The sequence below is a fragment of the Lysinibacillus sp. CTST325 genome, from assembly GCF_054665055.1.
Window position 1 is genome coordinate 1 of sequence record NZ_BAAFHO010000002.1, and the last position, 230,686, is coordinate 230,686.

The 230,686-nt window shown below is 35.4% G+C and carries 225 protein-coding genes, 15 pseudogenes, 2 riboswitches and 1 other annotated feature (1 of these 243 cut by a window edge); of the genes and pseudogenes, 147 read left to right on the forward strand and 93 right to left on the reverse strand.

What is annotated here, in order from left to right; genetic code table 11:
* Positions 1-1,282 precede the first annotated feature (1,282 nt).
* Positions 1,283-1,768, reverse strand: a complete 486-nt coding sequence (locus ACYQ73_RS05365; protein WP_460011522.1) for a tetratricopeptide repeat protein — start codon at positions 1,766-1,768, stop codon at positions 1,283-1,285.
* A 313-nt stretch (positions 1,769-2,081) separates the two neighbouring features.
* Here ACYQ73_RS05365 and ACYQ73_RS05370 point away from each other — a divergent pair, with 313 nt between their 5' ends.
* Complete coding sequence (locus ACYQ73_RS05370) at positions 2,082-2,927, forward strand: alpha/beta fold hydrolase (RefSeq protein ID WP_460011523.1); 846 nt, start codon at positions 2,082-2,084, stop codon at positions 2,925-2,927.
* 193 nt (positions 2,928-3,120) lie between these two features.
* On the opposite strand, the gene ACYQ73_RS05375 is transcribed toward ACYQ73_RS05370, so the two are convergent.
* Both ACYQ73_RS05375 and ACYQ73_RS05380 read right to left on the reverse strand, forming a co-directional pair.
* Positions 3,121-3,555, reverse strand: a complete 435-nt coding sequence (locus ACYQ73_RS05375) for a ribosomal maturation YjgA family protein (RefSeq protein ID WP_460011524.1) — start codon at positions 3,553-3,555, stop codon at positions 3,121-3,123.
* Between the two features lie 93 nt (positions 3,556-3,648).
* Complete coding sequence (locus tag ACYQ73_RS05380; RefSeq protein ID WP_460011525.1) at positions 3,649-4,221, reverse strand: GNAT family N-acetyltransferase; 573 nt, start codon at positions 4,219-4,221, stop codon at positions 3,649-3,651.
* Positions 4,222-4,536: 315 nt separating this feature from the next.
* On the opposite strand from ACYQ73_RS05380, the gene ACYQ73_RS05385 reads away from it, so the two are divergent.
* Positions 4,537-5,295 (forward strand): class I SAM-dependent methyltransferase, encoded by a 759-nt coding sequence (locus tag ACYQ73_RS05385; protein WP_460011526.1) that lies wholly within the window; start codon positions 4,537-4,539, stop codon positions 5,293-5,295.
* 123 nt (positions 5,296-5,418) lie between these two features.
* Here ACYQ73_RS05385 and ACYQ73_RS05390 read toward each other — a convergent pair whose 3' ends face one another.
* A complete protein-coding gene (locus tag ACYQ73_RS05390) occupies positions 5,419-6,174 on the reverse strand; it encodes a DUF1266 domain-containing protein (protein ID WP_460011527.1) in 756 nt (251 codons plus the stop codon).
* A gap of 392 nt (positions 6,175-6,566) precedes the next feature.
* Here ACYQ73_RS05390 and ACYQ73_RS05395 point away from each other — a divergent pair.
* A pseudogene (locus ACYQ73_RS05395) lies at positions 6,567-7,412 on the forward strand (MBL fold metallo-hydrolase).
* A gap of 127 nt (positions 7,413-7,539) precedes the next feature.
* Here the strand turns inward: ACYQ73_RS05395 and ACYQ73_RS05400 are convergent.
* Complete coding sequence (locus tag ACYQ73_RS05400) at positions 7,540-8,943, reverse strand: sodium:solute symporter family protein (protein WP_460011528.1); 1,404 nt, start codon at positions 8,941-8,943, stop codon at positions 7,540-7,542.
* Positions 8,944-10,260, reverse strand: a pseudogene (locus ACYQ73_RS05405) (aspartate aminotransferase family protein).
* A gap of 236 nt (positions 10,261-10,496) precedes the next feature.
* On the opposite strand from ACYQ73_RS05405, the gene ACYQ73_RS05410 reads away from it, so the two are divergent.
* The 4 genes from ACYQ73_RS05410 (at position 10,497) to ACYQ73_RS05425 (ending at position 13,722) form a co-directional block, all read left to right on the forward strand.
* Positions 10,497-11,396: a LysR family transcriptional regulator gene (locus ACYQ73_RS05410; protein ID WP_460011529.1), complete on the forward strand. Its 900-nt coding sequence runs from the start codon at positions 10,497-10,499 to the stop codon at positions 11,394-11,396.
* 299 nt (positions 11,397-11,695) lie between these two features.
* Positions 11,696-12,244, forward strand: coding sequence for a PadR family transcriptional regulator (locus tag ACYQ73_RS05415; RefSeq protein ID WP_460011530.1), 549 nt, complete (start codon positions 11,696-11,698; stop codon positions 12,242-12,244).
* Between the two features lie 63 nt (positions 12,245-12,307).
* Positions 12,308-13,003, forward strand: coding sequence for an ABC transporter ATP-binding protein (locus ACYQ73_RS05420; RefSeq protein WP_460011531.1), 696 nt, complete (start codon positions 12,308-12,310; stop codon positions 13,001-13,003).
* An 11-nt stretch (positions 13,004-13,014) separates the two neighbouring features.
* Positions 13,015-13,722, forward strand: a complete 708-nt coding sequence (locus ACYQ73_RS05425; RefSeq protein ID WP_460011532.1) for an ABC transporter permease — start codon at positions 13,015-13,017, stop codon at positions 13,720-13,722.
* Positions 13,723-14,323: 601 nt separating this feature from the next.
* On the opposite strand, the gene ACYQ73_RS05430 is transcribed toward ACYQ73_RS05425, so the two are convergent.
* The 3 genes from ACYQ73_RS05430 to ACYQ73_RS05440 form a co-directional block, all read right to left on the reverse strand.
* Positions 14,324-14,677, reverse strand: a complete 354-nt coding sequence (locus ACYQ73_RS05430; protein WP_460011533.1) for a cupin domain-containing protein — start codon at positions 14,675-14,677, stop codon at positions 14,324-14,326.
* 20 nt (positions 14,678-14,697) lie between these two features.
* A complete protein-coding gene (locus ACYQ73_RS05435; RefSeq protein WP_460011534.1) occupies positions 14,698-15,612 on the reverse strand; it encodes a class I SAM-dependent methyltransferase in 915 nt (304 codons plus the stop codon).
* Between the two features lie 149 nt (positions 15,613-15,761).
* A complete protein-coding gene (locus ACYQ73_RS05440) occupies positions 15,762-16,448 on the reverse strand; it encodes a YetF domain-containing protein (RefSeq protein WP_460011535.1) in 687 nt (228 codons plus the stop codon).
* 502 nt (positions 16,449-16,950) lie between these two features.
* On the opposite strand from ACYQ73_RS05440, the gene ACYQ73_RS05445 reads away from it, so the two are divergent.
* From ACYQ73_RS05445 to ACYQ73_RS05490, 10 genes are all read left to right on the forward strand, one after another.
* Positions 16,951-17,757 carry an aminoglycoside adenylyltransferase domain-containing protein gene (locus tag ACYQ73_RS05445; protein WP_460011536.1) on the forward strand — a complete coding sequence of 269 codons (807 nt, stop codon included), beginning with the start codon at positions 16,951-16,953 and terminating at the stop codon, positions 17,755-17,757.
* Between the two features lie 234 nt (positions 17,758-17,991).
* Positions 17,992-18,549: a cysteine hydrolase family protein gene (locus ACYQ73_RS05450; protein WP_460011537.1), complete on the forward strand. Its 558-nt coding sequence runs from the start codon at positions 17,992-17,994 to the stop codon at positions 18,547-18,549.
* Between the two features lie 129 nt (positions 18,550-18,678).
* A complete protein-coding gene (locus ACYQ73_RS05455) occupies positions 18,679-19,152 on the forward strand; it encodes a GbsR/MarR family transcriptional regulator (protein ID WP_460011538.1) in 474 nt (157 codons plus the stop codon).
* Positions 19,153-19,163: 11 nt separating this feature from the next.
* Positions 19,164-19,982 carry an alpha/beta fold hydrolase gene (locus tag ACYQ73_RS05460; protein WP_460011539.1) on the forward strand — a complete coding sequence of 273 codons (819 nt, stop codon included), beginning with the start codon at positions 19,164-19,166 and terminating at the stop codon, positions 19,980-19,982.
* A gap of 25 nt (positions 19,983-20,007) precedes the next feature.
* Complete coding sequence (locus ACYQ73_RS05465; protein WP_460011540.1) at positions 20,008-20,568, forward strand: DUF1697 domain-containing protein; 561 nt, start codon at positions 20,008-20,010, stop codon at positions 20,566-20,568.
* 371 nt (positions 20,569-20,939) lie between these two features.
* Entirely contained in the window at positions 20,940-21,707 is a 768-nt protein-coding gene (locus ACYQ73_RS05470; protein WP_460011541.1) for a GNAT family N-acetyltransferase, read from the forward strand.
* Positions 21,708-22,125: 418 nt separating this feature from the next.
* A complete protein-coding gene (locus tag ACYQ73_RS05475) occupies positions 22,126-22,446 on the forward strand; it encodes an ArsR/SmtB family transcription factor (RefSeq protein WP_460012300.1) in 321 nt (106 codons plus the stop codon).
* A gap of 76 nt (positions 22,447-22,522) precedes the next feature.
* Positions 22,523-23,428: a DMT family transporter gene (locus ACYQ73_RS05480; protein WP_460011542.1), complete on the forward strand. Its 906-nt coding sequence runs from the start codon at positions 22,523-22,525 to the stop codon at positions 23,426-23,428.
* A 765-nt stretch (positions 23,429-24,193) separates the two neighbouring features.
* Positions 24,194-24,886 (forward strand): ABC transporter permease, encoded by a 693-nt coding sequence (locus ACYQ73_RS05485; protein ID WP_460011543.1) that lies wholly within the window; start codon positions 24,194-24,196, stop codon positions 24,884-24,886.
* 377 nt (positions 24,887-25,263) lie between these two features.
* A complete protein-coding gene (locus ACYQ73_RS05490) occupies positions 25,264-26,007 on the forward strand; it encodes an amidohydrolase family protein (protein ID WP_460011544.1) in 744 nt (247 codons plus the stop codon).
* 210 nt (positions 26,008-26,217) lie between these two features.
* Here ACYQ73_RS05490 and ACYQ73_RS05495 read toward each other — a convergent pair whose 3' ends face one another.
* Positions 26,218-27,129 (reverse strand): DMT family transporter, encoded by a 912-nt coding sequence (locus tag ACYQ73_RS05495; protein ID WP_460011545.1) that lies wholly within the window; start codon positions 27,127-27,129, stop codon positions 26,218-26,220.
* Between the two features lie 118 nt (positions 27,130-27,247).
* On the opposite strand from ACYQ73_RS05495, the gene ACYQ73_RS05500 reads away from it, so the two are divergent.
* The 3 genes from ACYQ73_RS05500 to ACYQ73_RS05510 all read left to right on the forward strand — a co-directional run bounded on the left by ACYQ73_RS05500 (position 27,248) and on the right by ACYQ73_RS05510 (position 29,641).
* Positions 27,248-28,657: an aminotransferase-like domain-containing protein gene (locus ACYQ73_RS05500; protein WP_460011546.1), complete on the forward strand. Its 1,410-nt coding sequence runs from the start codon at positions 27,248-27,250 to the stop codon at positions 28,655-28,657.
* A gap of 21 nt (positions 28,658-28,678) precedes the next feature.
* Positions 28,679-29,326: a DUF3267 domain-containing protein gene (locus tag ACYQ73_RS05505; protein WP_460011547.1), complete on the forward strand. Its 648-nt coding sequence runs from the start codon at positions 28,679-28,681 to the stop codon at positions 29,324-29,326.
* A 186-nt stretch (positions 29,327-29,512) separates the two neighbouring features.
* Positions 29,513-29,641, forward strand: a complete 129-nt coding sequence (locus ACYQ73_RS05510; RefSeq protein ID WP_460011548.1) for a hypothetical protein — start codon at positions 29,513-29,515, stop codon at positions 29,639-29,641.
* Here the strand turns inward: ACYQ73_RS05510 and ACYQ73_RS05515 are convergent.
* Positions 29,638-30,099 carry a putative iron-sulfur cluster-binding metallochaperone gene (locus ACYQ73_RS05515; RefSeq protein ID WP_460011549.1) on the reverse strand — a complete coding sequence of 154 codons (462 nt, stop codon included), beginning with the start codon at positions 30,097-30,099 and terminating at the stop codon, positions 29,638-29,640. The two genes, ACYQ73_RS05510 and ACYQ73_RS05515, sit on opposite strands and share 4 nt — an antisense overlap.
* Before the next feature lie 608 nt (positions 30,100-30,707).
* On the opposite strand from ACYQ73_RS05515, the gene ACYQ73_RS05520 reads away from it, so the two are divergent.
* Positions 30,708-30,926 (forward strand): hypothetical protein, encoded by a 219-nt coding sequence (locus ACYQ73_RS05520; protein WP_460011550.1) that lies wholly within the window; start codon positions 30,708-30,710, stop codon positions 30,924-30,926.
* 136 nt (positions 30,927-31,062) lie between these two features.
* Here the strand turns inward: ACYQ73_RS05520 and speG are convergent, their stop codons facing one another.
* Positions 31,063-31,578, reverse strand: a complete 516-nt coding sequence (gene speG, locus ACYQ73_RS05525) for a spermidine N1-acetyltransferase (RefSeq protein ID WP_460011551.1) — start codon at positions 31,576-31,578, stop codon at positions 31,063-31,065.
* A gap of 129 nt (positions 31,579-31,707) precedes the next feature.
* Between speG and ACYQ73_RS05530 the strand changes: the two genes are divergently transcribed.
* Together ACYQ73_RS05530 and ACYQ73_RS05535 are read left to right on the forward strand one after the other, a co-directional pair.
* Positions 31,708-31,923, forward strand: coding sequence for an ATP-binding protein (locus ACYQ73_RS05530; protein ID WP_460011552.1), 216 nt, complete (start codon positions 31,708-31,710; stop codon positions 31,921-31,923).
* A gap of 75 nt (positions 31,924-31,998) precedes the next feature.
* Positions 31,999-32,172: a hypothetical protein gene (locus tag ACYQ73_RS05535; RefSeq protein WP_460011553.1), complete on the forward strand. Its 174-nt coding sequence runs from the start codon at positions 31,999-32,001 to the stop codon at positions 32,170-32,172.
* Positions 32,173-32,908: 736 nt separating this feature from the next.
* Here the strand turns inward: ACYQ73_RS05535 and ACYQ73_RS05540 are convergent.
* Positions 32,909-33,835 (reverse strand): DMT family transporter, encoded by a 927-nt coding sequence (locus tag ACYQ73_RS05540; RefSeq protein WP_460011554.1) that lies wholly within the window; start codon positions 33,833-33,835, stop codon positions 32,909-32,911.
* A gap of 208 nt (positions 33,836-34,043) precedes the next feature.
* Between ACYQ73_RS05540 and ACYQ73_RS05545 the strand changes: the two genes are divergently transcribed.
* The 3 genes from ACYQ73_RS05545 (at position 34,044) to ACYQ73_RS05555 (ending at position 36,531) form a co-directional block, all read left to right on the forward strand.
* On the forward strand, positions 34,044-34,529 hold the full coding sequence (locus tag ACYQ73_RS05545; protein WP_460011555.1) for an Lrp/AsnC family transcriptional regulator: 486 nt from the start codon (positions 34,044-34,046) through the stop codon (positions 34,527-34,529).
* Between the two features lie 71 nt (positions 34,530-34,600).
* Entirely contained in the window at positions 34,601-35,170 is a 570-nt protein-coding gene (locus ACYQ73_RS05550; protein WP_460011556.1) for a histidine phosphatase family protein, read from the forward strand.
* Positions 35,171-35,310: 140 nt separating this feature from the next.
* Complete coding sequence (locus ACYQ73_RS05555; RefSeq protein ID WP_460011557.1) at positions 35,311-36,531, forward strand: phosphoenolpyruvate hydrolase family protein; 1,221 nt, start codon at positions 35,311-35,313, stop codon at positions 36,529-36,531.
* Here the strand turns inward: ACYQ73_RS05555 and ACYQ73_RS05560 are convergent.
* Positions 36,496-36,672, reverse strand: coding sequence for a hypothetical protein (locus ACYQ73_RS05560; RefSeq protein ID WP_460011558.1), 177 nt, complete (start codon positions 36,670-36,672; stop codon positions 36,496-36,498). The genes ACYQ73_RS05555 and ACYQ73_RS05560 overlap by 36 nt on opposite strands.
* A gap of 198 nt (positions 36,673-36,870) precedes the next feature.
* On the opposite strand from ACYQ73_RS05560, the gene ACYQ73_RS05565 reads away from it, so the two are divergent.
* Together ACYQ73_RS05565 and ACYQ73_RS05570 are read left to right on the forward strand one after the other, a co-directional pair.
* Positions 36,871-38,130 carry a Tm-1-like ATP-binding domain-containing protein gene (locus ACYQ73_RS05565; protein WP_460011559.1) on the forward strand — a complete coding sequence of 420 codons (1,260 nt, stop codon included), beginning with the start codon at positions 36,871-36,873 and terminating at the stop codon, positions 38,128-38,130.
* Complete coding sequence (locus ACYQ73_RS05570) at positions 38,096-38,917, forward strand: phosphoenolpyruvate hydrolase family protein (RefSeq protein WP_460011560.1); 822 nt, start codon at positions 38,096-38,098, stop codon at positions 38,915-38,917. Before ACYQ73_RS05565 ends, ACYQ73_RS05570 begins: the two co-directional genes overlap by 35 nt.
* A gap of 292 nt (positions 38,918-39,209) precedes the next feature.
* On the opposite strand, the gene ACYQ73_RS05575 is transcribed toward ACYQ73_RS05570, so the two are convergent.
* Complete coding sequence (locus ACYQ73_RS05575; RefSeq protein ID WP_460011561.1) at positions 39,210-39,392, reverse strand: hypothetical protein; 183 nt, start codon at positions 39,390-39,392, stop codon at positions 39,210-39,212.
* 346 nt (positions 39,393-39,738) lie between these two features.
* Complete coding sequence (locus ACYQ73_RS05580; protein ID WP_460011562.1) at positions 39,739-40,137, reverse strand: hypothetical protein; 399 nt, start codon at positions 40,135-40,137, stop codon at positions 39,739-39,741.
* Positions 40,138-40,580: 443 nt separating this feature from the next.
* Here ACYQ73_RS05580 and ACYQ73_RS05585 point away from each other — a divergent pair, with 443 nt between their 5' ends.
* Positions 40,581-40,832 carry a hypothetical protein gene (locus ACYQ73_RS05585; protein WP_460011563.1) on the forward strand — a complete coding sequence of 84 codons (252 nt, stop codon included), beginning with the start codon at positions 40,581-40,583 and terminating at the stop codon, positions 40,830-40,832.
* A gap of 15 nt (positions 40,833-40,847) precedes the next feature.
* On the opposite strand, the gene ACYQ73_RS05590 is transcribed toward ACYQ73_RS05585, so the two are convergent.
* The 6 genes from ACYQ73_RS05590 to ACYQ73_RS05615 all read right to left on the reverse strand — a co-directional run bounded on the left by ACYQ73_RS05590 (position 40,848) and on the right by ACYQ73_RS05615 (position 43,958).
* Positions 40,848-40,943, reverse strand: coding sequence for an HXXEE domain-containing protein (locus tag ACYQ73_RS05590; protein WP_460011564.1), 96 nt, complete (start codon positions 40,941-40,943; stop codon positions 40,848-40,850).
* 76 nt (positions 40,944-41,019) lie between these two features.
* Positions 41,020-41,205 carry a hypothetical protein gene (locus ACYQ73_RS05595; RefSeq protein ID WP_460012301.1) on the reverse strand — a complete coding sequence of 62 codons (186 nt, stop codon included), beginning with the start codon at positions 41,203-41,205 and terminating at the stop codon, positions 41,020-41,022.
* 184 nt (positions 41,206-41,389) lie between these two features.
* The gene (locus ACYQ73_RS05600) at positions 41,390-41,539 is read right to left on the reverse strand and encodes a YjcZ family sporulation protein (RefSeq protein WP_370080233.1); all 150 of its coding nucleotides are present in this window, start codon (positions 41,537-41,539) and stop codon (positions 41,390-41,392) included.
* Between the two features lie 389 nt (positions 41,540-41,928).
* The gene (locus ACYQ73_RS05605; RefSeq protein WP_460011565.1) at positions 41,929-42,558 is read right to left on the reverse strand and encodes a LysE family translocator; all 630 of its coding nucleotides are present in this window, start codon (positions 42,556-42,558) and stop codon (positions 41,929-41,931) included.
* Between the two features lie 695 nt (positions 42,559-43,253).
* Positions 43,254-43,544, reverse strand: a complete 291-nt coding sequence (locus tag ACYQ73_RS05610; protein ID WP_460011566.1) for a hypothetical protein — start codon at positions 43,542-43,544, stop codon at positions 43,254-43,256.
* 132 nt (positions 43,545-43,676) lie between these two features.
* Positions 43,677-43,958, reverse strand: coding sequence for a hypothetical protein (locus ACYQ73_RS05615; protein ID WP_460011567.1), 282 nt, complete (start codon positions 43,956-43,958; stop codon positions 43,677-43,679).
* Between the two features lie 405 nt (positions 43,959-44,363).
* Here ACYQ73_RS05615 and ACYQ73_RS05620 point away from each other — a divergent pair, with 405 nt between their 5' ends.
* Positions 44,364-44,957, forward strand: a complete 594-nt coding sequence (locus ACYQ73_RS05620) for a helicase (protein WP_460011568.1) — start codon at positions 44,364-44,366, stop codon at positions 44,955-44,957.
* A gap of 275 nt (positions 44,958-45,232) precedes the next feature.
* Here the strand turns inward: ACYQ73_RS05620 and ACYQ73_RS05625 are convergent, their stop codons facing one another.
* Complete coding sequence (locus ACYQ73_RS05625; RefSeq protein WP_460011569.1) at positions 45,233-45,868, reverse strand: GDSL-type esterase/lipase family protein; 636 nt, start codon at positions 45,866-45,868, stop codon at positions 45,233-45,235.
* A 972-nt stretch (positions 45,869-46,840) separates the two neighbouring features.
* Positions 46,841-47,614 carry a MerR family transcriptional regulator gene (locus ACYQ73_RS05630; protein WP_460011570.1) on the reverse strand — a complete coding sequence of 258 codons (774 nt, stop codon included), beginning with the start codon at positions 47,612-47,614 and terminating at the stop codon, positions 46,841-46,843.
* A 415-nt stretch (positions 47,615-48,029) separates the two neighbouring features.
* Between ACYQ73_RS05630 and ACYQ73_RS05635 the strand changes: the two genes are divergently transcribed.
* The 7 genes from ACYQ73_RS05635 (at position 48,030) to ACYQ73_RS05665 (ending at position 55,900) form a co-directional block, all read left to right on the forward strand.
* Positions 48,030-49,424, forward strand: coding sequence for a hypothetical protein (locus ACYQ73_RS05635; protein WP_460011571.1), 1,395 nt, complete (start codon positions 48,030-48,032; stop codon positions 49,422-49,424).
* 468 nt (positions 49,425-49,892) lie between these two features.
* The gene (locus tag ACYQ73_RS05640; protein ID WP_460011572.1) at positions 49,893-50,318 is read left to right on the forward strand and encodes an acyl-CoA thioesterase; all 426 of its coding nucleotides are present in this window, start codon (positions 49,893-49,895) and stop codon (positions 50,316-50,318) included.
* Positions 50,319-50,329: 11 nt separating this feature from the next.
* Positions 50,330-50,704, forward strand: a complete 375-nt coding sequence (locus tag ACYQ73_RS05645; RefSeq protein WP_460011573.1) for a DUF423 domain-containing protein — start codon at positions 50,330-50,332, stop codon at positions 50,702-50,704.
* Positions 50,705-51,114: 410 nt separating this feature from the next.
* Positions 51,115-52,431, forward strand: a complete 1,317-nt coding sequence (locus ACYQ73_RS05650; protein WP_460011574.1) for an SPFH domain-containing protein — start codon at positions 51,115-51,117, stop codon at positions 52,429-52,431.
* Between the two features lie 14 nt (positions 52,432-52,445).
* The gene (locus ACYQ73_RS05655) at positions 52,446-53,549 is read left to right on the forward strand and encodes a TFIIB-type zinc ribbon-containing protein (RefSeq protein ID WP_460012302.1); all 1,104 of its coding nucleotides are present in this window, start codon (positions 52,446-52,448) and stop codon (positions 53,547-53,549) included.
* A gap of 478 nt (positions 53,550-54,027) precedes the next feature.
* The gene (locus ACYQ73_RS05660; RefSeq protein ID WP_460011575.1) at positions 54,028-55,233 is read left to right on the forward strand and encodes an EAL domain-containing protein; all 1,206 of its coding nucleotides are present in this window, start codon (positions 54,028-54,030) and stop codon (positions 55,231-55,233) included.
* A gap of 505 nt (positions 55,234-55,738) precedes the next feature.
* Positions 55,739-55,900, forward strand: a complete 162-nt coding sequence (locus ACYQ73_RS05665) for a hypothetical protein (protein WP_460011576.1) — start codon at positions 55,739-55,741, stop codon at positions 55,898-55,900.
* Between the two features lie 91 nt (positions 55,901-55,991).
* Here ACYQ73_RS05665 and ACYQ73_RS05670 read toward each other — a convergent pair.
* From ACYQ73_RS05670 to ACYQ73_RS05690, 5 genes and pseudogenes are all read right to left on the reverse strand, one after another.
* Positions 55,992-56,210, reverse strand: a pseudogene (locus tag ACYQ73_RS05670) (IS5/IS1182 family transposase); the annotation flags it as partial.
* Between the two features lie 48 nt (positions 56,211-56,258).
* Positions 56,259-56,591 (reverse strand): hypothetical protein, encoded by a 333-nt coding sequence (locus tag ACYQ73_RS05675; RefSeq protein WP_370080201.1) that lies wholly within the window; start codon positions 56,589-56,591, stop codon positions 56,259-56,261.
* 125 nt (positions 56,592-56,716) lie between these two features.
* Positions 56,717-57,106: a hypothetical protein gene (locus ACYQ73_RS05680; RefSeq protein ID WP_460011577.1), complete on the reverse strand. Its 390-nt coding sequence runs from the start codon at positions 57,104-57,106 to the stop codon at positions 56,717-56,719.
* Positions 57,107-57,111: 5 nt separating this feature from the next.
* Positions 57,112-58,200, reverse strand: a complete 1,089-nt coding sequence (locus ACYQ73_RS05685) for a hypothetical protein (RefSeq protein WP_460011578.1) — start codon at positions 58,198-58,200, stop codon at positions 57,112-57,114.
* Between the two features lie 372 nt (positions 58,201-58,572).
* Complete coding sequence (locus ACYQ73_RS05690; protein WP_460011579.1) at positions 58,573-58,914, reverse strand: ATPase; 342 nt, start codon at positions 58,912-58,914, stop codon at positions 58,573-58,575.
* A gap of 242 nt (positions 58,915-59,156) precedes the next feature.
* Here ACYQ73_RS05690 and ACYQ73_RS05695 point away from each other — a divergent pair, with 242 nt between their 5' ends.
* The 5 genes from ACYQ73_RS05695 (at position 59,157) to ACYQ73_RS05715 (ending at position 63,465) form a co-directional block, all read left to right on the forward strand.
* Complete coding sequence (locus ACYQ73_RS05695; RefSeq protein WP_460011580.1) at positions 59,157-59,432, forward strand: hypothetical protein; 276 nt, start codon at positions 59,157-59,159, stop codon at positions 59,430-59,432.
* A gap of 233 nt (positions 59,433-59,665) precedes the next feature.
* Positions 59,666-60,358 carry an SDR family oxidoreductase gene (locus ACYQ73_RS05700; RefSeq protein ID WP_460011581.1) on the forward strand — a complete coding sequence of 231 codons (693 nt, stop codon included), beginning with the start codon at positions 59,666-59,668 and terminating at the stop codon, positions 60,356-60,358.
* 177 nt (positions 60,359-60,535) lie between these two features.
* Entirely contained in the window at positions 60,536-61,147 is a 612-nt protein-coding gene (locus ACYQ73_RS05705; RefSeq protein WP_460011582.1) for a flavin reductase family protein, read from the forward strand.
* A 226-nt stretch (positions 61,148-61,373) separates the two neighbouring features.
* Complete coding sequence (locus ACYQ73_RS05710) at positions 61,374-62,879, forward strand: serine hydrolase domain-containing protein (RefSeq protein WP_460011583.1); 1,506 nt, start codon at positions 61,374-61,376, stop codon at positions 62,877-62,879.
* Positions 62,880-63,072: 193 nt separating this feature from the next.
* Positions 63,073-63,465: a RidA family protein gene (locus tag ACYQ73_RS05715; protein WP_460011584.1), complete on the forward strand. Its 393-nt coding sequence runs from the start codon at positions 63,073-63,075 to the stop codon at positions 63,463-63,465.
* A 234-nt stretch (positions 63,466-63,699) separates the two neighbouring features.
* Here ACYQ73_RS05715 and ACYQ73_RS05720 read toward each other — a convergent pair whose 3' ends face one another.
* Both ACYQ73_RS05720 and ACYQ73_RS05725 read right to left on the reverse strand, forming a co-directional pair.
* A complete protein-coding gene (locus tag ACYQ73_RS05720) occupies positions 63,700-64,749 on the reverse strand; it encodes a DUF418 domain-containing protein (protein ID WP_460011585.1) in 1,050 nt (349 codons plus the stop codon).
* A gap of 93 nt (positions 64,750-64,842) precedes the next feature.
* Positions 64,843-65,787 carry a helix-turn-helix transcriptional regulator gene (locus tag ACYQ73_RS05725; protein WP_460012303.1) on the reverse strand — a complete coding sequence of 315 codons (945 nt, stop codon included), beginning with the start codon at positions 65,785-65,787 and terminating at the stop codon, positions 64,843-64,845.
* A gap of 100 nt (positions 65,788-65,887) precedes the next feature.
* Here ACYQ73_RS05725 and ACYQ73_RS05730 point away from each other — a divergent pair, with 100 nt between their 5' ends.
* A complete protein-coding gene (locus tag ACYQ73_RS05730) occupies positions 65,888-66,418 on the forward strand; it encodes a dihydrofolate reductase family protein (RefSeq protein ID WP_460011586.1) in 531 nt (176 codons plus the stop codon).
* Between the two features lie 278 nt (positions 66,419-66,696).
* Here the strand turns inward: ACYQ73_RS05730 and def are convergent, their stop codons facing one another.
* A complete protein-coding gene (gene def, locus ACYQ73_RS05735; protein ID WP_460011587.1) occupies positions 66,697-67,248 on the reverse strand; it encodes a peptide deformylase in 552 nt (183 codons plus the stop codon).
* Positions 67,241-67,432 carry a helix-turn-helix transcriptional regulator gene (locus tag ACYQ73_RS05740; protein ID WP_460011588.1) on the reverse strand — a complete coding sequence of 64 codons (192 nt, stop codon included), beginning with the start codon at positions 67,430-67,432 and terminating at the stop codon, positions 67,241-67,243. Before ACYQ73_RS05740 ends, def begins: the two co-directional genes overlap by 8 nt.
* 715 nt (positions 67,433-68,147) lie before the next feature.
* On the opposite strand from ACYQ73_RS05740, the gene ACYQ73_RS05745 reads away from it, so the two are divergent.
* Positions 68,148-69,101, forward strand: coding sequence for a protein kinase family protein (locus ACYQ73_RS05745; RefSeq protein WP_460011589.1), 954 nt, complete (start codon positions 68,148-68,150; stop codon positions 69,099-69,101).
* Between the two features lie 319 nt (positions 69,102-69,420).
* On the opposite strand, the gene ACYQ73_RS05750 is transcribed toward ACYQ73_RS05745, so the two are convergent.
* Both ACYQ73_RS05750 and ACYQ73_RS05755 read right to left on the reverse strand, forming a co-directional pair.
* Positions 69,421-70,446, reverse strand: a complete 1,026-nt coding sequence (locus ACYQ73_RS05750) for a serine hydrolase domain-containing protein (protein ID WP_460011590.1) — start codon at positions 70,444-70,446, stop codon at positions 69,421-69,423.
* Positions 70,447-70,513: 67 nt separating this feature from the next.
* Positions 70,514-71,269: a class I SAM-dependent methyltransferase gene (locus ACYQ73_RS05755; protein ID WP_460011591.1), complete on the reverse strand. Its 756-nt coding sequence runs from the start codon at positions 71,267-71,269 to the stop codon at positions 70,514-70,516.
* 124 nt (positions 71,270-71,393) lie between these two features.
* Here ACYQ73_RS05755 and ACYQ73_RS05760 point away from each other — a divergent pair, with 124 nt between their 5' ends.
* A complete protein-coding gene (locus tag ACYQ73_RS05760; RefSeq protein WP_460011592.1) occupies positions 71,394-71,918 on the forward strand; it encodes an AAA family ATPase in 525 nt (174 codons plus the stop codon).
* A gap of 24 nt (positions 71,919-71,942) precedes the next feature.
* Here the strand turns inward: ACYQ73_RS05760 and ku are convergent, their stop codons facing one another.
* Entirely contained in the window at positions 71,943-72,761 is an 819-nt protein-coding gene (ku, locus tag ACYQ73_RS05765; RefSeq protein WP_460011593.1) for a non-homologous end joining protein Ku, read from the reverse strand.
* Positions 72,762-72,865: 104 nt separating this feature from the next.
* Here ku and ACYQ73_RS05770 point away from each other — a divergent pair, with 104 nt between their 5' ends.
* Together ACYQ73_RS05770 and ACYQ73_RS05775 are read left to right on the forward strand one after the other, a co-directional pair.
* Entirely contained in the window at positions 72,866-74,689 is a 1,824-nt protein-coding gene (locus ACYQ73_RS05770; RefSeq protein WP_460011594.1) for a DNA ligase D, read from the forward strand.
* A 339-nt stretch (positions 74,690-75,028) separates the two neighbouring features.
* Positions 75,029-75,472 (forward strand): PH domain-containing protein, encoded by a 444-nt coding sequence (locus tag ACYQ73_RS05775; RefSeq protein WP_460011595.1) that lies wholly within the window; start codon positions 75,029-75,031, stop codon positions 75,470-75,472.
* Between the two features lie 105 nt (positions 75,473-75,577).
* Here the strand turns inward: ACYQ73_RS05775 and ACYQ73_RS05780 are convergent, their stop codons facing one another.
* Positions 75,578-76,519 (reverse strand): MBL fold metallo-hydrolase, encoded by a 942-nt coding sequence (locus ACYQ73_RS05780; RefSeq protein ID WP_460011596.1) that lies wholly within the window; start codon positions 76,517-76,519, stop codon positions 75,578-75,580.
* Positions 76,520-77,429: 910 nt separating this feature from the next.
* Between ACYQ73_RS05780 and ACYQ73_RS05785 the strand changes: the two genes are divergently transcribed.
* Positions 77,430-77,774 (forward strand): NUDIX hydrolase, encoded by a 345-nt coding sequence (locus ACYQ73_RS05785; protein ID WP_460011597.1) that lies wholly within the window; start codon positions 77,430-77,432, stop codon positions 77,772-77,774.
* A 136-nt stretch (positions 77,775-77,910) separates the two neighbouring features.
* Here the strand turns inward: ACYQ73_RS05785 and ACYQ73_RS05790 are convergent, their stop codons facing one another.
* Positions 77,911-78,867 (reverse strand): MBL fold metallo-hydrolase, encoded by a 957-nt coding sequence (locus tag ACYQ73_RS05790; protein WP_460011598.1) that lies wholly within the window; start codon positions 78,865-78,867, stop codon positions 77,911-77,913.
* A gap of 412 nt (positions 78,868-79,279) precedes the next feature.
* Between ACYQ73_RS05790 and ACYQ73_RS05795 the strand changes: the two genes are divergently transcribed.
* On the forward strand, positions 79,280-79,741 hold the full coding sequence (locus ACYQ73_RS05795) for a VOC family protein (protein ID WP_460011599.1): 462 nt from the start codon (positions 79,280-79,282) through the stop codon (positions 79,739-79,741).
* Between the two features lie 444 nt (positions 79,742-80,185).
* Here the strand turns inward: ACYQ73_RS05795 and ACYQ73_RS05800 are convergent, their stop codons facing one another.
* The 3 genes from ACYQ73_RS05800 to ACYQ73_RS05810 all read right to left on the reverse strand — a co-directional run bounded on the left by ACYQ73_RS05800 (position 80,186) and on the right by ACYQ73_RS05810 (position 83,260).
* Positions 80,186-81,442: a nucleoside permease gene (locus tag ACYQ73_RS05800; protein ID WP_460011600.1), complete on the reverse strand. Its 1,257-nt coding sequence runs from the start codon at positions 81,440-81,442 to the stop codon at positions 80,186-80,188.
* Positions 81,443-82,368: 926 nt separating this feature from the next.
* Positions 82,369-83,085: an alpha/beta fold hydrolase gene (locus ACYQ73_RS05805; RefSeq protein WP_460011601.1), complete on the reverse strand. Its 717-nt coding sequence runs from the start codon at positions 83,083-83,085 to the stop codon at positions 82,369-82,371.
* Positions 83,054-83,260 carry a hypothetical protein gene (locus ACYQ73_RS05810; protein ID WP_460011602.1) on the reverse strand — a complete coding sequence of 69 codons (207 nt, stop codon included), beginning with the start codon at positions 83,258-83,260 and terminating at the stop codon, positions 83,054-83,056. Before ACYQ73_RS05810 ends, ACYQ73_RS05805 begins: the two co-directional genes overlap by 32 nt.
* Positions 83,261-83,703: 443 nt before the next feature.
* Between ACYQ73_RS05810 and ACYQ73_RS05815 the strand changes: the two genes are divergently transcribed.
* The 4 genes and pseudogenes from ACYQ73_RS05815 (at position 83,704) to ACYQ73_RS05830 (ending at position 85,603) form a co-directional block, all read left to right on the forward strand.
* Complete coding sequence (locus tag ACYQ73_RS05815; RefSeq protein ID WP_460011603.1) at positions 83,704-84,048, forward strand: ArsR/SmtB family transcription factor; 345 nt, start codon at positions 83,704-83,706, stop codon at positions 84,046-84,048.
* A gap of 29 nt (positions 84,049-84,077) precedes the next feature.
* A complete protein-coding gene (locus ACYQ73_RS05820; protein ID WP_460011604.1) occupies positions 84,078-84,593 on the forward strand; it encodes an SRPBCC domain-containing protein in 516 nt (171 codons plus the stop codon).
* Positions 84,594-84,647: 54 nt separating this feature from the next.
* Positions 84,648-85,028: pseudogene (locus ACYQ73_RS05825) on the forward strand (VOC family protein).
* A gap of 89 nt (positions 85,029-85,117) precedes the next feature.
* On the forward strand, positions 85,118-85,603 hold the full coding sequence (locus ACYQ73_RS05830; protein ID WP_460011605.1) for an HD domain-containing protein: 486 nt from the start codon (positions 85,118-85,120) through the stop codon (positions 85,601-85,603).
* A gap of 64 nt (positions 85,604-85,667) precedes the next feature.
* Here the strand turns inward: ACYQ73_RS05830 and ACYQ73_RS05835 are convergent, their stop codons facing one another.
* Complete coding sequence (locus tag ACYQ73_RS05835; RefSeq protein WP_387096582.1) at positions 85,668-85,814, reverse strand: YjcZ family sporulation protein; 147 nt, start codon at positions 85,812-85,814, stop codon at positions 85,668-85,670.
* Positions 85,815-86,503: 689 nt separating this feature from the next.
* On the opposite strand from ACYQ73_RS05835, the gene ACYQ73_RS05840 reads away from it, so the two are divergent.
* Positions 86,504-87,388 (forward strand): BclA C-terminal domain-containing protein, encoded by an 885-nt coding sequence (locus ACYQ73_RS05840; protein ID WP_460011606.1) that lies wholly within the window; start codon positions 86,504-86,506, stop codon positions 87,386-87,388.
* Between the two features lie 128 nt (positions 87,389-87,516).
* Here ACYQ73_RS05840 and ACYQ73_RS05845 read toward each other — a convergent pair whose 3' ends face one another.
* Positions 87,517-87,747 carry a hypothetical protein gene (locus tag ACYQ73_RS05845; protein ID WP_460011607.1) on the reverse strand — a complete coding sequence of 77 codons (231 nt, stop codon included), beginning with the start codon at positions 87,745-87,747 and terminating at the stop codon, positions 87,517-87,519.
* A 264-nt stretch (positions 87,748-88,011) separates the two neighbouring features.
* Here ACYQ73_RS05845 and ACYQ73_RS05850 point away from each other — a divergent pair, with 264 nt between their 5' ends.
* From ACYQ73_RS05850 to ACYQ73_RS05875, 6 genes are all read left to right on the forward strand, one after another.
* A complete protein-coding gene (locus ACYQ73_RS05850) occupies positions 88,012-90,087 on the forward strand; it encodes a serine hydrolase domain-containing protein (protein WP_460011608.1) in 2,076 nt (691 codons plus the stop codon).
* 259 nt (positions 90,088-90,346) lie between these two features.
* Entirely contained in the window at positions 90,347-90,493 is a 147-nt protein-coding gene (locus ACYQ73_RS05855) for a hypothetical protein (RefSeq protein WP_460011609.1), read from the forward strand.
* Between the two features lie 915 nt (positions 90,494-91,408).
* A complete protein-coding gene (locus tag ACYQ73_RS05860) occupies positions 91,409-91,828 on the forward strand; it encodes a MarR family winged helix-turn-helix transcriptional regulator (protein WP_460011610.1) in 420 nt (139 codons plus the stop codon).
* 12 nt (positions 91,829-91,840) lie between these two features.
* Complete coding sequence (locus ACYQ73_RS05865; RefSeq protein ID WP_460011611.1) at positions 91,841-92,410, forward strand: hypothetical protein; 570 nt, start codon at positions 91,841-91,843, stop codon at positions 92,408-92,410.
* Between the two features lie 31 nt (positions 92,411-92,441).
* Positions 92,442-92,651 (forward strand): hypothetical protein, encoded by a 210-nt coding sequence (locus tag ACYQ73_RS05870; RefSeq protein WP_460011612.1) that lies wholly within the window; start codon positions 92,442-92,444, stop codon positions 92,649-92,651.
* Positions 92,652-93,097: 446 nt separating this feature from the next.
* Positions 93,098-93,493: an NUDIX hydrolase gene (locus ACYQ73_RS05875; protein ID WP_460011613.1), complete on the forward strand. Its 396-nt coding sequence runs from the start codon at positions 93,098-93,100 to the stop codon at positions 93,491-93,493.
* Positions 93,494-93,548: 55 nt separating this feature from the next.
* Here the strand turns inward: ACYQ73_RS05875 and ACYQ73_RS05880 are convergent.
* Positions 93,549-94,040 (reverse strand): annotated as a pseudogene (locus ACYQ73_RS05880) (IS1595 family transposase); the annotation flags it as partial.
* Between the two features lie 464 nt (positions 94,041-94,504).
* Here ACYQ73_RS05880 and acnA point away from each other — a divergent pair.
* On the forward strand, positions 94,505-97,210 hold the full coding sequence (gene acnA, locus ACYQ73_RS05885; RefSeq protein ID WP_460011614.1) for an aconitate hydratase AcnA: 2,706 nt from the start codon (positions 94,505-94,507) through the stop codon (positions 97,208-97,210).
* Between the two features lie 78 nt (positions 97,211-97,288).
* Positions 97,289-98,701 carry a YcdB/YcdC domain-containing protein gene (locus tag ACYQ73_RS05890; protein WP_460011615.1) on the forward strand — a complete coding sequence of 471 codons (1,413 nt, stop codon included), beginning with the start codon at positions 97,289-97,291 and terminating at the stop codon, positions 98,699-98,701.
* A gap of 287 nt (positions 98,702-98,988) precedes the next feature.
* Here the strand turns inward: ACYQ73_RS05890 and ACYQ73_RS05895 are convergent, their stop codons facing one another.
* From ACYQ73_RS05895 to ACYQ73_RS05910, 4 genes are all read right to left on the reverse strand, one after another.
* Positions 98,989-99,387, reverse strand: coding sequence for a hypothetical protein (locus ACYQ73_RS05895; protein ID WP_460011616.1), 399 nt, complete (start codon positions 99,385-99,387; stop codon positions 98,989-98,991).
* A 58-nt stretch (positions 99,388-99,445) separates the two neighbouring features.
* Positions 99,446-99,850 carry a hypothetical protein gene (locus ACYQ73_RS05900; protein ID WP_460011617.1) on the reverse strand — a complete coding sequence of 135 codons (405 nt, stop codon included), beginning with the start codon at positions 99,848-99,850 and terminating at the stop codon, positions 99,446-99,448.
* The gene (locus ACYQ73_RS05905) at positions 99,784-100,032 is read right to left on the reverse strand and encodes a hypothetical protein (protein WP_460011618.1); all 249 of its coding nucleotides are present in this window, start codon (positions 100,030-100,032) and stop codon (positions 99,784-99,786) included. Before ACYQ73_RS05905 ends, ACYQ73_RS05900 begins: the two co-directional genes overlap by 67 nt.
* A 100-nt stretch (positions 100,033-100,132) precedes the next feature.
* Positions 100,133-101,275, reverse strand: coding sequence for an MFS transporter (locus tag ACYQ73_RS05910; protein ID WP_460011619.1), 1,143 nt, complete (start codon positions 101,273-101,275; stop codon positions 100,133-100,135).
* Between the two features lie 167 nt (positions 101,276-101,442).
* Here ACYQ73_RS05910 and ACYQ73_RS05915 point away from each other — a divergent pair, with 167 nt between their 5' ends.
* Entirely contained in the window at positions 101,443-102,300 is an 858-nt protein-coding gene (locus ACYQ73_RS05915) for a LysR family transcriptional regulator (protein ID WP_460011620.1), read from the forward strand.
* Positions 102,301-102,344: 44 nt separating this feature from the next.
* Here ACYQ73_RS05915 and ACYQ73_RS05920 read toward each other — a convergent pair whose 3' ends face one another.
* Complete coding sequence (locus tag ACYQ73_RS05920) at positions 102,345-102,929, reverse strand: DJ-1/PfpI family protein (RefSeq protein WP_460011621.1); 585 nt, start codon at positions 102,927-102,929, stop codon at positions 102,345-102,347.
* A gap of 141 nt (positions 102,930-103,070) precedes the next feature.
* Here ACYQ73_RS05920 and ACYQ73_RS05925 point away from each other — a divergent pair, with 141 nt between their 5' ends.
* The 3 genes from ACYQ73_RS05925 (at position 103,071) to ACYQ73_RS05935 (ending at position 105,086) form a co-directional block, all read left to right on the forward strand.
* Positions 103,071-103,508, forward strand: coding sequence for an Lrp/AsnC family transcriptional regulator (locus ACYQ73_RS05925; protein WP_460011622.1), 438 nt, complete (start codon positions 103,071-103,073; stop codon positions 103,506-103,508).
* Between the two features lie 101 nt (positions 103,509-103,609).
* A complete protein-coding gene (locus tag ACYQ73_RS05930) occupies positions 103,610-104,131 on the forward strand; it encodes a sigma-70 family RNA polymerase sigma factor (protein ID WP_460011623.1) in 522 nt (173 codons plus the stop codon).
* Positions 104,124-105,086 (forward strand): DUF3221 domain-containing protein, encoded by a 963-nt coding sequence (locus tag ACYQ73_RS05935; RefSeq protein WP_460011624.1) that lies wholly within the window; start codon positions 104,124-104,126, stop codon positions 105,084-105,086. The genes ACYQ73_RS05930 and ACYQ73_RS05935 overlap by 8 nt, the downstream gene beginning before the upstream one ends.
* 136 nt (positions 105,087-105,222) lie before the next feature.
* Here ACYQ73_RS05935 and ACYQ73_RS05940 read toward each other — a convergent pair whose 3' ends face one another.
* Positions 105,223-105,396, reverse strand: coding sequence for a hypothetical protein (locus ACYQ73_RS05940; RefSeq protein WP_460011625.1), 174 nt, complete (start codon positions 105,394-105,396; stop codon positions 105,223-105,225).
* Positions 105,397-105,736: 340 nt separating this feature from the next.
* Between ACYQ73_RS05940 and ACYQ73_RS05945 the strand changes: the two genes are divergently transcribed.
* From ACYQ73_RS05945 to ACYQ73_RS06015, 15 genes are all read left to right on the forward strand, one after another.
* Positions 105,737-106,189, forward strand: a complete 453-nt coding sequence (locus ACYQ73_RS05945) for a hypothetical protein (protein WP_460011626.1) — start codon at positions 105,737-105,739, stop codon at positions 106,187-106,189.
* A gap of 38 nt (positions 106,190-106,227) precedes the next feature.
* The gene (locus ACYQ73_RS05950; protein ID WP_460011627.1) at positions 106,228-107,079 is read left to right on the forward strand and encodes a DUF2785 domain-containing protein; all 852 of its coding nucleotides are present in this window, start codon (positions 106,228-106,230) and stop codon (positions 107,077-107,079) included.
* Positions 107,080-107,161: 82 nt separating this feature from the next.
* Positions 107,162-107,401: a binding site (T-box leader), on the forward strand.
* 54 nt (positions 107,402-107,455) lie between these two features.
* Positions 107,456-110,545 carry an isoleucine--tRNA ligase gene (gene ileS / locus ACYQ73_RS05955; RefSeq protein WP_460011628.1) on the forward strand — a complete coding sequence of 1,030 codons (3,090 nt, stop codon included), beginning with the start codon at positions 107,456-107,458 and terminating at the stop codon, positions 110,543-110,545.
* A 411-nt stretch (positions 110,546-110,956) separates the two neighbouring features.
* A complete protein-coding gene (locus ACYQ73_RS05960) occupies positions 110,957-111,331 on the forward strand; it encodes a hotdog family protein (RefSeq protein WP_460011629.1) in 375 nt (124 codons plus the stop codon).
* Positions 111,332-111,780: 449 nt separating this feature from the next.
* Positions 111,781-112,287, forward strand: coding sequence for an NUDIX hydrolase (locus ACYQ73_RS05965; protein WP_460011630.1), 507 nt, complete (start codon positions 111,781-111,783; stop codon positions 112,285-112,287).
* A gap of 205 nt (positions 112,288-112,492) precedes the next feature.
* Positions 112,493-112,978: a DinB family protein gene (locus ACYQ73_RS05970; protein ID WP_460011631.1), complete on the forward strand. Its 486-nt coding sequence runs from the start codon at positions 112,493-112,495 to the stop codon at positions 112,976-112,978.
* A complete protein-coding gene (locus ACYQ73_RS05975; protein ID WP_460011632.1) occupies positions 112,965-114,938 on the forward strand; it encodes an alpha/beta hydrolase family protein in 1,974 nt (657 codons plus the stop codon). Before ACYQ73_RS05970 ends, ACYQ73_RS05975 begins: the two co-directional genes overlap by 14 nt.
* A gap of 904 nt (positions 114,939-115,842) precedes the next feature.
* Entirely contained in the window at positions 115,843-116,517 is a 675-nt protein-coding gene (locus tag ACYQ73_RS05980; protein ID WP_460012304.1) for a M15 family metallopeptidase, read from the forward strand.
* A 136-nt stretch (positions 116,518-116,653) separates the two neighbouring features.
* Positions 116,654-116,797 carry a hypothetical protein gene (locus tag ACYQ73_RS05985; RefSeq protein WP_460011633.1) on the forward strand — a complete coding sequence of 48 codons (144 nt, stop codon included), beginning with the start codon at positions 116,654-116,656 and terminating at the stop codon, positions 116,795-116,797.
* Positions 116,798-117,136: 339 nt separating this feature from the next.
* Entirely contained in the window at positions 117,137-118,024 is an 888-nt protein-coding gene (gene vanY, locus ACYQ73_RS05990; protein WP_460011634.1) for a VanY-A/VanY-F/VanY-M family D-Ala-D-Ala carboxypeptidase, read from the forward strand.
* Positions 118,025-119,435: 1,411 nt separating this feature from the next.
* Positions 119,436-119,618, forward strand: a complete 183-nt coding sequence (locus ACYQ73_RS05995; protein ID WP_460011635.1) for a hypothetical protein — start codon at positions 119,436-119,438, stop codon at positions 119,616-119,618.
* Positions 119,619-119,886: 268 nt separating this feature from the next.
* Positions 119,887-121,071 carry a sensor histidine kinase gene (locus tag ACYQ73_RS06000; protein ID WP_460011636.1) on the forward strand — a complete coding sequence of 395 codons (1,185 nt, stop codon included), beginning with the start codon at positions 119,887-119,889 and terminating at the stop codon, positions 121,069-121,071.
* Positions 121,068-121,742 (forward strand): response regulator transcription factor, encoded by a 675-nt coding sequence (locus tag ACYQ73_RS06005; protein WP_460011637.1) that lies wholly within the window; start codon positions 121,068-121,070, stop codon positions 121,740-121,742. The genes ACYQ73_RS06000 and ACYQ73_RS06005 overlap by 4 nt, the downstream gene beginning before the upstream one ends.
* 341 nt (positions 121,743-122,083) lie before the next feature.
* A complete protein-coding gene (locus tag ACYQ73_RS06010; RefSeq protein WP_460011638.1) occupies positions 122,084-122,218 on the forward strand; it encodes a hypothetical protein in 135 nt (44 codons plus the stop codon).
* The gene (locus ACYQ73_RS06015; RefSeq protein WP_460011639.1) at positions 122,215-123,246 is read left to right on the forward strand and encodes an alpha/beta hydrolase; all 1,032 of its coding nucleotides are present in this window, start codon (positions 122,215-122,217) and stop codon (positions 123,244-123,246) included. Before ACYQ73_RS06010 ends, ACYQ73_RS06015 begins: the two co-directional genes overlap by 4 nt.
* Positions 123,247-123,360: 114 nt before the next feature.
* On the opposite strand, the gene ACYQ73_RS06020 is transcribed toward ACYQ73_RS06015, so the two are convergent.
* Positions 123,361-123,603, reverse strand: a complete 243-nt coding sequence (locus tag ACYQ73_RS06020; protein WP_460011640.1) for a tyrosine-type recombinase/integrase — start codon at positions 123,601-123,603, stop codon at positions 123,361-123,363.
* A gap of 179 nt (positions 123,604-123,782) precedes the next feature.
* A complete protein-coding gene (locus ACYQ73_RS06025; RefSeq protein ID WP_460011641.1) occupies positions 123,783-124,484 on the reverse strand; it encodes a tyrosine-type recombinase/integrase in 702 nt (233 codons plus the stop codon).
* 192 nt (positions 124,485-124,676) lie between these two features.
* On the opposite strand from ACYQ73_RS06025, the gene ACYQ73_RS06030 reads away from it, so the two are divergent.
* Both ACYQ73_RS06030 and ACYQ73_RS06035 read left to right on the forward strand, forming a co-directional pair.
* Positions 124,677-125,099 (forward strand): hypothetical protein, encoded by a 423-nt coding sequence (locus ACYQ73_RS06030; RefSeq protein WP_460011642.1) that lies wholly within the window; start codon positions 124,677-124,679, stop codon positions 125,097-125,099.
* Positions 125,100-125,221: 122 nt separating this feature from the next.
* Complete coding sequence (locus tag ACYQ73_RS06035; RefSeq protein ID WP_460011643.1) at positions 125,222-125,560, forward strand: hypothetical protein; 339 nt, start codon at positions 125,222-125,224, stop codon at positions 125,558-125,560.
* A 147-nt stretch (positions 125,561-125,707) separates the two neighbouring features.
* Here ACYQ73_RS06035 and ACYQ73_RS06040 read toward each other — a convergent pair.
* A pseudogene (locus ACYQ73_RS06040) lies at positions 125,708-126,938 on the reverse strand (IS110 family RNA-guided transposase).
* An 868-nt stretch (positions 126,939-127,806) separates the two neighbouring features.
* On the opposite strand from ACYQ73_RS06040, the gene ACYQ73_RS06045 reads away from it, so the two are divergent.
* The 6 genes and pseudogenes from ACYQ73_RS06045 (at position 127,807) to ACYQ73_RS06070 (ending at position 131,941) form a co-directional block, all read left to right on the forward strand.
* A complete protein-coding gene (locus ACYQ73_RS06045; RefSeq protein WP_460011644.1) occupies positions 127,807-128,691 on the forward strand; it encodes a GNAT family N-acetyltransferase in 885 nt (294 codons plus the stop codon).
* Positions 128,692-129,098: 407 nt separating this feature from the next.
* A pseudogene (locus tag ACYQ73_RS06050) lies at positions 129,099-129,443 on the forward strand (NUDIX domain-containing protein); the annotation flags it as partial.
* A gap of 232 nt (positions 129,444-129,675) precedes the next feature.
* Positions 129,676-130,149, forward strand: a complete 474-nt coding sequence (locus tag ACYQ73_RS06055) for a GNAT family N-acetyltransferase (protein WP_460011645.1) — start codon at positions 129,676-129,678, stop codon at positions 130,147-130,149.
* Positions 130,150-130,224: 75 nt separating this feature from the next.
* Complete coding sequence (locus ACYQ73_RS06060) at positions 130,225-130,581, forward strand: ABC transporter (RefSeq protein WP_460011646.1); 357 nt, start codon at positions 130,225-130,227, stop codon at positions 130,579-130,581.
* 94 nt (positions 130,582-130,675) lie between these two features.
* A complete protein-coding gene (locus ACYQ73_RS06065; protein WP_460011647.1) occupies positions 130,676-131,176 on the forward strand; it encodes a CDI toxin immunity protein in 501 nt (166 codons plus the stop codon).
* A gap of 93 nt (positions 131,177-131,269) precedes the next feature.
* Complete coding sequence (locus ACYQ73_RS06070; protein WP_460012305.1) at positions 131,270-131,941, forward strand: DUF3885 domain-containing protein; 672 nt, start codon at positions 131,270-131,272, stop codon at positions 131,939-131,941.
* 950 nt (positions 131,942-132,891) lie between these two features.
* On the opposite strand, the pseudogene ACYQ73_RS06075 reads toward ACYQ73_RS06070, so the two are convergent.
* The 3 pseudogenes from ACYQ73_RS06075 to ACYQ73_RS06085 form a co-directional block, all read right to left on the reverse strand.
* Positions 132,892-132,957, reverse strand: a pseudogene (locus ACYQ73_RS06075) (glutamine amidotransferase); the annotation flags it as partial.
* Positions 132,951-133,160, reverse strand: a pseudogene (locus tag ACYQ73_RS06080) (DNA-binding transcriptional regulator); the annotation flags it as partial. The pseudogenes ACYQ73_RS06080 and ACYQ73_RS06075, both read right to left, overlap by 7 nt.
* A gap of 31 nt (positions 133,161-133,191) precedes the next feature.
* Positions 133,192-133,513: pseudogene (locus ACYQ73_RS06085) on the reverse strand (recombinase family protein); the annotation flags it as partial.
* A 23-nt stretch (positions 133,514-133,536) separates the two neighbouring features.
* Between ACYQ73_RS06085 and ACYQ73_RS06090 the strand changes: the two are divergent.
* Entirely contained in the window at positions 133,537-133,755 is a 219-nt protein-coding gene (locus tag ACYQ73_RS06090; RefSeq protein WP_460011648.1) for a hypothetical protein, read from the forward strand.
* A gap of 83 nt (positions 133,756-133,838) precedes the next feature.
* On the opposite strand, the gene ACYQ73_RS06095 is transcribed toward ACYQ73_RS06090, so the two are convergent.
* The gene (locus ACYQ73_RS06095; protein ID WP_460011649.1) at positions 133,839-135,095 is read right to left on the reverse strand and encodes an MFS transporter; all 1,257 of its coding nucleotides are present in this window, start codon (positions 135,093-135,095) and stop codon (positions 133,839-133,841) included.
* 117 nt (positions 135,096-135,212) lie between these two features.
* On the opposite strand from ACYQ73_RS06095, the gene ACYQ73_RS06100 reads away from it, so the two are divergent.
* Positions 135,213-135,422: a DUF3885 domain-containing protein gene (locus tag ACYQ73_RS06100; RefSeq protein ID WP_460011650.1), complete on the forward strand. Its 210-nt coding sequence runs from the start codon at positions 135,213-135,215 to the stop codon at positions 135,420-135,422.
* Positions 135,423-135,566: 144 nt separating this feature from the next.
* Here ACYQ73_RS06100 and ACYQ73_RS06105 read toward each other — a convergent pair whose 3' ends face one another.
* Together ACYQ73_RS06105 and ACYQ73_RS06110 are read right to left on the reverse strand one after the other, a co-directional pair.
* Positions 135,567-136,010, reverse strand: coding sequence for a hypothetical protein (locus ACYQ73_RS06105; RefSeq protein WP_460011651.1), 444 nt, complete (start codon positions 136,008-136,010; stop codon positions 135,567-135,569).
* A 384-nt stretch (positions 136,011-136,394) separates the two neighbouring features.
* Complete coding sequence (locus tag ACYQ73_RS06110) at positions 136,395-136,997, reverse strand: LysE/ArgO family amino acid transporter (protein ID WP_460011652.1); 603 nt, start codon at positions 136,995-136,997, stop codon at positions 136,395-136,397.
* Between the two features lie 107 nt (positions 136,998-137,104).
* Between ACYQ73_RS06110 and ACYQ73_RS06115 the strand changes: the two genes are divergently transcribed.
* Complete coding sequence (locus tag ACYQ73_RS06115) at positions 137,105-138,532, forward strand: aminotransferase-like domain-containing protein (protein WP_460011653.1); 1,428 nt, start codon at positions 137,105-137,107, stop codon at positions 138,530-138,532.
* 189 nt (positions 138,533-138,721) lie between these two features.
* Here ACYQ73_RS06115 and ACYQ73_RS06120 read toward each other — a convergent pair whose 3' ends face one another.
* The 4 genes from ACYQ73_RS06120 to ACYQ73_RS06135 all read right to left on the reverse strand — a co-directional run bounded on the left by ACYQ73_RS06120 (position 138,722) and on the right by ACYQ73_RS06135 (position 141,835).
* Entirely contained in the window at positions 138,722-139,138 is a 417-nt protein-coding gene (locus tag ACYQ73_RS06120) for a YjdF family protein (protein WP_460011654.1), read from the reverse strand.
* 344 nt (positions 139,139-139,482) lie between these two features.
* Positions 139,483-140,085: a CPBP family intramembrane glutamic endopeptidase gene (locus ACYQ73_RS06125; RefSeq protein ID WP_460011655.1), complete on the reverse strand. Its 603-nt coding sequence runs from the start codon at positions 140,083-140,085 to the stop codon at positions 139,483-139,485.
* Positions 140,086-140,479: 394 nt separating this feature from the next.
* Positions 140,480-140,671: a hypothetical protein gene (locus ACYQ73_RS06130; RefSeq protein WP_460011656.1), complete on the reverse strand. Its 192-nt coding sequence runs from the start codon at positions 140,669-140,671 to the stop codon at positions 140,480-140,482.
* 963 nt (positions 140,672-141,634) lie between these two features.
* Complete coding sequence (locus tag ACYQ73_RS06135; protein WP_460011657.1) at positions 141,635-141,835, reverse strand: hypothetical protein; 201 nt, start codon at positions 141,833-141,835, stop codon at positions 141,635-141,637.
* A gap of 723 nt (positions 141,836-142,558) precedes the next feature.
* Between ACYQ73_RS06135 and ACYQ73_RS06140 the strand changes: the two genes are divergently transcribed.
* From ACYQ73_RS06140 to ACYQ73_RS06150, 3 genes are all read left to right on the forward strand, one after another.
* Positions 142,559-142,858, forward strand: coding sequence for a hypothetical protein (locus tag ACYQ73_RS06140; RefSeq protein WP_460011658.1), 300 nt, complete (start codon positions 142,559-142,561; stop codon positions 142,856-142,858).
* A gap of 17 nt (positions 142,859-142,875) precedes the next feature.
* Positions 142,876-143,148 (forward strand): O-methyltransferase, encoded by a 273-nt coding sequence (locus ACYQ73_RS06145; protein ID WP_460011659.1) that lies wholly within the window; start codon positions 142,876-142,878, stop codon positions 143,146-143,148.
* Positions 143,149-143,215: 67 nt separating this feature from the next.
* Positions 143,216-144,391 carry an oxalate decarboxylase family bicupin gene (locus tag ACYQ73_RS06150; RefSeq protein ID WP_460012306.1) on the forward strand — a complete coding sequence of 392 codons (1,176 nt, stop codon included), beginning with the start codon at positions 143,216-143,218 and terminating at the stop codon, positions 144,389-144,391.
* 48 nt (positions 144,392-144,439) lie between these two features.
* On the opposite strand, the gene ACYQ73_RS06155 is transcribed toward ACYQ73_RS06150, so the two are convergent.
* Positions 144,440-145,591 (reverse strand): MFS transporter, encoded by a 1,152-nt coding sequence (locus ACYQ73_RS06155; protein ID WP_460011660.1) that lies wholly within the window; start codon positions 145,589-145,591, stop codon positions 144,440-144,442.
* Positions 145,592-145,692: 101 nt separating this feature from the next.
* On the opposite strand from ACYQ73_RS06155, the gene yeiL reads away from it, so the two are divergent.
* On the forward strand, positions 145,693-146,355 hold the full coding sequence (gene yeiL, locus ACYQ73_RS06160) for a transcriptional regulator YeiL (RefSeq protein ID WP_460011661.1): 663 nt from the start codon (positions 145,693-145,695) through the stop codon (positions 146,353-146,355).
* 6 nt (positions 146,356-146,361) lie between these two features.
* Here the strand turns inward: yeiL and ACYQ73_RS06165 are convergent, their stop codons facing one another.
* The gene (locus tag ACYQ73_RS06165) at positions 146,362-146,652 is read right to left on the reverse strand and encodes a hypothetical protein (RefSeq protein ID WP_460011662.1); all 291 of its coding nucleotides are present in this window, start codon (positions 146,650-146,652) and stop codon (positions 146,362-146,364) included.
* Positions 146,653-147,012: 360 nt separating this feature from the next.
* Between ACYQ73_RS06165 and ACYQ73_RS06170 the strand changes: the two genes are divergently transcribed.
* A complete protein-coding gene (locus ACYQ73_RS06170; protein ID WP_460011663.1) occupies positions 147,013-147,993 on the forward strand; it encodes a diaminopimelate dehydrogenase in 981 nt (326 codons plus the stop codon).
* 478 nt (positions 147,994-148,471) lie between these two features.
* Here ACYQ73_RS06170 and ACYQ73_RS06175 read toward each other — a convergent pair.
* Positions 148,472-148,974: pseudogene (locus tag ACYQ73_RS06175) on the reverse strand (GNAT family N-acetyltransferase).
* Between the two features lie 380 nt (positions 148,975-149,354).
* Between ACYQ73_RS06175 and ACYQ73_RS06180 the strand changes: the two are divergent.
* The 4 genes from ACYQ73_RS06180 to ACYQ73_RS06195 all read left to right on the forward strand — a co-directional run bounded on the left by ACYQ73_RS06180 (position 149,355) and on the right by ACYQ73_RS06195 (position 155,590).
* Entirely contained in the window at positions 149,355-149,858 is a 504-nt protein-coding gene (locus ACYQ73_RS06180; RefSeq protein WP_460011664.1) for a GrpB family protein, read from the forward strand.
* Positions 149,859-150,132: 274 nt separating this feature from the next.
* Entirely contained in the window at positions 150,133-153,321 is a 3,189-nt protein-coding gene (locus ACYQ73_RS06185) for a BTAD domain-containing putative transcriptional regulator (protein WP_460011665.1), read from the forward strand.
* Between the two features lie 266 nt (positions 153,322-153,587).
* On the forward strand, positions 153,588-154,406 hold the full coding sequence (locus ACYQ73_RS06190; protein ID WP_460011666.1) for an alpha/beta fold hydrolase: 819 nt from the start codon (positions 153,588-153,590) through the stop codon (positions 154,404-154,406).
* Positions 154,407-154,690: 284 nt separating this feature from the next.
* Positions 154,691-155,590 carry a LysR substrate-binding domain-containing protein gene (locus tag ACYQ73_RS06195; protein ID WP_460011667.1) on the forward strand — a complete coding sequence of 300 codons (900 nt, stop codon included), beginning with the start codon at positions 154,691-154,693 and terminating at the stop codon, positions 155,588-155,590.
* A 36-nt stretch (positions 155,591-155,626) separates the two neighbouring features.
* On the opposite strand, the gene ACYQ73_RS06200 is transcribed toward ACYQ73_RS06195, so the two are convergent.
* Positions 155,627-156,616: an aldo/keto reductase family protein gene (locus tag ACYQ73_RS06200; protein ID WP_460011668.1), complete on the reverse strand. Its 990-nt coding sequence runs from the start codon at positions 156,614-156,616 to the stop codon at positions 155,627-155,629.
* Between the two features lie 647 nt (positions 156,617-157,263).
* Here ACYQ73_RS06200 and ACYQ73_RS06205 point away from each other — a divergent pair.
* From ACYQ73_RS06205 to panF, 14 genes and pseudogenes are all read left to right on the forward strand, one after another.
* Positions 157,264-158,508 (forward strand): substrate-binding domain-containing protein, encoded by a 1,245-nt coding sequence (locus ACYQ73_RS06205; RefSeq protein WP_460011669.1) that lies wholly within the window; start codon positions 157,264-157,266, stop codon positions 158,506-158,508.
* Positions 158,509-158,599: 91 nt separating this feature from the next.
* The gene (locus ACYQ73_RS06210; protein WP_460011670.1) at positions 158,600-159,376 is read left to right on the forward strand and encodes an ABC transporter ATP-binding protein; all 777 of its coding nucleotides are present in this window, start codon (positions 158,600-158,602) and stop codon (positions 159,374-159,376) included.
* Positions 159,351-160,058 (forward strand): ABC transporter ATP-binding protein, encoded by a 708-nt coding sequence (locus ACYQ73_RS06215; protein WP_460011671.1) that lies wholly within the window; start codon positions 159,351-159,353, stop codon positions 160,056-160,058. The genes ACYQ73_RS06210 and ACYQ73_RS06215 overlap by 26 nt, the downstream gene beginning before the upstream one ends.
* A gap of 15 nt (positions 160,059-160,073) precedes the next feature.
* A complete protein-coding gene (locus ACYQ73_RS06220) occupies positions 160,074-160,946 on the forward strand; it encodes a branched-chain amino acid ABC transporter permease (protein WP_460011672.1) in 873 nt (290 codons plus the stop codon).
* The gene (locus ACYQ73_RS06225) at positions 160,943-161,962 is read left to right on the forward strand and encodes a branched-chain amino acid ABC transporter permease (protein WP_460011673.1); all 1,020 of its coding nucleotides are present in this window, start codon (positions 160,943-160,945) and stop codon (positions 161,960-161,962) included. The genes ACYQ73_RS06220 and ACYQ73_RS06225 overlap by 4 nt, the downstream gene beginning before the upstream one ends.
* On the forward strand, positions 161,959-162,963 hold the full coding sequence (locus tag ACYQ73_RS06230; protein ID WP_460011674.1) for a 3-oxoacyl-ACP synthase: 1,005 nt from the start codon (positions 161,959-161,961) through the stop codon (positions 162,961-162,963). The genes ACYQ73_RS06225 and ACYQ73_RS06230 overlap by 4 nt, the downstream gene beginning before the upstream one ends.
* A gap of 12 nt (positions 162,964-162,975) precedes the next feature.
* On the forward strand, positions 162,976-163,887 hold the full coding sequence (gene phaZ / locus ACYQ73_RS06235) for an intracellular short-chain-length polyhydroxyalkanoate depolymerase (protein WP_460011675.1): 912 nt from the start codon (positions 162,976-162,978) through the stop codon (positions 163,885-163,887).
* Positions 163,871-164,602, forward strand: coding sequence for a 3-oxoacyl-ACP reductase FabG (gene fabG / locus ACYQ73_RS06240; RefSeq protein WP_460011676.1), 732 nt, complete (start codon positions 163,871-163,873; stop codon positions 164,600-164,602). The genes phaZ and fabG overlap by 17 nt, the downstream gene beginning before the upstream one ends.
* A gap of 16 nt (positions 164,603-164,618) precedes the next feature.
* Positions 164,619-166,085 carry a class I adenylate-forming enzyme family protein gene (locus tag ACYQ73_RS06245; RefSeq protein ID WP_460011677.1) on the forward strand — a complete coding sequence of 489 codons (1,467 nt, stop codon included), beginning with the start codon at positions 164,619-164,621 and terminating at the stop codon, positions 166,083-166,085.
* A 378-nt stretch (positions 166,086-166,463) separates the two neighbouring features.
* Positions 166,464-166,655: pseudogene (locus ACYQ73_RS06250) on the forward strand (IS5/IS1182 family transposase); the annotation flags it as partial.
* Positions 166,654-166,881 (forward strand): annotated as a pseudogene (locus tag ACYQ73_RS06255) (transposase); the annotation flags it as partial. The pseudogenes ACYQ73_RS06250 and ACYQ73_RS06255, both read left to right, overlap by 2 nt.
* Before the next feature lie 374 nt (positions 166,882-167,255).
* Positions 167,256-167,663: a hypothetical protein gene (locus ACYQ73_RS06260; protein ID WP_460012307.1), complete on the forward strand. Its 408-nt coding sequence runs from the start codon at positions 167,256-167,258 to the stop codon at positions 167,661-167,663.
* Positions 167,664-167,888: 225 nt separating this feature from the next.
* Positions 167,889-168,152 (forward strand): YhdT family protein, encoded by a 264-nt coding sequence (locus tag ACYQ73_RS06265; protein WP_460011678.1) that lies wholly within the window; start codon positions 167,889-167,891, stop codon positions 168,150-168,152.
* Positions 168,152-169,597, forward strand: a complete 1,446-nt coding sequence (gene panF / locus ACYQ73_RS06270) for a sodium/pantothenate symporter (RefSeq protein WP_460011679.1) — start codon at positions 168,152-168,154, stop codon at positions 169,595-169,597. The genes ACYQ73_RS06265 and panF overlap by 1 nt, the downstream gene beginning before the upstream one ends.
* Before the next feature lie 173 nt (positions 169,598-169,770).
* Here panF and ACYQ73_RS06275 read toward each other — a convergent pair whose 3' ends face one another.
* From ACYQ73_RS06275 to ACYQ73_RS06285, 3 genes are read right to left on the reverse strand one after another with little or no spacing between them, the layout of a single operon-like run.
* Positions 169,771-170,073: a hypothetical protein gene (locus tag ACYQ73_RS06275; protein ID WP_460011680.1), complete on the reverse strand. Its 303-nt coding sequence runs from the start codon at positions 170,071-170,073 to the stop codon at positions 169,771-169,773.
* Complete coding sequence (locus ACYQ73_RS06280) at positions 170,070-170,675, reverse strand: hypothetical protein (RefSeq protein WP_460011681.1); 606 nt, start codon at positions 170,673-170,675, stop codon at positions 170,070-170,072. Before ACYQ73_RS06280 ends, ACYQ73_RS06275 begins: the two co-directional genes overlap by 4 nt.
* A gap of 31 nt (positions 170,676-170,706) precedes the next feature.
* Complete coding sequence (locus ACYQ73_RS06285; RefSeq protein ID WP_460011682.1) at positions 170,707-171,489, reverse strand: TSUP family transporter; 783 nt, start codon at positions 171,487-171,489, stop codon at positions 170,707-170,709.
* Between the two features lie 125 nt (positions 171,490-171,614).
* Between ACYQ73_RS06285 and ACYQ73_RS06290 the strand changes: the two genes are divergently transcribed.
* Positions 171,615-172,397, forward strand: coding sequence for a TrmB family transcriptional regulator (locus ACYQ73_RS06290; RefSeq protein ID WP_460011683.1), 783 nt, complete (start codon positions 171,615-171,617; stop codon positions 172,395-172,397).
* Between the two features lie 72 nt (positions 172,398-172,469).
* Here the strand turns inward: ACYQ73_RS06290 and ACYQ73_RS06295 are convergent, their stop codons facing one another.
* A complete protein-coding gene (locus tag ACYQ73_RS06295; protein ID WP_460011684.1) occupies positions 172,470-172,841 on the reverse strand; it encodes a nucleotide excision repair endonuclease in 372 nt (123 codons plus the stop codon).
* Between the two features lie 195 nt (positions 172,842-173,036).
* A riboswitch (SAM riboswitch) is annotated at positions 173,037-173,147 on the forward strand.
* Positions 173,148-173,295: 148 nt separating this feature from the next.
* Here ACYQ73_RS06295 and metA point away from each other — a divergent pair.
* Positions 173,296-174,231, forward strand: coding sequence for a homoserine O-acetyltransferase MetA (gene metA / locus ACYQ73_RS06300; protein ID WP_460011685.1), 936 nt, complete (start codon positions 173,296-173,298; stop codon positions 174,229-174,231).
* A 63-nt stretch (positions 174,232-174,294) separates the two neighbouring features.
* Here metA and ACYQ73_RS06305 read toward each other — a convergent pair whose 3' ends face one another.
* The 8 genes and pseudogenes from ACYQ73_RS06305 to plsY all read right to left on the reverse strand — a co-directional run bounded on the left by ACYQ73_RS06305 (position 174,295) and on the right by plsY (position 182,189).
* On the reverse strand, positions 174,295-176,175 hold the full coding sequence (locus tag ACYQ73_RS06305) for a GerAB/ArcD/ProY family transporter (RefSeq protein WP_460011686.1): 1,881 nt from the start codon (positions 176,173-176,175) through the stop codon (positions 174,295-174,297).
* 193 nt (positions 176,176-176,368) lie between these two features.
* Positions 176,369-176,515 (reverse strand): annotated as a pseudogene (locus tag ACYQ73_RS06310) (spore germination protein); the annotation flags it as partial.
* A gap of 12 nt (positions 176,516-176,527) precedes the next feature.
* Positions 176,528-178,105 carry a GerAB/ArcD/ProY family transporter gene (locus ACYQ73_RS06315; RefSeq protein WP_460011687.1) on the reverse strand — a complete coding sequence of 526 codons (1,578 nt, stop codon included), beginning with the start codon at positions 178,103-178,105 and terminating at the stop codon, positions 176,528-176,530.
* A 38-nt stretch (positions 178,106-178,143) separates the two neighbouring features.
* On the reverse strand, positions 178,144-178,377 hold the full coding sequence (locus tag ACYQ73_RS06320; RefSeq protein WP_460011688.1) for a hypothetical protein: 234 nt from the start codon (positions 178,375-178,377) through the stop codon (positions 178,144-178,146).
* A 3-nt stretch (positions 178,378-178,380) separates the two neighbouring features.
* Positions 178,381-179,580 (reverse strand): Ger(x)C family spore germination protein, encoded by a 1,200-nt coding sequence (locus tag ACYQ73_RS06325; RefSeq protein WP_460011689.1) that lies wholly within the window; start codon positions 179,578-179,580, stop codon positions 178,381-178,383.
* Positions 179,581-179,594: 14 nt separating this feature from the next.
* Positions 179,595-181,142, reverse strand: a complete 1,548-nt coding sequence (locus ACYQ73_RS06330) for a spore germination protein (RefSeq protein WP_460011690.1) — start codon at positions 181,140-181,142, stop codon at positions 179,595-179,597.
* Between the two features lie 134 nt (positions 181,143-181,276).
* Positions 181,277-181,567, reverse strand: a complete 291-nt coding sequence (locus ACYQ73_RS06335) for a HesB/YadR/YfhF family protein (RefSeq protein WP_460011691.1) — start codon at positions 181,565-181,567, stop codon at positions 181,277-181,279.
* A 19-nt stretch (positions 181,568-181,586) separates the two neighbouring features.
* The gene (gene plsY, locus ACYQ73_RS06340; protein ID WP_460011692.1) at positions 181,587-182,189 is read right to left on the reverse strand and encodes a glycerol-3-phosphate 1-O-acyltransferase PlsY; all 603 of its coding nucleotides are present in this window, start codon (positions 182,187-182,189) and stop codon (positions 181,587-181,589) included.
* A 667-nt stretch (positions 182,190-182,856) separates the two neighbouring features.
* On the opposite strand from plsY, the gene parE reads away from it, so the two are divergent.
* A complete protein-coding gene (gene parE / locus ACYQ73_RS06345) occupies positions 182,857-184,833 on the forward strand; it encodes a DNA topoisomerase IV subunit B (RefSeq protein WP_460011693.1) in 1,977 nt (658 codons plus the stop codon).
* Positions 184,830-187,262: a DNA topoisomerase IV subunit A gene (parC, locus tag ACYQ73_RS06350; protein ID WP_460011694.1), complete on the forward strand. Its 2,433-nt coding sequence runs from the start codon at positions 184,830-184,832 to the stop codon at positions 187,260-187,262. The genes parE and parC overlap by 4 nt, the downstream gene beginning before the upstream one ends.
* 175 nt (positions 187,263-187,437) lie before the next feature.
* Here parC and ACYQ73_RS06355 read toward each other — a convergent pair whose 3' ends face one another.
* Positions 187,438-188,724: an MFS transporter gene (locus tag ACYQ73_RS06355; RefSeq protein ID WP_460011695.1), complete on the reverse strand. Its 1,287-nt coding sequence runs from the start codon at positions 188,722-188,724 to the stop codon at positions 187,438-187,440.
* A gap of 174 nt (positions 188,725-188,898) precedes the next feature.
* Complete coding sequence (locus tag ACYQ73_RS06360; RefSeq protein ID WP_460011696.1) at positions 188,899-189,507, reverse strand: TetR/AcrR family transcriptional regulator; 609 nt, start codon at positions 189,505-189,507, stop codon at positions 188,899-188,901.
* A 406-nt stretch (positions 189,508-189,913) separates the two neighbouring features.
* Positions 189,914-190,023: riboswitch (TPP riboswitch) on the forward strand.
* Between the two features lie 173 nt (positions 190,024-190,196).
* Between ACYQ73_RS06360 and ACYQ73_RS06365 the strand changes: the two genes are divergently transcribed.
* Genes ACYQ73_RS06365 through ACYQ73_RS06385 form a run of 5 tightly spaced genes read left to right on the forward strand, consistent with a single transcriptional unit; the run spans position 190,197 to position 193,720 of the window.
* Positions 190,197-191,192 carry an ABC transporter substrate-binding protein gene (locus ACYQ73_RS06365; RefSeq protein WP_460011697.1) on the forward strand — a complete coding sequence of 332 codons (996 nt, stop codon included), beginning with the start codon at positions 190,197-190,199 and terminating at the stop codon, positions 191,190-191,192.
* Position 191,193: 1 nt separating this feature from the next.
* Positions 191,194-191,484, forward strand: a complete 291-nt coding sequence (locus ACYQ73_RS06370; RefSeq protein ID WP_460011698.1) for a thiamine-binding protein — start codon at positions 191,194-191,196, stop codon at positions 191,482-191,484.
* The gene (locus ACYQ73_RS06375) at positions 191,484-192,254 is read left to right on the forward strand and encodes an ABC transporter permease (protein ID WP_460012308.1); all 771 of its coding nucleotides are present in this window, start codon (positions 191,484-191,486) and stop codon (positions 192,252-192,254) included. Before ACYQ73_RS06370 ends, ACYQ73_RS06375 begins: the two co-directional genes overlap by 1 nt.
* Complete coding sequence (locus ACYQ73_RS06380) at positions 192,232-192,981, forward strand: ABC transporter ATP-binding protein (RefSeq protein ID WP_460011699.1); 750 nt, start codon at positions 192,232-192,234, stop codon at positions 192,979-192,981. The genes ACYQ73_RS06375 and ACYQ73_RS06380 overlap by 23 nt, the downstream gene beginning before the upstream one ends.
* Positions 192,971-193,720: a TatD family hydrolase gene (locus ACYQ73_RS06385; RefSeq protein WP_460011700.1), complete on the forward strand. Its 750-nt coding sequence runs from the start codon at positions 192,971-192,973 to the stop codon at positions 193,718-193,720. Before ACYQ73_RS06380 ends, ACYQ73_RS06385 begins: the two co-directional genes overlap by 11 nt.
* Here the strand turns inward: ACYQ73_RS06385 and ACYQ73_RS06390 are convergent.
* Positions 193,686-194,177, reverse strand: a complete 492-nt coding sequence (locus ACYQ73_RS06390) for a hypothetical protein (protein WP_460011701.1) — start codon at positions 194,175-194,177, stop codon at positions 193,686-193,688. The genes ACYQ73_RS06385 and ACYQ73_RS06390 overlap by 35 nt on opposite strands.
* A gap of 122 nt (positions 194,178-194,299) precedes the next feature.
* On the opposite strand from ACYQ73_RS06390, the gene ACYQ73_RS06395 reads away from it, so the two are divergent.
* Together ACYQ73_RS06395 and ACYQ73_RS06400 are read left to right on the forward strand one after the other, a co-directional pair.
* Positions 194,300-194,698 carry a TetR/AcrR family transcriptional regulator gene (locus ACYQ73_RS06395; protein ID WP_460011702.1) on the forward strand — a complete coding sequence of 133 codons (399 nt, stop codon included), beginning with the start codon at positions 194,300-194,302 and terminating at the stop codon, positions 194,696-194,698.
* A gap of 187 nt (positions 194,699-194,885) precedes the next feature.
* Positions 194,886-195,308: pseudogene (locus tag ACYQ73_RS06400) on the forward strand (YvaD family protein).
* Here the strand turns inward: ACYQ73_RS06400 and ACYQ73_RS06405 are convergent.
* The 5 genes from ACYQ73_RS06405 to ACYQ73_RS06425 form a co-directional block, all read right to left on the reverse strand.
* A complete protein-coding gene (locus ACYQ73_RS06405) occupies positions 195,305-195,487 on the reverse strand; it encodes a hypothetical protein (protein WP_460011703.1) in 183 nt (60 codons plus the stop codon). The pseudogene ACYQ73_RS06400 and the gene ACYQ73_RS06405 sit on opposite strands and share 4 nt — an antisense overlap.
* A gap of 193 nt (positions 195,488-195,680) precedes the next feature.
* Complete coding sequence (locus tag ACYQ73_RS06410; protein ID WP_460012309.1) at positions 195,681-197,225, reverse strand: solute symporter family protein; 1,545 nt, start codon at positions 197,223-197,225, stop codon at positions 195,681-195,683.
* A gap of 8 nt (positions 197,226-197,233) precedes the next feature.
* A complete protein-coding gene (locus ACYQ73_RS06415; protein ID WP_460011704.1) occupies positions 197,234-197,572 on the reverse strand; it encodes a DUF485 domain-containing protein in 339 nt (112 codons plus the stop codon).
* Positions 197,573-198,060: 488 nt separating this feature from the next.
* Complete coding sequence (locus ACYQ73_RS06420; protein ID WP_460011705.1) at positions 198,061-199,614, reverse strand: solute symporter family protein; 1,554 nt, start codon at positions 199,612-199,614, stop codon at positions 198,061-198,063.
* Positions 199,615-199,950: a DUF485 domain-containing protein gene (locus tag ACYQ73_RS06425; protein WP_460011706.1), complete on the reverse strand. Its 336-nt coding sequence runs from the start codon at positions 199,948-199,950 to the stop codon at positions 199,615-199,617.
* A 588-nt stretch (positions 199,951-200,538) separates the two neighbouring features.
* Between ACYQ73_RS06425 and ACYQ73_RS06430 the strand changes: the two genes are divergently transcribed.
* The 7 genes from ACYQ73_RS06430 (at position 200,539) to ACYQ73_RS06460 (ending at position 208,963) form a co-directional block, all read left to right on the forward strand.
* On the forward strand, positions 200,539-201,126 hold the full coding sequence (locus ACYQ73_RS06430) for an SCO family protein (protein WP_460011707.1): 588 nt from the start codon (positions 200,539-200,541) through the stop codon (positions 201,124-201,126).
* Between the two features lie 693 nt (positions 201,127-201,819).
* Positions 201,820-202,524, forward strand: coding sequence for an ABC transporter ATP-binding protein (locus ACYQ73_RS06435; RefSeq protein WP_460011708.1), 705 nt, complete (start codon positions 201,820-201,822; stop codon positions 202,522-202,524).
* Positions 202,525-202,526: 2 nt separating this feature from the next.
* A complete protein-coding gene (locus ACYQ73_RS06440) occupies positions 202,527-204,851 on the forward strand; it encodes an ABC transporter permease (RefSeq protein WP_460011709.1) in 2,325 nt (774 codons plus the stop codon).
* Positions 204,852-205,260: 409 nt separating this feature from the next.
* On the forward strand, positions 205,261-206,220 hold the full coding sequence (locus ACYQ73_RS06445) for a 2-hydroxyacid dehydrogenase (protein WP_460011710.1): 960 nt from the start codon (positions 205,261-205,263) through the stop codon (positions 206,218-206,220).
* A gap of 43 nt (positions 206,221-206,263) precedes the next feature.
* The gene (locus ACYQ73_RS06450) at positions 206,264-206,647 is read left to right on the forward strand and encodes a cupin domain-containing protein (RefSeq protein ID WP_460011711.1); all 384 of its coding nucleotides are present in this window, start codon (positions 206,264-206,266) and stop codon (positions 206,645-206,647) included.
* 448 nt (positions 206,648-207,095) lie between these two features.
* Positions 207,096-208,349: an MFS transporter gene (locus ACYQ73_RS06455; protein ID WP_460011712.1), complete on the forward strand. Its 1,254-nt coding sequence runs from the start codon at positions 207,096-207,098 to the stop codon at positions 208,347-208,349.
* A 254-nt stretch (positions 208,350-208,603) separates the two neighbouring features.
* Entirely contained in the window at positions 208,604-208,963 is a 360-nt protein-coding gene (locus ACYQ73_RS06460; protein ID WP_460011713.1) for an NAD(P)H-dependent flavin oxidoreductase, read from the forward strand.
* A 442-nt stretch (positions 208,964-209,405) separates the two neighbouring features.
* Here the strand turns inward: ACYQ73_RS06460 and ACYQ73_RS06465 are convergent, their stop codons facing one another.
* Complete coding sequence (locus ACYQ73_RS06465; protein ID WP_460011714.1) at positions 209,406-211,019, reverse strand: PucR family transcriptional regulator; 1,614 nt, start codon at positions 211,017-211,019, stop codon at positions 209,406-209,408.
* Positions 211,020-211,382: 363 nt separating this feature from the next.
* On the opposite strand from ACYQ73_RS06465, the gene ACYQ73_RS06470 reads away from it, so the two are divergent.
* The 8 genes from ACYQ73_RS06470 to arcC all read left to right on the forward strand — a co-directional run bounded on the left by ACYQ73_RS06470 (position 211,383) and on the right by arcC (position 221,328).
* The gene (locus tag ACYQ73_RS06470) at positions 211,383-213,005 is read left to right on the forward strand and encodes a lactate permease LctP family transporter (protein WP_460011715.1); all 1,623 of its coding nucleotides are present in this window, start codon (positions 211,383-211,385) and stop codon (positions 213,003-213,005) included.
* 366 nt (positions 213,006-213,371) lie between these two features.
* A complete protein-coding gene (gene allC / locus ACYQ73_RS06475; protein WP_460011716.1) occupies positions 213,372-214,601 on the forward strand; it encodes an allantoate deiminase in 1,230 nt (409 codons plus the stop codon).
* 23 nt (positions 214,602-214,624) lie between these two features.
* Positions 214,625-215,428: a (S)-ureidoglycine aminohydrolase gene (gene allE, locus ACYQ73_RS06480; RefSeq protein ID WP_460011717.1), complete on the forward strand. Its 804-nt coding sequence runs from the start codon at positions 214,625-214,627 to the stop codon at positions 215,426-215,428.
* Between the two features lie 105 nt (positions 215,429-215,533).
* Positions 215,534-216,583, forward strand: coding sequence for an ureidoglycolate dehydrogenase (gene allD, locus ACYQ73_RS06485; protein ID WP_460011718.1), 1,050 nt, complete (start codon positions 215,534-215,536; stop codon positions 216,581-216,583).
* A 17-nt stretch (positions 216,584-216,600) separates the two neighbouring features.
* Positions 216,601-218,358 carry an acyl-CoA synthetase FdrA gene (locus tag ACYQ73_RS06490; RefSeq protein ID WP_460011719.1) on the forward strand — a complete coding sequence of 586 codons (1,758 nt, stop codon included), beginning with the start codon at positions 216,601-216,603 and terminating at the stop codon, positions 218,356-218,358.
* Positions 218,358-219,623: a YlbE family protein gene (locus tag ACYQ73_RS06495; protein ID WP_460011720.1), complete on the forward strand. Its 1,266-nt coding sequence runs from the start codon at positions 218,358-218,360 to the stop codon at positions 219,621-219,623. Before ACYQ73_RS06490 ends, ACYQ73_RS06495 begins: the two co-directional genes overlap by 1 nt.
* On the forward strand, positions 219,620-220,390 hold the full coding sequence (locus ACYQ73_RS06500) for an oxamate carbamoyltransferase subunit AllH family protein (RefSeq protein ID WP_460011721.1): 771 nt from the start codon (positions 219,620-219,622) through the stop codon (positions 220,388-220,390). Before ACYQ73_RS06495 ends, ACYQ73_RS06500 begins: the two co-directional genes overlap by 4 nt.
* 5 nt (positions 220,391-220,395) lie before the next feature.
* The gene (gene arcC / locus ACYQ73_RS06505; RefSeq protein WP_460011722.1) at positions 220,396-221,328 is read left to right on the forward strand and encodes a carbamate kinase; all 933 of its coding nucleotides are present in this window, start codon (positions 220,396-220,398) and stop codon (positions 221,326-221,328) included.
* A 108-nt stretch (positions 221,329-221,436) separates the two neighbouring features.
* On the opposite strand, the gene ACYQ73_RS06510 is transcribed toward arcC, so the two are convergent.
* Together ACYQ73_RS06510 and ACYQ73_RS06515 are read right to left on the reverse strand one after the other, a co-directional pair.
* Positions 221,437-221,595 (reverse strand): hypothetical protein, encoded by a 159-nt coding sequence (locus ACYQ73_RS06510; RefSeq protein WP_460011723.1) that lies wholly within the window; start codon positions 221,593-221,595, stop codon positions 221,437-221,439.
* Positions 221,596-221,689: 94 nt separating this feature from the next.
* On the reverse strand, positions 221,690-221,941 hold the full coding sequence (locus ACYQ73_RS06515) for a hypothetical protein (protein ID WP_460011724.1): 252 nt from the start codon (positions 221,939-221,941) through the stop codon (positions 221,690-221,692).
* 5 nt (positions 221,942-221,946) lie between these two features.
* Here ACYQ73_RS06515 and ACYQ73_RS06520 point away from each other — a divergent pair, with 5 nt between their 5' ends.
* The 3 genes from ACYQ73_RS06520 to ACYQ73_RS06530 all read left to right on the forward strand — a co-directional run bounded on the left by ACYQ73_RS06520 (position 221,947) and on the right by ACYQ73_RS06530 (position 225,632).
* On the forward strand, positions 221,947-222,231 hold the full coding sequence (locus ACYQ73_RS06520; protein ID WP_460011725.1) for a TetR-like C-terminal domain-containing protein: 285 nt from the start codon (positions 221,947-221,949) through the stop codon (positions 222,229-222,231).
* 978 nt (positions 222,232-223,209) lie between these two features.
* Positions 223,210-224,133, forward strand: a complete 924-nt coding sequence (locus ACYQ73_RS06525; protein WP_460011726.1) for a serine hydrolase domain-containing protein — start codon at positions 223,210-223,212, stop codon at positions 224,131-224,133.
* A 554-nt stretch (positions 224,134-224,687) separates the two neighbouring features.
* On the forward strand, positions 224,688-225,632 hold the full coding sequence (locus ACYQ73_RS06530) for an alpha/beta hydrolase fold domain-containing protein (protein WP_460011727.1): 945 nt from the start codon (positions 224,688-224,690) through the stop codon (positions 225,630-225,632).
* A gap of 188 nt (positions 225,633-225,820) precedes the next feature.
* Here the strand turns inward: ACYQ73_RS06530 and ACYQ73_RS06535 are convergent, their stop codons facing one another.
* The gene (locus ACYQ73_RS06535; protein WP_460011728.1) at positions 225,821-226,300 is read right to left on the reverse strand and encodes a MarR family winged helix-turn-helix transcriptional regulator; all 480 of its coding nucleotides are present in this window, start codon (positions 226,298-226,300) and stop codon (positions 225,821-225,823) included.
* Between the two features lie 223 nt (positions 226,301-226,523).
* On the opposite strand from ACYQ73_RS06535, the gene ACYQ73_RS06540 reads away from it, so the two are divergent.
* The 3 genes from ACYQ73_RS06540 to ACYQ73_RS06550 all read left to right on the forward strand — a co-directional run bounded on the left by ACYQ73_RS06540 (position 226,524) and on the right by ACYQ73_RS06550 (position 228,304).
* Positions 226,524-227,747, forward strand: a complete 1,224-nt coding sequence (locus ACYQ73_RS06540; protein ID WP_460011729.1) for a MalY/PatB family protein — start codon at positions 226,524-226,526, stop codon at positions 227,745-227,747.
* Positions 227,744-227,944: a hypothetical protein gene (locus tag ACYQ73_RS06545; protein ID WP_460011730.1), complete on the forward strand. Its 201-nt coding sequence runs from the start codon at positions 227,744-227,746 to the stop codon at positions 227,942-227,944. Before ACYQ73_RS06540 ends, ACYQ73_RS06545 begins: the two co-directional genes overlap by 4 nt.
* 261 nt (positions 227,945-228,205) lie before the next feature.
* Positions 228,206-228,304: a hypothetical protein gene (locus tag ACYQ73_RS06550; RefSeq protein ID WP_460011731.1), complete on the forward strand. Its 99-nt coding sequence runs from the start codon at positions 228,206-228,208 to the stop codon at positions 228,302-228,304.
* A 726-nt stretch (positions 228,305-229,030) separates the two neighbouring features.
* On the opposite strand, the gene ACYQ73_RS06555 is transcribed toward ACYQ73_RS06550, so the two are convergent.
* Both ACYQ73_RS06555 and accD read right to left on the reverse strand, forming a co-directional pair.
* Entirely contained in the window at positions 229,031-229,987 is a 957-nt protein-coding gene (locus ACYQ73_RS06555; protein WP_460011732.1) for an acetyl-CoA carboxylase carboxyltransferase subunit alpha, read from the reverse strand.
* Positions 229,980-230,686: the 3' portion of an acetyl-CoA carboxylase, carboxyltransferase subunit beta gene (gene accD / locus ACYQ73_RS06560; protein WP_460011733.1), read on the reverse strand. It continues 142 nt past the right edge of the window; 707 of the gene's 849 nt are visible here — the last part of the coding sequence; its start codon lies off the right edge, out of view — the gene reads right to left on this strand; it ends in the stop codon at positions 229,980-229,982. The genes ACYQ73_RS06555 and accD overlap by 8 nt, the downstream gene beginning before the upstream one ends.

A 230,686-nucleotide genomic window follows, 5' to 3' on the forward strand; every position in this document is an offset into this window, starting at 1 on the left:
ATCTTCATGTTTAAATGCTCCATTACTTGTTTAAAATTTGCTAAATCTGAAAGACTATTAATTTTAAATTCTGTCTCAATCTCTAATTGAATATGCATACTAACACCTCAGTATTAGTATGAAATGGGAGAGTATTTTTGTACATCGTTATTCAAGCAGGAATGTACATATTTAAATTAGCATTTATATACTAATTATAAATGGTGATCAAGATACTGATTCACTATTTACTTATTCATTAGAACTCTATGAAAAGTTGTTACCATTGTACGCTGAACAGCCAGAAAATCTTCGACTCAGCATGCCTTTTGTCAATCACCAATTTAATTATTATATGAAGCTTGAAGCTTGCAATTGGTTCGAAAAGCATCTTGGTATTCATTAATAAGATACTATTTATGACATCTAACTATTCACTAAAGGGCCCGTAAGCACAATAATGTTAAGAGGTAACCATCTCATATGAGGTGGTTTCTTTTAATTTGGGTGATACTAGGATTACACAGATGGAAAAATGAATTTAAAGCTACGTCTTATTTAGGGATGACTCAAATTGATAATATTCCAATGAGAAATATTATGGTTTCAAACGGATGCATGCAAAATAAAAATACAGTAATTTCTTTACAATATTCTATATAGGTATGAGTTTATCGTTAAGTAAAGTAATTAGGGGATATTCGTGTATTTTTGTTACGATGTTTGCTTTTTTATATTCAAGGGGTGTTCTTTTTGAAGTAACGAGGTGCTTTCGTGCAATAAGGATTTCAAAAATAATCAAGCTTTAAGAAGTGAATCTACCACATTCAAATAAGAGCATGTTTTGATCAATCTTTTTTCAAAATATTTACGTTCAATTGAGCGCATTCCTGGGGGCGGTCGATGAGCCTTCGTTTCTCTACTCGCTCCACAGTCTCATCTATGACGCTGATCCATAAGGAGTAGCTCAGTCATTACTTCAATCAATCACTGAACAAATTGTTTTTTATCCTTATAAAAATAACAGATTATCCGACGTTAAATATTATATTTTAAGACTAATTCTCGCACCCAATTTATTATCATAACAAAATATTCCCGTTAAGAAAATCAAGAGAGAACGAATACATGTTCTCATTCTATCATATTGCTCACATTTGACAAGCTTTAAGTTATTTATTTTTCTTTAGTGGTATAATTTCAATACTATTCGTTGCAATTTTTTCTACTGTTAAAAAGACAAATATTGTTAAGTAATATGAAAAGATCAGGTTCACAAATAGGAGCCTGATCTTTTATTGTGTTATTCCCAAGTTTGATCTAGCTTATCACTGTAAAACTTAATGGCCTTGCTGTAATCTTTTATGCCTTTATGATTAGTAGTGTGAACTACTGTGTTTAATAAAGTTCCCATAGCCTTTGAATGCTTACTAAGATTATAGAGTGTCATGGCATAGAAAACCTTTAAATGTTCGGCTTCTGGAAATTCGCTTAGAGCTTGTTCGAAAATACGTTTTGACTGTTCATATTGTCCTAATGTACGATAGGTGCTACCTAATCCTAAATAAGCATCTACTAAAAATTCGGGTTTAAGCCCTAATTGAATCGCTTTTTCATAGTGAGGGACAGCTTCTTGTTCTTTTCCTAATGAATCATATGTCCATGCACATTGAAATTGGTAGTAACCATTTTCAGGCTCTTCATTAACTAGAGCTACCATTAATTGATTCGCTTCTTCTAATCGACCATTTTCTCTTAATGTAATGATGTGTTCTAATCGCTTATCCATTTTCTAGTATCCTCTTACTTTCTATTTTTCTTAATATTTAATAATTTTAAACTTTTGAATTAATATTGTATACTTGGCTCAAGTTTTTAAAATTCACTTTTCTATATTATCAGACATATCGAATAGAAAAATATATCGACAACAACGAAGCGGCTCAACGATCGTTTTTCAATTAATAAAACAATAATGGGGTGAATTAGAATGCTTGAGCGTTCTATGGAGAAAACACGGGAATGTAAAAAAGAAAGGGAGTGATAGAAAGAAGAGTACAATATGAAGCTCTTCTATATAAAAAGAAAAGAGGACGATTATAATGAATAATTATCAAAGCATCTTTAGTGAAGGATTTGATTTAAAATATTGTGTGAAGGGACAAGGTAAGCCGATATTGGTAGTGGGTAGCAGTGTATATTATCCACGCTTGTTCTCGGAAAATTTATATAAACATTTTCAATTTATCTTCTTAGATCATAGAGGTTTTGTGAAGCCTCCCCGTTCTTTAAAGAAAGAAGACTATACTTTGGATAAAATTGTCGAGGATATCGAAACAGCAAGACAATGGCTAAAGCTTGAGGATTTCATCATTTTAGGACATTCTGGGCACGCATTTATGGCTTTGGCTTATGCTGAAAAATATCCTCAATATGTTCAGAAGGTTATTTTATTAAATTCAGCACCGACAAACAGTCAAGAGAGGCAACGGCAAAGTTTTTCATTTTTTAATGAAACTGCCAGCGCTCAGCGTAAAAAGCAATTTGAGCATGATATTGCCTTCTTAGAGAATGATATTCACAATGATCCAGAAAGACGATTTGTGCATATGTGTATTCTCATGGGAGCGCATAGCTTTTATGATTATACGTTCGATGCTGCTTATATGTGGGATGGCGTCTATACAAATATGGAAGTTATTGATTACCTTTGGGGTGTAGCTTTTGCTGAACGAAATCTAATCCAATCTATGGCTCAATTAGATAAACCTATTTTTGTAGGGTTAGGAAGGTATGATTATTTAGTCGCTCCTGTCTCACTCTGGGATGTAATTGATTATTCAAATGAAAATGTGAAGAAGGTCATTTTTGAAAAAAGTGGCCATAACCCAATGTTTGAGGAACCGGATATTTTTGATAGGGAATTAATTGATTGGATTAATGAATAGAAAAGAATAAATAACCAGTTTCTTATGGGGATAATTTTAAATAAAGTTTGATCAAAATCCTATGTTTAATAAAATATACCCTATAAGATAGTCACTTAAAAAAGGCTCTCTTATAGGGTGATTTTTTTTATAATGGAAAAACAGCTAAACGGAGCGGAACTTATGTCAAAGCAACTGATTGATAATTTTTGATTTAATTTCGAAAAGAGAACTTAAGTGCCATCTTATCTAATACAGTAGCTATTATGATTCCTACTGTATATCGAACCAAATCTTCTACTAGAAAACCTTTGCCAAGTATCAAAGCCCCGAGCGTTGTCCTACGAATCTGATTAATCCAGTCTTCCTGATACAACTGGCTAAATTCAATGCCGAAGCTAAACAAAAAACTGAGCCAAATGGCTGTGAGGGTGTTCTTACGCACTAGCAACAATCGAAACCCGAAATAGACCATCATAGCCCATAGCATGTCTCCTGCGTTCTGCGCTACAAATGATGGGAGTAGGGTACTCCAATTTCTAGAAGCAAAGCCGAGTGAAATGGTGATAGCAATAGCTATCAAATAAGATACTCGCATTTTACGGTATTGAAAGTTGATAGGTTTATGCCCATTAGTCAATAGAATCACTCTTTCGGTTGTTAATATTAATCCATTATCTCATAAATGATGTCCGAAAGAATTATCTGTATATGCACCTTTGACGAAAGAGTACCTAATTATTTAGTTCACCATGTACTCTTCTTTAAGTAAACTGTATATTTCTAAATCTACAACACCTTTACCAGACCATACTTTAGCTTGTCTCAAAAGTCCTTCTTTTAAAAAACCATTTTTCAGGAGAACCTTTTTAGATGCTTCATTTAACGGCATTACTTCGGCTTGTATTCGATTTATATTAACTTCCTCAAATAAAAATTTGACAAGTATGTTAACCGCATCAGTTGCAAGGCCCTTACCCCAATAGTCCTCTGCTAAATAGTAACCAATCGTCACCATATTCACTTTTTGATTATATTCCATTGCTTCTATAATACCTACTAATTGATCGCTATGAGATTTTTGAAAAATGCCCCATTTAACTATGCTTTTCTTCTTGTAATCTCTATCAAAATGCCCAATCATTTTACTCACTGTTTGGATATTATGTTTAGGGATTATCCCGCAGTATTCAAATACTTTTTCATTATCATAAATCGCAAATAGTTCCTGTAAATGAGCAACTTCAATTTTTTTTAGTACTAGCTTTTCGGAGTTTAATAATGGGAACTCTGCAAACACTTTTTCTTTATTCATAGTATTCTCTCCTTATTTTTTCCCCTTTAAGTTGAAGAGGCAATATTCCATTGAGTTTTGAATCCTTATAAATAATCCGTACAATAACCTCTTTCTAAAATAGACTCTTCATCACTAGTGAAATCCTCACTATTGATGATAAGAAATAAAATAGACATATTGTGCAATAATACTTTATTATGTATAATTTTACTATATTATACAGAAAGCGAGTGATTTATGATGATAGTCAGCTCTATTTTTCCAACAAACAAATATAAGGTGTGGAAGAAGTAAGAATAATAGATTCTTCTGCACGAAATCGGAGGAATTGAAATGTATAGTAATTACGGACCTTTATGTACAGAACTTTATGATTTAACAAAACCAGTAGGATATTCTATTGGTGGAGATATTGAGTATTATCTTGAACGATTGAAAGAAACTAAGGGAAAAGTGCTTGAAGCGGGAGTAGGTTCGGGACGTTTCTTAATTCCTTTACTTGAAAAGGGATATAATGTTGAGGGAATTGACTATTCGCCTGAAATGTTAGATTTATGCAGAAAACGTTGTGAAGAAAGAGGATTCATGCCAAATCTATTTGAAGGTAACTTGAGCAACTTTTCAATAGACTCGAAATATGAAGCAATTGTTATGCCGACAGGTTCGTTCTGTTTAATCGAGAATTCAAAAGATGCAATGGATGCATTAAAATGTATGTATAATCATTTGATACCTGGAGGACGCTTAATTTTAGACTTGCTTATACCTACAGACTGGCGAACAGGGGAAATTACTTCATCCTACTATGAAATTTCGCAAGAGGAAGGAATTTCAATAGAAAGAAAAGCCGTTGAAATGAACTGGATCGATCAATATACGCTAACCGTTTTGAAATATGAAAAATGGAGAAATGGTAAATTAATAGATTCAGAATTGCAAAGATTTCCGGTGCGATGGTACGGAATAGAAGAATTCCAGCACATATTAACAAGCTTAGGTTTTTCTGATATTAGTTGTTCCGCTGAATATATTTATAACAAGAAGCCTTTAAAAGAGCATTCACTAATTACATTTGAAGCTGTTCGTAAATAAATAAACCTGCTAGATTTTAGCTAAGAAAGTAGCTAAATATCTAGCAGGTTTTTGTTTTAAACATCATTTATTTCTTTGTATTCCAAGTAGAAAATTCTCTTAGACCTTGTCCAACGTTAAGTTTTAGACTTTTTGTACCGTTGATCGCTTAATACTAAATTCATTCCAAATCGAGCCATCTTCTTTGAGTAATTCTTTTCCACTCCAAATGATGTCGTATATGTCACCCTCGTAAGCAATGGCGCGACCAAATGCAAATGAAATAAAATAGTCATTCCATGATTGGAAGAAATGGCTGCCGGCATCAGCTGCTCTTGCTATGTAGCTCCATGCCTGTTCTTCGGTTAAATAACCAACTATGTAGCTCCATCTTGCAATATTTACAGCTCGGTCAAAATCCCATGCGGCAATAGTGTCGACACGGTCATAGTCTGATTTTGCAAAGGAAAGCTGCTTCATCATTACTTCTTGCGCAGATTCATAGCATTTCTGCGATTTGCCCACTTCTTCCTCTGTAAAAGTCTGGCCAGCTTTCAACGCCATAAAGAATTCATCATATCTTGCACGATGCCCTTCCATAAGTAGCCATTCTAGGGTTTCTACAGCCTCCTCTGGATTACTAACGTCCCAGTATGAAGAAAGACCTTCTTTCAAAGTTTCGCAATCTACCTTCACTGGCAGTATCCGAGGCGACTCAGACCGGTAAAGAGCTATATTGGCACCGTAGGCAAGTAAATGCTGTTTCTCCTTCGGTAAAGGGTTAGCAGCCTCCATTTCTAATTGTGATTTTTTGGCGTTTTTCACAATTCGTTTGCTCGCAATAATTAAACCAACAATAAGTAAAACCACAATAGCTATAATAATTCCTACAATCTTCAAACTCCCACGTTCCTTTCCGTGTTTTTATTTGGCGAAGTTTAAACAAGAATCACTAACTTCGAACAAAATACAGTAAAATTATACATTTACAGGTAGTAATATACAATGAAACTATTTTATTACTTATAGGCGGAAGTGAGGATGCCATTTGTAGGTATAAAGGCTATGGCACGAGTGATTGAAAGGCACATGAAGCGGAAGTTAGCTCTAGACGTTTTTTAACAGGTGATATGAATGCGGATTTAAGCTACTTTTCAGCGAGTACTCAAACACTCGCTGAAAGAAGTTAAAGCCCTAGGCGGATATAAAACCCATTTTTTTCTTGCTATATCTTTACTGTAGAAAGGAAAAATAGGATTGTCTATATTTCAATGAAGGAAGAAGGGTTTTCCATGCATAAAGATATGAATTATGGTAGCGACTTTAAATATATTCCAGCAACATCAATTTGGAGTGGAGATGGTGTAGAAGTATTGCCTGATTTATACCAACATACGATTCAAATTGTTAATATCGTACTCTACGGTGAACCTCATAAGAGAGAGTTCGTATTAGTTGATGCTGGTATGCCAAAAAGTGCAAAGGAAATTATTTCAATAGTCGAGGAGAGGTTTGGATCAAATAGTTGCCCTAAAGCATTAATTTTAACGCACGGGCACTTTGATCATGTTGGGGCGATAATTAATCTAATTGAACACTGGGGAATGCCGGTTTATGCACATCCTTTAGAATTACCTTATTTAACTGGCAAAAAAAATTATTCTGAGCCGGATCCTGTTGTAAATGGGGGCTTAATAGCAAAAGTGTCATCCATTTTCCCGAATGAAGCCATCAACTTAGGAAACAACATTGAGGCACTTCCGTCCGATGGCAGTATTCCATTTATGCAAGGTTTTCGTTGGATTCATACTCCGGGTCATACACCAGGGCATATTTCTTTATTTCGCGAAGAAGATCGAGCGTTAATTGTTGGAGATGTCTTTGTTACGGTTAAACAAGAGTAGCTCTACAAAGTATTGCTACAAAAAAAGGAAATTAGTGGGCCGCCACGATATTTCACGACGGATTGGCAGGCTGCTTGGGATTCTGTAAAAAAATTAGAGGCATTAAAGCCTTCAGTTGCTATTACAGGTCATGGATTACCGATGAAAGGGGAAGAGCTTACTATAAATTTGCATAAGTTAGCGACTGAATTTGAGCAGATTGCTTTACCTAATCACAGCAAATACCTGAATTAACATATTAAAAGATCTCTGTAGGACGAAATAACAAAATGAAGATATTCGTTCTAGATAAGATAAAAGCTGCACTTCCAATTGTTGGTTGTGTCTAACAATTGAAGTGCAGCTTATACTAAATTACTAATTAAATTGTCGTATTTTCCTTATTCACATCAATGTTATTTTCGGGAATAATAAGTGTGATACCAATAATCACAACGAGTCCAGTAATTAAACCATAAATAATCGGTAGTGTAGAAGTAATTCCAAAAATGATAAATGAAATAAAGATAACTAGTGAACTAGCAATAATAGAATAGAAAGCAGCTTTACTTGTTACACGCTTCCAATAGAGACCGATGATGAGAGGTACGAAGATAGCACCTGATAAAATTGCATAGGCCATATCTAATGCCACTAGTATGTTTTGAATCCATACTGAGAAAATGATGGCTAACACACCTAAGCCAAGAATAACAATTCGCGATGTATTGATGATATCTTTATCAGTCATATCTTTTTTTACGTATACCTTAATAATATCGTTAGTGATTAGGGTTGCAGAGGCAAAGATAGCTCCTGAAGCATTTGACATAAGAGCAGAACAAACACTAGCAAGAACAAGCCCCAACAAGCCTGGTGGGAGAATTTCTAATGCAAGGCTAGTAAACGCTGATTGGGAGTCACCTAAATTTGGAAGGAGCACAAGTGCGCACATACCTACAATACTTAGTACTAAACCATATAAAACACTGTATAGACCGGCCGATATGGCACTACTTTTCGCTACCTTTTGGCTTCTCGCTGTAAATACACGCTGCCAGATGTCTTGAGAAACCATTAAACCAAAGAAGTACAATAAAAAGTATTGGAAGATACGATCCCAGCCGATATTTGTAAGGCTAAGATGCGCTTCTGGTACACTACTAAATAGAGCTGTTAAACCTCCGACACTGTTTACGCTAAACGGGAACATAATAAAAAATACTCCGATTGTCATTACTATAAATTGTATAATATCGGTTAAGGTAATACTCCACATTCCTCCTAGGATTGTATAAAAGAGCACGATCCCTCCGTCAATAATCATAGAAGGAATAAGGGACCAGCCCAGTAGCACGTGAATTACATTACCCATACCAATTACTTGTGTTACCACGACCATAAGGGTATAGATGGCTGTAACAATAGCACTAATAAGCTGAGTTCCTTCTCCAAAGCGCTTTCCGAGTAACTGACTAATAGTAAAAACCTCATAACCACCAATTTTATTAACGACGAAAAGACCCAAGGCAGCTATACCGAAGCCCATCATCGAAACAAACCAAAGCCCAGAAACCCCGTAATTATAACCTAATGTCGTTGAACCCATAGTAGCTGCACCACCAATAATAACAGCTGCTAAACAACCAACATGGCTGTAATATCCTAGTCGACTTCCTGCAAGGACAAAATCTTTTTCAGATTTCGCTTTTTTGATTCCGATTATGCCAACAATTATTAAGATCCCAAAATAGAGAAGAAGAACAAAAGTATCCAGTATATTCATTTATACACCCCCGAAACTTAATTCCAATTCGTATTCAGTTATCGCTTCGTCAAGCAAGGAAATGCCTAAGTCTAAATGTTCTTTATCTATATTTAATGGAGGCATCATTCGAATTACCTCGCCCTTATTACCGCTCAAATAGTAAATAACACCTTTTTGCAGACACTTCTCCAGGATGTTCATTAAGCCCTGACCATTTGGTTCTTGGGTTTCAGGATGAATAATTTCAATTCCTAGCATCAAACCAATTCCACGAACATTGCCAATCGAGGGATGTTTTTCTTTTAAGTGTATTAATTTATTTAATGCATAGTCACCTAATATTCTAGCGTTTTCCACTAAACCTTCATCTTTTAAAACGTCGATTGTAGCGCATGCGGCTGCACATGCTATGGGATTTCCGCCAAATGTAGTACTATGACTACCAATTGTCCATTGTTCCATTAACTCTCTTGAAGCTACAGTTGCGCTAAGGGGCAAGCCACTGGCAATGCCCTTTGCAATCGCCATAATATCTGGTGTCACACCAAATCGATTTGCCGCAAACCAGCCACCAGTCCGACCAAAACCAGTTTGCACTTCATCGAAGATTAATAAAATTCCGTATCGGTCACAGATTTCTCTTATTTTTTGTAACCATGCCTTTGGCGGAACAACATAACCGCCTTCTCCTAGAACAGGTTCTAAAATAACAGCTGCCACTTCATCTGGAGACACTTGATGATTAAATAAACGTTCAAAATCTTTTTTAACATGTTCTGACCAGTATTCATTGTGGTTTAAACCCTCCGGTGTTTCCGTTAATTGAGCATATGGTAATTGATAGGTCATGTTTGCTCCAACAGGTAAATTCCTTCTGTATTTACTTTTCGATGTAGTAAGGCTTAAGGCGCCCATCGTTCTTCCGTGGAATCCTCCAAGGAATGAAACAACGTAAGGTCTCTTAGTTACATGTCTTGCTAATTTTACTGCACCTTCGATTGCTTCAGCTCCGCTATTTCCAAAGAAAAAACAATCTAATGACTCTGGTAAAATCTTTTTCAATTACTTAGCTAATAGAATAATTGAATCATAATTAATAATACCGATAGGACCATGAACTAAATGATCGACTTGTTCTTTAATAGCAGTAATGACTTTTGGATGTCTATGTCCCGTATTTTCTGTAGCAATGCCTGAAGTAAAGTCTAGATACTTTCTACCGTCGACTCCTATATAAAATAATCCCTCTGATTTTACTACCCGAAGATTTGGAAAATCCTTCGCCATTGTGGGTGCTAATAAGCCTTCTTCGTTAATGTTTTTCCAATCAATCATAAACTCATCCCCATTTCATTGATGTTGAAAGAATTTTCTCTCAATTCAGAAAAAACGTCAAATGCCTACCATAAAAAATTTTAATAGTTGATAAAGAAGGATAGAGATAAAAAAAGCTTCTATATCGACCTTGCATAATACTCATAATTTCTTAAATGGAAGAAGGGTAATTATTACTTTATAATAGAAATACAGATTTAATATGTAGGGATTAGGGGGAAGAAGGCGGTGATTAAATGGAACTAAGGAATTTGAAAACCTTTCAAGTGGTCGCAGAAGAATTAAATATTACAAAGGCTGCCAAAAGATTAGGGTATACACAGCCAACTATTACAATACAAATACAATCTTTAGAAAAAGAACTGAAGCACACTCTATTAACAAGAGTTGGTAAAAAGACTCTTCTAACAGCTGCTGGAAAAAAGCTGAAAGACCATGTCGATAGCTTATTTATTTTTATAGATAAAATAGAAAAAGACATGGAAGAACTACATGGACCGTCTGGCATTCTGACTATTGCTGCATCAGAATATTATTGTACTCAACATCTTTCACCGATTGTAAAAGCTTATTTGGAAATATACCCGACTGTGAGAATAAGTCTTCTACCACTAAATAGTGTACATGCTATTAAAAGTGTAAGAGACCAAGTAGCGGATATTGCTATTATTGCGAATGAGTGTAACGATATCGATATTAGTAAAACTTTTTTAGAAGAGGAAAAGGCATTTTTAGTTGCTTCTTCTACAATTAGCAAAGAAAGAAGTTTTCATGAAATTTTAAGAGAAGATACCTTTATCTCCTATGACTATCATTGTAGTTTCAGTAATATCATTGAACAATACTTTAAAAAAGCCGAATTTCAACCGCAGTCCACTATTATGGTTGGTGGAAGCGATGAGATGATAAAGCGTGCCGTGTTGAATGGAACAGGCTATGCGATTTTAGGTCAAAATGCTATTGAGAATGAAATACAGGACGGTTCGATCACCATCCTCCAACATGTTTCAGAATCTATCATTACATCAGCCATTAATTTAAAAGTTCGCGCAGATGAACCGAATATACTAACGTTTAATGAATTTTTACAGAACGCCTGGCCAGTTAATAATAATCTTAGTAAATCATTTGATTGAATTATAAGAATAATCGGAAAATTACGGATGCAAGAGTGCAGTCCCATTTTTCATTTTTCTAATGTTGGATATATATCTAAATTTATTTAAAAAGAAAGGCTGTCGCAAATAAATTTGCGACAGCCTAAATTGGTTCATGCCCCTTGATGGCGCAATATCATATATTTTATCATAAAATACTTTATTGTAATATATTTTGTTTTTTGCAACATTTCAATAAAAATTAAAAGTTGTTGACAAAAAAAAGCAGAATTGTTATATTCAATTTATTCAACGTTGAATATAAAAAGGTGATTATTATGACTAGACTATTAGTACTTGCTATGTTGGGGCTAAAACCAATGACGGGCTATGATATTAAAGTAATGCTTGAATTAAGTGATGCTGAACGATGGGGTGGTGTGCTAATCGGCTCGATCTATAATGCATTAAAGAAACTTGAAAAAGATGGCTATATAGAGGTGGCTAGTATTGAATCCACAGGTCATAGACAAAAAGCAATTTATCAAATTACTGAAAAGGGCAGGGCACATGAGCAAGAATTAATTATCGAGGCTCTTGAAAAATCCTCTGTAGTTTATCCTACAACTTTATATTCTGGTGTCTCCTTTGCATTTAAACTGCCAAAAGCTAAAGCGGTGGATGCATTAGAAAAGCAGAAAATAATTTTGGAACAAGAAGAAAAGGCGATCAATGCTGGCTATGAGGCGAAATTGATTGCTATGCAAGGAGAACTACCAGCATTAACCCAACTAGCATTTGATAATATGCTTGAAATTGTTCAAGTACAATCAAAATTTGTACATCAAGCTATTGAAATTATGAAAAAAAGTAACTCTCTCGAATGAGAGAGTTAAAAAATAATTGGATATTCAAAGTTGAATATCCAATGTTAAGTAAGGGGAGAGAATATGAAAAAGCTAATAAATGCTAGCCAATTAACAAAAAATTATAAAGCAAGGCGTGTCGTTGATCATATAACCGTTGACATTAAAGAAGGTGAGATAGTAGCTTTAGTGGGCACAAATGGTGCTGGGAAAACAACAACAATCGGTATGCTTCTTGGCATTATTCCTCAAGACAATGGAACGATTGAATACTGGACATCTGATTACAAAAAGGAAATAGGTACGCAGCTTCAATCAACCCCTTTTTTCGAAGGCTATTCTGTAGAGGATAATGTGAAATTATTTGGGGCATTCTATGGAATTTCGCTAACAAAAAATGATATTGATGAAAAACTCGCTGCTTTTGATTTATTGCAGGTCAAAAAAACGCCTGCTATCAAATTGTCAGTAGGACAGCAAAAACGGCTAGCCATTATCGTGACAACTTTGCATAATCCTAAATTAGTCATTTTGGATGAACCTTCTGCTGGATTGGATCCTAGAGGACAAAGAGAAATTCAACAGATTATTAAACATTTAAAAGATAGCGGGGTTGCCGTCTTATTTTCTTCCCACGATATGTTGGAAGTAATGAATGTAGCTGACAGAGTGTTGATTATGCATCATGGAAAAATAATGGCAAATGGCTCATCTGATAGTTTAATGGAGCACTATCAAACGCAAAATTTAGAAGAATTATTTTTTGAATTAACGAAGTGAGGAGCGAGAAGATGAAGGTTATTTTCGTATTAAATTTGAAATCTAGCATAAAGGATATGTATTTACTCTTTTGGTCAATATTAATGCCATTTGCTGCAATCATTGCGTTAAAGATATTTTTACCGAGCTATGCAGGAAATTACGTAGAAGGAATCATTGCCGTTAGTGTATTTTTCTATTCATTTATGACCACTGCTTTTATAGCGTTATCGCAAAGAAAGAGAGGGGTTTATAATTTACTTCACGCTACACCGCTGCCTTTATGGAAATATATCGTTAGTATTTCTAGTGCATGGGCTATAGTTGCGATTATTTTATCTTATATCGTGCTTTTATTCGCTATCATTATCAATCAACTGAATTTTACTTTTAAAATACTCTTATATATGACACCGATTATCCTAATAGCTTCATTAAGTTTTGTTTTTTTAAGCTTTTTTATTTCAAGTCTCGTGAAAAACGAGGGGCATTTAAGTATGACTGCAAATGTACTGATGATACCTATGTTACTTTGTAGTAATGCATTTTATACAATGGAAAAAGCGCCAAACCTTATACAATATATTAGTCTGGTAAATCCATTTGAATGGTTTGTAAATGGAATTAAAGCCGCGTTTCTAAATAATTTTAGTACATGGGGAGAATCCTTACTTCTTTTATTGGGATGCCTAGCATTGACACTTATTATTTCCTTAAAAACATTTAAGTATAATGAATAATAATCGAAATGTAATAAATCAAGTGACTAGAACTCGAATTTGAGTCTAGTCATTTCCAACGTTACTTTACAAACCCAGCGTTCATGGGGAGTGTTAAAAAATTAAAACAAGGATGAAGAATAAACCATATTGAAAGGAGTAGATGTGATATTTATTCCGATTCCACTAAATTTCCCAGACAATTATTTGGGGTTGGGGAATTATAGTGAAGGAAAGACGAAACTTTATCTTATATGATCGAGGTAGAATACTCTAGGAGTTTGTCAATAAACTATATAGAAACACTATTACCTGAACAGAAAAATTATAGAGGGCCACTTAATTATTATAAGTGACCCTTAGTAACAAAGCTTCGGAGGTGTAAGACTAAACCAATCTTACATTACTAACATATGATACGATGTTATGCTTACATAGTTAATTGCCTGAGAAATAGTTTAACTTCTTTCAGCGGGTGTTTGGACACCCGCTAAAATAGAGGAACTCAGTCTAAGAACTCCACGTCCTGTGGCAACGACTGAGTGACCAACTTCGTGTTGGCCAAAAGCCTCCGGCGGATGTCACGGAATTATGCCGAGGCATAATTGATAATATTAGTAGGTTATTTTAAAGGCATAAAAGCAGCGGGAATTAATTGTTCAGATTCTATCACGATGCCAGTTAATCCTTTATCCGTTTTTGTTTCATGCCATTCATCCTTTTCCCAAAAAACTGCGTCTCCAGGCTGGACTTGATAATATTGCTCCTGTTCATTTCTTACATATCCTTCGCCCTCTATAATTAAGAATAGCTGGGGAACCACAGCTTGATGATAGCCAATAACACCGTTTTCTTCTAAATACATGCACCCGATACTAGCAGGTACTTCTGTGTTAATAACCCGAGACATAATGAAATTTGAGTTAAATTGTGTTATATTTTTCCCATTCTCTTTAGAAAAACGATAAAGTTTCATTTGATTCCTCCAAACTTATATTATTTTTTCACAGCATGAACGTAGTGAATCGTTTCAAAAGCTGTTAAATAATCTTTTCGATTGTCAAAATAAAGCTCATTAATTGTATCTGGCGATAGATGTTCATAAATAAGCAGGCCTGAGTTTTCTAACATTTTTTCCATTTCTTCATAAGTAAAACATGATTGCATCGGTTCACCACTTGCTGCAGCCATTTTTACCATGTTATCTACTCGGTTTGATATTCCTTGTTCTTTAAATAATTTTTCATCTGCATAGTCCAACACTATCGAACTTCCTGTTGGAACATTGGCAAACAAATGATCAATTAAACTTGAAATTTCATCTTTCGTTAAGTAATAGGAAACACCTAGTAGACTAAAGAAAGTTTTTTTATTGTCAAAGCCGCTATCCATTAGATTTTGATATGAAAACTTTTTTGTGAAATCCATGGAAACGAAATGTACATTACTTGGAAGCTTTAAATTAACTTCAGCTAATCTTTTCCTTTTAAATTCCTGTGTTGCAGGGTGATCAATTTCAAAGATTTCCAAAATGTTTTCAAGTTCCGGGTGTCTTAAGCTAAATGTATCTAACCCTGCTCCGAGTATGACGTATTGCTGTAAACCTAGCAAAACTTCATTCAGTAAAACTTTTTCACAATATGCTGCACGTGCCAAGGGTGTAGGGGAGAGCTGAGTTTGCACAATCCATTTTAATAGCTCTTCAGTTTGTCCATTTAGTTTTTCTGCGATTTCTTTATTAAAAAACTGGATACCTTGAACCATATTTGTTTGAATGTCATTGAACTCTTGTTGTGTGATCAATTCTTTAGCTAGGTAGTCATCAAAAATTTTAGGGGTATCGAATTGACTATGATATGCTCTACTAAAAGCTGAGATTAATGAAGTTAAACTGGATTCACCTTTGTTCATGTAAATACACTCCTTCAAAAAAAAAATAGGATTCCCCTGGCCAGGAGAATCCTATTGTACAAATAAAATCCGTAAAAGTAAATTATTGCATAAATAACTTTTTTTGTCAAGTTTTAAATACCGAGAAGCAACTAGATTTAGAAATTTCCTTAATCAAATTTTTGGATAAAGATTTTACCGTTCGGTTGAATTTCTGCATAGAAAACGTCTTCGATTGATTGTATATTTGCTTTTTTTAATTCGTTATCTAACCATTCTCTACTTTTTCCAACTTCCAGTAAATTTCGTTTCAATAGCTTGCCATCTGTGATAACTTCAATAGGGATAAAAATCGGTGGTGAAGGGGAGATTTTTAAATCTATTTTTTGCGTGCTTTGAAATTCAGGCTTTTTCAAAATACTAAGCATGCCATTTGGTTCTAATATTGCATAGTCAATTTCAGTAATTGAAAAAACTTGATACTGTCTAATCATCATCGTCAGGTCATCAATATTAATTTTAGTGTTTGCTAAAGCTTTTCTATCTATTTTCCCTTTTTTAATCACAATTGTCGGTTGTCCATCAAGTAATGTTCTTGCTTTTCCGGATTTTAGAGCGATGTAACTAATTAAAGTAGTAAGTGCACACCAAACAATTAAACTTACTAAAAATTTTGTGAATACAATTGTTTTTAAAACTACCATATTGGCTGCAATAGAACCAATTGTAATACCAGTTACGTAGTTAAAGAAGGTTAAGTGACTTAGTTGTTTTTTACCTAAAAACCTCGTAAGTGTCAGAAGAACAAAAAACGTAATAATCGTTTGAACAACTACTTGTATATAACCTGTGTACAAATTCTCCCACTCCTTATCTAATCCCTAGAATACCCAATGAATTTTTAAAAGATACTTCAATAAAACAACAGAATGGATTCAAATTTACATTTCATTAAAAATATAACTGAATCAGTACATTATTGATTCATCTTCAAAATAGAAATGTTATTTGAAACTTATACCATGTAAATTGATTAGAGTGGAGACTGGGCGATTCCTTGGGGATCATCAATAGAGGAACGAAGGCTAAAACCATCATGTCCTGTGATAACTCCTTCGTGACCAACATCTTGCTGCTGCCGCTTTGTTAGCACTTCGCTTTTGCGCAAAAAACCTCTGTTGACCCGAGATCCTGCAGCGTAGCGGATGTTTTCTGTGTGAAAGCGAAGCGTCAGCAACAACAAAAGCGGCTCATCGGACGTCCCCAGTCGCTACATTTTGATAATAACCGAATAAATAATGGAAAATATAGTGAGTGTTTTGGTAATATAAGTATTATTTGATTAAAAGGAGAGTTTTTATGGATACTAGAGTTCCTATTCCGGTTCAAAAAATTTTAAATGACTATATAACCCTATTTCAAAATAAAATACCGAATACGCTTGAAGGGTTCTATTTACATGGTTCAATTGCTCTTAACGCTTTCATAAACGGTTCTAGTGATATCGACTTTATTGCAGTTGTCAATAGATCTTTAACCGAAGAAGATGCGAAAGTAATATCCGAACTTCACAAAGAATTAAATCGGAAATACAAGGATACAGGGATGGATGGATGTTATTTACTTGTTGAGGATATTGGCAAGAAACAGAGTGAGGTAAATGGTTGTTTAAACGTCAACGAAGGCAAAACAAATTGGGGTAATGATACTATTAACCCAATTACTTGGTGGATTTTAAAAAACAAAGGGATTACCATTTTAGGGGCAGATGCAGCTACATATAACTTCAATGTAGATGAAAGAGTGCTTGATGATTATGTTTTAGAAAATATGAACAGTTATTGGTCGAGTAGATTGAAAAAAATTAAAAAATATAAAGCATTTTTGATACCAAATAAATTAGTTGATTTAGAAGTAGAGTGGTCAGTAACAGGGATTTTACGGCAATTTTACACACTGCAAGAACAAGATATTGTTTCAAAAGTAGATGCTTGTAAATATGCAATACATCATTTACCCGAAGAATTTCACAATATTATTAACGAAGCCATCAGTATCCGAGAAGGTTCTAATATACGCTATTGTAATTCGAAAAAACAACGCATTGATGACACTATTCAATGTATGGATTATATACTTAAGCAATGTAATAGTGTTAAAAACTAATGAAATGTGACTTATCACCACATGTTTTGGTATGAGCTTGAAATATTATTATTTTCCTATTATTACCTTTTGAGGAAAATGTGGTAAAATTAATTTGTCTTAAATGACCATTTCATTTAGGGGGTAGATATTATGAACAAAAATTATGTTAGTGCCGTGATAAACAAAAAGGGGAAATCGTCTAACTAAAAAATAGTTATATAGCGTTTTCTCAAATTGAAAGGGGAAAATTTTTTGAATCAAGCACTACTTATTATTGATGCTCAGCAAGAATTAATGGATGGCAATGAGAAAGAAAAAGCAGTTTTCAATAAAGAACATCTAATTAGAAATATAAATTTAGTCATTGACAAAGCAAGAAAATCCAATGTTCCAATCGTGTTTGTAAGGGATCTTGATGTTGCTGAAGGTAAAGGGACAGGGTTCGATATTCATAATGGTATTCGTGTACCTAAGGAAGCGAAGATTTTCGATAAAAAAGCAACGAATTGTTTCCATGGGACTGAACTGCTAAATCATTTGCAATCTCAAGAAATTAAACATGTTGTTGTAATGGGCTGTTCGACGCAGCACTGTATCGATAGTGCCGTAAGAACAGCGACTATTAGTGGTTTGGATGTCACGTTAGTTGGTGATGGTCATTCAACAGTGGACAATGATGTTTTAAGTGCAGAACAAATTATTAAGCATCATAATCATACACTTCATGGTCATTACAATGTCGAACACTTTTCTGTTGTTAGAAATTCAGAAGAAGACTTGTTTCAGCCTACACATGATTCGTATCGATAAGAAAAAATGTATTAGGGCACTCATATGATGGGTGTCTTTTCTTTTGGTAATAATACCTAAATCTAATTTACAAATTGCATTCAATATGTTTAATATATATTAAACGCACTAAACAATACGAGGTGTACTATGAAAAACATACAATTAAACGACGAGCAGAAGGTATTAATTGAGGATTTTGGTACTTATATTGAGTCAACAGGTGGTGCAAGGTCACTAGGTAAAATATGGGGATACTTGTTGATATCAGGTGCTCCCAAATCACTTGATGACATGGTGAATGACTTGCAAATAAGCAAAGGTATGGCATCATTGTCCGTTCGACAAGGTGTTCAAATTTCTTTATTTCGTAAAGTAGGGATTCCTGGTAGCAAGCGAGATTTTTATCAGTTGCATTCAGACGCATGGACATCGACTTTGCATACGAGCATTGCCCAAGGTGCAATGATGGCACAATATTTGCGTAGAGCAAAAAATTTAGTTCTTGAGGAGCAAGCTGTATCAACCATCGATGAGAGTATCGAGTTTTTTGAATTTGTGATCCAACAGACAGAGCAAATTTTAGTTCAGTGGGAAGAGAGAAAGGGTAGTAATACAAAGTAGGAGGAGTCTTCATGCCAAAAGTTTATGCGAACAGTATCACAATCCATTACGAAATTAAAGGTCAAGGGACGCCTATTTTGTTTTTACACGGCAGCGGAGCATCATGGAAAATGTGGGAGCCACAATTTGAAGTATTTTCCTCACGTTACCAAATGCTTATGCCAGATTATAGAGGACATGGTGATACGACAAAGGAATTTCCTAATAATAAATATGATTATCATATCATTGTGGAGGATATCAAATGTTTTTTAGATGTACTTGGAATCAATAAAATTCATGTCGTCGGTGTATCGCAAGGCGGTCAATTGGCTACTCTACTTGCAATAAAATACCCATCATATTTAGATAAACTCGTAATTTCCAATAGTTATAGTGAGATGCCCACAATTGCGGCAGGCTGGGTACTGTCGATTTCAAATTTTATATTTAGTTTTCTTCCATACAGTACAATAATAAATATTATGATGAAATTTTATCAGGATGATCCCTATACGCAACGGATATTACGAGAGTCTTTTTCGATTGATAAGAAGATGTTACTTGCAATAAAAAAAGCACCATTTCCAACCCACACTGATCAATTGTATCGAATAAAGTCGCCTACGCTTGTAATGGGTGGTGAAGGAAAAGTTACAACGGGAGTTGATGAAGGGAAAGGATCTCGAACTATATTTAACCATATTCGAAATGCGAAACTAGCATTATTCAAAAATGCATTCGATCCATTAAGTACGATGCGCCGCGATATTTTTAATGAAATGATTATTGATTATCTAGAGGATAAGCCTTTAAAGCAATATAAGGATGTAACTATTATTAGTAAATAAATTGTAAATGGACAGGTGGGAATGTATGACTATATATATTGCACTACTTAGAGGAATCAATGTAGGCGGGCACAATAAAATAATCATGGCAGAGTTAAGAAGTTCTCTTGAGCAACTAGGATTACATAAGGTAAAGACTTATATCCAAAGTGGAAACATCCTTTTTGAATCTGACGAAACTGAGGAGCTTTTGAAAACGAAAATTCACGATAAAATTAAAGAGGATTTTGGGATCTCTAGTGTTGTTGTCATTAGGACAGCAGAGGAAATACATCAGATTGTTAATCAATCCCCTTTTTCTGATCAGGATATTTCAGAAGCGGAGCAATCATGTAAGGGGGAATGCTTGCATGTTGCTTTGTTGCCGGCAGCTCCTTTGAAGGCCAATAGTGACCAGTTTTTATCTCTCGCAAACGAAAGAGAACTATGTGTCATAAATGGAAGGGATGTGTATCTTTTATTTTTTGACAGCATCAGAAATTCCAAACTAAGCAATAATTTAAAAAAGCTTGAGATTCCAGCAACTGTTCGAAATTGGAAAACGCTCATGAAGCTTTCGAGTATGGTCGAAGAGCTCAAACATTAAAAAAGTGAATACAAGAAAAGGATTATTCAAGACTCGCAAATAAAGATTTACAAGATGGTACAATGGCTACAACGCATAGATTTAATATTCCATCTGCTAAATTTAGGAGCTAAAAAATATTTGGTCAATTGACTTTTTTGTATTTTTCCTATATATTAGAAAAAAATGAAGGAAGAGGGTGATGGATAATGTCAAACAAACGTGTAAACAAGTTCTTGCCATTCAGTTTGTCCAATTTCTCTCACTGTTTGTGTACGTTGTAAACTAGACGTATACTCTCTTAAACGTGGATGAAACCTTGTGACTGCTGAAGGGCAGAACACGAGGTTTTTTATTTTGAACTAAAAAGCGTATAAGGGAGTAGTTTATGTATGATTTATGAGGTAAAAGGGCCAGTAATTGAACACGTAGCTAAGATATTTGAAAGAGTAGAGGATACATTAGTTCAGTCGTATTTACAGGGGCATATGGGAACTGCTTATGTGGATAGTTTAGAAAATCCGAAGGCAGCTCAAATTATCGTAGGTATATTTGTTTTTTATGCCGGTGATGTAGGTGTACCAGGTACCAAGGAATTATTACGCAATTTACCGGACTATCCATTAGTTATTGTAAATACGGATGAATGGAAAAATAGTATTGAGCTTGAGTACAAAGAACAGGCACATAAATTTAAGCGCTATCGATTTAAAAGAGACATGACTCATTTCAATCAAGTGAAGTTAAAACAATTGATTAATGATTTACCTGAAGATTATAAGCTACAAAAAATAAATGCTACAATTATCAATCACTCGGCATTTTCAACACTTTCTGAAGATTTTTTCAGTCAGTTTGAGTCATATGATGACTTTTTGGCGCGTGGCATTGGCTATTGTGTTACGTATAAAGATGCTCCAGTTTGCGGTGCAACTTCTTTTAGTATATATGATGCTGGCATTGAAATTGAAATTGCAACTGACGAAAGACACCAGCGTAAAGGTTTAGCGGCGGCAACAGCTGCATCGCTAATTTTAGACTGTTTAGAGCAACGAATTTACCCAAACTGGGATGGGGCAAATTCGCCATCAGTTAAGTTAGCTGAAAAGTTAGGTTATGTGTTGAAGGAAGAGTACGATACGTATTTTATAGAAAAATAAAGGGCCATAAAACATCCATCTAAAAAGATGGAGATTGAAAGTTATGAGTAAAAACGCATTATTACTTGCAAGCTGAAAATATCAGAATGTACTCTCTATGCCTAAAACAAACATACATTAAAAGATCAAAAAATAGAGAATTTCAAGATTTGTTCAGAATTTGTTGAGAATGATGTGGTAACCTAGTTATGTCATGGTTAACAAATGAACACGCATAAAAAACGGCTAGGCATTCACAAATTTTTTGTAAGCCTAGCTTTTTTTTGATGAATGGAGCTTTATAAAAGCTGTATGGCTGTAACCATTAGGAAATGTTTTCTAAAAGGGTTTCATAGAGAAAATAAAGAGTATCTTGACAAATTATGTTTTTTAATTAAAATTAAATATGTTTAAAAATTTAAACATAGGGATGGGAATTATGAAAAATTTTAATTGCAATAACAAAGAACAAGTTTTAGAAAAATTTAAATTATCAACCCCTATTTTCCAAGCACTTGGTGATGATAATCGTCAACAAATCATCATGCTTTTACTCACACATAATAGCTTAAATGTAAATCAATTAACAGAAAGAATAGAGCTTTCTAGACCAGCCGTTTCCCATCATTTGAAAATTTTAAGACAAGCTGGTTTGATTACTTTTAACCGAAATGGGAATGAAAAGTACTATTCATTGAGTTCTAATGAGTTTCTAAAACAAATCAAAGAGCTAATTCAAACTATTGAACAAAGCTATTGATTTGTTCTTTTTTACAAAACAATGTTCATATGTTTAAAAATTTAAACATTGTTCGAAAGAATAGGAGGATTAAATAATGGGGAATATTAAAAATCAATCAAGAAACATGTATTTATTAATGCTGCTCGTTCCTTTGTTTTGGGGTGGAGCATTCGCGACAGCGAAGCATGTCATTACGGAAGTTCCACCACTTGTTGCAGCTACGCTACGTTTTGGCATAACAGGAATAATACTCGTTACAATCATAACAATTCAGAAAGAATGGCAGTGGCAAGTAATCAGAAATCGATGGAAAGGTTTATTATTTATTGGATTTATCGGAATTTTCGGCTATAACGCTTTCTTTTTTACGGCATTGAAGTATACTTCTGCGACAAACGGTGCGTTAATTATAGCTGCAATGCCTGTATTCACTATGCTAGGGGCCGTCTTATTAGGTAAAGAAAAATGGAATAACAAATCTGGAACAGGTTTAGCTTTATCGATGATTGGAGTAATTATTGTTATTGTCAAAGGGTCACTTTCTGAATTACTATCTCTTTCTTTTAACTTAGGAGATATTCTTTTTGTCGGAGCACTTTTATGCGGAGTTATTTATGCATTAATGGGTGAATCCATGCTTAAAGGTATACCAGTAATGCTATCGAATACTATTATGATGTTATCTGGTGCTGTTTTCCTAGCAATCAGTACGGTATTTGAAGGAGGGTGGGATCAAGTAGTCAATCTGTCGGCTCAAAGTTGGATTGAAATGTTTTATATGGTCGTTTGTGGGACATTGATTGGCTATGTTATTTTTAACAAGGGTGTAGAAAGCTTAGGAGGTAGTAAAGCAAGCTTGTATTTAAACTTGACGCCTATAGTCGCAACATTACTTGCAGTTATTGCGTATGGTAGCTCAATTACATTGATACAAATCGTTGGGATGGTGCTGGTGTTGGTAGGTGTCTATATTGCTACTAATAGTCAGGTAAAAGCATAATAGAGAATACATAATCATTTTGAATTGGGTAAAGAAATTTAAATACTTCTGTCTTAACGAATAACCCGACTCCAAGTACTTTATTCAGAACGACGTGCTATTCAATAAATGTAAACTTTTCAATGTCATAAGGTAAAACCAAGATACCAGGTATTCATTAATTTGAGCCTGGTATTTTTTTATTAGATAATTTCTCTCGCTTTAAAATGAATCAATTTGTCTTTCCATCAGGTTTTCCAAACAAATTAAATTAGCAAAGTTAGAACGACTTACCAATCGTGTAAGTTTATGACAATTAATAATTTTGTAAGGAATGAGTAAGAAAAAAGAGATGATCGATTCGTACAATTAAAGTACATGAAAGGGGAGATTTTATTACGGATTAAGAGCGCTAAAAAGATATCAATTAATGTCAGCTACTCTTAAAAAACATAGCTCTTAAGAGAAGTATTTCTTAAATAAACGAACGGAGAGAAAATCCATGCTTAAATTGATGGAACTAGGATGGAAAAAATATCGATTATCTAACTATTTTATAGAAATAATCATTTGTATTGTGGCGGCCTCCTGTCCTGTTGAACTTTTGTCGTGGGGATTTAAAGATGGAAGCGGACTAATGCCATTATTGAATATTCTTATCAAAACAACAGTGACTATTATTTTAGCTATTATTTTATTACGTTTAATAATTGATAAATGCAAGAATAGTTATGGTCTACCAATATTCAACATAATGAGTATTGTTTATATAGGAGAGATGGTTCTATGCTACATTTACTGAAGCTGGAAATGAAGAAATTTAAAGTAGGTTGGTATGTAAAAGGTGCGATTATTGCAAACATCATTATAACTGCAGTAGTGTGTTTCGTAATTTATATAGCACAAAGAGAAGGGGATATTCCCATTTCAACATATGAAGATGTTTATGTACTGATTGGTGCAAGTGTGAGGGCAACGTTTATTGTGTTTGCCTCTGTATTAATTGCAAAACTAGTTATTGAAGAGTATAAAAACAGAACAATTTTGATTATGTTTACTTATCCGGTTAGTCGTAAGAAATTGATTGCTAGTAAACTGGCCTTGATCGCTTTTTTAACCTTAATGACTATGATGTTATCAAATATCGTTGTAGCTGGACTTTTTTCGATCATCAATATTTATTTTCCTATCGTTCCATTTACAATAACTGCAAACCAGTTCATAGGTGAAGTCATAAACATAATACCTTTTGCTATTGCCGCAACAGGAACAAGCTTAATTCCATTGTATTTTTGGATGCGTAACCATTCAGTTCCGGCTACAATTGGTTCATCTTTACTTGTGGTGGCAATTGCTTGTGCTTATAACCCAGAAATATCATTAGTAACCTTCATTCCACTGCAATTAGGACTTGCAGCAGTTGGGGTAATAATTGCGTATTTAGGTATTCGTAATATTGAGAACGTGGATGCGAAGTAACTTGAAGTCGATAAAACGGTATTATTAATGAATATTTGTACTTACAATAAAAAATGTAACGAGAGAAGGCAACAAGAAATGGGAATGATTATAGGCGCATTTTTGGGTTAATTTTATGATTTTAAGCAGCATGATATTAGTTTGGATAAGCAAGAGAAAGCAATATGGATTATGGTTGCAGGTTATAGTGCGTCAATTATATCTGGAAGCACAAGGGATTTTTATTTAGACTCAAAACATTTGATGGAGGAATTTTTGCATTACGATAACGTCTAGAGTGCACTAGGTGATAAGAATAAATTATGGGTTTGTATAAAAAAACATAGATTTCCTTTATGCTTTTTATTTGATAACGTAAAAGAAAGGAGGCGGGAAAAATGAGAATTTTTGATGCACACTTTCACATTATTGATTTTGATTACCCTATTACTGAAAATCAAGGATATGTACCACCTAGCTATGTTGTAGAGGATTACCAAAAAGAAACAGCGACTTATCATATTGTCGGTGGTGCAATTGTATCAGGTTCTTTTCAAGGTTTTGACCAAGATTATTTAATGAATGCTTTAGAGAAAATGGGTTCTGCATTTTGTGGTGTTACGCAACTACCGTTTTCGGTGACAGATGATAAGATTATGGATTTACATAAAAAAGGTGTGCGCGCACTACGATTCAATGTGAAACGGGGCGGTTCCGAGGATTTAACGAAGCTCGATTACTTTGCGAGACGTGTGTATGATTTAGTTGGTTGGCATAGTGAATTATATATCGACGCAAAAGATTTGCCTGAAATTGCACCAACGATTGAAAAATTACCAGCGATTTCAATTGATCATTTAGGGTTATCCGAGAAAGGATTACCTCATTTGTTGCGACTAGTAGAAAAAGGTGTACGAGTAAAGGCGACTGGTTTTGGTCGTGTAGAGCTCGATGTAGAACAAGCTTTGAAATCTATTCATGCTGTTAACCCAGAGGCGTTAATGTTCGGCACAGATTTGCCGTCCACACGAGCAAAAAGACCTTTTGCTTATGCCGATATTGAACTAATTCAAGAATTGTTTGATGCAATGTCAGCTGAAAAAATTCTTTACCAAAACGCGATGAATTTTTATTTCAAATGAGTTGCTAGAAGTACTGTTTTACTGTATTTCCTAATGAAATTTTAGAAATCGCTAATTGCCTTTCACATCAAATGTGGAGGGTTTTTATTTCGTGCTGTAAAATTATTTAATAAAATTAAAAAAAGGACAACAGGTATAGAGCGTTTACTACACTAATACCCATTGTCAACAGTCTGTAATGATCAAGGGAGTCATTTGCAATCGAGACAGTTAGTTTAAATTTTGAGGATTGTTATTTTCTTTACTAATATCTTCTTTCTTTATATTTGCAATAAATACACCTACTAAAGTAATCAAGCCACCAGTTATAGCAGAAAAATGCGGAACCTCACCAAGCCAAATCCATGCGATAAGAAATGCAAAAACAGAGGTTAAATAAAGCGTACTTGTTGCTTCAGCTGCCCCTGTTCGCGAAGTAACATAAGCTAGTGTAAAATAAGGAATGATTGTTGGAAAAATTCCAAGATACAAAATGACTAATGTTGCATTTAACGGTGCATCCATTATTGCTTCACTTAGGCCAGGTGAGAATAGTAACATAAAAATAGTACCTGACCAAATGGCGTACATCGTAAAGGGAATAGCGCCGTATTTTTCTAGATAACGATGTTGAAAAACAAAGTAAATACTTTCTGAAAGGGATGCTATTAAAACGATAATAATCCCCGTATTAAAAGAAAAACCTTCAGTTGAACCTCCTACTGTAATAAATGCTACACCAGAAAAGCCAAGCAGTGAACCTACCCATCCCCATAATCCAAGCTTCTCACGATAAAAGAATACAGCTAACATAGCTGTGAATATAGGGGTTGTGGAAACAAGTAAACTTGCAACCCCGGCACTAATCGTTTGCTCTCCATAATTTAGTGCTACTTGATACACGGTGAAACCTAAAAAGCCAAGTAATAAAATAATGGGGATATCTTTTAACGCAGGCAAAGGAGTTTTCGTAATAACTGCTATGATTATTAAGACGAATGAGCCGACTAATAATCGTAAAAGTGAAATATGCTCAGGTGAATAGGCCGTTAATGCCACTCGAATTCCTGGAAAAGCGGATGCCCATAAAATGATTGTTATGAAATGAGCGGAAATAATCTTAAAATCTAATGTTTTTAACATGAATACACCTCGTTATCCAACCAATTATATTTATGTTTTCAATATTAATAGGATTTTGGTAAAATTTCTCCAACAGGTTAAAATAAAAAAACCAACCAGTTTAGAAAAGAGAGTACATATGAAAAAACCAAAATATCAATTGATTATTGATTTTATAAAAGAAAAAATTGCTAAAGGGGAGTGGGCAATCGGAAGTCCCATACCAAGTCAACGTAATTTGGCAAAACAGTTTGAGGTTAATCGTAGTACAGTCATAACGGCATTAGAAGAACTAATGGCTGATGGGCTACTAGAAGGTAAAGCAGGGAAGGAAACAGTCGTCACCAATAATACTTGGACTTTGATGGGGGAAAAATCCTCGACTAACTGGAATGAAAATGTCAGATTAGGCATTCATAAACCTAGCGTTTCGATGGTGCAGGAGATTAACGAAGCGGAATCAAATACAAATCTTATTCAATTGAGTAAAGGGGAGCTATCACCAGAGATGTTTCCGCTAGAAGAGATGAAAACCATCGTTCAAAAGGTTTCGAATCAATTAACCTCGTTTGGCTATGAAGAGCCGAAAGGAAATATAAAACTACGGCAAGCCATTAGTGACTATTTAAAGGTTAGAGGGGTCGAAGCGTCTCCGTCGTCTATTCTCGTTGTTTCTGGTGCGCTCCAAGCTTTACATTTAATTTCGATTGGACTACTAAAAAGAGGTTCTACGGTATTGCTAGAGATGCCGTCTTATCTTTACTCGTTGACTGTTTTTGAGTCTGCGGGGATGGAGTTGCAAGGATTAGCAATGGACAATGAGGGGATTATCATCGATTCAATTTATCCGACAAAGGAAAAAGGAAAGAATATTTTATATACGATTCCAACTTTCCATAATCCAACAGGCGCCTTAATGCAAGAATGGAGACGAGAGAAATTAATTGCCTATTGTGAAAGAGAGCAGCTGCCAGTGATAGAAGATGATGTGTACCGTGATTTATGGATTGACAACCCACCACCTAAACCACTGAAAGCAATGGACCTTTACGGAAATGTACTATATGTTGGAAGTTTATCCAAAACCCTTAGTCCAGGATTACGAATTGGTTGGATTGTTGGCTCGGAGTCAGTCATCAATCGATTAGCAGATTTAAAAATGCAATCCGATTATGGATCAAGTACTCTTTCACAACTCGTTGCTGCAGAGTGGCTATCTAGTAATTTCTATGATGATCATCTTGATAAAGTAAGAGAACAACTTAGCATTCGTAGAAAAGTTGCTTTAGATGCAATGGACAAATATTTGAGTCCTTACGCTACGTGGGACATCCCAAAAGGTGGATTGTTCATATGGGTTAAAATAAAGCCTGAGTTTAAAGTAAAAAGGCTATTTGAAAAAGCATTATCCAACAATATTCTTCTTAATCCTGGTAGCATTTATGCTGAAAAAACAGGACAGTTTATAAGAATCTCTTATGGGTATGCTTCACTCGATGAAATGAAGGAAGGGATTTTCAAATTAAGTGAAATTATTAAAAATCAATAGATCGTAAAATGGAGGAGTTAAATGAAAATACTAAACAAATTGCCAAAAAGTAACCAGAATTTACATGTAGACTTAATTAACAATGGCTGGATTCCGATGAAAGAACCTAAAAATTTAACTAGTGCTATATTGTTATCTATCCCTTTAATGATTGTCGCTTCAATGATTTCTATTGGGGTAATAAATATCTTTTCTAGTATTTCTTTGAGAGATTTCGGATTTACATCTGGTGGAATATCAATAACCATTAACTTAAGCGTTATTTTGGGGATCGTCTTACTATTAATCATTCACGAATTACTTCATTTGATGTTCATTCCTAATTTTATGAAATCAGAAAAAACATCTGTAGGGCTTACTCTGTTCGGGGGTTTTGTCATTACGGAGGAGGAGATTTCAAAATCAAGATATATAATCATTACGATTGCTCCTTTTCTGATCATTTCTATAATATTCCCGCTAATTCTAAGTGTACTTGGACTCTTAACATCGACATTGAAGTTCTTGATCATACTAAACTCAATGGGATCGTCAGTTGATTTACTAAATCTTCTTCTTATAATGAAACAGGTACCAAAAAATGCAACTTTAAAATGTAATGGACCAAACACTTATTGGAAAACGCTCAGACTGAACAAAAAGGGTAAAAATGAACAAATAAATCAGTAATAGAAACATTGAAAGAGGAAGAAGAAATGAGTTGAGCATACAGGTAACTCTCTTGAGTTTATTGCAAATAGTTGCCCCAATTATTTACGAAGAATAATAGTTGAAGGTTGGCGGGGATGAAATAGCACTTCACCATAACGTGTGGTTGATTTCCGTTCCGGCTAGGCGCTTTCCTGGAGGCGTCCGATGAGCCGCTTCACTCGCGATGCTCGCTGCAGGGTCTCATCTGTGACGGTAATCCCCAAGGAGTCGCCCAGCCTCCACTCCAATCAACTTACATACATGATATACGTTTTAACAAAGAAAGATAATTAGGTTAGACCTTTTATATATTTCGTAACATTCCCTAAACAACAACTACCTTGAGGATTGTTTACCTCACAGCCACAACGATTTTCTTTTATATTTGCTCGAATATGTTCTAATGGATTAGGAGCGAGCTCATTTTCAACATATTGTTTAATTTTTTCTTTAGTCCAATCAAAACAATAACAAACCGGTGTACTTAATGAATCATCCTTTTGATGTACGGCAACCTTTATATCAGATAGAAGGTACTCCTTATTACTGGTATCAAAATAAACGACATAACAATCATTAGTAGAACAAAAATAGTGATTTTCCATAGCGTTTATAGATCCTAATACAGATGGTTTCATCATTGATTTAATTGTTATTAGCTGCACATTTTTAGCTTTATTTTTGCAAGAAGGACATACAATAGCGTTTTCATTTATATTTTTTTTATGGCTACTATCACAACAGTTTCCCATCATTTTTCCACCTTTACTTATTATTTTTAGTCTCTAAAAGTTTCAATAACAGGATAATCGCACATCATTTTTTGGTTAGAATTGATAATTTATCTTATATTAAGTATAAATCATTATGCTAAGGTACAGGGTAAAGAAAATTAATAATTATTTGATTCAACTAATCAATTTTCAGATTAACAACAAGATAGTGAACACGTATGAAAAAATGACGAGTTACTTACATAAATTGCACCTTCAATTGTAGTTAGTGTGTAATGTCCTCTTTGGAGCAATTGAATATTCTTTTACAATAGTCGCTGTTAAGGCATATGTCCGTGGTCATGATATGTTAACAGTAGATGGATTACTACAAAATTTCGAGGCTCACTACTCGAATCTAAAAGCATCCCTAAGGCTACATTGCAAACAAAGTGGAATTAAGATTGGTGTGGAAGAATAATTTTTTTCCGTAAAAAAGGAGATTTATAGAGTAGAAAATAGTAAAATTGATAAGCTGATAGCCAAAAAAGTATTTGTTTGGGAATTTTACGAGTGTTAACGAAAATGAACAAACACGTCGAGGTTCATGTCAGAAGGATCATGAATTAAACGTGAAGAGGGGACTATTGGAAATGTTTATAGTGGCAATATTGATTACTTTAATTTTCGGCAGTATTTCTTATATGCTGTTGAAGCATCCTGAGGGTGCTATACAGATGAGTTCCTTTTCAGATGAATTCAAAAAGAAACCATTTTTTAAAATGTTCCTAAAGTTTATGGGTTGGTGGTTTTTATTACTGGTGATAGCAGCATGGGTTGTTGCATTCATCTCCTTGTTTGAATGAAGTTATAAACTTTTTGAGGAAATTTGACTGAATGAAAAAAGCCGTAGCGTAGTAATACGCTACAGCTAAAAATTGGTTATGCCCATCAATGACTTTTTCATATAAGCATTATAATACATAAGAAGGGCAAGTATTGCTATATTTGGTTATTAAACTCATATTGGAATATACACATGCGAAGGGCGTCTCGATATTTACCTTCAGTAAAAAATTCTTCTTTAAGTTCTCCCTCAATATGAAATCCAGCTTTTTTATAAATGTAAATGGCTTTTTCGTTTTGTTTATCAACAATTAAATATAGTTTGTGTAGATTTAGAATATGAAAAGCGTATTTCATTGCCAAAATAGTAGCAGAGTAGGCAAATCCTTTTCCTTGGGAATTAGGATCAATAATAATTTGAAATTCTGCATTGCGATGGATCAGGTCAATTTCAACTAATTCCACTAGCCCAAGAATTTCCTTTTCTTTTTCAACTATAAAACGTCTTTCACTTTGTTTATGGATATGCTTTTCAAATAAATCTTGTAGTTCTACAAAAGATTCGTATGGTTCTTCAAACCAATATGACATGATTCTAGAATCATTATTTAATGTATGAACATATTTTAAATCTTCTCTTTCTAACGGTCTTAACTTGATACTTTCTGACATAATCGATGTTCCTCCTAAATGTATAAAAGTGTATGTTTTACATACAAACATTTATTCCAGGAATAAACTATATGCTGTATAGTAACTATATAGTCAAGGAATTTACGAAAAAATACTTTTCAGAGGTATATGGTAAAATACAGCGGGGAAGGCATTCCGGAAAATGTATTGCCTCATATCTTCAAACCTTTGTACCGCGGAGAGTACTCTCGTAATCGTCAAACAGGAGGTTCGGGTCTTGGATTAATTACTATGCATATTTTTGTCTTTCTCTGCCAAACCCGTTTGATGTACCTGAGGAAGGAAAGATGTTTAGTGATTCTGTCAAGAAGACAGGGAGATTAATAAAAATGCTTTAAGAGCGCCCCTTTGGCCAAGTTTACAATACAAATTTAGTGAAAAGAAGGTAGATTACTATTTATGTTCTCAGGATTTGAATGGTTACCTAAAAAATGGGGAAAAAGAAAAGTTTCGGAGCGGTTTCTTCAAGCAAAATTTACTGAAGAAGGTAAAGGGAGTACGATTACTACATATGCTATTGATTTATATATAATATCGATTCCTTTAGAAGTGAAAAAATATAATTCACTTTAACTTCTTTCAGCGGGTGTTCAAACATCCGCTGAAATAGAGGAACTCAGACTAAGAACGCCATGTCCTGTAGCAAATTATCAAATTGGTCTGTATATGCACGATTTTATATAGACAGTGCACCAGCAGCGTTTTTCTGCAAAATCTCAAAAAGCCTTGTATTAACTGCATTCATACGCCTTTACATAAAAAACTGTATTGACATTTATTTAGGAACTTTTTTATTGTGGTTGGATAGCTAGACATCTGAATTTTGATTATTATATTTTAAGTTTTTTAACTTAATAATGCATAGCATTATGACTAAAATCATCAGAAATAGACCTAGATAGAGTAGCCCTTTTCCTAAGGGATAGTTTATTGCATATTCTTTTTGAAATTCCAATAGCTCTTTACTACTTATAGAATTAATATCTTGTAAAGGGAAAAGGATTGTTTGTAATATATATCCAATTATTATTGAACAAAATGATAAAAAAACTATGCTGAAAAGTGTTATTTTATTAAAAATAAATCGCATAATGTCACCTCGATTTTTTCTCTATTTCTTACATAGACGTTTTCACTCAATAAAGGTTGTTCAATACAAAAAAGTCCCAAAGCAAGGTTCGGGAACTTTTTATACTTAATACTTATTACGCATTTTTAGGACGTGACCCTTCTATAGACAATATTTGAGAAATCAGCCTACCTTTAATGAAGCATCTTATTCTGTCTATATAAAGTTTTTACTTTAATATTAGTTAATGTGTTTTATTGACCTAGACTTGAAGGAGAATTTCTTTAATTGATTGGTATTTGATTTAAAATGCGAAAATAAAAAACAACCCATAATAACAATCAAACCCCCAACCCCTTGCGTCCAAGAGATGCTCTCTCCTAAAAATAATAACGCTAAAAGTGCTGTGAAAATCGGATTGAAATTAAGGAAAACACCAGATGTGGTAGCCCCTAATTTTTGAATTCCAATGCTCCAAAGTACCATACAAACGACAGTGGAGATAAACCCTGTATATAAAATTGATAATATAAAAGAATGATTAACATTAGAAACGGTAAAATCCCTAAGGTTAAATGGCAATAGGATTAGAAGTCCAAATATTCCTGAATACAAAGTTGACATTAGTGGCGAGGTAGTTTTCATTGCCCATTTATTACAAACAGAATAAATTCCCCATACACATACAGCTGCAAGCATCCATAAATCACCCACATTAAAATGAAAAGACAATAATAGGCTGATATTCCCCTTTGAAAGTACGAGAAGAACACCGAACAGGGAAAGTAGCATTGCAAGTGCTTGAAGTATATTCATCTTTTCCTTTAGAAAAACAATTGAAAAAATCGCAATTGAAATTGTATTTAATGTAGAAATGAAGCCAACATTCGTCGACGTAGTTCTTTCCAATGCTAAAAATTGAAAGATATTGAACAATACCACACCTGTAACGCCCATTAACAATAAAGGGAGGAGGGCATCTCGAGAGGGAAGTAATCTTTTTTCTTTCCACCATACCATTGGAAGAAGCACAGCGACTGCAATGATCCATCTTAAGCTCGTCAATGTTAAGGGAGAGGCATGATCAACAAGAGATTTGGCAACTACAAAATTGCCTCCCCAAAGTAAACTAGTTAAAAGCATTAATAAAACATAGATATTCGGCAAATGACGATCTCTCCTTTGATTCTCGTATGTATAATTGATTTTTTTGGATAAAAGAATAATAACATTTTTACCTTTTTAACTGTATAATATTTTGTGTAGTGAATAAAAAACGAAATGACAGTAAGAATAATTGAATTTTACGGAATAAAATTAATAATAGTTGCCAAATGTAGAGGGAATTTCGAATATAAAAAAGGAGGAAAATAGCTTGAAAGATGTTGAAAGGAAAATATTAGATAGTGTTGATACTCAAATACTAGATATTTTGCAGAGGGAGGTTCACCTAAGTAATGCAGAGATAGCGAGACGGGTGAATTTGTCCCCACCGGCAACCCATACAAGAATAAAACGTTTAGAAAGTGAAGGGTTTATTGACAAACAAGTGGCCATTTTAAATCACGAGAAACTGGGATTCGATTTATTGTGCTATGTTTTCATGAGTACAAATATTCATCAAGCAAAGGAATTAGAAGCTTTGGAAAATGCCTTGAAAACAATGACAGAAATATTAGAATGTCATTGTTTAACAGGAGAGTATGATTATCTGTTAAAGGTTATTATTCGAGATCGAAAAGAATTAGATCGCTTTATAAGAAAATTAAATAGACTGGGCATATCCCGCATTCAAACGAACTTATCTTTACGAGAAGTTAAATATTCCACAGTCTTACCAATATCAGAAGTTGATCAGTAGAAGTTCTATGGATTTTTAGCTTCGTCACATAAATGGTTTAGCTCAAAAAATTAAGCACTATAGGAGGCATTATGAAAACATTCATATATATGGTACGACACGGAGATTCACCGAAAGACGGAAATGAGAGAACGAGAGAATTAACTGAAAAGGGTAGATTAGACGCTCAACGAATAACTGATATTCTACAAAAAGAGGGCATTGATACTGTTATCTCGAGCCCGTACCGTCGTTCAATCCTAACTGTTCAGAAAATAGCTAATCAAATAGAAAAAGAGGTCATTGTATTTGAAGACCTTAAAGAGCAAATATTTATTGCTGGTGATAAGCGAATTTCTGACAAGGAATTATTCCCTTTATTAGAAAAGTCATTTTCTGACCCGACTTATGCTCTAGAGGGAGGCGAGTCCAATTTTGCCTGCCAGAAACGTGCTATTAAAGTTTTAAACGAATTATTAAATACATATCAAGGACAGAAAGTAGTAATCGGCACACATGGTGCTGTTATGACATTAATGATGGGGTTTTATGATAGTAAATACGATTTAAACTTTTTATTACATACAACAAAGCCAGACATATACAGAATGGAATTCGATGGGCAAGAGTTGGTCGATGTAAAAAGATTATGGGAGATTTAAGTGAGGGTTTTTATTATTTCTAAAGCTGGACTAAATTGCCATTTAAGAAGAGTTATGAATTAAAAACAAGTGATTTTTACCGCATTTTATAAAGTTAGGATATCCGTAGTAAATAATGTATTAGTAGAGGTGAAAATTAAATGGAGGATAAGCTAAATAAGAAATATGAAATAAAAAATAATATAAGAAAACAAATTAATAAAAATAGTTATATTTTAGGTGTTGCTGCTGGTTCTGGAATGACAGCTAAATACGCAGAACAAGGTGGCGCAGATTTTATTTTAGCTCTAAATTCAGGAAGATTCAGATTAATGGGGGTTAGTTCATTAGCTGGTTTTTTACCGTATGCAAATAGCAATGATGTTGTTATGGATTTTGCGTGTAAAGAGATCATTCCTATGATCAAAAAAATTCCAGTTTGTTTTGGCTTATGTGCAACAGATCCAACAATTGAATTAGATAGTTATATCGATTTAATTCAGCAAAGTGGATTTGCGGGCATTAATAATTATCCAAGTATAGGTCTTGTAGATGGTCTTTTTAGAGAAGCTTTAGAGGAACAAGGGATTACTTATAAAAAAGAGGTAGAAGCTATTCGTATCGCTAATGAAAAAGGGTTGTTTACAGTGGCCTTTGTATTTAACGAAGAACAAGCAATAAGTATGATAGAGGCCGGTGCAGATATAATTTGTGTTCACTTAGGTTTAACGAATGGCGGTTCACTAGGAGCTAAAAAGATTTTATCTTTACAGGCTGCCAAAAGGTTGGCGGTAAATATTTTTAATAGATGTAATGATCTAAACCCTAACATTATTAAAATGATTTATGGAGGCCCGGTTAATAAACCAATAGATGTTCAATATATGTATGATGATACTACTATTATGGGTTATATCGGAGGTTCTGTGTTTGAAAGGATTCCAAATGAACTAGCTCTCATACATATTACGAAATCATTTAAGCAAACTAACGATTTTCAGTTGGATGATTTAATCGGTAAAATTACTGATGGTCTAGGAAGTCAAGCTGATTATATTAATTTTGTGAAGAAATACATTAGTTTGCATTATATGGATGAAATATCATTGAATGAAGTGGCAGAAATATTAAATTTGTCTCGTTCTTATTTAAGCACATTATTCAAAAAAGAAGTGGGTATTTCATTTACAGAATATCTTATTAATTTTCGACTTAATAGGGCAATTGAAATATTAAAATTAGAAAAACTACCACTAAATAATATTGCCGAAATGGTAGGTTATCCCGATTATACTCACTTTAGTAAAATATTTAAAAAATATAAAGGTGTTTCACCACAAAACTATTTAACTTCTTTCAACAGGTGTTTGGACAGCCGCTGAAATAGAGGAACTCAGTCTAAGAACGCCACATCCTGTGGCAACGACTGAGTAACCAACTTCGGTGCTGTGTTGCTGTCGCTTCGCTTTCGCACAGACAAAAACACGTTGCTGCCGCTGCGTTAGCACTATGCTTTCGCGCAAATAACATCTGCAGGCCTAAGCACAAAGCCGATTCCAGACGCAATTATGCCAAGGCATAATTGATAATATAACAAAGAGACAATTTTATAGAACAAAAACACATTAACTCGCCTAAAAGAAAACGGTATTATGAAATGGAGTAATAAATGAAACCGCTTTCTTATATGATTTTAAAGATCAAGAAGGGAGAGAGTTAATATGAAAACAATTGCTTTGGCGGGAACATTTGATTCAAAAGGAAAAGAATATTTATATGTAAAAGAGTTGATTGAATCGTTAGGTTTCAATACTTTCACGATCCATACAGGTGTTTTTACACCAGCATTCGAGCCTGATGTATCAAATGTTGAAGTAGCGGCTGCAGCTAGAGAAGATATACAAGAAATTGCAGCGAAAAGAGACCGAGCAAATGCAACAGCAGTTTTTGCTAAAGGGATGGAAGTGCTTTTACCGAAATTGTATGAAGAAGGTAAATTCGACGGTGTACTATCTTTTGGAGGTACTGGAGGGTCATCTATTGTAACAACTGGTATGAGGGCATTACCAATTGGTGTTCCTAAAGTAATGGTTTCAACAGTCGCTTCAGGCAATACGGAGCCTTATGTAGGGACTAGCGACATCATGATGATTCCGTCAGTAGTAGATGTAGCTGGTTTAAATGTAATTTCGACAAAAATATTTACGAATGCAGTATTTGCGATAGCAGGTATGCTTAACTTTGAAAATAAAACGATCGTGAAAAAGAAACCTCTTATTGCCGCAACTATGTTCGGACTGACAACACCTTGTATTAATAAGGCTAAAGATTTCTTAGAAGCTAAAGGATATGAGGTATTAATTTTCCATGCAACGGGTGTTGGTGGTCGTACAATGGAAAATTTAATAGCTAATGGTTTTATAGATGGTGTTCTTGACATAACAACTACTGAATGGGCGGATGAGTTAATTGGGGGTGTATTGAAAGCTGGACCGCATCGTTTAGAGGCAGCTTCAAAAAAACAAATTCCCCAAGTTGTATCAGTTGGTGCAATAGATATGGTTAACTTTGGTCCATTTGATTCTGTCCCTCATAAATTTGAAGGAAGAAAATTTTATAAGCATAATCCAACAGTAACTTTAATGCGTACATCTGTTGAAGAGAACAAGCAAATAGCTGAAGTGATTGCTGAAAAACTATCCTTAGCTAAAGGGTACACGGCATTATTTTTACCGTTAAAAGGGCTCTCAGGCCTTGATGTTGAAGGACAGCCTTTCTACGGTTTAGAGGAAGACAACATGTTATTTGATACATTAAAAGAAAAGGTTGACCAACATAAAGTGGAAATGATTGAAATCAATGCGGATATAAATAGTGAAGAGTTTGCACTAGCTGCAGCGGAAAAATTAATTGAATTAATAGAAAATAAAGCGAGGGACAACGATCATGTTACAGAGACAAGAAATATTGAATCGTTTTAAAGAAGAAATTAAAAAAGGAAATATTCTTCTAGGTGTTGGCGCGGGTACAGGAATTACAGCTAAAAGTAGTGAAGCTGGTGGAGCAGACATGTTGATTGTCTATAACTCAGGTCGTTATAGAATGGCTGGCCGTGGTTCGCTAGCTGGTTTATTATCGTATGGTGATGCTAACCAAATTGTTGTTGAAATGGGTAATGAGGTATTACCCGTTGTAAAGGATACCCCAGTACTAGCAGGTGTTAATGGAACAGACCCTTTTAAAGTGATGGGCGTTTTCTTAAAGCAGCTGAAAAATCAAGGGTTTAGTGGCGTTCAAAACTTTCCTACAGTTGGATTAATTGACGGTGTTTTTCGTCAAAATCTAGAGGAAACAGGAATGGGCTATGATTTAGAAGTAGAGATGATTAGAGAAGCTCATAAATTAGATTTACTAACTACTCCATATGTTTTCGATGAAGAGCAAGCAAAGAAAATGGCTGAAGCGGGTGCTGATATTTTAGTGGCTCACATGGGATTAACAACAAAAGGAACGATTGGTGCACAAACTGCGCTAACTCTAGATGACTGTGTCGATCGAATCCAAAAAATTATTAATGCTGGTAAGTCTATAAATCCTGATATATTAGCGATTTGCCATGGAGGTCCAATTGCAGAACCGGAAGATGCTGCTTATATTATTGAAAGAGTAGATGGAATTGTTGGATTCTTTGGTGCATCTAGTATTGAAAGATTTGCTGCAGAAAAAGGAATAAAGGAGCAAACTGAAGCTTTTAAGGGTATAAAATAATTAGCTCGTTTTCTCTCATGATAGTCTAGTCACTCATAAGTAAACATGAGTGACTTTTTTGTATGCTACGAAGCCCTCTTGCTAAGCGGGGGGATTTAGAAAGAAAAGTGAACTGTATGTGATGAAGCGGAATGACGTGTTGAGCTGGCGTTCAAAAAACTTCATGTCCGAAATATAGGCAGTGAAATAGAACCGGAAAAGAGATTATTAATTTGTGTAGCTAAGCTAAGAGAATCTTGAGAGAAAATGTGAAATAGTAATAAGAAAAGCGTTACAATAAAGCAACGCAAGTTCAAGAAATTCTAGACAACTTTACAACACTAAAAATAAAACCAATCAATCCGCAAATAAAGAACATATATGCTACTAGCATTGACATACTTTCTAAGTTGTTTGTAAAGATTCTATATCCTCCTACTGTACCTAATGCCAAACCACTAACCGAGTTAAGTAATGTTCTATTCTTTTCTGTCAAAAAAACACCTCCAATAATTGGATTGGTAATATGTTAACATAAATTTTGTTGTTAGTTAACTTATTTCGGGAGATTTTTCCTTATGGAATGTCATGCAAGCATTATGAAAACAGGTTATTTTATAGGTACATGATTCTTTTAACTGGTGTTTTATGCATGCACAGACTGGTAGCAGAGGCTTCCGCTATTTGGGTCAGTTTGTAGATGATATCACTCATATGAATTATAAGTACCTTCTGATTTTTTTGTGTTACCGTAATATGTAAATAAAAGATTAAAGGAAAAAAGGTAAAAAACACCGGAAATATATTACCTCAAAAATGAAGGTATTATGTTTCTGAGAATATTATCGAAGTAAAGTTAAAAAAGAAGAAACAGCATAAATCATTACACCAATACCTATGATTACCAATCCCATATCGATCAGTCTCAAATAGCTCGATTCTTTTTGCATCTCCTTATAATTTTTTGTCGTCAAAAACGCACCAGGCATCATTATGACCGCACAAGCTATATACGAAACAATTCCTCCGCCATCAATCTTACCTTGATGGATGATTAGCATCGCTATATAGTTTATACCAGACACAATTGAAAAAGACGACATTTCCTTCCTTTCTAATTTTCTAGCTTTCTTTTTCGATACTTTATACCATTGCTTCACATCTTCTTGTGATACATACTGCTCAGCAACAGCTTTTACTTGTTCCGCATATTCTTTTCGAACCTCGACTGTATAAAACACTATGTATACTTCATCATTATTTTTCGAGCGGAATCTTCCAGACGATTGCCTTAATATATCTTTGGATTCCTAGTTCAAACGGAAAGTTACTTCTTATTAAGTGTTCGATAATTGCCTGGACAGTATCTTCTGAATGTCCAACTAATATTTTCTTTTGCACCTCTTACGAAACAAGTTAAATAAGTTTAAGGTCTTAAATTACATGTGAATATGTTTTTATAAACTAATCAACTTAATTGGTGGGAATAAAATCTGTATGTAGGGTGCTGGACTTAATTTTTCTGTGAAAATCCATGGAATTTATACAAACGACAGCGGTTTGGGTTAAGACTATTTACTACATCAGGACATATTGAAAATGAAAATAATTAAAGAAAACGAGTGAATCAACATATTTTTTTGAATATAATGTTTGAAACTAAAAGAATTAGGGAGATGGTGAAGTGAGCGAAATAGATAAACGAAACAGATTAAGCGAAGAACCATTTGATTATCAAATAACGAAAAAAGGAACGGTTGTCATAAATTACGAAGGGAAACAAATTAAAATTGTAAAGGATAGGGAGGCTGAGCGTCTTATAGCGAGGATCAAAGAAGTCGAAGATAATATAACAGCCGTACAGTTATTATTAGCTAAAATTACGGGTAATTTTAAGCGAGGCAACGAGAAATTTGGAAAATATAAAAGAAAGTAAAAAAGGCTTTACTCCCTAATTTTGCGAAGGTGGGTAAGTGAATATAAGAAAATGTGCTGTATAAAGGCCAGGAGTATATGTCTTTAAAAAGATTGTTTGTATGATATGCACAAGATTATGTAAGAGAACGAAGCATAAAAAAAGATATAAATAATACTACTGTCCAATTATTTTCTATAAATTGAACTTAAAAAAATACAATACTTGAAGTCACTAAAAAAATAAATACATCTCTTTTAGCAAATGAATGTGAATTGATCTTCCAAAACTTCCAAATTAGCAGTTTCAAATTGTTATTAGTGTTTTTAACAAGATGATTTGTTTTTTGTGACCAGTTTTCAACAGTTATTATTTCTTCAAAATCATGAAGCATAAAAATAACAACAAAAAGCCAAATTGCGTTGTAATTCAATCTGAAACATTTTTTAGTGTAACCTCCACAGTTGTTTTAAAATAATGTGTATTTTTACATTACCATTGATTACAAAAAATATAAAATAATCTATTTGAATAAAAGGGTCACCAGGCTGGGGGGGGCGACCCTTAAATCGAAAAAGTTAATACTCTCTATTCATAAAAGTAGCGCCGATAATAATTAGCAGTATAAATAGAACTACAATTAAGGCAAATGTTGAACCATTACCATATCCGCCGCCGTAATAGCCACAGTTATTAATTCCACCAACATTTCCACCATAGTATCCCATAAAGCACACCTCCTTTCTACAATATATAATATGTTAGCTGTAGAGAAGGAGTGGGGTGTTAAACCATGCAGCTATAGGCATTAAAAAATATTTTTTTGTGAGATAAGAAAATAAAAAAGGGTCACTTGGGATAGGAGTGACCCTCAGTAAAACCTTCGGAGGTGTAAGGCTAAATTAGCTTTACCTTACTATTATTATGAAGTGATAGCTATGTTTGTATAGTGAATTGTCTGTGAAATAGATTAAAAAATAAAAAAGCCGTAGCGTTTTTACCTGCTACATTAAACACTAAAGAACAATATGAGAGAAATGTACAGTGAAAAGAAGTGGATAAATAAAAAACAGACCCTTCAATATGAAAGGACTGTTGGGGGCATTGTTATTCAAATTTATTGCGGGGCTTCCGTTTGAAGTAACTTTATCCCCATTCCAATAAATATCATTCCTGTTATCTTATTCAGGATCATTCCTACCTTTTGGTTGCCTCTTAGTTTTTTAGTAATGTACGAAGAGAAATAAGCAACAAATAAGCACCATAGTAGTCCAGTTGCTGTAAAAGTAAGTCCTAAAATTAAAAAAGGAATAGGACCTGATGCCTTAATATCTATAAACTGCGGGAGAAACGCAATAAAAAATAAAGAAACTTTTGGATTCGTTAGACTTGTTAAAAGTCCCTGTATATAAATTTTCCTTAAGTTTAAATTATTTGAGGACGCTTCGAAACCTATGTTTGACTTATCCAGTATCATTTTAATTCCTAGATAAACGAGATAAATAACACCAATGATTTTAATAGTATTAAATAATACAATAGATTTTGTAAGTATGAGCGATAAGCCAAAAGAAACTAATAACGTATGAACTAAGGAGCCGGTAATAATACCAAACACAGAGTAAATACCAGCTTTTCTACCTTGCGAAATACTTCTACCGACAATATACATGGTGTCCGTACCAGGGATTAGATTTAATAAAAAACCTGTTAATAAAAACATTTCATAATTAATAATACCGTACATTAAAGCACCTCTATCTCTTTTTTTGGGGTGCCCTTATCGATATTAAAGTAAATGAATGAAAAATAAAAGCATTAATTACAGATTTTCCGAACCACACCTGAAGGATTGGGATTTCCCATTCAGAAATATTAAAGTATGCTTCTAAATCAATCGAGCTTCAAGTTGTTGAGGCTGATGAAACTATCAAAACAGAGGTTTCTGAAGATATGAGCGATGTTATCACTGACTATTCAGTTGTGGTAGATGAATCAGTCCAAGAGGAATTAATCGTTGAACAGTAACGTACCCCGACAAAGTCCTTCTACCTGCATGAATATTCCAACAGAAATCAGTCGTTTGGTGCTGGAATGTAAGACTAAACTTGTCATTTCTTGCGCTTACCCGGGAAATTATTTCTTATTTCCTAACCTGTAAACACTTATCAAATAGCTATTGGTATGGCTGATAAAAAATGGTTGATGCTTCACAATATGGTTTTTGTTAATTAAGTCTGTGGTTAAAAATTTGAATATTACGTTAAAAGGGAAGGCAAGGGCAAATCGGTAAATTCAGATACGTCTATACAACTTTTTGGAACGACCCTCGTGTGGTTGAGTAAATGACAGCAGAGGATAAATACTTCTTCCTGTATTTACTGACAAATAAAAAAGCAAATAGCTTTTGTTTAGGTTAACTCAATGGAAAGTGCTGGAGCGTTACTGCAGCGCTTCAGAGACCAACACAAGCTTAATAAAAACAATGAAGAAACTCGTGAAATAGCTATGTGCATCAATAATATTTCGAACATCTGTGAAAGTAGGAGATGAATCAAGAGATACACCAAAACCTGTATAATCTTTTTCATTAAAATACGATTTCATTTCAGATGTCACATTTGCACTATTTACCCCAGTTTTATTAATATGGTTCATTAAAACACCCAGTCTATTTGCTACGTTAATCCAACTATTCGATGTACTCAGTTTAGGATAGCCGTTTGCATCCAATTGAGGGAGGCAGTGACTGTCCACCAACGCCACGACCTAATAAGTGCGTGCGATACACTCAACATTAATTGTGCATATGGATGTTACCCATACATTAAAAAAAGCTGCAGCGTCGTCACATGCTACAGCAAACTAACGAACAATATGAGAATAAAACGAAAACAGGAAATAGACATATTCGTCTATTTCCTGTTTCATAGTTTTTAATTTTGCTTTATGTTTTGCTTTTGGAATCGAGTGATACTGCTCGTATCGACACATTCTACATGAACAATGAATTTTTCCTTTGCTCAATTTGCCGCGTGCAGGCATGTATTCACTTTTTTCTAACCAAACATTTTTTAAAATAGTCCATTTCTTTCGAATAATTCGCTCTCTTTGATGGCGAATATAGGCTTTTGAACGATTTTTCATAAAATATCAGCTCCCTTGAGAAACCCAAGCTTGCAGGGAGGTCAAGGGATGTTACGGCACGCCCTACAAGCTTGGTATGTTGCTGATATACTGGATTAATTGATTCATAGTATCATTCCTTTTTATATGAAATTATTATAACAAAATTATATTTTTAATGCTAACAACAGCTGCATTGGTGCAAAGTTAGCTATGTACGACAATTTTTAGAGTAAGAAATAGTATTTTGAGATAGATGATGAAGTAGCCGGAAGGTTGCTTCTTTTTTAATGATTTTTTTCTTCCATCAACTAACAGCACAGGTTAGTTAAACAAGGAAAATTATTGGTAATTGTAGAATAATTAAATATAATCTTCTATAATGTATTTTCAAACTGTTACCAAATTTGATAGGAGTGACTACAATTGCGTTTTGATAATAACGAAATATACCCACATTGCCCATTTATCACCAGAACTGTGGAAGTTGGAGGTCTTACTAAATCACAGCTTATTCAGAAATTGCAACAGTACTCTATCTTGATGAATGAGTATGGAGAGAAGTTATTTACTGATGATAAATTTACGACTTCTAATAAGAAGTACAGCCTGCAGACTGTAGAACTAACTGTTGGAGACCTTGGTTTTCCTGATGGAGCTAATACGGATCGAATCTTTAAAAGAGCTGAGGACCTTGGTTTGAAATTGTGTCCGCTGGAGCTGGGACCTCACTTAAGGATGGAGTATCTGGATCAAACTGAAGGTTATTCAGGGGATTCTTTACAGCAACAACAAGCTCCATCTGGCTCCATAACAATTGCATCCGAAATACTAACTGAAGACGATAATTTTCCGAAAGGTTTCTATCTTAGACGAATTAACGGTGTTTTATGGCTTCGTGGATACTGTGCTGATCATCTACACGTCTGGAATCCTAACGATCATTTTATCTTTTGTCAAAAAACGCTACAGGAAAAGAATAAAGAATTTGAAAATGTGAATAAGATGAATGCGTTGTAATTTCCCTAAAAAGAGGAATCTATAATTCCACCATTTTTGAGGAGGTTATAAATGAAATATAAAAAAGAATTATGGCTGTTGTATTATTTATTTTATTAGGATTAGCTATTTCTTTGAGCCTTCGAAGAAATATAGTGATTTTCCTGTATATGGTTCAAAGATCCATTTTCATTAAATTGTAAAAGGCTGACAATGATGGTCAGCCTCTTGCTAGAAAAATAATAAGTAAGAGCTCAAAAACAAAAAGGATTACATTAAAATGACAGCCATTAGCCTTATAACGGGGAATATCCGAGCCTACTTAGAGCTAATGCCATTTGATAGTATCCCTTACTATTAGGATGAATTCCTCCTGATGATAATAAAGCTTTTTCATTCCCCTTAAATACACTATAGATATCAGCTACTTTAACATTCAATTCCCGACCAAAACTGTTAATTAATGAATTAAACGCTCTAATACCCTCATCTGCTATAGGAATATCGGTAAATGGATTGTATAAATTCTGTAACCGTAAAATATATTTATCTTGTTTGTCTAGGTGGTGAATTTTTTCTAATATTTTTGAGATGTTTTTCCCTGATTGCTTAATAGCACGAGATATACCTTCTTCGTTTTTATTTATTAGAAATTGTTTAGCAGCTTTTATTAAATCATTCCCTCCAGCTGTTATCGTGATGATATTTGCATACTTTACTGCTTCTGTCACAATCGGGGCATTAAGCATAGTTAAAACATCCTCTGTCGTTGCTCCTGACCTTGCATGTTTTTGATAAGAAATACGCTTTTTTAAAATTTGCTGGCTTAGATATCTATAATATTCAACATACCCAGGATCCAAAAACGGAACGCCGATACCCACAGAAAGGGAATCGCCTATCGCAAGATAACGTAAATGATTGAAATCCATATTTCACCTCAACTTATTAGTTATGTTCTTATAATATTCAGTAAAAGATGAATGTGGAAACGATGCCTAGACAAAGTTAGCTTTAAGCGGGGACAAACAGTAAATTGCAATCGATAAAGGTAGAGGAAAAGCAACGAAAAGTTATGGAAATCAACTCAAAATAACCCTGTGAGGCTGCAGAAGGGCACTCTACTCTTCAAGGTTACTTTTAAAACTGTTCAAACTAATCGACTTGATAGTAAACGACAAAAGAAGAACAGCCATCTATTTATGAAAATATATCAAAGAATCATTATCAAGACGCATAAATTAATTAAGAAGACTAACTAAAAATGATAACTACAACTGATTTAAAAGTTCAAAGCAACAAGTTCTATCAATTCAAACAAAGCCTACAACTATTGATAACTACTTAAAACAAATGGCACAGGCTTTACCAAAACACATGGATGTTGACTGTTTAATGTGACTAGCTATATGACTACAATTTTAATTTATCATCGGTTAAAAAAGGATGATTGGATCTTCCGAGACTTAGTGGTCATATCCAGTCGATTTATGCAGTGTGCGAGAAAGATAGTTTGAGTTAGATCCTAAATTAAAACGCAAGCCTTGCATGGCCGTAGATGAAGGTGTTTTTTAGGTGTTTAAGGGGTAGCTCATTTCAAAGATAGAGGTTATCAATTTGAGTTCATACTATAAGCCGAAATGAAAAGCGCCAAGAACGGTTATACGACACATGTGGAAGTACCTACTGATTAATGTGGAAATGAACAACATGTAGGTTATGACGAGGGCACAGTGCCGAAACATGAAATGAAAGACACCACACCATAAACTGAGTTTTTCGTCCTGAATGTGAAGTGAAAATTGAAGTAAATGAATAACGTACCACACAAAGTCCTTCTCCTGTAGGAATATCCAAACAGGAGAAGGATAAAAAGTAGGGGCCATATGCCCCTACAAATAGAGCTATTTTTCTTCCATTTCTACTTGCTTCATATAAAACTCTATTGCTTGATTAAACCATTTTTGTTCATCCTCAGTGAAAGGAGAAGTTGTCATATATTCAAGTTCTTGAATATCCAGTTCTTCCACATTAGTATCAGCTAACTTTTGTATTAAATCGTCACCAAGAAATGAAAAAATTGAATCTAAATAGTTTTTGACCATCTCTTGTACTTTGGAGTCATTTATAGGTTTACCATATAATTGTTTCATTTCTTTAGATAATTGAATAAATGTTTTATCCAAAGTAATTTTATCTTCCTCTGATTTGATTGAAAGTTCTTCTGTGATGTCGGTTAAACTATGACGTTCCATCCATTCTTCATGTTTATGTTCTACTTTCATATTGTATATAAGGCTAAATAATATCGTACTATCTACTTCTCCTTCTTCTTCGACTAACTTAATTACTCTTTTAATTGCTTGCATTGATTGTTCAATTTTTTCCTTTTCACTTACTAAAGCATTTAAATGCAGAGATAAACTTTCATTCAAATCGACGTTAAAACTTGACTCATGTATTAAATTTGCTATTTTATCTAGACTATACCCTAGGAATTTTAGGCTAATAATTTTTTGTAAGGTAATAATATCTTGAAAATAGTAAATGCGATGCCCTGAAGAAGGACTCTTTTCGGGTTGTAATAAACCAATTTCATCATAGAAATGCAAAGTAGGAATTGGAATTCCTGTCTTTTCAGAAAATTCACCAATAGAAAACTTTTTAACCTTATTCATCAAAATTCCTCCTATCAAAAGTATAGATTTATCATATAACCTAAAGTAACTTGAGGTTCAAGTGGAAATTTTAAAAAGTTCTTGAATAATTGTTGTAAAAGTTACAAATGTCATAGATGTTACAAACGGTACATATGTTACATTCGTTTACTTCGTGCATTAAGTAAAAAAATGAGAGATAATTGGAGGTAGGGGAGGTGTAAAGATTTTCCTTATTTGGTATTTATCATTTCCCTGATGTTAGGGAAAGACAGACTGACGACCGACCTTCGTTTGGCAGACTAGTTCGGAGCGCGACAAACTTGGCCGGCCCACATTTAGAGATTATGTGACTTAATTAGTATAAGAGTCTAAATATTGGTAAGTGATAAGTAACTAGTATCTATTAAACTTAATAATTCATGAGGTGAAAAAAATGGCAGTATTAAACACAGTAAACGAAGCATTAAAATTCTTTAATGAACAATTCCCAGAAGGTTCTTCTTATAGAGGAGCTGAAGAAGCACAAATTGCACAGGGGCGAGTTTTCGCAGGGCGAGCAGTTCCGGGAGTTGGTTTACAACGCATGGGATGGCAAATTCAATTCTTGACAACGCTTTACGACAAAATTGGTCCCAATCATTCTGATTCTTATCGAGTGATGAGTGCAATCGTTAATAACTTAAATATCTTCTATACAACACCTATTCATACAAAAACAGAGGTCACAATTGAAATTCCGAGTGGTAGTACGGCTTGGGATGCGGGGGTTGTTGAAATTGATCCAGGTTATCCAATTATGTTAGTAGCATTATCTATGCTTCGTAAATCAACTCATGCGTATAATAATTTAGGTGTAAATGGTTCAGGAGATTCACAAGCAGCACACTTGAATACAGCACTTACTCGACACTATCAAAAAATACTATATCACTGCCAAAATTCGAGTCACGGTAAAACTCTTATGACTGATCCGGGATCATTTGGTACAACAAGTCCAACTGTTCGTTTATTCAAAACAGCTGATGGATCAACTTTTAAAGTGGCTAATGGTGTTGTTAATACTACATATGCGATGCTAGGTTCTTTAGCTTACTACCATGATGTTGTTCTTGGCCATTCTCAAACTGAAGTTGAAAATGATCCTCTTTATACAAATATTTTTAATGCTGGAGTTAACTTGATTAACGCTTTTGGTAACGCTGTTGATTCGAATTCTGTTTCGATTGCAATTGGTGGTGGTGCTAAAAGTACTACTTGGGCACAATTGCGAGCACCGTATGTTTCATCTGGATATGATTCGTATGTAGGTGCATCTCTTGTTTGGTTAGGTCATGGTGTTGTTCCAACAAATAATATTTATGCACTTACAGAATCGAGTCTAGTAACTTCATCTAAAAAGCTAAGCAACTATTACAAGAATTATGTACTTGCTAACAGATCAAATGCTCTGATGGCTATGATCCCATTAACTAATGGCTCACCAGCTACTTTATCTGGATCTACTTTCACGGCTGCAAAAACGTTCTTTGGGACTCAAACTCCAACTAGTGATGAAGTTTTAAACCTTACTGGGTTAATTAATGATCATCCGTATTCAACAGGATATTTATATACATTCGCAAATAACGGAGATTCAGATTTCATTAACAAAGTCGATAAAGCGGTACGAGAATCTGGCGAAGGTTTATGGAGAAGTACAGATGAAATGGGGACAACTTCTTCAATCGTTGCTTATGGCCGACGAGGTGAAGCAGCTGGACATCGTACATTATCTGGTTTAGCCGGCCTTCTTCAACGTGGTATCCCAACAGTGACAAATGGGCAGTAATATCTAATTAAGTATATTACCTAGTCAGAAATACGTAGAAACATTAAGTCACGTTCATTTGAGCGTGACTGTTCTTTTGCTCTGAAAAGTGAGTGTCGAGCAGTTTCCCTTTTGGATTTTTTGGTTCTGGTGATACAAAAATAAATATAAATACAGTTTTATAAAATGAATAAACTGTTAAAAACACTCATTAAAAAATAAAAATGAGTGTTTTAAAGATTAGATATTTTTTGGTATCGCACCTGCTCAATGCTTATATATTTTTATGTTTAATAATGGTACCCAAGGAAGTACCCCAATTGAAAGATTTTATATGAGTTTATATGGTACATAGTTAAATATAAAATAAATTCTTTTTTATAATCACCTCTATTAATCAAGTCATTTTTTTACTTTACTAAAATCAATAAAGCAAAAACACCGCCAAATCAATATTTTTACGCTATAATGTAGGACGAGGTGAAGAAAATGTTTGTTAGTGAAAAACAAATCGAAATTCGATATGCTGAGACCGACCAAATGGGCGTAGTGTATCATGCGAACTACATCATTTGGATGGAGATTGGCCGTTCTCAGTTAGTAAATGATGCAGGCTTTGAGTATGCTGAGTTAGAAAAAGACGGTTATGTATCGCCAGTAATGGATTTATCCATTTCTTATAAGGCTGCTATGCATTATGGCCAAGTGGCAACGGTCCGTACATGGGTGGAAAAACACGATCGTTTACGTACAACATATGGCTATGAAATTTTACATGAAGATGGCACGATTGCAGCTACTGCTCAGTCCGTACATATTCTAGCTCAAAAAGATTCGTTACGTCCGGTATCCTTAAGTAAAATTGATCCGGCATGGGATGCGAAATACAAAGAAATCGCACGTGAAACGAAATAGGAGAATCATATATGGAACTTTTATTGGCGATAGGTGCAATTATGGCTTGTCTTGGTGTCGTGTTAGGCGCTTTTGGAGCGCATGCACTAAAAGATAAATTTGCGTCACCACACTATGCAGCCATTTGGGAGACTGCGGTGCAATACCATATGTATCATGCTTTAGGTTTACTAGGGCTTGGTATTTTATCGAGCGAAGCCCTTTTAGGAGCTTCTAGTATGCTTTCTTGGGCAGGCTATTTAATGTTGGCAGGTATTGTGTTTTTCTCAGGTAGTTTGTATGCATTAGCTGTTACAGGTGTGAAAAAGCTTGGAGCGATTACCCCAATCGGCGGTTTGTTATTTATCGTTGCCTGGGTACTTGTGGCTATTTCCGCATTATCTTAAGAAACACTAAGATTCACTAAAAAAACGATATAGTATTTACAATACGATAGAGGTAGTTCCTTTGGAGCTATCTCTTTTTATAGAGAAGTTTAAAAAAAATGAAACAAATTGTCCTTTTTATGCGTACTACATAATGATTAGCTTATTTTTAACTTCTTTTGGCGAATGTCACTGATTCGGCAAGGAGTTCATATTGGATGTTAGCCTAAAATCATCGCGTTCATGAGATCATGGCTAACTAACTACATCGGTAAAAACGCCATATTCCTGTGGCAATACCGAAGTGACCGACATTGTGTCGGCCCTCATGCAGGCCTTAGCACAAAGCCGAATCTGGACGTAAGTAAGCCGAGGCATAATTGATATGATAAAATAAGTCTTAAGTATATAAGTTGAAGGTGGGAATAAATATGGGTTTATTAAAAGCAGGAGTTGGCGCATTAGCAGGTGTTCTAGAAGATCAATGGCGTGAATATTTCTATTGTGAGTCACTGTCAGCGGATGTGCTTGTGGAAAAGGGGCATAAACGTACTTCTAAAAGAGGGTCAAACAAAGGCAATGACAACATTATTAGTAATGGCTCAATTATTGCTATCAATGAAGGGCAATGTATGATGATTGTCGAGCAAGGGAAAGTAGTGGAGTTTTCTGCGGAGTCTGGTGAGTATGTTTATGATACATCCACAGAGCCTTCGATAATGTATGGCAATGATTTGTCCGAAGGTATTAAGGAAACATTCAAGCAGATTGGTAAACGCTTTACATTTGGTGGAGAACCTGCAAAGGATCAACGTGTGTACTATTTTAATAAAAAAGAAATAGTTGGCAATAAATATGGAACACCTGCACCGATTCCTTTCCGTGTGATCGACCGTAACATCGGCCTAGATATTGATATTGCTATACGTTGCCATGGCGAATATTCATATAAAATTGTTGATCCATTATTATTCTATACAAATGTATGTGGAAACGTTGAGCGTGAATTTACAAGAGATGCAATCGATAGCCAATTAAAAACGGAATTAATGACTGCGTTACAGCCGGCTTTCGCACATATTTCTGCAAGCGGGGTACGCTATAGTGAAATTCCTGCACATACGGTTGCTCTAGCAGATGCCCTTAATAAAGTGTTATCAGAGAAGTGGCTAGCAACTCGTGGTTTAGCAGTTGTATCCTTTGGCGTTAGTTCTTTAAAAGCATCTGAAGAAGATGAAGCAATGATTAAACAATTACAACGAAATGCAGTGATGCGTGATCCGGGTATGGCTGCAGCTCATTTAACAGGTGCTCAGGCGGAAGCAATGATTGCAGCAGCCAATAATGATGGCGGAGCAATGGCAGGATTTATGGGCATGAACATGGCGACACAAGCAGGCGGTGTTAATGCAGGGCAGCTGTACCAAATGAATGAGCAAAATAAACAGGCAGCTCAGCAAGGTCAAACAGCGACGAACTCAGCTACATGGAAATGTGCATGTGGCAATGAAAACACTGGTAAATTCTGCTCGAATTGTGGGACAGCAAAACCTGCTGAGGAAGGATGGACTTGTACTTGTGGTGCTGTCAACAAAGGCAAATTCTGTAGCGAATGTGGTGCTAAAAAACCTTCAGGAGCATTACAATACGTTTGTGATAAATGTGGTTGGCTGCCAGAAGATCCTGCAAACCCACCAAAATTCTGTCCAGAGTGTGGCGATGTGTTTGATGAGAATGATGTTAAGTAAGGAGATGACTAATGATGCCAACGCAAGATGCTGAAAATGCTAAACAAGTAAAGCTTGATTTTGACGCTGAGTGTCCATCATGTAGTGCATCTATTGAATTTAACCCAGCAACTGGAAAACTGACATGTCCTTATTGTGGCTATGAAACTGAAATTGCAGCCCCAGAGAAGCAAGAGGAAAAAGTTGCCCAGGAAATGGATTTTGCAATGGCTGAAGAACGTGGGAATTTTAACTGGGGTGTTGAGAAAAAAACAGTCATTTGTAAATCCTGTGCGGCAGAAACGATTTATGATGCATTACAGGTAGCAGATAGTTGCCCATACTGTGGTTCTAATCAGGTGATGGAGGCTAGTGCTGAAAATACACTAGCCCCGAACGGTGTATGCGCATTTGAAATAACAGATAAGCAAGCGGGAGAGAACTTCCAAAGTTGGATTAAGGGAAAATGGTTTACACCGAGAGCAGCAAAAGATAGTGCAAAGCCAGATTCATTTAAAGGGGTTTATCTTCCATATTGGACTTTTGACACGAAAACAAGCTCTAGGTATTCCGCAAGATACGGTAGACATCGCACGGTTACAGATAAAGATGGAAATACCCGAACTGAAACGGATTGGTATTCCACAAGTGGTTTTTATCAGGAATTTATTGATGATCATTTAATAAGTGCGACAGTCCGTTATGATCGTAATATGATGAGAAAAATAGAACCCTTTAATTTACTCAATAATAAAGCCTATAAACCAGAATATGTATCAGGATTTTTATCAGAACGCTACAGTATTGGTTTACAGGACGGGTGGAGTCAGGCTAAGAGGGAAATTTCTAATCATCTGAATGCACAAATTACCTCAAAAATACGTTGGGAACATAATGCGGATGTAGTATCCAATTTACATTTCTCAACAACTCATGATGATATTACATACAAATATCTAATGTTGCCGATTTGGCTTTCTTCATTCCGTTACAAAGAGAAAATTTATCGATTTATGGTAAACGGACAAACAGGTCGAGTAGGTGGGGATGCCCCAATTTCACCACTTCGTGTAACAATTGCTGTTATCTTATCTTTAATTACAATTGCGATTATTTGGTATTTCTTTATGTCAGAATAGTCATGAGCAGTATTCCTGTAGGATATAATCCATACTTGGGAATACTGCTTTTTTACTGGAATGGGTGAACTGCTAAATAATTTTAGGATATAGGATGAAAACCTTTAGTTATCATGGCTTTCATATTGAATTGTTGCATAAGTTATAATGATAAAGAAATTCTGAGGGAGTTTTTTTTACACAGCAATACATGAAAAATTTAGTGAATGCATATAGAGTGACGCTAAATAAAAATAAGCGTACTTAAGCAACCTATTTTGCGAGAAAGTCGTTATTAGTGATGAATTATCAGAAAGAAATAAATCAGTTTGGTGGAAGTTTGTTAAATTTCAGGACAGATTTTTTCCATAAAATAACGCCATGTGAAGTTGCCAATTTACTTTAAACAAATTATTATACAGTCAGAGAGCTTTTTTCATGTAATAAGCTGTGAATGTAATGTTATTCTTGGATAACATCATGTATGGAGGTTTCGACAATGGATGCAATTGAAGTTTTAACAAATTTAGATCAAATACATGGGTATTTTCAACCTATTTTTAGCGCGGATGCGCATACGGTGATTGCCTACGAAATTTCCGGACAGTTACAAATCGAGGGTCAACAAATTAATTTAAAAGATTTTGTGAATAATGAAGATATTCCAGAAGAGTATCGTATTGACATGGAACATAAAATTCTACATGCTGCATTAGCCAAAGTAGAAGAAATCGGACAGGATATTGATATTTATATTCCTAGTAACCCGAACTTACTAATGCAGGATTTTGGTGAAAGTCATTTTAATATTATTCAACAATATATAAGTGAAGATGATTTACATCGTATTGTGTTAGTTGTTTCTGAGCATCGTTTTTTAGGTGATATTCATAAGCTGCACCATGCAGTACGTTACTTTACAACTTTTGGTGTCAAAATTGCCGTTCAGGAAGTGGGAGCGGAGAGTCATTTAGAGCACATTGCTCTATTATCACCACAAATTTTAAAGGTCGATATTCAAGACTTAAATTATGATTCTTGGTCTGCACAGTCGGATATGATATCAGCAATTGGTAGTCTTGCTTATAAAATTGGCGCAAATCTTTTATTTGAAGGAATCGAAACTGTGTATCAATTGCAGTTTGCTTGGAAGAACGGGGGCCGATTTTATCAGGGGCGATACTTGGCAAACCCTTCAATAACATTCGTAGAGAAGGATATTTTAAAGGAACGTTTTAAGGAAGAGTGCCAGCAGTTTATTACCTCTGAAAAGAAAATTCTAGAGGCGCAATATTTCGAGTTGAAAAAGCTGAGAGAGGAGCTAGAAGCGATTGTTCATCGTGTCAAACCTTCTAGTGACAACATCACACTATTAGAGCATTTAGCGCAGCTATTGGATAGTTATTCGTTCCGAGTATATATTTGTAATGAAGATGGCTTCCAACTTTCTCCAAACGTTATGCGTATAGATGGACAGTGGGAATTGCAGCCAAGAGCCATCAATAAAAACTGGAGTTGGCGCCCGTACTTCCTACAAACAATCATTAAAATGCGCAACGATCAAAGCGGTGAAATCTCAGAGCTTTATCGAGATATCGAGACAGGGGAGATTACAAGAACATTTTCTATTGCTATTAACGAGCATGAGTATTTGTTCGTCGATCTTTCGTATGATTATCTATACGAACATAATATATTTAGATAGCTCTATTAATGCTTAAATATCAAGCTTTTGTGGGTACAAGTAAATAACTTGTACCCATAATTTGTGTAGAAATGATTAATGCTATAGCTAAAAAATGAATATCTTACGTACTAACGCTGCTCGGCCAGTAATTACCGAGTCAGCGTTTTTTAGTACTTTTACATATACGAAACTATTGCTACTTTAGAAAGTAGAACATGTAGTATGTGCGGTTTATTAGGCGGGGAGGTACTATTTAGCTGATTTTGCACCAGGTGTGCAGTTAATCTGTTTCATCCTCGCTACAGGACGACATAGACCCCCATACTTTGAGGATGATCATAGCTCATATCGCAAGAGGGAAATGTGTATTATATTCAGAATTTTATGAAAATACCGGAATGGAGAGAGTTTCGTTTTTAACTATTTCATTTTTTGAAAAAATTACAAAAAATGAAGGTTTTTTACAAAGAGTGTTGAATATAACAATTGAAAGTCAAATTTGAATAAAGGGGGAAATAAATTTATGAAAAAGAAGAAAACAATATTTTCAGTTGCTACTGCAGTCCTTGTGCTTTTAACTTTGTCATTTGGTTCGGGGGCAAGTGCTACGAATGTTGAAGGAGCAGGTAGTGGTGGTACCCCTCCCATTAAGTGCATTCCTGGAAAGCCTTGTCCAATTCAATAAGTAAATAATTTATGTATAATAACTAGCTGATATCCAAGAAAAAAGAGAAATCGATGTCATTCGAGTTCTCTTTTTTCTTGAATTCATTAATTTACTCTATCCTATTTTTGTTATTGGCCGTGTATTTAAGAAGGTTTCCTGCTCTTAACGTAAAGCCCAAATCGTTTTCTACCTTCGATCAATTTTCCACGGACAGAAAATCGAGTGAAATGCAAATTAGCCCTCAGGAATCGAAAAACTGGTTCTACATCGATTTCTCGTTGTCGATAGATGGCACCAGTTTTTCTTATGAAAGCTTTGTTTTTACATATATATTTCAGGGGTACAAAAATAATTTGTACCCCTGTTTGGCCTCTTATTATTTTAAAGGAATTCCAAGTCCTAAGGCAGAAGCGATAGATACAATTGAGCTAATAACACCTAGTATACTAGTTAATTTCTCTAATGGTTTTTTAGCTTTCTCTTTATCTCCATTTTCTATATGAGTTTGAAGGAGTTCAAAATTAGCTTCTGCAATCTCTCGTTGTTCTTCTGCTAGGTGTTGAATTTCATCATGAAGCTGTTGTAAAGCATTGATAATGTCATTAGGCAAGCTAGCTATCCCTTGATTGAGTGTACCATTGTTTTCAATAGTTATATTACCTTTGTTTTCTCCAAAAGTTAAACCACCATATTTACTAGAATCACCCATATAACCATCTCCTAAGATAATAGTAACTTTCCCAAGCTTTGATACTTTCTCTAATAAATGATCGGAATTTTCTTCGGCTAAAATATCGATAATTTCTCTTAAACTCTCAGGTTTATTTTGTTTACTTAACCCGACATTTTCCGTTTTGTTATTAATTTTTTTTTTGAAAAACTTTGTCTGAAATCATCACTTAATTCGATTATTGGAATAGCGTTTAAAGGATCGAAGTAATTTTCTGTACCACAATACTTGCAAGGAATGGAATCAATATTTTCAAGTTCAGATTTATTTGCAGTTAAAATACTTCTACTACATTCCTCGCAGTGAAATTCTAATTTTATAACGAGCGCTTCTTTTTTTTCTAATTCAGATAATGTATCAATAACTACTCCAAGAGGTAAGTTAGTTATTTTTGCAATATAACTATGGTAAAATTTTTCAATCTTACTGATAGCAATTGCCTCAAGTGCATTATCTATTTTTTGAGAAATTTCCCATGGCTTTAAATTGCTCAATACTTTTACCTCGCAGAATAAATTTGGTAAATCAATTTTTCTCTAATATAATCCAATACAGGTTCAGACGCAAATACATTGAACTTAAATGTTTTTGTATTAACGCCGATTCGAATAGAATATTCTTGTTTGACTCCACCAACACTATGTTCAAATAGTATAGATCCTTTTTGTTTGGATAGGTAAGGTTCTAAATAATTGTATAATGGTAAACCTCGTAGTTCTCTAATACTACCTAATCCTATTGTTTCAAGACCACTTAAAAGTAACAAAGTAAAAGGTGTTGTTTCTAAGATGCTGGTAATATCTTCGCTATTTAAATTTTGCTCTAGAATTGATAATTCACCACTAGTATAGTATTCGTCAATTGCAGAAAGTATACTCACAATTGATTGACCCTGTGTTTCTTCAAATGTATTTACTGATCCTGCTGGTCTTCCTGTAGCATCAATCAGCCTACCTTGAAGTGTATCAGCTAAAGACTCAAGAGTACCCCCATATTTCTCTAACAAATCATGTTGTTTGAATTCATATTCATCATCGACTATTTTAGTTAACCAAGCAATAATTTTTTTGGCAACAGCTGAACTTGCTCGTACTTCAATTATTCCCTTGTCTTCATCAATATAAACTGTTGTAATTTCATGCTTAATGTATTCTCTTCGGTTAGCTAAAAAGTAATCAACATTAACACCAGTTCTATGAATAAATCTTAAATAATATGCTTGAGAACCTTCGATTTCAGCAGCGGCAATAATCGTAGGATCAATAGGGACATTTTCGCTGTTTGGTGTAACTACTTTTTCGAAAGGGTTAAAGGGCATTTTATTAATAATACTTTGTTTAAATCCTTTTAAACCAGTATCATTTGTCGCTTGGTACCAAGCTAAAGAAACTGCTCCAGAGAAAATATTATTGCTGATCATTTTCAGAACATCGCCTTCAATATGCTCAAAAGAGTCCCACACTCTACTTGCTAATTCATTTACATTGCCGGTTGTTTCTAAAGTCAATTTATTACAAATCACTTTGAGTTGAGTTTTACTTAATCTATGCAAATCTTGGGGGAAAATTAAAGATTTAATTGTATTCATTTAACACCCTCCAGAATTATATTCTGTGTTCGATGAAAGTATGCATTTTGCTTAATAAATATAATAGTATATGTATGGAATACCCAAAAAATGACAAAATAATGTTGGTTGACAAGAAAAGATGGACATATATAGACCATGGAGAATAAAGTTAGGGAGGAATTGTAAGAAAATGGTGTAGTTGTATAAAACATCGATTTGGTATTGCAGCTTAAATTATAAAGTCACTCATTAAAAATTGAGTAACTTTACTTAATTATTCGGCAAAATGAAATTAGGGTACAAAGGAGAAGATTGTTCTCAAATGTACCCCAATTGATTTACCTTTAATTACTTTAAACGAAGAATGTTAGTAAAAGCTTGTTGCTAAAGTTAAAGAATTTGTGTTAATTCTGCATTTACAAACCTTTGGGCAGTAATGAGAACCCCTGCAGCTGTTCGACCGTAAACGCTATATATACCGCCATTTTGGTTAGGAACGATTTCAACTTCATATTGAGCAGCACCACCTACACCTGCAGTTACAAATGTTGAACCGTTAGCAATTGCGGCAAATGCAGTTGTTGATAGTAATTGTCTTGCTCCATCAAGTCTAAAAACTCTTACTACTCCAGTTAGTAAACCTCCAGTTAGATTGAGAATTTTGACACGAACGCTAGCTGCATTAGCTGGTTGATTCCCTGTATTTTCAATTGGACCAGTAGTTAAAGGCAATTAAAATTCACCTCTTTCCGAAAAATAGATTGATAATCTGCAGATTACATAATCATTGTATTCAGTTTCTATAGACATGCTTTAAACGTATTCATCAGTTTTCTATAAAAATGTAGAAATTGATTAATAGAACTATTTAAATCTTTTTGCTTTAGCAAATAATGTCTTTCAGGAGTGTATTGGGGATTATTTGTAACTTAAAGAATAACTTTACTTCTAAGGAAATATGGAGGTGAAAATATTTGAGGAAGATAGTTACAATATTGTGTATATCCTTGATTGTGGTAATGAGCGGATGTAATCATAATTCGATACCAAAAATTTCAGAAGAACAGGCAAAATCAATTGTCTTAAAAAGCCACGCAAAAAACATTGGTAAAGTTGAAATTAAGTCAGTTAGTCATAAAGGGAACGAATATATTGTTAAATGGGAAAATAAAGAAAACTGCGAGAACGGAACGGACTATATTAATGACGAAAATGGCAAGATAATTAATGCTGAAACCTCAATATGTTAATTTCACATGACCTCTTAGTTTTAGGTTGTTTTTAATGCTTTTATAAGCATTTACATAGTAGTTTAAAGAAAATATATTGTCTTGTCTTACTATTGCGCGTTATAAGAGTAGTGACAGAGATCAGTAACACTCCTCAATACTAATAAGGCAGGTGTAATGATACAATTCAACGATCCTCATATTGATAGGAGTTCCTATCCTGGTATAATTAACTGCGAGAGAGGATGATTTTTATGAGCAAAAATATCGTGGTTATAACAGGAGCTGGTAGTGGTTTAGGTGCAGCGCTTGCTAAAAAATATTCGTCTTTAGGCAATCACATTTGCTTACTCGGTCGAACGAAATCAAAGCTTGAGAATACAGCTAAAACTTTAACCAATGGCTATTCTATTTATGAGGTTGATGTTACTTCGAAACAAATGGTCGCTCAAGTAATTCATACTATCCAAGAGGAATTTGGATCAATTCAGTTATTCATTAATAATGCTGGTGTTGGTTATTTTGATAAAGCTGAAAACTTGAATGAGGATTCAGTTCATCAAATGATTGATATTAACCTAAAAGGCACAATTTTTTGCACACAAGAAGTGCTAAAAGGAATGAAAGAACGCAATGAAGGAACAATTGTCAATATTGTTTCTACAGCTGGCCTAGAAGGAAAAGTAACGGAATCTGTATATTGTGCTAGTAAATTTGGTGTACGAGGATTTACAGAGAGTCTAGCACTTGAATTAAGCGAAACATCTATTCATGTATGTGCTGTATACATGGGTGGTATGAGCACAGAATTTTGGGACGGGGTATTTACTGAGGAAAAAACTAAGACATTAATGGATCCTAATGACATCGCGGATATTATTATTGAAAATATTAAACCAAGAAAAGCGTTAGCTGTAACTGAGGTTGTTATTAAAAATAAACGATAACGAAATGGGAATGACCAGGCACTGCAATTAATGTTGAGCCTGGTCATTCTTTATTTCATTTAATATTTAAATTACAAAGATACAGTATATTTCTTAAAAAGCAATCCATATTTCGATGAAAATTGAAATATTTATCTTGTACTATGAAAATTGAAAGTACAGATAGGAGGAGAAAAAATGACTCAAATTGCTAAAACAGAAATGATTAATCCAAAAATTCTATACTACGGGACACCTGTGATATTATTAACTACACTAAATGAAGATGACACTGTAAATATTAGCCCACTTTCATCATCATGGGTGTTAGGGGATTGTATTATTTTGGGGATTGGACTTGGGGGAAAGGCTATTGAAAATTTAGAACGACATCCTGAATGTGTCATTAATGTGCCAGATCCTTCATTATGGGGGAAAGTGGAAAAATTAGCTCCTTTTACAGGGAAAAATCCCGTTCCTGAATATAAGAGAGCGAATGGATTTACATTTGAAAAAGAAAAATATGAAATTAGTAATTTAACGCCAACCGAGTCTAAATCAGTAAAGCCTACAAGAATTGCAGAGTGTCCCATTCAACTTGAGGCAAGAGTAAAACATATTCGAATCCCTGAATATGCTCCCTTTTTTGCCATTGTTGAGACACAAATAATACATGTACATGCTCATAAGGAAATTATTGTTGAAGAAAATTATATTGATCCAAATAAATGGAGCCCACTAATTTATAATTTCCGCCATTATTTTGGATTAGGACATCAACTGGGGAAAGCTTTTAGGGCAGAAATTTAAATCTTAATAGTCATCATAAAAAAGGTAGGCTCTCATTTTTTAAATGGGAATCTGATCTTTTTGTATTTATTCAAGATTTCCTATAAGCACGGTACGTTACAAAACTGTCATATTGAGATGTTTTTAGTCATGTAAAACGATGGATATGGTATTAATTCCTTGTTATAGTTAACAATGACGTTAAGGAGTTTTATAACTTTGTACCCATCTTAAAGGAGAAATGAAAATGAAACCATCATTAAAAATCTATACGTTTATAATTGCTATGATTGTAATCTTATATAATTTATCGCCAACAATAGCAAATGCAGATTCAACTGAAAAAATTCAGAAGATTGATCAATTTGTTAAAGAGCAAAAGGCGATTAGTAAAATTCCAGGAATATCGTTAGTAATTGTAGAGAAGGGGAAAACAGTTTATGAAAAAGGCTTTGGATATGCCGATGTTCAGTTAAAAACACCTGTTACCTCTAATACATTATTTGAACTTGGTTCTACATCGAAAGCATTCACAGGACTAGCCATTCTACAATTGGAAAGGGAAGGCTTACTAAAACGCTCTGATGATGTCCAAAAGTATATCCCATGGTTGAAGTTAAAATATAATGGTAAGCCTCAGTCAATTACTATTAATCAATTACTGTATCATACAAGTGGCATAGCTACTAACACTATATTTAATATCCCAAAAAGTAACGAACCGAATGCTCTTGAGTTAACTGTAAAACAATTGCTTGATCAGCCTTTAAATAGACAACCGGGTAGTTCATATGAATATGCAACACTAAATTATGATGTTTTGGGCCTTGTTATTGAAGAGGTTTCCAAACAACCCTTCGATATGTATATCAAACAGCATATATTAGAGCCGATTAATATGAAGGATTCTTTTGTTGGGATACATCAAGTTAAATCAAATGAGATGGCGTCAGGATATAAAATAGGGCTTATGAAAGAGCAAGATTACACACCACCAGTCTACCGTGGAAATGTACCTGCTGGATATGTTGTAAGTAACATAAATGATATAGCAAAATGGTTAAACTTACAGTTAGGAAGTAGCCAAATTTCTTCGATTGATAAAAAAATTATTCAAGAATCACATATCCCAGATCAATCTGTAGAACCTTTCGATAAGGATACATACTACGCGAGCGGGTGGGGAGTTATAGAAAGAGACAAAAAACAATATTTATTTCATGCTGGGGAAAATCCAACATTTACGTCTTATTTTATTATGCAGCCTGAAGAACAAGTAGGAGTGGCTATTCTATCCAATATGGGTTCGAGCTATACAACGGCGATAGGTCAAGGTGTGATGGATTTATGGGAAGGGAAAACTGTTGATACTGTTCATTCTGACAATCTTCAGAAGTTGGATAAAATAGTTTCACTTCTATGTGTTGTTGTTGTAGGATTTGGGATGTTTTTAAGCATTCTATTGTTTACAGCATTGAGGAGAATTATTAAAAAACAGCGAATTAAAGTAGCTTTAAATATGAAAAGAACCTTTTTATTATTCATGCATTCTTTAAGTGTCGCAATAATCTTTGCACTTATCAGTATGTTCCCCCAAATTTTTCTAGAGGGCTCAAATTGGGAGTTTAATAAAGTATGGGGTCCAACCTCAATCACTGTGTTATTTTATAGTGTTATAGTGGCAAGCGTGATTTATTTTTTATTGGGGATAGTCAAGATTTTTACTAAAAAGGAAAATGAATTAAAAATGTAGATATTTGATTGTTTATAAAAAACATGGTAAATTGAGAATAACTTTAGGTAAGGGGGAGAATCCAAATGAAAAAAAGATCAATACGTTTTTTAAGTATGGGTATTGGATTCTCGACAGCTGTTTTTTTCTAAAATTGAGTTTTAAGGGACGAGTCTGCCCTTTTTTAGAAAAATAAACCTAAAGGAGATTAACTATGAATAATAAAATAACACGCAAAAATCCTATCCAAGTACCTAGCCCAGTTGGCAATTACAGTCATCTTACAATAATCCCTAAGAATGCAACAATGTATGCATTATCTGGACAGATTGGAGTAGGAATTGACGGTCAATTGCCATCATCACTATCTGAGCAGGTTAAAAATACATTAAAAAATATTCAATTTATCTTAGAGGCAGAGGGACTTAATGCAGATAATGTTGTGAAGGCCAATATTTGGGCAACAGAAGAAATAGATTGGGATGACTTCGATCAACAATGGGAATCGATGTTTGGAAATCCCTATCCTTCTATGACGATTGCTTATATTACTGCTTTAGGACTCCCAGACATTAAATTGGAAATAGATGTTTGGGCTGCTAAATAAGCAAAGTACCGACAAGATCTTAATGATTTTGTCGGTTTTTTATTACGCAAATTTTCGAGGCAATTGAAAAAAAAGGCCACTTTTCCTAAGAAAAGTGACCAAAAAATAAAGATTTAATGATGGGGGTGTGTTTCTTGCCCATTGTCTGAGCAAGTTGGAAGCGAATTAGGTACATTACTATTTTATGAAGAATAAAAGCTATTTGTTAGGCATTTGCCATTTCTAGTTTTTTGGTTAGGAGCGTTCCTTAGAATTAGAGGTTTTAAGCAATGAAGGTACTGTCCAATAAGTACCCATACGCCACAACCATTCTAATGGTCCAAATTTAAAGAGTTTTAGCCAAATTTTACTAAATACTAATTGGAAAATGTAAATGCCTATGCAAATCCAAAGAGATTGGATAAAACGAATATTGCCTATAAGGTCAAAGGCATTGCCAATTAGTAAGATTAACGCTGTTTGCCCTAAATAATTTGTTAATGCCATTCGGCCATAGTCTTTTAATGGTGAAAGCAATGCCTGGCATAAAGGGTATTTGAGTAGTAACATTAATAATCCTACATAAAATGCCGATACAAATGGGCTAAATTGAAGCCCGATTAATGAAAAATTTCCAATGTTTGTCACATGTTCTGTAAATTCATCTTTTGTCATATTGTCAACGTTCACCATTGCCTCTGGGACATAATGCCATTGATACAGCAAGCCCCCTATGCTAATAAAGAACATAATAACTGTAAAGATTAATATGCTTTTACGCTTGTCATGGATCTTTTCAAAAATTCGATACTGCCCAGCAGCTAATCCTAGTAAAATTAGTGGAAACGGCATAGCAATTTTGATGCCATAATAAGCTGTTATGGCTAATAGGAGAAGCCCTATAGTTACGTTTATTTCTTTACGAACTTTGTAAAATGGTAAAGCAATTAGCCCGAAAATTGCATAGACGGTTAATGCTTCTCCAGGTTGGAAATAAAAATGAACGAGCCCGATTAACAATAAAATAATAATTCTTCTAATAAATAAAAGATAAGCGTTATTATTTTTAGCCATTGCTCGGGAAATGAAAATATAAAATCCTACACCAAATAAAAATGAAAAAATCGAGAAAAACTTACCTTCCACAAATAATATTAAAAATCTATTGTATGCAATATCTATAGATGTGTCCGGTGTTTTAATCCATAATAATGCCGGAATATTTACTAATATAATTCCTAATAAAGCAAATCCTCTTAAATAATCTAATGTATCAATTCGTTTGTTTAATTCAATCGGTTGCATGTTTTCTCCTCCTCACTTACAAAGTATAAGAAAATTGTCCATAAAGTAGTAACGATGAATGTTACGCCAATCTTACAAAATCGTCATATAACATTAATCATTTTCTGGATACATAGATAAAATGTCTTTTGCCTGCTGTCGTAACATATGGATTAATTCTTTTGGTTCTACAATTTGAGCATGCATACCAAGTCGATTAAAGAGGGGACTAATAAAATTTAGTTCACCTTTGTCTATAATGGAATCAATATAACCTGTGCCATCTTCTTTGATGACGACTAAGTCTTCAAGGCTTGGTTCGCTTTTGCATTGTCGTACACCTTCCCTTGATAATAGTACATGGAAACGAATGGGCTGTTTAATCTCATAGGTGTTGCCAAACCACTCCTCTAAATTTAAAAATTCCTCTTCGTTTTCTTCGCTTTCTACGATAGAAAGAATACGATCTACACGAAACAATAATATTTTTTGTTTAGTGAAATCAAAGGCGGGCATATACCACAACCCATCATGTGCATAAACACCAATAGGGTGAATATGTTTCGTCGTTGTACCTGATTTAGATTCATATTGAATATGTAGATTTTTGTTTTCAATAGCTACCTCTAAAACAGCTTTCAATAAAGGTGTTTCAATCGCTCGTTTAGGATTCCAAAACGCGATATAGGATTGAAGTTTATCCACTTTCCGCTTCGCCTCCTCCTGAAGCGAGCTATAAAGCTTATGAGAAGCGGACTTAATTTCCGTATTAAAAGGTAAATCACGATAATAATACAATGATTGAAACGCAAAGAAAATCGAAACTACCTCATCTTCTGTAAATAAAATAGGGGGAAGAAGTCGGCTCGTTAGGACGGAATAGCCACCGTTTCGTCCTTGTTCAGCGTAAATAGGCAAGCCCATATCACTTAAATCTAAAATATATCGATGAACCGTACGAATCGATATATTGAATTCATCAGCAACTTCTTGTGCAGTAAACTTCTTTTTAGCACTAATGAACAGAAGAATATCTAATAAACGTTTTGCTTTTGACATTTTCTCACCTTTTCTTTTAATCATGCCAGTAGTTGTCATGTTTTGTGTATAGTATAAATATTGTTCATGAGTTTTACAAAAAAAGAATGGAGATGACGTTATGTCACGAGATATCATTTTATATATTGCGACTAGTTTGGATGGATTTATTGCGAAAGAGAATGATGATTTACAATGGCTAGAAGAAACAGAGGGGGAAGGGGATGCTGGCTATTCTGACATGTATCAATCCATCGACACCATTATTATGGGGAAGAGAACGTATGATTACATTGTAGACCATATTGAATCTTTTCCCTATCCCGATAAGAAATGTTATGTATTCACAACTTCACGAAGTGGTAAAAACGAACAAGTTGAGTTTGTGAATGAAGATGTTGTTGCGTTTACGAAAAAATTAAGGGAACAGGAAGGCTCGAAAATTTGGATGGTTGGCGGAGCGGAAATTCTCGATGCCTTTATGAAGGAACAACTTATTGATGAATTAATTATTACGATTACGCCACATCTTTTAGGCTCTGGAATTCCATTGTTTAAGGATCGTAATCCATATCAAGATTTGAAATTAGTCAATACCCAACGCTATGGGCAAATGGTGCAAATGTATTATAAGGTGAAGAAAGAGGCTTGATGATTTATGTTAGGGTATAGGAATAGAGGATAATTAGTCTATTTTGACCATGAAAAAGAGACAGCAATCGCTGTCTCTTACTATACTAACGCACCCCTTTAGTTGAATAACAGACTTGCATTTAATAATTCATTTTGTTAGTCTAAATCGAAAAAAACGTTATTTACTATTTCGTACGAAAGATCCTTTACAATAATTTGATTTTCTATAAGAAGAACATTCCCATCCATATGTCTTCAATTGTTTGGTTAATTTTCTCAGTTATGATTTTATTCCTTTCAAATTTCATTCTTTGGCAATTCAAATGGATTAGATTTGTTAATTCTATCGTAAAACATAATACCATTTAAATGGTCGAATTCATGTTGTGCAACTATTGCTTCATATCCACTAAAACTATGTGTAATAATTTCTCCATCAATATTATAAGCACTAATTTTAATTCTTTCATATCGGGGTACATAGCCTAAAACATCTCTATTTACAGACAAGCAACCTTCACCATCAGGTAAATAAACTATGTTTATTGAATGACTAATAATTTTAGGGTTAATTAAAATGTACTCTATACCATCTATATACATAACAAACATTCGCTTGTTTAAGCCTATTTGATTAGCCGACAAGCCAACACCTGCACGAAGTTTATGTTTTTCAGCCATTACAGGGTCTTGACTATTTTTCAAGAAGTTTAACATACAAACTAAATTTCCTTTATCCTCATTAGTCAAAGGGAAAGGGACTTCTTTTAATTTTTTTCTTAATATATTTGCTCCTTCTAATACAATGTCTTTCATTTTAATCATGTAATTTCTTTTGAATTTATTCATGTATAAACACCTCATCTACCTTTGTATTTAGTGCTTTCGCAATTTTAAAAGCCAGTGAAATGGTGGGGTCATATTTATCATTTTCAATACAATTAATTGTTTGCCTGGATACACCACATTTTTTCGCTAACTCCTCTTGGGTAATTCCCAATTTTTTTCTTAACACCTTAATTATATTTTTCATTGTAGTAACCCTTTTCGGATGTCCAATACTTTTGACATTTAGAATTATACATATATTCACTATAAATGTTCAACATTTTTGACAAAAATTTCTTTTATGAACACCTTAAAGGAAAGGGAATTTTATTTAAGCGATTTGCCTTTCAAAATGAAACAACTTTATTATTTCTACATTGCTACTTTAACATTTCCTTGTTGAACTAACATGCTCCGTTTGTTTAAGTACATTTCTTCTCAATCTTTATAGTAATATTAATATTCATTTCCAACAAAATATCACCTCATCATTAGAAATCTATAGAGGTGAGATGATTTTAATCAATCTTTTTATTAACGGTACGACTTTATTTTATACTTCGCATCATTTTTTTAACATCGTGACTTTATTTCAAATCTACATAAATCTCTTAACGTTTAATCGTGTATTCGATAAATAACAGACATAACACCAATTTCCTGTTTTGTTTTTTTCTACTGTTCAGATCTAACTTTCACTTTATACACTTTATATCTAGCACTTATTAATTGCCATTCAGTTGGAAAAAATGATCTTAACGATTATGCTTTTATATCCCGTGTATTTAGTTACATCACTTAGTTTAAGGAGTGGATACAATATCTATTTTTTTATGTACAATTGTAAAAAATTTCTATAAAATGAAGTTGCAGATTTGCCATCTGGGAAAGAGAATTTTTTTAAACTTATGGAGGTTGAGATGGATAATCAAAAAATAATGTTTATATGTAGTCATTACGACGTTATCCCCAAAGATATAGAGATTTTTAGAATGGGTGAAAGGGTTTTAGCAAAAATTGAAGCAGAGTATACATATTTCTTAAAAGGAGAACAAGCTAATAAAACCTATTGGGAACAATGTTGTAATTTTGCTAACAATTTATCAGAAAAAGGGATGAATGTTTCTCAATATGTAAAATCTAAAAGTGGTTATTATGTTGTAGAAATTGAGGAGAAAGTATATTCATTAGAAAGAGAACTAAAGGGCGAAATAATTGAAACTATAACAGATGCAGAACTTGTTGAAATCGGTAGTTTGTTAGGTGTTCAGCACTACAACTCTCAACAACTATCAACTCCATTCAACATAGCTACTTCTTGGAGCTTATTTGGTGGAAATCAAACTGATGCAATTGGGGATTACGATGAAAATGAGTTAAGCTTTTTAGACTTTAAAAAACAATTTAAATCGTACCACGCATTTACTAAAATAGAATCTTTATATAATGATTATCGTCAAAGATTAAAGTTAATTTGGGGTGATTTACCACAAGGGGCGATTCAAGGTGATTTTTGTTATTACAACATGTTAAAACAATATCAAGGAAGTCTGGCAATTTATGATTTTAATCTAGCTGGAAATGAAGTTTATTTAAATGAATGTATTGCAGTTGGTATATATCATGCTTGGCATGTCCCCTACAAAGGTAGATTAAATGAAACAGAGCGGTTTAAATTATTTATTGATTCATATAACAAAGAACGCCCCTTAAATGAATTAGAAAGAACTTATGCTACTTACACAAAAGCCATTATACGTGCGTTTCGTTTTGACCGTGTAGAAGATGGTATTTTGTTAGAAAGTAAAGAAGAACAAGATTTATTTTTACAAGAAACGTTACATATACTTGAAGAATTAGAATTTAATAAATAGTATACCAATCTTATTTTCAAGGAACTTTCGGCATTCTCAACCGTAATCATTTCATCACCTCCGATATTATGAAATTTTTCCATAGAATATTTGACCTATCAAATCTTAACAATATATTGCCTTATTTCATATATGTAATTTTTTCCTCATCCAACTAAACTACACCGTTAGTTGAGTAAGACAAGGAAAAACACAATCGTTACGAACAAAATCATAAAAAATCGACCAAACATATTTTATATATAATATGTTTGGTCGATTTATTTACATATGTTTCAAGGTTACAACCATAAGATAAATCTTCCAGCCTTTTTTTCTGTTATTTGTAAAGTGTATGATAGATTTCACCCATGATTCCCTTCATTTGATGTATACCTGTATCAGTATTGGTCATCATAACAATTCCTTGTTCAAGATGTGGGTAGGCTACTAGCATACATTGAAACCCAACACCCCAGCCAAGAGAGGAAAATTCGAGCTTCTCGTCCGTGCCATCAAGAAAAACGCCAAGGCCTGCCCATTCCTTACATCCATGTGAATTGAACAATTCATTTACTTGTTTTGTCGTAAGGCCAATTTTACTTTGCCCTTTGACAGCTTTCATAACATCCAGTAATAATTTTGTTAAATCGCTTGGGGTAGTCCATATACCACAAGCTGCAAGATAAGGGTAAATAGAATATTTCCCTGGAATTAAAGCTCCATTTTGATCATGGCCACATGCGAAATTATCCAAATTTGATGTTGAAAGAGCGGTAGAAAATGTACTGTTTGTCATGTTCAATGGCTTAAAAATAAAATCATCTATGAGATGCGCAAACGGCTTTTGCGTTATATCTTCTAATAATAATTGTATAAGACAAAAGCCTGCATCAGAATAGTGAAATTCACTTTCAGGTTCATAAGTTACTGCAATAGTAGTAGGGCAATAAGGAGTTGTACCATTCAATATTTCTACCATGGATGGCATTTCCTTAAATGATTCTACGGGCATAAAACTGCCTTCAGGGTCCACAATCCCAGATTGATGACTTAGTAAGTTTCGTAATGTAACCTTTTTATGCTTTGTAAATGGATTGTCAGGGACCTTCCATGAAACTAGTTTTTTATTGACATCTTCATCTAAGTCTACGATCCTTTGTTCCACCAATTTCATCACTAAAATGCTTGTTAGAAACTTACTGATCGAACAAGCATTGAAAATGGAGTGCTCATTAATTTTTTTATCGGTACCTGGCTCCAGAACACCAAAAGTATCTGTCTTACTGATTTTTCCCTTTTTGATAGCTACAAGACTTAAACCTGTAATATGGTAATGCTCCATGCGTTCACGAATGTTTATCATCTATTTAGCTCCTAATTTTTTCTTAATTATAACAGAATTGCGGAACAAACGTTTGTGTTTTGCGGTTTTATTTTTGTAACCGTGCGTGTACAATCATTGATGGACTGTCTTTTGTAAAGTCACTTTTGTTCCAAGAACCATATATATGTAACAATTCGAATCCATTTTGATCTAAAAGCCTTTTCATCTCCATTGGGTATGTATAGCGAAGTCGAATTGAATCTTCGAAAATAGAGTGTTCTAGCTTATTTATAGAACGGCAAGTTAAGATTTGTGTGATAGGGTCGTATTCTTCACGATGCTGACTAGTTTGTTTTTCACCTTTGCTGTTGATTGAACTCTCTTCGTATTCATCCACGATAGACAGTTCGCCTAAAAGAGCATTTCTCGTATCAAATACAAATTCTCCATCTGGATTTAAGTGCTTTTTAACGGAATGGAATAAAGCATTTTGACTTTCATTACTTAAAAAATGTTGAAATGCATTACCTGTCATATAGATGAAATTTGATGAAATAGGTAATTGAAGCTGCGTGCAGTCTTGCACAGTAAAATGTACTTTAACATTCGCCTTTTTCGCTTTTTCAATTGCCAATTGAAGCATCCCTTCATGGATATCTACTGCATAAACATTGAATCCTTGCTTGGCTAGCGGAATAGCTAATCGACCTGTGCCACAGGCTAATTCAATTATCGTACCGCTATTCTTCTTGAGATGATTTTCAATAAAATATAAATCCACGTTATAATTTTCATGAAGTACATCATATTCAATAGGGTTTTTATATTTCTCTAAATTTCCACTAAACTCATTTTGATACATACCTCTAACTCCTTCTTCTTTATCTTTATTTAAGAAATATTGTATAATAAATCCAATATTCTCACAAATTAGAATCGTACCATAAATGTGGGGTTGATTTCCTGGGGGCGATAGGAGGGTTCGTTTGAACAAGAAATTTCCGTGTAAAATACATATCATTGGCTCTGTAGGTAGTGGGAAAACAACTTTAGCGAAAGAATTGTCCAAGAAATTAAATATACCTTATTATGAATTAGATAATGTTGTTTGGATAAGACAAATTTCTGGTGATATTAGAAGAACCGAGCAACAAAAAGTTGATTATCTGAATAATATTATTCTTACGGAAGCGTGGATTATTGAGGGTGTTCATAATGAGGACTGGGTAGCACAAAGTTTTTCGAATGCCGACTTAATTATTTTCTTAAACACAAATTATTTCATACGAATCTACCGAATAATAAAAAGATTTACGTTGCAAAAACTAGGTTTGGAAAATGCCAATTACAAACCGACCTTTTCGATATTTATAAAAATGTTTAAATGGAATCGATATTTTGAGAAGATTGGTAAACCGAATTTTTATCAAAAATATGGGATGTATTGTGACAAGCTATTGGTCGTAACAAATAAAAGGGAAATTCTTAAAAAAAGCATATCCAATAAATAATGGATACGCTTCTCCGTGTACATATTAAGCATTTTTCTTCGTTCTCGTTGTTCGTTTTCGTGTTGCTGGCTTTTTCGTTTTCTCTAAGGAAGCTTGAAGTGCTGTCATTAAGTCCGTAACATTATCAGGTACTGGACGTTTATCGCTAGTCGAGATGGTATTTGTAGCTTTTTTCTCCTCTATAAGCTCCATTAATGCATTGCGATAGTCGTCTGTATATTTTTCAGGATTGAATTCGGTTGTTAATTGATCGACTAGCATCAGTGCGGTTTCTAGCTCTTTTGGAACAATGTTTTGTTCGCTTGGAATACTTGGAACATCACCAACACTTCTTACTTCATCTGGATAATGAATCGTTTCCATCACTAAAGCGTTTTGATAAACACGGACAATTGCTAATTGCTCTTTTGAACGGATAATAATTTTGGCCACACCTATTTTTCCAGATTGTTCTAGTGTTTGACGTAATAGGGCATAAGCCTTTCCGCCAGTTGAATCAGGGGATAAAAAATAAGTACGTTCAAAATAAATAGGATCGATTTCAGTTAATTTTACAAAATCAATGATTTCAACGGCCTTATCTTCATTTTCCTTCCGCAAGTTCTCTAATTCTTCTGGATCTAATACGACAAACTTATTTTTTGCATATTCATAAGCCTTCACAATGTCCTCATCTTTTACTTCTTGGTTACAGCCTTCACAAACTTTTTTATAACTAATAGGTGTATGACATTCTTTATGAAGCTGTCGCAATTTAATGTCTTTATTTTCTGTTGCGGCATGAAGTTTTACCGGTATATTGACAAGACCAAATGAGATACTGCCTTTCCAAACTGTATGCATTTGTATCACCTCGTTTTTCTTACTATGATATATTTTGCTTATTTTTATGTATCTTAAAGTGAAATCTTCAAAAACTGAAGGTAAAAAGCAAAGTAGGTATTCAAATGAAACCAATGCTATTAACAGAAGTGCTTGAAACGCCTATTGGTGAGGAATGGATGTACGAGACAAAATATGATGGATTTAGATGTATGTTAGTTTGGGACGAACAGCCATTGTTAATAAGCAGAAATGGCAATAACTTAAATCACTTGTTTCCAGAGATACTCGATTTTTGTAAAAGTATATTTAATAAAGTTAAAAAGTATTTACCATTAACATTAGATGGTGAGTTAGTTTATTTAACGAATAACTTTAATAGTGATTTTTCGCAAGTCCAAAAAAGAGGGCGGATGCAAAACAAAGAAGTTATTGCTACTCATGCAAAAAATTTTCCTTGTCATTATATTGCGTTTGATTTACTGAGCTATAAAGGGGAGTCGCTGACAAATAAATATTTAAAAACACGCAAACAGCAACTTTCAAAGCTTTTTACAACTTTAAAGCTCCCGGCGACTGTCAATTATGAGGATCCATGTCCCTTGCAAGTGATTAGCTGTGTGGAGCATAGTGAGCCTCTTTGGCATGCTATTAAAGTTTATAATGGAGAGGGAATGGTTGCAAAGAAGATAACGAGTAAATGGATAGGAGATACACGCTCGACACATTGGTTAAAAATAAAGAATTGGAGATATGTAACGGTCATAGTGACGAAATATGATCATGGAAATGGTTATTTTCATGGCAGTATTTATCAACAGGAAGAGCTAGTTGAAGTAGTTATTTTTAAACATGGAATGTCAGAGGAAGATCGGAAAACACTCATTGCTTTTTTTCAAGCAAATGGACAGAGGAATAATGAAATATGGGGACTGGAGCCATCCATTTGTCTTGATATAGCCTGTATTGATTTTGATGGAAGCAAATGTCGAGAACCGCGTTTCCATGCATTTCGACTGGAGATGTTGCCAGAGGACTGTCATTGGCAGCATATGCAACGTCAACTTCATCCTATCCCAGATTCTGTTCAGATTACGCATCCTGATAAGCCTGTTTGGCCTGAAATCGGTATTACGAAGGATAATTATTTGCATTATTTGCAAATGATTTCTCCGTATTTACTACCTTTTTTGCGAGATCGACCACTTACGTTAATTCGATTTCCTCATGGGGTTCCCGGTGAAAGCTTTTATCAAAAAAGTAGTCCTGAGAAAATACCTGAATTTGTTGCAACAGGATGGATGGACGATATTCAATATCTAGTATGTAACCATCTTGAAGCATTATTGTGGCTAGGTAATCAGCTTGCACTAGAGCTGCATATTCCATTTCAAACGTTACAAACAGAGCGTCCGACTGAGATTGTCTTCGATTTAGATCCACCTTCTGTTGAGCAATTTTCACTTGCTATTACTGGAGCCCTGGATTTAAAGGGAATTATCGATTATTTTAAGCTACAATCTTTTGTTAAAACATCAGGAGGCAAAGGAATACAGCTATATATACCGTTACCTGAAAATGCTTTTACTTATGAAGAGGTGCGAGTATTTACTGAATTTGTCTGTCGTTTTTTATGTGAGCAAAAACCGGAATTGTATACGATCGAACGTTTAAAGAAGAACAGACATCAAAAATTATATTTAGATTATGTGCAACATGCAGAAGGCAAGACGATTATTGCTCCATATTCAACTCGTGGCAACGAAAAGGGGTTAGTAGCAACGCCATTACACTGGGAGGAAGTTAATGAGCATTTAACACCAGACCTCTTTACTATTCCCGCTGTACTGGAGCGAATGGAAAATGTGAGCAACCCATTTAAAAACTTCCGTCAAGTAGGGGAGAGCCAGGATTTTAGAGCAGCTTTAGAGTGTTTAAAAGAGCAGTGATGTGCCGATCAGAAATTACAATGGTAGCAGATAGGCGCTAAATCGATTAAAGGCAAAAAGCATCAGCTTCAGTGTCGATGCTTATTATATTGCTGTAAAAATTTTGAAAATATCGAGTTATAAAACCTCGTTTTTCTGAGAGATGTACAACATGTGCATGTTAATTCCCTGTGTTTTGAATCAGAAATAAATGTTAAAATACTTATAAAGCTTTATTGATCTTCAGTTGTATTTTAAAAATGTAGATGGTGCATATTCCTTTTTTGTTACATCGACTTTATTATTTCTGTTCGATAAGATTTTTTAGCGGAAATTAATAAGAAAGGTGGGATAAATCTTATGGTTTATCATGCAAAAACAGATATTATTTTAGCAATAATTATGTTTTTATTGGTTTGGATATTTGGGGCTATATCAATACTTCTGTTCATCTCATCTTTATCAACTGTTATTATTATGTCAACGGTCTTTATTATTTCAATAGTTTTTTTCTGGTGGTACGCAAATTCTATTAAGTTTGTTTTCTGTGAAAATTTTCTTTTAGTTAAAGGTGGGCCATTCAAAAGTAAGATTCCTTATCAAAGTATAACAAAGGTTACACCAACGACTGATAAGTATACTGGTTATCTAATTTCATCATCTGAGAATGGTTTGGAAATATTTTACAAAACAGCAGCTCATGGTAGCATAAAAATTTTACCAAAAGATAAAATGAAATTTATTATAGAGTTAAAAAAACGATGTCCTAATGCACAGATTCCTCAGAACCAACAATTTGAGTAATTGGTGAAATTTGTTTTATCAGTAAAGGGATGGAGTAGGATTTTCAATCTGTCTTGGATCATTTAAATGATTGAAAGAGAGGGTCAAATTACTACTCCCTCTCTTTCATTTATAGCAACATCTGCTTTTAGAATTTGTCAATTCTCTTAGTCGTTTTATATTTTGTTGGTAAATCTCCGGTGAACTCCAATCTCTATAGATATCAGGAATTTCAATCTCCTCATTTTGCTTGCTCTTTTCTGCAATAGTAGTTAATTCAGATATATAATTGATCATTTTTGAGATATCTTCTTTTGTACCTCTTGGACCATGTCCGGGTACTGCAACGTCAAATTCAAGTCGTTCAACATTTTTTAAAATATTGCTCCATTTCACAGAATCAGACTCTTCAAAAAACGTTGGGTGACAATTCACAAATAATAAATCACCCATAAATATTACTTTTTCATCAGGAATATAAAGCATTGCATCACAAAAGGAATGGCCTCCTCCTAGCGTGAAAAGCTTTGCACAGCGTTGTGTTCCCTGAAAGGTAATTTCATTGTTAAAAGTTTGGTTCGGTAATACTAATTCCAAAGTAGGTAACGATTCTTTTAATTCATTTAGAGAATTTATTTGGTATTGTATTTGGGGATCGTTAGTTTGATTTAGTTGATCTTTTAAGGATAGAATATAGCCTTTTAAACCTTGAATATCATTTTTTTGCTTACTGAATCTTGAGGGATGAACATCTCTTATATTTGAGTATGTAATTTGACTTGAAATAATAATTGAATCTTTAAATGTTTGGTTACCTCGAATATGGTCGCCATGCCAATGACTGTTAATAGCCCATGTAACAGGTCGGTTTGTTATTTTTTCAGCAATGAGCTTTAAATCTTCAGATGCCTGTTGTGTATTAAATGTATCAAAAACAATAACTTTATCACCTAAGTCAACAAAACCTGCATTTGCTACAGCCCCGCCACCATCCTTGGCTATTGCTGCAAATATACCTTTACCAATTTGGTCTAGCTGAAAGTGTTTACTATAAAACGCATCGTTCAATTAACTCACCTCTTATTATATTTAGTTTCCTATATTTTCTATATTCAATATTGATTAAAACAATACCTTTAAGATTTAAAAGTTGCTACATCTGTATACGTATTCGTCTTGCCCTATAATACATGGTATTTTTATACGGTAAAATATGATAAAGCTTTTAATTGAAGTAGTCTATGCCTACTTATCAGGGGAGGGAGGGTAGCTTGCTCTAGTTTTGAATCTTTAAAGCTCGTGGTAAGTAAACCAAGTTTAAATAGATACTGTGTTATGTCGTTTTAACGGATATGAAAACAAATATAAATATGCCCACAGCCATTACAAAAAGAGAGATTTTCTGTAATAATGAATAGTCTCGAAATTTTTTATTAAAAGCAAAATCAGAAATTATGAGAAATAGAAAAGCTACTAAAATATCCACCAAGACTCTATTAAGAAATGAAATATTGTAAATAGCAATTGTTATAATTGCTATATACGAAAAGATAAAAAACCTAAAATATTTGTTTTTTAATATCATTTTATCACCTCTTAATTCTTGTATATTACAAAATATGTATTGATAGGATGTTTATGACGTATAATTTATATTTGAGTTTGGGCAGTTTTTCTCGGTATTAGATTAATAGAATTCTATAGTCTTTGCTCTTTTTTCCATTCGATTTAACATTTCATTTCACAACAAAGCAATATAGTCTTGATCTTCTGGTGACCGCAGATAAATACGGTTATAGTGACTGTAAGCCTCCAGTACTTCTATATGGACCATTTCGATTGGATTCCGTTTATTTGTGCAATATCGAGAAAAGATGGCTACATAGAGTAATAGAGTTAACATTTGAAATGTAGGAAATTCAGATGGATAAACAAAAGTAGGACATCACATTCCCAAGATGGAGTGTTCAATATGAGGGTGGGCGCAATCATTCTCCGAGATGATAAAGTGCTGATGGTTAAAAATAATCGTGACCCTTACTACTACTCCGTTGGGGGAAGGGTGAAATTACAGGAAACGTTAGAGGAAGCCGTTATCCGCGAATGCTTTGAAGAAACTAAAGTGCATTTTGAAGTTGATCGTTTAATGTTTATTCATGAAAACTTTTCCACCCTTCAAAGTGGTACATATGGAGAAACGCAATTTCATGAAATATCATTTTTTTATTTAATGAAATCAAATGAAGTCGAAGTCATGTGTGAAAGCTACACCAGTGATGGTATTGATGAAAGGTTAGAATGGTTACCTATTTCGAATTTTTAGGATACCTTTCTATTCCCAGAGTTCTTTAAATCAGAATTCGTTTGCTTGCCTACTGAAATTAAAATATCGTAACTGTTGAAGAAAGAAGAACATAAAAGAAAACAGAGAGGAGTTCTCCTCTCCAGTTAAGTCTGCTTTAATTTTGGACATTCTTTTTCTCTAAGTAATCCAGAATCCCCATAGACGAAACAATGGTATCGAATGGGATTGTTTGATAAACTGGATGATTTTCTGCGATGCCATTTTCCTGCAAATAGTTGTACAAAAGAGCCTTTAATCGAGTATCTAAAAATTGTACTTGTTCTTTAAAATCACTAGATACCAGTAACGCCTTTTTCCCTGCAGCTAGAAATAATGGAGTCCAGTAGCGCACTTGTCTGTAAGCCTCAGTTGGATTTTTATAAGCACCGAAATGACCGAAATACAATTCTGAAGCATTTAATTTTTCGTAAAGCTGAATAGATTGCTCCATAGTATCTGGGTCATACTGGTTCGGTGAAGTGGAGGGAATAATTAAATCGATTGATTCGCTCTCCATTTCTGGATAACGTACACCAGTTGTATCTCCAACAAATAATCCATTCGTAGCAGAATAAAGCATCGAAACATGATGCTTTGCATGGCCTTCTGTATGATAAAACGTTAGCTGATGTTGACCTAAAGATAGTACTTCCTCATGTCCAATTTCTATAATGCGCTCAACATCGATAGGAACAATGGGATCAAAAAGACGATCGAATTCTGCTCCGTAAACACTCTTTGCACTTGCGATTAGACGACTAGGATTAACCATATGGGATACACCCCGTGGATGAACAATGAATTTGGCATTTGGACAGCTTTGTAAAAATAAGCCTGCACCTCCAGCGTGGTCTAAATGGATATGCGTAACAATTACATATTGAATATCCTCTAGATCAATATGTAACTCATCTAAACCTTCTACTATATATGGCATAGAAGGACTAGCAGAAGTCTCGATTAATGTTATTTTTTCATCGATAAGCAAATAGGAGCTTGTACGCTGTTCCCGATTTAAATCGTGTGTATCAATACAATAAAAATTTGGTGCAAGTTGTTGGACTCTCCCCATTTTAAATATCCCCCTTCGTTCCTGATGTGCGAGAAATATTCTCTAATATTCATTTTTTATCTATAAAAAGTAGTAGTTGTACTTTATATTAATAGAAAAATACACTGAATGTCTATTCCATTTTTTAGAGAGGGAATATGAATGGAGAAAAAGTTTCACTAGAGTGTGTTTATTTGTGGACTGTTGATATTTTCAAAAGGCATTATGTTTTTAGAATCGGTAGTGTAATAGCTATGATTGTTTTTGTCGAAACTGATACATCTAAACCACCTGATAGTTAATTTGAGAAGGAGCTATGATGAAATTAAATTGATTTGGAAATTATTAATATTTCAGACGAAAGATTGAGGTATATGTGTTGTGCTTTTAATATACTATTTCATAAATAATGATGGAATAGGAGAATATTGACATGATAAAAGGTTTATATGAAGCTCATTTACCAGTTAGTAATTTAGAAAACTCGATTGTATTTTATAAAAAATTAGGGTTGGAACTAGCCTATAAAAAAGGAAAAGTTGCTTTCTTTTGGATTGTTAAAGGAGAGAGTTGGTTAGGATTATGGGAGAGCGATAGTGTTCACTTAAAATACCATCCATCTATCCGACATTTAGCGTTTAAAATTGATGAAGAAGATCTTGGGCATGTAAAAGAGTGGTTGTCCTCAATTGGCATTGAAGTTCGTATTGAATTTGGTCTTGCTTCCGAACATCAACCTTTAGTATTATCAAATATTCCTCATGCACATGCAGCAATTTACTTTTCAGACCCAGATGGTAATTCATTAGAATTAATTACACCGTTGAGACTAGATGATGTTGAGAGTTTTAATGAGATGTCTCTTGAAGAGTGGAGAAAACGTTATTGCATCTAGCCTAATCATCCATGCGGACGATCTTTAAAAGCAGTAAAGAGCCTTCACCAAAAACGGAGGGCACTGAAAAAGTCTATATCTTCTCACATTGTGGGGTATTCAACGATTAAATCGTTGAATACCCCGCTTTTTTCATTTGGCACTGTGACTCTACTGTTGTTTTCCGAAGCATTCCGCTCGCTTTCCGCGGGCGAGCGCCGAGCCTCCTCCTACGCTTCGCTTCGTGCGGGGTCTCGTCTGTCTCGCTTTCCCGCAGGGGTCGAGCGATGCTTCTCCAAACAACACAAATGAAAATGAATAAGGAATAGAGACAGAAATAAGGCACTTCCTGTTCAAAATTGAACAAGAAGTGCCTTATCTTTATCTGAAAAAGGTTCGCTTTTATGAAAACGTAAGTTTTTCAGTGCCCTCCCAAAAACGGTAAGGCTCTTTGTTAATTTCCTTTTACTGTTTCACAGATACATCTTTCATTGCACTGCTATCATGATTATATTTAAAAATTACTGCAAAAATGATTGCCAAAACGAGGGTATATGCTCCAAAGAACAACCAAATATATTGCCAATTCCTTACTCCGTCAACTGTAAAATAATCAACTACTTTTCCACTAATGACAGCTCCTAAATAGGCGCCTATGCCATTGACCATTGTACTAAATAATCCTTGAGCACTACCACGAATGCGGTGGTCGACTTCTTTTTCCATAAAAATGGCTCCCGAAATATTAAAGAAATCAAAGGCGCAGCCGTAAACAATCATTGATAATAACAATAGTAACAATCCTCCGCCAACAGGGCTTCCAAACCCAAAGAAAACAAAACGTAATGTCCATCCCACCATACTGATCAGTATTACTTTTTTAATGCCATACTTACTTAAGAAAAATGGAATGGTCAGAATAAAGAATACCTCTGAAATTTGTGACACTGATAATAAAATAGCTGGATATTTTACCGCAAAGCTATTTTTATAATCAGGGTTCAAGGCAAAGTCGTGTAAAAATGGATCACCAAATGTATTAGTAATTTGAAGCGCAACACCTAATAGCATTGCGAAAATTAAAAACAACGCCATTTTCTTATCTTTAAAAAGAACAAAAGCGTCTAGTCCCAAAAGGCTTACCAACGACTTGTCCTTAATGGCATTAGAAGTTGGGCAGGCAGGAAGAGAAATTGTGTATAGTGCAAGTAGCAACGAAGAGCCGCTAGCTATTAATAGTTGAATATTACTTAATTCAATTTTGGCAAGACTAATAATCCACATCGCAAGAATAAAACCAATTGTCCCATAGACACGAATAGGCGGGAAGTCCTTTACAACATCAAATCCTTTATTTTCCAAGTAATAATAAGAAATTGTATTCGATAATGCAAGTGTTGGCATATAAACGATTGAGTTAAAGAGCATTACCCAAAACATCATTGTAGGATCTGAAATTTCAGCAGCAGTAAATAAGGTAATGGCACCGAGGAAATGTAATATTCCGTATAACACATTTGCTTTTACCCACCGATCTGCAATAATACCGATTAAACTTGGCATAATAATGGCTGCAAGACCGTTAGAACTATACACGATTCCAACTTGCGCGCCAGTAAAATTCAACGTATTGATCATATAAGAACCAAATGTAACAAGCCAAGATCCCCAAATAAAAAACTGTAGAAAAATCATTATTTTAAGACGTAATTTTATATTCATTTTTTCCTCCTAGAAGGTGATGGAGTTATTTTTATAACTAAACAAGGGTGTTATCCTATAATGTCTGTTTTAATGAATTCATTATGCATTAATCGCTAAATTAAATTTTTTTTGTCTTATTTGAGGAAATAAGAACCATAATCGCTACATTGGACTCTAGAACAGTTGAATAACTAAAGCATTTGCTTCTCATGTCAGATTCATACGATTTTTAATTGTGTTGCCACTATGGTGAAATTTGGGTTTTAGCTACAAATTAATAAATTTGTAAGGAATGAATAAGAAAAAAGAGAACATTGATTCGTACTATTATAAATAGAGGAAAGGGAAAATTAAATGCCTCTTGGTGACAATCACCTGTTATTGTTAGTAAGAGAAGCATATGAAGCGGAGGATAGCTACTCATGGGAATTGTAGGAGTAATGTATGAGGGACGAAGTGGTTTGGCAAAGCCCCGCGCAAAGCGTTCTCTCGAAGTAAGATGTGTAGGGAAGTACATATTTTGGTGAAGAGCTATATTTAAACTTAGAAACTGGAAAAGGGAGAAGTTGACATGCGATTAACAGATATTTTTCCTATAATATCATTAGGTACACCATTTTTTATATTTCTATCAATAGTATCTATTGTAATTGGATTAGCCTGATTATTTTCGGCCTTGTAAAGCAAAAGAAACATAAAAAGAGTACGCTAGCGACATGTTGTATTGTTTTTGGCTTTTTAATTATTATTACACATACAGTTCAAATCATAGTGAGAACAATTTAATGCTATAACAAAAAATGAAACAGCTAAGCAAGTACAAATATTGAGGTAGCTTCAGCAAAATCAACAGGCCCAATTTCTCAGTATTAAAATTGAGAAATTGGGCTTTTTTCACTCGAGATAAGCGGCTGATTTTAGAAGATCAGAAATGATTAAATAGCTTATACTTCTTGAACATTAGCACCCGTTACTAAAGAGCCCAGTTCACATGGAGTATCTTTATGTAAAAATTTAATGATCGAATCGTTTACCTTTATAGCATCCTCGATAAATAAGCAATGACTTGTATTTGGCAACATCATGGTTTCTATATGGGGAATGCTGTTTTTTGCTTGCATTAGAGCACGTCTGGGATTGTAGATGACCTCTTTGTCACCCATTAATAGTAAGGTTGGAACTTGAATAGTCTCCAGTTTCTCTTTTGGAATCACTTTAGGGATGACTGGCTTTACCTTCCATTTGTAATGCAATACTCCGTTATCAATAGTATTTCCTTTTGCAATAAACCAATCACAAAAAAATCGCTGTATGAATCTTTTGCGTCTAATGGCGTTTATAAAAGCAAGACGAAGGAAAAATTGTTTATGAAACGGGACAAATGAAGCAGCAGGGGCTAATAGGACCATCTTGTTTATCCTGCTTTGTATGGATGTCGCTATATTCAATGTTATATACCCACCAGCCGAATGTCCGATAAAATCTGTTTTTTCAATATCAAGATGATCTAGAATTTCAGCCATCCATTTCCCCATGTCCTCAGGATCGCTGATGGAACGAAGAGGTTCACTTTTGTTTATATCCCCGATTGCGTCAACTGCATAGACGCGTCGAATGTTGCTCAACGCTTTAATGTTCGCATACCAAATGGTGGATCCCATTCCTGCCCCGTGCAATAATAACTGGTGGAAGTCCCTTTTCTCCAGTTGCTATGACATGTGTACTACCGTATGTTGTCGGTATATTTAATATTTCATATGAAACATTCCAACGTTTTAAATTATTGCTATGGGCTTGCTGAAAAAGTTCCTCGCCTTCTGGTGTTTTGAATGCCATCTTATCCTCTCCATCATATGAAAGTATTGGAACAGACCAATTAAAGAATATGGGTCTAGACAGTAGAGAATTTTGAGCATGTTCCAGGCCCCTTGAAAACCTCTACTATTTCTACACCGTACGGAGAAAGTAATACTTATGTAAAATAGTTACTTTATTTGAAAATACTCCCTCGGTATTTCCATTTTAGGAAATATAACTAGGGTTGTATATAAAAATAATTAGGAATGGATAGTCTGTCATTAGCTATATTGCTAATGGGTCTTCAAGTATAACCATATTAGAAACAATATTTTTGCTTTAATGTTGGAGTGGGCTACTTCTTTCAATATTCCTTGATGGGAATATTCCTGTTGAGTTATATTACAATTAACAGGATCATAAAACCTGCGCTGATGTAGATGATAATTTACCGGCGACCATCATTTTACGAGGTGAGTGACATGTCAGGGAAAGTTCCAGGAGTAAACATAACGACGTTGAGCGCTTTGTCTGAACCAAATCGTATGAATATCGTCGAACTCCTGCGCCAGGGTCCTCTAACCGTGTGTGAGATTGCCGACCAACTTGGATTGAGGCAACCTCAAACTTCCAAGCATCTAAAAGTACTTAGCGACAACGGGATTGTGGAAATGCAGGCTGAAGCTAACCGTCGAATCTACAAGCTCCGGCCCGAGCCATTCCAAGCGCTGGATTCTTGGATACAGTCCTTCCAGAGTGTCATGCAAGAAAGATTCGATAATTTAGATGAATATTTGAAGGAATTGCAGAAAAATGAAAAATCATAAAACCATTTCATCATCAAGGAGGAATTGCAATGTCAAACAATTCAATGGTATCAAGAGTAGAAAACGATCGCGTTCTTATACTAGAGCGCGTTTTCGATGCCCCACGAGATTTATTATTCGAGATGTTTAAAAAGCCAGAACATCTGAAACGTTGGTGGGGGCCGAGAGGATGGGAAATTCCAGTTTGCACCGTTGATTTCCGTCCGGGAGGCGTTTGGCACTACTGTATGAAATGCGTCGATAAAAACTTAGGTGACTTTTTTGGTATGGAATCGTGGGGAAAAGGGATTTATAAGGGGATTAATGAGCCTGAGAAGATTAGCTATACTGATTATTTTTCGGATGCTGAAGGTAATTCGAATGACTCTATGCCATCGACCGAGATTACATTGGAATTCGTTGATTTGAGTGGAAAGACTAAGTTGATAAACCGTGCAGAATATGTTTCTGCAGAGGCTCTTAAGACCGTTTTGGATATGGGCATGCTACAAGGCATCACAGAAACATGGGATCGTCTGAATGAGCAGGTGCAGTCGTTGAAATAATAGAAAAAGTTTTTAGGTAAGTAAAGTAAGGCATTTTATGGAGTGTAAAAATCAATGATTAATAAAGTCGGTCAAATCATGTTGTATGTTAATAACCAAAATGAAGCAAGAGATTTTTGGACAGAAAAAGTAGGGTTTAGTGTAATTTCAGAGGAAGATAACGGTCAAGGAATGAAATGGATTGAAATTGCTCCAACTAAAGAAGCGGAGACAAGAATTATTCTCCACAATAAGGTATTAATTGCTAAAATGCAGCCTGAAATGAATCTTGGTACACCTTCTTTGATGTTTTTCTCGGAAGATATCGATAAATTATATAATGACTAATTAAACAAAAACGTTATTGTCGGAGAAATTGTAAATATGCCTTCAGGTAGAGTATTTAATTTTGCGGATAATGAAAACAATTACTTTGCAGTAATGGAAGCAAAATAATTTTTTAATCAATTTATGAGTGCGGTGCTTGAATAAAAGCATCGCATTTTACTGTTGTTCAGCAAAGAGATGTTGAAAGGAGAAGTGAAATGATAATTAGTAGTTTATTATTTGCGAAAGAAAAACACGAAGGACAAATAAGAATTGGTGGAAAACCTTATATCAGTCATCCTGTTGAAGTAGCAAGTATTTTAGAGGAAAAAGGCTTTTTAGATGCTAAATATGTCATAACAGCCCTTTTTCACGATTTATTAGAAGATACAGACGCAAGCGAACAAGAAATTTTCTTTTATGGAGGAAAAGATGTTCTAACTGCTGTGAAAATCTTAACTAAAAGCAAGGGCTATAAAATGGAATTATATATCCAAAACATTAGAAATAATCCAATTGCCAAAATGGTGAAATTAGCAGATAGACTTCACAACCTGTTATGTGCTTTGGTTGCTAATGAAAAGTTCCGAAAACGTTATGTGAAAGAGACGGAAGAATTTTATCTCGATTTGGCTAAGTGTACACCTTTTGAAGAAGATATTCTAATGGCTTTAAGTGCATTAAAGGATACTTTCCAATACTGAATGCTTTGAGGAAAGAAACTATAAAAAGGTCACCAGACTGGAGGCGACCCCTAAATCGAAAATATTAATACTCTCTATTCATGAAAGTTGCGCCGATAATAATTAGAAGTATAAATAGAACTACAATTAAGGCAAATGTTGAACCATTACCATATCCGCCACCATAGTAGCACCCATTATTTATACCACCAACGTTTCCGTAGTATCCCATGAAATATCCCTCCTTTCTATTATCTATAATATGTAAGTCTGTAGAGAAGGAGTGGGGTGTTAAACTATTCAGTTATAGACATTAAAAAATATATTTTTGTGGGATAAGACAAAAAAGGGTCACTTGGGATAGTAGTGACCCTTAGTAAATAGTTGGGAAGTGTAAAGCTAAATTAGCTTTACCTTACTATTATTATGATGTGATAGCTATATTTGTATAGTGAATTGCCTGTGAAATAGAAATCGATTATGCCTTAGCATAAGTAATAAGGTGCGCCATTTAAGTAGTAAAACTCATGTTTAAAGTAAAATGCTTTAGCTCCTGCTGTAAGAAGATAAGTTGCAATTGTTGAACAATACCAACCACAGAACATCCATAAACAGAAGCTACTATACCAACTATTACAGATACGGTAGAGTTCCATTGTCGACTAATGATTTACTACCTTAAACGTTCTTTAAGTTCATAATCACCATCCTCAAATATTCCTGTCCAGAAAGCTGTATTAGCTATTAGCTAGATTCGTTGTTGGTATGCTGGATGAAACACCGTATACCGAAGCTAGTGTAAAATAAAATTAATTATTATATAGGATTACATTTATCTATTTTTAGGTCATATAACCTAGTGATACGTCTATTTCAATATTTCTAATAAAAATATTATGAAATAGGGGAGGAGGTGATCCTATGAAAATTAATAACTTTCAAAGTGGGTTAAACGGAGAAACGGGAGCAACTGGACTGCAAATAATAGAGGGGAGAATAGGCGCAACAGGAACAACTGGAGCGACAGGACTTCAAGGAATAACAGGGACAACAGGAACAACAGGAGCAACAGGTGCAACTGGACTTCAGGGAGTAACGGGAACGACAGGAGCAACAGGTTTAATTGGGCTTCAAGGAATAACAGGAGCAACAGGTGCAATTGGACTTCAGGGAGTAACGGGAACGACAGGAACAACAGGAGTAACAGGAGTAACAGGAGTAACAGGAGCAACTGGACTTCAGGGAGTAACGGGATCAACAGGTCCAACAGGGCTTCAAGGAATAACAGGAGTAACAGGAGCAACTGGACTTCAGGGAGTAACGGGAGCAACAGGTCCAACAGGGCTTCAAGGAATAACAGGGGCAACGGGCTCTACTGGTCCAACAGGTTCGAATGGTCCAGGACTAATGGAAGTTTATCTAAGTTCAAATCAATCAGTTGCAAACAACGACTTTCTTGGGATTGGGAGTTCCTCAGCTTCTTTCATTAAAAATACATTTGTAGTTCCTCAAAATGCAGTTATAACAAGTTTAACTCTTAATATACGAGATCATAATTTAATTGCTGGAGATACTGCATCTGCGCAAATATATTTAAGTACAAATTGTGGCTTTACTGCCCCTATAGCTACGGGTATTATAGCAACTATTACAGGACCTAGTACATCTACTTCACCAAATTGTTGTATAACTACAACGTCAAATTACTCAGTAAATAGTTGTACTCTTTTGTCTGTAGAAATAACAACTTCTGGTGGATCGTTTGCAAACGGCGTATCAGCAACTATTCGATATCATTCCCCTTAATAAAATTTTTACTAACTGAAACCTTTTAAGGAAACAAATTTAGGAAAGAGTATTGAAAAAGCCGCAATAACGTGGCTTTTTTACATATCATTGTATAATGTAATTTGATTCATTTGCTTACGTTCCTACTATTTTAAATATTCCTGTCCGAAAATCGAGGGAAGCAATGAACATCGCCGTTCAAATTCCCATCTGCGGAATAGACGTTCTAAATCCGCTCGATCATTCGAGTCAGACGGAAAGCTATGGTGAGTTAAAACCGGTACATATACTGGTGCTGAGGCAGCCAAAGAAGAATCTAATAAAATAAAAACAGCTAAACTTGCGCAAGTTGCAAATGTTGTAGCTGCATAATACAAGATGACCAGCAAAGCTAATTTAGCCGAGCTGGTCTTTTTAATTTACTTTGTCCTAATCAGCCATAAGTCTTTAGCCTGATATGGTATCAGTCTATCACTGTATTTACGAGTAAATAAAACTTTGATATTCTATTTATGGAAAATATTTCTTATGGAAGGGAGTAATCAAGGTATTAAAGTGAACAAAAAAAATTTATTTGTGGTGGGATTAATTATTGTTTTAGGAAGTGTATATCTAGAAATCAAGGAGGAGGCATTTCTTTTATGAAAAATAAACTATCTGCGGTGTTAGCTGCTACATTAGCGTTAACGATGAGCCTACCAACAGGGGCGATGGCGTTTTCTAACAGTCAGACTACGGTTGTAGCTAGCCAAGAAGTAGCAAGCCAAGAACTGAAGAAGATTGCTGCAGAGAAGGCTGCGCTACTAACGAACTCGTATGAGACAACTAGCGTGCAGTATGCGCTAATTGATAATGGGAAACTTATTTTGTCGGGTCAGACAGGCAAGAACGATATGAAAGGGAAACAGCCGCTGACCAAAGATACCCTATACGGGATTGGTTCAGTTAGTAAAATGTATGCAACGGCGGCTGTAATGAAATTAGTCGACGAAGGAAAAGTCGATTTGGATGCTCCTGTCGTCCACTATATTCCTGATTTCAAGATGAAAGACGAGCGTTACAAAAGCATTACGCCACGTATGCTGTTGAACCACTCCTCCGGCTTGCAAGGTAGTACGCTTAGTAATTCATTTTTATTTAATGATAATGATACCTATGCCCATGATAACTTATTGCAGCAATTGTCCAACCAGAGCTTGAAGGCGGACCCTGGCGCGTTCTCGGTATACTGCAACGACGGCTTTACGCTAGCCGAGATTATGGTGGAAAGAGTCAGCGGTATGAGCTTTACCGAATTTATACATCAACGATTTACAAAGCCCTTAAAGCTAAATCATACGAAAACGCCGCAGGACAAATGGGAAGACGATAAGCGAGCTGGACTTTATTTTCCAACGTTCCAAGGGCAGCTTCCTACTGAATCGGTGAATGTGATTGGTACAGGAGGGATCTCTTCCACAGCAGAAGATATGGTACGATTCTCACAAATATTTATGGGACAGGAAAAAGGAATCCTTTCTGATAAGGCTATCAAGGCGATGGAGCAAGAGGAATATAAAAAAGGAATGTGGCCGGATGATGGAGAGAATATTGTCAACTATGGTCTTGGCTGGGATAGTGTGAAACTATATCCATTCAGTGAATATGGGATAAAGGGCTTGGCTAAAGGCGGCGACACGGCACTGCAACATGCTTCACTGGTCGTACTTCCTGAACAGAAGATGGCAGTGGCTGTGTTGTCCTCTGGCGGTAGCAGCACTACAAATGAACTGATGGCGACTGAAATACTGCTTGCTGCGCTTAAAGAGAAGGGCACAATTAAGGATATCAAGCCGAACAAATCCTTTGGCAAGCCGGTCAAGGCCAAGATGCCTCAAGACGTAGCAAAGAAAGCGGGTTTTTACGGCAATAGTTTTAGTCAATTCAAAATAGAAATTACGAAGAATGGAGAACTGATCTTACCATCTAATCCAGAAGAAAAATATGTATATACTGCGAATGGAAGCTTTATTAATGCGGATGGTACCTCCAAGTTCAACTTCGTAACAGAGAAGAATAGACGAACATATTTGAGGGAGAGCACAATTATATCGATGCCAGGCTTAGGGCAAGCAGTGATTACTCAATATGTAGCCGAGAAACTAGAAGATAATGAGCTATCGAAGGAAGCCACTGCCGCATGGGCAAAGCGGGAAGGCGTCAATTTCTATCTTGTGAGCGAGAAATTTAGTTCAATGCAATATCTAATGATCCCTACCCAACAAATTAATAGCAAGGAAGGCATGGAGGGCTATTGGGGAAGCAGAAAAATTACAGGCCCTAACACGGCGATGCATCAGCTCCAAATACCTGTGATGGGTGGCCGTGATACGTCGGAAGCCCGTTTCTATACAGAAGGCGACGATGAATATATGGAGATGTCCGGATATTTATACGTAAGTGAATCCAACGTAAAACCGCTGGATGTAAGCCAATCATCCAAAGTTACACTACAAGCAAATGGGCATGCGAAATGGTTTACAATCCCGCAAGCGGCAGCAGGGAAGACGATGACCGTGGCGTTGCCATCGAAGAGTTCGTTCGCGGTATATGATGAGCAAGGAGTATGTGTCAATTTTACCGTTGTGAGCGGCAATAACAAAGTAAAACTGCCGAAAAGCGGAACGGTTGTATTTGCTGGCGCGCCGAACTCGGAATTTGCAATTACATTGAACTAACTACAATTTAAGATGTACTTCAACAAAACTAGTATGATACCGAAAAGGTGTTTTGCTGGTTTTGTTTGTATTTACGCATTATCTTTACGAAGAGCCTTATTCTTCTTTGTTTACCAATCCTCCTGATACTTTTAATTCCGCAAATTTGGTTTTGCGTATGTATACTGCTAAACAAGGACAACAAAGAGTTACCTTTGTTCGAAATAATCAATCAAATCAATCACTTATCTAAGGAGGCACACCAGAAGATACAGCACCAATGTCATACGACGATAACATAGTCGAAGATACAATTTATAATGAAACAACAGAGCCGAAAGAAAATATCGTGTTGAAACTGTCTACTACACGACCAGATGCCAAGGTTAATCACAAAACACGCTTAATATCGGGGGCTGAAGAGTGATTGAATATAAACAACGTAATGAAGATGGTACACTTGGCGAGGCAAAATTGTACAAGTTGCACCAGTCAATAAAGTACAGTACGGCTGTGGTCCTAAAGGTAATCCACTTAGTTATGCTCAGGTAGAATTAGCGCATACAAACGACAAGAATCAATTTAAAAAAGATTACGCGGCCTATATTTGGCTGTTAAGAAAACTTGCTAAAGATGCTGGTATTCCAATTGTTTTAGATGGAAGTGGTAATGGTATCAAGTCACATCGATGGATTACAAACAATTTAGGTGGCACTACTCATGTAGATCCATATTCGTATTTACAAAGCATGGGAATTTCAGAAGCGCAATTTAAAAATGATATTAAAAACGGAGTACTACAACACCAACACAACCAAAGGAGGAAACAAAGATGGCAAACTCACTAACAACAACTGCTAATGAGGATTTAAAAGTATTGTTAAAAACAACTTACTAAAAAGGAATTTTAAAAGTAGACCATAGCGAAAAAGTAGGATCTATGACTGATGGCGAAGCTTTAGGATTGCTGATTTTAGTAGTGAAACGTACATTATAACCAACAGACAATGACCAGCTAATCACAATTTTTGTGAGCCTGGTCATTTTTTTATTGCTAAAAACAGAACATTGGTTCTGTGATTGAACAAGCGAATGTTCTGTTTTAGGGGGGAGAGAATTATGAAAGAATAACTAATCAAAACAATAAAACGTTATCAATTGGTGAATATGATCTACAGCAGTTATAAATGTAGCGATATATAGGCTAGTAACATCCATACTTTTTATTTGTTTTCATGAAAAAACCCCTAAATCTTATAGAACTTAATTGACAATAATGATTGTATGCGATATTATTTGTTTGCGCAAGCAAATATATTTTTAAAAATTAGGAGTGATTTTTATGTCAGAAATAAATGAGAAGGACTTACTTAAATGGTTACAAGTTTTACGTCAATCCTATATAAAAAAATTAGACCATAAACTCATTCCGTACCATTTAAGTTCAAGTCTTTATTATTATATTGTTAAATTATTTGAATTTGGTGATCTTCCCCAAGAAAAAATAGTGCAGCTTACAGGAGTAAATCCTAGTAACGTAACAAGGGCAATTAAAAAATTGATTGATCTGAATATTATTTTAAAAAAAGAAAATCCTAATGATCGAAGAGGTTTTCTATTATCTTTAACTAAAGAAGGGGAAAAGTTGTATCCAACAATTATGGAAAGTATTGAAGAAGTAAACAATGACTTTCTGTCTTCATTTTCGCAAAAAGAAAGAAAGTATTTTATTGAATCTATTAACAAATTAGCAAATAAGTAAGGAGTCCTTTTTATGAATAAAGAAGAAACAATTCAACAATTCACAAGTATTCCTTCCCATTATCGATTAGTGGAGCAGCGAAAGGAAACAAGAAATCGTAAAAAAGTGACTATTTTACGATTTCAAAAAAACGGGGAATTTATTTTAAATGGACCAAGAATTATTGCTGTGTTTGAAGGAGAAACAATGATTAGTTTAAAAAACCTTACTGCCACTCCTGAAGGAAAGCCCTTATCCCCAGAACGTGCAAAAGAAATAGCTATAGAGATTTTTTTAAAGACCAATCTCAGTTATGCTGAGCAATCGTCTTTTATAAGAATTGATAATCAAGAGCGTCAGTTTATTGATGGGGATGGAAAAATTAAGCAGTTTCCTGTCCGGTGGGTTAAATTTGGTCATAGCAACGGTAGCTATAACTGGGTTACCTTAGGAGCGAACAGAACGATTATTGAAATGGAAGTGGATTCCCTCTGGGATTACAATCGAGGCCGTAGAAAAACAGAAATGTGGGACAACGATGATTGGGTCCTTGCTAGAGAAGGAAAAGGTCCACAACTTCCAATTCCTAATGCACTTGCATAAAAAGTAAGTTTATAAGGAGGTATAATCCATAATGAATGAATTACAATATGAACACCAACTTAATCTCCTAGGCCAATTAAGAGAAAGACTTCGCCGGCTTGAAGACGTTGATTACATGACTGCATATTATAAAGGCTATAGCTTAAGCGGAGAAACACTAGAAGAAATTAAAGAAGAAATAAATAATTTAAATGTCGAAATATCGGAACTTGAAAACCAGGTAGACGATATCAGTTGGTAAAAGGCTATTTGAAAGAATCTATGATTTCTACGACGACCAATTGTTCCCGGTGTTTCTGATTTGCAAAAAGTCTTACCAAAGTAATTAAAAACTGAATATATATCCTAAAAAGACTCTATTTTGATATTTTTTTCAAAATAGAGTCTTCTATATACTTGTTTATCAGATTGGGTTCCTCTAAGATGCAAAACTTGCACAAGTTGTTAATAGTGTAGCTGTATAATAGTTAAGATCAGCTATTAGCCAAGATCTTATTACTTATTTTCTGGATTGTTAAGAAGAGTATCGTTTAAAGGATTTTCTTTTGATAAGGCTCTTTTCGTAAAGATTGTTGCTTTTAAATAAGACAAGGTTAATTTACTTTTTATGGCATTATATATACAGTAGCTTATTCAGCAACCTGCAGGATTGTGGAATAAAGGTTTATATAAAATGGGGGAATACATTTGCGAAATCGAGGTTCAGTAGTTTTGATTAAAGATAAAAAGGTAGGACTGATTAAGAGGGTTCGAGAAGGTTCAGTTTATTATGTGTTTCCTGGTGGAGGAATAGAAGATGGAGAGACACCTGAAGAAGGAGCTAAAAGAGAAGCGTTAGAGGAATTAGGTGTTACGGTTAAAGTTGGTAAGTGCATTGCAACAATCGAATTTAATGGAACTCAATACTTTTTTCTTGCTGAGATAATGGATGGCGATTTCGGCACAGGGAAAGGTGAAGAGTACACAGATAAGAAAAGACAACGTGGAACATATCTACCGATGTGGGTAGATATAAACCAGTTATCTTCTATTGACGTTAAACCAAAAGAATTAGCTATAAAAATACAATCGTTATTCAATTAACGGGTGCTTTTATTGAATAACGAATACAGCCGTTTCGTAATGGAATGGCTGTTTTTTATACCTCACGCAAAAAATCCACCGTAATACGATTTGGATTCTGGCAGGCACTGAGTAGCATTTGATTTATCTGTTCTTTTTCCGCCATCTTCTTGTTTTGCTGAAGAAAGTTGAACCAATAAAGGTAATTGTCCAAGTATTTGGTGGCTACTCTTTGAAACCTATCCATCCAGCCTTTTAATCGCTTGTGATAGTTGTTGACGTTTTGAAGATGGTAGATGCCTTTTTTAACATATCCTTCTTTGCTTAAATTGATAGGTTCGTGTTTCAGAGCTTTGATAAGAGCGAATTTCTTGTAGTTCGTGGCTGTGTCCGTGCATAGCAAAGAAGACGGGTCAATATAGCTTCCGATAACCGTGTCAATTTCTTCAGCTCGTACCCGACCCGTCCCAGCTTTTTGAGCGATGACTTATCCATTGCGGTCCTGAGCCACCACAACAGCAATCTTAAGATTGCTAATCCCTCTCTTTTTGTCTCTTCCTCCGCGTTTCGTACATGAAAAGTCATTACATTCTTACTTATAAAATGAGTGACTTTTTTGAATTTTTTTAATATGATAAAAATACAAGTTGTTGTAAACTATTGTCTTTGTTAAGATTTCTACTATAAAACATACCTGTCCGAACGATTGTTATAAATTATATTCGATATTATAGGTGGGGCACCATTTTAAAAAAAGCTACGAGTGCCCCAAAAAGTGCCCCAGTTAAATACATTTAAATACACTTAAATAGAAGGGTATAAAAACCTCCAATTTGCAAAACCTTGATATTATGCACATCAAAAAATTAAAAACATTAGGTTAGATATCAAGGTCATAAGGATTACTTATCGAAAAAGATAATATTAATGTAATTTACTTATGAATATAAATGAGCTATCATGGGTATTGGAGAAAAGATGCTTTAAAAATTTATATAGCCTTTTCAAAAAGATATTTAGGGGGATCCGCAAATGGCACAAGGTAATCTACACAACAGCCGCGCATCATTCGAAGTTAATGGTAAAACTTATAATTACTATGACTTAGCTGCGATTGAAAAAGCAGGCGTTGCAAAAGTTTCAAACCTTCCTTACTCAATCAAAGTATTATTAGAATCAGTTTTACGTCAATATGATGCATATGTTATCAAAGAAGAGCACGTAAACGAATTAGCAAAATGGGGTAACGGTGCAGATCCAGAAGCAGAAGTACCATTCAAACCTTCTCGCGTTGTATTACAAGACTTCACTGGTGTACCAGTAGTAGTTGACCTTGCTTCTCTACGTTCTGCTATGAAAGAAATGGGCGGCGACCCAAGCAAAATCAACCCTGCTATTCCAGTTGACCTTGTAATTGACCACTCAGTACAAGTTGACAAATACGGTAATGCATCTGCATTAGCAGCAAACATGGACCTTGAATTCGAACGTAACGCTGAGCGTTATAACTTCTTAAAATGGGCTCAAACTGCTTACGATAACTTCCGTGCTGTACCACCAGCAACTGGTATCGTTCACCAAGTAAACTTAGAGTATTTAGCTCCAGTTGTACACGTAAACGAAAATGCTGACGGTACATTCGAAACTTTCCCAGATTCAGTAGTAGGTACTGACTCACATACAACAATGATCAACGGTATCGGCGTTCTTGGATGGGGCGTTGGTGGTATCGAAGCTGAAGCAGGTATGCTTGGTCAACCTTCATACTTCCCAATCCCAGAAGTTATCGGTGTTAAATTAGTTGGCGATCTTCCAAACGGAACTACTGCTACTGACTTAGCATTAAAAGTAACTCAAGTATTACGTCAACGTGGCGTAGTTGGTAAATTCGTTGAGTTCTTCGGACCTGGCGTAACAAAATTACCACTAGCTGACCGTGCGACAATCTCTAACATGGCTCCTGAATATGGTGCTACATGTGGTTTCTTCGCAATTGACGAAGAATCATTAAACTACATGCGTTTAACTGGTCGTGACGAAGAGCACATCGCGGTTGTAGAATCTTACTTAAAGTCTAACCACATGTTCTTCGATCCAACTTTAGAGCCAGTTTACACTGACGTATTAGAAGTAAACTTAGCTGAAATCGAGCCAAACCTTTCTGGTCCAAAACGTCCACAAGACTTAATTCCACTATCTCAAATGCGTACTCGTTACAAAGAAGCAGTAGTGGCACCACAAGGTACACAAGGTTTCGGTTTAACTGAAGATGAATTCGCAAAAACTTCTGTAGCTAAATTCGCTGAAGGTGATGTAGAAATCCCAACAGGTGCTGTAGCAATCGCTGCAATCACTTCTTGTACAAATACATCTAACCCATACGTATTAATCGCTGCGGGCTTAGTTGCGAAAAAAGCTGTAGAAAAAGGTCTAACTGTGCCTAAATGGGTAAAAACTTCTTTAGCACCAGGTTCTAAAGTAGTAACTGGTTACCTTGAAGATTCAGGTTTACAAACTTACCTTGACCAAATCGGTTTCAACACTGTAGGTTACGGTTGTACAACATGTATCGGTAACTCAGGTCCATTACTTCCTGAAATCGAAGACGCTATCAAAGAGAACGACTTATTCGTAACTTCAGTTCTTTCTGGTAACCGTAACTTCGAAGGTCGTGTACACCCACTTGTAAAAGCTAACTACTTAGCTTCACCACCACTTGTTGTTGCTTATGCACTTGCTGGTACTGTGGATGTTGACTTACAAAAAGATTCATTCGGTAAAGACAAAGATGGCAACGAAGTATTCTTCGCTGATATCTGGCCTACAACTGAAGAAGTTAACGCAGTATTAGGTACTGTAGTTAACCGTGAATTATTCCAAAAAGAATACGAAACTGTATTCACAGCGAACGAAAAATGGAATGCAATTGAAACATCAACTGAGTCTCTATACACATTTGATGACAAATCAACTTACATCCAAAACCCACCATTCTTCCAAGGTCTTGCGAAAGAGCCAGAAGCTATCAAAGGCTTAGAAGGCTTACGCATTATGGCGAAGTTCGGTGACTCAATTACAACTGACCATATTTCTCCAGCTGGTGCAATCGGTAAAGAAACACCTGCAGGTAAATATTTAATCGAAAACGGTGTTGCAATCCGTGACTTCAACTCATACGGTTCTCGTCGTGGTAACCACGAAGTTATGATGCGTGGTACATTTGCAAACATCCGTATCCGTAACCAAGTTGCTCCTGGTACAGAAGGTGGTTTCACTACTTACTGGCCAACAGGTGAAGTAGAGTACATCTATGACGCATGTATGAAATACCAAGAGCAAGGTACTGGCTTAGTAGTACTTGCTGGTAACGACTACGGTATGGGTTCTTCTCGTGACTGGGCTGCTAAAGGTACTAACTTACTTGGTATCAAAACAGTTATCGCACAATCTTACGAGCGTATCCACCGTTCTAACCTAGTAATGATGGGTGTTCTTCCACTTCAATTCATGCCAGGTGAATCAGCTGATACTTTAGGCTTAACTGGTAAAGAAGAAATCTCTGTTAACATTACTGACAACGTGAAACCACGTGAAATCTTAACAGTTACTGCTAAATCTGAAGACGGTTCAGTTAAAACTTTCCAAGCTTTAGCTCGTTTCGACTCAGAAGTAGAAGTAGACTACTACCGTCACGGCGGTATCCTACAAATGGTTCTTCGCGCGAAAGCTGCTCAGTAATCATTTAACAAAAAAACCGATCTCTTAGGAGATCGGTTTTTGTCTATACATAATAATTGTAAATGGGGGGGCTTTGATTTGCAAAAAGATAAACTAAAAGAACGGGCTTTATCAATTGTTCCATTACCAAGTCACTATAAACTAATCATAGAAGAGTATTCTGAAGACGAAAAAGTGATGTTTTCATGGGCAAATGAACAACAAGATGAAAGTATGACTCTTGAGTTAGACTGCACTGGAAACCTCATATACTTATCAATTGAAGAAAATAATTCTGTTTCTGAAGTAGATTCTTTATCTATTGATGAAAAAAGAAGATGTGCCGAACAATTTTTACTTAGTCATTATCCATCTGCTCTGGAAGATTTAACGTTTTCAAAAGCTAAAGAACTATCTAGAGTGGATCGTTTTTATTTTGAACAATATGTCATGGATTTACCGCTGGAACATGCTGGTTGTTTTATAGATGTCGATGCTTTGGGAAATATTGTTGGATTTAGATATGACGGAGTGAAAACGAGTCCTGAAATTCCTTCAAGGCTAGTTTCAAAGGAAGCTCTAATGGAACATGTGCGAAATGAATTGGCGTTACAACTAGTAATTACAAAAATATCTCGTGATGTTTATAATGTGAAAAAAGATGGACTCCATCTCGTGTATCAAGTAGATTCATTCTTAAACTTTAAAGCAGATTCTTTAGAACCAACATTAACGAGTATTCATGATGAAAATGAGCCTGAAAGTTATGCTGCTCTTCCTCCTTTTCCAGCTAACTTATTTGCAAATGAATTTACGAAAGAAGAAATCATTGGCATAACAGATGAACTGGAGCTTATTCGAGAAGTTGACAGGGGACCAGAGATAGGGCTTGTATGGCGTAAGCGGGATTGGGAGATGAGAGAGAAAGATTTATCGATAAACAGCTTTTTTAAAATGCGTTCAGAAGATACAGTAAAAGCTATTATTTCAAAGAAAACTGGTAAAATACGAAGCTTTGTATGGATGTATGAACGCTCAGGAAATCTACAGCTTAGTCAGGAAGAATGTTATACAAAAGCAATAGAATTTTTACTGAAAATAATTCCTGATTACTATCCTTATCTTCAACGATTAATTCGAGAAGATGAGGAAGAGGATATTACGTCACAAAGAGAATCATTTATATTCCAGGTCTATAATAGCCAAGGAATACCTATTCATAATATGGTTGCCGTAGTTGTTAATCGTATGACTGGTCAGATTGATAATTATGCTGGACCAAACTTTGATTTGATTGAGCTTAGCCAAGTTCCAACAGGACCAGCTATTTCTTTGGAAGAAGCGTATCGTCGATTTGTAGAAAATGTTGATTTTCAATTAGTTTGGGACAAAAATTATGATAACGAAATAGAGTCCTATCACCTTGTCTATCAAGCTTGTGATCGACATACTAGGTCACCTATCCGCTATATTGACGCAACAACTGGCGAAATTATTGTCAGTAATGTTTAACTTTTTTCAGTGAATCGTTAATTGTAGCGAATTTGAAACGACAGTTATAGAAGTCACCAACCTCTATAGATGGTGAGATGAATGAGGATTAAAGCGAGGGTGCCGAAACATCCGTATCCAGTTGCACTTAGTATAGAAACCGATTTCCTTGGAAGTCGGTTTTTTAAATCCACTTCTGTCAAAATGAAATGGTCAGTATAGAAATTGATCGAAGTGACGGATAGAACTTTCGAAATGCATAAAAACAACGACCACATTCGTAAAGAAGTCATTAGTTATTAAAAGCTTTACTCTTCTACAATTTCCAACTGTTTGTAATAGTTCTCTATAATAGGATAAATATCTGGGTTTGAATCATAGTAGGTGTTATCAATTTCACTTAGTGTGAATTTAAATTCTCTTTTATTATCAAAAAGAGTAATACCATATCTCCATCCAACACGTCTTTCTTGATTGTCTTGCGGAGTAAATTTTATATCTTTAATCAGAGAAATGAATTCATCGATTTGTTCATGCTTAATTATCGTTTTCGAAGCACCAGTTGAACCATCTTGGATAACCACTTTATCGATACTTTCAATTTTTGCAGCCTTATAAAAGGCTTCTAATGATTGCGTTTTTCCATTTGTACAAGCGGAAACCCAAAACAGACTTACCAATAAAATTAGAAACAAAAATTTTTTCATTAGACTGCCTCCCAAAAGTTTATTCTATTGCCAATTAGACGGACTAAATTACAAATAGTTACAAATTGAAGAGCAGCCTTTTCAAATGCCATTGCCCTTGATAATGGTTGCAATATATCGTATAACTCTTAGTGACGGATAGAACCTTCGGAATCGTGGATAGGATCGTGAAAATCGTGGATAGAATCTCCGGAATCGTAGATAGGATTGTCAAAGTTGCGGATAGAACCCCGAAATGATGGATAGAATCGTCAAAGTGGTGGATAGAATCTTCAAAATCGTGGATAGAACCTCCGAAATCGTGGATAGGATCGTCAAAGTTGCGGAAAGAACGGCCAAAGCGACGGAAAGAATCTCCAACGACGGAAGGTTCCGCCGGAGTGACGGAAAGAATCGTCAGAGCGACGGAAGGATCCATCGAAACGACGGAAAGAACGGCCAAAGCGACGGAAAGAATCTCCAACGACGGAAGGTTCCGCCGGAGTGACGGAAAGAATCGCCAGAGCGACGGAAGGAACCATCGAAACGACGGAAAGAACGGCCAAAGCGACGGAAAGAATCTCCAACGACCGAAGGTTCCGCCGGAGTGACGGAAAGAATTGTCAGAGCGACGGAAGGAACCACCAAAACGACGGAAAGTGCCACCCTAAAAAAAGGATAACCCCGTCAAAGTAGCCATTCTAACCATCAAAATGACGAATAGTATCATCAAATCAACAGTTAGAACCGCACTTATTAAATAGGTTTAAATGCTAAATTTGTTCTTCAAACTATAGAACTGTAAACAAATAGCGAATGACATTGAGGTAACCGCGAAATAAATCAATGTTATGGTTCCAATCTGTAAGGACAGTACAATTCCACCTAAGCTTGCACCGATTGCACTGCCTAAATAATTTACAGAACTGTTTAATGCTACTGCAGAACTCCCGTTGTTCGGCTGATAGGAGAGTAAAATATGTTGTTGAGGTGCTTGGCATGCCCAACCCATTGCTCCCCATACAAAGAAAGGTAAGTATTTTAATATCGGTAAGTTAATCATTAATGGTATACAAATAATGGATAATGTTAAAGTGAATAATATGATTGTAACTAAAGTTTTTGGTTTCCCCAAATAGTCGATTATGTATCCAATCATTATACTTCCAAATAAGCCACCGAATCCCCATGCCCAAAGATATATTGTTATGTTACCGGAGCCTGTCATGTCTTCTAATAGGGTAGATAGATATGTGTACAATCCAAGGCTAGCAACACTGGCGAAAAATGTTATGCATACAGTTATAGTTACTCTTTTTTCTAGAAACATCTTTAATCGTTCGTTTAGTGCAGGAGGAGGTGTTGCTGGGAAATTGGGAAGAAAAATATACATACATAAAATAGAAATTACACCGATCATAACTAATAGCCAAAGTGTTAATTTCCAATCAAATAGGTTGGATATATAAATACCTAAAGGTACCCCAAGCACTGTACCCATACTCATTCCTCCAATAGTCAACCCTAGAGCTCGCCCTCTCTTTTCACTAGAAACGAACTTTGAAGACGCTGCAATAGCTAATGGAGAAAATAAACCAGCCCCTGTCCCCGCGATTGCTCTTGATAGTAGAAGAATAGAAAAAGTTGGTGCTAAAGCTGTGATGCTATTTGCTAGCGTAAAGATAAGCATTGACCCTATTAAGATTTTTTTTATTGGTTTTCCTGCAAGTAAAGAAGAAAATAACGGCGCAGATATTGCGTAAAACAAAGTAAATATGCTCACTGCCTGACCGACTTGTGATGTGCTTTTTTGATATGTATCGCTAATTCCTGGGAGAAGCCCTGCGATCACATAGGCATCAAAGCCCAAGGCAAACATGCCGAATGATAATAATAAAACATTTTTCATATATTGAACCTCCATAAAATTAAAGATGCTAATTATTGATGACCTATAACGTTATGTTATAATCGAAGCACCTTTTATATTTAATAGATTACTAAAAAACCATTAATATGGAACAATCACTATTTTATAAGGGTATAACGAATCGTTATAAGGTATGGAGGAATACAATGAATATAGAATGGTTACATAGTTTTATTGCTGCAGCCAATCAGAAAAGTTTTTCGAAAGCTGCTCAAATCACGAATCTTTCCCAACCTGCACTAAGTAAACATATACGAAACTTAGAGAATAATCTTGGCATCGAGCTATTTCATAGGACATCCATTGGTATTGAATTAACAGAAGCTGGCGAACGTTTTTACACTCGAATTACACCAGTTTTGACTGAATTAACAGCTATTCGTGAAGAATTGCAGCAATTTAGCCAGGGCAACCCTATTGCTATTGGTGGTTTACCTAGCTTAGCTACTTACTATTTGCCAAACAAAATGAATGAACTTAAGCAACTAGATCGACCTATAACATTAATGATTCAAAATACTTCAAATGAACTGTTGCAATCATTACAAAAAGGTAGACTTGATGCAGTCTTAGTGGATGCAAAATATTCGGGAGAATCTTTGTGGAGTTGCGAGTTGTTTACAGAGGCTTACTATGCTGTGTTTCCGTTGAATCATCGTTTTAATTTAAGAACAGCAATCGATCTTGAAGAATTGTGTGAGGAGCCGCTTATTGTTCATCAAGCTCCTTGTGATTCAAGGAAGGAGATAGTAGAACAAATACAAAGACTTGGCTACACACCTAATATTATAAGTGAGATGAACTTTGGGGATTTTATCTTTGGCGCTGTAAGTTCTGGAATGGGAATTACGATTGTACCAGAGCTTATGGCTAAAAATATCGGTCATCTTCAACTTTTTGCCTTACCTATTAATAATTTTGGAAGATCCAGAACAATTTCATTGGTAACAAGAAGTAAAGAACTAGGTTCGAATTTATATAAATTAATATCCAAAAATGCATAGACGAAAAAGCTGTCTCAACTTAACGCTTGAGACAGCTTCATTAACTACTTAAACCCCATTAAATCCTTAACCTTTTTTGTATTTCCCTCAGATGTCAGCATTTCTAGTAAGCTAAAGGCAACGTCGAATGCAGTGCCAGGATTTGATGATGTAATAATATGTCCAGTTTGAACAATTCGTTCGTTAACGATGTCTGCACCATAGGATTGTAGCTGTGCCAGTCGTTTACTTGTTGGATGATTATAAGTAGTTGCCTTTCGATTATGTAGTACTCCGCTATGACCTAAAATTAGGGAAGCTACACAAACCGTTGCAATCGGTTTTTTGTGTTCATCGAAATGACGAACAACCGCCTGGAACTTCTCGCTAAAGGCATCATCATAAAATCCAGCTTCCTCAAAGCCTCCAGGAATCGCAAGTGCATCAAACTCCTCAAATGAAATTTCATGAAGCAACTTTTCGGGTGTTACGTTAAAATTCCATGTACATTGTAATTGATTATGCAATCCTACGGTCACGACTTCTGTTGTGCCGTCGCCCTCCCATTTATTCCAGCCAAGTACATCTGTAAAAACACTCGCTTCAACAGCCTCGAAACCATTTGCTAATAGTAATAATATTTTTTTCACGTTGTTAATGCCTCCTTTATATGTTTAATTGTAATGAATAAAGATATTCAATGACAGAATCTGTATAATGTTATTTAGATGAATTGCTTTATTATAAAAGGAATTTTATTGAATCTAATTAATTAAAAAAGGTGGATACATATGGATCAAATAGATACAGAAATATTACAGCAATTGCAGCGAAATGCAAAAATATCGATGAAAGAATTAGCGGCTACAGTTCATTTATCATCCCCAGCAGTTATTGAGCGTGTTAAAAAGTTAGAAGAACAAGGGGTTATTGAAGCTTATAGTGCAAAAGTAAATTTAAAAAAGTTGAATCGCGACATTCAAGCCATTATTTTATTTAAATCAATTGATTGTAAAAGTTTATCCAATTTTTGTAATGCACATCCCGATGTCCTTGAATGCTATCGTGTCGCGGGTGAAATTAGTTATATTGTAAAAATTGCAACCAATTCAGTGGAAACATTAGAGCAGTTTATAGATGAGGCCATGCCTTATGGAACGCCATCAACAAATATTGTGCTTTCTTCAAATAAAAAAGCGGTCATTGCTCCTTTCTCTGATAAAAATTAGAATAAGTGAATTCGGAGTTTATCCAGATTTTATTTAAAAAAATAGACAAAAAGCAAACCTCATGATCGTGAGCACCGTTTATAGGGCAGAGAGGGGGAGAGATGTTGCTCGAAATTCAAGAACTCGAAGAAATAATGCAGCAGCATACAGAAAGGCTCATCCGACTTGCCTTTTATTACGTCAAAGATTTACAAAGTGCTGAAGATATCGTTCAAGATGTATTTATTAAATTTTACGACAATCAACAAAACTATGAGGAAAGAGGAGAATTAAGGGCCTATTTATCGAGGCTCGTCATTAACAAAAGTAAAGACTATGTACGCAGCTGGACATACCGTAAAATACAAGTTCAACAGAAGATTTTTGCCAAGCAGGCTGTCACAAAAAGGGACATGCTAGTGCAGCAGGATGAACAAACCTTAATTGAAAATGCAATCTTAGCATTACCATTGAAACAGCGTGAGGTTCTTATTTATTATTATTTTGAGGAAATGCCTGTCATTGAAATTGCCGAGCTTTTAAGTATTCCGGAGAGTACGGTGAAAACAAGGCTACGTCGTGGACGAGAGCTATTAAAGCCAAAGCTACAGCATATTGAATGGGAGGTCCTGCTACATGAGTAAAGTCGATGTGAGGGTATTAAATGATTTAACCGAAAGCAAAAAGCGTGTTATGAGCAATGTTGTACAGCATTTAGAACGGCGTGAGATGAAAAAAAGATCTTGGCGTTGGCAATATAGTGTAATGTCTGTTATTTTAACAGTTTGTATTGGAATATTTCTGTATACCCAATTCAGCGGAAGTCAGGAGCAATCAGCAAGTATACCAACTGTTTTAGATGAAAAGTTATTAAAATTCTCTTTGGAAATAGATCCCCAGGTAAAGGATCCGAAATTATCGTCTGATGAAAAGCTGGAATTCGAATCCTATTTACAGGGGGAAGCTTTATATGCTTACGCACGATCAAAGGGAATAGTACCTACTCAAGAACAAGTTGATAAAGAGCTTGAAACATGGATTGAATTGAGTATAAATGAAAACAATGCAAAATTCACTGAGCAATTGCAAAAGATGAATCTTACAAGAGAAGAATATATCGAACAATATACTAAACCAATGACTTATCAATTTGCTACTATCAATTCATTATTAGAACAGGAAAAAAATCAATACAAAGTTGAAGAAAGATTGATGCTATTTTTCCTAGTGAAAAAAGATGCATTGAACTATTTTGAGGAACATTATAGTCAAGAAATAGCATACCTACGTGAAAAATATGATATTCCAGTGAAAGAAAAGGGAAGTCGTTCAAAACGTGGGCTTGTCGTAGCGATCAAGGAACATGAGTTTTTAGTTGTTTCTTATGCTGATGCATCGAGTATTGGTAAATTAACAACAGATGAAATTGTTGAAAAACATGGTAATGGAATGTGGTTCCCATTAATCGATCCTCCTAAAACATTGTCACCTGGGGATTATGTAGAAGTTAAATATAACCAAGATTTAAACATAGAAGGTGAAAATATAGTAAGAATTGCGGATATAGAGAGTATGGAAATATTGGAAGAGCATCAATGATAACAGGCTAGACATTCTATAAATTTTAGTATGTCTAGCTTTTTTAATTATCAATTATAGGCTGTTTTTTAAATATGGTTTAAGGTACAATTATTGTAATTATTTGGCTCATCACCAAAAGTTGTGGATGACATTTTTAAAAAAGTATGCCCTGTATATTAGATAATTGAAGTGGAGACTGGGCGACTCCTTGGGGAATAGCGATAGAGGAACGAAGGCTAAAACCATCACGTCCTGTGATAACGCCTTCGTGACCAACATCGTGTTGGCCCGAGACCCTGGAGCGAGCATCGCGAGTGAAGCGGCTCATCGGACGCCCCAGGAAGCTCTGCTCTGCGCGAAAGCGAAGCGTCAGCGATAAAAGCGCCCGGGCGGAACGGAAATCAACCACACGTTTTGGTGAAGTGCAAATTATTTGTATGATGTCATTTTCTCAAAAAATGGATACTGGGGAGTGAGTAAAGCTTTGATAATTGCAATAATGGACAATGCGTTAGCTTTTATTCTATCTTTACCATTCATACTTATCTATTTTAAAAGCCTTTCCCAGGAAAATTCAGCTTGGCGTTGGACTTTGGCCCTTTTGGCTTTTAAATCATAATATGATTCGATATTTAGTGTCTTTTGGTGATATCTTTTGGGTGGTACTAATGTGGCAAGTTCTTTTTATTTGGCCATTATGTATAGGCATCTATTATTATTTATACAAAAAGGAAGATAAATGGGGATTTTATCTAGGGTTAAAGAAAAAGAATGTCATTTTATTGGGGAGTCTAGTCGTTTTATGCATTGCTTCGCTAGTGATTTGTATGTATGATACTAACAAAAGAGTGATTTCCTTTCATGTACAAGTAATGAAGGAATTGGAAGACAGCCCTGACCGTTCGCAATATTTGATAGAAAATAGTGTTACGCCATCTACATTATTTTCTTTGTCAGACCAAATTAATGAGGTCAGAAATGGAAAGATACATGCGGCAACCTTCCCTTGGAAAAGCAAGGTAATTGTTGTTATGGACAACAAACAGCAGATGGAGTTTACGTATGTACGCTTTAATGAGGAATGGAAGCTTGATGGTATTTATGGTGAAAGTGGTTTTTGATTATTCAATTAAAAGCAAACATGAAAAGGAGAAAAACCGTGCGTATACTACAAAAAGAAAACTTATTGAAGGAAGATGACTTAAAAGAAATACTCAAAGAATTACAAAGTGGAGCTAGAACATGGCAGCAAAAGGATCATACCGATCTCATACAATCAATGATACTACATATCGGCTCATTAGATAGTGAACTACGAGATAACTTAATTTATGGATCGTTTTATGAATTGATTCGTGAAAAAAACTTACTAGAGCATTCACTTTTAACGGAGCTTTTAGAGGAATGTTTGAATAATTTATTATGCAAGGGTATTGAAGAAAGTGAATCAGATTTAGTTTTTACCCGTACATTTACGTCGCTACTGATTGCCCTAATATTATTTAGAGATAACGCAGACGATTTTTTATCCCAACAGAAAATCGCTGATTGTAAAGATAAAGTACTAGCTTATTTAGCTGCAGAAAAGGATGTAAGGGGCTACGTGCCAGTGAAAGGGTGGGCTCATAGTGTTGCCCATATGGCTGATGCAATCGATGAATTGGTGAAAAATCCAAAATTAGATAATACCTCTTATAGTGAAATTGTAAGCGCCTTATGGAACGCTATTTTGCAAGAAAATTATGCTTTCATTCACAATGAAGATGAACGGATTTTAGTTCCTATTTTCACAATGCTTGAGCATGGTTTAGAGGAGCAAGAGATCATTAGATTACTGCAACAATTACCTATAACTTTAAAAGTAAAAAAAGAACAGCTCGATGTACAGCATCACAGGATTTTAGTTTTTAACTGTAAATCCTTTGTGAAAAGCTTTTATATTAAAACAAATGGGAAGTCTAAGTTCGCGGCTCTTCATAAAAGCATCGAAGTATGTCTCGATGAATTATAGGGGGAATTACTACCAATATTAGTACTTTGAAATTATTGACAGACAAAAATTAGTTTGTTAAGATGAGTGACAATAAAAGCATACAAATTCGTTGATGAGAAAAAGTAGTGTTTCATTTTGTTCTACAGAGAGCCGACATTTTGGTGGAAGTCGGTGTGCAGGTGTTACATGAAAATCCTCTCTGAGAAGATTGGCTGAACATAGTAAGCTAATCCGGGTGTCTACCGTTAAAAAGAACACGTATGATTGTACGTTGCTAAGTGCTATTGAATGTTGATTCAATAGAATTAGGGTGGTATTCGCGGTTAACCCCGTCCCTTACTTGGGACGGGGTTTTTTGTATGCCTTTTATACAATTAGTATAGGAGGAATTTACATGCAAGCTGAAGAGAAAAAAGAAACGACTGTAGAAAGAGAAACACGGATTAGTCGATTGTGGGAACAAGAAGGAACGTTCCAATCGTCTGTTGCGAATCGGTCTAGCAATAAGCCTTTTGTATTTTATGAAGGTCCGCCAACAGCGAATGGTTTACCACACGTGGGTCACGCATTTGGTAGAACGATTAAAGATGTCGTGGCTCGTTTTAAAACGATGCAAGGTTATTTAGTTGAACGTAAAGCTGGCTGGGATACACATGGTTTACCTGTAGAGTTAGGCGTGGAAAAAAAGCTAGGTATCTCTGGCAAGCAAGAAATTGAAAAATATGGTGTTGAACAATTTATTCAAGAGTGTAAGGGAAGTGTCTTTACTTATGAGAAGAAATGGCGCTCCTTTACAGAACAGCTAGGTTATTGGATTGACATGGATGACCCATATTTAACGTTAAGTAATGATTATATTGAGTCCGTTTGGAATATTTTAAGCCATGTGCACAAGGAAAATCTTTTATATAAAGGGCACCGCGTTTCACCATATTGCCCTAGCTGTCAAACATCATTAAGCTCTCATGAAGTTGCACAGGGCTATAAGGATGTAAAGGATTTATCTGTTACGGCAATGTTTAAGCTAAAGGATAAAGATGAATATTTTCTAGGCTGGACAACGACTCCATGGACATTACCTGCCAATGTTGCATTAGCCATGAATCCTAAGCTCATGTATGTTCGAGTGAAGCAGCACAATAAAGTCTATATCTTAGCAAAATCACTAGTGAATAAAGTTTTTGCTGATTCTGTTGAAGTGTTAAGTGAACATGAGGGGCATGAATTTGAAGGTGTGTCGTACACCCCACCATTTTCTTATGTCACAGTTGATAAGGGGCATGTCGTTGTATTAGCGGATTATGTTACAGAGCATAGTGGAACTGGTATCGTCCATATTGCGCCTGCATATGGGGAGGACGATTATAAAACGGTTCAGCAAAATGGGCTATCGTTTGTCAATGTTGTTGATTTAAAGGGTTGCTATACAGAAGAGGTTCCTGAGCTTGCCAGTAAATTTGTGAAAGATTGCGACGTCGAAATCATTAAAATGCTCGCTAAAAAGGAGCTATTGTTTGATAAGGAAAAATATGAGCATAGTTATCCTCATTGCTGGCGCTGTGATTCACCTTTGCTTTATTACGCGACTGACAGTTGGTTTATCAATATGTCTACAATGAAAGATAAACTTTTACAAAATAATGAACAAGTTACATGGTATCCTGATCATATTAAACACGGTAGATTTGGCAATTTCTTAGAAAACCTAGTGGACTGGAATATTAGCCGTAATCGCTATTGGGGTACTCCGTTAAACGTGTGGGTTTGTCAGGATTGTGGTCATGAAGAGGCGCCAAATAGTATGGCTGCCTTAAAAGAGTTAGCGAAAGGTACTTTACCTGACATTGAACTTCACAAGCCATATATTGACGAGGTTGTCTGTACTTGTCCAAAGTGTAGTGGTGACATGGAACGTACACCTGAAGTGATTGATGTATGGTTTGATAGTGGATCAATGCCATTTGCGCAGCATCATTATCCTTTTGGAGACCTTACAACTTTTAACAATCAATTCCCTGCTGATGTTGTCATCGAAGGCATCGACCAAACACGAGGCTTTTTCTATAGTCTTTTAGCGGTTTCGACTTTATTCACAGGAAAGGCACCTTATAAAAATGTACTTTCCTTAGGGCATGTTTTAGATGAGCATGGGCAGAAAATGTCGAAAAGCAAAGGGAATGCATTAGAGCCAGTTGAGCTGATAGAGCAGTACGGAGCGGATGCTTTAAGATGGGCATTTTTAGTCGACAGTTCACCTTGGAATCCTAAACGCTTTTCAAAAAAGATTGTGATGGATGCGAAATCAAAGCTAGTCGATACACTAGATAACACGTTCAAATTTTATCAGCTATATGCAGAAATAGATGGCTTCCAGTACGATGCTAACAAGACTGGAACTCGCACAAAATTAGATCATTGGATATTGTCTCGATTACATCATACAATTCAGCTTGTGACAAAATCTATGGACGACTATCAATTTACACAGGCAACACGTGAAATCGGCAAGCTTGTAGAGGAGCTAAGTAACTGGTATATCCGTCGCTCACGAGCAAGATTTTGGGCAAGCGGGCTGACTGAGGATAAACGAGGTGCATACAGTACACTGTATGAGCTTCTAACGACAATTTGTCAATTACTAGCACCATTCACACCATTTATTGCCGAAGATTTATATCGACAATTAAGCGGAAAAAGTGTACATCTACAAAACTACCCAATGTATAATGAGACCCTCGTTAATACTAAGCTTGAGAAAGAGATGGCGAATATTTTAACAATCGTAGAGCTAGGCCGTAGTATCCGTAATAGTCAAGGGATCAAGGTAAAGCAGCCGTTAAGTGAAATCATTGTCTCTGTTGACGGCGAATTAACAGATTATCAACCATATAGCGAGCTCGTGAAAGATGAATTAAATATAAAAAAATGCGTTTGGACAAATAATTTTTCAGCATATGAAACCGTTCATTATAAGCTTAATTTTAAAACGGCAGGTGCAGCATTTGGTGCAAAAGTGAACAAAGTAAAAGAGTATGTAGTGAATTTAAATGATGAGGAGAAAAATGTATTACAGCGAACAGGTTCAGTACCGTTAACGATCGATGGGGAACAGGTAACTTTATTAAAAGCGCACGTGTTAACTGAATCTATTGTTAAGGGCCAGTATATCTTAGCAGAAGATGCTTCATGCCGAGTCCTACTCAATGTTCATCTGACAGCTAGCTTACTTGAAGAAGGGCAAATAAGGGAATTAATTCGCACCATTCAAGATACACGTAAACAATGGGAACTCCCTGTCGAGCAGTATGTATCGATTTCGATTGCTGGAAGTGCCAAAGCAATAACGATCATCCAGCAGCACGAAGCGTTACTAAAGGCTAATGTGTTGTTAAATGATATTCATTATGTGAGTGACGATCATGGTGAAAGATATATAGAGACAGAAGTGTTTGATGAAAAAGTTTCTGTTTATTTTAAGCTGTAAAATCTTTAAAGCTCAGGTAAGTTTCAAACGCTTTGGTCGACAGAAGAAGCTATGTGCAACATTATAATATGCTATTTTTATGCTGAACTAATTTTGATATTAGTTCAGCTTTTTTGTGTTTAAAGATATAGTTTGAGTATATTTAATTAAAGTATAGTATCTGTAAATTCAACTCCCATGAAAGAACTTAATCATCTTTCATTTTCTGAGGTGAGTGCTAGTTTTTGCGCTTTATGGGTGGCTAACGGGGGCTTTACTTCAATAAGGGGTAGAGCCTTTTTTTACTTAAACGAAGGAGAAGGTTGGTTGAAGAAGGTTTTTTTGGATTTTTGTAGAATTTATTACCTTGGAAAGTATGGTATTGATGTAATATTCACATCATGATTAACCAGACAGAGGGAGGAGTCTAAAATGTCTTTAAAAGCAGGAGATATAATTACGTTTGAACGAACTTTTACAGTAAGGGATGTAGAATTATTTACTGAGATTTCAGGGGATAAAGGGATACATCATATAACCCCAGATGAACAAGGAAGACTTGTTATTCAAGGATTATTAACGGCAACTCTGCCAACAAAAATAGCTGGAGATAATAACGTACTGGCTCGTCGTACGAGTTTTGAGTTTTTAAGACCTGTTTTTACAGGTGATACAATAGTTTGTATAGTTAAAATTGAGAAATACGAAAGGCAAGAAAATAGAACAGCGTTTGTTGCCTCCTTTTTATGTAAAAATCAGAATGAAAAAGAAGTGTTGAAAGGAGATGTATCAGGTGTAATTCTTTAAACTTTATTATAATATCGGGAGCAATATGGAAATCTAAGGGATAGCATTCCTGTAATAACTAAATAAAGTTCATATATGTAAAAGCAGATAGTTTGTGAATAAATGTTCTTAAACTATCGGGGTGCATTAATTGAACAGAGAAACATTTATTATGGTGTTTCTCTGTTTTAAATAAACTAAAAGTCTGATAAAACCCCTTCCTAAGCTTTCCACTTTGCTGTGATAAGTAGGATAGCTAAAAATATCAATTATAATTTACCTGATTTCTCTCTAATACATCCAATTTATTAAATTACATAAAAATAACAATAATACAATTTTTGACCATAGTGCGCAATGGAAGAAAAGATGCTTCTTCCGCTAACAGTATAAGTTAGAATAAAAGAGGTAAATTCAAATATCTTATAGAACTTGTATTGAGACTATTTTTATTAAGGTGGTAATCAAATATGGGGATTTCTAACTTCTATCAGAAACTTAGAAATAAAGTTGGTAGTGAATTAATTTTCATGCCTAGCGTAGTAGGCATTATTCGAAATAAACGAGGAGAAATTTTGTTGCAGAATAAAGGTAATGGTGAGAAATGGAGTCTCCCTGCAGGAGCAATAGAAATGGGTGAAGCACCTGCACAAGCTGTTGTACGTGAAGTGTGGGAAGAGACAGGATTATCTGTTGTTCCAAAGAGATTAATGGGAGTACTTGGCGGGAAAGAATTCCGTTACGAATATCCGAACGGGCATAAAGTGGAGTATAACATCTTTATGTTTGAGTGTGATATTCAAAGTGGAGAACTGTGTCCAATAGATAATGAAACTAATGATCTTCAGTATTTTAAACCAGATAATATGCCAGAACTAGCTTTACCTTATCCGAAACATATATTTACACAAACAGACAATAACGAAGTATACTTTCAATGGAATAAAACTTGGTTAGATATTCCCTCTGAAAATTAACTTCTCTTCTTCAACTAACGGAGTGCGATTGTATAATTAGTACACTCGCTTCGTGTGCGGACTTACGTTGAATAGCTAGAAAGAGGTAACCATCTCATATGAGGTGGTTTCTTTAATTTGGGTGATGACATTACTGAAGTATAAGAAGGAAATAGTTGGATTTTCATCGAAATATAATGTAATAAGCTAGATGGGAGTGCTTACAATGATTAAATTCTTTGAATACAACTGGCAGGTAAGAGATGAATGGTTTGACTGGTGCAATCAACTGACAATTGAAGAGTTGTTAAAAGACCGCAGGGGTGGAGTAGGAAATATATTATATACACTTTTTCACATAATTGATGTGGAATATAGTTGGATTCGTGGTATTCAAGGCAAAGAAGATATAGTATTTCAGTTTGCTGATTATAATACACTTGAAAAGGTTATATCACTTTCAGATAAATCACGAAATGAAATAGCTGAATTTATAAAAGTAAATGTAGGAGGTTTAAAAGAAAAACTAGTCAGTGTTTCCTGGGATGAAGATAAATACACTGTTGATGAAATATTACACCATATAATTACTCATGAAATTCACCACATAGGTCAACTTTCTGTTTGGGCGAGAGAATTAGAACTAAGCCCTGTACCTGCTAACTTTATTGGAAGAGAGTTAATGAGAGGGGCTATATATGAAAATGAATGAAAAAACATATCTAAGTATAGAAGAGATCATTTCATTACCAACCTTATCAGATATAAACATAAGTGATGATGGCAAAAAAGTAGCGTTTGTCAAGAAGACAGCTAACTGGAAAGACAATAAATATAGGAATCATGTATGGATATATGAAAAAGATAAGGGACAGTGTTATCCATTAACAACTGAGGATATAGATAGTACATACCCATTATGGTCTCCAGATTCTAGAAATATCGCCTACCTTAGCCCAGTTGGTGATGGGGATAATAAGAAAAATCATCAGATCTTTGTTAAGCCAATAGATGGTTATAATGGAGTTCAAATTACTGATGAGAAAGAAGGGGTCAGTAAATTCAAATGGGAGTCAACTGGAAAGGGTTTTTATTATGTTGCACAGTCAAAAGAGTCTGATGCGATAAAGAAACGTAGGAAACTATATGGAGATTTCCAACATATAGGTAAGGAATACCAAAATAATTGTTTATATTACACCGAAATAGAAAAAGTGATACAAAATGATAAAGATGAACAAGAAAATAGCGTTGTTTATCAACTAACTGATGGTAAGGATTTTCATATTCATGAATTTGATATTTCAAATGATGGGAAAAAGGTTGTATTTATGGCTACTCCAAGTCCAAATATGGGAGATTATATTAATGGAGATCTATACATATTGGATATTAGAGTTGGAGAGCTACAAAAGATGAATATAGATAAGTTGTTGGGAGGGAGCGTTTGTTTTTCTCCTGAAGGTGACAAAATATGTTACTCTGCAAGCATAATGGAGAAAGATTACTATAAGGCCCATATACAAGACAGTACACTAGAGATATATGATATTAATAATGGAAAGCTAATTCAACCTTTAACAGATTTTGATAGTACGGTTATTCCATTACGGTGGACAGCTAAAGGAATTTTAATTAGATGGCAGAATAAAACTAATTATCTAATTGGGTTGTTATCTGAGAATGGCACTGTGGAAATGTTAAGCGATAAAGTAAATAGCTTTATAATGGATGCTTCTATCACAAGAGATGGAAATCATATAGCCTATAATAAGGCTATAACAAATGAAACCTTTGAAATCTATTTAGACGATAAAAAAATAACGAATGAAAATAGCTTTTTCAAAGGAAAGCTTAAAAGTAACAGGGAAATAATCTCATGGAAAAGTAGTGATGGTCTTGAAATAGAGGGAGTTTTATCAACCCCAGTAGAGTTTGACGCAAATGAAAAATATCCCTTATTAGTGGTAATCCATGGTGGTCCGGATTGGGCATCCTTTCCAATATTTTCAGACTGTTTTAATGAGAAATATCCTATTGAACAGTTTATCGAAAAAGGCTTTATAGTTTTAGAACCAAACTACAGGGGAAGTTCTGGTTATGGTAATGAATTCTTAAAAGCAAACTATAGAACATTGGGAATTGCTAACTACGATGATGTTATATCTGGAGTGGATAAACTAGTTGACAAAGGAATTGTAGATAAAGATAGAGTAGGGGTTATGGGATGGAGCAACGGGGGATATATATCAGCTTTCTGTTCTACATTTAGTAGTAGATTTAAAGCTATTTCAGTCGGAGGTGGAATTACTAATTGGAGTACCCATTATGTAAATACAGATATCCCTTACTTCATTAGGATGTATTTAGGAAATGATCCATGGAATGATCCAGATATATATACTAAAACATCACCAATGACATATATTAAATCAGCCTGTACTCCCACTTTAATCCAACATGGCGAAATGGATGCAAGAGTTCCAACTCCAAATGCATATGAGCTATATCAAGGATTAAGGGATATGGGGATTGATACAGAATTAATTATATTTAAAGGAATGGCATATAGTTCTGACCTGCCAGGAGTTAATGTGGCTATTATGAAGCAGAATTTGATGTGGTTTTCACACTATATTCTTGGAGAAAGTATAAGAGATTTTAGGGTTTAATGGATATCCAAAAGATAAAAACCAATTAAAAAAGCTTTATGAAGAAGCAACAGCTTTTGATAAAAAAGATGACAATGAAAATTGGGTTGCTATCGACAAAATTTTAAATCCATATAATGAGCAAATAAAGAAATTCTAATCTCAGCTTCTAAATTAACACTAAATGGCAAAGTTTACCTCACGCAGCATAAGTAAAGGATTTCAGGCTGATTTCTTATGTCATTGAAAAATGATATAGAGATTAGCCTCTTTCTTTTCCTATCTCTGCGCAAATATACACTCTCTTTCAAGGTCACTTATAATAATTTACCTCTCTTTAATTTCATTAAATCTTAAGAAATCTCCTAAGTTTTTATTAATAATTATTCTTTATAATTAGTACTATCTTGATGAAAGGGAGATTAGATACGGAAAAATCATTACTAAGAACACTTATTTTTTACAGATAACGGAATTTAATAGAAAAGCCTAGTTGATATGTCAACCATAAAGCTTCTAAAAAACTGTTTTTAAGCGCACTCAAATAAACCTTGTATTTTTTGTACAAAAAATGAACGTATATGGAAGCTGATTAAAGGATTTGAAAGAAAGTGAATGGGTAAATTTACTCTCTACTCTCGTTTGGTATGTACAGCTGATTCGTGCGTAGTAGCGAATGCACGAGGCGTACAAGTATTAAATTGGATAACACAAATAAGCAAGTAAACACCATGGTTAATGGAAGTTTCCTTTTGGTCCTCGGTTAAACCAGGGACAAACAGGTAAAACATAAAAAAGAGTGAGGGAGCCAAAAGGCGACTATTTCCTATAGGAAGTCCAACAGATTCCCCAGTTATCCGGAACAACTGGAAATTCTATCGGAAAGAGCTCTTATCACTGATAAAAGAAGAGGCATATAAATATGATAAAAAAAATAGTCACAATTGCACTACTCATGATGATTCTAATTGTTTCTGGCTGTTCCGGAAATGAACAAAACAAACAACAAATACAACAGGGATTCCAAACTGTGGCTGATCCTGAAAGTATCACCGTTCTTGTCAACAAAAAAAATGGTTTTCCGGAAGGTTATGAACCGAAAGATCTCGTTTATCCAAATGTTCCATTTATTTTTAATGAAAAAATAGAAAAAAGAATGATGAGAGAAGAAGCAGCGAAGTATCTCGAAAAAATGTTCCATGCGGCGAATAAGCAGAATATTCATCTAGCAGGTGTTTCAGCCTATCGTTCTTCTCAAACTCAAACAACCCTATTTAATAATTATGTTGAAAGAGATGGTATCGAAAAAGCAAAAACATATAGTGCTGTTCCTGGCACAAGCGAACACCAATCAGGATTAGCAATTGATGTTAGTGGATCTGATGGATCTTGTGCAGCAGATGACTGTTTTGCGAATACAGAAGAGGCAGCATGGCTTGAAGATAACGCCCATAAATATGGATATATCATTCGCTTTCCAAAAGACAAAGAAAATATTACTGGCTATCAATATGAACCATGGCATATTCGTTATATTGGTGTAAATTTAGCCACAGAGTTATATAATAAAGGGTTAACATTAGAAGAATATTATGAGTAGCATCTTTGAGCAGAAAGAGAAACTAACAATGAGTATCATAAAAAAGTAAAATTCCTCCAATGATATATGTGTAGGAGAAATTAATTTAGTGGGCCGCTATTGAAGAATGGGGCTCTTTTTGAATTAAAATAATTGAATGGGTATATTAAGTAACTGCCTATATCAATTACCTATTCAATCCTCCAGGGTGTCTATCCCAGTGGGAGATACAGCTAAGGCTTGTGAGGAGAAGTACGAAGAATTAGAACAGAAGTTGGATAAAAAACTAAAAAATAGTTGAGTAAACAGGATTCAACTATAGGTGTGTTAATTAATAATCATTGAGTTGCATTTATGCAGCTCTTTTTTTCTTATTGAACCAACGGGTAGCTATTATGATTATTTAAAAAAGGCAAAATATGAAATCATACGAGTATTGAGTTAATGTTAAAATAGAAATTGTTTTCAAAAAAGTGGATTTGAGGGTTTTATTTCAACAAGAGGTAAGTAAAAAAATAATTAAGATAGCTTCATATTTTAAGTATGTAATTTAAGACAAATTTAAGATTTATCCTACTTTTTTCTTAATTAGTTTCACTTATAATCATTTAAGTAAAGAAGAATAAAGGAGAAGTTAAGAATGAAAAAGTGGGGCTTTTTATTAATTTTTGCAATATGTTTAGGTGTAACAGCCTTTAAGATAATACCGTTCTTTCAAGGTGAAAATGGTGTAATAGGAAATGCCTATAATGAGAATGGTGTAGGGGATGGTAGTTTGTCTTCTGGAAATATAAAAAAAGTAGAAATTCCTGTAGAACAAATTTATCAAGGAAATTTACTTTTGGTCAACAGTAAGCACCCAGTTCACAATGAAAGTATAAAATCAGATGTCATCAATTTATATGCTCACAAAGAATTGGTAAAAGGATACAGAATGTTTAATAACGAAACATATTTATCAAAAGATATAGCAAGTAAATTTTCGGATATGGTTCTAGATGCCGAAGAAGATGGAGTTTCTAATTTCTTAATTACGAGTGGTTTTCGAGGATTTGATGAGCAAACTAAGCTTTATAAAGAAATGGGTTCCCATCGTGCCTTGCCAGCAGGTTACAGCGAACACAATTTAGGTTTATCGCTTGATGTGGGAAGTACCCAAGGGAAGATGGAAGTAGCACCTGAGGGAGAGTGGATTGCAGAAAACGCTTGGAAATACGGGTTTACTCTACGTTACCCAGAGGATAAAACGGACATAACGAGAATTATGAATGAACCATGGCATATCCGCTATGTCGGTTTACCACATAGTGCGATTATGAAAGAAAAGAATTTTGTTTTAGAGGAATATTTAGATTATCTAAAAGAACAAAAACATATTTTTGGTACTGTAAATGGTCAACAATATGAGGTCTTTTATTATCCTGTTACTAAAAATACCACTATTAATGTGCCAGCCAATCTTCGTTATGAGGTATCAGGCAATAATATGGATGGTGTGATTGTGACAGTATTTCCTAATAACGTGTAGAAACTCAAGGAAGGTGATGATTTCTTAGAACGAATTGTTTTGCTGGATATTTATATTAATACGACTGTAGTGATTGGAAATAATGTACATAAACTATCGGGGTGCTGTACTTCAATATGGTCCACTATTTTTCACCAATCCCTAAAACTATTATAGAAACGAAGCAAAATGTAAAATCAAAAAGGGACATAACTAAAGGTTCCTTCATAAAGCCAAATAATCTCTAAATTAACAAAACACGATAAATAGAAAAACCGAACTATTTCGAAACACTTCATGAGAGTTTCATTGGATAGTTCGGTATTTTTGTTGGCTGAAACACATTTGTCCCAGCCTCCTTATTTTTTTCTAATCAGTGTATCCCCAAGAGGGATGCCAACCACAACAACCAAAACCGTTAGAATTACCAGGGCTTGAAAAATAAAATACGCCACTTGATCGAACATCGTATCTCTCCTTCTTTTTTAATAATTCCTACCTTATATTCTTTAATTATCCAACTCCTATTGAAGAGTCAAACTAAAAGCATAAAGCACATAATCATTTGTGCTTTTAATAATATAGTTTACTTCATTACAACGTATGTATGCAGTCGTTACTTTTTATATTTTGTGATCTTCAACAATAGGGCGCGTTTATTTAATAAAGCTTCGCTGTTCTAACGGCGGCGATTCTTCAATTAGAGCAGGCGCTTCTTGTGCTAACGGTGCAGTTTAATTGAAAGAGGGAAAAATTACATATATGAATTAAGGCAATGTATTGTTAAGATTTGATAGGTTAAATATTCAATGGGAAATTTTCCGAACGAAGGGATAAATATTTATTTTTAGGAAGGATAAAAATGAAGCGATATATTAAAAAATATACACAAGGTTTTTTATTGATGATATTGTTTCCGATTATTACTGGAATAATGGATGGAATTAGAAATACTGGGGAATTGAAATATTGGATAGCACTAGCATTTGCATTTCCAGTATATTCATACTTTTTTTTGGGATATCAGTAAGGAATTTGATAAAAATAAAATGTTTTCAAGAGTGAATTTTATTATGCACTTTTTTGTACTTTTAGGAATAATTTCGTCTTTAATATGTATGGTATTAGTTGGTTTAATTAAGTAAAAAATTTCATTTAGTTATATTGCGGAGAATCGTATCATAAGTAAGAACGGTTTTTAGAGGAGTATCATTCACAAAAAGAATGATACTCTTTAATTTAAATTTAGAATCAGTCTCTTTAGAAAGAGATATATTGAAATAACTATTTGTGGATGAATACACTTAAATTAACGGGGTGCTTTACTTCAATAAAGAGTAGAGCCTTTTTCTACTTAAACTAACGGAGCTGTTTAGTTGAATAACTTATATGGGTTATTGTGGTAATATGAGGTTGTAAAGGGGAAATCTAGATGGTTGAAAATACTCAAACAAACAGTAATTCGGTAATTTCTTTAACTCTTGGTATTCTTTTAATCCTAATACCATTCATCGGTTTGTTTCTTGGTGGTATAGGAGTTATAGTTGCTAGAAAAGCGACAAAAGAAATTGTAGAAAAAAACCAAAGTGGTAGTGGATTAGCTCTTCTGGTTTAATTTGTAGCTTGGAGGGGATTAACATTCAAATCTTTTCAGTATTCTCGTTTTCTATTCCCTAACAAGTGTAGGGTAGTATTTAAGGTTCTTATTAAACTCCCATGAAAGAACTTAATCATCTTTCATTTTCTGTGGTGAAGAGCTGAATTTTGCGCTTCATGGATGGCTAACGGGGAGGTAAACTAAGCATAATCAATTATTCGAACGAGAATGGCAAAGTAATTTTAGGAATGATGGTAAAGACGCGGAAGTTGGGGGATATAAAAGTATGAATGCAGTAAGGGATCAAAGGAAATGGCATTGGTTGGACTATGTTCTATTTCTCATTCGTACAATATGGATTACGAATATTGGCTACTTGATATCCATAGGTACGACAGGTTTGAACAAGTGGATTTTACTTTTGTGGGCTATTAGTTTATACATAATACCTCACCTATTTTATAGGCCCGGGCTTATAAAATTCCCAAAGTATGTATTTGCCGAGGTATTGCTAACGGGTTCAGCGTTTATTTACCTATCGATCCAATATGAAATATCAGAGACTTACAGTTTTCTATTCTGGCCTATGTTTACTGTAGCTTATGCTTGTCAAGTGAAGCCGTTAATTTGGTTAGGACCTTTCTTATATATTTCTATTTTTTTTGCTGGCACATTGGCCGGTGATCTCTTCGCTGATGAGGGTTTCTTTGCTCGCTTCATTGATACAACTATTTTTTATGGTATCGGGTTATGTATAGGAAGGATGACCATTGTCAATAACGCCAATAAAACGTTAATTGCTTTTATTGAGGAAAAAAACGAGGACTTGGAATATTACTCAAAAAAGATTGAGGAACTGACGATTAAGGAAGAACGAAATAGAGTTTCACAAGATTTGCATGATACAGTAGGCCATATTTTCACATCAGTCATAACGAGTTTAGATGCTCTTCCTTTTCTATATCGGGCAGATAAAATAGAAGCAGAAAAAAGTATAAAAGAGATTTCAGATTTAGCACGAGCTGGATTGCATGATGTGAGAAAGACAATTCACCAGATGTCGCCCATGACTCATCAAACACTTATTGAATCTGTGCAAGAATTGATTGTTGATTTTATGAAACATACATCAACGGATATAAAACTGATTGTCGAAGGAGAAGCGACCAAAGTCGGCGAAAGGATAAAGTTTGCCATTATTCGTTGTATACAAGAAGGGCTTACAAATGCGAAAAAACATGGGCAGGCTACCATTATTAATGTAACTATTTCGTTTAATCAAGAAGAATTGATTGTTCTCATTGAAGATAATGGAATGGGCTTTAGTGAATTGCATTTAGGGTTTGGCTTACGTTCAATGAAAGATCGAATATCGGCATTGGCAGGTACAGTGGAATTTTATTCGAAATTGAATGCTGGTATGAGGATAACGTGTCACATACCTACTACAAAGGAAGTGTCATTATCATGATAAAAGCGGCAATCGTCGAAGATCAAGAGATTTTAAGAAAGAGCTTAAAAATTGTGATAGAAAGCATTTCTGACATTGAGATTATTGAAACTGCGGAAAATGGAGAGAAGGCCATTGCTTTATGTGAAAGGGAAAATATTGATATTATTCTAATGGATATTCAAATGCCGGTGATGGATGGTGTAAAGGCGACAGAAGAAATTAAAAAACGATGGCCCAATATAAAAATTATTATACTTACTACTTTTCAAGATGTTACACACGTTTTGAGTGCCTTAAATGCTGGTGCAGAGGGTTACATATTAAAGGCTGTTGATCCTGAATTTTTGGTTCAGGGAATTAAAATGGTGTATCACGGAGGTTCCCTCATTCCTCAACAATTAGCAAAAGAGGTGTTTGGTCAGATACAATTAACTAAAAACGAACACTCAAAACAACTTCACCATAACTCTATGAAAAACCCATATGAATTAAATAATCAAGAATTAAAAGTATTAAAATGTTTAACTCAAAGATTATCCAATAAAGACATTTCAGAAAAGATGTTTCTTTCAGTGGGAACTGTGAAAAATTATGTCTCTAACATTTATTCGAAATTAAATGTTAAAAACAGAACCTCAGCTATTATGAAAGCAATAGAAGAGAGTCTTATAGAAGATAAGAAATATTGAAGTAAGAGAGTGTGGACAAAGTCAAATTAACTTTGTCTTCACTCTTTTTTAATTGCAACGAACTGGAATGTTATTTTGAATTTTTTTACTTCATGGGCTATTCAAAAGGTCCACCATTCAAAAAATCTTATGTGGATCGCATATCCTATTAGATTATAGCCAATCGTTAATTAGTCATTTTTTCAAAATAGTTATGACTTATTAATGACTTATTGACACTACAGTATATGACCTTTCATCTGTAGAGTAGAAATATGAAATGAAACAGGCATGTTAGTTAAGGAATTCAACTTTCTACTTTAATAGTAATAGTAAAAATCAGTTAATCAACACGTCTGGAAGTGAAATTAATAATAGAGGTCAAAAAGCATGCTCAAATCAATACAGTATGTATTTTTGATGAAGTTGGAGAAGACGTAAATAAAGATTCGACAATTCAACTTACAAAAAATGGGGAGGAAGGGGAGAACAGATGAAAACCATAAAGAAGCTAATAAAATATATCGGAGCCATTATTATAATAGGACTAATCATAGCACTTTTTTGCCCTACTTGGACTTCACAAATAAAAGGTGATAACAGTATAAGTGCATTAGAACAAGTAGAGATAAATGGAAGTAATCATGAAATAATGATACGTGGCACTGATAAGGATAATCCTGTTATTATTTTTGTACATGGAGGACCTGGATGCTCGGAAATACCATATGCAGAAAAATACCAAGACTTACTGGAAACTAAATTTACGGTTGTTAATTATGATCAGCGAGGAAGTGGAAAATCCTATCATTTTTTTGAGGACTATTCTAATCTTTCGTCAGACTTACTGGTGGAGGACTTAATGGCTTTGACGGATTATATATCAGAACGGCTCGGCAAAGAAAAAGTAATACTAATTGGTCATTCTTATGGTACATATATTGGCACGCAGGCTGCCTATAAAGCTCCTGAGAAATATGAAGCATATATTGGTATTGGACAAATGAGTAATCAAGTAGAAAGCGAGATTGAAAGTTTAAACTACGTAATTAAGCAGGCTCAAAAAGCTGGCAATACTGATGATGTTTTATATTTACAAGGGTTAACTGAAAAAATTAAAAATGGCGATATGTTTACCCCACGGAATTATGTTATGAAATATGGCGGAAGTGTCAGACTCATTGATAACCCCGATGGAGATAACTTAGGTATATTACTCAGTAGTGAGTATAATTTATTAGATCTAATCCGATATAATCGTGGGTTGGCCTATTCTCAGAAGTTTTTGTTAGAGGACATATTAAAAAATTCATTACCTACTAACGAAACGAAATTTGAATTACCAGTTTATTTTATAATGGGTAAATATGATTATTTGACTACATCAAATGAAGCAAAAAAATATTTTGATATGATTGAAGCCAATAAAAAAGAATTTATTACTTTTGAGCAATCAGCGCATTATCCACAATATGAAGAGAAGGCAAAATTTTATGAATGGATGTGCGATACATTTTTAAAATAAATAGGGTAGTTTTTTTCTTATCTTTAAAGAGAGAGTGTGAAGAATTGTACTTAAACTAAACGGGTGCTTTTGTCTAGTGGAGCAAAGTCTTTTAAGACATTGCTCCTTTTACATTTAAAAGTACTTCTGATAATATTCTTTCTTTAGCCTCCCGCTTAATTGAGCGTAGATCCTAGTTGTTTCGCTTTTCTCGTGCCCCAAAAGACTTTGTATGACTTCTATGGGAGCACCATTGTTCAACAAATGAGTTGCATAGCTGTGTCTAAGTTGGTGTGGATATAAATGTCTGTATCGAAATGTACATTTTTGCTTGTCTAAGCATGCACACTTTCGCTCAGAATGCGCTCCTCTATACATATGTATGAATAATTACAACTTGACATGGAGACCACTACTCACATGATTCGGCAGCCAAAAGCCCGCTATTACAAGGGCTGGCTGACCGAATAAGGTTATCATGCTCGCCCTCCATGTAAAGTTGTAATATACAGTGGGAATCAAAAATGTACATGGTTAAACGAGCGTTTTTGTACATACTAATAAGCGCATTTATAGTGTGGATGAATATCTTTATTGATTTCAGCACGATTTGATATCCGCTTGATGATGTATCGCATTTGGGCAACACTCATTTTATGTGGCTGCCTTACTGTCACAAAGATGGCAGGATTATTGTCAGTACGGCTTTCAATATAACGTTTAAGCCATATGTCACAACACGTATTAAAATAAACCTCCCTTTCCTTATCACCTTTTCCTCTAACGATTGCGGATTGATTGGACCAATTAATATGGTTCTTTTCTAACGCAACTATTTCTCCAATTCGGCAACCAGTAGAAAACATGATTTCGAAAATTGCTTTTTCCATTGCGGAATGACAGGATTCACGGAGGTGTTCAATCTCCCGTTCGGTTAAATACTTGGGTATCCGCTTTCCTACTTTCGGTTCTTTAATTTTGGAAGTTGGATTCTTACTCAGGTATCCTTCTTCATGAGACCGACGAAAAAATGATTTCATAAAGCGGATACGGTGTGCAAGACTGGCTGGTTTTAAGTGCTTGCCGGATATAGCAAGATATTCCTTCAGGTGATTGGTGTCAAGCAATTCCATCTCTATATCCTTAAAATAACCAATTAATAGAAAAGACTGTAACCGGTAGGCCTTCAGCGTTTGTGGCGAAAAGCCCTCTATTCGTTTATCAGCTTCAAACAAAGTCCATGCTTTTGACAGTAACAATTCCATTCCCCCTAAAATAGTAACATAAAAGGGATTATTGCCAACTTAATAGAATTTTAGACATAAGGAGTGATTTTACTAACGGTGCAGGTTAATTAAATTAAAAATTGTAACTTTATTCCACTTTTTCGTCTGATTTATTATGAAGTTTGAATGTACCAATATTAAAAAAATTCATAGGGGGATAATAGTATGAAAACTTTTTATCATTGTTTAATAATGTGGATACCCTTTGGATTGCTGTTTTCCTTAGCAGGATTAGGACTAGAAACATTAGAAGGAAATAAAATCAGAACATCAGAATATATGGGACTTCGTGATTTTGGAATTCTTTATTTGTTCTTTATTGGTTCTTTCGCCTTTATGTTATATCCTATTTCATTTTTGCCACTAACGTTTATCCTAAGTAAGTTTATAAAATCTTTACTGTTTAAAGTGATTATCTTTACTTTTTTTGGTGGAGTAATAGGGGCGTTTACTTTTGAAATAATATATGTGAGTTATATAAAAGAATATAGTTTAAGCATGATTAGTTCCATTATTATTTTTGGTATTGCAGGTTTACTCTATGCTTTGGCGGAATATTCTTTCAAGAGAAATATAAAATTTGCTTAAACTAACAGAGGCAAGAGTTAAACAAGGTGTTGCAGCGGCAGCATTTTTTTCTTTATTGTACTAACGGTGCAGTTTTGTTGAACAAGAATATTGTTTAAAATTGAAATAAAAGGGGTGATATTGTGAAGGTTAAACATTCTTTTTTTAGTATATTTATTTTTTCTATTCTGGTTATTGCAGGTTGTTCTTCAAGTGCTGACTGGAATTCATCATTTGTCGTATGGGATGGCTATATCTATGAAATTAGTGAAGAGTACGTAATTGAAATCAATGAAGAGATTGGTCAAGTTACTAAGCATTCGGATGAGGAAGGAACGTACTCTGGAAACTTTTCAAATAAGTACAAAAAGGGGACTAAGTATTATTCAATAAAAGGCACTAATACGGATGAAGCGATAGCTATTGAAGAAGATGGAAAGTATCGAAAAGCAATTAGAGATGGAAAATATGGAGAAAAGTAATTTTTCTTATTAAACTAAACCAGCTAATAGATTGTCAATAAAAATCTTTTAAATAAAAAAATACTTCATGCTATACTAAAAAGCGCAACCCAAATAACCCTCCGAATTCAATTTGAAAGGTTTTTGTTGTATTTGAAAATGCTGTAACTACATGGTTTCTTGGAATGGTGTTTTCGTTTTTAAAATCGCATAAATCCAATGTAAAAGCTTATTTGCACAAGCGATAATGGCTACTTTATATGGCTTTCCTTCCTCACGTTTTATATCGTAGAAGGCTCGTAATCGCTTATTTCGTGCAATAGTTTCAGATGTTGTTTTCTTTTTCCGACTATCTCGAATAGAACAACGAACAGCTGTATAAAGCATGTGGCGAAGCCGAGCCGCGTTTAGTAATGTGATTTTTCGTGCCTTTAAAGCGACCTGATTCAAACACACTGGGATCTAGTCCTGCAAAGGCTACTAACTTTTTCGGATGATTAAACCGATCAATTTCTCCGATTTCTGAAATAATCGTTGCAGCGATTTTTTCACCAATACCGGGAATTGATTGGAGTAATTCATATTCTTCAAGTTGTGCCGCTAACTCATCAATCTCACGCTCCAACGTAGAAAGTTGTTGGTGGTACACTTGAAGTAAATCAATATACATATTCAAACTGACTAGAAGACTTTGATAAAGAGTTGATTGAAATGGATTGCGTTCTGCAGCTCCGATTAATTTTTCCGATCTTTCAAGCGCCCAATTAAACGAACGTGCTTTGCAATGTGTATCAATGAATTGCGCGATCTCTTCTACACCTGCTTCTTTAACTAATTCAGAAGTAGGGTAAGCTTGTAAAGTTTTTATGGAAATCTCAGCGTATAAATCGCCAAAAACCCCTTTGTACTCAGGGAATATTTGATCTAATACGGCTTGAAATTGAAGCTTTGTTTGAGTCATAATTCCCGTTATATTTTCATGTTGCCTTGTTAGATGCCGAAGGTTTAATAACTGTACACCACGCTTTTTCTGAGGCGCTAAATCCTCTTTGTAATACAGTTCGCCTAAGTGATAAGCATCAATGGCATCTGTTTTGGTTTTTCGCAAGCTAGAACTTTTTGCTCGGTAAGATACCAGTGGATTTACGATAATGACAATGTATTCTCTTGCTTCTAAAAACTGTACAACTGGGGCATGATAGTGACCCGTTGATTCCAAAACAACAAGTGGCTTCATCCCTGTTTGACGCTCTAAATCTAATAAATAAGAGTGTAACTCTTCCAATCCATCCACCGTATGATTAACTTTCACGCTGTTTTTATAGGGCATTTTTTTATCCAAGAACATTTGAACCTGACTTTCACCTTTTGCGACATCCAGACCAACTACTGGATTCATAGTTTATCTCCTCCTAAGGTAGTGTATTGACAGGTAACCTCTATCTAGCTTGTTATTCATATCTTCGCTTGTTATACGAGATCGTAATGTCCCAACCAGCCTAATCATGTGTTAACAAGTAGAGGGCGAACAGTTTAGTTGTCGGGATCTAGTCCCACGGGTGCTTCCGTTCGACCCCGGCTACTATCAATCTATAAATTGAATAAAAAATAGTCAACCAGATTTCTCTGGCTGACCTTATAATACGAACGGGGTGCTTTACTTGAGGAACTGTGACTTTGAAATAAAGTCACGATGTTTATAAAAAAGTTTCAAAGTTTTTCTATTTTGGTTATTTTTGACAAACTGGTGTTTTTATGTCGAAAAGAAGAAGGTGAGAAAGGGGAAAATTTAAAATAAAAGCACTCCAGTATAGGGCGTTTTTCATAGAGTATTCATACTAATGAAAAAATTCGCGAAATAAAAGGTGGACAGAAATTTAAACAGGTGATAGTATATCTTTATTCTTAAAAGCAGAAGGGAGATTAGACTTTTATGCTAAAACTTATTATCGCAAATTAAATTCCAATGAATTTAATAGAAGGGCAATTCTATAATTTTAATTATAGGTTTATTTATGATGCCCTTTTGCGATAACTAAGAGAAGCGATGATATAATGTCTAATCTATATAAGCAGGTAAATAAATTTATATAATCCAACTAAAGGCAAGCACTAGCTTTAGTTTGGTTAATTTTATTTTTTTGCGTATAAAAAGACTTTATGAGTTTATTCTCATAAAGTCTTTTTCTGTTTTTAGGAGGTGATAATTCTCATAAATATTATGTAATGCACCAAAGTGATTGAAGCAAAAATTGGAGGGGATTTAGATGGAAAAATATGAATTAGTTAGTGATTATCGAAATAATGAAAGTTTGAAGGAGAGTTTTAATACCTTAGCAATGAAAACATTCGAATTAGATTTTCGAGGCTGGTACAACAGAGGGTATTGGAATGACAAATATATACCGTATTCATTTGTTGATGAAGGTAAGGTTATCTCAAATGCTTCGGTTAATAAAATGTCAATAATTATTAATGGTGAAATGTATAAAGGCATTCAGATTGGTACAGTAATGACAGATGAAAATTATCGCAATCAAGGTTTGGCTCAGCTATTAATGCAGCATATTATGAAAGAACACGAAAATACTTGTGATTTCATGTATCTTTTTGCGAATGATACTGTATTGGATTTTTACCCGAAGTTTGGCTTTACACGTCTAAATGAAAGTGAGTTTAGCTTAGACATTGCAAAAAGCTCAATTCAAATGAAGATGGATGCGAAAGTAAAACAGCTTACTATTGAAAATGATCTTGCATTACTTGAAAAGTTTGCGAAAAATAGCCATGTAAACTCTATGATTTTAGATGTTAAGCATAATGATAGTTTATTAATGTTTTACTTCATATTAGTATTTCATGAAGCCATTTTCTATGTGGAAGATTTAGAAACGATTGTGCTAATGAATGAAGAAGAAGGTACTCTGCATATTTACGATATCATTTCGTTAAATGCACCAAATGTTGAAGCTGTATTAGCAAACATTGTGAAGAAAACAACGAAAAAAGTAGTATTTTATTTCACACCTGATTTTACAATCGAGGGCATGACAGCAACCATTATGCCAAATGATGATGATGCTTTATTCGTCTTAACGAAAAAGTCATTGTTGAAGGATAACTTTATGTTCCCGTTAACATCACATTGTTAATTGGAGTAAAATATCCATACTGAGTTAGTATTGATACTGCCTTCGCTTTAGGCTTTTATACCGAACATAGTGCTATCGTGGAAATGTCGAAAATCTTAAAAGCTCTTGTGGAGATAGAAAAGGATGTGGAGGCTGGGACATAAGTATATATTAAAAGCAAAATTAAAATATTTCACAACAGAAAAGCGTGAGAAATCAACGTTTCTAAAATTGATTTTTCGCGCTTTTTATGGTTTTGACCTGTTTTGTCCCAGCCTCTTATCTTTATATGCATCTCTATAGAACCTTGTCTTTAATTCTGTAAATAAAGAGGGAAAAGTTACTATAAAGAAGACTTAACTAACGGGGCAGGGTGGTTGAAGAAAGATCAAATTTATTTTAAGGTTATTTTTTGGAGGAGATTAGCAATGAGGGCACCTTATCAAGTTTTGGTATTTCCTTATATAATCACTGACAATTCTATTGAATATGCAATTTTTAAGAGAAGTGATTATGGATATTGGCAGGGATTAGCTGGTGGTGGAGAAGAGGGTGAGACTCCTATTGAATCAGCTAAACGAGAAGCAGTTGATGAGGCTGGTATTACAAGAGATTATCCATATATTGAATTAGATTCTATGTCTTCACTACCAGAAGAAGATGTAGTTGGGAATTTCCTTTGGGGAGAAGACGTTTATGTATTAAAAGAATTTTCTTTTGGTGTTAAAGTTCCTACAAAAGATATATCTTTATCAAAAGAGCACCTCAACTACCTTATAGGAATTGAACAAAAGGTTATTAAATCGGATTAACACCAAGCAAAAGTTTGTGAAAGAAAATACTTAAGCTAACGGTGTTTTACTTGAAGAACATTGAGGTGCATATGCAGCTCTTTTTTTCTTTATTGAACTAACGAAGCAGTTTAGTTACAAAAGGGATAATATAAAATTTGCTTTAATGTTAATATTAGTTTAAATAGATTTTCACAAAAAAAGGAGGATTAAAATGGAATTTCGTTCAGTTAAAGGATCAGACTACTATGTAATTTCACCGCTAATCAATGAGTGGTGGGGTGGCAGAAATATGTCTGATATGTTACCAAAATTATTCTTTGACCATTTTACACAAACAAGCTTCATTGCAGAACAGGATGGTAAACTTGTGGGTTTTCTAATAGGATTCCTTTCTCAAACTCATTCAAATGAGGCGTATATTCATTTCGTTGGAGTGCATCCTCAATACAGAAAGCATAACATTGGAAAGCATTTATACAATAAATTTTTTAATGCGGTAAAGCAAAATAATCGAAGTATTGTTCGTTGTGTAACGTCACCTGTCAATAAAGTCTCGATTGCCTATCATACCAAGATGGGTTTTGAAATTGAAGATGGAGATAGAATTGTTGATGGTCTATCAGTAAATACAGACTATGACGGACCAATTCAAGACAGAGTTTTATTTGTAAAAAAATTAGATTAAATTCTAGTTTCTTATTGAACTAACGTAAGCAGGTTAGTTGAATTAAGAAGTGTATATAAAATTGCACTTTGGGGCGTGATTAAAACGGATAGTAAGCTATTAGAAATATATGTGGGATGGGAAGATAAATTAGATAATGACGAGTGGTATTTTAGTAATTCGTTCGAATCAATTACAAAAGGAATGTCACCCGAAGAAGCGTTTAACTACATTCCTAATATCATTGAGGTGTTATTTAAATTAGATGATGACTTTTTGGTATGGGAAACCCTTTACTCCTTAATAGAACTATATTGTCTTGCTGATACCACTCATATACATCCACACATCGAAAGTAATTGGTCTGAGTTAACACAACATATCAAGAAATTTGAAGATTCTTATGGTACTCCATTTAAAGAACTTTTGCGACATCTAAGAATAAAAGAATGAGGTTTTTACATTGTTAAGCTAACGAGTTAGTTCAATAAGAAAATAGAAAAAGCCAGGTATAATTGCAGGGAAAAGTAAGAAGAGAAGGTGTGCAATGGACACGAATGATCGGAAAAAAAGATTAGAGTTTCTTTTACAAAAGCAAAAAGAGAAAGAAAGATATGATGCATTACAGATGCAATTAGGTTGGATGTTGGAGCCGTTCTCAACTAAAGAAAGTATTAGGTTGTTAGATGTTGAGGAAAAGGAGAAAATGAAAACTGAATTTATAGCGAGCATCCCAATAATTGAATGGGTAAGTCTAGACTTAGAGAAAATGAATAACAAGTTCGTGATACAAAATGTTAATCGTGATAAGGTATCATCGTTTTTAAACGATAAAGAACTTTACACTGAGAATTCAGTTTATCTTTTCTTACAAGACGACCTACCACCATTTAGTACATTACCTTGGGTGAAGATGCCACTATCCAAGGTTATTGAAAATATTATTCATTTAGCAGCAGAAGATGCCTTTCAACAGTATGTATTTTGCCCATCACCTAAATTTGTAATTGAATTCGTTGAACATGACTTAATAACCATTGCTTGGTAACAGGGGATTCTTGATACATTTCACTAAAATTGAGCAGGTTAGTGTAATAATGATATTAATAAAAAAACATTAGAAAGAATGGAGTGAATGACGATAGATTTAGGTCAATATTTACATAATGCTTTCCCAGGACTTACTTTGGCACCTAGTCTTTATCATCAATGGGATATAGGTATTCACTTTGAATTAGGGACTGGGATTTATCAACTTAAAGATGATGGTAGTCTGAATCACGAAAGGTTTGACTGTGTGTACAGTCAAGCATTGTCTATTTTCAACGAACTTTTTTCTGATTTGGATGAAATTTTTCTAGTTACGAATGTTTATCAGCATTGGTCTGATGAAATTAAGAAAAATCGGATAAAGGTTTATGATCGCTATATAAAAAAAAAAGATTTAAAATTCCATTTAAGACAAGAAACTTTGCCGTATGTATTTGATGCTGAAGAAGCTGACGATTATTATACTTCTCGATTTTCCTTAAAGTGCCGGAAACAAGATTTTAAATACCCATTGCTTATTAAAGCAGTATGTAATGAGGATTTCCCCTTAAAACCTAGATTAGATAAAAAATGGGGATCAGGTTCAAACTATCCAGATGTGTTTTTTATAAATATGACTAAAAATGTAATCTTTTTTATTTATGATGATAGAGGATGCGAGGTCATTGCAACTAATAAAGAAACCATATATCCTTTATTTAAAAAATACGGCAATTGGATTGATGAATACTCACGAGTAGAAATTATTAAACGTTTTAAATAAGAGTGTCATTATTTAATTCTTACTTCTATAATCAATTTCCTAGGAAAAGTTGTACATACTTTTTGTTGCACTAACAGATGCATTAATTAACGATCATTGAGTTGCATATGCAGCTCTTTTTTTATTGAACAAACAAAGCAATTTAGTTCAATGAGGAAAAAATTACAGATATAAAATATAGCAATACATTGTTAAGATTTGATAGGTCAAGTATTCTATGGAAAGAAATTAGAACGGGAGCGTTTCTCCAACAAGGAGAGACTTTTATTACTAAATCAATTGAATTAAAATATAGCTTCTACAAGGGTTGAAGCGTTTGTGTTTTTGATGAAACTTCAATAGAAACTATTGTTGAACTAAAGGATGCAATAGTTAAACAAGGTGTTGCAGCGGCAACATCTTTTTTCTAGCTGTGCTAACGGTGGAGGATAGTTGAAGAAGGTATAATCAAGAATATGAGGAACACGAGGTGAAAAGTAATGTATCAATTCCAACACGAAAGACAAAGAAAAGAAAAAATATATAAGGTATATGTCATTTTATTTATTATATGTGTATTGATAAATGTAATTTCATTCTTTGTAGGAGGTAGTATTCTTCGAGGAATAATCTGTCTTTTATTTTTTTCTATTGTTCTTCACTATGGTTTACGAAAGAATGTTTGGGCGGGATTAATCGTAAAATGTATAGTGTGGATGAATCTGGTTTTATTGTTTATTATATTTCTCAATATGTTAATGTACTTTACTCAACTAGTTGAATAAGCGGTTGTTAACGTTATTTGAGTATAATAAGGGGTAGCGTCAGGAAAATGCGGATTTACAACGATAAGGAAATTCCAAATTTAAAAGCCCAACTTCTCCGCAAAACAAAATAGAGAAAGTGAGCTTTTCAGTTACTTCATTATTTTTATTTGAACTAATATAAAACTGCTAAGTTGATTTTTTAGTTCAGCTATTTATTGAATTCATTAACTGGAAGAAGTATTCAGGTTTATGAGTCTTATTTAGTTTATATTGATCTTCGCCACTTTTTGGTAAAGAATTTTTAAAGAGTATCCGTCAGCTACGGCCTGCTCCAACTCCTTCAAGAAAGGTTCCATAGAGAGGGAACTTAATCGACTTATTACTTCAAGACTGGTCAAATGTTGGTTTATCTTTGTTTCCTGCTCTTGATTTGAATATTTGCTTAGCTTTGAAATGGCCCTATTTAATCCCTTCACGCTGCCGCATACGGATAAGATCACGTTATAATTGGTTTACACCCGCCATAACCGTAATTAAGAATTGGCTGTAGGGATTATCTTCTGATAAATCTAGCCATGTTTCTTTTAAGGATTTTAAATTTGCCTTTTTACTCCGTATGTTATCGATTAATTCAAATAAATCTTGTGTACTACGAGTAATCCGTAACATAAATGATGTCACCTTTTTCTATATCCTCTAACATTTTTTGAAGTTGCTCACGATCTTTTGTTGCTCAGGAAACTTTTTCTTCAAAAATAATATCCATTCCGATTTCGTTCAGTTGCTGAAATTGCCTTGAAGGATTCTGGCTAGTTTGTTCAACAATTAAAAGGCATTGTAAGTGAGACAATGCTTCAAAAATCTGCAACTACTGACGAGCTTCCTAAAATTTACGCCGTTCAAAGTGCTATGATATCACTCTTATTCGGTATTTCATCATTAAGTTTCGGAGCAATTGCAGAGCTTTGGGATGTCAGGGTAACATTTATCCTTGCAGCAACTTTGTTAGGACTTGGCACTCTATTTGCATTAATTCACCGTCGCGATTTTATCGTTACAACTGAATAATATGCTAAAAAACGATTGGACACTTGCCCAATCGTTTTTTTTGATTCTTCTAGAAATGAGCTTAATACTTTAAATTAGTGAAATCATTCTACATTACTATTCATACTAATCGTTTTTATTTTACTGAGTTTCACACCAAGTTTTCGAAACTTAAGCAAATACAATGCCGGTATTGCTAGTACGAATACTCCAATTCCAAGTGCAATTCTTGATGATGAAAATTCTGGAATAGCACCAGCTAAAAACGTTCCCAACATTGTAGATAAACCACCTATAACATATGTAGCGCTTTTTACCCTCGCTAAATAGTTATTTGGTGTAATCCCTTGATGCACAGATATTTGGACCACAAATGCCATTGATAGTGCACCATCAAATATTATCATTCCTAAACACATTAATATAAAGTTTTCTGTTGAAAAAATAACAAAAACGCCAAAAGAAGTGATAATCAGTAATGAACAAAGTAGTAATAGCCAATTCCTATTTTTAAACCATTTCATTATTAAAACGCCTATAATATTTCCAATACCGGCACTTGATAATAAAATACCTATGAGTTCTTCAGAAAAATTTAAAGATATCCTTGCATGGAGTAGAATAGTTAGAACAATAAATACTGTAGAAAAGCCTAACGTACTTAAAACAATAGTATTAATTAATTGTTGCGTATTAACAATAAGGTATTTCAGTCCATCTACCGTTTGCCTGAAAAAGTTTGCTTTTTTCTCTTTAGTTGCCATTTCAATACTTTGTTGGGGTTGTATTTCTCTATTTCGAACTAACGAAATAAAGAGAGCTGATAATAAGGACAACGTAGCACAGATACTTAATGTTATGAATGATCCTGTTTTGGCTAATAAAAAACCACCAATTGCCGGTCCAATTAAAGTGACAATCGCATCGGCAGCTTCTAAACTCGTATGGGCTTCTAATAACTTTTTTCTTCCTGCAACACTAGGGATCATTGTCGAAAAAGCAGTACCACTAATTAAAGATACTATACCCATAAAGAATAAAACAAAGGTGATTACTGCAACGTTTAATTGTTCTAATGTTATCAAATAAGCAAGTGTGAAAATACCAATGCCATAGATAAGATGACAAATCCTAGCTACTCGGACTTTGTTTTTCTTCTCTACCCATGTGCCTATAGGAATCGCAAGTAATACTGTTCCAAGTTGTTGCGAAAGTGCAACCAGTCCTGTTACTAAAGGGGAATTAGTTAAACCCAACACAATTAATGGTATAACTAGTTCTCTGAATCTTCCATTCAAAATGGATAGTAAATTAGATAACCACATTGACGAGAAATCTTTATTAATAATATTTAACCTCATAATGATTTACTCCTATATATGCAAGCTATTCGATAAAATGGCCCGATTGACGAACATTTGTATACTCACCATTAAAGTCTGTACCCTACCGGGAAATACTTGAGGGGATAGGGAATTATGAACAAGGAAAAGAAAGAACCTTCTATTGGACAATTCGTGTATTATATTAGTACAGATAAGGACTTAATATTTCATTTGTATGATGATAGAGGTTGTTTAATACATTCTAAGGATGTTGAGAAATTGTTGCCTTTGTATCATACATATAATAATTGGCAAGTTGATTATTGGCGTGATTACTTTGATGACATTTTCAAGAAGGCATAATCTTTTTCATTTGACAAAGGGAGTGTGAGTGTTTGAACATTCGGTAAACTTATTATAGGGAAGCATCTTCGTTTGAAATAAAGTACCTCCAATTTTTGTGCTTCCCTATATTAGATAAATAAAGGGTTATGAATCCTACAAAATTTACGAAATGAAAAATCCTACTATATAATGACTAACAAAAATTGCAACATAAATTAAAGTAATATAAGGTTGATAATCAATATAAAATTCTTTATGTGTTAACCTAAATTTATGGGGAATTAAAACCCAACTAATATAGTCAATTATTATTGAAAGTGTTGTCCATTGGGTAACGGTAATAAGCATAAATTCTTTTACATTATCCGTTTCAACCCCTTTACTATATAGCCATAGAAAAATTGGAAATATTATAACATTGTAAAGAACCTGGTAGGGTCTAGATTTAACATAAACAGGTGATTTCAAAAAAGCCGTTCCTGCCTGTTTCGCATTTTGAACACCAAAATATTTATTGGAGATTAACATATGTATAAAAACAACTAACGTTGCGACTGTATAAGCAAGTAACATCCATAAAAAAGACATACCTAAATTATTAAACAATTAACTTCACCTAACTTTCGTAATCTAACAAATTATACCAATACTGATTTAGTATATTATCCGATATAATCAAGTAATTGTAAATGAAATATTCCGAAAAATAGACAATGTTACTTGTGTTACTTCGATACCTTAACACTAAGTGGTGGAAACTTTTAAAACTGCTCTGCTCCGTTAGTTGAATAACGGATAGAAAAATTTACAGATACTATAAATATACTTATATATCTTTAAACATATATAAAAGCTGAACTACTATCGAAATTAGTTCAGCTTAAATTGCATATGTTGCACATTGTATTTAGGATTGGGAAATATAAGAGCCTTACTCAACTCTTGGCTTTTAATAAAAACCAGTATCCTGAGCGTTTTTTATGAAATAGATTACAATAAACCACTAACAAGGTAGAGAGCGGTTCCCCAAATAAAAATCGCTGAGCATTTATTAAATATATTCATAAGCTTCCCAGTGCTATCAAGTCTTTTCAAGGATGCTCCAGCAATGATAAGACCGAAAAACCATAACCAAGAAATCAAAACACATGCTGCAGTGAACAACATTTGCTCCGTCCCACTATATTTTAAAGCACTCGTCCCGATAACACCTATTGTATCTAAAATGGCGTGTGGATTTAAGAGAGAGACAGAAACCGCAAATAATATTTGTTTCTTTACAGGAAGTGCTTCGTTATTATCGGCAGATGCAGAATTTGAGCGCCAAATTGTATAGCCCATATAGAGTAAGAACAGTATCCCAACACTCATCAAGGTGATACGTAGCCACTCAAATTGCAACACAATTATAGATAAACCAAATACCGCAAGTAGTATCAGAAGCGTATCACAAATTGAGGCAGTGATGCTGGCGGGTAAGGCACGAACTAGATGGGGCTGTGTTGCACCTTGGGAAAAGACAAAGACATTTTGTACGCCAAGGGGCAAAATAAGTCCAAATGCTAAAATCATTCCATGTAGAAATGCTTCCAATGAAATACCTCCTTTCACTAAACATTCTAAATATGTTATAACTAAAAGAAAACGACCAATTGGATGGTTTTTTAGCCACCCAATTTCGAAAGTTTGAGGTGATACGAATGAGCTGGCAGCCAAGTAGACAGGGCGAAATGACATTACAGCAGCAAATTATTCAGTGGATTACTGAACATATAGAACGGGGAGATTGGGTGGCAGGAACAAAGCTACCGACACAAAGACAGCTAGCTATGCAGTTTGGGGTCAATCGTAGTACTGTTCAGCAGGCGTTAGAGGAGTTAAAAGCAGCAGGAATATTGGAATCGAAGGTAGGATCAGGTATTTATGTAGCACAAAATTCATGGGATTCATTAATTACACAAACACAACCAAATTGGCAAAAGTACATAGACACAAGTCTCCATAAGCCTAATTATCATACTATTCAATTAATCAATGAATACGAGCAGCGCGATGATGTCATTCGATTGGGAACTGGGGAGCTAGCACCAAGTTTATTACCGACCGTTGAAATTGAAAACTCATTGAAAGAGCTCTCTTTGCAGCCGAAAGCTTTAGGCTATTCATCACCACAAGGTAGCGATAAACTTCGAGAAGCGATTTGCGAATACGTGAAAAAAAGGGGGATCCATGTAAAGCCCCAAAATGTTTGTATCGTCTCAGGTGCACTACAGGCATTGCAGCTCATTGCTGTTGGACTGCTTGAGCAGGGTTCTATCGTATTCCAGGGACAGACTTCTTATTTAAATTCAGTCCATCCTTTCCAGTCTGTCGGTATGCAAATGATAGCTATCGATCGTGATGAACAGCTCGTACAAACCTTGGCCCAAAAGAAAAGAAAAAGGCAAGCTGTATTTTATGCTGTTCCCACTTTAAACAATCCGACTGGTGGGGTTTGGACGTCGTTTGAAAAAAGGCAACTATATCAAGCGTGTAAAGCGTCTCGCATTCCCATCATCGAGGATGACGTCTATCATGAATTGCTCTTTGAAGCGGCGACGGATCCAATTAAATCAATGGATGATAGCGGGCAAGTCCTTTATATTGGGAGTGTTTCGAAAACGCTAAGCCCCGGACTTCGTATTGGCTGGTTAATCGGTCCAACTACAGTGATTGAGCGATTAGCAGATATAAAAATGCAAACAGATTACGGATCAAGTGCCATCTCACAGGAAATTGTGCTGCATTGGTTGCAATCTGGGAAGTATGAAAATCATATTAAGAGTTTGCGGAAAGAATTATTACAGAGGGCCAATTTTATTGATGGTATATTGCAGGAGAATTTTACGGGAATTGCCAGTTGGGAAAAGTCGAAAGGTGGCTTTTATATTTGGCTAAAGTTTCATGAACCAATCGTCGATAAAGAGTTATTCACCAAGCTATTGCATCGACAAGTTCTCATTAATCCTGGCTATATTTACGATCCGCAAGATACGCAGCATATTCGATTATCATATGCTTATGCAACATATGAAGAGTTGGAAAAAGGATTAAATATCCTATTTGAAATTGCAGGAAAGAAAAAATGAAGGTTTTAGGTAGATTCCAAAAGAAATCCCCATTGTGTAATCATGATGGGGATTTTTCATTCTTAAAATAATAAGAAGAATACATAAATTATGACAGCACTAGTGAAAGTGGGAGATAAACTTTCGGAAGTGTAGCCTGAACCCTAATAAAAAAACTGACAACATCAGTTGTCAGTAAAAAGAATGATATTACCTACCTTTATGTTTATTTTTAGACTTTTGAACTTTGATATTCCGAATATATTCTTTGCGTTCTTCTTTAAGTCGTTTACAGGTAACAGATTTTTCTTTTTTTCTAAGTGCCAATTCTGCTTTTATAGCTTCTTCGGCCTTAGAGGTGATACTTGGATTTCTTAATTCTTTTGCAACTTTTCTTTGAAGCCTTTTAGGGTTGATTTTCTTCATTTCAACTTGTTGGATAGGTATTCCATCATGTTTATCATTATTTTTGATAAAATCCAACAAATTCGTATTTACAAAATCATAGACTTCTTGATCTTTAGGTTCTTTTCCAAAAATAAACCGGTATGCTTTGTATTTGTTTTCGGAAATGTTTTCAATAAGCCCTATATAAAATTGGCCATCATAAAAAATGGTTAGTTTCATAGTAGGTCCCTCCTCATATTAAAATCGAATGATGGACATCCCGAGGAGGGGAAGGTTACTGACATCATATTTTTGATGCATCCGGACTACCAACCGAATCGTGTTTTTTCATTCAAATAGTATTATAAACGATTTGTTATTATTTGTAATGGAAAATTTATGATTCCGCTATAAATAGTAACAAGGAATATAAATGATTTATGATTGAATGCTTCGGGCGTAACCTTTTGAGTCAAGAATAATTCAAGTGAAAAATCTTGCATGAACCAATTGTTGATAAGAATTAATTTATCAAACTATTGCGTCGACAAGTCTCATTAGTCTTGTGTATATCTACGACCGTTTTAATGTTTAACTCTTATTAAATTGTATTTGAATAATAGTGTCATTCCGATATTCATCAAAAAATGCACAAGAAAAGGTACTAAAATATTGTTTGTTTCAAAATAGATCCATCCAAAAATTAAACTTGGAATGGTTATATTTATTAACATGATAGGTTTTTTGAAGTATTGAATATGCATCCCTATGAACAATAAAGTTGTTATTATTATTGCAGTCCACGGTTGTTCTAGAAATACAAGAAGTAAATTTTGAATAATTCCCCTAAACAAAACTTCTTCAAATAACGCCCCTATAAACATAAAGGCAACAATACTTAGCAACGAATAGTCTTGATAGCTTTGGTTAGTTTCATCCATGTATTTCGAGGGAATAAACAATGTTAAAATTACCCCAAACAAAAGTAGACCAAATGAAGTGAGAACTACGCTCATTACCATTGTGAATGGCTGATTGAATGATAGGAAATCTTGTATTGTGAATACATTATAAACAATTAAAGCGAAAATGATAGCTACACAAACGAATGTAAAAGAAGAGAATACAAAAATAGCGTCTTTCGGGCTAAAATCCTTCTTTATCTTTTTTGATTTGTCTTTCTCCATATCTTTCCTTCTTTCCTGATGCATAAAGAATAAAGAGATATTTTACCATAATATTTTTGCGAAAAATGCGATTGCTACTACTTTTCCGATAAATCGTCTTTTTTGAGAAAAAATCAGGTTAGTAAAGGAAACCATGGTATCATTCAAATTCATATTTTCTAGAATTAGTTAAGTGAGCGAAATGTTATGACAGGTGTTTTAAGTAATCCTAGGAAAGGTTGTTATCTGTGCTAGTGGGGTAAATTACACAAGGGGAGATATTCGGGAAATATAATATTAAAAGTGCCTAAACCCTAATTAGGGAAGTTCTCTTTTCTAGGATTGGTTTTGCTGACTTAATTCTACCAAGAAAAGGTCTTTCTTTTTATCGTTTTATCTATTTACACAAAATATTTTATACTCTCTTTTTTAATTGTCTATTAATGCTCACTAATAAGCTAATAATAATAGAAAGTAAAGTAACTATTATTAGCCCAATAGACATTATTAGACCATCTATATAATTAAGGAATCCTGCTGCGGCTAAAGCCAAAAAGCTGATGACGCTTAAAAATAAAGTAAGGGAAAAAATTTGGAAATAATGCATGTTATCCACCTCCTATTTTTTAGATATAGACCGGATTTTATTTAACTTCTTTCAGCAATTATTTTCTGTAGCGTCAGTTACAAATGTTTTATGTAACGTAAATAATTAATTTTTAATCCAAGTAAGTAATCTTACAATTTGAAATGGTTCATACCAAGTAATGATGAAACTACAAAAGAAAAATGTTAGTACAGGAAAAAACTTGTATTTCCTCTGTTCTCTTTTAAATATAGCACCAAGACTTAACAAAAAACTTATAAATAATAAACCGAATCCAGATATCATAAGAATCACAAAGTTGGTTGAATAAATGTAAGAGAAACTTAATAGAACAGCACCAATTACAGCGAAAATAATGGATAGTTTGCTAAACATTTAAAAGCTCCCTTCAGATAAAAAACTCGATTTCCAATTTATTGTAACAAAATTAAATTAATCAAGGTTAGCAATTTCACATTTGAAGAGTTTTAAAAAATCATCTAAGTTAATAAGTTCCCAATGAATAGTATGTAACCAATTATTCCAGAGAGTATTAATGTTAGAACCATCGAAACAATGCCCCTAGTAAGGGTAAACATATTTTTTACATCCTTCATTCCTATAAGGGCTAAGAAAAAAGAAAGTATTGTTAATAGTAATACAACACTCAATGGATGGAAATGAAAGTGTGAGACAAAGAAACTTTTTAAATTTGCTGAGCTAGTACTTACTATGAAGAAAAAAATTATACAACATAAAGACATTAAGAATGACAACAAATTTATATTCATTACCATACACTACCTCTTTTTTACATAACTTAAACGAAATTTATATAAATTATGTTTCACACTCTGGGATTTATAAATCTAAATAGAGCCGCGAGTCCACTAATAGGGAAGACATTCTAATGAACATTTTGAGGAAAGAAACGAATAAAAAGGTCATTCGGCTGGAAGTGACCCAAAGTTTAACTATAAGAGACTATTTAAACTTATCAACTTTCTTAACTTTCATTGAAGCTACTTCTCCGCAATTCGTACAAATAGTCAAAATTAGTGGAGAACTCGAAAAATGGAGCATATCGAGCTTAATGGGTTTTACTTTTGCCATAGATCCGCCTAATTCACCTTGTGCGAAGGAATCACTACCACAAGCCTTACAAACTAATTTATTATTTTCCATGTTACCACCTCGTTATGAAATATATGTAAATTTTAACATAGAAATAGCCGCAGTGTCATCATAAGCTACAGTAACCAAATGAACAATATGAGTTTTAAATGAAAAAAAAGAACGATTAAAACTTCGCTCAAAAAAATAATTTATTTATTATTTAGGTCTAGTTACTTTTTTAAAATTTAAATTTGTTGAATATGCCACTGAGGAAAATGAAGACAGCCTTTAGTAAAGCAGGAATAGATACTCCGTTTATCGGTACAACTCCTTATTTTTATCTTTATTATAATATGAAATGCCGCGGCCTTTGCACATACTACAGCTCAGATTTGAAAGAGAATAAACTTACATTTGATGATTCATAAGCGAAGGGTTTTGCGGACCTCAGATACTACTGGATATATCTAGAAAATTAAAATAAAGGTGGGATAGCAAACTGCAATGACGTTTGGGGCGATGCATAAGGTAAGCTATCCCGAAGTAAATATATGTAAAAGCAATTGATAACATTCCAACTGTAAATATGATTAAAAAGGGAATATAAAATGAGATGGGCTATTACTAAACAAGCATTTTAGGGAGGCGTCAGGTTAAAACCGTTTACATAAGTAGCGATTACTTTGAATATAAAAACGTACCTCTATTTAGGGATGTGATGTTTAACAAAGGAATTTTAAGAAAAAAGCGAATATGATTAAGAATTAAAAATCTAAAGGGTGGTTTGTAATTATGTTAACGAAATATCGCTCCAATACATATATTCCGGAAATGGTGAAGGCAAGTAAAATGTTAGCCCATAGACATGATTTCGAGTATTCTTGCTCAGATGAGGCAGGAAGATTGTTGTCAGTGTTTGTTGGTCAAATCACACATGGGACAATTCTTGAAGTCGGGACTGGCTACGGCGTAAGTAGTGCTTGGATTCTTTCTACCATTGCACCAAACGTACAGTTTGTCTCAGTGGATCGTGCAAAGGAAAAATCGATGCTACTACTCAAACAATTCGTCATCAGCAGGCAGAATTTTTAGTAGGTGACTGGAAAGAAGTGATAGCAAAAGGTCCTTTCCAGTTTATTTTTGCTGATGCAGCTGCTGCTAAAACAATTGAAGGCGAACAACTATTGGACGCATTAGCTGTTGGAGGTATGTTAGTAATGGACGATTTTACGCCAGAACAACATTTTCCAGAGGAATGGAAAGGGAAACCAGATAAGGTCAGGAACTTTTGGTTAAATCATCAGGAATTAAGAGCTACAGAAATTTATTTAACAGCAACATCCTCTGCTATCCTAGCAACTAAGCTGAAAGGAAAAGAATAATCCAAGTAAAGAATCCATACATATTTAAATAACGATTTCTTTATGAAGAGGTGAATCATTGGAGAACATGCCAGATGGCTATTCTTATGTTCCGCAGCCTATTCGGAAAGATGGTGCAGGGTGGGTGGATAAAGGGCCGAGAGATATTATGAGGGATCTGGAAAATCCTGATATGCTTGTCCCTCCAAAAACAGATGCTGGACTTGTACCGAATTTGAAATTCTCTTTTTCTGATACGCATATGGTTTTAAAAAATGGCGGTTGGTCTCGAGAAATTACTGTTCGTGATTTGCCAATTGCCACTACATTGGCAGGTGTCAATATGAGTTTGACACCAGGAGGAGTACGTGAGCTGCATTGGCATCAACAAGCTGAATGGTCGTATATGCTTCTTGGTCATGCACGTATTACAGCGGTCGATCAAAATGGGCGTAATTTTATTGCCGATGTAGGACCGGGGGATTTATGGTATTTCCCGCCAGGAATTCCGCATTCCATACAAGGTCTTGAAGATGGCTGTGAATTTTTGCTGGTGTTTGATGATGGGCATTTCTCAGATCTTAGTACATTCTCAATATCTGATTGGTTTGCTCATACTCCTAAAGATGTGCTGTCCTCTAACTTTGGTGTTCCTATGAGCGCTTTTAAACATATCCCGAAAGAACAGGTCTATATTTATCAAGATAAGGTTCCAGGACCTCTAGACACACAAAAAGTACAATCCCCATACGGTACAGTCCCTCAAACCTTCAAACATCGCCTGCTTGCCCAAACTCCTATTAAAACTCCTGGTGGAAGTGTTAGAATTGTGGATTCGACAAACTTTCCTATTTCTAAAAATATCGCCGCAGCGCTTGTTGAGATTAAGCCTGGTGCAATGAGAGAGCTGCATTGGCACCCAAATAATGACGAATGGCAATATTACCTTCAAGGGCAGGGGCGTATGACGGTGTTTGCAGCAAATGGTGTGGCTCGAACATTCGATTATCGTGCAGGAGATGTTGGATACGTGCCGTTTGCAAATGGTCACTACATTGAGAATACCGGTACGGAGACATTATGGTTCCTTGAAATGTTTAAAAGTGATAGATTTCAGGATGTTTCGTTAAATCAATGGATGGCCCTTACGCCATCTGAGTTAATTCAAAGCAATTTAAATGTTGGTCCTGAACTTCTTAATGTGTTAAGAAAGGAAAAGTGGCCGGTTGTAAAGTATCCTGGATTTTCTTATTATCCAAGATGAGCGTATAGATAAGCAGGTAGGAAAGAGATTCTTTCCCACCTGCTTATTTTAATATTGATATTTATTTCTAGTAGCAAGCAAAATACCGATTGCTGGAACAGTACAAATAAGCATTGCTGCAAATGATAGTCCAGGCGAAATCTCGTATAAATAGCCGCCTAAAAATGTAAGGATCGCTGTACTTAATCCCATTGCTAATGCAGAATAAATACCTTGTGCATTTGGAATTTGCTCCTTCGGCAATGTTTTTGTTAAATAGCTGATAAAAGCGTAATGCGCGAGCGCAAAAGATAGTGCATGTAATGTTTGAGAAGCGATAAATACCCAGACATTCGGGAAGAGGTAAATGAGTAGCCAACGTAATGATGAGCCACTTGCTGCTAAAAGTAATAAAGAAGATGAGCGCCATTTTTTAAATAGTGTATCAGCCTTCATAAAGTATAAGATTTCACAAATAACGGCGATGTTAATAATCATCCCCATGTAGAATGGGTCAACATGTAAATCACCTAAATAAATATAGCCGTAGCTGTAATAAGAAGCGTGTGCGCCTTGTAATAGGATTACGATTAATAAAACAATTGGGAAACCTTTCATAGTCCATAATGTTTTCATCGACAATGAATTTGCACGTTGTTCTTTTGTTGGTATAACGAGTAACTCTTTCGGTGTAGCCATTTGCTGCATCAACAGCATACCGATCAGGCCGACCACCATACTCCAAAAGATAATGTTATTGCCAAATGCACCTGTCAGCATACTAATGATTAATACTGCAATGACAAAGCCAAGGGAACCATAGGAGCGGCTTTTACCATAGTGTACATTTCCATGCTGGACGAGCGTTGCCGCACTACTTTCAACGGCAGGTAGCAGTGCTGGATAGAAAACGCTAAATAAAAGGGTCACAATAAGAAGCGAGATAAAGCTCGTGCTTAGTAAGTAAAATAAAGTTGTGATTAGGGCACCTATTGCTAAAATACTAACGAGTCGTTTATTATTCACATATTTTGCAAGAGTCGGGAAGAAAAAAAGATTTGAAGTTGCACGTGCTAAAAGACCACAGCCCATTACGATGCTAGCCTGTGAAACTGTAAGATGTTTGGCATCTACAAGCCAACCAGTCCAGTAAGGTAAGAAAATACCCCATGTAAAGAAAAATGCAAAGAAATTTTGAGAAAGCCATCGTTGATTGTTCATAAATTTTCCGTACCTCCAATTTAACTAAGTTGAATAATAGCACGTTCATCGGTACAATAATGTGAGATATCTCACATTATTTCGGAGGAGAGAGTAAAATAATGCATATACTGACAGCTGAGGAACGTTCATACTATCTTGATAAATATCCAATAGATGATTTTTTTTCTTTTGAAATTGATCCATTTTTAGAAATATGTAAGTTTGACAAAGGTGAATGGATTTTTCAAGAAGGGTCATTTCCAGATACGTTATATTACATGATCGAAGGAAAGGCGAAGCTATACATGACACATAAAAATGGTAAGGTCTCGCTTATCGATTACTTGGAAGCACCACGTTTTATGGGGGAAATTGAGCTGCTTAATGAGGCAAGATATACGAAGGGGATTCAGACAGTAACCGAGACGATTTGTTTTTCGATTACACAGTCCTGCAAAGAAAAGTTACTCACGGATGTATTATTTTTACGTAAACTTTGTGTGTTTTTAGGGGAAAAGGCGTACAAAATGACGTCAAAATATACACAAAATCAAGCATTTCCGCTTGAAAATCGACTGGCTGCATTTATTCAATTTTCGTCAGATCAAGGAATCTATAAAGAAAAACATACGGAAATCTGTGAATATTTAGGGGTTTCCTATCGACATTTATTATATGTACTGGCACAATTTTGCGAAGAAAAAATCTTAGAGAAGAAAAAGAATGGCTATCACATTATGAATGAAAAGCGTCTTGCCAAATTGGCACAGGAAATACTGTGAGGAAAACTACAGCTTATTGTATTCACTTTTTTTAATCAACCAGCGGGCAATCTCCTTGCCGCTATGGTAGAAGTTAACCTCATCGACTCGTTGGTTTTGTACGGAGATATTTAGGGTTTCGTCTATAACGTCAAAAGGTATAACCCTTATATATTGGTGTTTGTTAGGTGAAAATCTTTTGTACTTTGCCTTAGCTTCCATGTGTGCTTTAGCAGATTTTTGTGCATTTTGGAATGGACAAGCAAGTAATTCTCCTTGTTCCAATGTTGTGCTAGGTGAATAGCAATTACTTTTCATTCAACATGCCCCCTTTGTCGTTAGTGTTATTGTACAAGACATGCGGTCGGAATAGTCTTCATTTACAAGTCTTTAACGAAAACTTAAAGGTTAGTCAATCAATTATGCCTTGGCATAATAGCGTCCGTAGGCTGTAACTTCTTTCAAAGGATGTTAGTACATCCTCTGAAAGAAGTTACATTAGTAAAATGTAACCGTATTCATGCCATTAACGAATAGAAATCATAGAAAATTTGTATAATTTCAAGAGAAAAACACGTACTCAAACTATTGTGAATTTTCCTAACAAAACGTATTATTGTAATTAGATTTAACGTGAAAGGTTTCACAGAGTCACGTAATCGCGAGGAGGAATTTTTAATGAGTGCAATTCGAGTAGGTATTGTAGGTTATGGAAATTTAGGACGCGGAGTAGAGTATGCTATCTCGCAAAATCCAGATATGGAATTAGTAGCGGTATTTACACGTCGCGATCCTTCAACTGTAAAAATTGCAAGTAATGCAAGTGTATATTTAGTAGATGATGCTGAAAAATTCCAAAATGACATTGATGTAATGATTTTATGTGGTGGCTCTGCTACAGATTTACCAGAGCAAGGACCACACTTTGCACAATGGTTTAATACAATTGATAGCTTTGATACACATGCGAAAATTCCTGAGTTTTTCGAAGCAGTCGATGCAGTAGCTCAAAAATCTGGAAAAGTATCAGTCATTTCAGTTGGCTGGGATCCGGGTTTGTTCTCATTAAATCGTATACTCGGGGAGACAGTTCTACCAGTAGGTACAACTTATACGTTCTGGGGAGACGGTTTAAGTCAAGGTCACTCAGATGCTATCCGTCGCATAGAAGGTGTTAAAAATGCAGTACAATACACATTACCAATTAAAGAGGCTGTAGACCGTGTTCGCAATGGTGAAAATCCTGAGCTGACAACGCGTCAAAAACATGCACGTGAATGCTGGGTTGTTCTTGAGGAAGGTACGGATGCTACAAAAGTTGAGCAAGAAATTGTGACGATGCCAAACTATTTTGACGAGTATGACACAACAGTAAACTTTATTTCTGAAGAGGAATTTAAAGCAAACCACACTGGCATGCCACACGGTGGATTCGTAATTCGTAGTGGTGAAAGCGGCGCTAACGAAAAACAAATTCTTGAATTCTCATTAAAGCTTGAGAGTAATCCAAATTTCACTTCTAGTGTTCTAGTAGCTTTTGCACGTGCAGCTTATCGCTTAAATAAAGTAGGAGACAAAGGTGCAAAAACAGTATTCGATATCCCATTCGGTCTGTTATCACCAAAATCAGCTGCTGAATTACGTAAAGAACTTTTATAATATACTATTCAAAATACCGATTATCATATTATTTGATAATCGGTATTTTTCATCTTTAGAGTCAATTTTGTCAATTAACATATAGCATAAGAAAAACTGTCCACAATTTAACTCATTATAAAAAACTAGGGATGACACAATTAACGACTGGCACAATCGCTAAAATTCACCCTGTTTCTGCGTTTAAGTCACGTAGCATAGTTGTGACTTTTGTAAGTGGACTCATCGCTACAAATATATAGGGCAGATTCTTACACTAACTATTCGGGTACATACGTATAAAACCATCGCCCAACGGTTGTATTAGGAAGAATATATTCACGTTTTGAAAGTGGAATCCTTGATTATCGTAAGCCAACGGTTCTCTTAGCTTACCGGAAATCGGTTTTTTCTTTAACTTTTTAATATTAGAAGAATGACTTTTTCTTCTTAAGAAAGTGTGTACCAGAAACAGCATCATTCTGTCTACTTAATAAGCTTACTTTGCGTTAATAAAGTAAACTAGATGATCAGTCCATTTGTCGTCCTCGTATATGAATCCTTTCCTGTGCATTCATAAACCATTCCAACACCTTCTGCTAACTTTATAGATGCTATATTATCAAGGTTTATATGAGCTTCTATTCGATGATAGTTTAATTTTTCAAACGCTAGAGCAATAGCTGCTTTTACAGCCTCTTTACCATAACCTTGTCTCCAAAAGTGGTTATGAATTGTATATCCGAACCTGGCCCATTGAAATTCTTCCCTCATAATTGTCGAAAAGTCTATAAAGCCAATATGAGTATTATCTACTTTTCTAAACACTCCAAATACATATACCTTGTCATCCTCAGCCATCTGATGATGTTTACTAACTAAATCACGAAACCATTCTTTCGTACAGATGATCATATCTAATTTACCTTCATCGTATTTATGTTGAGAAGGTAAACGATTTTCATATTCGGTAAGCCAAGAAGAATAATCTCCTTCTTCCATTAATCGAATAACTAATCTTTCTGTTTCAGTTCTTATCTTCTGCAATCGAACACCTCATCTATCCTATTCTTATATAGTTTATTCGATACAAGGAAATTATCTCCTTCTTAATCAATTATGGCTCGGTTTCATTGATTTTATGGATTATAACACGACACTTTCATGGCCGAAGTGCAGCTACCATAAAAATTATTGTAAATCTTGCGAAGTACCTAGAGGAAATATTTCATCTTGGCGATAAGGTAAAAGTGGGCTATGATGGTAAAATAAAGGATATAGCCAACTGAAATTGCTACACTTACTATAAAGTAATTTAGTAATATCTACTAAAGTAGTTATATAATGTAACGTTGCTGCTTTGTAAATTGGGGGAGTTATATATGGAAAAAGTAAATTTTTTTAATAGTGAACTATTTCATGAAAATGCTGAGAAAACTTTTTTGATACACAAAAATAAAATAACAGATTTAATACCGGAGGCTGATATCCAGCATGTTGGTAGTTCAGCAATTCCTAATAGCATTACGAAAGGTGATTTAGACATCCAAGTACGTGTTAGTGCTGAACAATTTTCGAAAGCAGTAGAACTTCTATCTAATTTATATGAAAGAAATGATGAAAGCATCAAAACAAATACTTTTAGGGCATTTAAAGATGATACAACTAATCCTCCTTTAGGAGTTCAATTAACTGTAATTGATTCTGAGTTTGATTTCTTTTGGAAATTTAGAGAAGTTTTATTGGCAAATAATAAATATCGAGATGCATATGATAAATTGAAGAAAGAATACGAAGCCAAATCAATGGATGCCTATAGGGAAGCCAAAGATGTCTTTTTCCAAAGACTAATGGAAACTCCTGAGTTTAAGAAATATGATAAGTAATTTTTGAGCTGATTTTTACCATTCGTCGGTGGTAAAGAAACTTGAAAAAAGATAGTAACGGTAACATCAATTTGATAAACTCGGAGTAAAAAGTGGTAACTCCTTTCGTGATTTATTTAAGTAATAATTACGATACGTGAGTTTGCATTCTTGAAATTATTGGATTTTAAAAAATCAACCCCATTTTATGATGATGAGTCCATATTTTAAAAGATTTTAAACTTTGAAGACTTGTAACCTTACATAACCAGTTGAATGGGGAGGTTATCACGAAATGACTACAGACATTATTATTCAATCAAAATGTATTCCACCAAGACCGTCCAACCATTGTATTAGTAGAGCTACATTAATGAGAACATTAAAAAAATCCCTAGAAAATTCTTGCACACTTATTCATAGTGGGGCAGGATATGGTAAAACAACAATCCTTACACAATTTCTACATGCCCAATCAAACAAATTTTCCTGGTACAGTGTGTCCGAGGAAGATGATAATATTTTGCCGTTTTTAAGGCATTTATTTTTTAGTATTACACGAATTGTTCCAAGCTTCGGTCAAGAATTTGATGCATGGAATCAATTATCTCGTTTTCCGAAAATAGAAGAACTTAATCGTTGGTTTAAGCTATTTGTTAATAGTTTATGTGAAATCAAAGGGCCGATTTTAATTGTCATTGACGACTACCATCTTGTTGATCATGAATTTCATATTAATTATGTGATGGAAAAAATAATTGAGTTTTCACCACCGAATGTTCATTTTATCGTCGCCTCTAGAACGTTGCCGAATTGGGATATTACGAGAAGATTAAAGCTACAAAAAAAATTACTCGTTATTTCTGAAGGTGAATTAGCGTTTTCTTCAGAGGAGATCGCTGTTTTTTTCGAGGATTATGTAGCAGTGCGTTTAACAGGACAAGAAATTTCTAAGGTTTTAGAAATTACAGAGGGCTGGGCAATTAGTATTTCTTTATTAGCTGAGCAATGGAACAATGAATCCTTAGAGCATTGGCTAAATATCTCTACTAATGATCTATTCACCTATTTATCGGAGGAAGTTTATTTTAAGATGTCAGCATTCGAGCAAGGGGCCTTACTAAAGTTGGCGATTTTCCCTACATTTTCTGAGGAGTTTATCACACAATTTTATGGTTCGGAAATAGCAGAGGCGTTAAAACGGTTTGTACAGCGACATTTATTTATTCAACCGATCACAACGGATGGTTTATATCGTTTTCATGCATTGTTCATTCGGTTTTTAGAGCTAAAATGGCGACAAAATGCTTCGCAATATATTGCATTGCATAAACAAGCAGCATTGTATTATGTAAAAGAGAACAATATACAAGCTGTTCTTCATCATGCATTTAAAACGAATGATCAGGATTTTTGTGGTGCGTTATTACAAAATCATGCCGAAAGTCTAGTCCGTGCAGGACAATTTGAGTGGCTATTAGAAAAAATAAATCGATTTACAGCTGATAAAAAATCGGAATATTACGAATTATATTACTTTGAAGGTGAGTGCCATCGCTATCGTGCTTATTATGAAAGAGCGAAGCAGTCCTATGAACATTGTGCAAACATCGCAAAAAGTAAGAATGATTATCTCTTTATGACGAAAGCGCAAGCAGGTTTAGCACATATTTATCTCGATACAATCCAGCCAGCATTGGCAGAGCCGCATTTAAAAAGAGCATTAGAGTTAGCAAAGCATACACCGTTAAACGAAGAGGAACTTCTCGAATTGCAACGTCAGTATGCAGAGAATTTGGTGAATTTAGGGAGAGCAAAAGGGGCACAAACTTTTACAAATGAGGTTGTTTTGACGGAGGAAGTGCTACAAAGAGCAAATGTTGATGTTCGCATATTGTTAAGAACAGGGCAGCTACTAGAGGCAAAGGAATTGCTGACGCAGCGGTTGGAATTACCGCCACAGCTTGTCGCGACACATAGAGAGAGTGAGCTGTTGGCATCATTTGTCTATGCGTTATTAGGGTTGGGCAAGGATGCTTGGTATGCCGCTCAGCATGGGATTCGTAGGGGATTACGTGAGAAATCTGTTTTTATTGAGGCTGTTGGCTATATTCGCAAAGCACATGCGTTACTATTAGTGGATTTTCCTGATTATCAAGGAGCCTGCAATGCTTATGAAAAAGCCCTTACATTGTTGAATACCATTAATATTTCTCGCGTAAAGGCCGAGCCGTATATGGGACTAGCAATTGTCAAACATGCACAAGGAGATATTATCTCTGCTAAAAAATATGTAGCACTTGGCTTACGGGAAACGGAGCAAGTTCAAGATGCATGGATGACCGCTCTTATATTAATCGCTGAGGTTAAAATTATTATTTCTCAACAGGAATTTGAACGAGCACGGCAATTATTAATAAAGGCACAGAGACTTTTCCATGACTGTGGCGATCAAAATGGGGAGATGCATGTATTATTCTTTCACTCTGTCATTGCCTTCAAAGAAAATAATCCTCAACCATTCAATCATTATTTTCAGCAGTTTGCACAGTTATGCATCAATAATGGCTATGACTACTTTTTACAGAGGAAAACTATTCTCGGTCCACCGAATCGAATGATTTTTTATGAGCTTTTACAATTTAGTAGGAAATGTGATGGAGAAAATGCCGCTATTTTAAAAATGCGTAATTATTTTCAAGTAGAGGACAATATCGTTTATCCGCATGACGAAGTACAGGTGAATTTATTAGGAAGTTTGGATTTAATAAGAAAGCATCGAAAGCTTGAAGATAAAGAATGGCAACGCGATAAATCGAAGGAGCTCTTCGTCTATTTATATTGTCATCGCAACCGTTTTACACCAAAGGAAGAGATGGCACAGGCATTATGGCCAGAGCGGAATGTTGATTCACTAGATCGAGATTTTAAAGTTGTATTGAATACGTTATTAAAAGTTCTTGAGCCAAATAGAAATGCGCGTCAGGACAGCTTTTTCATTCAGCGTAAAAATAATATGTACCAATTGCAGCAAATTCAATTTCTGCAAATTGATGTTCAACGCTTTCTCTACTTTTATGAATTAGGGATGGGGGAGTTCGATCCACAATTGTCAAACGAATGGCTGCATCTTGCTGAAACAAGCTACACGGATGCACTTTACGCTGAAAAAAAACAATTAGATTGGCTTCTACAGGATCGTGAAAAGTTACAGTCATTATATATTGAAGTACTGGAAAGATTAGCACAAAATGCAACGCGGCAACAAAATTATAAGCAAGCTATTTTTTATGCAGAAAGAATGATTCGTGAGGATGCATTATGGGAAGAAGGCTATCGATTGTTGATGTATAGTTACTTTCAATTACAAAACCGTTCCCTAGCGTTAAAATGGTATGAAAAATGTGTGCAGCAATTAAAAAATGAACTAAATACAACACCGATGGAATCGACGATGGTTGTTTATGATTTAATAATCGGATAGGGTATATTACGCGATTGGTTATTTTGGGGGCATAACCATGACGTGGGTTGATTTCCGTTCCGACAAGGCGCTTTCCTGGGGACGTCCGTTGAGCCGTTTTGTTGTCGCTTCACTTTCGCACAGAAATGCAGCAGAATCTCATCTTTGACGCTGTCATCTGACCCTAAGGAGTCGCACAGTCTCCACGCCAATCGACCGACTCCTGTAAGAATAAACATAACATTTATATAATCAATAATTTTTATAAAAATATTGGAGGAACTACAATGTCATTTTGTAAGGTAAGTAAGGCGAATATTTACTATGAAATAATTGGGACTGGAACACCAATCGTTATGCTCCATGGATATTCGCCAGACCATAGACTAATGAAGGGATGTATGGAGCCTGTTTTTGCAGAAAGGGAAGGCTGGAAACGAATCTATATTGACCTTCCAGGAATGGGAAAAACGACAGACTACGAAAAGATCAATAATTCAGATGAAATGCTAGAGGCAGTAGTAGAACTAATTCACTCATTAATACCAAATGAACGTTATTTATTGGTAGGAGAATCTTATGGTGGATATTTAGTGCGTGGAATCATGAGAGAGTATCATGAACAAATTTTAGGGGCTGGGTTTATTTGTCCGTTGATTATTCCTGATAAACAACTTCGAACAGTACCAGACCAAAGTGTTGTCTTGGCGGATAAAGAATTTTTATCGACATTAACGAAAGAGGAGCTAGAGGATTTTAGCTCACATCTTGTTGTTTTAGATGAATATAATTGTCATCGTTATAGAAATGAAGTGTTAGCAGGTCAAAGAAACGCAGATGTAGAATTTTTAGAAAAAATCCAAAAAAGCTATAGTTTTACTTTTCCTGTAGATGAAATTTCATTTGATAAACCTTGTTTATTTTTGTTAGGCAAACAAGATTCCATGGTTGGCTATAAGGACGCTTTCGCCATTTTAGATAAATTCCCAAGAGCAGCCTTCACAATTTTAGATAAGGCTGGGCATAACTTGCAAATTGAACAAGCGAATTTGTTTAATAGCCTTATGCATGAATGGTTGAAGCGGGTAGTGGAATATATTGATTGAAATACATTTTAAGTAAAAGACAGAATGGAATCTTTTGAATAACTCACTTATTCAATAATTTCAAAGGATTCTTATTGTCTAATTTTTATCACTTATTTTCCTTAATGAACATTGATGAAGCATTAGCTTAAGAAAATAAGAAATACAGGCGAATTTAAATCTTCATCTCCCTAACCAAAGAGCTGTATACCATAAAAAGCATGGCTACGAAAATACTATGCACCAAAATGAGTTTGATATTAAAAAAAGTCCTTAATCGATTTTAGTAGAAGGGATAGTTGCAAATGGATATTAGGAAAATGCGATATTTCATAATGGTGGCAGAAGAATTGAATTTTAGTCGTGCGGCAGAACGCCTTAGGATGGCGCAACCTCCTTTAAGCCAAGAAATTCGTAAATTAGAAGAAGAATTGGGAGTTCAACTTTTTCATCGAACGAAAAGAATGGTTGAACTTACGGATGCTGGGAGGATATTTTTAGAAGGATCTCAACAAACACTGCTTCAGTTAGAAAGAACCATAAAAGAAACACAACTTGCTGCTGAAGGGAAAATAGGGAGCTTAATTATTGGTTTTGTCGATTCCGCAGAAATTGTTATAGAAGTTCTTAATGAATTTCGAGAACGCTTTCCTAAAATCCATCTTATATTACGTGAAATGACAACGGAGCAGCAATTAAAAGCACTTTATGAGAAACAAATTCATATTGGATTTATTCGTTCTAAACAGAACAACGGGATACTAACTTCTGAAGTTTGTTCGGAAGAATCTTTAAGATTGGTTTTACATCAAGATCATCCTTTCGCCTCATTGCCCGAAATACCACTTCGATTGTTAATTGATGAACCATTTATTTTGTTTCCGCGTCATATGGGTCCAAATTTTTATGATTTAATTATTAGCTACTTTTGGGAGCATGGTGTAAGTTTAAATGTTGTTCAAGAAGCTATTCAAATGCAAACAATTGTAAATCTAGTGGCAACCGGGATGGGAGTTTCTGTCGTTCCATCTTCGGTGGAGAGTTATAAACATCCTGGGGTTATCTATAAAAAAATCCAAGAGACTACACCAAAGGTAAATTTATATGTTGGCTGGAGAGAAGATGAAAAATCTGTAGTAGTAAATCATTTCTTAACAGTTGTTAGAGAGATGTATTCGATCTTGCAATTTGATCACCAAAGATAAAAGCCCATCCTAAGGGGGATGGGTAACACAATAGTATTAACCTGTTTTACTTGGATCGTACTCAACGAAACCTTCTAATACTTTGTCAATCTGATTCATAATTTCAATGTCTAGTTTGACACCAGAAGCGAGCGTATTCTCTCTTACCTGTTCTGGGCTCGAGGCACCGATAATTGCTGAGGAAACATTCTGGTTTTGTAGTACCCAAGCTACTGCGAGTTGAGCGAGGGTAAGATCAATTTCTTGCGCGATGGGTTTAAGCTTCTGAATAGCAGTGAGTACATTGTCGTTCATCCAACGTTGAGCAAGTTTATTAAAAAATGGTTTGCCAGCCGGAGAATTAGCACGCGATTGGGCTGGTACTGGTTTTTGAGGTAGATATTTTCCAGTGAGAACACCTTGTGCTAAAGGCGACCATACTACTTGCCCAAGTCCTTCACGTTGACAGGTTGGTATAACATCGCTTTCGATAACTCTCCACAACATTGAATACTGGGGTTGGCTTGCGATGAAAGGAATGTTCAATTCCCGTGAAAGTGCTGCACCACGGGTAATTTGTTCTGCTGTCCACTCACTTACACCGATATAAAGCACTTTACCTTGTCTTACAAGATCTGCGAAAGCTAACATCGTTTCTTCAAGAGGAGTAGTTGGGTCAAATCTGTGTGCATAATAGACGTCTATATAGTCTGTTTGTAACCGACGCAAAGATGCATGACAATTTTCTAGAATATGTTTTCTTGATAAACCTTTATCGTTTTGCCCATTCCCAGTCGGATGGCACACCTTTGTACATAGTTCAATGCTCTCCCGTCGTATACCTTGTAAAGACCTGCCGAGTACTTCTTCAGCTCTAGTTTCTGAATAAACATCAGCAGTATCGAATGTAGTTATACCGACATCTAGTGCTGCTTTAACACACTCTTTTGCAGTATCCTCATCTACTTTACCCCCATGATTTATCCAATTTCCGTATGCAATCTTGCTTATTGTTAATCCGCTATTGCCAAGTTTACTAAACTCCATTCTAGTCCCTCCTTTTAAAAGTGCTATCTTCATTATAAAAACCAGATTTCAATATGGATAATATATTATTACTAATGAATTAATATGAAATTTATATAAAACTGCTGAAGAGGTTCGTTGCTGTCGTTGCAGAAAAAATAGCTCCCACAAAGTATGCTACTGCGCTGTATATTCACAAATGTTCCGATAAATCGATGAAACATTCCGATAAAATCTGAAATTGTTCCGATAAACCTTTCATCCCCGGAATTGATGATAAAAGGACAGCTACTGAAAAAGCGAAAAGTAAATGACTTTAGAATTATCCCTTTGATCAAGTGAAGCGACATAAAGCATCAGTGCGGTCAGATAGCGTGCATGAAGGTGGTAGATATCGATATTTTTCGAAAGTTGGTAGATAAATTAATAAAGTTGGTTGATAAACAATCAAAAGTTCTCGATAAATCTCAAAACTGTTTCGATAAAACCCTCATACACGGAAAACCACACTTCCGTCGCGCTTCGTTCCACTCCACTTTCGCTGCAGAGTTGTTAGGCTCATAAACTGACCCAACTATCTTGTAACTAATTTGTAACTACAGTTTTATATAGTGGATATAACAACGAAAGCGCTTTCTTTTTTAGTTTATTATGAAAGGGGTTATGGGATGAAGAAGCATTGGTTATTTATGCTTTTATTGATGCTAACGATGTTGATGGTGGCTTGTAATTCGGATGAGACGAAGGATAGTTCAACTGGTGGTAAGGCCTCGGAGGATGATACAAAGGGGGCTACTACTGAAGAAGGCCGCACTATTAAAATCGGTGTGCTTGCGTCATTGACGGGTGCTCTGGAGTCGTATGGGAAACAAACAAAGAATGGCTTTGAATTAGGGATTGATTATGCTACAGGCGGTACGATGGAGGTTAACGGTAAGAAAATAGAAATTGTTTATGAAGATACTGAAACAAAGCCTGAGGTTGCGGTACAAAAAGCAACGAAACTATTAGAAGATGACAAGGTTGATTTCTTAGTAGGTTCCTCTAGCTCAGGTGATACGCTCGCTGTACTACCACTTGCGGAAGAATATCAAAAGATTATGGTGGTGGAGCCTGCGGTAGCGGATAGTATTACGGGCTCAGAATTTAATAAATATATTTTCCGTACAGGTCGAAATTCTTCACAGGATGCTTATGCAGCAGCGGCAGCGATCGCAGGAAAAGGTGTTAAGATTGCAACGTTTGCGCCAGATTATTCTTTTGGCTGGGATGGGGTGAAGGCATTTAAGACAGCTGCAGAAAAGCTTGGCGCAGATATTGTTTTAGAGGAATATGCAGATCCAGCAGCAACTGATTTTACATCCAATTTGCAAAAAGTAATTGATAAAAAACCAGATTATTTATTTGTTGTATGGGCTGGTGCGAACTCACCGTGGAATCAAATTGCAGATTTAAAAATTCAAGAAAAGGGCATAAAAATTTCAACAGGTGCACCAGATATTATTGCATTGAAATTTATGGATCCATTAATCGGTATGGAAGGGTTCTCTGTTTATTATCATACGTTACCACAAAATGATGTAAATAAATGGTTAGTTGAGGAACATAAAAAACGCTTCAATGAAGTTCCGGATTTATTTACGCCAGGAGGCATGTCTGCAGCCATCTCAATTGTAGATGCGCTGAAAAAATCAGACGGCGATACAGATGCAGAAAAACTTATCGGCATTATGGAAGGGATGTCATTTGAAACGCCAAAAGGAAAAATGACTTTCCGAAAAGAAGACCATCAAGCATTACAGTCGATGTATTCTATCCGTCTGGAAAAACAAGATGGTGTAGATTATCCGGTACCAGTGCTAATTCGTGAGCTAAGTCCTGAAGAAACGGCACCTCCGATCCTGAATAAGTGAAAATACGAGACAGATATTTTTCTGTCTCTCTTCACCCACTTTCAGATGAGAATGGGTGAAGAGAGATAGAAGTACTTGAAAGGAGAATACGATGGAACCTATTTTACGAACAGAAAACTTAACCATTCGTTTTGGCGGACACACAGCTGTCGACCAGGTAAATTTTAATATGCCGGAAAAGCATTTGAAATCCATTATTGGACCAAATGGAGCTGGAAAAACAACCTTTTTTAATTTGCTTAGTGGAGAGTTAAAGCCGACTGCTGGTGATGTCTATTTTAAGGGACAATCACTTGCACAAAAATCAGCAATTGAAAGAACACGAATGGGTCTCGGCCGCTCTTTTCAAATTACGAATGTTTTTCCGAACTTGACCGTTTTAGAAAATGTCCGTTTAGCTGTGCAATCCAAGGAGAAAGTTCGTTATCAATTATTTCGCCATTATAAAAGCTATAGGGCGATTACAGAAAAAGCAGAGGAACTATTATCACTTGTTTTGCTTGACAATAAAAGAGATGCCCTAACGACAATGCTGTCCCATGGGGAAAAGAGAAAGCTTGAGATTGCTATGCTGTTAGCACTTGATACAGAAATTCTTTTACTTGATGAACCAACGGCAGGCATGTCCTTAGAGGAGGTGCCAACGATTTTAGAGGTGATTCGCACGATTAAAAATCAAGGCGATAAAACCATTCTCCTCATTGAGCACAAGATGGATATGATTCTAGATTTATCGGACTCGATTATGGTGCTATTTAATGGCCAGCTTCTTGCGGATGGAACACCAGGGGACATCATGAAAAATGAAACCGTACAAAATGCATATTTAGGAGGTCTGTACGATGAACACCTTACTGAAATTAAATGATGTCCACACATATATCGGCCAATACCATATTTTGCAGGGGGTCAATTTTGAGGCAATGGAGGGGCAGGTAAGTGTACTGCTCGGCAGAAATGGGGCTGGCAAAACGACCACTTTAAAAACGATTATGGGGTTAACGCCTGCTTCAAAGGGTGAGGTAGAATTTCGCTCGCATTCTATTAAAAAAAGCCCGACCTATAAAGTTGCAAAATTAGGAATAGGCTATGTACCTGAAAACCAAGGTATTTTTGCAGATTTAACCGTAGAGGAAAATATGAAAGTGGCTATGCGCAAAGAAGATACAGCTACTTTAGAGCGACAAAATTATGTGCTAGAGCTGTTTCCTGATTTAAAGAAATTTTGGAAAAAGGCTGGTGGACATCTTTCAGGTGGTCAAAAACAAATGCTGTCCATGGCACGGGCATTTATCAATGATAGTAAGTTAATGTTGATTGATGAGCCTTCTAAAGGACTAGCGCCAATAGTGGTAGAGAAAGTGATGGAGGCCATCGTTGAAATGAAGAAGCAAACGTCCATCATTCTTGTGGAGCAAAACTTTATGATGGCGAGTCGAATTGGTGATACGTATACGTTGATTGATGATGGCAGAACCGTTCATTCGGGCAACATGCAGGATCTTATCCATCATGAAGAACTAAAAAGAAAATATCTTGGAATCGGATAAAGGTGGTGTATTTGATTGGAGCTATTCGTCAATTTAGTCATTAATGGCCTGGCAACTGGCATGTTAATTTTTTTACTGGCAGCGGGTCTGACGCTAATTTTTGGATTAATGGATGTTTTGAACTTTGCTCACGGTGGTTTATTTGTTTGGGGGGCTTATGCTGGGATCTTTACGTACATGTATACAGAGAGCTTTCTCATTGGCGTTGTAGGTGCTGTCATAACAGGAGCTTTATTGGGACTTATTACAGAAAAATTAATTATCACACCTGTGTACGGCAATCATATTCAGCAAATTTTAATTACTTTAGGACTGATGCTTGTTCTACAGGAGTTGATTAAAGTTGTTTTTGGTCCAAATGGTGTAGCAGTGAAAACGCCGAGCTACTTAACAGGCAGCTGGGAAATTGGAGACGTTATTATCATTAAATATCGATTATTTATTATTGTTGTAGGGTTTATCATTTTCGGTATTTTCCAATACATGTTAAAGAAAACGAAAATTGGGCTAATCGTTCGGGCGGGTGTTCAGGATAAAGAAATGGCACAAGCACTTGGCATTCATATAAAGCGGGTATTTTTATATGTCTTTATGGTTGGTGCGGCACTAGCAGCACTTAGCGGCATGTTAATGGCACCATATTCAGGTGTCATCTATGCGGAAATGGGCATGGAGTATGCGATTTTAGGCTTTATCGTTGTCGTAATCGGAGGAATGGGCAGTTTTTCAGGCTCGCTACTGGCAGCTATATTAGTCGGCTTAGCAGGTAGCTTTATGGCTTATTATGTGCCAGTGCTATCGCTCGCGGTCAATATGATTTTAATGGCCATTGTTTTAATTTTCCGTCCACAAGGTTTATTTGCTATGCGAAAGGAGAGATCGACATGAAAAATAAGCTTTCATTAAAGTATGTAGGCTTTTTCCTCATGCTGGCAATATTAGTGCTTCTCCCTTTCGTCAATGATTCAAGGACGCTCATTATTTTATTAACGCAAATCTTTATTTTCGGTATTTTAGCGATGAGCTATGACATTCTCCTTGGCTATACAGGTATTGTGTCGTTCGGGCATGCGATGTTTTTTGGTTTAGGTGCCTACACAACGGCAGTCATGCTGAAACAAATGGAGCCAACACTCTCGACATTTTTCTTATCTATCGTAGTAGGAATATTGCTTGCAGGGTTCATTAGTTTTTTTGTAGGATTACTGACACTACGATTAAAAAGTCATTTCTTTGCGATGCTGACATTATCTTTTTCGGGACTATTTTTAGTAGTGGCAGAAAAATGGCGTTCTGTTACATACGGAAATGATGGTTTTACGTTTAGAGCACCCGAAATGTTTAGAGATCGAATGACGTTTTATTTCTTTGTACTAGCATGCTTAGTCGTGGTTTTTATTGCGCTATATCGTTTCGTTAACTCGCCAACTGGTCGAATATTAATTGCTGTTCGGGAAAATGAACAACGAACAAAATCATTAGGCTATAACACCTTGTACTATAAAGTGATTGCATCAGTTGTGGCAGGTACCGTTGCAAGCTTAGCAGGCTCTTTATATGCTGTCTCATTACGTTTTGTCAATACGAGTGTGATGACAATGGACATTACTTTAGATGCATTATTAATGACGATTATTGGCGGTGTGGGCACATTAGTTGGACCATTACTAGGATCGGCTGTTATTGAATATGCACAGCATGCACTTTCAGGATTAGCTCGTGATTATCCAATATTTGAACGTTGGATTATCTTCTTTGGAATTCTGTATATTTTAGCTGTTATCTTTTTCCCAAAAGGAATTATTGGATCACTGCGCCTGATGTTTTGGAAATGGCGATTAAAGCACAAGGAAAAAGGTCAAACATCGGTTGCCCCGTCGCAGGAAAAGGAGCGATTTGAATGACAGTAGGCATTGTAAGTACAGGAATCTATATTCCACAAACGAAAATGACAGCTAAAGAGATTGCGAGGCTTTCCAATATTCCAGAGGATATTATTCGACAAAAAATGGGCATCTATGAAAAACCTATTCCTGGTGAGCACGATCATACGGTTCAAATGGGTATATGGGCAGCGCAGGACGCTATACGCAAGGCTAATATCGACCCGAAAGACATTGATGTTGTGATTTATATGGGAGAGGAGCATAAGGAGTATCCTTTGTGGACTGCCTCGATAAAAATGCAGGAGGAGCTAGGTGCCGTAAATGCTTGGGCATTCGATGTGCAATTAAGATGCGGCACGACCATTATGGCGCTAAAACTAGCGAAAAGCTTAATGGCATCGGATGATTCCATTCATACTATCCTCCTAGCTGGTGGCTATCGAAATGTTGATTTTATCGATTACAGCAATCCTCGCACACGTTTTATGTACAATTTAGCTGCGGGTGGTGGCGCTATCTTGTTACAAAAAGACTATGATAAAAATCATTTATTAGAGGCGGATATTATGACGGATGGCTCGTTCTCAGAGGATGTAGTCGTGCCTATTGGTGGTACAAAAAAACCTTTGACACCTTCTGATTTAGAAAATAATTTGTATCAGCTCGATGTGATCGATCCGATTGGAATGAAGGAGCGCTTAGAGCAAAAATCTTTAAGCAATTTTTTGAAGGTAATTCGAACATCCTTGACGAAAAGTGGATTAACTGAGAGGGATATTAGTTATTTAGCGATGCTTCACATGAAAAAATCTGCTCATGATTATATATTAACTGAACTCGGCTTACAGCAGGAGCAGTCCATATACTTACAAGAGTATGGTCATATCGGACAGATTGACCAAATATTATCATTGCAGCTGGCGTTAGATGAAGGCCGTATCCACGATGGAGACATCGTCACACTTGTTAGTGCAGGTATTGGCTATGTTTGGGGAGCTATTACGATTCGATGGGGATAAGGGGGAAATGCGATGTTAAAAACTGTTCAGCTATCTAATGGAGAAACGATTGCGTATCGTAAACGTCAAGGGGGAGAACGTGTTTTATTGCTTATTCATGGTAATATGACATCCTCCAAGCATTGGGACGTTCTAATCGACGCGTTGGATGAAAAATATACAATTTACGCGATGGATTTACGAGGCTTTGGTGGTTCATCTTATCATAAACCGATTTCCGCGATTAAGGATTTTAGCGATGATGTGAAGCTTTTTGTGGACGCCATTCAATTGCAACAGTTTGACATGATTGGCTGGTCAACGGGCGGAGCTGTATGTATGCAGTTTGTCGCTCAGTATCCAGGCTGTTGTCAGCAGCTTATTTTACTAGCCTCGGCATCTACGAGAGGTTATCCATTTTACACGGATTTAGGTACTGGCAATCAAGCTGCCTTAAAGAGGGCATTTACCTATGAAGAAGTACTTGTCGATACGACTAAAACAAAATTAGTACAAGGCTTCTATGATTCCAAAAATGTGCAAGGCTTACAGTCGATCTGGAACACACTTATTTACACCCATAATCAACCTAGCTCGGAACACTATCAGACATATGTGGAGGATATGCTGACGCAAAGAAATCTCGCTGAAGTTTATCATGCATTAAATATCTTTAATATAAGTGTTATTGATAATGAGGTCACAAAAGGCACTCATGAGGTACAACAGATTACCATTCCAGTTTTAGTGTTAAGAGGGGATCGCGATTACGTCATAACAGAAGGAATGAATGACGAAACAATGCTCGATTTAGGTGCTAATGCACAATTCGTCAGCTTAAAAGACTGCGGTCACTCACCGTTAATTGATGATTTACCACAGCTTACAACTGAAATTGAAGCATTTTTAGAAATTGGAGGAAAAAAATATGCGTTTAAACAATAAAGTTGCCGTTATTACAGGAGCTGCGAACGGGATTGGCTTTGCTGCTGCTGAACGATTTATTGAAGAGGGTGCATTCGTTGTCATTGCGGATTTTAATGAGGAAGCGGGTGTTTCAGCTGCCCAGCAATTAGGGGAACGGGCATTATTTGTGCAAGTAAATGTTGCGGATAGAGAGAGCGTCCAGAAGCTAGTAGCATCGGTTATAGAGCATTATGGCCGAATTGATATTTTAGTGAACAATGCAGGTATTACACGTGATGCGATGTTAACAAAAATGACGGAAGAGCAGTTTCACCAGGTGCTTGATGTGAATCTAACTGGCGTTTTTCATTGCACACAAGAGGTGATTCCACATATGATTGCAGCCGGTGGGGGCAAAATTATAAATACATCTTCTGTTAGTGGTGTTTATGGCAATGTTGGTCAAACAAATTACGCTGCCACTAAGGCTGCTATCGTCGGCATGACCAAATCATGGGCAAAGGAATTAGGGCGCAAGGGTATCAACGTGAATGCGGTGGCTCCAGGCTTTACAGAAACAGATATGGTGAAGAAAATGCCAGAAAATGTGCTAGCACAAATGCGCTCCATCGTGCCACTGCAAAGATTAGGAACACCTAGAGATATTGCCAATGCTTATTTATTTTTAGCATCTGATGAGGCTTCCTATGTCCACGGTCACACGCTTCATGTGGATGGAGCAATTATGATGTGATAAGGAGGCTTTCAAGATGTTTGTAGAGCAATCCTGGATTTTAAAACGTGCAACTCTAACACCTCAACGTCTAGCATTGGTGAACCTGGAAACTAAGGAACAGTGGACTTATCAGCAATTAACAGAGGAAATCACAAAATGGAGTCATTTTTTTGAGCGCCAAAACTTGCAGGCAGGCAGTCGTGTAGCCGTATTTGCGAAAAATCATATTCAGCTTTTTGCTGTCTTATTCGCCTGCGGATTAAGAGGTCTTATCTACGTGCCATTGAATTGGCGTATGAGTACGAAGGAATTAACTGATATTTTGACGGATGCTACGCCTTCGTTATTGCTATACGATGAAGAAATGAATTGCCCTTTATCATTTGAAAACATGCATTCTCTCCGTTTAGCTAGTGAAGAAGCTGTTCTCAGCATTCGAGCAGTAGACCTTAATGATCCTTGGTTAATGATTTATACAGGGGGCACAACAGGCAAGCCAAAGGGTGTTGTTCTATCCTTTAATTCTGTGAATTGGAATGCTATTAATACAATAATTAGTTGGGGCTTGAGTGATAACGATTGTACGTTAAATTATATGCCGTTGTTTCATACTGGAGGTTTGAATGCCTTATGTATACCGCTGCTAATGGTTGGCGGTACAGTGGTAATTGGTGATAAGTTTGATGCAGAAAACGCTCTTCAGGCGATTAATCAGTATAAGACGACGATTTCGCTTTTTGTGCCAACCATGTACCAAGCGATGATTGCGACGGATTACTTTAAGAACAGTAGCTTTCCTTCCATGAAAGTATTTTTATCAGGGGGGGCCCCATGCCCGTATCCAATATATGATGCGTTTTTTAAGAAGGGGCTATTTTTTAAAGAGGGCTATGGCTTAACAGAAGCGGGGCCCAATAATTTTTATATTTCTCGGGAGGCTGCCTATTTGAAAAAAGGTGCCGTGGGGAAGAGCATGCAATTCAATGAAGCTAAAATTATCAATAGTGCAGGAGAAAGCTGTGCGTCAAATGAAGTGGGAGAGCTATTGGTTAGAGGAAAGCATATGTTTCGCTTTTACTGGAATAATCAGCAGGAGACTGAAAAAATCATTCAAGATGGGTGGTTAAAAACCGGCGATTTAGCAATGGTGGATGAGGATGGTGACTTTTATATTGTTGGTCGCAGTAAAGAGATGATTATTTCTGGTGGTGAAAATGTCTATCCCCAGGAAATAGAGCAATGTATTTTACGCCATCAGCTAGTGGAAGAGGTTGCGGTGATTGGATTGGCGGATGATTATTGGGGAGAAATCGTGGCAGCCGTTATCGTTTGTCAGGAAAAGCAAGCTACTATATTAGAAGAAATCAAAGAAATCTGTAGCAAGCATCTAGGTCGCTACAAAATTCCAAAAAAGATTATGTTCATCGATGAATTGCCAAAAACAAGTGTCGGAAAGATCGATAAAAAAGCATTACAAATGTATGCGAAAGCCGCGAATTAAGCATTTTCGACCTGGCATAGTGATAGCTGCCGCTTCGCTCTCGCTACAGATAACGAAGAAAAAACGCTTGGATATACGAGGGCACTGAAAAAGTCTATATCTTCTCACATTGCGAGGTATTCAACGATTAAATCGTTGAATACCCCTCTTTTTTCATTTGGCACTGTAACTCTACTGTTGTTTTCCCAAGCATTCCGCTCGCTTTCCGCGGGCGAGCGCCGAGCCTCCTCCTTCGCTTCGCTTCGTGCGGGGTCTCGTCTGTCTCGCTTTCCCGCAGGAGTCGAGCGATGCTTCTCCAAACAACGCAATGTATCACACTATTATTTTAGTCACGCTTTCCTTTATAATTAAAGAATTAATGTGCAGGTGATGCCTCCGATGATTTCAAATCAAGAAACCCTTCATGTAAGTCCATATATGGCGATCTACGATATTGTTGTGCCAAAAGATAATATACTTCGCCAAATCGATGAACTTGTTGATTTTTCATTCATTTTAGAAGAGTTAAAAACAAAATATTGTGTAGACAATGGACGTAATGCCATTCCTCTTAAGTACTTATTATTAAAAGTCGGATTCACATGCCGAACAAGAGGCATTTCAAAATACGGAAGCATTTAAGCAATTAGCCGCAAATCGCTACAAAGTAGAAGCGAAGAATAGTGAATTAAAAAACGGACACGGGTACGATACGGCATCGACTGCGGGTCTATTTGGCATGGAAATTCAAGGTGCTACAAGGATATTCGCTGTCAATTTAAAACGGATATTAACGCTACTAAACGAAAATGAATAAGGAATAGAGACAGAAATAAGGCACTTCCTGTTCAAAGTTGAATAAGAAGTGCCTTATTTTTATCTGAAAAAGGTTCGCTTTTATGAAAACGTAAGTTTTTCAGTGCCCTCGGATATCCAGGCGTTTTTTTCCTTCTATAAATGAAAGGCTTCCTTAATATTCAAAGCAACTTCTTTCAATCATCCTCAATCAAGTATGGACTAATATCCCTTAAAGATGAGGACAAACAGATAAAAGGGGCGATTCAATTGGACCAAATTGTTAAGAATTCACTTTGTATGTATGTTAAAATATTGCGAGTAAAATCAGATTCTTATCGATTTTATCAAGTATCAAGGAACATAATTTGGAAACGAAGAAAGGGCAGTACTAATATGGATAACGTATCAAATGTAGAAAAATCGGAATCAATAAAATCTTTACAATCGACAATCAGTAAACTCGAAAACGCCCTGTCCCAGATGACTCAGAAAGGCGCAAATACTACTTTAGTAAAGAAACGACTCAAAGCTGTTTGCATTGGATTAGCCGTGCTAGAAAACGTTTGGAATCAAAGCCCCCATTATTACAGCCAGGCAGAATTAGCAGATGCTCGCAATGTTCTTACTGGTTTATTCCCATCGATTGAGAACGTATATGTTAAGTCAAAGGCTGGTAGTCCTCAAAAAACACTTTTAGAAAGAAGAATTAAAGCGTTGGAACTAGCTGTTCAAGCGATACATGTTGAAAATCCTTCATTAAAGATAATAAATATGAAAGACTTAAAAACAAATGGCATTTAGAGATATATCACAGCTGGGATGATAGCGAAAATTTAGATGTAGAGCTATTAAATACCATTGAATAAAGACTGTGAATGAGAGACTAATGTCAAACACGAAATAAATGGAAATCTCTGTTTATCGTTATTTTTAAAAATAGTTGTACGAATTGATATTTATTTTTTCACAAAGGTTCCCATAATACGAACATATCAGTAAAATAGAGTGGGTTAGGGGGACTATATTTTGAAAGATCAACGCTTTAAAATTGCGCATCGAGAGGCGCTTATCGGTATCGGGCTTGTTATCGTTAACTTTGCGATTTGGTTTGGCTTTGCCTATGGACTAGGCTCTGGTGATCCAACAAGCTATACGTATGTATTAGGTTTCCCTGCATGGTTTTTCTATAGCTGTATTGCAGGGACAGGCTTTATGATTATGTTAATCTGGATCGTCATGAAACTCTTTTTCAAAGAGGTACCATTTGACGATGAGGAGGTGGATCAATAATGCATTGGCAAGTTATTTTTCCACTGCTATTATTTTTAGTCATCATTTTTGGTATTGGTATCTGGTCAAATAAGCATATACGCTCTTCCGATTCATTTTTACAGGAATACTTCCTCGGTGGTCGTGAAATGGGAGGCTTCATCCTTGCTATGACAATGATTGCTACGTACGGAAGTGCAAGTAGCTTTATTGGTGGTCCAGGCGTAGCATACACGAAAGGGCTTGGCTGGGTATTACTGGCGATGGCTCAGCTTCCTGCAGGTTATTTTGTTTTAATGATTTTAGGGAAAAAATTTGCTATTATCGCAAGACGTTATCAAGCCATCACGTTAATAGACTTTTTACGAGAACGCTATAAAAGTCATGCGATTGTCATCCTATCAGCCATTAGTATTATCATCTTTTTATTTTCAGCAATGATGGCCCAATGGGTAGGTGGTGCTCGTTTAATTGAATCATTAACAGGCTTAAACTACACAACTGCACTCTTTATTTTTGCAATTTCGGTATTAGTGTATGTTATTATAGGGGGCTTCCGTGCTGTTGCACTAACGGATACGGTACAAGGTTCCATTATGGTTATCGGAACCATTATTTTATTAATTGGGACAATCATCGCCGGTGGAGGAATCGATAATATTATGGCCTCACTTGTCGCTGAGAATCCGAATCTTGTGTCTCCATTTGGAGCAGAAGGTGAGTTAACGCCATTATACGTATCTACATTTTGGATTTTGATTGGTGTTGGAGTTGTGGGACTTCCACAAATCGCAGTTCGCGCTATGAGCTATAAAGATTCAAAAAGCATGCATTTAGCCATTATCATTGGCACTATTGCCATTGGGACAATTATGTTTGGCATGCATCTAATCGGTGTTTTAGCACGACCAGTGATACCGGGTATTGAAATTGGTGATAAAGTTATGCCACTGCTAACATTAAAGGTTTTACCACCATTTTTAGCTGGCATTGTTTTAGCAGCTCCAATGGCAGCAACAATGTCTACAGTCAACGCGCTACTTATGCTTGTAAGCTCAACAGTAGTGAAAGATATTTACTTAAATTATATAAAACCAACAGCGAATGATACTGAAATTAAGCGTGCAAGCTTTCTTGTTACGGCAGTGATCGGTTTAGCCGTTATCATCTTTGCGCTAAATCCACCAGATTTATTAGTATGGCTTAATTTATTTGCTTTTGGTGGACTGGAAGCAGTCTTTATTTGGACCGTCGTATTAGGACTATATTGGAAAAAAGCCAATAAGTATGGTGCGATTGCGTCAATGATTTCGGGTATGATCCTTTATATCATCATTGATCGTTTTTATCCTTCAGTCTTTGGGATGCATACTGTGACAATTCCAATTGCCGCTTCCTTATTGATATTTATTATTGTTAGCATATTAACTAGTCATAAATTTAAAGATGGAAAGTTGTTTATTTAATTTATAAAGAGGCTGGGACAAATGTGTTTCAGCCAACAAAAATACCGAACTATCCAATGAAACTCTCATGAAGTGTTTCGGAATATTTCGGTTTTTCTATTTATCGTGTTTTGTTAATTTAGAGATTATTCGGCTTTATGAAGGAACCATTTGGTTATGTCCCAGCCTCTTTATTATTTAGACAAGAAGCAACGGATAGACTGTCCAAAATCGTGGATAGAACGTTCGAAATCGCGGATAGAATCATCAAAATCGTGGATAGTGCCTCTGGATTGATGGATAAAGCCTCCAAAGTGACGGATAGACCCTCCGGAGCGACGGAAGGAATCGCTGAAGCGACGGATGAAACCTTCGAAGTGAAGGAAAGAACCACTGAAACGACGGATAGAACTTGAAGCGACGGAAGGACCCTCCGGAGCGACGGAAAGAATCACTGAAGCGACGGATAAAACCTCCAAAGTGACGGAAAGAATCACTGAAACGACGGATAGAACTTGAAGTGACGGATAGACCCTCCGGAGCGACGGAAGGAATCGCTGAAGCGACGGATGAAACCTTCGAAGTGACGGAAAGAACCACTGAAACGACGGATAGAACCACTGAAACGACGGATAGAACTTGAAGCGACGGAAAGAATCACTGAAGCGACGGAAGGACCCTCCGGAGCGACGGATAGAACTTGAAGTGAAGGAAAGAACCTCCGAAGCGACGGATGAAACCTTCGAAGTGACGGGAAGAAACACTGAAACGACGGATAGAACTTGAAGCGACGGAAGGACCCTCCGGAGCGACGGAAAGAATCACTGAAGCGACGGATGAAACCTCCAAAGTGACGGAAAGAATCACTGAAACGACGGATAGAACTTGAAGTGAAGGAAAGACCCTCCGGAGCGACGGAAGGAATCGCTGAAGCGACGGATGAAACCTTCGAAGTGAAGGAAAGAATCACTGAAACGACGGAAAGCCCCTCCGAAATGATGAATAGAACGTCCGAAATCGTGGATTGAACCCCAAAAAATCGTGGATGAAACCTCTGAAATGACGAATAGCCTCTCCAAAATAAAGGAATAGAAGCCAAAGTTTTGTCGACAAGCAAAGACGCCGTAGAACTAGATATCTACGGCGTTTTTTATGTAATCATAAGCATTTTTAGTTAACAAAGTAATCGTTACGATAATAAATAATACGCGAACAAAGCCGCTCCCTTTTTTAATTGCCATACGTGAGCCTACCATTGCACCAGCAATTTGAGCGATACCCATGAGTAAACCATAAGCATAATGAATCTGACCTAAGTAGGCGAACATTAAAAGTCCGGCAAAATTACTTGCTAAGTTTAAAAATTTCGCATTTCCTGCTGCCTTTAAGAAATCGAAGCCGACTAATAAAAAGCTAAAGATTAAAAATGAGCCAGTTCCTGGACCAAGAAACCCATCATAAAACCCAATGGTAAATAACAACAGCATGAATAGGACTAAGTGCGTAAACTTTAAATTTTTGACTGCAGCTACTGAACCCCAATCTTTTTTAAAGATTGTATAGACAGCAACAGCAGCAAGCATTATAAGCATGAGTGGTTTTAGTAATTCAGGATTGATTAAATGGACAGTCCAAGCCCCAAAAAGTGATCCTATAAAGGCTAGGGGAAAGTATTTGATAACTGACCGAATTTCTAGCTGACCAGAACGATAAAAAGAAATGGTTGATGTCAAAGAACCCATGGTGCCGGCAAGTTTATTAGTTGCTACGGCTGCTGCTGGATTTAAACCAGCAAACATAAGGGCAGGTAATGCGATTAAGCCACCACCGCCAACGACCGCATCCACAAAGGCGGCTAAAAATCCAAAAGATATTAATAATATGACTACATTTAAATCTACTTCAAATAGCATGTTTACACCTCTTTAGATAGTTACTACTGAAATAGTAACTAAATTTCACGAGGCTGTAAAGACTAATTTTTTTGTTGGCTTATCATCATAGCCTTAACTTATAATAAAGGAAACGGAGGGATCGAATGGTTGAATTAATCGCCCAATTAAAAGAACTGGGATTCACAGAATATGAAGCAAAGGCCTATACTGCACTCGTCCAAAATAGTCATGTTAGTGCTTATCAAGTAAGTAAAAACTCCGGTATCCCTCGTGCAAGAATATACGACATACTTGATGTACTTGTTGAAAAAGGGTTAGTACTGAAAGAAGAAACGGCAGATCAAACGACATACTCTTCCATACCTGTCGCTGTGTTTTTACAACAAATTCAGCAACGCTGGCAATCTAACTTCTCGTCGATTAGTGATCGATTAGAAAAGTTGGAGGTAAATGAGCAGGAAGCGGAGCATAAGGTTGTCACGTTAAAAGGAAAAGAGGCAATCGTCAATTATTGTCAGTCTTTATTAAAAAAAGCGGAGAAAAAAGTCTTATTATCCATGTGGGAAGATATGTATGAAGAATTGCGGGAAGATATACATGAGGTAGCGAAGCATATCCCTGTTCATGGAATTACCTTGTATGTGGAGGACCATTTAGCTTCCGTTGACCAACACCGTATCACTCGCTATACGAGGAATGCGTCTACACCTCATTGGTTTATTTTATCGGTAGATGGCAAGCAAATGATTTATGGTCACTCTCCTTCAAATCAGGAAACGGCTTTTATTACCAATGATCCTGTTCATATCTATTTATTAGAGGATTATGTATGGCATGACGTGCTTGTTAACCGCCTTTTAAAGCGCGATGATACGGAGCTTGAGGAATGGATTACTAAAGAACGTAAAGCATTTTTCTTAGAATGAAAGTATTGAAAAAGAATCTGCAAGCCGTCATGTACATTACAGAAGGCGAGCAGATTCTTTTTTCGTTACATATTAATAAAATACTTTATCAACATTGTATTTAGCGCGGAATGAATTGATCGCGTACGTTTCGTAAATTTCACGTTCCATTGGATCTTCCACTTCATACACTTCAATTTTGAAAATTTCATCACGATGATTTTTCATTGGTGACACATTGTCCTCAAAATGCTTTTTAATACGTTGACGAATTTTACGTGCTTTACCTACAAATAATAGTTCGTTCTGTTCATTGTAGAATAAGAAAATACCACCGTTTTCACGAGTGATTTTATGGAAGTCGATAAAACCATGGTATGGTGTGATTGGCACATCTCCAGGCTTTAAATCTTGTTCGCGTTGGCGAATTACTAAATCTGGTTTTGGAAATTCAATTTTAATCAAACTATTCACGTTCCTCTCTGTTACTAAAGGTATATGTTAACATAAGTACAGCATGTTTACCATCAAATAATGAATGTAAACATTCAAGATTAGTGTTAAACAAATTACATAATGACATGCATGATTAATAACAAAATATTCTATGTATTATTGATATTCTTAATTGTTCATGTTACAATTCTTTTTAATTAAATAATCTTATCATGAGAAGTTGAGGGATTTGGCCCGATGACACTTCAGCAACCTCTAACGAGAGTTAGAAAGGTGCTAATTCCAGCAAAGGATTTGTCCTTTGAGAGATAAGAGTGAACGTGGAAAAATCCTTCTCATTCTATCTCATATGGAATGTGGGGGATTTTTTAATTTTATCGTTTGACATAATGAACTTTGCGCAGGGCCCGTGCATTGATTAATTGATTTTAACAGAGAGAAATAAAAGAGAGGGGAATGCAAGATGCCAATTAATATTCCGAAAAACTTACCAGCTGGAGAACATTTACGTGAGGAAAAAATCTTCGTCATGGAAGAAGATAGAGCAAAAACTCAACAAATTCGTCCGTTAAATATATTAATTTTTAACTTAATGCCAGAAAAAGAAAAAACAGAACTGCAATTACTTCGTTTATTGGGGAATACACCTTTACAAGTAAATATTACATTTTTAAATACTGCTACACATGAATCGAAAAATGTCAGTAAATCACATTTACAGTTATTTTACACGACCTTCAATCAAATTCGTCATCGCCGCTATGACGGCATGATTATTACGGGTGCACCAGTAGAAAAAATGGAATTTGAAGAAGTGAACTACTGGCAGGAAATTTCAGAAATTATGGATTGGTCCAAGACAAACGTAACATCTGTTTTACATATATGTTGGGGTGCACAGGCGGCGTTATACCATCATTACGGTATCGGTAAAATTGGGCTTCCTGCTAAATGCTCAGGTGTGTATTCTCATGTCATTACGGATTTAACAGTGGATTTAGTTCGTGGCTTTAGTGATTTATTTACGGCACCACATTCACGTTATACATCCGTATCAATTGATGAAGTACTTAGCCATCCTGATTTACGATTACTATCGTATTCTGAAGATGCTGGTGTTTTTATTGTGCAATCTAAGGATAATAAAAACATTATGATTACGGGTCATCTCGAATATGATGCAACGACTTTAGCTGATGAGTATAGTCGTGATGTTGCGAAAGGATTAGATATTGATGTCCCTGTGAATTACTTCCCACAAGATAATCCAGCAAATGAACCGATTAATTCATGGCGTGCCCATACACATTTATTATTCTCGAATTGGTTGAACTACTATGTTTACCAAGAAACACCATACGAATGGGATTTTGTTGATGAAATTGAATATCATATTTAATATCTCAAATAAAAATGATGACCTTGTTATTACAGGGTCGTCATTTTTTTCGCATTTAAGCTGTTAATTTTCTGATGAATTGTTATTTTTATCACTGTTTGGAGTATTGCCGGTATCGCTATCATTTTGTGTAGTATTGCTACTACTATCAATTTGAGAAGAATTATCGTTATTACTAGTACTTTCATTTTGAGTAGCATTACCGGTGTTGCTACTACTTGCATTTTGAGAAGAATTGCTATTACTATCAATTTGAGAAGAATTATCGTTATTACTATTACTTGTACTTTGAGTAGCATTTCCGGTATTGTCGCTACTTACATTTTGAGAAGAATTATCGTTATTACTATTACTAGTACTTTGAGTAGCATTTCCGGTATTGTCGCTACTTACATTTTGAGAAGAATTATCGTTATTACTATTACTTGTACTTTGAGTAGCATTTCCGGTATTGTCGCTACTTACATTTTGAGAAGAATTATCGTAATTACTTTTACTCGTATTTTGAGAAGAATTTCTGGCATCGCTATTACTATCACTTTGAGTAGAATTATCGTTATTACTACTACTTGTACTTTGAGAAGAATTTCCGGTATTGTCGCTACTTACATTTTGAGTACAATTTCCGTTATTATTACTTGCATTTTGAGAAGTATTTCCGGCATTGATACTACTATTAGTTTGAGTAGAATTATTGTTATTACTACTACTTGTACTTTGAGTAGCATTTCCGGTATTACTGCTACTATCACTCTGAGTAGAAGTATCGTTATTATTGCTACCTGCACCTTGTGTAGCATTTCCGTTATTACTACCGCTTTCATTCTGTGTACTACAAGTATTACTTCCTGGATTACCGTTAATTTTGCGAAGTTTCGCGACAAGTAATAAAACTAATGGTAATAAGATTGCGAAAATAAAGGAAAAAATAGGCCAGGTTTCTCTATTGTAAATATCTGAATGAATGATATTAGGATGAACAATTTGTGAAAGTCCAAGGATAATCATTCCGAATGGAAAAATGAGCGGTCGATGATTTTTAATTTTACATATTTGTGAGATGCCGATGACCCCAGCGTAAAAAAACATAAAAGTTTTAATATAAATTGATATTATCCACATGGCTGCCATAATAACTTCAATACGCTGCAAAAAATTCCCGATTGAAATTCTTTGGGCTAATGAATAGCTAGGAAATGTCCTAGAAGCAGTATTTGCCGGACCTAGGACAAGGATAGCCAGTGTGATGATAGCAATTAAGACAATCCCTCCAAGAATTGTGCCAATGTAAAAACCTTTTTGTGCGGATTTATGGACGTTAACAGTAGAAGGAAAAATCATTAATAATATGACAAGTGGGAATGAAAAAATACCCATTAATCGAATAATACTAAAGAATAATGATTTTGCTGGTACTTCCATTATTGGCTGTAGATTTTCCATATGGACAGATGGTGAAATACAAACTACAAAAAAAATAAAAATTATAATAAACATTGGGAATAGTATTTCTGCAGAACGGGCAAAAACTTCAATTCCTAGAAATGCTGCATAAATAATGATAATGCTGAACAGAAAAGCAAAGGCCATCGTAGGTGTTTCAGGCATAACTGATGTTTTCATGAAAATGCCAATGAAATATAATAATTCACCGGCAGAAAGAAAGGATAGAATAATAAAGCCAATCGAAGTTATTTTTCCGAAAAAGCGACCTAATATCTTTTCATTAGCCTCTACAAATGTAAGGGTAGGTGTCCGTTTTCCTACAGTAACGAAAAGCTTTATTAAGAGTAAACTTAAAACGACACTAATGATCGCTGCAATCCAGGCATCTTGTTTTGCTTCACTTGTTACACTAGCAGGGCTAATTAAAATAGCAGTCCCAATTGAAGAGAGAAGGGTAATGATCATAAATTGTCTTGAACTAATTATTTCTTTTTCCATATGAACGCTACCCCTTTTCTCTTAACATAAAGTTCCTTATTATTTTGTCAGGGAGACAATGAAATCTTTAATTGGTGAAAAAATAAAAGTAAGCAAGTCTAGTGGGCTTGGAATTTTGACCCTTAATGAGACCCCATATTTAATGCGGCGCCGATCAATAAAAAAATTTAAAAAATAACAATCGTTTTCGTTTGATGGACACGGCTAGTCCAATGGTTCTTGGCATTCGAAGACCTGCTTCTCTTAACACCTCAAAGGTTAACTCAATGATGAGTGCCTCGACTATGGCAGGGAAGAGGACTTCTTCTCGTTGAGATGCAACACTTATCAGCATAGGAGTTCACTATGCTGTTTAACTTTCTGGAGAATCTTTATTTTTATCCCCGTTTGGATTATTACCGGTATCGCTATCATTCTGTGTAGTATTGCTTGAAGCGCTATCACTTTTACTAGGTGAAGGATTTTCACTATTGCTACTACTATCAATTTGAGTGCAATTAACGTTATTACTGCTACTATCAATTTGAGTAGAATTAACGTTATTACTATTACTTTCGTTTTGTGTAGTACTACCGCCAGTGCTGCTACAATTACTTTGAGTAGAATTATCGTTATTACTATTACTTTCATTTTGTATAGTATTACTGCCAGTGCTGGTACTATTACTTTGAATAGAATTACCGTTATTATTACTACTTTCACCTTGTGTAGCATTTCCGCCATTGCTACTACTATTACTCTGTGAAGAATTATCGTTATTATCGCTACCTGCACCTTGAGTAGAATTACCGTTATTACTACCACTTTCATTCTGTGTACTGCAAGTATTATTTCCTTGATTACCGTTAATTTTGCGAATCTTCGCGACAATTAATAAAACTAATGGTAAAAAAACCATGAAAACGAAGGAAAATATAGGCCATATTTCTCTATTGTAAATATCTGAATGAATGATATTAGGATGAATAATTTGTGAAAGTCCAAGGATAATCATTCCGAGTGGAAAAATGAGCGGTCGATGATTTTTAATTTTACATATTTGTGCGATGCCGATGACCGCAGCGTAAAAGTACATAAAAGTTCTAATAAAAATTGATATAATCCACATGGTTGCCATGATAACTTCAATACGCTGCAAAAAATCCCCGATTGAAATTCTTTGAGCTAATGAATAGCTTGGAAATGTCCTAGAAGCTGTATTTGCCGGACCTAGGACAAGGATAGACAGTGTAATGATAGTAACTAAGACAATCCCTCCAATAATTGCACCAATGTAAAAACCTTTTTGTGCAGATTTTTGGACGTTAACTGCGGAAGGGAAAATCGTTAATAACATAGCAAGTGGGAATGAAAAAAGACTTATAAATAGAATCATACTAAAGAATATTGATTTTTTTGGCGTTTCCATTATTGGCTGTAAATTTTCAATCTTGATGGATGGTGAAATACAAATTACAAAGAAAATAAAAATTAACATAAATATAGGAAATAGTATTTCTGCAGAACGAGCAAAAACTTCAATTCCGAGAAATGCAGCATAAATAATGATAATACTGAACAGAAATGCAAAGGCCATCGTAGGTGTTTCTGGCATAATTTCCGTTTTCATGAAAATTCCAATGAAATATAATAATTCACCTGCAGAAAGAAGGGCTATAAGAATAAAGCCAATCGAAGTAAATTTTCCGAAAAAACGACCTAGTATCTTTTCATTAGCCTCTACAAATGTAAGGGTAGGTGTCTGTTTTCCTACAGTAACGAAAAGCTTTATTACGGGTAAACTTAAAACGACACCAATGATCGCTGCAATCCATGCATCTTGCTTTGCTTCGATTGTTACACTAGCAGGAAGGATTAAAATGGCTGTCCCAATTGAAAAGAGAAGGGTAATGATCATAAATTGTCTTGAACTAATTATTTCTTTTTCCATATGAACACTACCCCTTTCTCTTAACATAAAGTTCCTTATTATTTTGTCAGGGAGACGATTAAATCTTTAATAGGTGAAAAAATAAAGGTAATCAAATCGAGTGGGCTTGGAATTTTGATCTTTAATGAGACCGCAATATTTAATGCAGCGCCGATTAATAAAAAAATTGAAAAAATAACAATCGTTTTCGTTTCTTTATTTTTTTTTAATGTTGGAATGAAGGCAAAGGCAATAACAGCAGAAATTATTAGTATGAATATCGTCATAATCATGGCTTATTCTCCCTTCGACTTACTCACTAATGAGTTTTCCATCGTTCCTACTCCTTGTGTGTTGACATGTACTTCAACTTTCACTGGTAGCTCTTGAAATATCGTTAGCCAGTCTTTTTTAATTTTTTTCCACTCTTTAGGATTTGTACGATGAAGTTCTTCACCAAAACCAAAAATATCGACCCTGTAATTTTGCTGAACTGAACGGATTGTTTCTTCGATTCGTTTTTTTATAAGTTCTTCTGTTTTTTTATTTATGAAGTGAATCGATTTTTCTTTCGTAAGGTCTATTTTACATAGAACTTCTCCAACATTTTGGTCAACATCTATAAGAACATCGATTTTGGGAGCTCCATTTTCAAATTTACCTTTTATTTTTGTCTTTGAGTGCGTAATCTCTGTTGCTAACGTATCTCCCTTAGGGCAAGCAATAATTTCAATTGTACTTTGTATTTTGTCCCTTAAAAAACTTAGGCTTCTACTCTCATCTTCCGTTAAAAGTCCAATGAGTTTACCTTTTTTAAAAACTGCTAAGCCCGTATACTTCAATAGCACAGGAGATTTCGATTTTTTAACATTCGTTTGTTCCATGCCAACCTTTTTATTCCCTTGTATTTCAATGGCAGAAATGACTACGCTTGTTGTTTTATTATTTATAGTATTGATTAATTCATCAATTTTAATGGATTCGGTTGTACCCCACGTTTTCTCCGACGTTTTAAGAGAATTTAGTAATTTATTAGCTGGTACTTTTTCGATAGGTGTTAATACATTTAATACTTCATCGGCAGTCGCGTCATGGGCAACGATGACTTCGAAATCATTTCTGAATTCATGATCTCTTGAAATCAAATCTAACGTTTCGTTAATTCCTTCTTTTGCCAATTCGTCGCCGAGCACAACTATTTGAAGGTGAGAAAAATAAAGTTTTCTAGCTGTTACTGTTGTCATTTTTCTAATGGCCTCAAAGACTGTCGCACCTGTTGAATGATAGGTAATAATGGGTGATCGCCCTGAAGAAGGCTGTTTTGAAGAAATTTCACCAGGAACCACAACTTGAACAGTTATTTTAAACTCATTATCAACTTTATCTATTCCTAGTGCTGCGACAATTGCTAATTCATTGAGCTCACGCTTACTCCAGCAACCACTTAAAAGCAACGTAAGAATCATTAGTAAACATATTGCCTTAAAATTTGACATCGTTCATTCCTCGTTTACACATTCGATTGATCCCTTTTTTTCGTATTAAAATATTTATGACCCCTGACAGTATTTTTTTGACTAATTAACCGTGGTCGGGTCAATAAAGCTCTACGAGGGAACAACACTAGTGCGTCTTTTTGATCTTGTAGAATTAATGGACCGAATGGACTTAAATATGGAACACCGAACGTTCGTATACTGCATAAGTGTAGGACGATAATAATAAGGCCAAACATTAAACCAAACAATCCAAGTATTGAAGCTAAAATCATTAATGGGAAACGAAGAGCACGAACTGTATTAGATAAGCCGTAAGCAGGGAACAGGAAGCTACAAATGGCTGTTAATGCCACAATAATAACCATTACGGCTGATACAATTCCGGCCTCTACGGCAGCTTGACCGATTACTAATGTTCCAACAATGGATACGGCTGGTCCAATGGTTCTTGGCATTCGAAGACCTGCTTCTCTTAACACCTCGAATGCAACCTCCATAATGAGTGCCTCGACTATGGCAGGGAAGGGGACTCCTTCTCGTTGAGATGCAACACTTATTAGCATAGGAGTTGGTAGCATTTCTTGATGGAAGGTGGTGATTGCTACATAAAGCGATGGTGCCACCAAAGCTAGGCTAATTCCGAAAAACCTCAATAGACGTACAAGAGAACTAATCATCCAATGTTGATAATAATCTTCAGCAGATTGTAAAAAGGATGTAAATAGAGCTGGTACAATTAGGACAAACGGTGAACCGTCCACTAGAATTGCAATTTTTCCGTCTAATATTTCACCAGCAATAACATCAGGTCGTTCAGAATTATAAACCGTAGGGAATATCGAGTATTTTGAATCTTGAATAAAATCTTCAATGTAGCCGCTTTCTAAAATACCATCAATATTAATACGATCTAATCGGGAAAGAACTTCTGCTACTATTTTGTCATTCGCAATGTCATTTAAATACATAACAGCAACATCCGTTTTTGTTACCTCACCGACAATACGGGACTTGATCCAGAGATTCGGACTTTTAATTTTTCGGCGGATCAGGGCCGTGTTCGTACGTAATGTTTCTGTAAAGGATTCCCTTGGACCTCTAATAACCGACTCTGTTGAAGGCTCCATAACAGCCCTATCTTTTGCACCTTTTGTACTTGTTACAATTCCAGTTGAAGATTCATCTAATAAAATGACCGTATCACCATTCAAAATTGAATTGTACAGTGTTGAAAAATTGAAAATATCATTCACATCGCCGACTGTTAAACAAGAATCTCTTAAATAGCGAATAATCTTGTCTGTTTCTGTCTCATTACTTGCCTCAATATCAAGCATTAGTTTATCAATTACAGAATCCGAAATGCTTATCTTATCGGTTAAGCCATCTACATAGATAATCGCGAAAGCATATTTTTCAGCTTTTCCAATGGTAATTTCTCGTATGATAAGGTCATCACTATTCCCGAGTGCGTTTTTAATTATCTTCAAATTTTGAGAAAGAGAACTATACAGTTGGTCGTTGTTCTGGGAGGTATCAGTAATTTTAGAAATGGACATTTTCATTCCTCCTCAAGTTTTTACATAACTATAGAATGTACAATTTTGAGAGAAGATAAACCAAGGTTGGAATTGAATTCAATTCAAATAAAAAAAACAGTGTTCCCTTCGTATAAACGAAAGGAAACACTGCTTTATTTTTTATACTCATATTTTAATTCGTCATTTGTAACATCCACATCTACATATAAACTATGATCATTGAAAAACCATAAATCTTTTTCATCTATATAGTAGGTAACATCTTCAATAATTGTCTTTACACCAATGTTGATTGGTTCTTCACGTGTCATACCAAGAGAAAAGCCTTCATGAAAAGGACTGGAACCACCATATCTAGCATAAAAACGAATAGTATCTCTGGATTCTACTTCCATCTCTTGTTTGAACCATTGTAGGGCTTCATCTGTTAGTACGATATTCATTAGAATGCTCCTCTCTTTGTTACAGCCATTTCACCTTTGGTTCGGTACCATTTTTAATGCGGGCAATATTTGCTCGGTGACGATAAATGATAAAGGTAAATAAACAAGCTACCAAAATACCTAACGCAAAGTCGCCTGTAACAAAATAATAAACGATTGAATAAATAAGTGCTACTAAAGCGGCAAACATGGAAGTTAAACTTACAATCTTTGTTATTTTTAATGTTACAATAAAAGTAATAAATAGTAAGACAAATAGTGGCCATGAATATCCTAAGAGAACTCCTGCTGATGTTGCTACCGCTTTCCCTCCACGGAAACCTGCAAAGACCGGGAACATATGACCAATAACGGCTATTAGTCCAAGTATTAGTGAGTGGATAGAGACCTCAGAGAATAGAGGAAGAGCTACAAGTATTACGGCTGCTGTACCTTTTAAGACATCCATAATCGTTACGACTATTCCTGCTTTTTTTCCTAAAATACGAAAAGTGTTTGTCGCACCTAGATTACCACTTCCGTGTTGACGAATATCTGTTTTATAAAAAATTTTGCCTATCCATAAACCAGAAGGGATCGAGCCGATTAAATAAGCACATAAAATAATAAGTCCATTTAGCATATTTGGACTCCTTTCATTCATTGATTATTACTTGGTACTAATAATATGTATCAATAATTCTACACTTTTTCTCTATAATCTACAATGACATGAAGGAGATTTCTTAGTGTATCTTGAATTCATTACAAAAGATAACTATTTTTCAAGGATTTTTATATGTGTTTGAATGTAAGTTAGTCTTTAAGACATGTTCATGTAGTTAGCATGAAAGCCCTTTCTAAAAATATAGGTAAAAAGGCAATTTTGTCAATCACCCATTCCTTTGGTAGAATAGAAGTCTATCTTTAATTTCTAGAGTAAACTAGTACGAATTTTCTTTAGACAGAAGAAACCCATTTATTACTGTACCTGTATATTTTTCAGAGAATAGTCAAATGCTTTTGAATGAATGTTCAAAGCCTTCAGTGATTCGTATCGTTTTGAAAAAAGAGTAATGACCAGTGCAACTAAAACTTACTGCCATGCGTCAATGGAAGAGAAGAGTTCTTGATACATATTGGAGCAACTATTGCAAAATTTTCTTCCGGTAAAACAGATTAAAACGATGAAGCTGTGAGGAATTTTTAAAAATTTTTTGGGCCTGTCACTAGATATTGTTAGGAAATGCTATTATTATTAGGAAGAGAATATAAATAGAACATGCGTTTGTTTTTTGGAGGGGAAATTTTTGGCGAATAAACAGTCACCAAGCGTCTATAATGATGACGCCATTCAAGTATTAGAAGGATTAGAAGCGGTACGAAAACGACCCGGCATGTATATCGGTTCTACAGATGGCCGTGGACTTCATCACCTAGTATATGAAATCGTCGATAATGCGGTGGATGAAGCACTGGCTGGCTTTGGTTCTCATATCATTGTCACTATTCATAAAGATCAAAGTATCAGCGTTCGAGACTTCGGCCGAGGAATGCCAACAGGTATGCATAAGATGGGGAAACCAACTCCCGAGATTATCTTCACTGTCTTACATGCCGGTGGTAAATTCGGACAAGGCGGCTATAAAACAAGTGGTGGCTTACATGGTGTAGGTTCGTCTGTTGTTAATGCCTTATCCACTTTTTTAGAAGTAACGATTCATCGCGATGGTAAAAAGTATCGTCAACGTTTTGAAAACGGTGGCCATCCTGTGACGACATTAGAAGAAATTGGACAAACAAAGCAGACAGGAACGCTTGTTCATTTTCTACCAGATGACACGATTTTCTCTGTAACAAAATACAATTATGATACGCTTGCAGAACGTTTACGAGAGTCAGCGTTTTTATTAAAAGGCTTAAAAATTGAGTTAATCGATGAACGCGAGGAAGGCAAAGGTGATGTTTTCTTTTATGAGAACGGCATTGAAGCTTTCGTTGCGTATTTGAATGAGGAGAAAGACGTACTTCATCCTGTTAAGTATGTGGAAGGGATTCAAGACGAAATTGAAGTTGAATTCGCCTTTCAATACAACGATGGGTACTCAGAAACAATCCTTTCATTTGTTAACAATGTGCGTACACGAGATGGTGGGACACATGAAACAGGTGCCAAATCAGCGTTAACACGTGTGTTCAATGAATATGCACGGAAAATTGGTTTGTTAAAAGATAAAGATAAAAATCTTGAAGGGACAGACATTCGAGAAGGCTTAGCGGCGATTGTTTCTGTTCGTATACCAGAGCATTTACTACAATTTGAGGGTCAAACGAAGGGCAAACTTGGGACGAGTGAGGCACGCTCGGCAGTAGATAGTGTTGTTTCAGAGCAAATTTTATATGTGCTTGAGGAAAACGCTGAATTGTCTGCATCTCTTGTGCGTAAAGCTATTCGTGCGCAACAAGTACGTGAAGCGGCTCGTAAAGCACGTGAAGATGCACGAAACGGCAAGAAGAGCAAAAAAGCCAGTACCATTCTTTCTGGAAAATTAACACCTGCACAATCTCGAAATGCAGCGAAAAACGAGTTGTATTTAGTCGAAGGTGACTCTGCGGGTGGCTCTGCAAAACAAGGGCGAGATCGTACGTTCCAAGCGATTTTACCTTTGCGTGGTAAAGTTATTAATACAGAAAAAGCAAAGCTGCAAGATATTATGAAAAATGAGGAGATTTCAACGATTATCCATGCCATTGGTGCTGGTGTCGGAACAGATTTCTCTGTCGAGGATTCATCGTATGATAAAGTCGTTATTATGACCGATGCTGATACTGACGGAGCGCATATTCAAGTGCTGCTGTTAACATTCTTCTATCGTTATATGCGACCATTGATTGAAGCTGGAAAGGTATTTATCGCATTACCACCACTTTATAAAATATCAAGAGGCACTGGTAAAAAAGAAGTGATTGAATATGCTTGGACTGAAAATGACTTACAAGCGGCCATTAAAAAAGTTGGAAAGGGTTACATATTACAGCGTTATAAAGGGCTCGGTGAGATGAATGCTGACCAGCTATGGGATACGACAATGAACCCTGAAACACGTACATTAATTCGTGTTACGATCGAGGATGGTGCACGTGCTGAAAGACGTGTGACAACATTAATGGGCGATAAAGTAGAGCCGCGCCGTAAATGGATCGAAGCTAATGTAGACTTCGGTATGGAGGATGATTCAAATATTTTAGACAATGAATTCATCCAACAAGAGGAGGACCAAGCATGAGTAGTACGGAAAAATTTCAAGATTTACCTTTAGAAGAAGTTATGGGTGACCGTTTTGGTCGCTATAGTAAATATATTATTCAAGACCGCGCGTTGCCTGATGCACGTGACGGTCTTAAGCCTGTGCAACGACGTATTTTATATGCGATGTTTACAGAGGGCAATACGAACGAGAAACCATTCCGTAAATCAGCAAAAACTGTCGGTAATGTTATCGGTAACTATCATCCACACGGTGATAGCTCAGTATATGAAGCAATGGTGCGTATGAGTCAGGATTGGAAGGCGCGTCATATGCTTATTGAAATGCATGGGAATAACGGTTCTGTTGATGGTGACCCACCGGCAGCGATGCGTTATACCGAAGCGAGACTTTCTGCTATTGCAGCAGAGATGCTACGTGATATTGGCAAGAAAACAGTTGAATTTGTACCGAACTTCGATGATCAGGATATGGAGCCAACTGTTTTACCAGCTCGTTTCCCGAACTTACTAGTCAACGGCTCAACTGGTATTTCGGCCGGTTATGCGACAGATATCCCTCCTCACGCACTTGATGAGGTGCTAGACGGTGTTCTTATGCGTTTAGATAACCCAAATACCACTGTCGATGATTTAATGACCGTTATTAAAGGGCCTGATTTCCCTACAGGTGGGATCATTCAAGGTGTCGATGGCATTAAAAAAGCATACGAAACAGGACGCGGTAAAATCATTGTGCGTGCGCAAGCAGTCGTTGAGCCGATTAAAGGTGGCAAAGAGCAAATTGTTATTACGGAATTACCGTATGATGTCAATAAAGCAAATCTTGTGAAGAAAATCGATGAGCAACGTGTAGATAAACGACTTGAAGGAATTGCAGAAATTCGCGATGAATCGGATCGTACAGGCCTACGTGTTGTCATTGAACTGAAAAAAGAGGTTCCTGGACAAGGAATTTTAAACTATTTGTTCAAAACAACTGATTTACAAGTAGCTTATAATTTTAATATGATTGCTATCCATAATCGTCGTCCGACAATGATGACATTGCCATTGTTACTGGATTCTTATATTGCCCATCAAAAGGAAGTCGTGACGAACCGCTCCATTTATGATTTGCAAAAAGCTAAAGATCGTTCGCATATTGTTGATGGCTTGATTAAGGCGCTGTCCATTTTAGATGAAGTCATTGCAACGATTCGTTCTTCTAATGACAAACGAGATGCGAAAACGAATTTACAGGTGAAGTTTGACTTTACAGAAGTGCAATCAGAGGCAATCGTTAGCTTGCAATTATACCGTTTAACAAATACGGATATTACGGAATTACGTGCTGAACAGGAAGAATTAAATAAATTGATTGCTAAGCTTGAAGGAATTCTTAATAGTGAAGCAAAACTAGTACGTGTTATTAAACAAGAACTACTTGACATTAAAAAGCGCTTTGCAGAGCCACGTCGTTCAAAAATCGAACAAGAAATTGAAGAAATCAAAATTACGTTAGATGTCCTTGTCCCAAGTGAAGAGGTCGTAGTGACTGTCACAAAGGATGGCTATATTAAGCGTACATCTACACGTTCACATGCAGCTTCGAATGGTCAGGATTTTGCGATGAAGGATTCTGATTATTTATTATATGAAGCAAATTTAAATACACAACATCATCTTCTGCTGTTCACAAATCGAGGCAATTACATTTATCAGCCTGTCCATGAACTACCTGATATTCGTTGGAAGGATCTTGGCCAGCATATTTCAAGTATTGTGCCGACCGGGGAAGATGAATCTATTATTGCTGTATATGGTTTTGAGACATTCGAACAGGCCAATATGTATATTTTAACGGCTACGAAAGATGGACAAATTAAACGCTCACCTGTAGCAGATTATGCTGTTACACGCTACTCGAAGCCGATCAAAACGATGAATGTCAAGTCAGGCGATGAAATGATTTTTGCAGGTATTGTGACGGACGAGGCAGAACTAATGTTAACGACAGATACTGCCTATGCTATTCGTTTCCCAATGGAGGAATTACCAGTAACGGGTGTTAAAACAGGCGGTGTCAAAGGGATTACGCTGAAAGACGGAGAAGCATTAGTCGGCATTAATATTTTACCGCCAAATGACACGGCATATGTTGCGATTGTGACACAGCGCGGTGCTGTGAAGAAAATGAATGTTGCCGAAGTAGAGATGACGAGTCGTGCAAAACGCGGCTTAAAAGTGTTAACAGAATTAAAAGCGAACCCACATCGTATCGTGGCTGTAGTCAAGGTCACTGATGGGGAACAACTAACTATCGAAACGGAAAAAGGTGTGCAAGAGATCCTTGATGTACAAGCATTAACTCGAGCAGATCGCCATTCTAATGGCTCCTTTAAAGTAGATATAGCTACAGACGGTGCCATTTCACATGTCTTTACGGTCAAAAAAGAAGAGAAATAAAATTAGTTTTCAGCCCATGCTCCTTTACGAGCTGGGCTTTTTGAGTTAATTGAAACCAATGAGATTGGTGCTTTGTCTAACATATATACAATCAGGGAGGATTGTAAAGTGATGCTTTACCTAACGATAAAGTCGGTTGAAAAACTGGTTTGATCGATTAGTGGAAAGACAATCATTAAGAAGAAACAGGTACTTTTCTTTCATTCCTTTCAATTTCTTTAACGTATAGCGTTTTTGTTAATATGTAGTACAAAAATGTGCCCGTTAAACCTAGAATAAGGAGCAATCCGCTCATATATATGGGGCGAATCCACTGTCCAATGATGATCAATAACGAAGCTACAATCATGGCTCCATATGTAGTTAAGCTATTAAAAGCCATATAGGTGCTACGAGCGTTAGATGGGGCAAGTTCGCCTATCATCGCCTGTTTAATAGGAATAAACATCAGCTCACCAATTGTTCCAATAAACATGGCAATAAAAAGAACCAACACACTATTTGAAGAAGCAAAAACACTAAAGCATATAGAAAAGATCAGCATTCCTGTAACAAGAGTCCAGCGATCACTGTATTTTTTAAATAAGAATAATACAATACTTGATAGGAGAACTACAAGAATAGTATTCTCTGTTCGGAGAAATCCAAGCATTTTAGTGCCGTCTACGATGAAATCTATGCCAAACAATGAAGCTGACTGTTGGGGTATATCTTTTTCAAGGCGAATCCCAATATAGTTGGATAAAGACTGTTCCAATGTAAAGATCAAGATTGCTCCTAAAATATAAAACATAAACAGCTTATCTTTTAAAACGGTTGAGTAAGTTTGAAACAACTCTACTGGTAAAAATTTTTTCTTATGAAGAGAAGACTTAGGTGAAGGTTCTGGTGAATAGGTTTCTGAGATGAAGAAAATAGTCACGAATACAGATAATAAAGAGATAAGTGAAATCCCAATAAATAGTTCAAATAAGTAGTTTTTAAAAAGAAATGCCCCCATGATTCCTCCAATTGCGGTTGATAAATTTCCCAACCAGTAGCTAATTGTAAATACAAGCTTTCTCGATTCGGAATTAGTAACATCAATCATCATAGCTTGTGCGGCTGGCTGAAACATCCCTCCGCAAAACATAGTGATGATGAAGAATGCCGCAGAAATATAAGGAAGGTTAAACCAAGGAGAATTACAAAGTGCTATAAACAGATACGAAAGTAATAAACCAATTTCAGTATAAATCATTATTTTTTTTCGCCCAATTTTATCTGAAACATGTCCTCCGATAACCCCTCCAATAACTCCGCTAATCACTATTATTATAAGAATAATACCCGTTTTAGTAGCTCCGATATTTTGAGTAAAATAAATTGCCAGAAAAGGTATAACAGCCATAGAAATAAGACCGCCTAGAAATTGCATGACTAGGCGAAGTTTGATGTTGGGATGGATATCTCTCAATTTCATATAATCACTCCTAAATATATTAAATATGAACTATTTCCGATAGAATCTTCAGGTGTCTCAGTTGGGGGTTATCTATTGATTATCCTATTAGGAAGTGTCTCTTTGACTCTCTTTTATGTTTAACTTGTTTAACCTTATTATCTACAAGTGATGGCCGGGCAAAGGGGGAGGAGCTTATTTATTAGCGATAGGCCCAAATAATCTCAGTGCTTGTCTCGATATATCCTTCCGCGTCTCGTTTGTATATTCATCAATAAACGTTAAACGCATTCCGTTTAAGATGGATAAGTATGATTCAGCAATTAATGAAGGTGATTCTTCATAAAAGGAACCAAGCCTTTGTCCTGATTCAATAATCGGATAAATAGAGGCCTTAAATAATTTTGCAAAATCATCTAGTTCTTTATAAAGCTTCGGAAACCGTTCAGGTCTTGCAAGAACCTGCTGAATTAGGCGTAGAAATTCAATTCTCATTGCAAAAAGTTGTACATGACAATCTATCATTTCCTTAATAACTGTAAGAGGCTCACCTTTAAAGTGTTTTTCTATCTCGATAAAATACGGTTTGATTTCTTCCAAGGGTTCCAAAATAGCTACTTCATAAAGTACTTCTTTTGAATCAAAATATGTAAATACGGTACCAAAACTAACACCAGCTTCCTTTGCTATTTCGGCAACTTTTGTCTCTGCAAAACCATTCTCACTATATAATTTAATGGCGGCGTTCAGGATAGTAGATCTTTTTCTTTTCTTTTTTTCATCATTAGTAAGTTTAGTCTCCATTTAGATATTCCTTTCATAATAAATGATTGATTAATCAATCAAATTTTATTGTAATTTGTTTCCATTGTCAATATATTGATGGGATTTTTTGAATTTTATAGTTAGCTATAATGGAATTCCTTAAATGAAGGGATATTATTCTTTAAAATTGAGTCTTTAAAAAAAGTAGAACTGACATTTTAAGCATGAAGCCTCTATTTCAATGGAGTCTGAAAATATTATCTAGCTCTCCTAAAGTACGTTTTACAAAGGAAGCGCCATAGCAGTTATTTGGTGTGAATGAAAAATATATTTCAAAAAAAGGATTAGAAATAAGGCTATAAAATAATAATTCAGCGCTATTTGCAAACAGAGCCTTGTCATTTCCAAATAGATATGGGTATAATAATCACGAAAAGTTCATATGGAAAGAATGTAGGGGGGCTGGTGTTGCCAGCTGAGATTGTGTCCGATAGACGCTAACCCTTTGAACCTGATTTGGCTCGTACCAGCGTAGGGAACATCTATTCAAAAAGTAAAAGTTTTTGATATTGATAACAAAACGTCTGGGAGGAATCCTAGGCGTTTTTTATGTTTTCAGACTTTTGTTGCATGCACATACCTTACGTGTAAACAGACCGTGAATGGTTTCTTCTTGTAAAAACATTCATTCATGAACACTTTCACACTACTTACTTGGAGGATTCAGCATGAAAAAATGGTTATTGGTCCTTATGGCTGCACTTTTAACTTTAGTGGGCTGTAGCGAAAAAGAGACTAAAAAGGATAATAAGGGATTAACGAAAGTATCAGTTGTTCTTGATTGGACACCGAATACAAATCATACAGGTTTATATGTAGCGAAAAAACTTGGCTACTTTAAGGAACGGGGCTTAGATGTCGATATTTTATTACCTGGCGAAGCGGGTGCAGATCAGCTTGTGGCGTCTGGGAAGGCTCAGTTTGGCGTCAGCTATCAGGAAGGGATTACACAGGCACGTGTGCAAGATGTACCTTTAGTATCGATCGCGGCGATTATTCAACATAATACTTCTGGCTTCGCGTCCATTGCATCCAAAGGCATCACGTCACCTAAGGATTTTGAAGGTAAAACATACGGTGGCTGGGGTGCACCACTTGAAAAGGCAGTACTGCAATCACTAATGCAATCAAAAAAGGCAGATATTAATAAGTTAGATATTGTCAATGCAGGCGATTTAGACTTCTTCACAATGATGAAAAAAGATATTGATTTTGCGTGGATTTATTATGCTTGGACAGGTATTGAAGCCGAACTGCGTGGCGAAAAACTAAACATGCTATATTTAACAGATTATAGTGATCAGTTAGATTATTACACACCTGTACTCGCTACAAATGAAAAAATGATTAAGGATGATCCTGAGACGGTAAAAGCATTTGTCGCTGCTGCAGCAAAGGGCTATGAATATGCGATCAGTCACCCGAATGAAGCGGCTGATATTTTACTAGAAGCGGTACCTGATTTAGATAAGAACCTTGTCCATAAAAGTCAGGAATGGCTAGCGGATAAGTATCAAGACGACGCTGCACAATGGGGCGAGCAAAAGCTATCTGTTTGGGAAAACTACGCGAAATGGATGACAGACAACAAAGTTTTAGAGGGCGAATTTAACGCAAAACAAGCATTTACAAACGACTTTTTACCAAAAAAGGAGACGAAGTAGTATGGCAAACTCATTAATAAGTGTACAAATTATCCCGAAAACTGAAAAATATGAAGATGTGATCCCATTTGTCGATGCAGCGATTGCGGTTATCGACGCATCAGGGGTGAAATATGAAGTTCATCCGTTAGAAACGACAATGGAGGGTGAGCTATCGACTTTACTACAAATCATTGAAAAAATGAATGACAAGATGATTGAACTTGGCGCGATCAATGTCATTACGCAGGTGAAAATTTTATATCAGCCATCAGGTATTACAATGGATACGTTAACGGAGAAATACCAGTGATGAAGCAAGCTGTTAAACAAGGAAGGACGATAATTTTTATCGCCTTCCTCTTATTCATATGGGAACTAATTGTTCGTTTTGCAGATGTGCCACATTGGCTATTGCCTACACCAAGTGCCATTTTGAAAGAAGGCTTTCAAACGTATGAGACATTTGTGCCGCATGCGTTAGCGACTGTTCAGTTAGCACTTCTAGGACTTGCCATTGGAATATTGTGCGGGTTAACTGTTGCCGTGCTATTACATCGTTTTACGTTTGTGCGGGAGCTATTTTATCCTATTCTTATTATGTCACAAAATGTCCCTGTGCTCGTCCTAGCACCGCTCTTAATCATTTGGTTTGGCTTTGGTTTATTGCCAAAGCTCATTATTATTTGTCTTGTGTGCTTTTTCCCAATTGTTATTTCAGCAATGGATGGCTTCCGTCAAACCTCACCTGAGCTGAAGCATTATTTCCAAATGATTGGGGCAACGAAAGCACAAACCTTTTGGAAGCTTGAATGGCCCTATGCGTACCCAGCGATTTTTTCAGGCATTAAGATTGCGGCAACGTATAGCGTTATGGGGGCTGTCATAGCGGAATGGTTAGGTGCGAAAATGGGGATTGGTGTCTATATGACATTGGCACAATCTTCATTTCGAACGGATCGCGTGTTTGTAGCGATTTTTGCTATCGTATTTTTAAGTTTACTATTATTTAGCGCTATTCGATTTTTAGAAAAACTTGTTGTGAAGGGGAGAGGACTCCATGCTAAGCATTCAAAACATTGATAAATCCTTTGATGCTCTTCCGGTTATTCGCGATTTATCATTTGAGGTGAAAGACGGGGAATTTGTGGCGATTATCGGTCCGTCGGGCAGTGGAAAAAGTACACTCTTTCAACTAATTGGTGGTGTTACTTCGATTGATAAAGGTGCCATTTTATTAAACGATACAGATATCCAACAAAAAAGGGGAACGATTGGCTATATGCCTCAGCAGCCCTGCTTACTACCATGGCGTACGATATTGGAGAACGTCGCGATTGTCGAAGAGCTTCATCGAAAACCAAATGTTGAGCTTGCGAAGGAATGGTTAGAAAAAGTAGGGCTCGCAGCCTTTGAGAATGCGTATCCTAATGAGCTTTCGGGCGGTATGCAACAGCGGGTATCATTTATTCGCGCGATTGTCAGTAATAAGCCCATTTTGTGCTTAGATGAGCCATTTTCTGCCCTTGATGAGTTTACAAGGCTTGAAATGCAGGCGTGGCTTTTATCTATATGGGAGAAAGATCGAAAATCAATATTGTTCGTTACACATAGTATCGAGGAAGCTCTCTTTTTAGCGGATCGTATCATCGTGCTCACGAAACGGCCAGCGACGATTAAAAAAGAATTGATTGTACCTTTTGCAAGGCCACGCCAAGAAGAAATTCGTCATTCCGCTACATTTACGGCACTAAAGCAACAGCTATTCACGTATTTAAAAGAAGAAAAGGATGAGACGAATGTTGATTGATGCACATATTCATTTAGATCAGTATAAGGAACACGACATACCAACTTTGCTAGAGGAAGCTGAACAAGTTATTGCCGTTAGCATGAATCTTCCATCGTGCGAGAAGACGTTGAAGCTGTCGAACATCTATGCAAAGGTAAAGGCAGCATTTGGCTTTCATCCCGAACAACCGTTACCAAGTGAAGTGGAGGAAGACGCATTATTCGATTGGATACGTCAACATGCTCATGAAATGGTAGCGATTGGCGAGGTAGGGTTGCCTTATTATTTGAGACAGGAGAAGGCGATTGATGATCGTCCGTATGTGGCATTGTTAGAACGGTTTATCGTATTGGCGAAGGAATTAAATAAACCAATTGTGTTACATGCGGTTTATGAGGATGCGGCGATTGTTTGTGATTTACTAGAAAAACATCAAGTAACGAAAGCGCATTTTCATTGGTTTAAAGGCGATGAAGAAGTGATTGAACGGATGATTTCTAATGGGTATTTCATTTCTGTCACGCCTGATTGTACGTATGAGGCAGAAATTCAACAGCTTATCAAAAAATACCCAATTGAGCTGATGATGGTAGAAACAGATGGACCATGGCCGTTCGAAGGTCAATTTGACAATAAACGAACATCTCCTTGGATGATGGATCATTCCATCGAAATTATCGCTTCGATGAAGAGTCTTACAACTGAGGAAGCGGCGCGTATCATTACAATAAATACGACAGCATTTTATAATTTATAGCAAAAAACGCAGCTGTTCTTTTAAAGAGCAGCTGTGTTTTTATTAAAAGTATCAGAATCGCTGATAAAACGTCGAACTTCGCTGATAGAAGAGCTAGAATCGCTGATAAAACGTCAAACATCGCTGATAAAAGAGCTAGAATCGCTGATAAAACGTCAAACATCGCTGATAAAAGAGCTAGAATCGCTGATAAAACGTCAAACATCGCTGATAGAAGAACTAGAATCGCTGATAAAACGTCGAACTTCGCTGATAGAAGAGCTAGAATCGCTGATAAAACGTCAAACATCGCTGATAGAAGAACTAGAATCGCTGATAAAACGTCGAACTTCGCTGATAGAAGAGCTAGAATCGCTGATAAAACGTCAAACATCGCTGATAAAAGAGCTAGAATCGCTGATAAAACGTCAAACATCGCTGATAAAAGAGCTAGAATCGCTGATAAAGCACCAAACATCGCTGATAAAAAATATCAGAATCACTAACCTTGGTTTACGCTGGTGTTCATAGGAATCTCTCGCTATTAAGCGAAGTGAGAGTATTTTAATTGACATTATTTCCAATAGGCAGGTGATCATCTTGAAAGATAGAATTTTAAAGGTATCAATTAGTGAAGCTGAACGAAAAGGATTCCGATTTACGATGGGCGAGCTAGCAAAACAGCTTGGTATGAGTACTAAAACATTGTATGGATATTATCCCTCAAAGGAAGAACTGCTAAAGGAAATGATTGGTCTTGCAATTGATGAACTGAAGATGAAAGAGGAAGAAATACTGCATGATTCAACTCTAAATCTATTAGAAAAAATACAGAAATGTCTTGTACTCATTCCAGCAGATTTTCAATTTGCTCGGCTTAAATATTTAGAGGAGCTTCAAAGATATTATCCAAAGCAGTGGGAAACACTCGATCAATTTATTCATGAGCAATGGACAGGCATCTTTTCGTTAATAGATGAAGGGATTGTCGCAAATTAAATACGTCCCTTTAATAAAGAGATATTTATAGAAATCTATGTTGGAGGGCTTTATCGATTGATGGAACATGCATCAAAAAACAGAAATATGAGTTCGCTTCAGGATACAATGCAGGAAATGGTGGACATTCTTATGCTTGGGATTCTTAAAGATGACGTTCATGAAGAAAATTAAATGGGGGCTGTAGATGAGTAAAACTTTAAGATACCTATTTTTAGTTACAGATTTCTTTTTTATACTCTATTGGCTAGTCACTTTTTTTTCATTTGATTCCAGAAGAGTATTTATATCAGGATTATCAAAATGAATTATTAGTTATTTGGAATTGGTCGTTTTTCCCGCTAGATATTTTAATTTCAGTTACTGGTTTTATAAGTCTCTACCTTTTTAAAGTAAAAAATGTAAAGTGGAGAGCATTTGCCTTATTATCTCTGACACTCACATGTTGCTCAGGACTACAGGCGATTGCTTTTTGGACAATAAAGCTTGATTTTGATCTTATGTGGTGGATACCTAATCTTTTCTTTTACTTTATCCATTGTACTTTATTCCAAAGCTTATTACATTTAAACATCAAGATATCTCATTACAAGCAAAACACAACCACTAATCATCATCAGCGTGGTTGTGTTTTCTATGCTTTGTAAAATCTTGTTCAAGGCTTTCTTTTTTCGTTTTCGTTACACGTTCATGTGTGCTGAAAAGGGAGAATTGGCGATTTTTTTCGACGTCTTTCCCTTTCGTACGTTTGATATGCGAGCGCTTCTTTTTTGCTTTTGATTGTGTCATTGTCATTCCTCCTTGTTATCCTAAATATACCATAACGTGGGATTGAATTCCGTTCCATCTGTGCGCTTTTTTGCTGGCGCTTCGCTTTCGCACAGAACAAAGCTTCCTAGAGGCGTCAGATGAGCGCTTTGGCAACAAGTTAAGGCAAAGAAAAACCTCGTAAGTATTATTAGCTTACGAGGTCATTGTTATATTAGTGAGATACGTCCTGTACAGAAATACCTGTGTTTGCTTTAACATCCACTTCACGATATTTCTTAGCATCTGATTCCTTAGAAAGCAATGTTCCGATGAAACCTCCAAGGAAGCCAAGTGGTACAGAAATTATTGCAGGGTTCGTTAACGAAATTAATGGATTCCCAACGAAAATTGCTTTTCCTTCAACTGGATTCCAAAGGTTTGGTGAAACTGCAACAAGAATTAAAGCAGAGATTAAACCTGTTAACATTGCTGTAATAGCACCAGCTGTATTAAAGCGTTTCCAGTAGATTGTATAGATGATTACAGGTAAGTTAGCTGAACCTGCAATACAGAATGCAAGTGATACTAAGAACGCTACATTTAATGTTTGTGCACCAAGTGCTAAAAGGATTGAAATAACAGCGATTGTGATAGAACCGATACGAGCTGCAAGTACTTGCTCTTTTTCTGTAATTTTTCCTTTTTTAATGATTTGACCATAAATATCATGTGATAGGGCAGAAGCGCCAGAAAGTACAAGACCTGCTACTACCGCTAAGATTGTCGCGAAAGCTACCGCACATACGAATGAGAATAGAATGTCCCCACCAAGTGCTTCGGCAAGAAGTGGAGCAGCCATGTTACCAGCAGCGTTTGCAGCGATAATTTCTTCTTTACCAACGAATTTAGCTGCACCGAAGCCTAAGAAGATTGTAAGAATGTAGAAAATACCTACAATCCAGGTAGCCCAAATAACTGAAGAACGAGCAGTTTTCGCATCTTTTACTGTAAAGAAGCGCATTAGGATATGTGGAAGACCCGCTGTACCTAATACTAAAGCGATTAACATTGAGATTGTATCAACACCATTTTGATATTTAAGACCTGGGTTCAAATAAGCTGCACCGCTATCAGTTGCAGTTTCCATTTCTTTGAACATTGTTGCAATACTAAAGCCGAATTCTTTTAATACTAAGAATGAAATAATAACGGTACCTAACATTAAAAGACAAGCTTTAATAATTTGTACCCAAGATGTTGCAGTCATACCACCGAAAAGTACGTAAGTTGTCATCATAAAGCCTACGATTAAAACGGCAACCCAATAGTCGATTCCTAAAAGTAATTGAATAAGTGCTCCTGCACCAACTAGTTGTGCAATCATGTAGAATAATACAATTGTAATAGTGCTTAAAGCTGCTGTACCACGAACTTTAGAGCTATCAAAACGCGCTGTGATCATGTCAGCTAATGTAAATTTACCAAGATTACGTAATGGCTCAGCTACGATATATAAAACCACTAAATAAGCTACTAAATACCCGATAGAGAAGAAGAATCCATCAAATCCAAATAATGCAACTGCTCCGGCTATCCCTAAGAAAGATGCTGCTGATAAGTAGTCACCAGCGATGGCTAGTCCATTTTGCCAGCCTGTTAACCCACCGCCTGCAGTATAGAAATCACTTGCAGAAGAAGTTCGTTTTGATGCCCACCATGTAATAACTAATGTTAAACCAACAATGGCTACGAAGAAGAATATGGCTGTAAAACTCATTCCGTTATTCATCGGCGGCCACCTCCGTTCTCGTACTCAGCGATGATCGCCTTTGCCTCTTTATCAAAGCTATTTGCTTTTGCTACATATAAGTGACATAAGCACCAAGTCATGATGAATAGCCCTGCTGAATATACCCACACCCAAGTAATTTCCCCAAATGCCTTTTGGTGTAGTACTTTCGTGTACGAAGTAAGAATTGGTAGCAACATGTATGCTGCTAAAAAGAACACAGTCATTGACCAAAGAAATGATTTCTTTCTTCGCACAAGTGCTTTAAACGATTCTTGATTTGCAATTGCATCATAGTCAATCACGATGCTCTTATTGCCTTGATTGTTCCCCATTAACATTCCCCATTTTGTGTTTATTTTTACTGCTTAAAGACTTGATTTTGCTAGTTTAGTGAATTCACATCTTCATTTTATGAGACAGTTCACAAAATTGCAATACTTTTCAGAAAAAAATTATGAAAAAATAGTTTTCGAAAAAATAGTCTTAAAAGAGAATATACATGACAAATGTGAGAAATAAAAGTGTTTTGGAAAATTCTGATAAATAAATGAAGTTAGGTCAATTCTAGATTTCTGAATAGAAAATATGGATAAAATTTCAAAGGGGAAATGATTTTTTTAAAAAAATAAACACTATTTAGTCAGTGAAAATTGGTTTTTTTTGAAAGAGAATAGTATTGTTCGATAAATAAAATTGGTAAATTTTTATAAAAAAGCTAAAAAACCCGATAGAAAATCGAGTTTTTTAACTTGATATTTTTATTATAATGGATAGGACGATTGATATATTCTTTTACAATTATTTGGTTTATAAAAGGCGATCAATGAGAGATATCGGAAACGGAAATACCTGTGTTTGCTTTCACGCGAATTTCCTTGTAAATGCGATCTGCTTCTTCCTGAGATACTTTGCTAGAAGATAGCACAGTGCCTAAATATCCTGCGATAAAGCCAAGTGGAATTGTAATGACCGCTGGAACTGCTAACGGTACGATAGGATTACCAACAAAGATTGCTGCACCTTCAACAGGGCTCCATACATTTGGCCCCATGGCACCTAAAACTAAACATGATGCTAAACCAGTAACCATCGCTGTTATAGCACCTGTTGAATTGAATTTTTTCCAATAAATTGTGTAAAGAATAACTGGTAAGTTTGCTGAAGCACCGATACAAAATGCAAAGGATACTAAGAATGATACATTCAAGTTTTGCGCAAATAGTGCAAGGATAATGGATACAATGGCAATAGAAATCGAACCAGTACGAGCTGCTACAACTTGTTGCTTTTCAGTTAATTTACCACCTTTAATGATTTCTCCATAAATATCATGGGAAATCGCAGAAGCTCCTGTTAAAACTAAGCCCGAAACAACGGCTAAAATGGTTGCGAATGCTACGGCACCGATAAATGCCATTAACACATCACCGCCCAAATAATTAGCAAGAAGTGGGGCTGCCGTGTTACCAGCTTTACTTTCAGCAAGAATTTTATCGATCCCTACAAAATTTAATGCTCCAAAACCTAAGAAAATAGTTAATGAGAAGAAAATAGCTGTAATCCAAGTTGTCCATGAAATAGAAGAACGGGCAGTTTTGGCATCTTTAACAGTGAAGAAACGCATTAAAATATGAGGTAACCCAGATGTACCTAAAACAAGCGCCATCATCATCGAAACAGAATCAATTGTACTTGTGTATTTAATCCCTGGTACAAGGAATTTCTCACCATGATCAGTGGCGATCGTATCAAACATTTTCATAAGAGAGAAGTCGAATTTAATTAAGACTAATGTAGCTAATACGCCTGTCCCGAATAAAAGAAGGCTAGCTTTAATAATTTGCACCCAAGAAGTAGCTGTCATTCCACCGAATAATACATAAGTAGTCATCATAACACCTACGATTAAAACCGCAATCCAATACTCAATACCAAATAATAGTTTAATAAGAGCTCCTGCACCTACTAATTGTGCAATCATATAAAGGATTACGATGATAATTGTTCCTGACGCAGCAACCCCGCGAATGCGTTTTTCATTAAAACGGGCAGTAAGCATATCTGCTAAAGTATAACGACCTAAATTACGCATCGGCTCCGCAATTACATAAAGAAGAACTAAGTTAGCTACTACATAACCGACAGAGAAGAAGAAGCCATCAAAACCAGTTAATGCAATCGCACCGGACACGCCAAGAAATGCCGCGGCAGATAAGTAGTCACCAGCGATTGCAAAGCCATTTTGCCAACCTTTAAGACCACCACCAGCTGTATAAAAATCAGCCGCAGAAGACGTACGTTTCGCTGCGATATATGTTACTACAAGAGTTAAACCAACGATTGCTAAAAAGAAACCAACGGATACTAAGTTCATTTATTTTCCACCTTTCGCCTGATACTCAGTTAGTACTGCTGCCGCAGCTTTATCGAATGAAGAAGCTTTTTTCACATACACTGTACAAAGAACGATTGTCATAATGAATAATCCTGCTGAATAAACCCAAACACCCGTAATATTTCCGATGATTTTTTGTTGTAGTACAGGTTGGAAAGCGAGGATTGGTAACAAAATATAAAGTGTTAAAAATACTGCTGTAATTGAGAAAAGGAAGGTATTCTTCTTTTTCACGAACTTGTTGAACGATTCCATAGCTTCAATTGCACTATAGTCAACTGAATCTATGTTTTTGTTCTCAGAAATGTTTGCCATTATTATTCCCCCTAAAGTGATATATTTCTGTCTTAAACGACATATTTCTTTATTTCTTGTCGTTATATTCACTTATTTTATGGGGAAGATTCTTATAATGCAATACTAAATTTTGAGTTTTTACAATTTTTAATCACTTTTAGATTGTGGAAATAACATAGAAATAATAAGGATTTAATAGAAATAATCCGTATGAAAGAGAATGGCATTATTTCATAGAATAATATTCATATAATAGTTTGATGATAATAAATGTGAATGTAGGAGAAAATTTGAACGTGAAAGAGAATTTTTAAGAATTTATTATTGTGTCTTCATATGGAGGATTTGCAAGAAAACTAAAAAACTCTTGTTATATAACAATTATATGATGTCTTGGGAAATAACCAAAATAGTAAAAAACAGCTTTGAAAAAAATTTAAAGTATTGTGAATTATCTAGAAAATATAGGGTATTATTATACCAAAATCGTACAATATTCATTGAATGGACATAAAAAAATGAAAGGATAAGCTCATATCTTGTGTTAAGTAAATATAATTTATACAATAAATAACGATGGTAAATTGAAGGGAAGTGACTAAATAAATGAAAAAGAACAGTGTCATGCTCATGTTGATATTAGCATTAAGCAGCATACTTACTGCTTGCGGAAGTTATAAATTTGAACCTGAAATGAACATAGAAGTACAGGATTTTTCGGTTACGAATCAAAAAAATGAAAAGGTTAGCCTTAATGATTTAAAGGGCAAGCCATCGTTAGCGATGTTCATCTTTACTAATTGTAATTCCATTTGTCCACCAATGACGTATAACATGACAGAGGTGCAAAAGGCGCTTCAGGATAAAGGCGTAGAAGACTATCAAATTGTAGCCTTTAGCGTTGATCCTCAGGTTGATAAGCCAGAAGTTTTAAAAAATTATTTGAAAACGTATTCAGTGCCCGATGAAAGTAAATGGCAACTATTAACTGGTTATGAGCAAAAGTTTATTGAACAGTTTGCAATGAAATCATTTAATTCAGTAGTAAAGAATGATCCTAATACAGACCAAGTTATACATATGGGAAGGTATTACTTAGTTAATGCTGATGGGATTGTTGTGAAGGATTATAACGGTACAGCAGATGTACCAGTTGAGACGATTGTGGCAGATGTGAAGGCGTTAACTAAATAATAAAAAATAACTCAGAGGTTGGTATAACTTCTGAGTTATTTTTTATGGCCGAATGATGGAAATATCGAACATCCCATTGTTGATATACATAATCTAGTTACAGGACACCTTAAGCAAATTGCTTTAGTGTCTTTTTGTACGCTTATATACAACTGGCGGAATTTAATGTAGCTGAACCAAATTTAACTAATAGGTAATAAAAAAACCCATTATTTCAACCTTGCCAAACAAATAATTTTATTATGTAAACTAAAATTAAACAAAATATTTGACTAGATGGTAATTCTTACACAAAATACACTTTGTAAAATAACGGAATTAATAATGTATTTTTTACCAAACACGTATATATTTAATTTTATCAGCTTATATATTATTAGAAAGATTTAACTGCTTTCGGCCGAATCTGGACAAAAATATGCCAATGCATATAGGACATCAATAGCAATGGAATCATCTTTAAGCGTTGGGAAGTGAAGTGCCATCATGAATAGTGTGGTTGAAACTGCTGCAGAGAACGGTAGATTGAAGTCCTTTTTAATTCGATTTAAATCTCTCCGTGATCAACGGCTTCTTGATAAAGCCAATCGACAAAAAGTAACAACTAAACAGTAACTCTAAAATATACGACAAATGTTGTTTATTTTAGAGTTACTTGACGTTGATAAAAAATTATTTGAGGAGATGAAATACATGAAAAAGCTGATCGAATTTAATAACGTAACGAAAGAATACAAAATAGGAGAAGTCCCAATCAAAGCTCTTAATGGTGTTGATTTTTCCATAAATGAGGGGGAATTCGTTGTTATTTTAGGGGCTAGTGGTGCGGGTAAAAGTACGATTTTGAATATTCTTGGTGGTATGGATACGGCTACCTCAGGTCAAGTATTTGTTGGGAATCAAGACATAACAAGATTGAACGAAAAAAAGTTAACAGAATATCGTGGTGAGAAAGTTGGCTTTGTTTTTCAATTTTATAATTTAATTCCGAATTTAAATGCTCTCGAAAATGTTGAATTCGCCACTGAAGTATGTAAAAACCATCTGGATGCTAAAGATATTTTACATAAAGTCGGATTAGCGGATCGTATTAAAAATTTCCCTTCCCAGCTTTCTGGAGGAGAGCAACAAAGAGTAGCTATAGCTAGGGCTGTTGCAAAAAATCCCTTACTTTTACTCTGTGATGAGCCAACCGGCGCTTTGGATTATGTAACTGGCAAGTCTGTATTAAAGCTTCTACAAGATTTAAACAGGGAAACTAAGAAATGCGTTGTTTTAGTCACACATAATTCAGCCATTGCTCCTATGGCGGATAAAATTATTAAAGTAAAAAGCGGAATGATCGAAAGCGTTACGATAAATGAGGAAAAACAATGTGTTGAAGGGATTGAGTGGTAATCATGAAATTGTTTTTAAAATTATTGAGGGACATCAAACAGTCTATGGGGCAATTTATAGCCGTTGTGATTGTTATCGCAGTAGGTGCTTTTTTCTACGCGGGACTAGTAACTTACAGCAATAATCTTGGTGAGTATACGAAGGATTACTTTCAAAAACATAATTTAAGCGATTTAAATGTGTATTACAGTCAGCTTTCTAAAAATGATGTCACTCGGTTAAGTAAAATTGAAGGTATCAATAAAATCGAAGGACGTTATACCTTTGATGGTACGCAAACCTTTGAAGATTACAAAGCGTCATTAAAAATTCATTCGATCCCTGACAACAATGAAATAAATACGCCTACTATAAATGAAGGTAGTATCCCATTAAAAAAGAATGAGATTTTATTAGATGCTCATTATGCAAAAGAACATCATTATCGTGTCGGCGATCAAATCACGATAAATGCGAATGAAAGCAGTTTTAACTTTACAATCAGTGGCTTAGGTGAGAATGTTGAACATGCAAAAAAGAATGATATTCAAGACCATCAAACATATGGAGTCGCGTATATTGCTGAAGAAACATTACCCGAAATCTTAAATGGCTTTTACTTTAATGAAATCATCGTGGATGCTACAGAAGGTTACGATATTGAAAAGTTAAGCAAATCAATTGAAGAACAGTCCAAGCAGCTCAGCTATTTAGATCAAGTAAGGAAGGAACGAACTTTCAACTATTCTAAAATCAATCAAACGATTAATAATAATAACTTAATGAGTAAAGTTATACCTTTAGTACTTTTTTTGATTGAAGCGATTATCCTATTTCTCGCTATGTCGAGGACGATCGATTCGCAACGGAATCAAGTTGGTATTATGAAGGCTTTAGGTGTAAAAAACAGCAACATCATGCTTCACTATATGGGATATCCTGTACTGGCAGGGATACTAGGCTCCATCATTGGCTGTGTAATTGCCGCTTTTGTATTTATTCCTTTAGTAACTGCGTCGTGTGCAAGGGCCTACTCTTTGCCTGACATAAAATTCTCACTCTCTCTATTTTCATTCATTCCACCGATTATTTTCTCCAGTGCTTTTGGGGTTTTGTCATGTTACTTAAGTGGTAGAACTATTTTAAAGGAACATGCGGCTCAGGCTATGCGTCCTAAACCGCCAAAGAAGATGAAAAAGCTCTTGATAGAAAGAATTCCAGGTTTATGGAGTCATATTTCCTATAGTTATAAACTCATTTTAAGAAATATATTTTTAAATAAACAAAAAGCTTTAGCAAGTTCAATTGGTGTAGTTGTAAGCACCGTTTTATTGATTACTGCTTTCGGTACTCAAGCATCCTTGCTAAAAGTAGCAGACCAAATTGAAGATGTTTATACGTATGATCTAAGAGTAGATTATACGATGGGCACAAATTCTAATACGCTAAAACTACCTTCTGAAATTAAAACTAGTTATTTGTTATCCACTCTTCCTATTGAAATCATAAAAGATAATGAAAAAGAAAGCGCCAATTTAGTTGTTACTGAAAAAGAAAACAATCTCATTCATTTCTTTGACGAAAATGACGATATGATATCTTTAGAAAATAACGGTGTGCTTGTACCCAAATCTTACGCTGACAAATATCATATTTCTAAAGGTGATCGTATCAACATAAAGTTTACAGCGCCAGAGCTAAAAGATACTTCTGTAGCAATGAAGGTTTTAAATATATCTACACAATATTCGAATCCATCATTTTATAGTACACCAGAGTATTTAAAGAGCTTTAACATAGACTACAATCCAACCTCACTTTTAGTTCAAGCAAATAACTCTACAGATGCTATGAGCGCTCGTAAGTTTTTTGAAAAGGATCACCGTGTAGATACAATTGCAGATAAGAATGATTTAAAAAAATCGGCTCAATATATTGTGAAGCAAAACAGTTTTGTATTTATCATGTTTATCACAAGCGCCATCATACTGTCCTTTGGCGCCATCTATACGATATCTTCCATTAATATATATGAAAGGAATCGTGAACTGGCAACACTGAAAGTATTAGGCTATCAAAGAAATAAAATAAACAGATTAATATTTTTGGAAAACATTATCCTAACGACATTTGCGGTCATTGTAGCTTTACCAATCAGTGGCTATGTTTATCAAATTATAGTAAAGGCTCTATCAAGCACCCATCAGCAAATCCCAGATAAATTAAATATGTTAATCATATTAGTCTCTATAATTGTCGCGTTCTTACTGACTATAGTGTCTAACTTACTTCTTAGAAGAAAAGTGACGAAAATTCATATGATTGAATCATTAAAAAGTGTGGAATAGAGTTTTTGTAGTAAGGGAATAAAAAGGTGACTTAAATCAAGGAGCACTGTTTGCCTAAAGATATAGACAAAGAACAATGTGGGGTTAAATATACGATTATAATGTACCGAATCAGTCCGATAATCTTTGGGCTGATTTTTTTATTTGCACGAAAGCTTTTGTTAAAAATATGTAATGGCGTTTGTATTTTTGTCTAAAGTGAACAATGTTATTTAATAACTCATATCCTACAATCGGATTAAGCAAATAGCAAAAAAATAAAAAAAATAGGAGTGTCAATCAATGTAAATACTACATTCTTTGTGCGAAATATACAAAATAATAAACGAAGTGTGAATCTCTCTTTTCTAACTATGGTCACTAGTTAATCAACAGACGTATTCGACAATAATAGGAGGGAATGAATTGTATGTTAGTAAAATTATTAGAACCATTAAATGTTCCAGATTCGATCATTGAAAAATTAGCGGAACCAATCAAGCGGGGCGGTCATGAGTTTGTTTATTACAACGAGAAAACTACTGATTGGGCAGAATTAGCAAGTCGTAGTGATGGTGCAGATGTTATTATGATTGCGAATAATCCTTATCCTACAGAAGTAATTGATCAAAATGACAAGTTAAAATTAATCAATGTCGCCTTTACAGGTGTTGATCATGTAGGTATCACTCAAGCTAGAAACCAAAATATTATGGTATGTAATGCAGCTGGGTATGCGAATCAAGCGGTTGCGGAACTAACAATTGGCTTAGTATTAGATGTGTATCGTCGCATTGCTAAAGGTGATAGGGAAATTCGTGCCGATAATTTCCCAGGGGCATTCCAAGGTAGTGAAATTAAAGGTAAAACAGTTGGATTGATTGGTACAGGTAAAATTGGTTTAATGACTGCTCGATTGTTTAAAGCATTTGGCGCAAACTTAATCGCTTCAGATCAATCCAGCAGAAATCCTGACGCTAAAGATTTAGGTATCGTGTATATGGAATTAGATGAGTTACTAGCACAATCTGATATTGTGTCATTACATATTCCATTACTACCAAGCACGAAAGGATTAATTTCAAAAGAAAAATTACAATTAATGAAGAAATCAGCCATTTTAATTAACTGTGCACGAGGACCAATTGTTGATAATGATGCATTGGCGGATGCATTAAATGAAGGGCGAATTGCAGGAGCTGGTATCGACGTATTTGATATGGAACCGCCTATACCTGGAGACTATAAACTTTTACACGCCAAAAATGTAATTTTAACACCGCATGTAGGTTTCTTTACTGATGAAGCGATGGAACTTCGTGCTAAAATTGCATTCGATAACACTGCAGCATTCTTAGACGGTAAACCCCAAAATATTATTAAACGCTAAATAATGTAGTTTTTTTGAAAATTTGAAACAAGGAGAAAATACAATGACATTAAAAAAAATAGCAAGAAAAGATTTAAAAAACCGTATTTTCCATTGGCCAGATATTCAAGAGTTTAGAGAAGAGGAAGCGACAAAACGTATTTTCTATGAAACGCCTAATACCGTAGGAGCTGTTTGGTGTATGCATCCAGGACAAGATTTGCCAATGCACTCACACGAGAAAGCTGATGATATTTGGATTGTTGTAGAAGGAATAGCAGATTTTTATCCAGAGTGTGGTGAAATGGTTCAAATTAAAGCTGGAGATGTTGTTGTTGCACGTGCGGGTGAAAAGCACGGAATGACGAATAATTCTGATAAAGATTTTGTTATGTTAGGAATTGCGGGTCCGACGCCAATCGGCTTTATTCCGCATAAACATCATTAAGTGAAATAGCACGTCTGTTGATTAACTAGTTTTCATCGTAAAAAAAGAAAGATTCCTCCTTGTAGAAGCAATACCTACAAAGGGGGAATCTTCCATGCCATCATTACAAATTGTCATACCTCAGTAAACCTTTATATGATAATGTGTTGCACTGTAAATATAGGTCAGTCCGATAACCTTAAGGGTAATCGGGCTTATTTATTGTTTGTTGCACCTTCCTTGCTGTGCAGAAAGTTATCGAAGGTGCAAAAGTACTACGTAGAGATCAGCTAGCGAGAATATCATAAGTCATACTTTTTTAAATATTTTAAGTATATGCTTTTTGTCTAAAATGTGCAAATCCATTTCTGTTTTTGTTAAAAGTGAACAATGTTATTTACTTACTCATAACCTAAAATTAACGTAAGCAATACATAAGTAAAAAAACGAAAAATAGGAGTGTCATATTATGGGACAAACAGTTAAAAATGACCCAAATTATTACAAAAAAATAATTGTTACACTGTGTTTAGGTTGGGTAGTTATTTGGATTTATCGAACAATACTTACGCCAATATACCCGCAAATTCAAGAATCACTAGGGAACATTAGCGATACACAAGTAGGTCTTGTTGCTTCTATTTATTTCTTTGCCTATACAGGTATGCAAATTCCATCAGGAATACTCGTTGATAAATTTGGTCAAAAACGAGTATTAATCCCTGCATTTATCATTTTTGCATTAGCAGCATTCGTAATTGGAACAAGCTCGACAATCACGCAAGTGTATATTGGCGCCTTATTGGCAGGTCTTTCGACTGGTTCATACTATGGCGCAGCATTCTCCTTATCAGCTAAACATATGCCAAAAGATAAAAAAAGTTTTTCTAACGCGATCATAAATAGTGGCTCCGCATTAGGTATGGTAATTGGTTTAATAGGTTCATCTGTGTTAGTAGGTGGTCTTGAAATCAAATGGAATTACATGCTTTATATAACAGCCATCCTAATAATAGCAGTAACATTTGTATTTGCTTTATTTGTTAAACAAGATAAAAAATCAGCTACAAAAGAGGAATCTGAAGATACAAAAACAATAACACAAGATGCAGATTCTAAAGTAAATTTATTCTCACCAAGACAATTAGTTATATATTTTGTTTATTTTGCAACATGTTATGGTTATTACATGATTGTTACATGGTTACCGTCATTCCTTGTCACAGAAAAAGGATTCGAACAAGGTTCAGTAGGCTATGTAGCTGCTTTAGTCGCAATCTCAGCAGTACCTGGTGCATTAATATTTTCTAAATATATTGATAGAAATGCACATATGCGTCTGCGCTTAATTTTCTTCTTGTTAATTGGTGCAGCTCTAACAATTAGTTTAACAGTGTTTTCACCTAATCCTACAGTACTTTATGTTGCACTAATCTTATATGGTTTACTAGGTAAACTTGCAATTGATCCAGTATTAATCACGTATGTAACTGACTCAGTATCATCAAATTCAGTTGCTAAAGCATTAGGTTTCTTTAACTTCTTTGGTATGACTTCATCAGTTGTTGCGCCAACGCTTACTGGTTATATTGGTGACATCACTGGCTCCAAGGTATTAGCATTCTATATTGCAGCAATACTTCTTGCAGCAGCAGCGATTTTATTCTTCCTTGTAGTTATGTTAAAAGAGAAAAAAACAACCCATCCCCTAACTAGTGAATAAAGCAAAACTACCTATCAGTGGAGATTTTCCCCATATCTCGCTGATAGGTAGCTTTGTGATTGTCATCTAAATATTTCTGTCCCTTAAAATATTGATAGGATAATCAAAAAAATAAGGCTGTTTTCGTATAGATTGTTGCTATTAATTTTTAATTTTTCCATTTAATTTTGATATCATTTTTTCGAAATGCATCAATGATATAGAGGGATTATCTAAATGCGAAATAAATTGCGTTTCAATAAACGAAAATTCTTTTGGTAAAGGCACGTGCTGTTCAATTAGGAACTGCTTTTATTTGTTGCGATGAAAGTGGTGCCAATGAAGTATACAAACGAGCGTTGATAGAAGGACATTTTCAAGAAACAGTATTGACCAAGACATTTACAGGTAGACAAGCAAGAGGTTTATCAAACGAATTTATGAAAAAATATGAACTTCAAGCACCTAATGTGTATCCAGCTTTGCATTATATGACACAGCCGATTCGGAAACAGGCATTAGAAAATGAAAATCCACAAGCAATGTCTTTATGGGCAGGGACAGGATTTAAGATGATACAGGCATTACCAGTGAAGGATTTGCTAGAAAAACTAGTAGAAGAAGCGAATTTGTAAAGGATGAACATAACTCACAATACGTTGGAAGCTAATAACAATGGATGAACACTTTAATATATTTACTGGCAACAAATCTTACAAAAATAGCCATTTTATAAAACTGTTTTATCACGATTAATAATTATTGTTAGTGCATTTAATAGAATCGTGCTGATTAATATGAAAATTACAGCAAATACCGAACTACTAGTCCATAAGAGCAGACCAATCCTCAATCTCAACTAGATGATGATTATAAAATAATTGGAAGCTTATCGATATAGCACAGGCGCTGAGACTTAAAGTGGAAATAATTAATCTATAATTGCGCACTTGCTTATTCGTATTCAAAAGACTACTAATTGGTAACAGAAGTGCTATTTCTTTCGCTGCGTAAATCTTATACAAATAGAATCCCGCTAAAAAGCATTCCTAACAGCTTTTTAGCGGGATTTTAGGCTTAAAATGTTATTTTCTCTGATGCAAATAATGCTAATCGTATATCCAATGAAGTATCAGGAGCATTGATTGGCTGACCTAATATTTCTTCACATTTTTTAATACGATATTTTACAGTATTGCGATGAATAAATATATCTTCTGAAGTCTTTGTAAGATCACAATGGTTCGCCAAATAAATTTTCAATGTATGTTTTAGTTCTTTTTCCTTTGTCGTTTTCGGATAGGCTAATGAACCTAGTGTATACGTAATAAACGGTTTTAACTTATTGGCTGGAATGAGTTGTAATAATTCTTCTACACTTTTAGATTTATAGAGTTCTATATATTCAATTTTACCACTTTCAGACTTATGATCAAAAGCTTCATTTGCTTCGAAATAAGAGAGTGGTAGCTGTGAGAATTCAGTGACTTCATTACCAATACCGAATGAAAGTGTGCTTTTAAAAAGTTTTTGATACTCTTTTTGGATATATTTGCAGTAATCTAAATAATATTGATGTTTAGTTTGTAATAATATCGTAAATCGATGAATACCTGGAGACATATAGACACTGATAGAAGGATCAATATCAGTCAACTTATGCGTTAGCCATTCAAAGGTCATTTGATAGCGCTCATTCAAATAGATATTATTTTCAACATCCCTTTCTTGATCAATCGCACAAACTATCACTTGGTAGAAATTTGATGGTTGGATAAGGTGCTTTTTTAAAAACTCAGGGTGCTGCTTGACTGAAGTAAGATTATCAGGATGTTCAGACATGAGTGTTTCGAAAAATCGGTTTACATCTTGTTGTTCTGCTTCTTTGATTTTACTATTTTTATAAATGGCGAGACTGAGTGTATTTACGGCTTGTTCAATAGCAAGCAAACTAAATGGATAAGTGAGCGTATGAACATTTGAAACCATCAGATAATATGGGAAATATTTGAATGCTGGAACCTCAAATATAATATGTTCTTCTTGGAAAGATGCTTTATTATTAGGTGTAATTTGCTTGGATTTAAAACATCTTTTGAAGTAACTAAGATTTTTTTGAACTTGCTCTGAGTGTTCGTGGAAGTGATGGCTCATCGATTTAATTTGATGGAAAGGATTTAAGAGCATCACAGGAACTCTGAGGAGTCTGCTCATACGTTCAATCATCATTTCCAAGCTCAAACCTCTCATAAGCATTGTATTTAATTCTTGTTGGATATCTAATGCAAAATATAATTTTTCAGTTTCTTCATCCAAGATATAGGATGATATATGATGAGTAATGGATCCAAGATTCCAACTATCCGGAATTCTGATAATTGGAAATTTTAACTTGTTTGCAAATTCTATTACTTCATCGTCTATCTCCTCTAAAAACCGCGATAACTTAATACCTATGCCAGCAACTTGTATGTCATTTAATTCTCGAATAAGATCGATTAAACCGGATTGATCGTCTTGATAACACATACCTGTAGTTACTATAAATGAGTGTGGTGCTGTAAAATTTTTGATATCAGGAGTTTCCGTAATATCGACCATTTCTACTTCTCTTTCTAAATCGCCCTCATCATTTAACAATGTTAAATCAGAAAATTGTTGGATAGACATGATTTCTTTTAATGTTGTCACAAGAATCATCTCCTTTATCTTTGTTAGAAAAAGCCAAAATATAAATGAAATATGTAAGATGCTACAAGGATAACCTATAACTCTGATTGTATACTATTTTTGAAGGTTATTATACGTATAGTCCTTTATTTCAAATTATTAAAGGAGAATTATGTGAACAAATTCGGGGTATTCAACGGAATACTTCGTTTTTTGACAAGAGCGTTTAATTCATTTATTTACGACTTCGTACGGAGGAAATGAGGCAGTTCATAATAATAGCTGTCGATGGATAATGCTACAACTCTAGTTGATATGTTCATATCTGCTGAAGAATATCTAAATTATTTTTGAAATTAACTACTTTAGAAAGAAGTGACAACGATGTGGTATCAACAATACAATCCACTTGGAAACGAAATAGTGAGTGGCATCATAGCCTTTCTTCCTATTCTTCTATTTCTACTATGCTTAACAATCTTTAAATTAAAAGGGGTTTATGCCGCGGCTTTAACTTTAGCTGTCACAATCATCATTACAGTCGGAGTCTTTGACATGCCGATCACTAAAGCCGTAGGGGCAATTCTCCTCGGAACAGGCAAAGCACTATGGCCAATCGGTTATATCGTCATTATGGCTGTATGGTTGTATAAGATTTCTGTTCGAACCGGTAAATTTGAAATTGTGCGTGGTAGTATAGCGAATATTACCGAGGACCAACGACTTCAATTATTGCTCATTGGCTTTTGCTTTAATGCCTTCTTGGAAGGAGCGGCAGGATTAGGTGTTCCAATCGCTATTTGTGCAGCATTATTGGTGACTCTTGGGTTTCATCCAATTAAAGCTGCTGGCCTTTGTCTCATCGCCAATGCCTCTACAGGCGCATTCGGTACAGTTGGAATTCCAGTTATTACAGGTGCTGAAGTAGGTGGTATGGAAACATTAGAGCTTTCAAAAATGACGGCATTGATTTTACCGTTGATTTCATTTCTTGTACCATTCCTTCTCATCTTTATTTTAAATGGCCTCAAAGGGATAAAAGAAATATTCCCAGCTATTTTTCTTGTCAGTAGTGTATTTTCAGTGCTTCAACTACTAACGATTGCTGTTATAGGACCTGAGCTTGCGAACATTATTCCATCTTTAGTTAGCATGGTGGTGTTAGCCGTATTTTCAAGAAAATGGCAACCGAAAACGATTTACCATGAACCTGGGGTAGAAGTAACAGGTACTTTAAAAGCCTATTCTATGAAAGAGATTTTGGTAGCGTGGTCACCGTTTTATTTACTCACTGGTGTTATAGCTATTTGGAGCTTCCCTGCATTTAAAAATTTATTTGTAGATGGTGGTGCACTGGATTTTACGACTATAGCTTTGAAAATTCCGGGATTACATGATGAAATCATTCGTACACCACCGATCGTAACAGAAGCAAATTCTATGCCAGCCATCTTACATCTTAACTTTGTTTCAGCAACAGGAACGGCAATTTTATTGGCCATTATTTTAACGAGTGTTCTATTTCCTGCGTTAAACATAAAACAAACCGTTACTTTACTAGGTGACACCATTAAAGAACTGTGGTTACCGATTTTTACGATCATTCTTGTCATGGCTTTTGCCAATCTTTCTGACTTCTCCGGACTTAGTACATCTCTGGGACTTGCGCTTGCAAAAACGGGTGACTTCTTTCCATTTGTTAGTCCAGTATTAGGGTGGTTTGGTGTCTTTCTTACGGGATCGGTTGTTAATAATAACGCCCTATTTGGTAGCTTGCAGGTAGTTACTGGAACGCAAATTGGGATTTCACCATCTTTGCTAATGGCAGCCAATACAGCTGGAGGAAGCGTGGCAAAATTAATTTCACCACAGTCAATTGCGATTGCAGCAGCAGCCGTTAACCAGACAGGGGATGAGTCAAAAATCTTTCAATATACATTACGATACAGCTTAGGTTTGCTCCTTCTCGTATGTATCATGACACTTTGCTTATCATTTATCCTATGATGATTTGAAAATAAATACACCGCAGAGTAAATCGTAGTTTTTACATCGATTTACTATGCGGTTTTGTTTTTATATATGGATAAATTCGGTTCCGAGTTTAATAAAATTTGCTTCACACGCCTGCCTGCTTGAGTAGACCGCCGCTAAAAAGTCAAGTTCCGCCGCTAACCAAACCTAGACGTTATCGATGCCAACAACTTTCTTTTTCTCTTTGGGCTCTTGTCTCTTATTCAACAATCAAATAATTAAACAAAAAATTTGTTGATTGTGCATAAAACACCCCTCCATTATTGTTCATTATGTCAATGAATGGTTGTGAGTAAGGTCCTATAATAAAGGTGAGTTAGAGGAAGGAGTGGAAGAGTAATGGATATTCGATCAACTTTTGAATCGTTAGATAAAAAATTCACAAGTTTTGGTGGTTTAGAACAAGGTGGAATTACACGTCTTTTATATTCTCAAGAATGGAATGATGCTGTTCGTGAACTGGAAACAACATTCATAGCAGCAGGTTTCGGAGCAAGTTTTGACGATATCGGTAACTTAACTGGGCGTCTTGTTGGAAGTAAATATCCAGAAGAAACGATTTTAACGGGATCACATATCGACACAGTAGTTGAAGGTGGTCATCTAGATGGACAATTCGGCATCTTATCTGCACTTGTGGCTGTGGCATATTTAAAAGATAAATATGGTCAACCACTGAGATCATTAGAAGTATTAGCGCTTGCAGAAGAAGAAGGTAGTCGATTCCCTTACACATTTTGGGGTAGCAAAAACTTCTTTAATTTAGCTAAAAAATCGGATGTCGACACAATTGAAGATGCTGAGGGTATTAAGTTTGAAGATGCGATGCGCGAATCAGGCTTTGATTACCGAAAAACTACTGACGTTCGTAATGACATCAAAGCATTTGTTGAATTGCACATTGAACAAGGGAAAGTATTAGAGACAGAAAACAAAACAATCGGTGTGGTCAATGGAATCGTCGGCCAGAAACGTTACACAATCAACTTAAAAGGCGAAGCGAACCATGCTGGCACAACGCCAATGTCATTACGTCGCGATACAGTTGTTGCCTATAGCGAAATTGTCACAGATTTAACGAAACGTGCAAGAGAAGTTGGAGAGCCACTTGTGTTAACGTTCGGCCATGTCGTACCTGTACCAAACACAGTTAATGTAGTTCCTGGAGAAATTTCGTTCTCAGTAGACTGTCGTCATATTGATCAACAACTATTAAATGATTTTGCGACAGAAATCGAAGACAAAATTAAAGCAGTCGCTACCGCAAATAACATGACTTATGACATTCATTTATGGATGGATGAGGCACCAACATTGATGGATGAAAAAATCGTTCAAATCATTGAACAAGCAGCCAAGGATCAGGTAGGAGATCAATATAAAGTGATGCCATCTGGTGCTGGCCATGATTCACAAATCTTTGCGCAATTTGTTCCAACAGCGATGTTGTTTGTACCTTCTATTGATGGCATTAGCCACAATATTAATGAGGAAACGAAGATAGAAGACCTGGTTAAAGGAATAGAAGTATTGATTGATGTACTGTATGAGCTAGCGTATAAAGAATAAACAATTAAAGGAGCCAGAAACTTATGGGTTATTTAAATCATAAACAAGGATACAGAGAAAGCTTACTAGAAACACGTTCTGTGATTAAAAAAGACAATTACGCGTTAATTACACCAGACGGCTTAGTGAATAATGTTGTACCTGGCTTCAAAGATTGTGACGTAACAATCTTAGGATCCCCACGTTTAGGTGCAAGATTTGTAGATTACTTAGTAACCGTAAAAAACCAAGGCGGAAACAAAACTGGTTTCGCTGGTGATGGAATTCAATCATTTGTATACGTTGTCTATGGCAACATCAACGCTTATGCGGATGGTAAAAAATATGAACTAACAGAAGGTGGGTACTTATATGTACCTCCACACCTACAGTTGACTTTTGAAAATAATAATAACGGTCAAGATAGCCGCTTATTCCTATATAAAAAACGTTATCAGCCAATAAAAGGGCATCCATTAAAAGGGCATACACCAGAAATTGTTTCAGGTAATGTGAACGATATCAAACAAGAAGCCTATGAAGGGATGAAAGAAGTGTTAATCCAAGACTTATTACCAAAAGAAATCGGCTATGACATGAACATTCATATTCTTTCATTCAAACCAGGTGCTTCCCACGGTTACATTGAAACACATGTTCAAGAACACGGTGCTTACGTATTAAGTGGACGCGGTATGTATAACTTAGACAACGAATGGCTGCCAGTTGATAAAGGTGACTATATCTTTATGGGCGCGTATGTGCCTCAAGCAACCTATGCAGTTGGTTTAGATGAACCATTCTCATATATTTATTCAAAAGATGCGAACAGAGACATTGATTTATAAAGCGGGAGCACATTTAGTCTCCGTTACAAAGGAAATTCAACATTAAATTTTAGATATAGAATCTGACGAAATATTTTATTCATGTAAGAGAAGGAGCTGACAAACATGCGTGTATCGAAGGAAGAACTATTTAATTTAATGAAACACAAGTTTATGAAAGCGGGATTAAATGAAGGAGCGGCACATGATGTTTCAGACGTATTAACATACGCCGATCATAGAGGCATTCACTCTCATGGGGCTGTACGTGTTGAATACTATTCTGAACGAATTGCAAAAGGTGGTATTACAGCAAATCCAAACTATACATTCGAACAAACAGGACCAGCATCTGCTGTTTTTGATGGGGATAATGGTCCAGGTCACCAAATAGCAAAACAAGCGATGGAAAAAGCGATTGACATGGCAAAAAAATCGGGTGTGGCTGTTGTTGGTATGAAGCACATCTCGCATAGTGGTGCGTTAGGTTACTTTGTTGAAATGGCTGCAGAACAAGATATGGTTGCTTTAAGTATGTGTCAATCAGATCCAATGGCCGTTCCATTCGGAGGTACTGAACCTTATTTTGGTACAAACCCAATTGCATTTAGTGCACCATCTGCTGATGGTCGTATCATTACATTTGATATGGCGACAACTGTTCAAGCATGGGGCAAAATTCTAGATGCTAGAAGTAAAAACGAATCTATTCCAGATACATGGGCGGTTGATGCAACTGGTGCACCGACTACGAATGCAAGAGATGTTCATGCACTCCTGCCAATTTCAGGTCCAAAAGGGTATGGTTTGATGATGATGGTAGATATCTTGTCCGGTAGTCTTCTTGGAGTCCCACATGGTGTACATGTGTCTTCCATGTATCAAGACTTAACAAAAGGGCGCGATTTAGGTCAACTTCATATCGTGATTAACCCTGCATATTTCACAGACTTAGATGCTTTTAAACGACAAATTTCAACGATGCTCGATGAATTAAAAGAGCAGAAAGCGGCTGAGGGCTATGGAGAAATTTATTATCCAGGTGAACGCGGTAAGTTAAGAAGTGAGGAATATGATAAGGAAGGTATTGAAATCGTAGACGACATTTACAACTATCTTGTGTCAGACGATGTTCATTTCGATCGTTATCACGGAAAAAATAGATTTGCAGAATAATATAATGGAGGAACATCATGTTATACACAATTATAAAAGAAAACACTTATAAGGACTCCATCGTGTTAATGCTTTTATCAAACAAGTTATCTGCAATTGATGGTGTGAACAAAGTATCAATCATGATGGGTACACCGGCAAACAAAGACATTTTTAAATCTTCTGGTTTAGGCACGGATGAATTAGAAAAAGCCAAGCCAAATGATATCGTCATCGTTGTAGATACAGATCAGGAAGAAAAAGTAGGCGAAGTGAAAGAAGAAGTTGAGGTAGCATTAAAAGGTGAGTCTGATTCACAAGACGCGTCTAAAGGCCAAGAAGCACATAACTGGAAACGTGCATTGGAGCTAGCTAACAATCCAAACTTAGCGTTAATTTCTATTCCTGGTCAATATGCAGCAATGGAAGCGGAAAACGCACTGAACGAAGGGTTACACGTATTTATGTTTAGTGACAATGTTGCTAAAGAAGATGAAGCGAAGTTGAAACAAAAAGCACATGAAAAAGGATTATTAGTGATGGGTCCAGACTGTGGTACTGCACTCATTCACGGCGTACCTCTTGCCTTTACAAATAACGTAAATGAAGGCGATATTGGTATTGTTGGTGCATCAGGTACAGGTATTCAAGAAGTGACAACAATCATTGACCGCTATGGTAAAGGTGTAACGAACGCTCTTGGTACAGGTGGACGTGATTTATCAACGGAAGTTGGTGCCATCACCATGTTAGATAGCATCAAAGCCTTAAACCAAGATCCGAAAGTAAAAGTCATTACTGTTATCTCCAAACCACCTGCAGATGAAGTAAAGCGCAAAGTATTAAACGTATTAAGAAATATTGATAAACCAGTTGTTACATTATTTTTAGGTGACAAACCTTCCTATCAAGAAGAGAACATCTATCATGCTTATACCCTTGAAGAAGCAGCAGTTGTAGCTGTCCAATTATCAAATGGGGACCAACCAAATTTTGAACCGACAACAGCTGAAAATGTAAACGTTCTATTAAAAGAATCACAAGTTGGTATAAAAGGTTATTATTCAGGCGGTACATTAGCAACTGAAGCAGCCATGCTAGTGAGAGATGCTTTCAAAGATACAATAACGGAAGAAAAGAACGATCGTTATATTTTAAAAACAAAAAATCATGAAATCATTGACTTAGGTGATGATGAGTATACAAAAGGTAAACCACATCCGATGATTGATCCTGAAAAACGTATCGAAATGCTTGAAAAATCTGTCAACGACCCTGAAACAGCCGTAATTATGATTGATAACGTCATCGGTAACGGTGGTCATGAAGATATGGCAGGTGAACTAGCACCAACAATCAAACGTCTATTGGACAATGCACATCAAAATGGTCGTCAACTTGCAGTACTTGCAACGGTTGTAGGTACAGCACAAGATATCCAAGGTTACGACAAACAAATTGACACTTTAAAAGAGAGCGGCGCCATTATCTGCAAGACAAACGATCAAATGGTTCGCACGGCTATCCAACTTGTAGGCGGTAAAGTGGACCAACCAATTGTTGCTGTACGAAAATTTGAATATACAGAAGAAGACTTAACAGTAGATGAGAAAATCATGTCCTTCATCAATATGAAACCAAGTGTTATTAATATTGGTTTAAAAAGCTTTACGGAAGCTGTTCAAAACAGTGGCTCTGAGTGTGTTCAATTTAACTGGCGTCCGATTGCTGGTGGCGATGAGAAGTTAATGAAAGTACTTCAATTCTTAAACTTTTATGAAGGAGGTACAATCTAATGGGTTACAGAACAATAAATGAAGCAAATGAAGCCGTTATCCAAAAAATCATAGTAGCAGCACCATTCTTAACGGATGTTGTACCTGCGAAGTCTGTGATTCCTGAATTAGAAGAGTATGTATTATTACACGCTGGACCTCCCATTAAATACGAAAACATGACAAATCCTATGCAAGGTTCATGTGTTGGAGCAATCCTTTTTGAAGGATGGGCAGATGACGAAAAGGCCGCACGTGACTTACTTGAAAACGGTAAGATCACATTCATTCCATGTCATCATGTGAATGCAGTTGGACCAATGGGTGGTATCACTTCACCAAATATGCCAGTACTCGTTGTTGTTAACAAAGAGAGTGGTAACGAAGCATACTGTCAAATGAACGAAGGAATTGGAGCAGTCTTACGCTTTGGCGCTTACAATGAGCAAGTAATCAACCGCTTACATTGGATGAAAGATGTATTAGGTCCCGTATTAAGTAAAGCGTTAAAAACGTTTGAAGAAGGCTTGAACGTCAACGTATTGATTGCTAAAGCTATTGCAATGGGTGATGAATTCCACCAACGTAATATTGCAGCGTCACTGGCATTTTTAAAAGAACTATCTCCAGTCATTTCAACATTAGAAGACGTTGACAAGGAACAATGTACAGAAGTGATTCAATTTTTAGCTGATACAGACCAATTTTTCTTAAATATTGCAATGGCGACTGGTAAAGCGATCATGGATGCAGCCCGTACGATTGAACACGGTACAGTTGTTACTGCCATGTGCCGTAATGGTGAAAACTTTGGTATCCGTATTGCGGGGATGGGAGACGAATGGTTTACGGCTCCTGTTAATACGCCACAAGGATTATACTTTACTGGTTATTCTGCAGAAGATGCCAACACAGATATTGGCGATTCAGCCATTACAGAAACAATCGGTGTTGGCGGTATGGCGATGATTGCAGCACCTGCAGTTACCCGCTTCGTTGGTACAGGAGGATTTAATGATGCGCTAGAAATAAGTAATCAAATGACTGAAATTTGTATCGGCGAAAACCCGAATTATGTCATTCCAACTTGGGACTTCAAAGGCGCATGTTTAGGTATCGATGCACGGAAAGTTGTTGAAACAGGAATTACACCAGTCATCAATACAGGGATTGCCCATAAAATTGCGGGTTATGGTCAAATTGGTGCTGGTACAGTCCATCCGCCAATCGAATGTTTTGAGAAGGCCATCACAGCATATGCTGAAAAGCTAGGTTTTAAAGGATGATTTTACAAGCAAGTGCGGTTGGTCCAATCGCACTTGAATTATTGAATGAAGGAAACACCTTTACCGTGCACAGTATGTTTGAAAAAGGTTTGAATATGGTTGATCGAAATGGTGAATTGATATTTGCTGGTACCGATGAAAATGGGACATTTCCGTTTGGCATCTTGCTTGATCATCAAACTAAACAAACGATAAAGACCCATATTAGGGTAGGCGATACATTAACATTTCACAATAATCGTCTATTTCATAACAGTTTTGAAATGGTGTTTAATGTAAAAATACTACCGTTATATATGGATTTTAATCATGCAAATATAAATAGATTAAAAGAAAATTTCAAATACATTTCATTTACATCATATGAATCAACAGATTTTGAACGAGCACGTCTGTTGGCCTTAATCAATAGATTACATGATCCAACCCAAAATCTTGAGAAGACATTCCGTTATTTTATTGGACGTGGGCAAGGTTTGACACCAACTGGTGACGATATACTGGTCGGCATATTGTACGGGCATTTTCTAAATAATTTTATCGAACATAAACATCTTGAAACTTTAAAAGCTTTAATCAAGGAACCTTTAACGACCATTGTCAGTAAGCGCTTTTTAACATGTGCTTTAGATGGTGCATTTAGCTCGAAGATTACAGCACTGCAGCATGATCCATCTTTAGAAAGTATGAAAAAGCTTATAGAAGTTGGCTCTTCATCTGGGATGGATACGTTATATGGCATTTACATGTCGTTAATTAAGGAGTGAAAGAAATGGGGAAAAGCGTAGTGATTGCATTGGGCGGTAACGCAATTTTACAGCCAAAGCAAGAAGCAACTTATGATAATCAATTCAAAAATGTAGTGTCTGCAACTCGTCATATGATTGAAATGAAAGTAGCGGGGCATAAAATCGTCATTACACACGGCAATGGTCCGCAAGTGGGAAATATTATTGCTCAAAACGAAGCGGCTAAAAATGTAGTCGAACCACTACCAATCCATGTTTGTAACGCAGAATCACAGGGTTTCATTGGTTATATGATGGAAACAGCTTTAAAAAACCATATGAAAGAACGAGGCATTACTTCAAATGTGGTTACATTGTTAACGATGGTTGAAGTCGATAAAGAGGATCAAGCATTTAAAAATCCGACTAAACCAATCGGTGTATTTTTCTCGGAAGAAGAAGCGAAACGTTTAGAAAAACAAGGCTATACGATGTTAGAAGATGCCGGGCGTGGATACAGACGGGTTGTACCTTCACCAGAACCACAAGTGATTCATGGTATAGAGGAAATTAAACGTTTAATCGATGATACGATTGTTATTTCATCCGGTGGTGGCGGTATACCTGTATATCGTGAAGATACTGGGCAAATACAGGGTATTGAAGCGGTGATTGATAAAGACCGTTCAGGATTAAAGCTCGCACAACAAGTAAATGCTGAAGTTTTCATGATGTTAACAGATGTACCAAATGTCTATATCAATTTCGGGAAAGAAAATGAGCAAAAATTAAGCCAAATTACAATAGAAGAAGCTGAACAATACGTTGCAGAAGGTCAATTTCCACCAGGAAGTATGCTACCAAAAATGCAAGCAGCTATAGAATTTGCAAAGCTAGGTAAAGAGGCAATTATTTGTTCGTTGGATCAAGCAGTAGCTGCCCTAGAAGGAAAAGCAGGTACACGTATAATACAATAGGGCTCTTGTTAGCTACATAACAAAGAGGCATGATATATAAAGCGCAAGAAATCAATTTTAGAAACGTTGATTTCTTGCGCTTTTGTGATATTTACTATTCTACTTAACTTACTTATCCATTTGTTTAATACCTAATCGGCGAATATGATCCACAGCGCTTAACAATGCTGGTATGAAAATCGGTAACATCACAAAGATAAGTAAGAAAAGGGCGAGAATAACAGTCATTGCTACTTCAATAAGTGTAATGATCCCTGAAGGAATCAATGCCGCAAATGTACCCCAAGAATGATAGCTGCAGATATAATAACCCCACCGATATGACGTGCAGCATCCACAAATGCTTGTGTAGAATGACCATCTAATTCTCTATAACGCATATTACACTAGCAATCTCTTCAAGATCAACATTCTGAGATGTTTTCCCATCGATTGCTATCTTCGCATTTAACTCACCGCTGATCGCTTGCACCTCTTGTTCCACTAGCTTTTCAATGGTCATTGCTTCCTTTGAATAAGGATTAACATCTAATATAATGCTCATCTTAGCTATTTTTCTATTATCAGACATATACATATTCAAAGATTTTTGAAATTCATCACTTTCTAACACATCCTGTGGAATATAGAAATTATCGTATGTTAATCAGCACGCAAGAGGCACCTACCTTTTTAACGAAATTAAAAGTCGTTCTAATAGAGAAAATATTAAGTAATAAAGGTTCATTTGATTCAAATGCAGAGTGTGAAGAATTACTATTCCGTGTTCACTTTTTTGTTGGTGGACTAGCTTCTTTATACCAGGACTGGTTCGCAGGGAAATTTGAATGCACTTTGGAAGAACTAACCGCATCTGTTAGCCGAATGATGATACAAGGATTTCAATCGTATACATTTAAATAAACTGATCTTCCTGTTTGAATAGAGCGAAAGAAAAGACGTTAAGGCATAATTGAAACAACAAATCGAGGGCTACCTTTATATAAATGGGTAGTTAGCTTTTATAAAGATGGTTAGAGGCGAAGAAATTCGTCTCTTTTCATTATACACTCGGCATACGTAGGAACTTTAGGGTGGAAGGTTCAGAAGCGGGAAGACAATAGCAATAGGTCTGTGGTGATGCGGAGTCAGAAGGAAGCTGAAGGTAAAGCACAGGCCTAAAGAACACAAATCTCAAAGAAGTCTAGGGATGATTGGGTAAGTGTCCACTATACTTTCAACACGAAAAATGATCTTAGCGTGAATGCAAAGCTCGCTGTTTTTTTAAAAATTTTTTCAAGAAAAATGCTGATTTTACGAGTGGCGAACATTTGTTCTTGTTCGGGTGAATTCGAGCTAAAAGGGAAGTCCGTCAGTGAGTTACATACAGGAACATTTAGAGATAGAGCAACTACAAATAAAAGGCAGTTTTCTAAAGGATTGTTGCTATTCAATAAATGGTGCAATTTAGTTGAAGAAGAATTTTTGATCCTGAGTTCTTTATAAATAAATCATAGCAAAATCACTGTTGATTCTACCGTTACGTTAGAAACTATAATAAATGTATTAAAAGAAAAGGAGGAATATAAATGTATCCGATTGGCCAATAAGTCCTTTTGTTATGCTTTCAGATCGCTCCTACAGCACCAAAAATAGATTTGTAGCAAAGATTAGACAATCTGTGAAAATTTGATTTCTCTACTCCACTTTTCAACCATCACAAACTCATTAACGCCATCTAAGAACCTGTAACGGTCAAATCTAACTTATGTTCAACAATCGGGCCATTTAATGGAATAACGTCTTTGGTAAAAATAATGATTTTATGTTAAAATTTGGGTTAAATTATAAACTGATGTACATAAACTAATGACGCAATTTAGTGGAGGAGGGATTATATGTATGAGTGAAATATCTTTTAATGAGTTAGAGAAGAAAGTGAAGAAAATTAAAATTGAAGGTTTTGTCATTTATAAAGGAAATACACGGATCTTTGAATATTTAAAGAATAAAAAAGTCGTAAAAAATCCGGCAAAAGTTTATTCCATTACAAAGAGTATTGTGTCTATATTAATTGGAATTATGGTCGATAAAGGGCTAATAAAAAACATTCATGAACCTATTGGTAACTACTTTCCGGAAATATTAGAGTTCAATGACCCAATGAAGGAGGAAATCACTTTATTTCATTTGCTGACTATGACTTCGGGGTTACAAGTAGGAAAATTCCAAAGTTCAAAAAACTGGGTTAAATTCATACTAGAACAACCAGTTATATATAGACCAGGTTCAACCTTTGAATATAATAGTGGAAACTCTCATTTACTAAGCGCGATCATCCTAAAAGTTTCTGGAGGTTCTACCGCCTCATTTGCTGAAGAATTTCTATTCCATCCATTAGGGATAAAAAAATACATATGGGTAAAGGACCCGCAAGGAATTCACGAGGGTGGCTTTAGTATTTCATTAAATTTAGAGGACATGGTGAAGTTTGGATTTTTATTACTTAACGAAGGGCAATTTAAATCAAATAAAGTGGTTTCATTTAACTGGATCCACGAGGCAAAAAAACCATATAAACAATTTGAAGCAGAAGAAGACAGAACAGCTAGATATGGTTATGGTTATCAGCTATGGACTTGTGAAATTACTAATAGTAACAACAAAATTGAATATTACTATGCCAATGGCTTATACGGACAATATATATTTATTGTTCCGAAGTTAAATATTATGGCTGTGGCAAAAAGCTATCTACAAGATGACCAGTCCTCTGCGCCGAAACTCTTTTTCGAAGAACTTTTACGTAGTTGGAAGGATGAATGAGACATTTAAACAAATGAAAAGAGGTTTTTCTCCTCTTCCGAGATCATAAAGTATCTTGTAAAAAGGAGAAATCACTATCTTGATATTCAACAATCGGGCGCTTTTCTTTAATAAGGAAAGCTTCTATTTCGTTATAGGGCCATATACTTTAATGAAGTGTTATCCAACACCGCCTAGGAAACGATTTTTAAAAGGAAATTACATTGTTCAATCGAATATAGATATATAACTAATAAAAAGTTGGTGACTTATGAGGATAGTTATAACAATCGGATTCGTGGTTATAGCTGGACCATTTCTATTTGGAGGCCCATGCTCACTTTTTATGAGATGGAGAAGGGAATATAAAATATTTTATTTTGTCCTTGAAGCATAGTTCAACTTTTATACTGTAAACGAAGCAGTATAGATTTTAAACGCCTCCGTTCCATTAAGACCTTCTATCCAACTTGTTAAAGATTTTTGATAAAGAGATACATGGCTATTTCAAATCATACCGTGTTATGAAACAACAAGATGAACAATAAAAATGTTTAAAGGAGAGAAAATAAAAAATGAGTGTAGAAATTTATAACGGAGAACGTTCTGAAGAAAGTGTTCAATTTGAAAAATTGTTAACTTCCGAAAGTAATAAAAAGAGTTTTTCTAGAATTGAAAACACTGAACAGTTTGTGAAGCAAATGGGAACTGAAAATAGAAAACCTTATGTTATTGGGGATGATGTTCAATTTTTAAGTGATGTCAAGGAGCGGGTATTCGAGGACATGCAGGTTTTCACATTAAATGACCAAGTGTCCCTAAAGCAAAAAGTTATTTTATATTTAAATGGTGGTGCTTGGACGAATCAACCTTTAAATTTTCACTGGTGGTTCTTGGATAAAATGGCGCAATCTTTGAATGCAAAAATAATTGTTCCCATTTATCCTAAAGTACCTCATTTTAACCATAAAGATACTTACCCTAAAATCCTAAACCTTTATAAAGAAATTCTAGAAACGGCCGAAAGTTGCGAGCAATTAACCATCATGGGAGATTCGGCAGGTGGCAATATAGCTCTTGGCCTTGCTCATCTTTTAAAAATGAACCATTTACCTCAACCGAAAGATATTATTTTATTGTCTGCATGTGTTGATATGAGTTTTGAAAATCCTTATATACCTGAATATGAAGAAAAGGACCCGATGTTAGCTAGTGAAGGCATGGAAGTCATTACAAAGATTTGGGCAGCTGATAAAGATTTAAAAGACGCATTAATTAGTCCAATTTACGGTGATTTTAAAGGACTTGGGAAGATTACTCATTTTATTGGAACACACGAAAGTTTATATCCAGATGCCATAAAACTTGATGAAAAGCTAACAGAACAGGGAATTGAAATCAATACCTTTGTTTATCCTAAAATGAATCATGTGTTTGTTGTTATGCCAATTCCTGAAGCTCTAGATGCTCAACAGAAAATAATAAAAATAATTTGTTCGTTGAAGGAAATGGAGAGATAACTCTACATGAAGCGGCCAGCAGGAGGGAAATCCTCGTTTAAAACAAGAGCTAGAGATCCTAAAAAAGGCTATGACCTATTCGTACAAAAATGACATAATGTAAAAAAGGAGTGTTTCAAAGTTTATAATTAGACTTTGAAACACTCCTTTTTGCCATATTATCCAATAGTGTAGAGTAGGAAAGATAATTAATTCGCCTTTGATTTTTTGTCATTAAGCACGCTTTGTGTCCTTTGATTGATTAAATTTAAGACTGTAATATATTTTTGAAAATCTTCGGCTGTAAATTGCTCGAGGTTCTTCAAATGACTCCGATATTCCTCTAGATCTAGATTTTTATGATATTCATAAACTATTTTGCCTTTTGGTGTTAATTCAATATGGAATTCTCGATAATTGTCCAGATTTCTATATTTAATTACTAAATCCTTTTTAATTAGTTTATCAACCATTTGAGAAACAGCACTTTTTGTGCAATTTTTAATTTCTGCAATTTCAGAAGTAGTAGTTTTTATTTGATCTCCAATTATGTTGAGTGTATGAACTTCTATCATATACAATTCATCTTCTGTCCCATATTTTCTTGGAATATTTTCGTATGAACTAATCAGTCTAGATGTCTCGTAAATCGTTTCCATTAGCTCATTAAAAATCTTCTCTTTATCCACAATGCATCTCCCCCCTATAATTGGTAGCCAATTTAATTTAATTTTAACATATAGGAAATCCATATTTAATTTTCGTTTCGAATCTAATTTATTTTAAAAATATTCTGAAAATTTGATTGACGATTTTACAGTTAAGGTGTTAAACTGAGAAAAATTTAATCTAAACGTGTCGAAAATTGCGATAAAGTAGAAAACAGAACACAACAAGAGGTAGGGAGAAGCATTGAAATATAATTTTGATGAAGTGGTTAATCGCAGAAATACTTATTCCTTAAAGTGGGATGGTGAAGATTTAATTAAAACAATGGGATATACAGAAAGGTATGACTATGAGACCATTCCACTATTTACAGCAGATATGGATTTACCCGTACCGCAACCACTGATAGACGCACTACATAAAACGGTTGATCATCGTATTTTTGGATATTCTGTTTTTCCAGATAAGTACTTTGAATCAATTCAGCATTGGTTTAAAAAGAGACATGATTGGACCATCAAAAGAAATGAGATTGTATATAGCCCTGGAACAGTACATGCCTTGAAAATAGCTATAAAAGCTTTAACTAATCCTGGTGAAGGTATCATTATTCAACGTCCTGTTTATCCGCCGTTCACAGCTGTGATAGAAGCCAATGGAAGAGTTGTTCGAAATAATGCGTTGAAATGTGACGCTGAAGGGTATTACACAATTGATTTTGAGGATTTTGAAGCCAAAGCTAAAGAAAAAAATAATACAATGTTCATTCTCTGCAGTCCACACAATCCAACTGGAAGAGTTTTAACATACGAGGAGTTGAAAACGCTTTCAGATATCTGTGCGAATAATAATGTAATTATTGTAGCTGATGAAATTCATGGGGATCTCATTAGAAAAAAACAAAAATTTATACCCATCGCAAAAGTTGCTAACAGTACGAATCATATCATCACGTGCACAGCCATTAATAAAACCTTTAATGTTGCTGGTCTGCACTGTACAAATGTTATTATTTCAAACCCTAAGATTAGGAAAATCTTTAGCGACACAATGGGAATGCAATTACCATCACCGTTTACAATTGCAGCTCTTATAGCTGTCTATAACGAAGGAGAAGAATGGTTAGAGCAAATAACAGAATATATTGACGACACAATAGAGTATGTGAAAAATTTCTTAGGTAAAAAAATGCCTACAGTCAAAGTTAGGATCCCTGAAGGAACGTATGTGCTGTGGATGGACTTTAGTGGATATGGACTTTCAGCTCAAGAGATTCATGATCGTATCTATAACAAAGCCAATGTCATACTTGAAGAGGGTCACTTGTTTGGAATTGAAGGTAAAGACTTTCAAAGAATCTGTATCCCTTCACCAAGATCACTTATAAAAGAAGCACTTGAAAGAATCGCTTTAGAATTCCAAGATAGCGAATCTAATAATCAATCAGAAAGGGAGTATATAAAATGAAAACGATCGAATTTAAGCTTGATGCGTTAAAAGCTGCAAAAGAAATAGAAGACTATGTAATTGAGATAAGAAGAGATCTCCATAGACACCCTGAGATTGGATTACAGGAAGTACGGACAATGAGAGTGGTTACAGATGAGTTATCTAAATGGGGCATTAATTATGAAATTGTCCCTAATACCATTATTATTTTCTGAATATTAAGATTATTTAAGAAGCACTAATATCAATTAACTAAAAATTCAAGTAGGAGATTTACTATTTTTTCTGGTCAAATTCCTGTTAATTCGTCATCAAATGAAGTTGTTGTGAACCATATTATTATTCAGACCAATCAAGTTATGAAGGTTATTGGGGCTATGCTAAATCCCAACAGATTCAAGTGAAATGTCGTAAAAATATCGATTTTTTAAAAGACATGCCAATTTACACTTATAAATGAGCAATATAACAAATATTTGGGTGATCATGGCCAAGCTAGATTAATGGTAGAAGTAAGTCGTATTCCAAAAGATGTACTCGTTGAAATTGAAGTAATCACATGTTTAACAATTTAGATGCAAATGTGCTTGAGAAGAATCCGTTTTAATCAAGCATGAAAAATGGATTCTTTTTAATTCATCTATATGGGTGATAAGATAAACGATTTCTATCTAAGTAATAATAAAAGAAGTCATCGAAGTCTAAATTATTTTGTTATTGAAATAAAATTTAGATATTGATGTCCATTTATAGCTGTTTCGTCTCACTGTTATTAGTATGCTTTTCACTGATACATAACTTCCTATAATTTATATTATGTAAACTAAAATTATTTGGCGTGGAGGAGGGCCTTGATTCATCAACTACCCATAATATCTGTACTTGTATATGGACAAGAACTTTTAGACACTTTATTTTTTATGAAGACAAGAACTTTTAGACATTTTATTTTTATGGACAGATGAAAACTCATAAAGTTTAAATTACTCTGTGTAAATGGTCACTTAAAGCAAATTAATAAGACACAAAAGTGTTGGTTTGGAATAAAGTTTGATTAAAAGTTTGTTGCAATCGTTGATTTTATAATAGAAGAAACCCACGCATTTTGAAAAAAGTTTGATCAAAATGCGTGGGTTTTATTTAAATGCGAAGTTATTTTTATCAAACTATATTATAAATGATCAATCTTTTTTACAAACTACAACTCTTTTTTCTTCCATCATTAGGATATTAATTTATTTAAGAAACAATTTTTATCTCTTTACGAACAAATTCACATGTCCAAAAACCTAAAAATGAATTTAAACTTCTGTATATTGTCCAATCTTTCTGAATTTCTCATAGCGATCTTCAATTAATTGTTCGCCATTTAGGGAATTCAATGCTTTTAGTGTGACGTTTATACATTCTTTTATATAAAATGCTTGCTTCGCAACATTGCGGTGTGCTCCACCAGTTATTTCAGGGATTATTCCATCAATAACGTCAAGCTCTTTTAAGTCAGTTGCTGTTATCCGCATTGCTTCTGCAGCTTGCTTCCCTAGGCTACCATCTCGCCATAAGATCGATGCAGCCCCTTCAGGCGAGATAACCGAATACGTTGAGTTCTCTAACATAAAGACGCGATTAGCTACCCCTAATGCAATTGCACCCCCACTTCCGCCTTCCCCAATAACAATACTAATAACTGGAACTGTTAGAATCGCCATTTCAGAGAGAGTTCTAGCAATGGCTTCACTTGGGCCGCGTTCCTCGGCTGCCTTACCCGGATAGGCTCCTTTTGTATCAATAAAACAAATAATTGGGCGCTTAAATTTCTCAGCTTGCTTCATTAAGCGTAATGCCTTACGATATCCTTCAGGGTGTGGCATACCAAAATTTCGTCGAATATTTTCTTTAGTTGATTTTCCGCGCTGATGTCCAACAATTGTTACGGGCTGTCCTTCAAAGAGAGCAATTCCTCCAAGAATAGCTGCATCATCACCAAATGTACGATCTCCATGTAACTCAATAAAGTTTTCACACATAGCTTCTATATATTGTAAAGTTGTTGGTCGTTCTGGATGTCTAGCAACCTGTACACGATCCCATGGATTCATATTGGCATAAATAGATTGTTCTAGCTGTGTTAGACGTGTTTCAAGCTTTTCGATTTCGCCTGTCATGTCTACATTTGCCTCTGTAGCAACCGTTTTTAATTCATCAATTTTTTCTCGTAATTGTACTACGGGTTCTTCAAAAGCTAAATTTTTAGACATGTTGCACACCGCCTTTTGTATGCATTTTTACAAGCATTGCTACTTGGTTTCGTAAATCCTTCCTATGGAAAACTACATCAAGCTGACCATGCGCTAGTAAAAACTCTGACTTTTGGAAATCATTTGGTAATTTTTCTCTTAATGTTTCTTCGATTACACGGCGACCAGCAAAGCCAATCAATGCTTGCGGTTCTGCAATATTAATATCTCCAACAGAAGCAAAGCTTGCTGAAACGCCACCGTATGTAGGGTGCGTCATGATCGAAATAAATAATAGTCCTTCTTCACTATGACGTTTTAATGCCACACTCGTTTTTACCATTTGCATTAATGATAGAATACCTTCTTGCATGCGCGCTCCACCACTAGCAGCAAAGATAATAACCGGTACACGTAATTCAATAGCTTTTTCAACGGCACGTGTGATTTTTTCTCCTACAACGGAGCCCATTGAGCCCATACGGAAATGAGAATCCATAATTGCTACAACAATTTCTTCTCCATCAAGAGTACCTACCCCAGTCAGTACAGCTTCGCTTAATCCCGTTTGTTGTTTAGCCACTGAAATTTTTTCTACATAATCAGGGAAATTAAGTGGATTACTTGTTTGTAAATGATCATCCATTGAAACAAATGAACCTTCATCTAAGAAATATGCTACGCGCTCCTGTGCAGTCATTTTGAAATGATGGTCGCATT

What these genes read in the sequence shown, in the direction of transcription:
- ACYQ73_RS05630 (WP_460011570.1), bottom strand. Translation starts at nt 47,614, where the DNA reads ATGAATAAGGTTAAAAAGTTTTCTATTGGTGAATTTTCTGAAAAGACA.
- ACYQ73_RS06420 (WP_460011705.1), bottom strand. Translation starts at nt 199,614, where the DNA reads ATGAACTTAGTATCCGTTGGTTTCTTTTTAGCAATCGTTGGTTTAACT.
- ACYQ73_RS05605 (WP_460011565.1), bottom strand. Translation starts at nt 42,558, where the DNA reads ATGTACGGTATTATTAATTATGAAATGTTTTTATTAACAGGTTTTTTA.
- ACYQ73_RS06260 (WP_460012307.1), top strand. Translation starts at nt 167,256, where the DNA reads ATGGATAACGTATCAAATGTAGAAAAATCGGAATCAATAAAATCTTTA.
- ACYQ73_RS05970 (WP_460011631.1), top strand. Translation starts at nt 112,493, where the DNA reads ATGATTAAATTCTTTGAATACAACTGGCAGGTAAGAGATGAATGGTTT.
- ACYQ73_RS05625 (WP_460011569.1), bottom strand. Translation starts at nt 45,868, where the DNA reads ATGGATTTCAATCATTTACGTTATCTTGCGATAGGCGATTCCCTTTCT.
- ACYQ73_RS05365 (WP_460011522.1), bottom strand. Translation starts at nt 1,768, where the DNA reads ATGGATAAGCGATTAGAACACATCATTACATTAAGAGAAAATGGTCGA.
- ACYQ73_RS06170 (WP_460011663.1), top strand. Translation starts at nt 147,013, where the DNA reads ATGAGTGCAATTCGAGTAGGTATTGTAGGTTATGGAAATTTAGGACGC.
- ACYQ73_RS05930 (WP_460011623.1), top strand. Translation starts at nt 103,610, where the DNA reads ATGTTGCTCGAAATTCAAGAACTCGAAGAAATAATGCAGCAGCATACA.
- ACYQ73_RS05515 (WP_460011549.1), bottom strand. Translation starts at nt 30,099, where the DNA reads ATGGGAAACTGTTGTGATAGTAGCCATAAAAAAAATATAAATGAAAAC.
- ACYQ73_RS06115 (WP_460011653.1), top strand. Translation starts at nt 137,105, where the DNA reads ATGAGCTGGCAGCCAAGTAGACAGGGCGAAATGACATTACAGCAGCAA.
- ACYQ73_RS05805 (WP_460011601.1), bottom strand. Translation starts at nt 83,085, where the DNA reads ATGGGATCCACCATTTGGTATGCGAACATTAAAGCGTTGAGCAACATT.
- ACYQ73_RS05665 (WP_460011576.1), top strand. Translation starts at nt 55,739, where the DNA reads ATGAAAAAGAAGAAAACAATATTTTCAGTTGCTACTGCAGTCCTTGTG.
- ACYQ73_RS05840 (WP_460011606.1), top strand. Translation starts at nt 86,504, where the DNA reads ATGAAAATTAATAACTTTCAAAGTGGGTTAAACGGAGAAACGGGAGCA.
- ACYQ73_RS06015 (WP_460011639.1), top strand. Translation starts at nt 122,215, where the DNA reads ATGAAAACCATAAAGAAGCTAATAAAATATATCGGAGCCATTATTATA.
- ACYQ73_RS05370 (WP_460011523.1), top strand. Translation starts at nt 2,082, where the DNA reads ATGAATAATTATCAAAGCATCTTTAGTGAAGGATTTGATTTAAAATAT.
- ACYQ73_RS06430 (WP_460011707.1), top strand. Translation starts at nt 200,539, where the DNA reads ATGAAAAAGAACAGTGTCATGCTCATGTTGATATTAGCATTAAGCAGC.
- ACYQ73_RS06315 (WP_460011687.1), bottom strand. Translation starts at nt 178,105, where the DNA reads ATGGAAAAAGAAATAATTAGTTCAAGACAATTTATGATCATTACCCTT.
- ACYQ73_RS05705 (WP_460011582.1), top strand. Translation starts at nt 60,536, where the DNA reads ATGACTCAAATTGCTAAAACAGAAATGATTAATCCAAAAATTCTATAC.
- ACYQ73_RS06090 (WP_460011648.1), top strand. Translation starts at nt 133,537, where the DNA reads ATGCTTCAAAAATCTGCAACTACTGACGAGCTTCCTAAAATTTACGCC.
- ACYQ73_RS06440 (WP_460011709.1), top strand. Translation starts at nt 202,527, where the DNA reads ATGAAATTGTTTTTAAAATTATTGAGGGACATCAAACAGTCTATGGGG.
- phaZ (WP_460011675.1), top strand. Translation starts at nt 162,976, where the DNA reads ATGTTAAAAACTGTTCAGCTATCTAATGGAGAAACGATTGCGTATCGT.
- ACYQ73_RS06120 (WP_460011654.1), bottom strand. Translation starts at nt 139,138, where the DNA reads ATGAAACTAACCATTTTTTATGATGGCCAATTTTATATAGGGCTTATT.
- ACYQ73_RS05700 (WP_460011581.1), top strand. Translation starts at nt 59,666, where the DNA reads ATGAGCAAAAATATCGTGGTTATAACAGGAGCTGGTAGTGGTTTAGGT.
- ACYQ73_RS05940 (WP_460011625.1), bottom strand. Translation starts at nt 105,396, where the DNA reads ATGAGCCGCTTCACTCGCGATGCTCGCTCCAGGGTCTCGGGCCAACAC.
- ACYQ73_RS06125 (WP_460011655.1), bottom strand. Translation starts at nt 140,085, where the DNA reads ATGGAGAAAGACAAATCAAAAAAGATAAAGAAGGATTTTAGCCCGAAA.
- ACYQ73_RS06410 (WP_460012309.1), bottom strand. Translation starts at nt 197,225, where the DNA reads ATGAGTTTTACAGCCATATTCTTCTTCGTAGCCATTGTTGGTTTAACA.
- yeiL (WP_460011661.1), top strand. Translation starts at nt 145,693, where the DNA reads ATGCATATACTGACAGCTGAGGAACGTTCATACTATCTTGATAAATAT.
- ACYQ73_RS06140 (WP_460011658.1), top strand. Translation starts at nt 142,559, where the DNA reads ATGTTAACGAAATATCGCTCCAATACATATATTCCGGAAATGGTGAAG.
- ACYQ73_RS06210 (WP_460011670.1), top strand. Translation starts at nt 158,600, where the DNA reads ATGGAACCTATTTTACGAACAGAAAACTTAACCATTCGTTTTGGCGGA.
- ACYQ73_RS06045 (WP_460011644.1), top strand. Translation starts at nt 127,807, where the DNA reads ATGGAAAAATATGAATTAGTTAGTGATTATCGAAATAATGAAAGTTTG.
- ACYQ73_RS06030 (WP_460011642.1), top strand. Translation starts at nt 124,677, where the DNA reads ATGAAAACTTTTTATCATTGTTTAATAATGTGGATACCCTTTGGATTG.
- ACYQ73_RS05925 (WP_460011622.1), top strand. Translation starts at nt 103,071, where the DNA reads ATGGATCAAATAGATACAGAAATATTACAGCAATTGCAGCGAAATGCA.
- ACYQ73_RS05400 (WP_460011528.1), bottom strand. Translation starts at nt 8,943, where the DNA reads ATGAATATACTGGATACTTTTGTTCTTCTTCTCTATTTTGGGATCTTA.
- ACYQ73_RS06415 (WP_460011704.1), bottom strand. Translation starts at nt 197,572, where the DNA reads ATGGGGAACAATCAAGGCAATAAGAGCATCGTGATTGACTATGATGCA.
- ACYQ73_RS06390 (WP_460011701.1), bottom strand. Translation starts at nt 194,177, where the DNA reads ATGTTTGGTGCTTTATCAGCGATTCTAGCTCTTTTATCAGCGATGTTT.
- ACYQ73_RS05425 (WP_460011532.1), top strand. Translation starts at nt 13,015, where the DNA reads ATGAAGGTTATTTTCGTATTAAATTTGAAATCTAGCATAAAGGATATG.
- ACYQ73_RS06470 (WP_460011715.1), top strand. Translation starts at nt 211,383, where the DNA reads ATGTGGTATCAACAATACAATCCACTTGGAAACGAAATAGTGAGTGGC.
- ACYQ73_RS06230 (WP_460011674.1), top strand. Translation starts at nt 161,959, where the DNA reads ATGACAGTAGGCATTGTAAGTACAGGAATCTATATTCCACAAACGAAA.
- ACYQ73_RS05820 (WP_460011604.1), top strand. Translation starts at nt 84,078, where the DNA reads ATGTCAAACAATTCAATGGTATCAAGAGTAGAAAACGATCGCGTTCTT.
- ACYQ73_RS05860 (WP_460011610.1), top strand. Translation starts at nt 91,409, where the DNA reads ATGTCAGAAATAAATGAGAAGGACTTACTTAAATGGTTACAAGTTTTA.
- ACYQ73_RS05535 (WP_460011553.1), top strand. Translation starts at nt 31,999, where the DNA reads ATGTTCTCAGGATTTGAATGGTTACCTAAAAAATGGGGAAAAAGAAAA.
- ACYQ73_RS05835 (WP_387096582.1), bottom strand. Translation starts at nt 85,814, where the DNA reads ATGGGATACTACGGAAACGTTGGTGGTATAAATAATGGGTGCTACTAT.
- ACYQ73_RS05530 (WP_460011552.1), top strand. Translation starts at nt 31,708, where the DNA reads ATGGTAAAATACAGCGGGGAAGGCATTCCGGAAAATGTATTGCCTCAT.
- ACYQ73_RS05500 (WP_460011546.1), top strand. Translation starts at nt 27,248, where the DNA reads ATGAAAAAACCAAAATATCAATTGATTATTGATTTTATAAAAGAAAAA.
- ACYQ73_RS06495 (WP_460011720.1), top strand. Translation starts at nt 218,358, where the DNA reads ATGGGTTACAGAACAATAAATGAAGCAAATGAAGCCGTTATCCAAAAA.
- ACYQ73_RS05750 (WP_460011590.1), bottom strand. Translation starts at nt 70,446, where the DNA reads ATGATAAACATTCGTGAACGCATGGAGCATTACCATATTACAGGTTTA.
- ACYQ73_RS05410 (WP_460011529.1), top strand. Translation starts at nt 10,497, where the DNA reads ATGGAACTAAGGAATTTGAAAACCTTTCAAGTGGTCGCAGAAGAATTA.
- ACYQ73_RS06320 (WP_460011688.1), bottom strand. Translation starts at nt 178,377, where the DNA reads ATGATTATGACGATATTCATACTAATAATTTCTGCTGTTATTGCCTTT.
- ACYQ73_RS06055 (WP_460011645.1), top strand. Translation starts at nt 129,676, where the DNA reads ATGGAATTTCGTTCAGTTAAAGGATCAGACTACTATGTAATTTCACCG.
- ACYQ73_RS05995 (WP_460011635.1), top strand. Translation starts at nt 119,436, where the DNA reads ATGGTTGAAAATACTCAAACAAACAGTAATTCGGTAATTTCTTTAACT.
- ACYQ73_RS05945 (WP_460011626.1), top strand. Translation starts at nt 105,737, where the DNA reads ATGTGGCAAGTTCTTTTTATTTGGCCATTATGTATAGGCATCTATTAT.
- ACYQ73_RS06180 (WP_460011664.1), top strand. Translation starts at nt 149,355, where the DNA reads ATGGAAAAAGTAAATTTTTTTAATAGTGAACTATTTCATGAAAATGCT.
- ACYQ73_RS06380 (WP_460011699.1), top strand. Translation starts at nt 192,232, where the DNA reads ATGCTAAGCATTCAAAACATTGATAAATCCTTTGATGCTCTTCCGGTT.
- ACYQ73_RS06290 (WP_460011683.1), top strand. Translation starts at nt 171,615, where the DNA reads ATGGTTGAATTAATCGCCCAATTAAAAGAACTGGGATTCACAGAATAT.
- ACYQ73_RS06525 (WP_460011726.1), top strand. Translation starts at nt 223,210, where the DNA reads ATGAGTGAAATATCTTTTAATGAGTTAGAGAAGAAAGTGAAGAAAATT.
- ACYQ73_RS05870 (WP_460011612.1), top strand. Translation starts at nt 92,442, where the DNA reads ATGAATGAATTACAATATGAACACCAACTTAATCTCCTAGGCCAATTA.
- ACYQ73_RS05485 (WP_460011543.1), top strand. Translation starts at nt 24,194, where the DNA reads ATGCTACATTTACTGAAGCTGGAAATGAAGAAATTTAAAGTAGGTTGG.
- ACYQ73_RS05675 (WP_370080201.1), bottom strand. Translation starts at nt 56,591, where the DNA reads ATGGGTGATTCTAGTAAATATGGTGGTTTAACTTTTGGAGAAAACAAA.
- ACYQ73_RS05475 (WP_460012300.1), top strand. Translation starts at nt 22,126, where the DNA reads ATGAAAAATTTTAATTGCAATAACAAAGAACAAGTTTTAGAAAAATTT.
- ACYQ73_RS06360 (WP_460011696.1), bottom strand. Translation starts at nt 189,507, where the DNA reads ATGGAGACTAAACTTACTAATGATGAAAAAAAGAAAAGAAAAAGATCT.
- ACYQ73_RS05730 (WP_460011586.1), top strand. Translation starts at nt 65,888, where the DNA reads ATGTCACGAGATATCATTTTATATATTGCGACTAGTTTGGATGGATTT.
- panF (WP_460011679.1), top strand. Translation starts at nt 168,152, where the DNA reads ATGCATTGGCAAGTTATTTTTCCACTGCTATTATTTTTAGTCATCATT.
- ACYQ73_RS06450 (WP_460011711.1), top strand. Translation starts at nt 206,264, where the DNA reads ATGACATTAAAAAAAATAGCAAGAAAAGATTTAAAAAACCGTATTTTC.
- ACYQ73_RS06205 (WP_460011669.1), top strand. Translation starts at nt 157,264, where the DNA reads ATGAAGAAGCATTGGTTATTTATGCTTTTATTGATGCTAACGATGTTG.
- ACYQ73_RS06530 (WP_460011727.1), top strand. Translation starts at nt 224,688, where the DNA reads ATGAGTGTAGAAATTTATAACGGAGAACGTTCTGAAGAAAGTGTTCAA.
- ACYQ73_RS05710 (WP_460011583.1), top strand. Translation starts at nt 61,374, where the DNA reads ATGAAACCATCATTAAAAATCTATACGTTTATAATTGCTATGATTGTA.
- ileS (WP_460011628.1), top strand. Translation starts at nt 107,456, where the DNA reads ATGCAAGCTGAAGAGAAAAAAGAAACGACTGTAGAAAGAGAAACACGG.
- ACYQ73_RS05740 (WP_460011588.1), bottom strand. Translation starts at nt 67,432, where the DNA reads ATGAAAAATATAATTAAGGTGTTAAGAAAAAAATTGGGAATTACCCAA.
- ACYQ73_RS06165 (WP_460011662.1), bottom strand. Translation starts at nt 146,652, where the DNA reads ATGAAAAGTAATTGCTATTCACCTAGCACAACATTGGAACAAGGAGAA.
- ACYQ73_RS06150 (WP_460012306.1), top strand. Translation starts at nt 143,216, where the DNA reads ATGCCAGATGGCTATTCTTATGTTCCGCAGCCTATTCGGAAAGATGGT.
- ACYQ73_RS05770 (WP_460011594.1), top strand. Translation starts at nt 72,866, where the DNA reads ATGAAACCAATGCTATTAACAGAAGTGCTTGAAACGCCTATTGGTGAG.
- ACYQ73_RS05415 (WP_460011530.1), top strand. Translation starts at nt 11,696, where the DNA reads ATGACTAGACTATTAGTACTTGCTATGTTGGGGCTAAAACCAATGACG.
- ACYQ73_RS06555 (WP_460011732.1), bottom strand. Translation starts at nt 229,987, where the DNA reads ATGTCTAAAAATTTAGCTTTTGAAGAACCCGTAGTACAATTACGAGAA.
- ACYQ73_RS06200 (WP_460011668.1), bottom strand. Translation starts at nt 156,616, where the DNA reads ATGGAGTTTAGTAAACTTGGCAATAGCGGATTAACAATAAGCAAGATT.
- ACYQ73_RS06545 (WP_460011730.1), top strand. Translation starts at nt 227,744, where the DNA reads ATGAAAACGATCGAATTTAAGCTTGATGCGTTAAAAGCTGCAAAAGAA.
- ACYQ73_RS05600 (WP_370080233.1), bottom strand. Translation starts at nt 41,539, where the DNA reads ATGGGATACTATGGTGGAAATGTTGGTGGAATTAATAACTGTGGCTAT.
- ACYQ73_RS06305 (WP_460011686.1), bottom strand. Translation starts at nt 176,175, where the DNA reads ATGGAAAAAGAAATAATTAGTTCAAGACAATTTATGATCATTACCCTT.
- ACYQ73_RS05865 (WP_460011611.1), top strand. Translation starts at nt 91,841, where the DNA reads ATGAATAAAGAAGAAACAATTCAACAATTCACAAGTATTCCTTCCCAT.
- ACYQ73_RS06500 (WP_460011721.1), top strand. Translation starts at nt 219,620, where the DNA reads ATGATTTTACAAGCAAGTGCGGTTGGTCCAATCGCACTTGAATTATTG.
- ACYQ73_RS06215 (WP_460011671.1), top strand. Translation starts at nt 159,351, where the DNA reads ATGAACACCTTACTGAAATTAAATGATGTCCACACATATATCGGCCAA.
- arcC (WP_460011722.1), top strand. Translation starts at nt 220,396, where the DNA reads ATGGGGAAAAGCGTAGTGATTGCATTGGGCGGTAACGCAATTTTACAG.
- ACYQ73_RS06065 (WP_460011647.1), top strand. Translation starts at nt 130,676, where the DNA reads ATGGACACGAATGATCGGAAAAAAAGATTAGAGTTTCTTTTACAAAAG.
- ACYQ73_RS05815 (WP_460011603.1), top strand. Translation starts at nt 83,704, where the DNA reads ATGTCAGGGAAAGTTCCAGGAGTAAACATAACGACGTTGAGCGCTTTG.
- ACYQ73_RS05480 (WP_460011542.1), top strand. Translation starts at nt 22,523, where the DNA reads ATGGGGAATATTAAAAATCAATCAAGAAACATGTATTTATTAATGCTG.
- ACYQ73_RS05640 (WP_460011572.1), top strand. Translation starts at nt 49,893, where the DNA reads ATGTTTGTTAGTGAAAAACAAATCGAAATTCGATATGCTGAGACCGAC.
- ACYQ73_RS06185 (WP_460011665.1), top strand. Translation starts at nt 150,133, where the DNA reads ATGACTACAGACATTATTATTCAATCAAAATGTATTCCACCAAGACCG.
- fabG (WP_460011676.1), top strand. Translation starts at nt 163,871, where the DNA reads ATGCGTTTAAACAATAAAGTTGCCGTTATTACAGGAGCTGCGAACGGG.
- ACYQ73_RS05660 (WP_460011575.1), top strand. Translation starts at nt 54,028, where the DNA reads ATGGATGCAATTGAAGTTTTAACAAATTTAGATCAAATACATGGGTAT.
- ACYQ73_RS05505 (WP_460011547.1), top strand. Translation starts at nt 28,679, where the DNA reads ATGAAAATACTAAACAAATTGCCAAAAAGTAACCAGAATTTACATGTA.
- ACYQ73_RS05655 (WP_460012302.1), top strand. Translation starts at nt 52,446, where the DNA reads ATGCCAACGCAAGATGCTGAAAATGCTAAACAAGTAAAGCTTGATTTT.
- ACYQ73_RS05420 (WP_460011531.1), top strand. Translation starts at nt 12,308, where the DNA reads ATGAAAAAGCTAATAAATGCTAGCCAATTAACAAAAAATTATAAAGCA.
- ACYQ73_RS05565 (WP_460011559.1), top strand. Translation starts at nt 36,871, where the DNA reads ATGAAAACAATTGCTTTGGCGGGAACATTTGATTCAAAAGGAAAAGAA.
- ACYQ73_RS05645 (WP_460011573.1), top strand. Translation starts at nt 50,330, where the DNA reads ATGGAACTTTTATTGGCGATAGGTGCAATTATGGCTTGTCTTGGTGTC.
- ACYQ73_RS05510 (WP_460011548.1), top strand. Translation starts at nt 29,513, where the DNA reads ATGAGCCGCTTCACTCGCGATGCTCGCTGCAGGGTCTCATCTGTGACG.
- parC (WP_460011694.1), top strand. Translation starts at nt 184,830, where the DNA reads ATGAGTAGTACGGAAAAATTTCAAGATTTACCTTTAGAAGAAGTTATG.
- ACYQ73_RS06135 (WP_460011657.1), bottom strand. Translation starts at nt 141,835, where the DNA reads ATGGAAAATAATAAATTAGTTTGTAAGGCTTGTGGTAGTGATTCCTTC.
- ACYQ73_RS05965 (WP_460011630.1), top strand. Translation starts at nt 111,781, where the DNA reads ATGGGGATTTCTAACTTCTATCAGAAACTTAGAAATAAAGTTGGTAGT.
- allD (WP_460011718.1), top strand. Translation starts at nt 215,534, where the DNA reads ATGCGTGTATCGAAGGAAGAACTATTTAATTTAATGAAACACAAGTTT.
- ACYQ73_RS05725 (WP_460012303.1), bottom strand. Translation starts at nt 65,787, where the DNA reads ATGTCAAAAGCAAAACGTTTATTAGATATTCTTCTGTTCATTAGTGCT.
- ACYQ73_RS06435 (WP_460011708.1), top strand. Translation starts at nt 201,820, where the DNA reads ATGAAAAAGCTGATCGAATTTAATAACGTAACGAAAGAATACAAAATA.
- speG (WP_460011551.1), bottom strand. Translation starts at nt 31,578, where the DNA reads ATGTCAGAAAGTATCAAGTTAAGACCGTTAGAAAGAGAAGATTTAAAA.
- ACYQ73_RS06455 (WP_460011712.1), top strand. Translation starts at nt 207,096, where the DNA reads ATGGGACAAACAGTTAAAAATGACCCAAATTATTACAAAAAAATAATT.
- ACYQ73_RS05775 (WP_460011595.1), top strand. Translation starts at nt 75,029, where the DNA reads ATGGTTTATCATGCAAAAACAGATATTATTTTAGCAATAATTATGTTT.
- ACYQ73_RS06365 (WP_460011697.1), top strand. Translation starts at nt 190,197, where the DNA reads ATGAAAAAATGGTTATTGGTCCTTATGGCTGCACTTTTAACTTTAGTG.
- ACYQ73_RS06245 (WP_460011677.1), top strand. Translation starts at nt 164,619, where the DNA reads ATGTTTGTAGAGCAATCCTGGATTTTAAAACGTGCAACTCTAACACCT.
- ACYQ73_RS05755 (WP_460011591.1), bottom strand. Translation starts at nt 71,269, where the DNA reads ATGTATCAAAATGAGTTTAGTGGAAATTTAGAGAAATATAAAAACCCT.
- ACYQ73_RS05895 (WP_460011616.1), bottom strand. Translation starts at nt 99,387, where the DNA reads ATGAAAAAATTTTTGTTTCTAATTTTATTGGTAAGTCTGTTTTGGGTT.
- ACYQ73_RS05985 (WP_460011633.1), top strand. Translation starts at nt 116,654, where the DNA reads ATGGGTATATTAAGTAACTGCCTATATCAATTACCTATTCAATCCTCC.
- ACYQ73_RS05595 (WP_460012301.1), bottom strand. Translation starts at nt 41,205, where the DNA reads ATGCTTCATGATTTTGAAGAAATAATAACTGTTGAAAACTGGTCACAA.
- ACYQ73_RS05495 (WP_460011545.1), bottom strand. Translation starts at nt 27,129, where the DNA reads ATGTTAAAAACATTAGATTTTAAGATTATTTCCGCTCATTTCATAACA.
- ACYQ73_RS06000 (WP_460011636.1), top strand. Translation starts at nt 119,887, where the DNA reads ATGAATGCAGTAAGGGATCAAAGGAAATGGCATTGGTTGGACTATGTT.
- ACYQ73_RS05935 (WP_460011624.1), top strand. Translation starts at nt 104,124, where the DNA reads ATGAGTAAAGTCGATGTGAGGGTATTAAATGATTTAACCGAAAGCAAA.
- ACYQ73_RS05430 (WP_460011533.1), bottom strand. Translation starts at nt 14,677, where the DNA reads ATGAAACTTTATCGTTTTTCTAAAGAGAATGGGAAAAATATAACACAA.
- ACYQ73_RS05465 (WP_460011540.1), top strand. Translation starts at nt 20,008, where the DNA reads ATGACTATATATATTGCACTACTTAGAGGAATCAATGTAGGCGGGCAC.
- ACYQ73_RS05455 (WP_460011538.1), top strand. Translation starts at nt 18,679, where the DNA reads ATGAAAAACATACAATTAAACGACGAGCAGAAGGTATTAATTGAGGAT.
- ACYQ73_RS06385 (WP_460011700.1), top strand. Translation starts at nt 192,971, where the DNA reads ATGTTGATTGATGCACATATTCATTTAGATCAGTATAAGGAACACGAC.
- ACYQ73_RS05615 (WP_460011567.1), bottom strand. Translation starts at nt 43,958, where the DNA reads ATGAAAAATCGTTCAAAAGCCTATATTCGCCATCAAAGAGAGCGAATT.
- ACYQ73_RS05385 (WP_460011526.1), top strand. Translation starts at nt 4,537, where the DNA reads ATGTATAGTAATTACGGACCTTTATGTACAGAACTTTATGATTTAACA.
- ACYQ73_RS06325 (WP_460011689.1), bottom strand. Translation starts at nt 179,580, where the DNA reads ATGTCAAATTTTAAGGCAATATGTTTACTAATGATTCTTACGTTGCTT.
- ACYQ73_RS06375 (WP_460012308.1), top strand. Translation starts at nt 191,484, where the DNA reads ATGAAGCAAGCTGTTAAACAAGGAAGGACGATAATTTTTATCGCCTTC.
- ku (WP_460011593.1), bottom strand. Translation starts at nt 72,761, where the DNA reads ATGCATACAGTTTGGAAAGGCAGTATCTCATTTGGTCTTGTCAATATA.
- ACYQ73_RS06155 (WP_460011660.1), bottom strand. Translation starts at nt 145,591, where the DNA reads ATGAACAATCAACGATGGCTTTCTCAAAATTTCTTTGCATTTTTCTTT.
- ACYQ73_RS06100 (WP_460011650.1), top strand. Translation starts at nt 135,213, where the DNA reads ATGAACAAGGAAAAGAAAGAACCTTCTATTGGACAATTCGTGTATTAT.
- ACYQ73_RS06130 (WP_460011656.1), bottom strand. Translation starts at nt 140,671, where the DNA reads ATGCATTATTTCCAAATTTTTTCCCTTACTTTATTTTTAAGCGTCATC.
- ACYQ73_RS05555 (WP_460011557.1), top strand. Translation starts at nt 35,311, where the DNA reads ATGGAGGATAAGCTAAATAAGAAATATGAAATAAAAAATAATATAAGA.
- ACYQ73_RS05460 (WP_460011539.1), top strand. Translation starts at nt 19,164, where the DNA reads ATGCCAAAAGTTTATGCGAACAGTATCACAATCCATTACGAAATTAAA.
- plsY (WP_460011692.1), bottom strand. Translation starts at nt 182,189, where the DNA reads ATGCTAAATGGACTTATTATTTTATGTGCTTATTTAATCGGCTCGATC.
- ACYQ73_RS05470 (WP_460011541.1), top strand. Translation starts at nt 20,940, where the DNA reads ATGATTTATGAGGTAAAAGGGCCAGTAATTGAACACGTAGCTAAGATA.
- ACYQ73_RS05790 (WP_460011598.1), bottom strand. Translation starts at nt 78,867, where the DNA reads ATGGGGAGAGTCCAACAACTTGCACCAAATTTTTATTGTATTGATACA.
- ACYQ73_RS06095 (WP_460011649.1), bottom strand. Translation starts at nt 135,095, where the DNA reads ATGAGGTTAAATATTATTAATAAAGATTTCTCGTCAATGTGGTTATCT.
- ACYQ73_RS06355 (WP_460011695.1), bottom strand. Translation starts at nt 188,724, where the DNA reads ATGAAATTGAGAGATATCCATCCCAACATCAAACTTCGCCTAGTCATG.
- ACYQ73_RS05910 (WP_460011619.1), bottom strand. Translation starts at nt 101,275, where the DNA reads ATGAAAAATGTTTTATTATTATCATTCGGCATGTTTGCCTTGGGCTTT.
- ACYQ73_RS06330 (WP_460011690.1), bottom strand. Translation starts at nt 181,142, where the DNA reads ATGTCCATTTCTAAAATTACTGATACCTCCCAGAACAACGACCAACTG.
- ACYQ73_RS06425 (WP_460011706.1), bottom strand. Translation starts at nt 199,950, where the DNA reads ATGGCAAACATTTCTGAGAACAAAAACATAGATTCAGTTGACTATAGT.
- def (WP_460011587.1), bottom strand. Translation starts at nt 67,248, where the DNA reads ATGAATAAATTCAAAAGAAATTACATGATTAAAATGAAAGACATTGTA.
- ACYQ73_RS06335 (WP_460011691.1), bottom strand. Translation starts at nt 181,567, where the DNA reads ATGAATATCGTACTAACAGATGAAGCCCTACAATGGTTCAAACAAGAG.
- ACYQ73_RS05490 (WP_460011544.1), top strand. Translation starts at nt 25,264, where the DNA reads ATGAGAATTTTTGATGCACACTTTCACATTATTGATTTTGATTACCCT.
- ACYQ73_RS05960 (WP_460011629.1), top strand. Translation starts at nt 110,957, where the DNA reads ATGTCTTTAAAAGCAGGAGATATAATTACGTTTGAACGAACTTTTACA.
- allC (WP_460011716.1), top strand. Translation starts at nt 213,372, where the DNA reads ATGGATATTCGATCAACTTTTGAATCGTTAGATAAAAAATTCACAAGT.
- metA (WP_460011685.1), top strand. Translation starts at nt 173,296, where the DNA reads ATGCCAATTAATATTCCGAAAAACTTACCAGCTGGAGAACATTTACGT.
- ACYQ73_RS05685 (WP_460011578.1), bottom strand. Translation starts at nt 58,200, where the DNA reads ATGAATACAATTAAATCTTTAATTTTCCCCCAAGATTTGCATAGATTA.
- ACYQ73_RS05720 (WP_460011585.1), bottom strand. Translation starts at nt 64,749, where the DNA reads ATGCAACCGATTGAATTAAACAAACGAATTGATACATTAGATTATTTA.
- vanY (WP_460011634.1), top strand. Translation starts at nt 117,137, where the DNA reads ATGAAAAAGTGGGGCTTTTTATTAATTTTTGCAATATGTTTAGGTGTA.
- ACYQ73_RS06405 (WP_460011703.1), bottom strand. Translation starts at nt 195,487, where the DNA reads ATGACACAATCAAAAGCAAAAAAGAAGCGCTCGCATATCAAACGTACG.
- ACYQ73_RS06285 (WP_460011682.1), bottom strand. Translation starts at nt 171,489, where the DNA reads ATGCTATTTGAAGTAGATTTAAATGTAGTCATATTATTAATATCTTTT.
- ACYQ73_RS05380 (WP_460011525.1), bottom strand. Translation starts at nt 4,221, where the DNA reads ATGAATAAAGAAAAAGTGTTTGCAGAGTTCCCATTATTAAACTCCGAA.
- ACYQ73_RS05795 (WP_460011599.1), top strand. Translation starts at nt 79,280, where the DNA reads ATGATAAAAGGTTTATATGAAGCTCATTTACCAGTTAGTAATTTAGAA.
- ACYQ73_RS06190 (WP_460011666.1), top strand. Translation starts at nt 153,588, where the DNA reads ATGTCATTTTGTAAGGTAAGTAAGGCGAATATTTACTATGAAATAATT.
- ACYQ73_RS06195 (WP_460011667.1), top strand. Translation starts at nt 154,691, where the DNA reads ATGGATATTAGGAAAATGCGATATTTCATAATGGTGGCAGAAGAATTG.
- ACYQ73_RS05715 (WP_460011584.1), top strand. Translation starts at nt 63,073, where the DNA reads ATGAATAATAAAATAACACGCAAAAATCCTATCCAAGTACCTAGCCCA.
- ACYQ73_RS05550 (WP_460011556.1), top strand. Translation starts at nt 34,601, where the DNA reads ATGAAAACATTCATATATATGGTACGACACGGAGATTCACCGAAAGAC.
- acnA (WP_460011614.1), top strand. Translation starts at nt 94,505, where the DNA reads ATGGCACAAGGTAATCTACACAACAGCCGCGCATCATTCGAAGTTAAT.
- ACYQ73_RS05650 (WP_460011574.1), top strand. Translation starts at nt 51,115, where the DNA reads ATGGGTTTATTAAAAGCAGGAGTTGGCGCATTAGCAGGTGTTCTAGAA.
- ACYQ73_RS05435 (WP_460011534.1), bottom strand. Translation starts at nt 15,612, where the DNA reads ATGAACAAAGGTGAATCCAGTTTAACTTCATTAATCTCAGCTTTTAGT.
- ACYQ73_RS05810 (WP_460011602.1), bottom strand. Translation starts at nt 83,260, where the DNA reads ATGGCATTCAAAACACCAGAAGGCGAGGAACTTTTTCAGCAAGCCCAT.
- ACYQ73_RS06225 (WP_460011673.1), top strand. Translation starts at nt 160,943, where the DNA reads ATGAAAAATAAGCTTTCATTAAAGTATGTAGGCTTTTTCCTCATGCTG.
- ACYQ73_RS05570 (WP_460011560.1), top strand. Translation starts at nt 38,096, where the DNA reads ATGTTACAGAGACAAGAAATATTGAATCGTTTTAAAGAAGAAATTAAA.
- ACYQ73_RS06445 (WP_460011710.1), top strand. Translation starts at nt 205,261, where the DNA reads ATGTTAGTAAAATTATTAGAACCATTAAATGTTCCAGATTCGATCATT.
- ACYQ73_RS05975 (WP_460011632.1), top strand. Translation starts at nt 112,965, where the DNA reads ATGAAAATGAATGAAAAAACATATCTAAGTATAGAAGAGATCATTTCA.
- ACYQ73_RS05800 (WP_460011600.1), bottom strand. Translation starts at nt 81,442, where the DNA reads ATGAATATAAAATTACGTCTTAAAATAATGATTTTTCTACAGTTTTTT.
- ACYQ73_RS06370 (WP_460011698.1), top strand. Translation starts at nt 191,194, where the DNA reads ATGGCAAACTCATTAATAAGTGTACAAATTATCCCGAAAACTGAAAAA.
- allE (WP_460011717.1), top strand. Translation starts at nt 214,625, where the DNA reads ATGGGTTATTTAAATCATAAACAAGGATACAGAGAAAGCTTACTAGAA.
- ACYQ73_RS06490 (WP_460011719.1), top strand. Translation starts at nt 216,601, where the DNA reads ATGTTATACACAATTATAAAAGAAAACACTTATAAGGACTCCATCGTG.
- ACYQ73_RS05850 (WP_460011608.1), top strand. Translation starts at nt 88,012, where the DNA reads ATGAAAAATAAACTATCTGCGGTGTTAGCTGCTACATTAGCGTTAACG.
- ACYQ73_RS05445 (WP_460011536.1), top strand. Translation starts at nt 16,951, where the DNA reads ATGGATACTAGAGTTCCTATTCCGGTTCAAAAAATTTTAAATGACTAT.
- ACYQ73_RS05635 (WP_460011571.1), top strand. Translation starts at nt 48,030, where the DNA reads ATGGCAGTATTAAACACAGTAAACGAAGCATTAAAATTCTTTAATGAA.
- ACYQ73_RS05915 (WP_460011620.1), top strand. Translation starts at nt 101,443, where the DNA reads ATGAATATAGAATGGTTACATAGTTTTATTGCTGCAGCCAATCAGAAA.
- ACYQ73_RS06020 (WP_460011640.1), bottom strand. Translation starts at nt 123,603, where the DNA reads ATGTATAGAGGAGCGCATTCTGAGCGAAAGTGTGCATGCTTAGACAAG.
- ACYQ73_RS06005 (WP_460011637.1), top strand. Translation starts at nt 121,068, where the DNA reads ATGATAAAAGCGGCAATCGTCGAAGATCAAGAGATTTTAAGAAAGAGC.
- ACYQ73_RS05745 (WP_460011589.1), top strand. Translation starts at nt 68,148, where the DNA reads ATGGATAATCAAAAAATAATGTTTATATGTAGTCATTACGACGTTATC.
- ACYQ73_RS05830 (WP_460011605.1), top strand. Translation starts at nt 85,118, where the DNA reads ATGATAATTAGTAGTTTATTATTTGCGAAAGAAAAACACGAAGGACAA.
- ACYQ73_RS05855 (WP_460011609.1), top strand. Translation starts at nt 90,347, where the DNA reads ATGTCATACGACGATAACATAGTCGAAGATACAATTTATAATGAAACA.